Here is a 230686-nt window from a genome sequence, read left to right as displayed (position 1 = left end):
GGAGATACGCGTATTTCGCCAGGAAGATTTCGAAGAGGTCATCACCCTTTGGGAGCGTTGCGACTTGCTGCGTCCATGGAACGATCCGGAAATGGACATCGAACGCAAGATGAACCATGACGTCAGTTTGTTCCTGGTCGCGGAAGTGAATGGTGAAGTGGTGGGAACGGTGATGGGCGGTTATGACGGGCATCGTGGGTCTGCTTATTATCTTGGCGTGCATCCGGAGTTTCGCGGGCGCGGAATTGCTAACGCGTTGCTTAATCGACTGGAGAAAAAGCTCATTGCCCGCGGTTGCCCGAAAATTCAGATCAACGTGCCGGAAGACAATGACATGGTGCTCGGAATGTACGAACGCCTGGGATATGAACACGCTGATGTGCTGAGTCTGGGTAAGCGTTTGATTGAAGATGAAGAGTACTGAGTTTCATCCTGTCCATTATGATGCGCACGGACGCCTGCGTTTACCTTTTCTCTTCTGGCTTGTGCTACTGCTTCAGGCGCGAACCTGGGTGCTGTTTGTGATTGCCGGTGCGTCGCGTGAGCAGGGTACTGCGCTGCTGAATCTGTTTTATCCCGATCACGATAATTTCTGGCTGGGGTTAATTCCCGGCATTCCAGCAGTGCTGGCGTTTTTGCTGAGTGGTCGGCGGGTTACGTTTCCCCGTATCTGGCATGGGCTCTATTTTCTGTTGCTGTTGGCGCAAGTGGTTTTACTTTGCTGGCAACCGTGGCTGTGGCTGAACGGCGAATCGGTTAGCGGAATCAGTCTGGCGCTGGTAGTGGCGGATATTGTGGCGTTAATCTGGCTGCTGACCAATCGACGTTTATGCGCTTGTTTTGTGGTTGAGAAAGAATAACGGCACTTTTTTGCAAATTCGCACTCCAAGCAACGTTATTGAATAACCAAAGGAAGTGAGATGAAATCGCTGCGTTTAATGTTATGCGCTATGCCGTTGATGCTGACCGGCTGTTCCACGATGTCGTCAGTTAACTGGTCTGCCGCGAATCCGTGGAACTGGTTTGGTTCATCTACCAAAGTGAGCGAGCAGGGCGTGGGTGAATTAACGGCGTCCACACCATTACAAGAACAAGCTATTGCCGATGCGCTTGATGGTGATTATCGCCTGCGCAGCGGAATGAAAACCGCTAACGGTAATGTAGTGCGCTTTTTTGAAGTGATGAAAGGCGACAGCGTGGCGATGGTCATCAATGGTGATCAAGGCACAATCAGCCGCATTGACGTTTCAGATAGCGATATTCCTGCGGACACCGGTGTTAAAATCGGTACACCGTTTAGCGACCTTTACAGCAAAGCATTTGGCAATTGCCAAAAAGCCGATGGTGATGATCGTGCTGTCGAATGTAAAGCTGAAGGCAGTCAACATATTAGCTACCAGTTCAGCGGTGAATGGAGTGGTCCTGAAGGGTTAATGCCTTCGGACGATACCTTGAAAAACTGGAAAGTCAGTAAAATTATCTGGCGACGTTAATTTGCGTCTGAACAAACCGCTAATCACAAAAAACACGTAAAATAGCGCCCAACAATGCCACGGATTGCGTGGCATTATTATTTTCAGGAGGAACAATGTCTCAGGTTCAGAGTGGCATTTTGCCAGAACATTGCCGCGCGGCGATTTGGATCGAAGCCAACGTAAAAGGGGAAGTTGATGCCCTGCGTGCGGCCAGTAAAACATTTGCCGACAAACTGGCAACTTTTGAAGCGAAATTCCCGGACGCACATCTTGGTGCAGTCGTTGCCTTTGGTAACAACACCTGGCGTGCTCTGAGCGGCGGCGTTGGTGCCGAAGAGCTGAAAGATTTTCCGGGCTACGGCAAAGGTCTTGCGCCGACCACTCAGTTCGATGTGTTAATCCACATTCTTTCTCTGCGTCATGAAGTAAACTTTTCTGTCGCCCAGGCGGCGATGGAAGCCTTTGGTGACTGCATTGAAGTGAAAGAAGAGATCCACGGCTTCCGTTGGGTTGAAGAGCGTGACCTGAGCGGCTTTGTTGACGGCACAGAAAACCCGGCGGGTGAAGAGACGCGTCGCGAAGTGGCGGTTATCAAAGACGGCGTGGATGCAGGCGGCAGCTATGTGTTTGTGCAGCGTTGGGAGCACAACCTGAAGCAACTCAACCGTATGAGCGTTCACGATCAGGAAATGATGATCGGCCGTACCAAAGAAGCCAACGAAGAGATTGATGGCGACGAACGTCCGGAAACCTCTCACCTGACCCGTGTTGATCTGAAAGAAGATGGCAAAGGACTGAAGATTGTTCGCCAGAGCCTGCCGTACGGCACCGCCAGTGGCACTCACGGTCTGTACTTCTGCGCCTACTGTGCGCGTCTGCATAACATTGAGCAGCAATTGCTGAGCATGTTTGGCGATACCGATGGTAAGCGTGATGCGATGTTGCGTTTCACCAAACCGGTAACCGGCGGCTATTACTTCGCGCCGTCGCTGGACAAGCTGATGGCGCTGTAAGCGTTTCTGATTGAATGATTAAAGGCCAGCCAATAGCATTACTGACTGGCCTCAGATTGTTGATAAAGTGCGCGTTGTACACGCCGGATGCGGCGTGAACGCCTTATCCGGCCTACAAATCGTGCGAATTCAATACATTCCAGGGGCCGCGTAGGCCTGATAAGCGTAGCGCATCAGGCAGTTTTGCGTTTGTCAGCAGTCGCAGGTCAGCCAGTAACACAACTGAACGGCCTCAGATTGTTGACCAAGTGCGCGTTGTACACGCCGGATGCGGCGTGAACGCCTTATCCGGCCTACGAAATCGTGCGAATTCAATACATTGCAGGGGCCGCGTAGGCCTGATAAGCGTAGCGCATCAGGCAGTATTGCGTTTGTCAGCAGTCTCAGGCCAGCCAGTAACAAAACTGACTGGCCTTTTTATTACTTCTGCTTTAACGCCGCATACACCTGATCAACTACCCAACCATAAGTTGCAATCGGTAACTGACCGCTTTCGAACATATTGGGATTTTTTTGTGGATCGGCAACTGGCGAATGGGGCTTGTTGCTTAACATCACAATCGCCATGTGATTCACCGGATCGATAACGGTCACCGTCCCGGTCCAGCCAGTGTGACCGTAGGTTTGCGGGCTTGCCAGCGTGCCAAACGTCGGCGTCATGGTGGCATTACCATTGACTCGCCAGCCAAGGCCAAAAGTGGCGTCTTCCTTTGAGCTGGTGGTGAACATCTTCACCGTTTCCGCACTGAACAGCTTCACATCGCCATAGCCACCGCCGTTCAGCATCGTTTGCATTAACACCGCAATATCGCCGGTATTGGAAAACAAGCCTGCGTGTCCGGAAACGCCGCCCATCGAATAGAACGCTTTTTCATCGTGCACCTGACCCCAGAGAGTGGAGGTGCGGATATTCGGAAAGTGGATCACGCCATCGCGGGTATTGCCGTTCAGTTCCGTCGCGGCAATTTGCTGCGGTTTAAAGCCTTTCAGCAGCGGGTTAAATACCGTATGCGTCAGGCCGAGTGGCCGATAAATCGACTCTTCAACATAGCGGTCAAGCGGCTGGCCAGTAACTGACTCGACGATAAATCCAAGCAACATATAATCGACATCGCTGTAGATATGTTTGCTGCCGGGCTGATACTCCAGCGGCGTGCGCTTGATCATCTCCAGCGTCTGGCCTTTATCCTGCGAATATAACGCGCCCGCGACCGTTTTATTCGGGTATTGTGGGTCCGCCGGGAAACCGCCGCTGTGATGCAGCAGATCAGAAATCCGCAGCGTGTTTTTGCCTTTGATGGTGTCATTTGGACTGTCGGCAAACCCTGGAATATATTTCGCAATCAGATCGTCGGGATGCAGTTTGCCTTCGCTCATCAGCTTTTGCAGAGCGAAGTTTGTGGCGTACATCTTGGTGTTTGAGGCCAGGTCATACAGCGTCTCGGTGGTGGCTTTTACAGGCTGCGCCATCAACACGCTGCCATCGTACTTTTTCGCCATCCCCCAGGCTTTGCGATACACAATCTGATTATCTTTAATAATCAGTAGGTTTACGCCGGGATAACCGGCATCAACTTGCTGGTTAATCCAGCGATCCATCTGGTTAAGCCGTTCGATATTGAACCCTGCTTTCTCTGGCGAACTTTCTGTCAGAACAGGGTATTTTGCGGCGTTGACGCTACAGCTGACAGCCAGCAGAGAAAGATAGAGCATTGTCCGTTTCATAATCAGTCCAGATTGACGTTACGGCAGCCAAAGAACGTGGTGAAAATAAACCCACTAACCCATGCCACCAGAATCCCACCTGCATATACCGCCATTGCCGGAAGGATACCTTGAGCGGAAGTCATCAGCGGCAGCGCCACCAGGCCAGACGGTCCGAAGGCGCTGTTTAAGCCCATTGGCAGACCCCACCAGGCTATCAGCCCGATAAACAAACCGCCCGCCGCGCCGCCTAAACAGGCGGTAACAAACGGTTTCATGCGGGGCAGGGTGACGCCGTAAATCAGCGGTTCGCCAACACCCAGCAGACCGGGAATAATCGCCCCGCGTACCTGACTGCGTAATGCGCTGTGCGGTTGCGCCCGCCAGTAGAGTGCAAGCGCCGCGCCCACCTGGCCCGCGCCTGCCATCGAAAGGATGGGAAATAAGCTGTTGAATCCCTGACTATCCATTAACGCGAGGTAAACAGGAATAAAGCCCTGATGCACGCCAAACACCACGGCGATCAGGAACAGCCCGGCTAAAACCGCACAACCGAGCGGATTACTGTTCAGGTGCATAAACAACCACGACATGCCTTCAAACAGCCAGCCGCCCAGCGGCATAATGATCAGGTACGCAAGCGTAGCGGTGATCAACAGAGTGATTAACGAGGTCAGCAGCATGTCGAGATCGTCCGGCATAAAGCGGCGCACCATGCCTTCAATGCGGGCGCAGGCCCAGGCGGCAATCAACACGCCGATAATATTGCCGCGCGGATCGATGGGCAGACCGAAGAAATCGTGAAATCCGGCGTAGTAACCAGTGGTGGCAGCAGGGTTATAACCGAGCAAAAAGAGCGCGGCGATAATTGCGCCATTTACGCCTGTGCCGCCGAACGCCTGGGCCGCGTTATAGCCCACCAGAATTACCAGGAAGGTGAACAAGCCTTTGCTGAACACCTTCATAAAATTCAGCGCGTCGGGCAGCGTTCCCTGAGCATCTGCCGGAACGTGCATCACCGTGGCGATTAGCGTCGCTATCCCCAGCAACAGACCCGCAGCAATAAAACCGGGGATCAGCGGCGTAAAGATGGTGGCGAATTTGGCGAGAAATTGTTGCACGCCGGAAGTTTGTCTGGCTTTTAACTGGCGTTTATTCTGGGCGGCGATTTCTGCGGCATCCTGTATCGGTGCTTCGCCCAGCAACTCGCTCATGGCTTTTGCGGCACGATGCGCTTTGCCTGGCCCAAAAACCACCTGCACCTGATCGCTGGTCAAAATGACGCCCTTTACGCCTTCCAGGGTTTTGATATCGGGATCAACCAGTGAACTGTCATGTACACCCAGACGCAGACGCGTCATACAGTTACCACAGTTGGCGATGTTTCCCGGGCCACCGACCCGGGTAAGAATGGTGTTCAGAAGCTCACTGCTGATCTCTTTAGCCATGGGTTATTCCTTTTCCAGAGCTTTGCGAATAAAGCCGCCGTGTTGATCCAGGCGTTTTTTAGCTTCTGCGGCATCGAGATTTTTCAGCACCATCACAATAGCCGTTTTACAGTGGCGGTCGCAGGCAACCAATGCCGCTTCCGCTTGCTCAGCGCTACATCCGGTGGCGTTTTTGACGATATTGACCTGGCGCACATGCAGTTTTTCATTGGTAGCGACCACATCAACCATCAGGTTACCGAACACTTTGCCTGACTTAATCATCAGCCCGGTGGAGAGCATGTTGAGCACCAGTTTCTGCGCCGTGCCTGCTTTCATTCGCGAAGAACCGGTAACCACTTCAGCCCCAACAATCGGCGTAATAGCAAACTCTGCGGTAGTTGAAACGGCGCTCCCCGGATTACAGGAAATTCCCACTGTGCGGCAACCGAGCTGGCGGGCGTATTCCAGTCCGGCAATCACATACGGCGTACGACCGCTGGCGGCAATACCGACCACCACATCCTGTGCCGTTAAATTAATATTTTTCAGATCGTTAACGCCGCCTTCCCGGCTATCTTCCGCGCCTTCCACCGCGTGCTGAATGGCATATTCGCCGCCAGCAATCAAACCAACCACCAGGCCCGGTTTCACGCCGTAGGTTGGCGGACATTCACTGGCATCAAGAATACCCAGACGACCAGAGGTCCCCGCACCGATGTAAATCAGACGGCCGCCGCCGCTCACCTGGGTGTGAATAACATCGATCGCCGCTGCAATATCCGGCAATACGCGCTCAACGGCGAGTGGTACGGTTTTATCTTCATCGTTGATAATCCGGCACATTTCCAGCGTCGAAACGCGGTCAATTTCAGCCGAGGCGGCGTTCGAGCCTTCGGTAATCATCTTTTCAAGTTGCATATACAATCACCTTAAATATTTGCCTTCGAATAATTTCATCTGGAGTGAATCATATCTCCCTGCCTGATTATGTACAGCAGTGAATGTGTACAATGACAGCGTTGTGGTTATGGAAGATTTTACTTAAGATTTTCCTGAATTTAGAACCACTACTCAGCATTGATCTGTCATTCAGGTATGGTAAGGACAATAGAGCGTAATGCTCTGTATTCAAAAGGAGAAACTTGAAATGGGTAAACTCACGGGCAAGACAGCACTGATTACAGGCGCATTGCAGGGAATTGGCGAAGGAATTGCCAGAACTTTTGCACGTCATGGCGCGAACCTAATCTTGCTGGATATCTCCCCTGAGATCGAAAAGCTGGCGGACGAACTGTGTGGTCGTGGTCATCGCTGTACGGCGGTTGTCGCCGATGTGCGTGACCCGGCGTCGGTAGCCGCTGCTATCAAGCGCGCGAAGGAAAAAGAAGGGCGCATTGATATCCTGGTGAATAACGCAGGCGTTTGTCGCCTGGGCAGTTTCCTCGATATGAGCGATGACGATCGCGATTTCCATATTGATATCAATATTAAAGGCGTATGGAACGTCACAAAGGCGGTGCTGCCGGAGATGATTGCCCGCAAAGATGGCCGCATTGTGATGATGTCTTCAGTCACTGGCGATATGGTGGCCGATCCGGGCGAAACGGCGTATGCCTTAACGAAAGCGGCGATTGTTGGCCTGACTAAATCGCTGGCGGTGGAGTACGCGCAGTCTGGTATTCGCGTAAATGCGATTTGTCCGGGCTACGTGCGCACGCCAATGGCGGTAAGCATTGCCCGCCAGTCGAACCCGGAAGATCCGGAATCGGTGCTGACTGAAATGGCGAAAGCAATCCCGATGCGTCGCCTCGCCGATCCGCTGGAAGTCGGCGAACTCGCGGCCTTCCTCGCATCCGATGAATCCAGCTATTTAACCGGTACACAGAATGTGATCGATGGCGGCAGCACACTGCCGGAGACGGTTAGCGTCGGCATCTGATTCACCTCTGTTTCCTCCCTGCATGTGTGGGGAGGATTTCGTCTTATTCCCTTTTCAACTTCCAAATCACCAAACGGTATATAAAACCGTTACTCCTTTCATGCCCGTTATAAATATGATGGCTATTAGAAAGTCATTAAATATATAAGGGTGCGCAATGGCCGTTAACTTACTGAAAAAGAAATATCTCGCGCTGGTTGCTTCTCTGCTGCTGGCAGGCCATGTACAGGCAACAGAACTGCTGAACAGTTCTTATGACGTCTCCCGTGAGCTGTTTGCCGCCCTGAACCCGCCGTTTGAACAGCAATGGGCCAAAGATAACGGCGGCGACAAACTGACGATAAAACAATCTCATGCAGGGTCATCAAAACAGGCGCTGGCAATTTTGCAGGGCTTAAAAGCCGACGTTGTCACTTATAACCAGGTGACTGACGTACAAATCCTGCATGACAAAGGCAAGCTGATCCCGGCGGACTGGCAGTCGCGCCTGCCGAATAATAGCTCGCCGTTCTACTCCACCATGGGCTTCCTGGTGCGTAAGGGTAACCCGAAGAATATCCACGACTGGAACGATCTGGTGCGCTCCGACGTGAAGCTGATTTTCCCGAACCCGAAAACCTCCGGTAACGCGCGTTACACCTATTTAGCCGCGTGGGGTGCAGCGGATAAAGCCGACGGTGGCGATAAAGCCAAAACCGAACAGTTTATGACTCAGTTCCTGAAAAACGTTGAAGTGTTCGATACCGGTGGTCGTGGCGCAACCACCACTTTTGCCGAGCGTGGCCTGGGCGATGTGCTGATTAGCTTCGAATCGGAAGTGAACAACATCCGTAAACAGTATGAAGCGCAGGGCTTTGAAGTGGTGATTCCGAAAACCAATATTCTGGCGGAATTCCCGGTGGCGTGGGTCGATAAAAATGTGCAGGCCAACGGTACGGAAAAAGCAGCCAAAGCCTACCTGAACTGGCTCTACAGCCCGCAGGCGCAAACCATCATCACCGACTATTACTACCGCGTGAATAACCCGGAAGTCATGGACAAACTGAAAGATAAATTCCCGCAGACCGAATTGTTCCGCGTGGAAGACAAATTTGGCTCCTGGCCGGAAGTGATGAAAACCCACTTCACCAGCGGCGGCGAGTTAGACAAGCTGTTAGCGGCGGGGCGTAAGTAATGTTTGCAGTTTCTTCACGACGCGTGTTGCCGGGCTTTACCCTGAGCCTCGGCACCAGTCTGCTGTTTGTGTGCCTGATATTGCTACTGCCGCTCTCCGCGCTGGTGATGCAGCTTTCTGAGATGAGCTGGGCGCAGTACTGGGAGGTGATCACCAATCCGCAGGTGGTCGCGGCCTATAAAGTGACGCTGCTGTCGGCGTTTGTCGCGTCGATTTTTAACGGTGTTTTCGGCCTGCTGATGGCGTGGATCTTAACCCGTTATCGCTTCCCTGGCCGCACGCTGCTTGATGCGCTGATGGATTTACCCTTTGCGCTGCCAACGGCAGTCGCCGGTTTGACGCTGGCCTCGCTCTTTTCCGTGAACGGTTTTTACGGTGAATGGCTGGCGAAGTTTGATATCAAAGTCACCTACACCTGGCTTGGGATTGCGGTGGCGATGGCCTTTACCAGCATTCCGTTTGTGGTGCGTACCGTACAGCCGGTGCTGGAAGAGTTAGGCCCGGAATATGAAGAAGCGGCGGAAACGCTCGGTGCAACGCGCTGGCAGAGTTTCTGTAAAGTGGTGCTGCCGGAACTATCTCCGGCGCTGGTGGCGGGTGTGGCGCTGTCGTTTACCCGCAGCCTCGGTGAGTTTGGCGCGGTGATATTTATCGCCGGGAACATCGCCTGGAAAACAGAAGTGACGTCGCTGATGATTTTCGTTCGCTTACAGGAGTTTGATTACCCGGCGGCGAGCGCGATTGCTTCGGTGATCCTCGCGGCATCCCTCCTGCTGTTGTTCTCAATTAACACTCTTCAAAGTCGCTTTGGTCGGCGTGTGGTAGGTCATTAATGGCGGAAGTTACCCAATTGAAGCGTTATGACGCGCGCCCGATTAACTGGGGCAAATGGTTTCTGATTGGCATCGGGATGCTGGTTTCGGCGTTCATCCTGCTGGTGCCGATGATTTATATCTTCGTGCAGGCGTTCAGCAAAGGGCTGATGCCGGTTTTACAGAATCTGGCTGACCCGGACATGCTGCACGCCATCTGGCTAACGGTGATGATTGCGCTGATTGCCGTGCCGGTGAACCTGGTGTTCGGCATCCTACTGGCCTGGCTGGTGACACGTTTTGATTTTCCTGGGCGTCAGTTGCTGCTGACGCTGCTGGATATCCCGTTTGCCGTCTCTCCGGTGGTCGCAGGCCTGGTGTATCTGCTGTTCTACGGCTCTAACGGCCCGCTGGGCGGCTGGCTTGATGAACATAATCTGCAAATTATGTTCTCCTGGCCGGGAATGGTGCTGGTCACCATCTTCGTGACGTGTCCGTTTGTGGTGCGCGAGCTGGTACCGGTGATGCTGAGCCAGGGCAGCCAGGAAGACGAAGCGGCGATTTTGCTTGGCGCGTCCGGCTGGCAGATGTTCCGTCGCGTCACATTACCGAATATTCGCTGGGCGCTGCTTTACGGCGTGGTGCTGACCAACGCCCGCGCGATTGGCGAGTTTGGCGCGGTATCGGTGGTTTCCGGCTCGATTCGCGGCGAAACACTTTCGCTGCCGTTACAGATTGAATTGTTGGAGCAGGACTACAACACCGTCGGCTCCTTTACCGCTGCTGCGCTGTTGACGCTGATGGCGATTATCACCCTGTTTTTAAAGAGTATGTTGCAGTGGCGCCTGGAAAATCAGGAAAAACGCGCGCAGCAGGAGGAACATCATGAGCATTGAGATTGCCAATATTAAGAAGTCTTTTGGTCGCACCCAGGTGCTGAACGATATCTCACTGGATATTCCTTCTGGTCAGATGGTCGCGTTGCTGGGGCCGTCCGGTTCCGGGAAAACCACGCTGCTGCGCATTATTGCCGGGCTGGAGCATCAAACCAGTGGGCATATTCGCTTCCACGGCACCGACGTCAGCCGCCTGCACGCGCGCGATCGTAAAGTCGGTTTCGTGTTTCAGCATTACGCGCTGTTCCGCCATATGACGGTGTTCGACAATATCGCCTTTGGCCTGACGGTGCTGCCGCGTCGCGAGCGCCCGAATGCCGCAGCTATCAAAGCGAAAGTGACAAAATTGCTGGAGATGGTGCAGCTTGCCCATCTGGCGGATCGTTATCCGGCGCAGCTTTCCGGCGGCCAGAAACAGCGTGTGGCACTGGCGCGCGCGCTGGCTGTGGAACCGCAAATTCTGCTGCTCGATGAACCGTTTGGCGCGCTGGATGCGCAGGTGCGTAAAGAGCTGCGTCGCTGGCTGCGTCAACTGCATGAAGAACTGAAATTCACCAGCGTGTTCGTTACCCACGACCAGGAAGAAGCGATGGAAGTCGCCAACCGCGTGGTGGTGATGAGCCAGGGCAATATCGAACAGGCCGATGAACCGGATCAGGTCTGGCGCGAACCGGCGACCCGTTTTGTGCTCGAATTTATGGGCGAAGTAAACCGCCTGCAGGGAACCATTCGCGGCGGGCAGTTCCACGTTGGCGCACATCGCTGGCCGCTGGGGTATACACCTGCGTATCAGGGGCCGGTGGATCTCTTCCTGCGCCCGTGGGAAGTGGATATCAGCCGCCGCACCAGCCTTGAATCGCCACTGCCGGTCCAGGTGCTGGAAGCCAGCCCGAAAGGCCACTACACCCAATTAGTCGTGCAGCCGCTGGGGTGGTATGAAGATCCGCTCACCGTGGTAATGCGTGGCGATGATGCGCCAGTGCGCGGCGATCGTTTGTTCGTCGGGCTGCAACATGCGCGGCTGTATAACGGTGACGAGCGTATTGAAACCCGCGATGAGGAACTTGCTCTCGCACAAAGCGCCTGATAGGTTGAGTGAATGTTAAACGCCCGGAGGCGCTTCCCGCGATCCGGGCTTTTTAATGGCAAGGTTTGTAACCTGTAGGCCAGATAAGACGCGCAAGCGTCGCATCAGGCAACACCACGTATGGACAGAGATCGTGAGTACATTAGAACAAACAATTGGCAATACGCCTCTGGTGAAGTTGCAGCGAATGGGGCCGGATAACGGCAGTGAAGTGTGGTTAAAACTGGAAGGCAATAACCCGGCAGGCTCGGTGAAAGATCGTGCGGCGCTATCGATGATCGCCGAGGCGGAAAAGCGCGGGGAAATTAAACCGGGCGACGTGTTAATCGAAGCCACCAGTGGTAACACCGGCATTGCGCTGGCAATGATTGCCGCGCTTAAAGGCTATCGCATGAAATTGCTGATGCCCGACAACATGAGCCAGGAACGCCGTGCGGCGATGCGTGCTTATGGTGCGGAACTGATTCTTGTCACCAAAGAGCAGGGCATGGAAGGTGCGCGCGATCTGGCGCTTGAAATGGCGAATCGTGGTGAAGGCAAGCTGCTCGATCAGTTCAATAATCCTGATAATCCCTACGCCCATTACACCACCACCGGGCCGGAAATCTGGCAGCAAACCGGCGGGCGCATCACTCATTTTGTCTCCAGCATGGGGACGACCGGCACTATCACCGGCGTTTCACGCTTTATGCGCGAACAATCCAAACCGGTGACCATTGTTGGCCTGCAACCGGAAGAGGGCAGCAGCATTCCCGGCATCCGCCGCTGGCCTGCGGAATATCTGCCAGGCATCTTTAACGCATCGCTGGTGGATGAGGTACTGGATATTCATCAGCGCGATGCGGAAAATACCATGCGCGAACTGGCGGTGCGGGAAGGGATTTTCTGCGGGGTGAGTTCTGGCGGTGCGGTTGCTGGCGCGATACGTGTGGCAAAAGCTAACCCTGGCGCGGTGGTGGTGGCGATCATCTGCGATCGCGGAGATCGCTACCTTTCTACCGGGGTGTTTGGGGAAGAGCATTTTAGCCAGGGGGCGGGGATTTAAGATTATTGCGCAGGCACTGTTTTATCCGTCTGCGCAATCAGCGCATGTAAAAAAGGTTGCGCATTTTCATCGCTCTTACCGGGCATCTTCACGATGTAAGGCTTACCGGTAATCGATGACGACGAAGCCACCTTATCGATAAACTGCTCGGCGGTATCAATGCGATTGCGCGTGTTGCCGAGCTTCAACTTCAGATGCGAAACTGCTTCATCGCAGGTATGTTCATCACCGTTGCGCACAAATATCAAATCCCTTTTCTGTGCTAATCCCTCCAGCATGGCGTTGATACGGGCTTCTTCGTGGGCAGTTAACTTCGCGTAAGCGGGGAGTGTCATCAACAGCGTAATGACCAGACAAATGATTTTCTTCACTGAATTACCATATCCTTGTTTTGTGATAGCCGATTTGACTGCCAAAATCAGGTAAAGTTTCGGTTGGGATGCGATGAGGATCATCGGCAAGGAGAAAAATTAAATGAGTAGTTTGTTGTTGTTTAACGATAAGAGCAGAGCGTTGCAGGCGGATATTGTCGCTGTGCAGTCGCAGGTGGTGTATGGCAGCGTAGGCAACAGCATTGCCGTGCCTGCTATTAAACAGAACGGCCTGAATGTCTTTGCCGTGCCGACCGTGTTGCTAAGCAATACGCCACATTATGATACGTTCTACGGTGGTGCGATTCCGGACGAATGGTTTAGCGGCTATTTACGTGCACTACAGGAGCGCGATGCGCTGCGCCAGCTGCGCGCTGTCACCACCGGTTATATGGGAACCGCGTCGCAAATCAAAATACTTGCCGAGTGGCTGACTGTATTACGCGAAAACCATCCTGACTTATTGATTATGGTCGATCCGGTCATTGGCGATATTGATAGCGGTATTTACGTCAAACCTGACCTGCCCGATGCGTATCGGCAATATTTGTTGCCACTGGCGCAGGGAATTACGCCAAATATCTTTGAGCTGGAAATCCTGACCGGTAAAAACTGCCGCGATCTCGACAGCGCCATTGCCGCAGCAAAAAGTTTGCTTTCAGACACATTAAAATGGGTGGTTATTACCAGCGCCTCTGGTAACGAAGAAAATCAGGAGATGCAGGTGGTGGTGGTCAGTGCCGACAGCGTGAATGTCATTTCCCATTCTCGGGTAAAAACCGATCTGAAAGGTACAGGCGATCTGTTTTGCGCCCAGCTCATCAGTGGCTTGTTGAAAGGTAAGGAATTAACTGACGCGGTACATAGCGCAGGCTTACGCGTGCTGGAGGTGATGCGCTACACCCAGCAACATGAGAGCGATGAATTGATTTTGCCGCCGTTGGCGGAAGCATAAAAAATGGCGCCGATTGGCGCCATTTTTCACTGCGGCAAGAATTACTTCTTGATGCGAATAACCGGGGTTTCACCCACAGTCACGCTACCGGACAGTTTGATCAGTTCTTTGATTTCATCCATGTTGGAGATAACAACCGGAGTCAGGGTAGACTTGGCTTTCTCTTCCAGCAGCGGGAGATCGAATTCAATCACAGTATCGCCAACTTTCACGCGCTGACCTTCTTCAGCAATACGCTTGAAGCCTTCGCCTTTCAGTTCAACAGTGTCGATACCGAAGTGAACGAACAACTCAACGCCGCTATCAGATTCGATAGAGAACGCGTGGTTGGTTTCAAAGATTTTACCAATGGTGCCGTCAACCGGAGCGACCATTTTGTTACCAGTTGGTTTGATAGCAATACCATCACCAACGATTTTTTCCGCAAAAACGACATCCGGCACGTCTTCGATATTGACGATCTCGCCAGAGAGCGGAGCAATGATCTCAATAGTTCCAGTATCCTTCTTGTCGTCGGAAACCAGAGATTTCAGTTTATCGAACAAACCCATGATCTTCTCCTAAGCAGTAAATTGGGCCGCATCTCGTGGATTAGCAGATTGTTTTTTCTTCAATGAACTTGTTAACCAGCGTCATTAACTCGTCCGTTGTCGGTTGAGCAAGAGCCTGCTCTGCTAACACCTTCGCATCTTCGAAGTTCGTGTTACGGATAATCTTCTTAATGCGCGGGATAGAAATGGCGCTCATAGAGAATTCGTCCAGACCCATCCCCAGCAACAGAAGTGTAGCACGTTCATCGCCAGCAAGCTCACCACACATACCTGTCCATTTGCCTTCAGCATGAGAAGCATCAATAACTTGCTTGATCAAGTTCAGCACGGACGGTGACATTGGCTGGTAAAGGTGTGAAATCATATCATTACCACGGTCAACTGCCAGAGTGTACTGCGTTAAATCATTGGTGCCGATACTAAAGAAATCAACTTCTTTGGCTAAATGACGCGCAATTGTCGCGGCAGCCGGTGTTTCCACCATCACGCCAATTTCAATTGACTCGTCAAACGCTTTACCTTCGTCGCGCAGTTCCTGTTTGTAGATTTCGATCTCTTTGCGCAGTGCACGCACTTCTTCAACAGAGATGATCATCGGGAACATGATGCGCAATTTACCGAAAGCAGAGGCACGCAGGATAGCGCGAAGCTGATCGCGCAGGATCTCTTTACGATCCATCGCGATACGGATAGCACGCCAGCCGAGGAACGGGTTCTCTTCTTTCGGGAAGTTCATGTACGGCAGCTCTTTATCGCCGCCAATGTCCATGGTACGAACAATAACTGCCTGTGAGCCACACGCTTCAGCCACCGCTTTGTAAGCAGCAAACTGTTCTTCTTCGGTTGGCAGCGCGTCGCGGTCCATGAACAGGAATTCGGTACGATACAGACCAACGCCTTCAGCGCCGTTACGCTCTGCACCTTCAACGTCACGAACAGTACCGATGTTAGCGCACACTTCGACCTGGTGACCGTCCAGCGTAATTGCTGGCAGATCTTTCAGTTTAGCAAGCTCTGCTTTTTCAGAAGCAACTTGCTCCTGAACGGCGCGCAGTTTATCAATAACTTCATTGGTTGGATTGACGTAAACCTGATTGTTTACGGCATCCAGAATCAGATAGTCGTCGTTTTTCACCTGAGAGGTGACGCTACCGGTACCCACGATGGCTGGCAGTTCCAGAGAACGCGCCATAATAGAGGTGTGGGAAGTCCGGCCACCCGCGTCGGTGATGAAACCCAGCACCTTCTTCAGGTTTAGCTGTGCGGTTTCAGACGGCGTCAGGTCAGCGGCAACCAGGATTACTTCATCCTGAATGGCGCTCAGGTCAATGATCTTCAGCCCAAGGATGTTGCGCAGCAGGCGCTTACCGATATCACGTACGTCGGCCGCACGCTCTTTCAGGTATTCGTCATCCAGTTCTTCCAGGGCAGAAGCCTGACCTTCGATAACTTCATGAGCAGCTGCATCAGCGGTCATGTGCTTATCTTTAATCAGGGCTATGATTTCCTGCTCCAGCTCCTCATCTTCGAGCAACATAATATGCCCTTCGAAGATGGCTTCTTTTTCTTCACCGAACGTTTCACCAGCTTTCGTTTTGATCGTTTCCAGCTGGGCAGATGCCTTGGCACGACCGCTCAGAAAACGTTCAACTTCCTGATCAACCTGGTCGGCAGAAATTTTTTTCCGGTCAATGACGATTTCGTCTTCTTTCAAAAGCAGAGCTTTACCGAAAGCGATACCCGGGGATGCTAAAATGCCTGAAATCATAACCCTACCTTACTTGTGACTGATTTTTAAAAGAACCCGGGAAATTACTCGAGTTCCGCCATCAGTTTAACCAGATGTTCAACCGCTTTTTGCTCGTCTTCGCCTTCTGCAGAGATAGTCACAACGGTGCCTTGAGTCAGGCCCAGAGTCTGCAGTTTGAACAGGCTTTTGGCGCTGGCGCTTTTGCCGTTAGAAGTCACAGTAATTTCAGAAGTGAAGCCCTTAGCTTCTTTTACAAACTGGGCAGCAGGGCGGGTGTGCAGACCGTTCGGAGCGGTAATGGTAACTTCTTGCTGGAACATTGTATTTCCCCAACTTATAGGTTTAGTGTTGTGGAACTAAAGTCTAGCCTGGCGGTTCGACTTTAGCCTGTATTGTTAGCGCCAGTTTTAACAGACGCGACGCACGAAGTGCTCTATACAGTCCATTGCTGGCGGATGTTGGCCGCTGACGTTTCGTTCATCATTAAACATTATGCCGCTAAAGGAAGACTTGAACCAAATCATAAAATCGATTCAGCTAAGGCTTTTCCTGTAACGATTAATTTCGCGCATCAAAATAATTAGTCAGGTTAAATACCAGTTCCGACAAGTTGAATCAATGCCAGGAGGGGTGAAAGTTTGAAGCAGGCCACAAAAAAGCACCTGAAAAGGTGCTTTTTTACGCATTTTTAACAAGCTGGCATTACTGTTGCAGTTCTTTCTCGGTAAAGAGATCGGCAAACAGTGCAGTGCTTAAATAACGCTCACCCGATGATGGTAGAATAACCACAATATTCTTATTGGTAAAGCTTTCATCTTCTTGTAGTTTCAACGCCGCAGCAACAGCCGCGCCGGAAGAGATCCCGGCAAGAATGCCTTCTTCTTCCATCAGGCGACGCGCAGTAGAGATGGCTTCTTCATTGGTGATGCCAATAACTTTGTCGACCAGTTTGAGATCAAGGTTAGCCGGGATAAAGCCAGCACCGATGCCCTGGATTTTATGCGGCCCGGGTTTGATTTCTTCACCTGCCAGCGCCTGGGCGATAACGGGAGAGTCGGTTGGTTCAACGGCGACAGAGATGAGGTCAGTCTTGCCTTTGGTGCCTTTAATGTAGCGGCTGACGCCGGTCAGCGTACCGCCAGTGCCGACACCAGCAATAAACACATCGACTTGACCGTCAGTATCTTCCCAGATCTCCGGGCCGGTGGTTTTTTCGTGAATTTCCGGATTCGCCGGGTTGCTGAATTGTTGCAGCAGCAGATATTTTTCTGGGTTGCTGGCAACAATTTCCTCTGCTTTTTGAATTGCGCCTTTCATGCCTTTAGCACCTTCGGTCAGCACCAGGTTTGCACCTAACGCTTTGAGCAGCTTGCGGCGTTCAATACTCATGGTTTCCGGCATGGTCAGAGTGAGTTTATAACCGCGAGCGGCAGCCACATACGCCAGTGCAATCCCGGTATTGCCGCTGGTTGGCTCCACCAACTCAACGCCCGGCTTCAGTACGCCGCGCTTTTCGGCATCCCAAATCATATTGGCACCGATACGGCACTTAACGCTGAAGCTGGGGTTTCGGGATTCCACCTTCGCCAGAATACGTCCGTTACCGATGCGATTCAGGCGAACCAGCGGTGTGTGACCGATAGTCAGCGAGTTATCTTCAAAAATCTTACTCATGGCCTGTCCTTAACTGTATGAAATTGGGATACAACAGGTAGCATACCCGCTCAGAGAATATGCGGAAGTAAGGATTTAGCATATCTATATGCAGAAGGGAAATAATGGCTCGCAAGATGGAATAAGGGGCGGCATAAGCCACCCCTGTTCCACACATAATGTTTACAAAATAATCGGTAAATTGTTACCGCCATAATGCATGTTTAGCGCGGTAGCAATCGACCCACATCGCCGTCGCACCACAAACGGCCACCGGCATGATGAACAGGTTGAGTACCGGGATCATCGTGAACAAGCTGGTTAAAGCACCAAACTGCATATTAGTGATTTTGCGCGTGCGCAGGGCAGTGCGCATCTCTTTGAATGGCACTTTGTGGTTATCGAACGGATAGTCGCAGTATTGGATGGCTAACATCCAGGCGCTGAACAGGAACCACAGCACCGGTGCGACGGTTTGCCCAATGCCAGGGATGAAGTAAAGGATCAGCAATACAATCGCGCGCGGCAGATACCAGGCAAACTTTTGCCATTCACGTTTCATAATCCGCGGCACATCTTTCATGATGCCGAAAATGCCGGTATCCGGTGGCGTAGCGCCAGTCAGTCTTGCTTCCAGTTGTTCAGCCAACAAACCGTTAAATGGTGCGGCAATCCAGTTGGCGATGGTGGAGAAAAAATAGCCAAAAACCAGTAGCACGGAGATAACCGCTACAGGCCACAGCAAATAGCTCAACCATTGCAGCCAGTCAGGTACGTGACTCATTAACGACGGGATCCAAACATCCAGCTGGCTAAAGAGCCACCAGAACGCGCCTCCCATCAACAAGATATTGATCAACAGCGGTAAGATGACAAAACGGCGAATCCCAGGTTGCGAGACGAGCTTCCAGCCTTGCGCAAAATAGTAAAAACCGCTGCGTGAGGCAGATGTGAATGTTGAAACCATAATCAGGATATGCTCCTTTTGACCAATCCCAGGAAAGTTCTGCGTATTTTACCGGGTATTTGCGCAATGGACAGTTAGGATATGTTCGAAAAACCAGCAAAAAGCACGATTTCATCTATCTTTGTGCTGTGAAAGTTAATAGTGCACTTGCACTTGAGGTAATCGACAAATACTCTTAGTGAGTAAATGTTTGCCGTGGTGGCAAGGTGTTAGAACAACAGAGAATATAATGATGCAGGATTTGCGTCTGATATTAATCATTGTTGGCGCGATCGCCATAATCGCTTTACTGGTACATGGTTTCTGGACCAGCCGTAAAGAACGATCTTCTATGTTTCGCGATCGGCCACTAAAACGAATGAAGTCAAAACGTGACGACGATTCTTATGACGAGGATGTCGAAGATGATGAGGGCGTTGGTGAGGTTCGTGTTCACCGCGTAAATCATGCCCCGGCTAACGCCCAGGAGCATGAGGCTGCTCGTCCGTCGCCGCAACACCAGTACCAACCGCCTTATGCGTCTGCGCAACCGCGTCAACCGGTTCAGCAGCCGCCTGAAGCGCAGGTACCGCCGCAACATGCTCCGCATTCAGCGCAGCCTGTTCAGCAACCGCAGCCAGTGCAACAACCGCAGCCAGTACAGCAGCCGGCTTACCCGCCGCAGCCTGAACAGCCGGTTGCTTCGCAGGTGCCTCCAGCTCCGCAGCCTACTTTCCAGACCGCGGAACCTGTAGCGGCATCGCAGCCTGAACCTGTAGCTGAACCAGCGCCTGTGATGGATAAGCCGAAGCGCAAAGAAGCGGTGATCATCATGAACGTCGCTGCGCATCACGGTAGCGAGCTGAACGGCGAACTGCTTCTTAATAGCATTCAACAGGCGGGCTTTATCTTTGGCGATATGAATATTTATCATCGCCATCTTAGCCCGGATGGCAGCGGCCCGGCATTATTCAGCCTGGCGAATATGGTGAAACCGGGAACCTTTGATCCTGAAATGAAGGATTTCACAACGCCGGGTGTCACTATCTTCATGCAGGTGCCGTCTTACGGTGATGAACTGCAAAACTTCAAGCTGATGCTGCAATCCGCGCAGCATATTGCCGATGAAGTAGGTGGCGTAGTGCTTGACGATCAGCGCCGTATGATGACTCCGCAGAAACTGCGCGAGTACCAGGACATCATCCGCGAAGTCAAAGATGCCAACGCCTGATACACTTAGGGCAAATTAACTTCTTTTCGAACCCCCGCTTGTCGGGGGTTTTTAGCATTGATGGTGCGATATGGAATCAATCGAACAACAACTGACAGAACTGCGAACGACGCTTCGCCACCATGAATATCTTTATCATGTGATGGATGCGCCGGAAATTCCCGACGCTGAATACGACAGGCTGATGCGCGAGTTGCGTGAGCTGGAAGCCAAACATCCAGAGCTGATTACCCCTGATTCACCTACCCAACGTGTAGGTGCTGCGCCGCTGGCAGCCTTTAGCCAGATCCGTCATGAAGTGCCAATGCTGTCCCTGGATAACGTATTTGATGAAGAAAGTTTTCTCGCTTTCAACAAACGCGTACAGGATCGTCTGAAAAACAACGAAAAAGTGACCTGGTGCTGCGAGTTAAAGCTCGATGGGCTTGCCGTCAGCATTCTGTATGAGAATGGTGTACTGGTAAGCGCGGCGACCCGTGGCGATGGCACTACTGGGGAAGACATCACGTATAACGTGCGTACCATTCGCGCTATTCCGCTGAAACTGCATGGTGAGAATATTCCAGCACGTCTGGAAGTGCGTGGTGAAGTGTTCCTGCCGCAGGCGGGTTTTGAGAAGATTAACGAAGAGGCGCGACGCACGGGCGGAAAAGTGTTTGCTAACCCACGTAATGCGGCGGCAGGTTCTCTGCGCCAGCTTGATCCGCGTATCACTGCGAAGCGACCGCTTACTTTCTTCTGCTATGGCGTTGGCGTACTGGAAGGTGGCGAATTGCCGGACACTCATCTGGGCCGCTTAATGCAGTTTAAAGCGTGGGGATTACCAGTCAGCGATCGGGTAACGCTTTGCGAATCAGCAGAAGATGTGTTGGCGTTTTACCACAAAGTGGAAGAAGACCGCCCGACGCTGGGCTTTGATATTGACGGTGTAGTCATTAAGGTCAACTCGCTGGCGCAGCAGGAGCAACTTGGCTTTGTTTCCCGCGCCCCGCGCTGGGCTGTTGCGTTTAAATTCCCTGCGCAGGAACAAATGACTTTTGTGCGTGATGTAGAGTTTCAGGTTGGGCGTACAGGTGCGATTACGCCCGTTGCGCGTCTGGAACCTGTCCATGTTGCAGGCGTGCTGGTGAGCAACGCCACACTGCATAATGCCGACGAAATTGAACGTCTCGGTTTACGCATTGGCGATAAAGTGGTGATTCGCCGCGCAGGTGACGTGATCCCACAAGTGGTTAACGTCGTGCTTTCTGAACGCCCGGAAGATACCCGTGAGGTTGTATTCCCGACGCATTGCCCGGTATGTGGTTCTGACGTGGAACGTGTGGAAGGTGAAGCGGTTGCTCGCTGTACTGGTGGCCTGATTTGCGGTGCTCAACGTAAAGAATCGCTGAAACACTTTGTTTCCCGTCGTGCGATGGACGTTGATGGCATGGGTGACAAAATTATCGACCAGCTGGTTGAAAAAGAATACGTTCACACTCCGGCGGACCTGTTCAAACTCACCGCAGGCAAACTTACCGGACTGGAGCGAATGGGACCTAAATCGGCACAAAATGTGGTTAACGCGCTGGAAAAAGCGAAAGAAACCACCTTTGCCCGCTTCCTCTATGCCCTTGGCATCCGTGAAGTCGGTGAGGCTACCGCAGCCGGTCTGGCGGCATATTTTGGCACGCTGGAAGCGCTGGAATCAGCCTCGATTGAAGAGCTGCAAAAAGTGCCAGACGTCGGGATCGTGGTGGCATCTCATGTTCACAACTTCTTTGCCGAAGAAAGCAACCGCAATGTCATCAGCGAGCTGTTGGCGGAAGGCGTTCACTGGCCTGCGCCGGTGGTGATTAACGCGGAAGAGATCGACAGCCCGTTTGCCGGTAAAACCGTGGTGCTCACCGGTAGCTTAAGTCAGATGTCGCGTGATGACGCTAAAGCTCGCTTGATCGAACTGGGCGCGAAAGTGGCAGGCAGCGTGTCGAAGAAAACCGATCTGGTGATTGCCGGAGAAGCTGCAGGTTCTAAACTGGCGAAAGCGCAGGAACTGGGTATTGAAGTCATCGACGAAGCTGAAATGCTGCGTTTGCTGGGGAGCTGAGGTGGAAAAAGAGCAGCTGATTGAAATTGCCAATACGGTGATGCCGTTTGGCAAGTACAAAGGGCGTCGCTTAATCGACCTGCCGGAAGAGTATCTGCTGTGGTTTGCCCGCAAAGATGAGTTTCCGGCAGGCAAACTTGGTGAGTTAATGCAAATCACGTTGCTGATTAAAACCGAGGGGCTGACACAACTGGTCCAGCCCCTGAAACGTCCGCTTTAAACTTTTCCGGCGCTGCTTTCCTGCTGCGCCTGCAGTTGCTCGGTCTGGCGCTTATAACGACGCGCCAGTACCGCGCAAACCATCAGTTGGATCTGATGGAAAATCATCAACGGCAGTACCATCATACCGATCACCGATGTGGGGAACAGAATGTTCGCCATCGGAATACCATTCGCCAGACTCTTTTTCGAGCCACAGAAGACGATAGTGATTTCATCCGCCTTATTGAAACCCAGTCGACGCGCCATAAAGACGTTAATCACAATCACAATAGCCAGCAATACGCAGCTAACTACCACAATAAACAGCAGCGAACCCCAACCGACTTTGTGCCAGATGCCGTTAACGACGGCTTCGCTGAATGCCGTATAAACGACCAAAAGAATGGATGTCTGGTCGGTTTTTGCTATCCACTTTTTATTGCGTGCTACCCAGTTACCAATCCACGGGCGAGAAAGATGTCCCAGCACGAACGGCAGCAGTAGTTGCAACATAATCTTACCGACCTGTTCCAGACTGCCTTCTGCACCGTGGATATTCATTACCAGACCGACCAGCAACGGCGAAAGGAAAATCCCCAGCAGGCTGGATGCTGACGCAGAACAAACCGCCGCCGCGACATTACCGCCCGCCATTGAAGTAAAGGCGATTGCAGACTGCACGGTAGCCGGGAGAATGCACAAATAGAGAAAACCGGAATAGAGCATCGGATCGACATTTACCGGTTTCCACCAGGCAAACAGTACGCCCAGAATCGGAAACAGTACGAAGGTGCTGCACATTACCCACAAATGCAATCGCCAGTGACTACCGCCAGCAATTATCGCCTCACGCGACAGCTTAGCGCCGTGCATAAAGAACAACAGGGCAATAGCTGCCGTGGTCAGATTTTCAAAGAAGGGGACAAAACCGCCTCTGGCCGGAAAGAAAGAAGCCAGCAATACCACCGTGATCAGGGTTAAAGTGAAAGGATCGAGGATACGAAAAAGTTTCATAAAGACTCCAGATGACCGATGCTTTCATTGTGCGTTGTTCTGATTGATAAATAAAACTGAATTGCTTATCAATTTGTGCGTGGTAATGGGAAGTCAGAGGGGAGCTTCGCCTGGTTGGCAAATAGGGGCCGTTAACTGAGGGAACTATGTGACAGCCGAAAAAATCACAGAAGGTTATTACTACTGATGTACATAGCAGTTTTAGCATGATCAGCGCTGGTTTAGAACGGGTATTATATTGAATAAAGAATGTCACCCGGAGAGAGCGTTTCACTCACTTTATTATTAACGGTGCGGTAAAACTATGAGGGCAGACTCAGGTTTAATAACAGGAACTGCCTTTTAATTGTATATTTCACGCGAACAATAAATATCATGAATGTGATTGCTTCATATATTTTTGATGTGATTGTTTAGTGTTGCTGTTACTGGGTTAGTGGTTTATCTAAAAACTCATGATCATTACGCAATATTAGGGTGGCTTTCTTAATGTTTTCAGAATCGATATCAAATCGCAATTGATCATTACAATAAAAGATATTGGTAAATTTGATGTGTTTCAGGATATTTAAAGGGGAGGCTCAAATCGAAGGGGACGACGGTGAATCTAAAACTACAGTTAAAAGTTCTTTCATTTCTGCAATTCTTTTTGTGGGGAAGTTGGCTAAACACATTTGGTTCTTATATGTTTATTACGCTGCGCTTCAAAGGAGAAGATATTGGTGCAGTCTACAGTACATTGGGTATTGCAGCGGTGATAACGTCAACACTATTTGGCATTGTGGCAGATAAATGGATTAGCGCTAAATGGATTTATGCCGCTTGTCACTTTTTGGGCGCGGTAACATTATTTATCGCGGCATCTGTTACAACACCTTCGGCAATGTTTATTGTCATTTTACTTAACTCTCTCGTTTATATGCCAACGCTTGGCTTGAGTAATACGATTTCCTATTACCGTATACAAAATGCGGGTATGGATATTGTGACTGAGTTTCCACCAATACGCATCTGGGGAACGATCGGATTTATTGTTGCGATGTGGGCAGTAAGTCTGGCTGGTTTTGAATTAAGTCATATGCAATTGTATATCGGAGCGGCGGCTTCATTAGGATTAAGTCTGTTTACGTTGACATTACCCGTTGTACCGGTGGCTAAATCTAACCAGGCCCAAGGAATAATAGACGTTCTCGGGCTGCGTGCATTTGCACTGTTCAAAAATAGCAAAATGGCTATTTTCTTTATCTTTGCCATGCTGCTTGGGGCAGAATTACAGATTACCGGAATGTTTGGAAATACTTTTCTCCACAGCTTCGAGAGTGTTCCAGAGTTTGCCAATAGTTTTGTTGTCACCCATGCATCTATTTTGTTATCGATTTCTCAGATATCCGAAGTTTGTTTCATTCTTGCTATTCCATTTTTTCTGAAAAAATATGGTATTAAAAATGTCATGCTGATGAGCATGATTGCCTGGATGCTGCGCTTTGGTTTATTCGCTTATGGCGATCCTTCATTCGGCGGTACTATTCTGTTAATTCTTTCGATGATTGTTTATGGCTGTGCCTTTGACTTCTTCAATATATCTGGCTCGGTATTTGTTGAACAAGAAGTTGATCCCTCGATCCGTAATAGTGCTCAGGGCGTATTCCTGATGATGGCCAATGGTTTTGGTTGTATTCTGGGCGGTTTTATTAGTGGCAAAGTCGTCGATTATTTAACAACGGATGGTAACCCGCAATGGGCAACCATTTGGCTGGTATTTGCTGGGTATTCACTGGTTCTTGCTCTCGCATTTATGGTGTTGTTTAAATATAAACACAACGGTGCCACGACGACGTCCAGTCATTACGCCTGATACGGTATTTATCAAAATTAATAATGTTTTACAGGATTCGTAAAGGAGGATGTTATGGCAAATCAATTGTATAACCAATGTCGGGTCTATTGTGCACCCTGGCGATTAGATGCTTTAAATTTAAATGACATCATCGATCAATGGATTGACGATGGTCTGTTACCGCCCCTGATCCATACTTTTCTTCCTTATCGTGATGATGCCGGTACCTCCAGTGAAGAGGAGATTTTTGTTAACGATGTCGCGAATATGGACAACAGCGTTGGGGTTATCGGTTATTTCGATGGCGGAACCTATGATTCCGGTTGTGCGTGGGAAGTGGGCTATGCATGGGCTTCAGGAATGCCGGTACATCTGGTTACGACCGACTTTCTCTTATGGGCGGCAGGTAACTCTTCAGAGTTTTACCCTATAAGTAAGCTGATAAATTATGTAGCAAAAGTTGTATCAGTGTCAGATTCTGATGCCAGTATCAGCAACTATCGTGAACAAACATCAGACATCATCAATCGTGCATTGCAAATATTTCAGCAAAATTTAATTGCCGACTTCGGCACGACGATTACTCCAGCTATACCCGTTACTCCACTGCCCATTGAGTATGATTATTATCTTGATCCTAACTTTATGTATACAGAACCATCTCGGGGCTTACTGGAGAATATCAAAGACGCGATCGTTAGTGTGGGTAAAACATTTATCGTTGGTGACAACATGAATGATATTGCGACTGATATTGATAATTTAAGAAAATCCAGACAAGCCATTTTTTATTCTGATACCTTTGAGCCGAATGTTGACACCGGTATTATGAATGGCATTGCCTATGCATTAGGGCAGCAATCGATTATTTATTGTAGTAAGCAACAAAAGTATCAGTCTGCACTGACGACCGATTATCTAAATTTAATGATAACCTGGTCATCAACGGTGGCACATTCATTTGCCGAGCTTGAAGCATTGATTGACAACAAAGAAATGTAATAGTTTATTCTTTTTGATTATCAGGTGAGTGATTGCCTGATAATCAACTTTTTAAATTAACTACCAAAATAAATTATACCGTCGTTATATCTCTCTGCCGGGGGACGGTATGATCGATTTAAAAAATATATTGAATATCTCTGGTAAATGTATTGGTCAGTCACGACTTTTTCTCGTTATAAGAAGAAGTGACACATATTTAACGAATAATGTTTATTACAAGGACTTTCCATGACCCAATCTCATTTTTCACAAAACCCGTGGTATTGCGCAGATATCATTCGTCGCCACAAACCAAACTTTACCCCACGCGTTGCGTTTATTCTTGGTTCGGGGCTGGGTGCGTTGGCTGAACAGATTGAAGGCGCGGTCGCTATTTCTTATAGCGATTTGCCGGGATTTCCGGTGAGCACCGTACATGGTCACGCAGGAGAGTTGGTCCTCGGCATGCTCTCTGGTGTGCCTGTAGCTTGCATGAAAGGTCGTGGCCATTTTTATGAGGGCCGTGGAATGACAGTCATGACTGATGCGATTCGCACGTTCAAGTTGCTGGGCTGTGAGTTGTTGTTCTGCACTAATGCTGCAGGCTCGCTTCGCCCGGAAGTGAGGGCGGGCAGTTTGGTTGCGCTGAAAGATCACATCAACACGATGCCAGGCACACCGATGACAGGCCTTAATGATGATCGCTTCGGCGAGCGCTTTTTCTCATTAGCGAACGCTTATGATGCTGATTATCGGGCCGTTTTGCAGTCCGTCGCGCAGGAAGAAGGTTTTCCGCTCACAGAGGGCGTTTTTGTTTCTTATCCAGGGCCTAACTTCGAAACGGCGGCAGAAATTCGCATGATGCAGATGATTGGCGGTGACGTTGTGGGTATGTCTGTAGTGCCTGAAGTGATTACCGCACGTCATAGCGAAATGAAAGTCGTTGCTGTGTCTGCAATAACTAATATGGCGGAAGGTTTAAGCGATGTGAAATTGTCACATGCCCAAACGCTGGCTGCAGCGGAATTATCCCGGCAAAACTTTATCAATCTGATTTGCGGATTCTTACGCAAAATCGCCTGAAAGCAATAAAAAATGGCCTCGCGGATGGGGCCATCTCACTGCGATAAGGAAACCAAAAATGAATATCGCAACGCGTTTAAAGATTATGTCTTTTCTGCAATATTTTATCTGGGGGAGTTGGTTAGTTACCCTCGGCTCTTACATGATAAACACCTTACATTTTACCGGGGCTGATGTTGGTATGGCATACAGCTCTAAAGGCATTGCGGCTATTATTATGCCAGCCATTATGGGTATTATTGCAGATAAATGGTTACGAGCTGAACGTACCTATATGCTGTGCCACTTTATTTGCGCCGGGGTACTTTTTTATGCCGCCTCCGTGACTGAACCGAATATGATGTTCTGGATAATGTTGCTTAACGCAATGGCGTTCATGCCCACTATTGCATTATCCAATAGTGTTTCTTATTCGTGTCTGGCCCAGGCCGGATTAGATCCGGTAACCTGTTTTCCGCCAATCCGTGTTTATGGCACTGTGGGATTTATTGTCGCCATGTGGCTGGTGAGTTTATTGCATCTGGAGTTAAGTAGTTTGCAGCTGTATATTGCTTCTGGTGCTTCTTTAGTGTTAGCGGTCTATGCATTAACGCTACCGAAAATTCCAGTGGCGGAGCATAAAATCAGCACTACGCTTTCCAGTAAATTAGGTCTGGATGCGTTTGTGTTATTTAAAAATCCGCGTATGGCGATTTTCTTTTTATTTGCCATGTTATTAGGTGCGGTACTACAAATTACTAACGTTTTTGGTAACCCGTTCCTGCATGATTTTGCTCGTAACCCTGAATTTGCTGATAGCTTCGTGGTGAAATATCCTTCCATCTTGCTCTCTGTTTCGCAAATGGCGGAAGTCGGCTTCATTCTTACTATTCCCTTCTTCCTGAAGCGTTTTGGCATAAAAACCGTCATGTTGATGAGTATGGTCGCGTGGACATTACGCTTTGGCTTCTTTGCCTTTGGCGACCCATCGCCAAGTGGCTTTGTATTATTGTTGTTATCGATGATTGTGTATGGCTGTGCGTTCGACTTTTTTAATATCTCAGGTTCAGTGTTTGTCGAACAGGAAGTGGATTCCAGTATTCGCGCCAGTGCTCAGGGCTTATTTATGACGATGGTCAACGGCGTTGGGGCGTGGATCGGCTCTCTTCTGAGTGGTATGGCGGTTGACTATTTCACGGTTGATGGTGTGAAAGACTGGCAAACTATCTGGTTGGTATTTGCTGCGTATGCGCTGGCCCTGGCAGTGATCTTTGCCCTGTTTTTCCGTTATAAGCATGAACCTGAAAAAATGGCACAAAAATCATTAGCTCACTGATGTAAACGGGGTTGACCTTTATTGTTATGTGCTAGATTTGGAGCCTTACCAAACTTATGGAGCGCAATAATCATGGAAAGTACGCATCGTATTGATCTCAAGTTATTGCGCTATTTTCTTGCGGTTGCAGAAGAACTTCACTTTGGGCGGGCGGCTGCGCGGCTCAATATGTCGCAGCCGCCATTAAGTATTCATATTAAAGATCTGGAACAACAACTGGGCACGTTGCTGTTCGTTCGTCATTCGCGCAGTGTGGCGCTCACTCATGCGGGAAAAATTTTACTGGAAGAATCACGACGGTTACTGGCGAATGCCAGTCAGGCGATGGCACGGGTTGAGCAGATTGGTCGCGGTGAGGCAGGGCGGATTGAGCTGGGCGTGGTGGGAACTGCAATGTGGGGGCGAATGCGTCCGGCGATGCGGTGCTTTCTGAAAGAATGCCCCAATGTTCATGTCTCATTTCGTGAAAAATCACCAGGCATGCAAATGGCGTTGCTGGAGCGGCGGGAACTGGATGCGGGTATCTGGCGGATGGCGATTGAACCAACCACGGGGTTTACCAGCTTACGCTTACATGAATCCTCTTTTCTGGTTGCTATTCCGCAAGACCATCATCTGGCATCGCGAGATGCTATCCCGCTAACTGCATTACGCAATGAATACTTTGTAACGCTGCCTTCCGTCCATTCTGACTGGGCGTTTTTACAGCGCGTTTGTCAGCAGGCAGGTTTTTCACCGATGATCGTCCGGGAGGCCGTAGAGCCGCAAACTGTGCTGGCGATGATCAGTATGGGATTGGGCGTGACATTAATGGCAGATAGCTATGCCCAGATGAGTTGGCCCGGTGTGGTATTTCGTCCACTGGAAGAACGTATTCCGGCAGATCTGTATATTGTCTATGAACAGCAACACGCGACGCCTGCGCTGGAGAGGTTGGTTAATGCTTTGATCGCGTGAAGGAATATCGCAGATAGCAAAAAGGCGCCTTTAGGGCGCCTTTTTACATTGGTGGGTCGTGCAGGATGACTCGCTTCGCTCGCCCTTCGGGCCGTCGCCGCAAGCGGCTCCGTTGTTTCGCTGCGCTCAACTCGAACCTGCTGCAGGTTCGAATCTTTGAGTATTGCAGATAGCAAAAAAGCGCCTTTAGGGCGCTTTTTTACATTGGTGGGTCGTGCAGGATTCGAACCTGCGACCAATTGATTAAAAGTCAACTGCTCTACCAACTGAGCTAACGACCCGAAGTGGTGGGTGATGACGGGATCGAACCGCCGACCCCCTCCTTGTAAGGGAGGTGCTCTCCCAGCTGAGCTAATCACCCACTTCGGTACTTCACATTGTTACAAGAAATTTAGCTGGCGAGAAAGTGGTGGGTGATGACGGGATCGAACCGCCGACCCCCTCCTTGTAAGGGAGGTGCTCTCCCAGCTGAGCTAATCACCCACTTCTCAATTTCTTGCTACACGGCGGAGACTACATAAAGTAGTTGGTGGGTGATGACGGGATCGAACCGCCGACCCCCTCCTTGTAAGGGAGGTGCTCTCCCAGCTGAGCTAATCACCCCCGCTGTGTGGAGTCGCATTATAGGGAGAGTTGGAAATGAGTCAACGCATTTTCTAAAGAAATTGTTCGTTCGTCGTAAATTTAAGCAAGGTGATCGCAAAACAGACCGTGTTGCGCAATTTGTCAACGAAAACAATAATGCGTAAGGTAGCAACCCGAACTACATTGAGGAATCAGGCGGGAGTGATAGAATATCGCCCACTCAATTTTTCCAGGATTTGCCGGTTGTCGGCATCTTTCTAAACGTAAGGCCATTTCATGAAAATCAAAACTCGCTTCGCGCCAAGCCCAACAGGCTATCTGCACGTTGGCGGCGCGCGTACTGCTCTTTACTCCTGGCTTTTTGCACGTAACCACGGCGGTGAGTTCGTGCTGCGTATTGAAGACACCGATCTTGAGCGTTCCACGCCGGAAGCTATCGAAGCCATTATGGATGGCATGAACTGGCTGAGTCTGGAGTGGGATGAAGGCCCGTACTTCCAGACCAAACGTTTCGATCGCTATAACGCGGTTATTGATCAGATGCTGGAAGAGGGTACTGCCTATAAATGCTACTGCTCTAAAGAGCGCCTCGAAGCGCTGCGTGAAGAGCAGATGGCAAAAGGCGAGAAGCCGCGTTATGACGGCCGTTGCCGCCACAGCCATGAACATCACGCTGATGATGAACCGTGCGTTGTACGTTTTGCTAACCCACAGGAAGGTTCCGTTGTTTTTGACGATCAGATCCGTGGTCCGATCGAGTTCAGCAACCAGGAGCTGGATGATCTGATTATCCGCCGTACCGATGGTTCTCCGACCTATAACTTCTGTGTGGTTGTCGACGACTGGGATATGGAAATTACTCACGTCATCCGTGGTGAAGACCATATCAACAACACGCCGCGCCAGATCAACATTCTTAAGGCCCTGAAAGCGCCCGTACCGGTTTACGCGCACGTTTCTATGATCAACGGTGATGACGGTAAAAAATTGTCCAAACGTCACGGTGCAGTCAGCGTAATGCAGTACCGCGACGACGGCTATCTGCCAGAAGCACTGCTGAACTATCTGGTGCGTCTGGGCTGGTCCCACGGCGATCAGGAAATCTTCACTCGTGAAGAGATGATCAAATACTTCACCCTGAATGCCGTCAGCAAATCTGCCAGTGCGTTCAACACTGATAAACTGCTGTGGTTGAACCATCACTATATTAACGCGCTGCCGCCGGAGTATGTGGCTACTCACTTACAGTGGCACATCGAGCAGGAAAATATTGATACCCGTAACGGCCCGCAGCTTGCTGAGCTGGTGAAACTGCTGGGCGAACGCTGCAAAACGCTCAAAGAGATGGCGCAAAGCTGCCGCTATTTCTACGAAGATTTTGCTGAGTTTGATGCCGATGCTGCGAAAAAACATCTGCGTCCGGTAGCGCGTCAGCCGCTGGAAGTAGTGCGCGATAAACTGTCTGCTATCACTGACTGGACGGCGGAAAATGTTCACCACGCAATTCAGGCAACGGCGGATGAACTGGAAGTGGGAATGGGTAAAGTTGGGATGCCGCTGCGAGTAGCCGTAACCGGTGCAGGGCAGTCCCCGGCACTGGATGTTACCGTTCACGCGATCGGTAAGACACGTAGCATTGAGCGTATCAACAAAGCGCTGGCCTTTATTGCTGAACGCGAAAATCAGCAGTAATTAGCGTATAAAAAGATAAACGGCAGGAGATAATATCCTGCCGTTTTTTTATTTATGCTGATTCGTCAATATCGAGACGGGCGAGGAAATTGCGAATTCCTTCACGTGACAAAAATTGCGCGACTTTTTCCTGCTCAATGTCTGTCATATTATCTATCGCGTTGATGATTTGTCGATACGCCGGGGCGCGTGCTCCAGGAGCGTATTCAGCAATTCTCTCTTCAGCTTCCATCAACATTGGTGTGTTATGGAACGCAGGCGTGTTCTGAATAAACTCGCAAACCTGCGAATCGACCAGAATAAGTCTGGCACGACCTCCTTTCACGCCGGGAAATTTTTCCGTTCTCCAGCCTTTTTCTCTGATCCAACGGTTAACAGTTTGTTTAGCCACACCCAGGCATTCCGCCAGCTCTTCGGTGGTCATTTTATTACGTAATCTTTTCATATTATTTGCTGTCGCGAATCCCTAAGCGTTGTAATAATCCGATAATCCCTTCCCGCAGAAGCAAGGATGTAAACTGTTTTTGTTCAAGAGGCGTCATCTCTTTCGCCAGCGTCACCAGCAGCACTTCAAGCGGCGTATCGGCAGACAGTTCAGGAGCTTCTCTTTGATCGTCCGGACGTTCTGCATTACGAATATATTCACGAACTTGTTTATTGACGTGAATCAGTCGGGCCTTGCCACCCTGGACACCTGGTTTTGGTGATGTCGTCCAGCCTTGCTTGCGTACCCATTTATTAATGGTCTGGCGGCTATAACCGGTCAGCCTGGCAAGTTCATCTGGCGTCATCCTCTCCTTGAACATAACAATTCCCTGAATGATTGCGGGTCTATTAGTGGTTCATTTTATAACACCACTTTACAAGAAACCGTGACAGGAATAACTACTGAATGCGAGCGACTATCCAAAATAGTTCATTTGCCTGATTTTTCAGCGATTGAAACTACGCCTTGCAATTTGCCGTTGACACATTCGGGCGGAATTCATATGATGCCGCCCGTCAACTCGACAAGCTTTACGTGATGGGGCTATAGCTCAGCTGGGAGAGCGCCTGCTTTGCACGCAGGAGGTCTGCGGTTCGATCCCGCATAGCTCCACCAAATTTTGCACCCAGCAAATTTGGTACGTAAACAACTCGTGGGGCTATAGCTCAGCTGGGAGAGCGCTTGCATGGCATGCAAGAGGTCAGCGGTTCGATCCCGCTTAGCTCCACCAAATTTCAAACCCTCGCTGCGAAGCGGGGGTTTTTTGTCTCTGCTTTTTGCCGCTTTTGTAATACAGTCTACCTCCCAGGTTAGTGTTGCCTGTTGGAAACATCATTGGATGAAATATCGGCAACAGGTCGGTCCCTGTTTGCTTCGCGATGCGAATAAACATATTATTTGTGTGCCTTAAAACCCCGATCAGTGAGAGTAGTGTACTCATGTTTGTGGAGCATAACCTGATAAAAAATATCAAGATATTTGCACTAGCGTTTACGCTCACCGTGGTACTTATTCAGCTATCCCGTTTTATCTCGCCACTTGCTGTTATCCATTCCAGCTATATTTTCCTGGCGTGGATGCCACTGTGCGTAATGCTATCAATATTCTTTATCTTCGGCTGGCGCGGTGTCGTTCCCGTTTTATGCGGAATGTTTTGCACCAATCTGTGGAATTTTCATCTCTCATTTTTGCAAACCGCCGTCATGCTTGGCAGCCAGTCGTTTGCTGTGCTGTGTGCCTGCGCAATATTACGCTGGCAGTTGGGAACGCGTTGGCGCTACGGATTAACCACCCGAAACGTATGGAAACGTCTCTTCTGGCTTGGTTTGGTGACGCCGTTCGGCATCAAAGGCAGCATGTATCTCGTGGGCAGGTTCTTTGATTTCCCACTAAAGATATCAACCTTTTTCGGCGATGCCGACGCGATTTTCACGGTCGTTGATTTACTAAGCCTTTTCACCGCCGTGTTGATTTACAACATGCTCTTTTACTATCTCACTCGCATGATTGTAAGTCCTCACTTTGCGCAGATATTGTGGCGCAGAGATATCGCACCGTCACTGAGTAAAGAAAAACGCACATTTACCTTAAGTTGGCTGGCGGCTCTTAGCGTTCTGCTACTTTTGATGTGCACGCCTTATGAAAACGACTTTATCGCCGGTTATCTGGTACCTGTTTTCTTTATCATCTTTACCCTTGGTGTCGGTAAACTTCGTTATCCGTTTTTAAATCTTACCTGGGCTGTATCGACGCTTTTCCTCCTGAATTACAACCAGAATTTTTTACAAGGGGTGGAAACAGAATATTCGCTGGCATTTATTCTCGCGGTGCTGATTTCCTTTAGCGTTTGCCTGCTTTACATGGTACGCATTTATTATCGTAGCGAATGGCTTAACCGTCGCTGGCATTTGCAGGCACTGACCGATCCGTTAACGCTATTACCCAACTTTCGTGCACTGGAGCAATCGCAGGAGCAAGAGGCTGGTAAGAGTTTTTGCTGTCTGCGCATTGATAATCTTGAGTTTATGAGTCGCCATTACGGGTTAGTAATGCGCGTTCATTGTATCCGCTCAATTTACCGTACATTGCTGCCATTGATGCAGGAAAACGAAAAGTTGTATCAATTGCCGGGGAGCGAATTGCTGTTGGTACTGACCGGGCCGGAAACGGAAGGGCGGCTACAGCATATGGTTAACGTTCTCAACAGTCGGCAAATCCACTGGAACAACACCGGGCTGGATATGGGCTATGGTGCTGCCTGGGGACGTTTTGACGGTAATCAGGATACCCTGCAGCCAATGCTGGGGCAGTTAAGCTGGCTGGCAGAACAATCCTGCGTTCATCATCACGTGCTGGCGTTGGATAATCGAGAAGAGATTGCATCCGGGCAGACAACCAAACAGGTGTTGTTACTCAATACAATCCGTAAGGCGTTAGATAAGGGTGATTTGCTGCTCTATGCCCAGCCAATTCGCAACAAGGATGGAGAAGGTTACGATGAAATCCTTGCGCGTCTGAAATACGACGGTGGCATAATGACGCCTGATAAATTTTTGCCGCTTATTGCCCAATTTAACCTTAGCGCGCGATTCGATTTACAGGTGCTGGAATCCCTGCTGAAGTGGCTGGCAACCCACCCTTGCGACAAGAAAGGCCCGCGCTTTTCAGTCAATTTAATGCCGCTCACTCTGCTGCAAAAGAATATCGCCGGGCGAATTATTCGTCTGTTTAAACGTTACCGTGTCTCCCCGGAGGCTGTGATTATTGAGATCACCGAGGAGCAGGCGTTTTCTAACGCAGAAAGCAGTATGTACAATATCGAACAACTGCATAAGTTTGGCTTCCGTATTGCGATTGATGACTTTGGCACAGGCTATGCCAACTACGAACGGTTAAAACGTTTGCAGGCTGATATCATCAAGATTGATGGCGTCTTCGTTAAGGATATCGTCACTAATACACTGGATGCGATGATAGTGAGATCAATTACCGATCTGGCGAAAGCGAAGTCATTGAGTGTGGTCGCGGAGTTTGTCGAGACTCAACAGCAGCAGGCGCTATTGCATAAGCTCGGGGTGCAATATCTGCAAGGGTATTTAATTGGTCGCCCGCAACCATTAGTTGATTAACAGGCGTAAAAAAGCCGGGGAATTATCCCCGGCATTTGAGGTTGATGATAAACGGACAATTGCCTGATGCGCTGCGCTTATCGGGCCTGCATGGAAACACAATCTATTGAATTTGCGTTGTTTTGTCAGCTTGGTAGGGCATTTACGCCGCATCCGGCATAAACAAAGCGCACGTTGTCAACAAACTGAAGCCGGGGGAATTATCCCCGGCTTTTTTAATGGATTCGCTTACAGTACCAGTGCTGCGATTGACGCAGACAGCACACTCACCAGCGTAGAGCCGTAAACCAGTTTCAGACCGAAGCGAGAAACCACGTTACCTTGCTCTTCGTTCAGGCCTTTAACGGCACCCGCGATAATCCCGATAGAAGAGAAGTTAGCGAAGGATACCAGGAACACAGAGAGGATACCTTCAGCACGCGGAGAGAGCGTGGAAGCAATTTTCTGCAGATCCATCATTGCAACGAACTCGTTGGAAACCAGTTTGGTTGCCATGATGCTGCCAACTTGCAGTGCTTCACTGGAAGGAACACCCATCACCCATGCAATTGGATAGAAGATGTAGCCCAGAATGCCCTGGAAGGAGATGCTGTAGCCAAACCAGCCAGTCACGGTAGCAAACAGAGCGTTCAGTGCAGCGATCAGGGCGATAAAGCCGATCAGCATTGCGGCAACGATAATGGCCACTTTGAAGCCTGCCAGAATGTATTCACCCAGCATTTCGAAGAAGCTCTGGCCTTCGTGCAGGTCGGACATCTGAATGTTTTCTTCGCTGGCATCAACACGGTAAGGGTTGATCAGCGACAGCACGATAAAGGTGCTGAACATGTTCAGTACCAGCGCAGCAACGACGTATTTCGGTTCCAGCATGGTCATGTATGCACCAACGATGGACATAGAAACGGTGGACATCGCCGTGGCTGCCATGGTGTACATACGATTACGGGAGATTTTGCCGAGGATATCTTTATAGGCGATAAAGTTCTCGGACTGACCCAGAATCAGGGAGCTGACGGCGTTAAAGGATTCCAGTTTGCCCATGCCGTTGACTTTGGAGAGCAGGAAACCAATTGCACGGATAATCACCGGCAACACGCGAATGTGCTGGAGAATACCGATCAGCGCAGAGATAAAGACGATTGGGCATAGCACTTTCAGGAAGAAGAATGCCAGGCCTTGATCATTCATGCTACCAAAAACGAAGTTAGTCCCTTCGTTGGCAAATCCGAGCAGTTTTTCGAACATTTCGGAGAAGCCTTTCACGAAGCCCAGACCAACGTCGGAGTTCAGGAAGAACCACGCCAGTAACACTTCGATAACAAGCAGTTGAATAACATAACGGATACGAATTTTTTTGCGGTCGCTGCTTACCAGCAGTGCGAGAATCGCAACAACGGCAAGTGCCAGTACAAAATGAAGGACGCGGTCCATATTTGCTCCAAATATGAGGCAGGTTAAATTTCCGTGCACATTCTATGTAACATGGGTAAGGAAAACGAGATCTGACACACACTATAATGACGTCCTGTGACAAGCTTCAAAAATAGTGACCTGTCATACATATTTGCTATGTTGTGTATGGAAGCTGAAAGTTATGTAAATGTGCTAACATTAAACATAATTATAACATTCAAATCATCAATCTTTTCGTAGTCATAATCCTGGTCTATCAGAGAAATCACCACAATCCATTTAAATGAATTTGATAATCATTCTCGTTTGACATAGCATGAAATATAGCAAAGGCTATGTTTTAGAGGCACAAGATGACGAACTATCGCGTTGAGAGTAGCAGCGGTCGGGCAGCGCGCAAGATGAGGCTCGCATTAATGGGACCTGCGTTCATTGCGGCAATTGGTTATATCGATCCCGGTAACTTTGCGACCAATATTCAGGCGGGCGCCAGCTTCGGCTATCAACTGCTGTGGGTGGTCGTCTGGGCCAACTTAATGGCGATGCTGATTCAGATCCTCTCGGCCAAACTCGGGATTGCCACTGGTAAAAATCTGGCGGAGCAAATTCGCGACCACTACCCACGTCCGGTAGTCTGGTTCTATTGGGTCCAGGCGGAAATTATTGCGATGGCGACCGATCTGGCGGAATTTATTGGTGCGGCGATCGGTTTCAAACTCATTCTTGGTGTTTCTTTATTGCAAGGGGCGGTGCTGACAGGTATCGCCACCTTCTTGATTTTAATGCTGCAACGTCGCGGGCAAAAACCGCTGGAGAAAGTGATTGGTGGGCTTCTGTTGTTTGTTGCCGCGGCTTACATTGTTGAGTTGATTTTCTCCCAACCGAATCTGGTGCAGTTGAGCAAAGGTATGGCGATACCGAGTTTACCGACCTCGGAAGCGGTCTTCCTGGCGGCTGGCGTGTTAGGGGCGACGATTATGCCGCATGTGATTTATCTTCACTCTTCGCTTACCCAGCATCTACACGGTGGTTCACGCCAGCAACGTTACTCTGCGACCAAATGGGATGTGGCGATTGCCATGACCATCGCTGGCTTTGTCAATCTGGCGATGATGGCAACGGCTGCCGCCGCGTTTCACTTTTCTGGTCATACTGGTGTTGCCGACCTTGATGAGGCTTACCTGACGCTGCAACCGCTGTTAAGTAATGCAGCGGCAACGGTTTTTGGTTTAAGTCTGGTGGCGGCGGGGCTTTCGTCAACGGTAGTGGGTACGTTGGCAGGGCAGGTGGTGATGCAGGGGTTCATTCGCTTTCATATTCCGCTGTGGGTACGCCGTACGGTAACCATGCTGCCGTCATTTATTGTCATTCTGATGGGATTAGATCCGACACGGATTCTGGTTATGAGCCAGGTGCTGCTCAGTTTTGGTATTGCTCTGGCGCTGGTGCCGCTGCTGATTTTCACCAGTGACAGCAAGTTGATGGGCGATCTGGTGAATAGCAAATGGGTTAAACAAATCGGCTGGATGATTGTGGTGCTGGTGGTAACGCTGAATATCTGGTTGTTGGTGGGAACGGCATTGGGGCTGTAGTTGAATGAGTGTCGCATCAGGCACCACTGGCGGATGCGGCGTAAAACGCCTTATCCGCCCTACGCGTTAAATGGAGCGGGTTTGTAGGCCTGATAAGACGCGCAAGCGTCGCATCAGGCACCACTGGCGGATGCGGCGTAAAACGCCTTATCCGCCCTACGCGTTAAATGAAGTGGGTTTGTAGGCCTGCTAAGACGCGCAAGCGTCGCATCAGGCATTGCGCTCCATTAGCGAATGTGTTTAATGACGATGCCCATGTCCACGGCCTTTTCCGCGATGATCATCACGGTCACGCCAGCCTTCGCGATAGCCACGCTCATACGCTTTACGCTTATCCCAACCACGGTGATAGCCATTATCATGACGCCACCAGCGGTTTTTACGCCATTCATAATTACGGTGCCAGTAGTCACGATCGCGCCAGTGGCCGCCGTCCCAGTAGTTACCATAATTATCGCGATCGCCAATTTGTAATTTAATTGATGGCAGTAAGGTAATTTCACCTGCGTTTGCTGCAAGCGGGATAAATGCCATCAGGGCGGCCGCCAGAAACAGTGACCTGAACATTGTTATTCTCCTTCACGATCGAAGCCGTCAGCGGCCTGTTAACGCAATATTACGGGGAGGTAAAGCCCCGTTTCATCGCCATAACTCTTAAATCATAAGGGAGAGCATTTTTTGCTAAAGGTTATCGTGGGGTGGCTGTTGTTTTGGACGATTCACCATCATCATCGGTTTACCTGCCAGTAATAACCATGCCGGAAGCATGACGATACACAGTAGCGGTAACAATGTGGAATCAGGTACAACGACCGCCGCCATAAACAAACTTAGCCAGCCATCGCGCGTTACCACCAGTACGAGGCCGAGAATCGCGCAGGAGACGGTAATGGCCGCTGGAACGGCGGGAACGTGCGCATGCAGCATCAAACCTAACGCTACGCCGACAAATACCGCCGGGAAGATTCGCCCGCCGCGAAACCCGCTGGCGGCGGCAATGACCAGGGCGGCAAGTTTGATTACCGCCAGCAATAAGTAATCGCTGGTGCTGAAAGCCTGATTTGTCACCATCTGCTGCATCTCGTCCAGCCCTTTAAATAGCGAAACAGGCCCACCAATAACGCCCAGAATACCGAGAATAAAGCCGCCAACCCCCAGCATGAGGACCGGATTTTTAATCTGATGCATCATCGCGTGCACCCGTGGGAAACACCACACTGCAACCATACCTGCCGCAATGGCGATCGCCGTCACAATTGCACCACTGATAATGTCTGCTAACTGCATCTGTCCGTAATGAGCAATGGGCAGCGAAAAATGAGGATGGATAAACAATCCGGTGGTTAGTGCGCCAGCCGCCGCTGCCATTAACGGCGCAAAGAGACGATCCCAAAGTGGAACGTCGTGGCTGCCATTTAAGGTTTGCGAAAATATCAACGCCGCCGCAACAGGAGTGCCAAACAGTGCGCCGATGGTGCCTGCAGAGGCTAAAATAGTCCACTCCATCCGGTTCACTCGTGGTAACAGACGCGCGCCAATCGCCACCGCGAGGGCGATATTGACGGTCATAATGGGATGTTCCGGCCCAAGACTGACGCCGCCCGCAAGACCGAGAATTAATGCTACGATAAGTCCAGGTAGCGCAGAGGGGGAGACTGGCGCGCCAATCAGCGCTTCACAGGCAGGATCCGGCCCGGCATGACCCCGGCTGAAACGGATGACTAGCCCAACAGCGGCCCCTGTCAGCGTTAAAATTCCGATGATCCAGAGCGGTGAATCCTGGGCTATCCCCAGACTTCCCGGCAGTCGTTGCCAGAGCAGATTCTGTAATACCGAGGCGATTTTCATTACCACCATCAGAATAAGACTGGACGCAATCCCAATTGCCAGAGCGGGGAGCGATAATAACAACATGGTTCTGGCTCGCGGATGGAGCATGTTCTATTCCTTTATGCGGGTTCAGATATTTAGTTTGCCCAGCTTGCATAAAGACATCGCTGCAATTGGTGCTGAAACGATAAAGTAAATGTGTGACCCAGATCGATATTTACAGGGAGCCTGCCTCTACGGCGTTGTTGTTATGCCCCCATGAACTTACAGTGTGAGAAAGAATTATTTTGACTTTAGCGGAGCAGTTGAAGAATGACAAAGTATGCATTAGTCGGTGATGTGGGCGGTACTAACGCACGTCTTGCTCTGTGTGATATTGCCAGTGGTGAAATCTCGCAGGCTAAAACCTATTCAGGGCTTGATTATCCCAGCCTGGAAGCGGTCATTCGCGTTTATCTTGAAGAGCATAAAGTCGAGGTGAAAGATGGCTGCATCGCCATTGCTTGCCCAATTACTGGTGACTGGGTGGCAATGACCAACCACACCTGGGCGTTTTCGATTGCCGAAATGAAAAAGAATCTCGGTTTTAGCCACCTGGAGATTATTAACGATTTTACGGCGGTTTCGATGGCGATCCCGATGCTGAAAAAAGAGCATCTGATCCAGTTTGGCGGCGCAGAACCGGTTGAAGGTAAACCTGTCGCGGTGTACGGTGCCGGGACAGGGCTTGGGGTTGCACATCTGGTCCATGTCGATAAACGCTGGGTAAGCCTGCCTGGTGAAGGTGGTCACGTTGATTTTGCGCCAAACAGTGAAGAAGAAGCCATTATCCTTGAAATACTGCGCGCGGAAATTGGCCATGTCTCGGCTGAACGCGTGCTCTCTGGCCCTGGTCTGGTAAATCTGTATCGCGCGATTGTGAAAGCCGACAACCGCCTGCCGGAAAATCTCAAGCCAAAAGATATTACCGAACGCGCGCTGGCCGACAGCTGCACTGATTGCCGTCGTGCGTTGTCACTATTTTGCGTCATTATGGGGCGTTTTGGCGGCAATCTGGCGCTCAATCTCGGAACATTTGGCGGCGTCTATATTGCGGGCGGTATCGTTCCGCGTTTCCTTGAGTTCTTCAAAGCCTCTGGTTTTCGTGCCGCATTTGAAGATAAAGGGCGCTTTAAAGATTATGTTCATGATATTCCGGTCTATTTAATTGTGCACGATAACCCTGGGCTTCTCGGTTCCGGTGCACATTTACGCCAGACCTTAGGCCACATTCTGTAAATCCTTCCTGTCATATCGGGAGGTGACTCTCCCGATAATCTTTTAAATCAATCAGTTAATTCAATTTTTCTTTGTGTCTCCTCACAAGGCCGACCTGCGTCACACTTCCGCACTACGGGATTAATTCTCCAGTAAATGCATTATTTGTCTGGTAACGGCAATTTGTTTTGCACGTTCATAATTTCATTCGTCAACTATAAACGAACGAGGAAATAACGATGAGTAAGAAACTGATTGCCTTATGTGCCTGCCCAATGGGCCTGGCTCACACCTTTATGGCCGCCCAGGCGCTGGAAGAAGCGGCGGTGGAAGCCGGCTATGAAGTGAAAATTGAAACTCAGGGCGCGGATGGCATCCAGAACCGCCTGACGGCGCAGGATATCGCCGAAGCGACCATCATCATTCATTCCGTGGCAGTAACACCAGAAGATAACGAGCGTTTCGAATCACGCGACGTTTATGAAATCACTTTGCAGGACGCAATTAAAAACGCTGCGGGCATCATCAAAGAAATCGAAGAGATGATTGCCGCTGAACAACAGTAATATTCGACAGGGATAATTATTATGGCCATTAAAAAACGCAGTGCAACCGTTGTGCCTGGCGCATCCGGTGCGGCAGCGGCAGTTAAGAATCCGCAGGCCTCTAAAACCAGCTTCTGGGGTGAACTCCCGCAGCATGTGATGTCAGGGATTTCACGCATGGTGCCGACCTTAATTATGGGCGGTGTGATCCTCGCTTTCAGCCAGCTGATTGCTTATAGCTGGCTTAAAATTCCCGCAGACATCGGCATCATGGATGCTCTTAATAGCGGGAAATTCTCCGGTTTCGATCTCTCCTTACTGAAATTTGCCTGGCTGTCGCAGTCCTTCGGCGGCGTATTGTTTGGTTTTGCCATTCCGATGTTTGCCGCTTTTGTGGCGAACTCTATCGGTGGCAAACTGGCGTTCCCGGCTGGGTTTATCGGCGGCTTGATGTCTACCCAACCCACGCAACTGCTGAACTTTGATCCCAGCACTATGCAGTGGGCGACCTCTTCACCAGTCCCGTCTACCTTCATTGGTGCGCTGATTATTTCTATCGTCGCGGGTTACCTCGTGAAGTGGATGAACCAGAAAATCCAGTTACCGGATTTCCTGTTAGCGTTCAAAACCACATTTTTGCTACCGATTCTTTCCGCCATTTTTGTCATGCTGGCGATGTACTACGTGATCACGCCGTTTGGTGGCTGGATCAACGGCGGTATCCGTACCGTGCTGACCGCTGCTGGTGAGAAGGGCGCGCTGATGTACGCAATGGGCATTGCTGCGGCGACCGCAATCGACTTGGGTGGTCCAATCAACAAAGCAGCTGGTTTCGTCGCCTTCAGCTTTACCACCGACCATGTATTACCAGTCACCGCGCGTTCTATCGCTATCGTTATTCCGCCGATTGGTCTGGGTCTGGCGACCATTATCGACCGTCGTTTAACCGGCAAACGCCTGTTCAACGCCCAGCTTTATCCGCAGGGTAAAACCGCGATGTTCCTGGCGTTTATGGGGATCAGTGAAGGTGCGATTCCGTTTGCGCTGGAAAGCCCCATCACCGCCATTCCGTCCTATATGGTTGGCGCGATTGTCGGTTCCACCGCTGCTGTCTGGCTGGGTGCAGTGCAATGGTTCCCGGAATCCGCTATCTGGGCGTGGCCGCTGGTCACTAATCTGGGCGTCTATATGGCGGGGATCGCGCTGGGAGCAATCATTACTGCGCTGATGGTGGTGTTCCTGCGTCTGATGATGTTCCGCAAAGGCAAATTGTTAATCGATAGCCTGTAAGAAGGAAAAATCCAGATGACATTACTCGCTTCGCTGCGCAACTGGCTTAAGACGCAACAACTGGATGCGGTGCTTATCTCCTCACGGCAGAACAAACAGCCGCATCTGGGGATCTCCACCGGATCAGGTTATGTGGTGATTAGCCGTGAAAGTGCGCACATTCTGGTGGACTCGCGCTATTACGCGGATGTAGAAGCCCGCACGCAAGGTTACCAGCTGCATTTGCTCGACGCGATGCACACGCTTGCCACCATCGTCAGGCAAATCATTGCCGATGAGCAATTGCAAACGCTCGGTTTTGAAGGCCAGCAGGTGAGTTGGGAAACCGCGCACCGCTGGCAGTCTGAACTCAATGCGAAACTGGTAAGCGCCACGCCGGATGTGCTGCGGCAAATCAAAACGCCAGAGGAGGTGGAGAAAATCCGCCTCGCCTGTGGGATTGCCGATCGTGGCGCAGAGCATATTCGCCGCTTTATTCAGGCGGGGATGAGCGAATGCGAGATAGCCGCTGAACTGGAGTGGTTTATGCGCCAGCAGGGCGCAGAAAAAGCCTCTTTTGACACCATTGTCGCCAGCGGCTGGCGTGGGGCGCTGCCGCACGGTAAAGCCAGCGACAAGATTGTTGCAGCAGGCGAGTTTGTCACTCTCGATTTCGGTGCGCTGTATCAGGGTTACTGCTCTGATATGACGCGCACCTTGCTGGTGAATGGCGAAGGGGTGAGCGCCGAATCTCACCCGCTGTTTGACGTGTATCAGATTGTCCTGCAAGCACAGCTGGCGGCAATATCCGCGATTCGCCCCGGCGTGCGCTGCCAACAGGTTGACGATGCCGCGCGCCGGGTCATTACAGAAGCCGGTTATGGCGACTATTTCGGTCATAACACCGGTCATGCCATCGGCATTGAAGTACACGAAGATCCGCGTTTTTCACCGCGGGACACCACGACGCTACAGCCAGGCATGTTACTGACCGTGGAGCCGGGGATTTATTTGCCAGGGCAAGGGGGCGTGCGCATCGAAGATGTTGTGCTGGTCACCCCGCAAGGCGCAGAAGTGCTCTACGCCATGCCGAAAACAGTGTTGCTCACGGGAGAGGCATAATGGATTTATCGCTATTAAAAGCGTTGAGCGAGGCAGATGCGATCGCCTCGTCGGAACAGGAAGTGCGGCAGATCCTGCTGGATGAAGCGGATCGCCTGCAAAAAGAAGTGCGATTTGACGGCCTGGGATCGGTGCTGATCCGCCTCAATGAATCGACAGGTCCGAAAGTGATGATCTGCGCCCATATGGATGAAGTGGGATTTATGGTGCGCAGCGTCTCCCGCGAAGGGGCGATTGATGTGCTGCCAGTTGGCAATGTGCGCATGGCTGCCCGCCAGCTGCAGTCGGTGCGCATCACTACCCGTGAAGAGTGCAAAATTCCCGGTCTGCTTGATGGCGAGCGGCAGGGGAATGATGTCAGCGCCATGCGCGTGGACATTGGCGCGCGCTCGTATGACGAAGTGATGCAGGCAGGAATTCGTCCAGGCGATCGCGTCACGTTTGATACTACTTTTCAGGTTCTCCCCCACCAGCGGGTGATGGGGAAAGCCTTTGATGACCGCCTCGGTTGCTATCTGCTGGTGACGTTACTGCGCGAACTGCACGACGCCGAATTGCCTGCGGAAGTGTGGCTGGTGGCAAGTTCCAGCGAAGAGGTGGGATTACGCGGCGGGCAAACTGCCACCCGCGCGGTGTCGCCGGATGTCGCCATTGTGCTTGATACCGCCTGCTGGGCGAAAAACTTTGATTATGGCGCGGCTAACCATCGCCAGATTGGTAACGGGCCGATGCTGGTGTTAAGCGACAAGTCACTGATTGCGCCGCCAAAACTTACCGTCTGGATTGAAACCGTGGCGGCAGAAATTGGCGTGCCGTTACAGGCGGATATGTTCAGTAACGGCGGTACGGACGGCGGAGCGGTGCACTTAACCGGTACTGGCATACCAACAGTGGTGATGGGGCCAGCAACCCGCCATGGACATTGCGCCGCATCGATTGCCGACTGCCGCGACATTTTGCAGATGCAGCAGCTTTTATCTGCCCTTATTCAACGTCTTACGCGTGAGACGGTTGTTCAACTGACGGATTTCAGATGATCTCCTGATTAACCCGGAGCGGTTATGCTAACGATTCAATTTCTCTGTCCTTTGCCTAACGGTCTTCATGCCCGTCCGGCGTGGGAACTTAAAGAACAGTGCAGCCAGTGGCAAAGCGAAATCACCTTCATCAACCATCGCCAGAACGCGAAGGCGGATGCCAAAAGCTCGCTGGCGCTGATTGGCACCGGCACCTTATTTAATGACAGTTGCAGCCTGAACATTAGCGGCAGCGATGAAGAGCAGGCGCGGCGCGTGCTGGAAGAGTACATCCAGGTGCGCTTTATCGACAGCGACAGCGTCCAGCCGACGCAGGCAGAACTGACGGCGCACCCGCTGCCGCGTTCATTAAGCCGCCTGAATCCTGATTTACTGTACGGCAATGTGCTGGCAAGCGGCGTCGGCGTGGGTACGCTGACTCTGTTACAGAGCAACAGCCTCGACAGTTATCGGGCAACCCCGGCCAGTGCGCAAGACTCCACCTGGCTGGAACACAGCCTGGCAACGCTTGCCGAGCAACTGAACCAGCAGCTGCGCGAGCGCGACGGCGAAAGCAAAACCATCCTAAGCGCCCATTTGTCGCTGATTCAGGATGATGAATTCGCGGGCAATATCCGTCGCCTGATGACAGAACAGCATCAGGGGCTGGGAGCGGCGATCATCAGCAATATGGAGCAGGTTTGTGACAAGCTTTCTGCTTCTGCCAGCGATTATCTGCGCGAGCGGGTCAGCGACATTCGTGATATCAGCGAACAGTTGCTGCATATTACCTGGCCGGAACTGAAGCCGCGCAACAATCTGGTGCTTGAAAAACCGACCATTCTGGTGGCTGAAGATTTAACCCCAAGCCAGTTTTTGAGCCTCGATTTGAAAAATCTCGCAGGCATGATTCTGGAGAAAACCGGGCGCACCTCGCATACCCTGATTCTGGCCCGCGCCTCGGCGATCCCCGTTCTTAGCGGCCTGCCGCTGGATGCGATTGCCCGCTATGCCGGGCAACCGGCGGTGCTTGATGCCCAGTGCGGCGTACTGGCGATTAATCCTGATGACGCGGTGAGCGGTTATTATCAGGTTGCGCAGACGCTGGCGGATAAACGCCAAAAACAACAGGCGCAGGCCGCCGCGCAGCTGGCCTATTCCCGTGATAACAAGCGCATTGATATCGCAGCGAATATCGGCACCGCTCTGGAAGCACCAGGCGCATTTGCCAACGGCGCGGAAGGCGTCGGGCTGTTCCGTACCGAAATGCTCTATATGGATCGTGACAGCGCGCCGGACGAGCAGGAGCAATTTGAAGCCTACCAGCAGGTGCTACTGGCAGCGGGCGACAAGCCGATTATCTTCCGCACGATGGACATCGGCGGCGATAAAAGCATTCCTTACCTCAACATTCCCCAGGAAGAGAACCCGTTCCTCGGCTATCGTGCGGTACGTATTTACCCGGAATTTGCGGGCCTGTTCCGCACTCAACTGCGGGCCATTTTGCGCGCCGCCAGTTACGGCAACGCCCAGTTGATGATCCCGATGGTCCACAGTCTCGATCAGATCTTATGGGTGAAGGGCGAGATCCAAAAAGCGATCGTTGAGCTTAAGCGCGATGGCCTGCGTCATGCAGAGACGATTACGCTTGGGATCATGGTGGAAGTGCCGTCGGTGTGCTACATCATCGATCACTTCTGCGATGAGGTCGATTTCTTCAGTATCGGCTCCAACGATATGACCCAGTATCTGTATGCGGTCGATCGTAATAACCCGCGCGTATCGCCGCTGTATAACCCGATTACGCCATCGTTTCTACGCATGTTGCAGCAAATAGTTACCACTGCGCATCAGCGGGGCAAATGGGTAGGCATTTGCGGTGAACTGGGTGGTGAAAGCCGTTATCTGCCGCTACTGCTTGGGCTGGGCCTGGATGAGCTGAGTATGAGTAGCCCGCGTATTCCGGCAGTGAAAAGCCAGCTTCGTCAACTGGATAGCGAGGCATGTCGGGAACTGGCGCGTCAGGCGTGCGAGTGCCGCAGCGCGCAGGAAATTGAAGCGTTACTTACCGCGTTTACGCCGGAAGAAGACGTTCGCCCACTGCTGGCGCTGGAGAATATCTTCGTTGATCAGGCCTTTAGCAATAAAGAGCAGGCGATCCAGTTCCTGTGCGGTAACCTCGGCGTTAACGGGCGTACTGAGCATCCGTTCGAGCTGGAAGAAGATGTCTGGCAGCGGGAAGAGATTGTTACTACTGGCGTTGGTTTTGGCGTAGCGATCCCGCACACCAAATCACAGTGGATCCGTCATTCCAGTATCAGCATTGCCCGGTTGGTGAAACCGGTTGACTGGCAGTCAGAAATGGGCGAAGTCGAACTGGTGATCATGCTGACGCTGGGCGCTAACGAAGGGATGAATCATGTGAAAGTCTTCTCGCTGCTGGCGCGTAAACTGGTGAATAAAAACTTCCGCCAGTCGCTGTTTGCCGCGCAAGATGCACAAAGTATTCTGACGCTGCTGGAAACGGAATTAACCTTCTGAAGTTAGCCCTGAAAACGTGCGCTGTACTCTCCCGGCGTCAGACCAAACTGACGCCGGAAAACGCGACAAAAATAGTCGCTATCCGGAAACCCGCAACGCTGCGCCACTTCATGAATCGACAGATGATATTTTTGCAAAATCATCCTCGCTTTTGCCATTCGTACCCAGCGAACATACTCGATAAAACGCATCGTCCCATGCTGCGCAAACAGTTTTGACAGATGATTGGGCGTGATATTAAAAAACTGCGCCACACTCTCGCGGGTGAGTGGTTGGGCGTAGTTATCCTGAACCCAGTTACAAATGCTGTGGTAGAGAAAATCGCCGCGCGGTTGCGAATTGCCCGGTGGCATGTTGACCACGTTGCGGCAAAGATGCAGCAAACTTAACACCAGTGGTTGAATGATACTCTGCTCCAGCGGCGAACGGCTGAGATGGGTGAGGGCGGTGAGCATCGCTTCACCTTCGCCGCGTTGCAGGCTGGGAAGTTGGATCTGGCGAACCGGATGCAACAACGACGTTGTGCGGCTATCGTAAAACGATAACCCCAGCCAGGTCGGCGCAAACACCAGGCTTAACAGCATTACCGGTTTGTGGTTGACCGGTAAATTAGCCGCGCGCGCCGGAATAAACAGCATTTCTCCTTCCACCATACGCTGCTGCTTTGCTTCCAGCAGATTGCCATATTCGCCGCGCAGCACAATATCCAGTCGGGGAAAATCAATACACAAACTGCCTACCGGCAGTGAGGCGGGCAGGCAGGCAAACCAGACGCGCCCAAGCAGTTGCGGGTTAAGCACCAGGCCGCTGAACAGATCGGCGAAAAATTGTTGATCGGCGGGCAAGCCTGCTGCTTTCATGAAAGTTCCCGATTACAGATGCATTAACTGGCGGAATTCTTTAACTTTGCTGCGGCTGACTGGCACTTCAAAATCCAGATCTTTCAGCCGCAGAATATAGGTATTATTAAACCACGGTTCTATCTCGCGGATTTTGTTCAGGTTGACGCAAAACGAGCGATGGCAGCGGAAAAAGTGCGACGACGGCAGTTTGCTGCAAAACTCGGTGATGTTCATTGGCATCACATAAGATTCACGCCGCGTATAGACAAAGGTCATTTTCTCGTGCGCTTCGGCATAGTAGATATCATTAACCGGCGTCACGATGAGGCGTTCATCTTTCACCAGATTGATGGTGTCATTCTCACGCGTTAACGGCACAGTGGGCATGCTGCTGGTTTGCTGTTGCTGCCAGGCGGCTTCCAGCTTTTGCAGCATCCCGGTAATGCGTGACTCCTGATACGGTTTGAGAATGTAGTCAAACGCCTCTAGTTCAAACGCTTCCACCGCATGTTCTTTCCACGCGGTGATAAACACAATAAACGGCTTATGGGCGAACTGGCTGATGTTTTGTGCCAGCAGCACGCCATCCAGCGACGGAATATTGATATCCAGAAAAATGGCGTCGATGCGGTTATGCTGCAAAAACTTCAACACGTCCAGACCGTCGTCAAAGGTGCCGACAATCTCCATCTGGCTGTGCTCTTTAATAAGCCAGCTAAGTTCCTGTTGTGCCAGGAATTCGTCTTCAACAATGATGACTTTCACAATATCACTCCGGCTCAAAGCAATAACGTAGCCTGTGAGGCGACAGGGGTGCGTTGGTTAGGAATGTAAAACGCAATTTCCGTTCCGGGTTCCAGGCGGCGGATATGCAGCCCCTCGCCATATAACAACTTCACGCGATGATGCACATTCAGCAGGCCGATTTTATTGCCCGGCATTTCGTTCGCTTCGACCCGCTCAATCACCTTTGGATCGATGCCATGCCCGGTATCTCTTACCGCAATACGGACCCGATTACCGCACTCCGCAACGCTGATGGTGACAACCCCTTTTCCCTTGCAAGGCTGAATACCGTGGACAATGGCGTTCTCCACCAACGGCTGGATCAGCAGACTGGGAATACAGCAATTCACCTCTTCATCAATATCATAGATAACCGTCAGCTTGTCGCCAAAGCGGGCCTGCTCAATGGCGATATAGTCTTTAATTTGGTACAGCTCTTTTTTGATATCAATTTGCTCATCGTCTTTTAATTCAATGTTATAGCGCAGATAGCGCGACAAATTAAAGATTAGCTGGCGAGCAGTGTCTGGATTCAGACGAATCGACGATGAAATAGCGTTCAGAGCGTTAAACAGAAAATGGGGATTAATTTTGCTTTGCAGGGCGCGAAGCTCTGCCTTATTTGCCATTTCCCGTAGCTGCTCGGCGCGAGAAACCTCCAGTTGGGTAGAGATGATTTGCGACAAACCGACCGCCATTTCCTGTAATGATGACGTAATCTGGTGCGCGTGGCAGTAGTAAATTTTCAGTGTTCCGGTCACCACGCCTTTCTCCCACAATGGGATCACCAGCATGGAATGAATCTCTGGTGTGCGGTGGGCTTCATCATTGTTTTTAATAATGATTTTCCCGTAATTCATCGCCTGGCGGGTAGTCGGGCTAATGAAGTCATCGCCATTCTGATAGTTGTGTTCGCCCACGCCGACATACGCCAGCACATGATCGGTATTGGTGATTGCTACCGCGTCAGCGTGAATGTCATCGCGGATAATTTCGCAAACTTTACGTAATGATTCGCTATTCACATAGCGAAACAGCGGCAGGGTTTTATTGGCGATATCCAGCGCCAGCTTGGCCTGGCGCGCGGCACTGGCTTCTTTTTCTCCCTCAACGCTTTGTACCAGCAGCACAATAAAGCCGATACAGACACTGCCGAGGATCATCGGGATACCGATTTTGGAGACGATATCCAGCCCCAGCTCAGTGGTCGGCGCCCAGACAATCACCAGAATCATGGTCAACGTTTCACAGAGCATGCCGCCGAGAATACCGACGCGCCAACGCTGCGCTTTAGGGATTTTCAGGTTGATCCAACCAGAGATGCATCCCGCCAGAATACTGGTGATAAAGCAGGGGATAGCCGTCACGCCGCCGATATCAATTAAATAACGATGAATACCTGCGATTACCCCGGTAATAATGCCTACCCATGGGCCAAACAGAATCCCGCCTGACATCACCGCAATAATACGCACGTTAACCAGCGAACCTTCCACCGGTACGCCGGACCAGGTGCTGAACAAGGCGAACATCGAGAAAATGGCGGTAACAGCGAGTAGCTCTTTCGCTGAGTGAGCCGACTTGTGCAACAGCTCGCGAAACAGGCGAATACGAATGAGGAAAAACAGGCAGATAAGCATTAGCGCTGCCCGATCGAAGACCGCCAGCAGCATGTTGAATATTTCGTGCACGGGTGACTCTGAATAAGGTTTAAACCTCTATGATAGGTAACCTGAAGGCTGATGACCAGTGCGCTACTTTTGAGGAAAAACCACAAATTTAAAAGGGGATTGAAAGATAAATGGTGTACAGGCAATACATCTCTTGTCAGCATCAAGCTAATAGGTAAATTTATTGAAATTATATTGTTAATACAATGGGTGATAATTTCTTGTTGGCGAATCTGACTTTCCTGTTTTTAAGGTTTTGTTCCTCTTTTTTCGCATTGATAAAAATTTTCCAAAACGCTGGACAGACAGAAATTAATCAGGCTATTTTCAAAACAGCCACCATCGTGGCAGCGTCGCTCGGACGGTCCGGGCGCTAACGTTAATCTGAGGAAATTATGGCTGACACTCGCCCTGAACGTCGCTTTACGCGCATTGATCGTCTCCCGCCCTACGTTTTTAACATTACCGCTGAACTGAAGATGGCTGCGCGTCGTCGTGGCGAAGATATTATCGATTTCAGCATGGGTAACCCAGACGGTGCGACTCCGCCGCATATTGTCGAAAAATTATGTACTGTGGCGCAGCGACCGGACACACACGGTTACTCCACCTCACGCGGTATTCCTCGGTTACGTCGCGCGATTTCCCGCTGGTATCAGGAACGTTACGACGTTGAAATCGACCCGGAATCAGAAGCCATCGTCACCATCGGTTCGAAAGAGGGGCTGGCGCACCTGATGCTGGCGACGCTCGATCACGGTGACACGGTGCTGGTGCCGAATCCAAGCTACCCCATTCATATTTATGGCGCGGTGATTGCTGGTGCTCAGGTACGTTCAGTGCCGCTGGTGGAAGGTGTCGATTTTTTCAACGAACTGGAACGCGCTATTCGTGAAAGTTATCCGAAACCGAAGATGATGATCCTTGGCTTTCCGTCAAACCCAACCGCGCAATGCGTGGAACTGGAGTTTTTCGAAAAAGTAGTGGCGCTGGCGAAACGCTACGATGTACTGGTGGTCCATGACCTGGCCTATGCGGATATCGTCTACGATGGCTGGAAAGCGCCGTCAATCATGCAGGTGCCGGGCGCACGTGACGTAGCGGTCGAGTTCTTTACGCTGTCGAAAAGTTACAATATGGCGGGCTGGCGTATCGGCTTTATGGTCGGCAATAAAACACTGGTCAGCGCGTTGGCGCGCATCAAAAGCTATCACGATTACGGCACCTTTACGCCATTACAGGTTGCCGCCATCGCGGCGCTGGAAGGCGATCAGCAGTGTGTGCGTGATATTGCTGAACAGTATAAGCGTCGCCGCGATGTGCTGGTAAAAGGGCTGCATGAAGCGGGCTGGATGGTTGAAATGCCGAAAGCCTCGATGTATGTCTGGGCGAAAATCCCGGAACCGTATGCGGCAATGGGCTCGCTGGAATTTGCCAAGAAGCTGCTTAACGAAGCGAAAGTGTGTGTCTCACCCGGCATCGGCTTTGGCGACTACGGCGACACGCATGTACGCTTTGCACTGATTGAAAACCGTGATCGTATTCGTCAGGCCATCAGAGGGATTAAAGCGATGTTCCGTGCCGACGGTTTACTGCCCGCCAGCAGCAAACATATTCACGAAAACGCGGAATAAACACCATCGCCAGAAATGCAAACAGGAGCCTGATGGCTCCTGTTTTTCGTTTCGCAGTTTACTTTTAGATCATCAGGGCAAAAGTACCGGCCCAAACGATGACCATAAAAGAAATGCCCATAAAGAAATATTTCACTTTACATCTCTCCGCGTAATTACTGTTACGCCTGAATGACTTCATTACACCTGTTACAGTGAGCTGACACCCGCGAGCATCACCTCAGAATTCTGAGCATATTGGCTCGAGACGGCGCTAATGTACGCCTAAAACTAAATCGAAACAAGTGGCATTTTCTTATTTACTTTTAGTAACTTACGAGTGTCGCATATCGGCGACAGATTGATTTCTGGAAGTAATAATTCACGATTCAGCGAAGGGAAAAATCTTAAGGAAAAAGCCATAAAAACCATGATGTTATTATGGCTTATCTGAGGAGGGAAAAAGCCTGGGTTATTTGTTAAACGTATAACGAGGCTTCACCCACCGGACGCGTTTTGAAGCGGCGATGGATCCAGAGATACTGCTCTGGTGCGCGCATAATCTCTTTCTCAATAATTTTGTTCATATAGGCGGCGGCCTGAATTTCATCAGCCGGATAGCCTTCCATTTCTGGCGTAATAAACAGACGGTAACCGCTATAATCGGTTTTTCGTACCATCGTCACAGTTAGCATAGCTGCGCCAGAGAGGCGAGAGAGAACGTAGGTGCCATTGGTAGTAGCAACATTTTCTACCGCAAAGAACGGCGCGAAGGAGCTACCTTTACGACCATAATCCTGGTCAGGTGCAAACCATACGGCTTCACCTTTTTTCAGCGCACTGACAATGCCGCGCAGATTATTTCTACCGATCATCGCTTTATTGGAACGCATGCGACCACGGGTTTGTACCCATTCCATCAGTTGATTATTATGCGGACGGTAAGTTGCCATCATCGGTTGGCAAAGCCCCATTACGCGGCCACCCAATTCCAGCGACATAAAGTGCACACCGACAACCATCACGCCACGATTTTGCATTTGCGCGCGTTGCAGGTTATCCAGCCCTTCGACATCAAACCATTTACGCACGCGACGATCTGGCCAGAACCACGCCATTCCGGTTTCTACCAACGCCATTCCGAGCGAGCGAAAGTTGTCGGTAATCATCTTCTCGCGCTCTTCGGAGGAAAGCTGCGGGAAACAAAGCTCAAGGTTTTTGCGGGCGATGGATTCGCGACGTTTCAAGAACGGTCTGGCCATTGTGCCGATACGCGTGCCAAGGAAGCACAGAACAGGGTAAGGAAGTTGTACCCAAAGCCAGAGTACGCCAAGACCAAACCACGTCAGCCAGTAGCGAGGATGCAGGAACTCGCGGGAAAATTTGCATTGTGGAAACATAGTTACCTTCTGTAGATACGAATTGTTGTATCGCAGAAGATTCCATGTCTACAGCGGTACACTCAATTGATTGGGCCATCATGTACGACAATGGTTCCTGTAAAGAGTGTAAAGACTAGTCAGGACATAACCACGAGGAGCATGAATACGGTATTTCTATTTTATCACTAGCTGATTATTTTCAGCTAGTGATTATTTATTGCTCAAGTGAATATTTTTCAGTGATTTATAGTCATATCGATAATGTATTGTTTTTATTAATATTTTGCTGAAATTGCCAGTGGTTAAGAATTGTCTTACTATTGGAGTAATTGAAGTAACACGTTTTTTAGCACGGCAGGAGGTTGAGCTATGATTTATTTATGGATGTTTCTCGCCCTGTGTATCGTCTGCGTTAGCGGATATATCGGTCAGGTATTAAATGTAGTTTCTGCTGTCTCTTCATTCTTCGGCATGGTCATCCTTGCCGCACTCATTTATTACTCCACGATGTGGTTAACCAGTGGCAATGAGTTGGTCACGGGAATATTTATGTTTCTTGCACCAGCCTGCGGATTGATGATTCGCTTTATGGTGGGGTATGGAAGGCGGTAGTGGAGCGAAAATTTTAATGGCAGGTGTTCAGAGCACCAACTGAAGAGATTGTTCACCTGTGACCATCCATTTCGTGAATATATAATGCCACTTTAGAGCAATCGGCTGGAAATGATCGTTATTGTTGAGTTAGTGGCCGTTTTTACGTCATTTCCGATAAAAGGTCTTTGCATAGAATTGTGTACAAACACGAAAAAAGAGAGTGTTAGAAATTCTATGGCATTTCAGTAAATTGCATTCAGAAAGGAATGACGTATGTACCGGCCCTTCGATTTTGATAAAACCCTTAGGTGCTTCAGTCCGGAGCTAACGGATGAAGACGGCATTTTAGACCATTTAATCGAACAGTTAACCTCAGCTGCATTGACTGCGGAATTTGGCTCTCGTCTGGTTCAGTAGTTGGAAGCCAGATCTAAAAACGGTTCCAGTAAAAGATTATTATATTAAAGCCACAACGGGCAGTTTCGAATGGACTACGTCACGCGACTCTAATCACTCGGTTGACTCCCAATTAGTGAAAAGGCGCCAGATAACGTTCCCCGATAAGCTCGAACGGATAATCATTCTCTTGTTGTGCCTGGGGGACGCTGCGGGATCTCTGCAGTGAGATTGAAGATTTATATGCTTTAAGCGTGCCCGCTATGACCATCATCGCCATGACAAATAAGGTCATTTCTGAGTTAAACCAGTGTCAACAACGTCCACTGGAAAAGTTCTATCGTCTGTCTGGATGCCTGCCATTCAATATAAAATACAGGAAGATGACCGTTATCAGGACAAAGCAGTTAAGACGATACAAGAGCTGAATCTGGAAAGTAAAAAGAAGTTCTGAGTCTGTATCGGCTAAAAAAAGAATCGCTAGTTTCTGGTCATTTGTATTAAGTGACCAGTAAAATTAAAGCCCCTGCTTCGGGGCATAAATCATGCAATACTTTAGTGGCAGTGAATTTCGCTAATTAATTTTGTTGGAACAATCATAACCCAGTTTGCTGGTTTGATTTGTATGGCTGAATTTGCGTTATCAATTTTTTCAGCGTGACATATTGAATAATAAAAATGATCATTTAAAAAAATGTTTTTCTTCGCCATTTCGCTTTCTGATATTATGTCTGCATTCACAATATAAACACACAATAACACTCCGGAAATAAAATAAGATAAATAACTGATTGGCTTTGAGAAATTACATTGAGATAAACATGCTATGAACAATAAGATAGAGAGAAAGTTTGTTCCTACAAAATATCTATCGGGAAATGTAGTTTGATAGTTATTCAGGAGGTCGCTAAGACCGATTCTACCAAAAACAGTCGTAACAAGACAAATGAAAAGTGCGATCGCTAAAGTAAGTAAATGTCTTTTTATTGTTATATCTTTAGTTTTGAAAATAATTGTTGTACAAAAGATAATATATACAAATGATAGGATTATCGATATTGAATCATTTAATTTTTCGTACCACGGAAATATAAATGGATAAAGGAGTAGTCGAGCCGTTACCATTTCAATAATATTATTAGGGTTATAGCCATAGTCACCAAGTCCACCAGAACCATTGAGTCGAGGAAGTATAAATAAAGCTAATATGACCATGGATATAGCTAAAGGTAGCATATCCTTAATTAAAATATATTTATTTTTAACATTCAATAACTTGAAGGAATAATAAACCCCTACAATTATAAATACGACTGGGTTTGTTGCGGCAGTTAACCAGATCATTATGTCAATAATAATTTTAGCAATTTTTTTATTGACGTACTCTCTCTGTATAATAAGAGCACTCGCTATAGCTGGCATATAAAAACCAATTTGTAGCAAATGACCGATATTTTCAGATTGAGAATGACCTAAAGGCAATAAGAGAGCTATGGAATATGCTAAAATAGAAAATAATGGATTGGATATTTTAATGATTAAATGAAAAGCCATAACGGCCATTAGACTATAGAAAAAATACGATACTATAGCCAGGGATTGCGGAAGAAGTAATAATGGACTCCCGCTTATAATACTGCTGATTGATGTTGATACAAACAAAAAGAAAATATTAAAGAATACAAAATAATCTTCTCTGGCATTAATGAAGGTTTCTAGCCAACCATGATTCAATGCATTAGCAACCCAGACGCCATCTTCCGCATAAAGCCAGGGGTTGATGATTGGAGTCGTATAACGTATAGCCAAAATTATCATGCCAAATATTATTAAAATAATATAACTGCTGATGTTTATATTTTTCATTTTCATTTTCTCTGATTATAAAATCCAAAACACGCTTTAAATAAGACAATCAATACGGAAAAATTTCCTTTGATTCCATTTATTTTTGTAGGTATTTCACCTTTAGGATAACGACGAATGGTCGGAATTTCTAAGCAACGATAACCAAGTTGTGGGACTCGGTATGAAAGATATGCCAGTAGTTCATAAGATGAGAAAATATCTCGGAACGGTGCAACACGCTCGTCAAGCAGCATTTTACTACTATAACCCCTAAATCCTTGAGTGGTATCTGTCCATTTAAATCCTGAAAAGAAACTAAGCATAGGCGCATGGATAAAACGTATTGCAATATCTCGGGTGAGAGGAGTATTTTCTGCTAAACCACCATTAAGGAAACGAGACGCCTGGACGAAATGTACACCATTTTTTAGAGCTGTGATAAATTGTGGAATAGCCACAGGATCATCTTTGTCATTTCCATCAATAGTCACAATGCCTTCATAACCTCGCTCAAGAGCAAAAGCATAGGCACATCTTAGCTGTGCGCTTAGCTTACCCGGTGCTGTTTTCAGTATTAGACCACGAACGCCTTTTTCCTGTAGGATATTGGGATTCAGAGAACCATCGGTGCTACCACCATCAACAATAATTATATCTGCATAAGTTGATACATTTATGGCAGCCATTCTTGCTAATAGGTTATGTATACGATTGCCTTCGTTAATTACGGGGATAACGACGCAATAATTGTGTTTTCTACCAAGCCACATTTGGTTTTCGTAGGCAGGGACTTGCCATTTGACGCGAAGTGTTTGAGATATGAATTCAGTCATAATGTTTACTTAACTTTAAGGGTAATAAGGGCGACACCACTCATCACCAACAGAATTCCAGTAATGGTAGACCAGTAAACTGGCTCGCGGAAAATAATGACAGAGAATAATGCGACACAGGCAATTGCACCAGATGTCAGTATTGGGTGTGCTACATTCAAAGGTAAAAATGCCAGTGTAACAGCATATAACAAAAAGGCAATTCCATATAGAAATATCCCTAACCATAATGGCCAATTTGCAAGCGCGGCAAGAGGTTCAGCCAGACTTGGGAGCCTTCTGGGAGGGGTTATTGCTAATTTTATAAGAACACTGGCCGAGGCATTAGAAAATATGCCAAGAATTAAAATGAGCCACTTCATGCTATTCCCCCTTTCTACTGGCGATAATGAGAAATTGCGAAATTAAGAGCATCCTCAATAGAGGAAAGCGAATGTTTATTTTGGGGATCGAGCATTTCGATTGTTGCAATAGAGTTCGGTAATGCGTGATAGAGAGCATTAGCAATATGTGTATGGTTCGCACCACTACAGCCTAAAGGAGCCAGATCTGGTTCACTGAGATGAATATGACCTATAATGTCAGCGTCTTGCTGAAGGATATCATTAATATTTTCTTTGTTAATTATGATGGCCCCAGTATCCAGCTGCATTTTAATTGCTGGGTGATTTACTTGCCGAACAACAAAAGCAGTTTCAGCACTGTCAATCATAAAGTTTGCCCCGTAACAGACTGGGTTAGGTTCAAGGCAAAAATAAACGCCTTCTTGCCGCGCAATATCACCAAGATGATTAAAGAAATTTATTGCAGTTTCAAGAGTGATACTATCTGATAATCCCTTTCGGTCGCGGTTTTTAGGTGATCCAAACACTAATGCTGGAATTCCTAAACCAGCAGCAATACGACTGATAGCCTGTAAGTGAACCAACATTTTTTTTTGTACTTCGTTGGTTGAAAAAAGATTTAACCCTTGGGTTCCAAATAATAATGATTGCATACCAACTAATGAAATTCCATTGTCATGCCAGTAATTACGAACGGCAAATATTTCGCGTTCACTAGCATCTAACGGATTGGGGAAGTATTTCCCAGGGACAATATCTATTGCATCAATCTGTCTGGAATGTAGTAGGTGACAGATAGAATCATCATCGGTTATATTCCAGGCCAAACCTGAGAGTGAAAGTCTCATTTTAATTACTGCCTATTTCAGATTGTGCATAAGCGCGTATTGCCATCAATGATTCACGACGGTTATACTGATAGTCATGATCGTTAGTAAATAGGTGGCTATGGCAACTTTTCATATCGTAATATCCAGGTTTATCCTGAATGTGATTGCAAAACTCGAAGCCAAAACTATGTTGTGCTATATCAGCGACGCTTATTGGTGCCGCAGTCAAATGTACCAGTGATAATTTATGTTGTAGCGCAATGTTAATGTCATACCACAAGTTGATCATCGGGTAAAATTGAAAAACACTACGACTTTCAATTTGTAAAATATTATTTTTATGCAAAAAATCATAGATAATGTTTTTTTTGAGACCTGGCCCAACGAGGCCTGGTAATCGTATAATTAGATTGTCAGGGAATTGTTTGCTAACAAATTGTTCTAAATAATATCTGTGTGCACCGTAAGCATGTAATCCTTCTGTTTCGATTGATGTAGTCTCATCAACATTAACTGGAACTTTAAAAATATCCACAGTACTAATCAAAATGAATTTTTGACAAGATATGGTTTTTAATTTTTCAATTAGGTTATTGATTTTTTTTATGTCGTCGGCAGGGTCTTTATTTGCAAGCCATTTTTGTGCAGGGGCAGCGGCACAAACTACAGTATCAAATGTTTTTCCAAAAATTTCGTCGATGTTGGTTGAGCGATATAGTGCATCGAAACGACGTTGTCTTAATAAAGTTGTACCGACAAAACCGGAATATCCAATCAATGCGTCCATTCTTCCCCCATAGCCTGTGGTGTTAAACCATCACGACCAGTTTGTACATAATTAGACTCTGGTGACAGAGAAGTGTGCATAACATTAAACCTATCGGTATTAACCATGACCTCACTTGTTCGTTCATAAACCACTGCATACTCTGCCTGTGAGTTGCTTTCATCCAGCAGGCGTCCCAAATACTCGCCAAAAAAAGCCATCATGACGAACTGAATTATAAATAATGAAGTTACAACTAATATAGACGTTGTCCAGCCTTCAACAACAAGTCCACTGAACAGATGGATCAACACGCTATAACAAGCAAATAGAAAACCTGCAAGACTTCCGCCGAAACCGAGAATAGACATCCAACGTAGCGGCTTCGTGGAGTTAAATATTACCAAGTGCATCAATCGATGCAATGATTTTACTACCCCGGCGCCCTCTGATTGTTTTAGAGGTTTGTAGATGAGGGCTTCGGCTGGATAGCCGGTTTTGTGAATACGAAGATAGAATTGGTGGTGAAATCGCCCGATTCGAGTAACGGCATTTACAGCGCGACGGCTTAAACAACGTAACCCCGTTGAGTTAGAAGGAATCTCATAATCTATGGTGCGCAATGCAACATTCATGAGTCGACGAAGTATCCGATAACGTAGTGAACGAACGCTATTCGAGACACCAATTACGACATCGGCACCTTCACGACATTTGTTAACACTTTGAGGTACGACTTCTACCGGATCGGCCAGTGGATTCCATAAAACAACAAAATCACCGATAGCACTTTCTAATCCAGCCGCTAACGCAACATCATGAAATACGGGAGTGGATAGCTGGATTATTCGTACACAAGGAATATCCTTCAACACACGATCTTCTACCTGTGCACTAGTATTGTCTAACCCCGGTGCTATAACGACTAATTCGTAATCACTGTATAGCGTATCCAGAAGTGAGGCTAGTTTAGATAAAGGAGTATAGATATCATTCAAGTGGTCTGGAATGACAATAACGACTGATACAAAAGATTCACTTTTCATTTTTATCAACTCAACTCGATCACGCGTTCTATTTCATGTAGAGCATCATAAATATTGTCAATTTTCCCACCCATCACGCAGTGAAGCCCCTTCAATATATAATTCGGGCGAAATAAAATTGGGCGAGAATCATCGCTATCACTTCGTGGAAGGATTGTTTTTACTTCCCAGATAGAGCTTTGATATTGGCATTCACTCAAACAAGAGATATAACGCGTGGCATCTCTTATCATATGCCCCCAGGCCGAATGCCGTTCATTCAGTTCATACTTTCTATATGCATCCTCGTAAGGTTCATTTGGTCTGTCATTCCATTGGTAATGGGGTGTGTATCGAACATGGCTGAAGGAATGTAGTTGAGCTGGTGGGAATGGCATAACAGAAAAAAATGGACCACACATTAGTGTTAACCCCATTTTTTTTAGCTCATCTGGAACAGTTACAAGGCACATTTCCGTCATTTCATGACGAAGGGGAATTAATGTAAGCTCAGAACCATTCAAGAGATAATTAATTCTTGAATAAGTACAATTGAAAAGATGATCAACATAGCTAATATCTGGTTGTCCAGATATTGTTGTGATTACCTCTAACCCCTCACCAGATTTGCTAACTTTTTCAACAACCGCGTCCGTTACAATAGTAACTTTTGCCGCTGAAAGCCGTTGTAGCATTATATTACGCAGCTTATGGGAATCAAATGCATACTCACGGGTAGTAAACACCGCATCGATAAGTACAGGATTAATCAAACGTTTCACTGACGGAGGAGCATCTTCACATTCAGCACCTATACGTTGACAAAATCGGCTAAATTGTGCACCTGTTATTTTACTTAACGCACCTGCAACAAGGTAATATTTGGCAAAATCATCTTCAATGCAGTCGCGAAATTCAGTAACAAAACGGGGGAAAGAGATACGAGAGCGTAACGCTGTCAAGATGCTGCGTGGATAATGATAGCCATTGTGCACTCGAGCCTGATTAACATAGGATGCTCGGGACATGAGTTCTTGACTTTTCTCATAAACTGTAACTTTACAACCCTTCAATGCAAGTTGTTCTGCCAGATACAAACCAAAAAAACCGCCTCCTGCGATTGCAATATTTTTACTCCCCATAATCGAAACCTCCGAAAATACGTTAAAACTAGAAGTATTAATATTGGTAAGTATTAATGTTTATAAGTATTAACGTTGATAAGTATTAATGTTGATAAGCATTAATGTTGGTAAGTTTGGGCGTACAAAAATTTAACTGCGGTTATATTTTTAGATTATCCTTAATATTGGGATAATACTTAATTCGTTAGATGAATGGAAGTCTATTGTGAATTTTAGTGGTTTATTTAATTTGTTCATCTGAACAGAGGTGATATGCTCACCTCAGAACAATACAGGTGCACAAATGAAATGCCGAAAATCTAGTCCTGAATTCAAACGCGAATCCGCTCAACTGGTTGTTGTCCAGAACTAAATGGTGGCAGATGCCGCCAAAGCTATGGATGTCGGCCTTTCCACAATGACAAGATGGGGCAAACAACTGCGTGATAGCGTCAGGGAAAAACACCAAAAGCCTCCCCAATAACTCCGGAACAAATCGAAATACGTGAGCTAAAGAAAAAGATACAACGAATTGAAATGGAAAACGAAATATTAAAAAAGGCTACCGTGCTCTTGATGTCGGACTATCTTAACAGTTCTCGATAATCGGGAAACTCAGGGCGCGTTATCCTGTGGTCACTCTCTGCCACGTGTTCGGGGTTCATCGCAGTAGCTACAAATACTGGAAAAACCGTTCTGGAAAACCAGGCGGCAGACGGGCTGTATTACGCAGTCAGGTACTGAGCTACATAGCATCAGCTACGGTTCGGCAGGAGCAAGAAGCATCGCCACAATGGCAACCCAGAGAGGCTATCAGATGGGGCGCTGGCTTGCTGGCAGACTTATGAAAGAGTTGGGACTGGTCAGTTGCCAGCAGCCGACTCACCGGTACAGGCGAGTCGGTCATGAACATGTTGCTATCCCTAACTATCTTGAACGGCAGTTCGCCGTGACAGAGCCAAATTAAGTGTGATGTGGCGACGTAACGTATAGTGTGCCCGGAGTTCAGGGCGAGCATGGAGGCTCAAATAAACCACGAGTCTGTCTGGAATATTGAACCGATAACTCACGATGAGAAACCCAACAATCCCACCGGGGGTGATGGGGGAGAACCTGAGCGGCAGTGACCTGCGGCATGCCCGCAGGGTGATGTAACCCGCTGACAACGGGGATTGAAGCGAGATCACTAAGCCAGGATGATCCTCAAGGTTGAGTGCTGAAAGGCTGAAGAACATTAACTCGTTAATCCGCCTCTGTGGGTTGAAAACGTCACCACGGCCTACGTGATCTGACAGGCCGTGCAGAAGTAACGGGCAGTGATATGTAAGCACTGCCCGTCGAAGGTGTTTTGACATGTATGCGAAACACCTGGACAGCAGCGTCCATCACGTTCGCGTTGCTGACTTCTGCCAACTTGCGGCAAGCAAGGATAAAGAGTGCGATGGGCAGCCTCCTCAGTTTTTCTTTCGGCTTTGCTGCTTCAATCTGTTTAACGGTATGCATGGGTAAAAATCCGGTGGGTAAAATAACTTTATCCACTTTTTACCCGTCATGGAGTGCGGCTGTTACGATCTGACTCGGACCATGACGAACGGTGGATTCGGAAGGCTTGATATTCAAGGGATTTTGCGGACTGGTACGGATGGGCGAACTGATAACTGGTGTCCCCTGCAGGAATCGAACCTGCAATTAGCCCTTAGGAGGGGCTCGTTATATCCATTTAACTAAGAGGACAGCGCGGCATGAGTATACCCGCTAATGGACTGCGGGGTAAGTACACTGCCGCTCGATTGCTTAAACGCTCGCCACTCATGCCGGATTTTTATCATTTTTCTTAATGTTTTCCGCACGTTCTGCTTTCTGACGTGCTTCTTCTTTTCGCTTATTGCTCATGTCGTTGCGAATTTGCGCATGACTCATCAACGCGAAGATAAAGGTGCCGCCACAGATGTTTCCCGCCAGAGTGGGAAGCGCAAATGGCCAGACAAAATCGCTCCAGTGTAGTGTGCCGTTAAATACCAGATAGAGGATCTCTACGGAACCGACAACGATATGAGTGGTGTCTCCCAGGGCGATAAGCCAGGTCATCAAAATAATCACTACTATTTTTGCCGCACCCGCCGCCGGAAACATCCATACCATAGTAGCTATTAGCCAGCCGGAAATGATCGCATTGGCAAACATCTCGCTGGGCGAGTTCTTCATCACATCCATGCCGATTTTGACAAACGCATCGCGGGTTTCTTCATCAAAAATAGGCATATACTCAAAAGCCCACGCCGCAATACCCGTTCCCAGAATATTACCTAACAGAACAACGCCCCAAAGTCGCAGCAATAAACCAACATTGCCCATTGTCGGTTTTTGCATTACGGGCAGTACCGCAGTAACTGTATTCTCGGTGAATAATTGCTGGCGTGCCATAATAACGATAATAAAACCAAAGGTATAACCGAGATTCTCCAGCAAGAAACTCCCCGGCACGCCTTCCAGTTCGACACGAAAGATCCCTTTTGCCAGTAGCGACGCCCCCATCGACAGACCTGCTGCAATAGCTGACCACAGTAGCGCCATTGCGTCGCGCTCCAGCTCTTTTTCGCCGTCCTGACGAATATGTTCGTGGATAGCCATTGCCCGGGAAGGGAGCCGGTCTTCATCTATTTCAATTTTTTTTCCGCGCTCTTTTTCTTCACTCTCGACTTCAATTTCGTCACTGTGTTTATCAATTTTATCGTTATCCATGGTGAGTTCTCTTGATTAGCACGTATAGCTAAAGCGTAGCGGCTTTTTTGCTCGCAACTGGCGGGAGTTACTCTGAAAATGAATAAAAGGCAACGTTTGCCTTTTTCTGTTTCTATAGAATCAAGTAGCCTACAGGGCGGTGATTACCAGGCTATGATCAAATCAGCAAAACAGGGCGTATGGACATCATTTGACGTGCTGTTACAATCGCCCACACCTAAACAGGCGGATACGGTATCGTTCCGTCATGGATGGCAAACTGCATAAGCCATAAAAAAAACAGGGAGACATTTATGAAGCTTCGCCTGTCGGCGCTTGCTCTGGGAACTACGCTTCTGGTGGGGTGTGCGAGTTCCGGAACAGATCAGCAAGGGCGTTCTGACCCGTTAGAAGGGTTCAACCGCACCATGTACAATTTTAACTTCAATGTGTTAGACCCGTATGTGGTTCGACCGGTGGCTGTCGTGTGGCGTGATTATGTTCCGCAACCGGCACGTAATGGGTTAAGCAACTTTACTGGCAACCTTGAAGAACCTGCAGTGATGGTTAACTACTTCCTGCAGGGCGACCCTTATCAGGGGATGGTCCACTTTACCCGCTTTTTCCTGAACACTATTTTGGGGATGGGCGGTTTTATTGATGTTGCAGGGATGGCGAATCCGAAACTGCAACGAACGGAACCTCACCGTTTTGGTAGCACGCTCGGTCACTATGGCGTGGGGTATGGGCCTTATGTTCAGTTACCGTTCTACGGTAGCTTCACGCTGCGTGATGACGGCGGTGATATGGCTGATGGCCTCTATCCAGTACTTTCGTGGTTGACCTGGCCGATGTCGGTAGGTAAATGGACACTTGAAGGTATCGAAACGCGTGCGCAACTGTTGGATTCTGATGGCCTGCTTCGTCAGTCGTCCGATCCTTACGTCATGGTGCGCGAGGCGTACTTCCAGCGTCATGATTTCATCGCCAATGGCGGAGAGCTCAAACCGCAGGAAAACCCGAACGCGCAAGCGATTCAGGATGATTTAAAAGATATCGATTCTGAATAAGAAGCCAATAAAAAAGGTGAGTTGAAAAACTCACCTTTTTTGTTATTAAACTAACGTGTTATTAGAACGCGTAGTTAAAGTTAGTACCGAACAGCCAGGCTTTACCTTCAGATTCGAAGGAATAAGCTGCCGCTCCTTCACCTTCGGTGAATTTCACTTTCTGACCATGCATATAAGATGCGCCAACGTCAATGGATGCATCTTCATTAAATGCGTAGGTTAACCCAGCACTTAACCACAAACGATCCTGGTCAGGAATGGAAATAGAACGTTTATCTGCCGGAACCGGGCTGTCGTCATAAGCGATACCGGTACGGAAGGTCCAGTTTTTATCGTAATAGTAGGTTGTACCCAACGCGATACGATATGCGTCCCGGAATCCTTCATCTTTATAGAACAGAGTCTGACCACTATCGCCTTTCGCTTTCAGTTCCTGGAACTGGCTCCAACTGGTATAGGCCATGCTGTAGTGAATTGCCCACTGCGGCGCAACACGGTTATAACCAGAAATCTCCCACATCTCAGGTAAATTCAGCGTCAGGGACCCATTTTGGGTTGCACCCATCGTGCCATATGGTAAGCCCATGTTACCCAAAATATTGTTCAGATTTGGGTTAATGGAGCTTTTGTAATCCCCTTCGAAGTCGATTTTAACTTCTGAACGATATGTCAGGCCCCAACGGTTATCTTTATCCAGTTCATAAAGAATACCCGCGTTCCAGCCAAAGCCCCATTCGTCACCTTTCAGATGAGCAATTTGAGAGTCCGGAGTATTAATACCATTGGTTAATGAAGCGGGTACACCCTGGGCAATCAGCTGTTGAGACAACAAAGGCCCCAGCGAACCTGCGTAACGCTCAATTTTTGCCTTGGCGTAAACAGCATCAAAACCAAGACCAAAACTCCAGCTATTGTTAAGGCGATAAGCCCCGCTAAGGTTAAGGTTGATTGTCTGCAGATCGGTTTTACCGCCATAGATACCAGCCGCGTAGTTATCGGTAAATTCCGTAGCCAGGCCGTAGTTGGAAGTTATTGACGCTCCCCAACCAAACTGATCGTTAATAGGCGCGACAAAGTGCAGGTTAGGTACCCACGCTGTCGGCGCGATATTTTTAGCATTTGCACTCTGACCGGTTAAATTAGAATGTCCGGTAATATCTACATCCGGGTCAATATAAACCGCGCCCGCTGAAAAAGTTGGGCGGTCAAACATGGTAATCAACGCGGGGTTACGGCTGACGTTACCGGCATCATCGGCAATTGCGCCTTCCCCTGAATAAGCCCGGCCCAGGCCAGAGGAAGAAAATTCGTTTAGCTGAAAGCCTGCCGACCAGGCCTGGGTGGAGATAAGTGCCACTGCGACTGCGATAGCAGACTTTGTAAACAGGGTTTTCTGGCTCATGACCATAACCTCAATAATTTATTTTTATACAAACTATGTTACGTGCTGTAACAGGAGCGCGAAGTGTAGGGTCTGATGTACATCTTAGAAATCAGACCAGTGGCGAGAGTATAGGTCGGACCAGATGGAATGTTGCAAGTATGTTTCTATGTTTTTTCAAATATGATCTAAGAAACGCGATCCAGCTGGCAAAATTTGGAGGTAGCGCACTCATAGATTTGGGTGAATTTTGTTTTAGATCATTTTTAAGTGTGATTTCGGTCACTTATCCGATTTTGCAGAATTAACAACTGGAGTGGCACTTTTCAGAAGCGTAAAATATCCGCAACGTTTATCTGGCACCTTAGGTGCACATACAGAGGAAATCAACGATGAGTAAATGTAGTGCTGATGAAACCCCGGTTTGCTGCTGTATGGATGTTGGCACCATTATGGACAACTCCGACTGCACCGCGTCTTACAGCCGCGTGTTTGCAAACCGCGCAGAAGCAGAACAAACGCTGGCGGCGCTGACTGAAAAAGCCCGTAGCGTGGAATCCGAACCGTGCAAAATCACCCCGACTTTCACTGAAGAGTCTGACGGTGTGCGCCTGGATATCGATTTCACTTTTGCCTGCGAAGCTGAAATGCTGATCTTCCAGCTGGGTCTGCGTTAATTCCTCTCGGGTACGTACGCCCCTGCCAGCAACAGGCAGGGGCGTTTTCTTTTCTTTCTCCTGTCTTCACTGTGTCATAGCTCCCACTTTCCCTTTTCTCCGCTTGGCTAAATGTAAAAAAATGGTTAAGACTATGATCAGGTCAGACCACTTTATGTCTTTTTTTTACAGGGGAGTGTTATGGGGCAGGTTTTACCGCTGATTACCCGTCAGGGCGATCGTATCGCCATCGTTAGCGGGTTACGTACGCCTTTTGCCCGCCAGGCGACGGCTTTTCATGGCATTCCTGCTGTTGATTTGGGGAAGATGGTCGTAGGCGAATTGCTGGCACGCAGCGAAATTCCCGCAGAAGTGATTGAGCAACTGGTCTTCGGTCAGGTTGTGCAAATGCCGGAAGCGCCCAACATTGCGCGTGAAATTGTTCTCGGTACTGGAATGAATGTGCATACCGATGCTTACAGCGTCAGCCGCGCTTGCGCTACCAGTTTCCAGGCGGTTGCAAACGTTGCAGAAAGCCTGATGGCGGGAACTATTCGAGCGGGGATTGCCGGCGGGGCAGATTCTTCTTCCGTATTGCCAATTGGCGTTAGTAAAAAACTGGCGCGCGTGCTGGTTGATGCCAACAAAGCTCGAACCATGAGTCAGCGCCTGAAACTTTTTTCTCGCTTACGTTTGCGTGACTTAATGCCGGTGCCTCCGGCAGTGGCGGAATACTCCACTGGATTACGGATGGGCGACACCGCCGAACAAATGGCGAAAACGTACGGCATCACCCGTGAACAGCAAGATGCGTTGGCCCACCGTTCGCATCAACGTGCCGCCCAGGCGTGGTCAGAAGGTAAATTAAAAGAAGAAGTCATGACCGCTTATATCCCGCCTTATAAACAGCCTCTTGCGGAAGATAATAATATTCGCGGCAATTCCACGCTTGCCGATTACGCAAAGCTGCGCCCGGCGTTTGATCGCAAACACGGGACGGTAACGGCGGCAAACAGTACGCCGCTGACCGATGGCGCGGCAGCGGTGATCCTGATGACTGAATCCCGGGCGAAAGAATTAGGGCTGGTGCCGCTGGGGTATCTGCGCAGCTACGCATTTACTGCGATTGATGTCTGGCAGGACATGCTGCTCGGTCCGGCCTGGTCAACACCGCTGGCGCTGGAACGCGCGGGTTTGACAATGGCCGATCTGACGTTGATTGATATGCACGAAGCGTTTGCCGCCCAGACGCTGGCCAATATTCAGTTGCTTGGCAGCGAACGTTTTGCTCGCGACGTATTGGGGCGTGCACATGCCACTGGCGAAGTTGACGATAGCAAATTTAACGTGCTTGGCGGCTCGATTGCTTATGGCCATCCCTTCGCGGCTACCGGCGCGCGGATGATTACTCAGACCTTACATGAACTGCGGCGTCGCGGCGGTGGGTTTGGTTTGGTGACTGCCTGTGCCGCAGGCGGGCTTGGCGCGGCAATGGTTGTGGAGGCGGAATAATGGAAATGGCATCAGCGTTTACCCTCAGCGTCCGTCTGGACAACATTGCCATTATCACCATTGATGTTCCCGGCGAGAAAATGAATACCCTGAAGGCGGAATTTGCCTCGCAGGTGCGCGCCATTATTAAGCAACTCCGTAAAAACAAAGAGTTGCGCGGCGTGGTGTTTGTCTCCGCTAAACCAGACAACTTCATTGCTGGCGCAGACATCAACATGATCGGTAACTGCAAAACGGCGCAAGAAGCGGAAGCACTGGCGCGGCAGGGCCAACAGTTGATGGCGGAGATTCATGCTCTGCCTGTTCCGGTTATTGCCGCTATTCACGGCGCTTGCCTGGGGGGCGGGCTGGAGCTGGCGCTGGCATGTCATGGCCGTGTCTGTACTGACGATCCTAAAACTGTGCTCGGTTTGCCGGAGGTTCAGCTTGGATTATTGCCAGGTTCAGGCGGAACTCAGCGTTTGCCACGCCTGACAGGTGTCAGCACAGCATTAGAGATGATCCTCACCGGAAAACAACTTCGGGCGAAACAGGCATTAAAGTTGGGGCTGGTGGATGACGTCGTTCCGCACTCCATTTTGCTGGAAGCCGCTGTTGAGCTGGCAAAGCAGGATCGTCCATCTTCCCGCCCTCTACCTGTACGCGAGCGTATTCTGGCGGGGCCGTTAGGTCGTGCATTGTTGTTCAAAATGGTAGGCAAGAAAACAGAGCAAAAAACTCAGGGTAACTATCCAGCGACAAAACGCATTCTTGACGTTATTGAAACCGGTTTAGCGCAGGGGACCAGCAGTGGCTATGACGCCGAAGCTCGGGCGTTTGGTGAACTGGCGATGACGCCGCAATCGCAGGCGCTGCGCAATATCTTTTTTGCCAGTACTGAAGTGAAGAAAGATCCCGGCAGTGATGCTCCTCTTGCGCCATTAAACAGCGTGGGGATTTTAGGCGGCGGGTTGATGGGCGGTGGAATTGCCTACGTTACTGCCTGTAAAGCGGGTCTGCCGGTAAGAATTAAAGATATCAATGCCCAGGGCATAAATCATGCGCTGAAATACAGTTGGGAGCAGCTGGAGGGTAAAGTGCGCCGTCGTCATCTCAAAGCCAGCGAACGCGACAAGCAACTGGCATTAATCTCCGGAACGACGGACTATCGCGGCTTTGCCCATCGCGATCTGATTATTGAAGCGGTGTTTGAAAATATCGAATTAAAACAGCAGATGGTGGCGGAAGTGGAGCAAAACTGCGCTTCTCATACCATTTTTGCCTCGAACACGTCCTCTTTACCGATTAGCGATATCGCCGCTCACGCCACGCGACCAGAGCAAGTTATCGGCCTGCATTTCTTCAGTCCGGTGGAAAAAATGCCGCTGGTGGAGATTATTCCTCATGCGGGTACATCGGCGAAAACCATCGCCACTACGGTAAAACTGGCGAAAAAACAGGGCAAAACGCCAATTGTCGTGCGTGACAAAGCCGGGTTTTACGTCAATCGCATTTTAGCGCCTTACATTAATGAAGCTATCCGCATGCTGACCGAAGGTGAACGGGTAGAGCATATTGATGCCGCGCTGGTGAAATTTGGTTTTCCGGTGGGGCCAATCCAACTTTTGGATGAGGTAGGAATTGATACCGGGACTAAAATTATTCCTGTACTGGAAGCAACTTATGGAGAACGTTTTAGCGCGCCTGCAAATGTTGTTTCTTCAATTTTGAATGATGATCGCAAAGGTAGAAAAAATGGCCGAGGTTTCTATCTTTATGGCCAAAAAGGGCGTAAAAGCAAAAAACAGGTCGATCCCGCCATTTACCCGCTAATTGGTGTACAAGGGCAGGGGCGACTCTCCGCACCGCAGGTTGCTGAACGGTGTGTGATGTTGATGCTGAATGAAGCAGTACGTTGTCTGGACGAGCAGGTTATCCGAAGTGTGCGTGACGGGGATATTGGCGCGGTATTTGGAATAGGCTTCCCACCGTTTCTTGGTGGCCCGTTCCGATATATCGATGCTCTCGGCGCGGGGGAAGTCGTTGCAACAATGCAACGACTGGCCACGCAGTATGGTTCTCGTTTTACCCCTTGCGAGCGTTTATTAGAGATGAGCGAGCGCGGGGAAAGTTTTTGGAAAACAAGTGCAACTGACCCTCAATAAAAGGGTCAAAGCTATATGAATCCGCGCTGAATGGCGGAGGGGTGGTCAAAATGTAAACGCATGTTGACTATACTTGCGCCATTGAGGTAAAAAACAGCGTTTCATTCGGTGAATGGATAAGGCACAATGCCGGCCACCGCCTTGTTTCTCTGGTTTCAGATGAAACAAGGCGGGCGAATCTGGTTAACAAAAGCGGTGCAATATGCAAGTTTTTATCATGCGTCACGGCGACGCAGCCCTCGATGCCGCCAGTGATTCGGTTCGTCCTCTGACCACTAACGGTTGTGACGAATCTCGCCTGATGGCGAACTGGTTGAAAGGTCAAAAAGTGGAAGTCGAACGTGTTCTGGTGAGCCCGTTCCTGCGAGCCGAGCAAACACTGGAGGAAGTAGGTGATTGTATGAACCTGCCTTCCAACGTGGAAGTTCTGCCGGAGTTGACGCCCTGCGGCGATGTAGGGCTGGTCAGTGCATATTTACAGGCGCTGACCAACGAAGGTGTTGCTTCGGTACTGGTTATCTCCCACTTACCGTTAGTCGGGTATCTGGTTGCCGAGTTATGTCCGGGCGAAACGCCGCCTATGTTTACCACTTCGGCTATTGCCAGCGTAACGCTTGATGAAAGCGGAAAAGGCGAGTTCAACTGGCAGATGAGCCCGTGTAATTTGAAAATGGCAAAAGCAATCTGATGTGATCGTAAAGTGCCCGATGGCGCAAGCTATCGGGCCTGAATTGTTCATACCTTATTGAAATTCTCCCAATAACGATGCAAATGGCATCTTTTTAGCGTTTAATCGCCGATTTGCATAAAGTTACATCTAGAAATATTCATTACCTTTTCTTGTATTTTATTTCCAGAGTTAACCACTGTGAACGCAGAATAAGAGAGTAGAAAAGAGATATTTTTTGGTCTTGATTTTATATTAATTATAGTGTTTTAATATTGTATCGGCAAAAAATAAAAATACAATCGTGTTATTTGTTGTTGGTTGTTTTTTGCTCTTTAATCATTCACTCCATGATGTGTTTATACCATATTTTAGTCATTTATCACGTAATTCCAGGGAAATTCTCAAAATGTTATTTGTTTTGTTAATCATTTAAATATTTCTAAATATTGTTGTTAGTAAATTTAAATTGTGTCACGCGCTCTATAATATCAACATGCTCGCCACGCCAAAGAATATCATCTCACGTGACCTCAGAAATCCTATTCAATGGTGGGTTATAAGCCACTGCAAATTACACTGAAAGTTATTATATTCAGTATTAATATGTCAGTTGGCTGACATTTTAATTATTTATGATTTAAGGACAAATAATGAGTAAGTTTGTAAAAGCAGCCGTCGCCACAGCAATGCTTATGGGGGCGCTGACTTCAGCATCGGTCGTAGCCGCAGGGAACAACGGTACAGTGAGATTTTTCGGTATAATTGAAGACTCTCCGTGCTCAATTGTTCCTGATGACCATAAGCTGGAAGTGGATATGGGGAGCATCGGTACCGGTTCTTTAACGGGTGGCAAAACTACCACACCAAAGGATTTCCAGATTCGTTTACAGGATTGCAATTTCAATACTGAAACAACGATGACCACGACATTTACCGGTAATCCATATTCCGGTAATCCAAATAATTACTCCCTGTCTAACCTGGATAATGGCACCGAAGTTCCAAACGTAAGTCTGGTGATTGGCGACCAGCGTGGTAAAGGCTATGACCTGGGCAAAGGTATCGATCAGGCCATCGCAATGGACAGTTCAACGGGTAAAGGCAAACAGAAACAAACGCTGAAATTTAAAGCCTGGTTAGTAGGTGAAACTGCTGCGGTAACACCAACTCCGGCTCCGTTTGAAACGCTAACAACGTTCCAGATCACGTATCTCTAATGTGATTCCCCCATAACTGTAAAGTTATGGGGTTTTTAAATAAAAGATAATTAAAATATAATAATTACGGATGGATACGTAAATGCCCGAACATTCTTTTCTCCGTTTACGGGGGCTTTCGTGGTGGATTGCTCTGGCAATTTCCGGAAGTCCATTTTATGCCCTGGCAGATGATACCATTCAGTTTGATGCCCGATTTCTGGAGTTAAAAGGGAATACCAAAATTGATTTGGGGCGTTTTTCCCAAAAAGGTTATGTTGAACCGGGTAAATATAATTTACAGGTTCATGTAAATAACCAATCCTTACCTGATGAATACGATATCTACTGGTACGCAGTCGAAAACAATCCTGATAAATCGTATGCCTGCTTACCGCCTGAACTGGTTGCTCAGTTAGGCTTTAAAGAAGATATCACGAAAAACTTGCAATGGATTCGTGATGGTCAGTGTCTGAATACTGAACCGTTAAATGGCATGGAAATGACTGGTGATTTAAGCCAGTCAGTTCTCGTGATTTCTTTGCCACAGGCTTATCTTGAATATACCGACAGTGAATGGGATCCACCTTCACGTTGGGATGAAGGTATTCCCGGTCTTATTGCCGATTACAGTATCAACGCCCAGACCCGGCATGAAGAGGGTGGGGATGATACTAACGATATTAGTGGTAATGGTACGGTTGGCGTTAACGTTGGCCCGTGGCGCCTGCGTGCCGACTGGCAGAGCGACTATCAGCATACCCGCAGTAACGATGATGGTGATGCTAACGATAGCGGCACGCAAAAAAACTGGGAGTGGAGCCGTTATTACGCCTGGCGCGCCTTGCCGTCATTAAAAGCCAAACTTTCGCTGGGTGAAGATTACCTCAACTCCGATATTTTTGATGGCTTTAGCTACATTGGCGGTAGCATCAGCACCGACGATCAAATGTTGCCGCCAAACCTTCGCGGCTACGCTCCGGATATTTCCGGCGTCGCACATACCTCTGCGAAAGTGACCGTAACGCAAATGGGACGCGACCTTTATGAAACCCAGGTCCCCGCAGGCCCGTTCCGTATTCAGGATATTGGTGATTCGGTATCTGGCACGCTGCATGTCCGCATCGAAGAACAAAACGGTCAGGTGCAGGAATATGACGTCAGCACGGCTTCCATGCCGTTTCTGACCCGACCGGGTCAGGTGCGATATAAAGTGTCGATGGGGCGCCCGCAAAACTGGGATCATCACGTCGAAGGGAGTTTCTTCTCAGGAGGCGAAGCGTCATGGGGGATCGCCAATGGCTGGTCACTTTACGGCGGCGCGTTAGCGGATGAAAACTATCAATCAGCAGCAATTGGGCTTGGGCGCGATTTGGCGCTGTTCGGCGCGTTAGCGTTTGATGTTACCCACTCCCGTACTCGTTTTGACGACAACAGCGTATACGGCAACAAAACGCTGGATGGTAACTCTTATCGTGTCAGTTATGCCAAAGATTTTGATGAACTCAACAGCCGTGTGACCTTTGCCGGATATCGCTTCTCTGAAAAAAACTACATGACCATGAGCGAATACCAGGATGCTAACAACGCCGATCGGGCGCGCACGGGTAACGACAAAGAGATGTATACGGTCACTTACAACCAGAACTTCAGGGATGCGCGTGTTTCGGTCTATCTCAACTATTCCCACCACACCTACTGGGACCGCGAAGATCAAACCAACTACAACATGATGCTTTCTCATTATTTCAATATGGGAAGTATCAGAAACATGAGCGTTTCTCTGACCGGTTATCGCTATGAATACGATAACAATGCCGATAAAGGTATTTATCTTTCCTTAAGCCTGCCGTGGGGTGAGAGCAGCACCATTAGTTACAACGGCAACTATGGCAGTGGTGCCGACAGCAGCCAGGCGAGCTTGTACCATCGAATAGATGACGCCAGCCACTATACGGTGAGCACAGGGACCAGTGAAAACCACGCCAGTGTAGATGGTTATTACAGCCACGATGGCACTATGGCAAAAGTTGATCTGAGCGCCAACTATCATGAAGGGCAATACACTTCCGCGGGTATCTCTTTACAGGGCGGTGCAACGCTGACTGCCCACGGCGGCGCGCTGCATCGCACGCAGAACATGGGCGGCACGCGTTTGCTGATTGATGCCGATGGCGTTGCCAATGTGCCAGTAGAAGGCAACGGTGCTGCTGTTTATACCAACATGTTTGGTAAAGCCGTGGTGGCCGATGTTAACGACTACTACCGTAATCAGGCTTATATCGATTTGAATAACCTACCAGAAAATGCTGAGGCCACCCAGTCGGTGGTCCAGGCAACGCTAACGGAAGGTGCCATTGGTTATCGTAAATTTGCAGTGATCAGTGGGCAGAAAGCAATGGCGGTATTGCGATTGCAGGATGGTAGTCATCCGCCATTTGGTGCGGAAGTGAAAAATGTTAATAAACAGCAAGTTGGACTGGTTGATGATGAAGGGAATGTCTATCTGGCGGGCGTTAAACCGGGTGAACGCATGACGGTATCCTGGGAGGGAGAATCCCACTGCGATATCAGTCTGCCGGACCCGCTACCGGATGATCTCTTCAATGGTTTGCTGTTGCCATGCCAGCAAATTGGGGGAAGTGCTCCCGCAATATCACATGATATTCAGCCCGTCATTCAGGTGCAGACACAACAGGTGGCACCAATGGAGCCGCCAATGTCTGTTTCATCGAATTAATAACGTGATTAAGGAATGATCCATGTCTAAACATATCTCTTCAAAAAAGATCGTCACTGCATTGACGTTGATGGCGGCGGCTGCAAGTTTTTACGCACAGGCTTCAGTGACGCCCGATCGTACACGTTTGATTTTTAACGAAAGTGAGAAATCTATTAGTGTTACCTTGCGTAATAACGATCCTAAACTTCCTTACCTGGCGCAAAGCTGGATTGAAGATGAAAAGGGTAACAAGGTTAGCTCGCCATTAGCTGTTTTACCTCCTGTACAGCGTATTGATGCGATGATGAACGGTCAGGTGAAAATTCAGGGATTGCCAGATATCCACAAATTGCCTGCCGATCGCGAAACGATGTTCTACTTTAACGTTCGCGAGATCCCGCCTAAATCAAACAAAGCTAACACGCTGCAAATCGCTCTGCAGACACGAATCAAACTTTTCTGGCGTCCTAAGGCACTGGAAAAAAGCAGCACACAAACTCCCTGGCAGCATAAAGTGACCCTAACCCGCAGCGGCCAGGAATTTACCGTCAATAACCCAACGGCGTATTACGTCATCATCAGCAACGCCAGTACGCAGAAAAATGGCAATCCAGCGGCGGGTTTCTCGCCGTTAGTCATGCCGCCCAAAACCAACGCCCCGTTAAACGTGAAAATGGATAGCACACCAGTGCTGACCTATGTCAACGACTATGGCGCGCGTATGCCGCTCTTTTTTACCTGTAATGGCAACAGTTGTCAGGTTGATGAAGAACGAAGTAGCAAAGGCTGATTCCAGGAGAATCCGATGAGAAAGATGTTTCTGGTTAAATTGCTGCTGGTTTTTTGCGTGGTGAGCCATCCTGCGGTAGGTGGAGGTTCGAAATCAGTTGAGCTGACATTGCGAGTGTTGGTCGATGCTCCGCCACCTTGTTCGGTAACGGGCAGTGCTGTGGAGTTTGGCGATGTGATCATCAAAAAGATCAATGGCACCAACTATCGCATGAATGCTGAGTACAAACTGGACTGTAATGGAAGCCTGAGTGACGACCTGCAAATGCAGTTTAAGGGAGCGACTACCACGATTAATGGCGAAACAGTGTTGAGCACAGGGATTTCTGGATTTGGGATTCGAATTGAAAATGCGGCTGATAATTCGCTGTTTCCGATTGGCGAAAACAACTGGATGCCTTTCAACATCAACAGCCAACCGAAGCTGAAAGCGGTGCCAGTAAAAGAGAGCGGTGTATCACTCGCGGCATCGGAATTTAACGCCAGTATGACCATGGTGGTGGATTATCAATGAAACGACTCGTTTTTTTTGTGATTTGCAGTTGCTGTAGCGTGGTACAGGCAGCTACACCGGACATTACTTTTCACGGAACTCTGATATCACCGCCTGTTTGTACCATTAGCGGCGGGAAAACCATTGAAGTGGATTTTGGTGACATCCTTATTAATGACATTGACGGTGTTAACTTTCTTCAGACTGTGCCATATGAGATCACCTGTGATTCTGGTGTTCGAGATGCGGTTTGGGAAATGACACTGACCTGGAAGGGGACACCTACCAATTACAATACGTCGGCGGTCCAGACCAGCGTTACCGACCTGGGCATTGAAATGCAACAAAATGGCAGTCCGTTTGAGCTGGATAAACCTCTGAGTATTGATCCTGCCAGCCCCCCAATGCTCAAGGCGGTACCGGTGAAAGCCAGCGGCGCGGTGTTGGGAGACGGAGCATTTTCCGCGTATGCCACGCTACAGGTGGATTACCAATGAAAACACAAGAATATGTTCTCGCAACGCTGCTGGGGAGCTTAATGCTGATCTGTGTAGCGCCGGTGCAGGCGGCTGATAACCTGCATTTTTACGGTAATCTATTGAATAAAACTTGTACGCCAGTAGAGACACAAGGATTGCTGGCAGAAGTGCAGTTTCCTACGGTGAGTACACAAGATTTAATGGTCGCCGGGCAGTCGGCCCGCCAGCCTGTAGTTTTTCAACTGAAAGACTGTAAGGGGCCAACCTCATACAACGTAAAGGTAACCTTGACCGGCACAGAAGATAGCGAACAGCCGGGTATTCTGGCGCTGGATGCGTCATCGGGTGCGCAGGGAGTAGGTATAGGTATGGAAAAAAACGACGGCACACCTGTCGCCATCAACAGTACTACTGGTGCGACCTTTGTACTTAATAATGGCAGCAATAGCCTAAATTTTCGCGCCTGGTTACAGGCAAAAAGCGGTCGTGATGTGACTCCCGGTAATTTTACCGCTCAGCTAACCGCAACGTTTGAGTACCTTTAAAATGAAAAAATTACGCTATTTTTTTTGCTTACTTGTATTGATGTTACCTACCGCGATGGCATCAATAACGTTTCGTGATATGCACACCGACATGGGTTATGCCGGTAACTTTAATACCTCAACCTGGTATGAACTTAATGTTCAAACCTCATCAGGTGTATATCAGGGAGAATATCACCGGGATGGTTATATTCTTCTGGTCGGAGATATTCCGAATATATCCTGGAATGGGCCAGGGCCAGCCCCCAAAATTAATGTGAAAAGTGGGGAATCTATTGATCCATCGAATTGTCCAGGGCTGCCGGCATCGGGAGAATTTACTTGTAACAAGGTGATCATGGACATCATCGTTGAAGGAGATCCTGGTGGCTGTCCCTGGATAGTGACCAGTAATATCAAATCACAATCAAGAAGAAGTGGTGTTGTTTATATGGGACCATCGACTTTTAACTCCACATGTCCGCCGATTCCTTTAGACCCTTATGATGTTTCATGGAGCCCAAATTCGGTAGTACGTAGCAAGCTATTATCATTGAAATCCACTGGAGGGGTAATCGAAAATACACTCCCCACCTTTTTGATGAAGGATGGCAAGTTGTGTGATGGTAGCCAATTTGACGATCGTGGCGCATATTGTCGCTTTGTATCGCAAATGATCACTTTTACGTCATATGGTTGTACCGATAACAAAGTGACAACCATACCAAACCGACATGCGATAACTGACAAGCAACTGCACGATATTGTGGTTCGTGTCGATACCACTACACCACAACCTATAGATTCCACTTGCCGATTCCAGTATGTGCTGAATATGTTGTAGTGACCAAACCGGATACGGCGTTTATGTCGTATCCGGTTCAGCATTCAGGGCAACTCCGGCGGCAGCCACTCTTCCACTTCAATCAACACCAGCAACGCCGCATCACCACCGTACTCTTTCGGTGCCTGGTGAAACGCCATCACATGCGGATGTTGCGCCAGCCACAGTGGTGCTTGTTGCTTCAAAATATGCTTACCGTGTCCATGCATCACGCAGGCACAAAATACATGTTCACGGCGGCAGGCGGCAATCAACGCCCCTAGTTCCTGCTTGGCTTGTAGCTGCGTCAGACCGTGTAAATCCAAAAACAGCTCCGGCGAATAATCACCGCGTCGCAGTTTCTTCGCCTCAAAATGACTGACATCTGGGCGAACATATTTAACCGGGCCTTCGGTATTCAATAACGGCTGAAACTCATCTGAGAAATAATGGCTGGCATCAGCCTGTTCCTGAATCAACCGCTTAACCGGCACTTCGCTGATTTTCTTACGCTGCGGTCGGTGGACAATTGTGTCCTGCTTAATCTTGCGAGTCCCCGCCATCAACTGGCGAAACAGAGCCTGGTCCTCCTCGCTAAGTGTTGTTTTCTTTTTCATCTATGCATCTCTATTTTTTATTTTCCTACAGTTTACCCGACTCGCAGCCCAATCGATCGGACAAAACATAATTTTCCTGCGTCATCGCCGCGTGAATGCTGATTTATCGTCATCTTCATGGCAAACTAGCCGCCGAAATTATTGCGATCATGCCCTGGAGGAATACGTGGATAAAATTTTCGTTGATGAAGCAGTAAATGAGCTGCAAACCATTCAGGACATGTTGCGCTGGTCGGTGAGCCGCTTCAGCGCGGCAAATATCTGGTACGGTCACGGCACCGATAACCCGTGGGATGAAGCCGTGCAACTGGTGTTGCCTTCGCTCTACCTGCCGCTGGATATTCCGGAAGATATGCGCACCGCGCGTCTGACCTCCAGCGAAAAACACCGTATTGTTGAACGCGTGATCCGCCGCGTCAACGAGCGCATTCCGGTGGCTTACCTGACCAACAAAGCCTGGTTCTGCGGCCATGAATTTTACGTCGATGAACGCGTGCTGGTGCCGCGCTCGCCGATTGGTGAACTGATCAACAATAAATTTGCCGGACTCATCAGCAAGCAACCGCAGCATATTTTAGATATGTGTACCGGTAGCGGCTGCATCGCCATTGCCTGTGCTTATGCCTTCCCGGATGCAGAAGTCGACGCGGTAGATATCTCTCCCGACGCGCTGGCGGTTGCTGAACAGAACATCGAAGAACACGGTCTGATCCACAACGTCATTCCTATTCGGTCCGATTTGTTCCGCGACTTGCCGAAAGTGCAGTACGACCTGATTGTCACTAACCCGCCGTATGTCGATGCGGAAGATATGTCCGACCTGCCAAACGAATACCGCCACGAGCCGGAACTGGGCCTGGCATCTGGCACCGACGGCCTGAAACTGACGCGTCGCATTCTCGGAAACGCGGCAGATTACCTCGCTGATGATGGCGTGCTGATTTGTGAAGTCGGCAACAGCATGGTACATCTTATGGAACAATATCCGGATGTTCCGTTCACCTGGCTGGAGTTTGATAACGGCGGCGATGGTGTGTTTATGCTCACCAAAGCGCAGCTTATTGCGGCACGTGAACATTTCGCGATTTATAAAGATTAAGTAAACACGCAAACACAACAATAACGGAGCCGTGATGGCTGGAAACACAATTGGACAACTCTTTCGCGTAACCACCTTCGGCGAATCGCACGGGCTGGCGCTCGGTTGCATCGTCGATGGTGTTCCGCCAGGCATTCCGCTGACGGAAGCGGATCTGCAACACGATCTTGACCGCCGCCGCCCTGGGACATCGCGCTATACCACCCAGCGCCGCGAGCCGGATCAGGTCAAAATTCTCTCCGGTGTTTTTGAAGGTGTGACCACCGGCACCAGCATTGGCCTACTCATAGAAAATACCGACCAGCGTTCTCAGGATTACAGCGCAATTAAGGACGTTTTCCGTCCGGGTCATGCCGATTACACCTACGAACAAAAATACGGTCTGCGCGATTATCGCGGCGGCGGACGTTCTTCCGCCCGCGAAACCGCCATGCGTGTGGCGGCAGGGGCGATTGCCAAAAAATATCTCGCCGAGAAATTTGGTATTGAAATTCGCGGCTGCCTGACCCAGATGGGCGACATTCCGCTGGAAATCAAAGACTGGTCGCAGGTCGAGCAAAATCCGTTCTTCTGCCCGGACCCGGACAAAATCGAAGCCTTAGATGAACTGATGCGCGCGCTGAAAAAAGAGGGCGACTCCATCGGCGCGAAAGTCACCGTTGTAGCAAGTGGCGTCCCCGCCGGACTTGGCGAGCCGGTCTTTGACCGCCTGGATGCCGACATCGCCCACGCGTTGATGAGCATTAACGCGGTGAAGGGCGTGGAAATTGGCGATGGTTTTGACGTGGTGGCGCTGCGCGGCAGCCAGAACCGCGACGAAATCACCAAAGACGGTTTCCAGAGCAACCATGCAGGCGGCATTCTCGGCGGTATCAGCAGCGGGCAGCAAATCATTGCCCATATGGCGCTGAAACCGACCTCCAGCATTACCGTGCCGGGGCGCACCATTAACCGCTTTGGCGAAGAAGTTGAGATGATCACCAAAGGCCGTCACGATCCTTGCGTCGGGATCCGCGCAGTGCCGATCGCTGAAGCGATGCTGGCGATCGTTTTAATGGATCACCTGTTACGGCAACGGGCGCAAAATGCCGATGTGAAGACTGAAATTCCACGCTGGTAAAAAATGAACAAAACTGCGATTGCGCTGCTGGCCCTGCTTGCCAGTAGCGCCAGCCTGGCAGCGACGCCGTGGCAAAAAATAACCCAACCTGTGCCGGGTAGCGCACAATCGATAGGTAGTTTCTCCAATGGTTGTATCGTCGGCGCTGACACGCTGCCGATACAGTCCGAACATTATCAGGTCATGCGTACCGATCAGCGTCGCTACTTCGGTCACCCGGACCTGGTGATGTTTATCCAGCGTCTGAGTAGCCAGGTGAGCAATCTGGGCATGGGGACGGTGTTGATTGGCGATATGGGGATGCCTGCTGGTGGGCGTTTCAACGGCGGTCACGCCAGCCACCAGACCGGACTGGATGTTGATATCTTTCTGCAACTGCCAAAAACACGCTGGACCTCTGCGCAGCTCTTGCGCCCGCAAGCATTAGATTTGGTTTCCCGCGACGGTAAACACGTTGTCTCCACGCTGTGGAAGCCAGAAATTTTCAGCTTGATCAAACTCGCCGCCCAGGACAAAGACGTCACGCGCATTTTTGTTAATCCGGCGATTAAACAACAACTTTGCCTTGATGCCGGCAACGATCGCGACTGGTTGCGCAAAGTGCGACCCTGGTTCCAGCATCGTGCGCATATGCATGTACGATTACGTTGTCCTGCCGATAGTCTGGAGTGTGAAGATCAACCTTTACCGCCACCAGGCGATGGTTGCGGGGCAGAACTGCAAAGCTGGTTTGAACCTCCAAAACCGGGAACAACAAAGCCTGAGAAGAAGACACCGCCTCCGTTGCCGCCTTCCTGCCAGGCGCTACTGGATGAGCACGTGATCTAATGGAAACGTTTAATAGCCTGTTTATGGTTTCCCCGCTGCTGCTGGGCGTCCTCTTTTTTGTCGCCATGCTGGCGGGATTTATCGACTCGATTGCCGGTGGCGGTGGGTTACTCACCATTCCGGCATTGATGGCGGCGGGGATGTCTCCCGCTAACGCGCTGGCAACCAATAAGCTGCAAGCCTGCGGTGGCTCTATTTCCGCCACTATCTACTTTATTCGCCGCAAAGTGGTTAGTTTAAGCGATCAGAAACTCAATATCGCCATGACCTTTGTCGGCTCAATGAGTGGCGCACTGCTGGTGCAATATGTTCAGGCCGATATATTACGGCAGATATTGCCCATCCTCGTGATTTGCATCGGCCTCTATTTCTTGCTGATGCCAAAGCTGGGTGAAGAAGATCGCCAGCGCCGGATGTACGGTTTACCCTTCGCGTTAATTGCCGGTGGCTGTGTCGGTTTTTACGATGGATTCTTTGGGCCAGCTGCCGGATCGTTTTACGCGCTGGCCTTCGTTACGCTGTGCGGATTCAACCTCGCCAAAGCCACGGCTCACGCCAAATTACTTAATGCAACGTCAAACATCGGCGGTTTGCTGCTGTTTATTCTCGGCGGCAAAGTGATTTGGGCGACGGGATTTGTGATGCTGGTGGGGCAGTTCCTCGGCGCGCGCATGGGTTCACGACTGGTGTTGAGCAAAGGACAAAAGCTGATCCGCCCGATGATCGTTATCGTCTCGGCGGTGATGAGTGCCAAATTACTTTATGATAGCCACGGACAGGAGATCCTCCACTGGTTGGGGATGAACTAATGAACAGTACACACCACTATGAGCAGTTGATTGAAATTTTTAATAGCTGCTTTGCCGATGAATTTAATACCCGTCTGATTAAAGGCGACGACGAACCGATCTATCTTCCTGCTGATGCGGAAGTACCGTATAACCGAATCGTCTTCGCTCATGGCTTTTACGCCAGCGCCATCCACGAGATTTCGCACTGGTGTATTGCCGGGAAAGCGCGCCGTAAGCTGGTTGATTTCGGCTACTGGTATTGCCCGGACGGTCGCGATGCCCAAACGCAAAGCCAGTTTGAAGATGTTGAAGTGAAGCCGCAGGCGCTTGACTGGTTGTTCTGCGTGGCGGCGGGATATCCGTTTAACGTCAGTTGCGACAATCTGGAAGGGGATTTCGAACCGGATCGCGTGGTGTTTCAACGGCGAGTACATGCGCAGGTGATGGATTATCTGGCTAACGGTATTCCAGAACGTCCGGCACGCTTAATTAAAGCATTACAAAATTATTATCACACGCCGGAACTTACGGCGGAACAATTCCCGTGGCCGGAAGCGCTCAACTGAAGCCGGCGCCACGTTTTACAATGAGGAAAGAAGATGATCGCGGAGTTTGAATCACGCATTCTGGCATTAATCGACGGTATGGTTGACCATGCCAGTGATGATGAGTTGTTTGCCAGTGGGTATTTGCGTGGCCACCTGACATTAGCTATCGCAGAACTGGAAAGTGGTGATGACCACTCCGCTCAGGCGGTGCATACGACCGTTAGCCAGAGTCTGGAAAAAGCCATTGGTGCTGGTGAATTGTCGCCGCGTGACCAGGCGCTGGTAACCGATATGTGGGAACACCTGTTTCAGCAGGCGTCACAGCAGTAAGTTGTTGGCGTCTGGAGCACCATGCCTGATGCGACGCTTATCGCGTCTTATCAGGCCTACAGGTCACACGTAGGTCGGATAAGGCGTTTACGCCGCATCCGACAAACAATGCCAAAGCAGATTACCCCGCCTTAACCGCTTTACCTTTCAACAACTTCCGCACCCATAACCTATTCGGATTTAACGCCGCCAGCGTACTGGCATCCATCGGAATCGGTTCTTCACTCATCTGTGCCGCCAGAATCTCGGCACACAGCGGGGCAGAACACAAACCGCGCGAACCTAAAGCAGCAAACATAAAGAGATCGTCATAAATCGGCGCGCTTACCGCCTCATCTTTCTGTTCCGCCAGCGACGCATATTCCACGAGTGTAGCGTCATAATCAGGCACGTTGCCTACCATTGGCAGATGATCGCGAGTGGCACAACGCACACCGCAGCGCGCCTCTTTATCACTGACATCAACCGCTTTCGCCCACTGTTCCTGCGGGAAACAATCAATCAACCGCTGGCGATTCTGCTGCTGATCGTCCTCACTGTACGCCGTATCTTCGCTGCCGCGATGATAACTGGCACCAATACAATGATGTTGATTCGCCGGATTTTGTGGCGTGAGATAACCGTCATAGCACAGCACTTGCTTCAGCTTCGCCAGTTCCGGCGTTGTCGGAATATGGCTGACCTGCCCGGCAACCGAATATACTGGCAGAGATGATGTTTGGCTGAAACGGCTGATTTGATGCCCGTTCGCCAGTACCACCACTCGATGCGTCGCTTGCTGATCACCTGCAAAATTCAACAACCAACAGTCATCCTTACGGGATAAATCCTGTAACTGATGTTGATAACGAATCTGCAAACCCTGCTGTTGCGCCAGTTCCAGCACATTACGGGTCAGTTCCGCCGGACACAGCCAGCCACCTTGCGGATAAGTAATACCGCTGCAATTTGTCGCAACGCCTGTAATTTGTTCAACCGCATTAGCCTCAACGGCTACAGCCAGCTCTGCGGGTAAATCCATCGACAGCATCTGTGCGATTTTATGCTGGCTTTTCTCATCCCAGCCTAACTGTGTGACGCCGCACCAGTCATGATCAAATTTAACGGGTAATTGGTCGTAAAGCCGACGAGCAAAAGTAAACGCATTAGAGAAAAAGCGGTTTAGCGCCTCATCGTGTTTACTTAAGAGCGGATACAGCGCCCCCTGACGATTGCCGGAAGCACCCAGCGCGGGGGCCTCATCCGCACAATAAAGCGTTACCTGCCAGCCGCGACGTAATAGCGCCAGCGACAACAACGCGCTGGCAATACCGCCGCCGATAATCGCTGCTTCCCGTTTGCGGCTGCCCGTACGATTAAACCACGGCGTGGAGCAGGGGAGGGGTAATGTCTGTTCCATCACCCCACAAAGCATTTCCCGTTTGCGCCCAAAGCCCTTACGTTTTTGCATGGTGAATCCGGCTTCCTGCAAACCGCGGCGGACAAAACCAGCAGAAGTAAATGTCGCCAGCGTGCCGCCCGGACGCGCCAGTCGTGCCATGGCGTTAAACAGATTTTGCGTCCACATATCCGGGTTTTTCGCTGGCGCAAAGCCGTCCAGAAACCAGGCATCTACTTTTTGATTTAGCGAATCGTCCAGTTGGCTGGTCAGTTCGTTTATATCGCCAAACCATAAATCCAGCGTTACGCGGCCTTCATCGAGCAATAAACGATGGCAACCGGGCAGGGGCAAAGGCCACAGTGTCTGAAGCTGTTCCGCCCACGGCGCAAGTTCCGGCCAGTGTTGGTGCGCTAACGCTAAATCAGCACGAGTGAGGGGAAATTTCTCAAAACTAATGAAATGTAAGCGTTGTAATTGCGCCTGTGGATGCGCTTCGCGAAACTGATCAAATGCCTGCCATAGCGTCAGGAAGTTTAATCCGGTGCCGAAGCCGCTCTCTGCTACCACAAACAGAGGATGTGGATGCTCAGGAAAGCGTGCCTCTAATTGGTTACCCCCAAGAAAAACATAACGCGTCTCTTCCAGTCCGTTATCGTTGGAAAAATAGACATCGTCAAAATCTCGGGAAACAGGTGTACCCTCAGCATTAAATTCAAGGTTGGCAGGTTGTATGGAGTAGTGTTTCACGTAAGTTACTCGTCTTACAGGCGGTGGCTCGATCTTAGCGATGTGTGCCAGGCTGCGCAAATTTCTCTATTAATTGGCTGATCGGACTTGTTCGGCGTACAAGTGTACGCTATTGTGCATTCGAAACTTACTCTATGTGCGACTTACAGAGGTATTGAATGAAACGTGCAGTGATTACTGGCCTGGGCATTGTTTCCAGCATCGGTAATAACCAGCAGGAAGTCCTGGCATCTCTGCGTGAAGGACGCTCAGGGATCACTTTCTCTCAGGAGCTGAAGGATTCCGGCATGCGTAGCCACGTTTGGGGCAACGTAAAACTGGATACCACTGGCCTCATTGACCGCAAAGTTGTGCGCTTTATGAGCGACGCATCCATTTATGCATTCCTTTCTATGGAGCAGGCAATTGCAGATGCTGGCCTCTCCCCGGAAGCTTACCAGAATAACCCGCGCGTTGGCCTGATTGCAGGTTCCGGCGGCGGCTCTCCGCGTTTCCAGGTGTTCGGCGCTGACGCAATGCGCGGCCCGCGCGGCCTGAAAGCGGTTGGCCCGTATGTGGTCACTAAAGCGATGGCATCTGGCGTTTCTGCCTGCCTCGCCACGCCGTTCAAAATCCACGGCGTTAACTACTCCATCAGCTCTGCGTGTGCGACTTCCGCACACTGTATCGGTAACGCAGTAGAGCAGATCCAACTGGGCAAACAAGACATCGTGTTTGCTGGCGGCGGCGAAGAGCTGTGCTGGGAAATGGCCTGCGAATTCGACGCAATGGGCGCGTTGTCTACCAAATACAACGACACCCCGGAAAAAGCCTCCCGTACTTATGACGCTCACCGTGACGGTTTCGTTATCGCTGGCGGCGGCGGTATGGTGGTGGTCGAAGAACTGGAACACGCGTTGGCACGTGGTGCTCATATCTACGCTGAAATCGTTGGCTACGGCGCAACGTCTGATGGCGCAGACATGGTTGCTCCGTCTGGCGAAGGCGCAGTGCGCTGCATGAAGATGGCGATGCACGGTGTTGATACCCCAATCGACTACCTGAACTCCCACGGTACTTCGACTCCGGTTGGCGACGTGAAAGAACTGGCAGCTATCCGTGAAGTGTTCGGCGATAAGAGCCCGGCGATTTCTGCAACCAAAGCAATGACCGGTCACTCTCTGGGTGCTGCTGGCGTACAGGAAGCTATCTACTCTCTGCTGATGCTGGAACACGGCTTTATCGCCCCGAGCATCAACATTGAAGAGCTGGACGAGCAGGCTGCGGGTCTGAACATCGTGACCGAAACGACCGATCGCGAACTGACTACCGTTATGTCTAACAGCTTCGGCTTCGGCGGCACCAACGCCACGCTGGTAATGCGTAAGCTGAAAGATTAATTCGGAGTAGGTCGGAGTAGGTCGGAGTAGGTCGGATAAGACGCGCCAGCGTCGCATCCGACGTTACGCGCCAATGCTGCCTCCGGCACTAAAGAATAAGGGAACCCGATGGTTCCCTTTTTCACATCATTGACAATCGCCGCCTGTTCCAGGCAAACTTCCCGCTTTGTCGATTTCCTTCTGAAAAGACGTACGCGTTAAATCCTGCCAACGCACCGTAACCCTGAAAACCAGAGAGATGAGACGGGGAGACTCCTCGCCTTGCGCTGCATTCTGGAGTAATGCATGACTGCTGTAAGCCAAACAGAAACACGATCTTCTGCCAATTTTTCGCTCTTCCGCATCGCTTTTGCGGTTTTTCTAACTTACATGACCGTAGGGCTGCCGTTGCCGGTTATCCCGCTGTTTGTTCATCATGAACTGGGCTATGGCAACACCATGGTCGGGATTGCCGTCGGCATTCAGTTTCTGGCCACGGTGCTGACGCGTGGCTACGCCGGACGACTGGCCGATCAATATGGTGCAAAACGTTCGGCGCTTCAGGGCATGTTCGCCTGTGGTCTGGCTGGCGGCGCGCTGCTGCTGGCGGCGCTTTTGCCTGTCTCCGCACCGATTAAATTTGCCCTGCTGGTCGTCGGGCGTTTGATTCTTGGTTTTGGCGAAAGCCAGTTGCTGACGGGCGCTTTGACCTGGGGATTGGGCATTGTCGGGCCGAAACACTCAGGCAAAGTGATGTCGTGGAACGGGATGGCGATTTATGGCGCACTGGCGGTGGGCGCACCGCTTGGCTTGTTGATTCATAGCCATTACGGTTTTGCCGCACTGGCGCTTACGACAATGGCATTGCCTTTACTGGCGTGGGCTTGTAACGGCACAGTCCGCAAAGTACCGGCAATGGCGGGAGAACGTCCATCGCTGTGGAGCGTTGTCGGACTTATCTGGAAACCGGGTCTTGGTCTGGCGCTTCAGGGCGTTGGCTTTGCGGTTATCGGAACCTTTGTATCGCTCTACTTTGCCAGCAAAGGATGGGCGATGGCAGGTTTTACACTCACCGCATTTGGCGGCGCATTTGTCGTGATGCGCGTGATGTTCGGCTGGATGCCAGACCGTTTTGGCGGCGTGAAAGTGGCGATTGTCTCTTTGCTTGTCGAAACGGTAGGTTTGTTGCTGCTCTGGCAAGCGCCTGGCGCGTGGGTGGCATTAGCTGGTGCGGCGTTAACCGGGGCAGGGTGTTCACTTATCTTCCCGGCGCTTGGTGTGGAAGTGGTTAAGCGCGTTCCGTCTCAGGTTCGCGGTACTGCGCTCGGCGGTTATGCGGCGTTTCAGGATATCGCCCTCGGTGTTTCCGGGCCACTGGCAGGTGTCCTGGCGACCACATTTGGCTACTCGTCGGTATTCCTTGCCGGGGCGATATCGGCGGTGCTGGGGATTATCGTGACGATACTGTCATTTCGTCGTGGTTAACTCAATAACCAGACCAACATCACGATGATGGCGGTCAGCAATATCCACAGGCTGGGGCGCATGGCCATTTCTTGCATTGTGTTAATGAATGGCGTAAAGGGATTGAGCAACGGTTGAATATCTCGCGGTTCAATCCCATTCACCCGCCGTTGATAAAGCTGGTTGAGGATATCCTCGGCCTGTGCGGAAGTCAGGGCTGATTGCTGAGAAAGGCCATATTTTTGCTCAACATAGCTCGATAATACTGTCAACTCGCTGGCATCCAGTGGCTGTTTTAGCGCCATCTGAAGCGACTCCAGCGTCGGTGTATTTTGCTGACTTAACACCTGGCGTGCCTGCAACCAGGTAACCAGGTGGGTAAACATTTTGGCCGGGATCAACTCACCATTTTTTACCCCAGAAAGTTCCAGCATAGATTGCCAAATCTGTTTGCTGGGTTCTCCTGTTGCCGCCGCGAGTTTAGTCACCAGTTGCTTAAGCGTATTGTGTTCTGCCGGTAGCAAAGGGCGATCGGTCGCCTGGCGCTGTTGCGGCTGCGGGATAACCATCTTCCCTTCCTGTAACAGCGTCAGGACGGTTTTTAATTGCTCCGGTGAGAGTTGATTCAGCGGCGTCTGACCAAAGTTATGACGAATGTAATCTGTGACCGCCTGACGATTATTCCCCAGCCGTAAATACTCGCTCAATTGCGCCAAAAGCTGGCGGACAGAATGGCTTTCTTGCGCGGCCAGTAAACGTTGTGCAAGGTTTTGTTCTGCGGCGGGGAAATTGCGTGAAAGTAACGGTGAATCGCCCGGCAGACCGATGTCGTGCTTTATACCAGCCCACAATTCCGCGCTCTGCTGTTGCGTCAGCGAAGTCACTTTGGTTATCAAACTTTCCAGCACTGTACGTTGCAAGCTGGATAAAGGCTGATTGCCTGCGCCAGACGACAGTTTATCCCCCTGACCCGGTGGTTGCCCAGGAGGGGCGGAAATTGGTTGTATCATTACGTATCCTTATACCTGAAATCATCGCAAGTATGCCTGGCCGCGAGATTATGGCACACTTGTCCGGTTAACTCTCGTTCTCATACAGGTACCACAAACGTGAAAATCCTTGTTGATGAAAATATGCCTTATGCCCGCGAATTATTTAGTCGTCTGGGGGAGGTGAAAGCGGTTCCGGGGCGTCCAATTCCAGTTGCTGAACTGGATGATGCAGATGCTTTGATGGTGCGTTCGGTCACGAAAGTGAATGAATCTTTGCTGGCAGGAAAGCCGGTAAAATTTATTGGCACCGCGACCGCGGGGACGGACCATGTCGATGAAGCGTGGTTAAAGCAGTCGGGAATTGGTTTTTCTGCTGCACCTGGCTGCAATGCGATTGCGGTAGTGGAATATGTTTTCTCGTCACTGCTGATGCTCGCCGAACGCGATGGATTTTCACTGCACGAGCGTACCGTGGGGATCGTGGGCGTCGGCAACGTCGGGCGACGGTTACAGGCGCGGCTGGAAGCGTGGGGGATCAAAACATTACTTTGCGATCCACCACGCGCCGATCGTGGGGATGAGGGGGATTTCCGTCCTCTTGATGAACTGGTCGCGCAAGCAGACATTCTGACTTTCCATACGCCACTCTTCAAAGATGGTCCGTACAAAACGCGGCATCTGGCGGATGAAAAACTGATTCGCAGCCTGAAGCCGGGGGCAATTCTGATTAACGCCTGCCGTGGTGCCGTTGTCGATAATACGGCACTGCTGACCTGCCTGAATGAAGGTCAGAAGTTAAGCGTGGTGCTGGATGTCTGGGAAGGCGAGCCAGAACTCAACGTCGAGCTGCTGCAAAAAGTGGATATCGGCACGCCGCATATCGCGGGCTATACCCTCGAAGGTAAAGCGCGTGGCACAACGCAAGTGTTTGAAGCCTACAGCAAGTTTATTGGTCATGAACAGCACGTGGCGTTGGATACATTGCTGCCCGCGCCGGAGTTTGGCCGCATCACGCTGCATGGTCCGCTCGATCAGCCGACGCTAAAAAGGCTGGTGCATTTGGTGTATGATGTGCGCCGCGACGATGCGCCGTTGCGTAAAGTCGCCGGAATACCGGGTGAGTTCGATAAACTGCGCAAAAATTACCTTGAGCGCCGTGAATGGTCGTCTCTGTATGTGATTTGTAATGACGCCAGTGCGGCATCATTACTGTGTAAACTGGGTTTTAACGCCGTTCATCATCCGGCTCGTTAATCTCTTCTTCATGCTCTCTGCTGTAACATAGGCAGGGAGCTTTGCATTTTCTGGAGTAAACCACCATGTCTGAAGGCTGGAACATTGCCGTCCTGGGCGCAACTGGCGCTGTGGGCGAAGCCCTGATTGAAACGCTGGCTGAACGTCAGTTCCCGGTTGGGGAAATTTATGCACTGGCACGTAACGAAAGCGCAGGCGAACATCTGCGCTTTGGTGGTAAGACAATCACCGTGCAGGATGCTGCCGAATTTGACTGGACGCAGGCGCAACTGGCGTTTTTTGTCGCAGGCAAAGAAGCGACCGCGACCTGGGTTGAAGAAGCAACCAACTCAGGCTGCCTGGTTATCGACAGCAGCGGATTGTTTGCTCTCGAACCCGACGTACCGCTGGTGGTGCCGGAAGTAAACCCGTTTGTACTTGCTGATTACCGTAACCGTAATGTCATCGCCGTACCGGACAGCCTGACCAGCCAGCTGCTGGCTTCTCTGAAACCGTTAATCGATCAGGGCGGATTGTCGCGTATTAGCGTTACCAGCCTGATTTCAGCCTCCGCACAGGGCAAAAAAGCGGTCGATGCGTTAGCGGGGCAGAGTGCGAAATTGCTCAACGGCATTCCGATTGACGAAGAAGATTTCTTCGGACGTCAGCTGGCGTTCAACATGCTGCCGTTACTGCCGGACAGGGAAGGTAGCGTGCGCGAAGAACGTCGTATCGTCGATGAAGTGCGCAAAATCATGCAGGACGAAGGGCTGATGATTTCGGCAAGCGTCGTGCAGGCACCGGTATTTTACGGTCACGCTCAGATGGTTAACTTTGAAGCTCTGCGTCCGCTGGCGGCAGAAGAAGCGCGTGATGCGTTTGCTCAGGGCGAAGATATTGTGCTCTCTGAAGAGAACGAATTCCCGACTCAGGTAGGGGATGCTTCGGGTACGCCGCATCTTTCTGTGGGCTGCGTGCGCAATGATTACGGTATTCCAGAGCAAATCCAGTTCTGGTCGGTGGCCGATAACGTCCGTTTTGGCGGCGCACTGATGGCAGTGAAAATCGCCGAGAAACTGGTGCAGGAGTATCTGTACTAATGTCCGACCAGCAACAACCGCCAGTTTATAAAATTGCGCTGGGCATTGAGTACGACGGCAGTAGGTATTACGGCTGGCAACGGCAGAACGAAGTCCGCAGTGTGCAGGAGAAGCTGGAAAAGGCGCTCTCCCAGGTGGCGAACGAGCCCATCACCGTCTTCTGCGCCGGGCGTACTGACGCAGGCGTACACGGCACCGGGCAGGTAGTGCATTTCGAAACCACCGCGCAGCGCAAAGACGCCGCGTGGACATTAGGCGTAAATGCGAATTTACCTGGTGACATCGCCGTGCGTTGGGTTAAAGCTGTACCTGATGATTTTCATGCCCGATTTAGCGCCACGGCTCGCCGTTATCGCTACATCATCTACAATCATCGGCTGCGCCCGGCAGTGCTGAGTAAAGGTGTGACCCACTTCTACGAACCGCTGGATGCCGAACGGATGCATCGGGCTGCGCAATGCTTGTTGGGCGAGAATGATTTCACCTCATTTCGCGCGGTGCAGTGCCAGTCCCGAACGCCGTGGCGCAACGTTATGCATATTAACGTCACGCGACATGGTCCTTATGTGGTGGTAGATATCAAAGCGAATGCCTTTGTACATCATATGGTGAGGAATATTGTCGGTAGCCTGATGGAAGTAGGCGCCCACAACCAGCCAGAGAGTTGGATAGCAGAGCTGTTAGCGGCAAAGGACAGAACGCTGGCGGCAGCAACGGCGAAAGCGGAAGGGCTGTATCTGGTTGCGGTAGATTACCCTGACCGATTTGATCTTCCAAAACCGCCAATGGGCCCGCTGTTTCTGGCGGACTAATGAGAATAATGCTCTAAAAATTTCAGGCTGTAGCCAATGCAGTTACAGCCTGAGAAATGAAGAGTACAAGGCATAGGCAATTATGGACCTGATTTATTTCCTCATCGATTTTATTTTGCATATTGATGTGCATCTGGCGGAGCTGGTCGCAGAGTACGGCGTCTGGGTTTATGCCATTCTGTTTTTGATTCTGTTCTGTGAAACCGGGCTGGTGGTAACGCCTTTCCTGCCTGGTGATTCGTTGCTGTTTGTCGCTGGCGCGTTGGCATCTCTGGAGACTAATGATCTCAACGTCCATATGATGGTGGTACTGATGTTGATTGCTGCAATTGTGGGTGATGCGGTCAACTACACCATTGGGCGGTTATTTGGTGACAAACTGTTCAGTAATCCGGATTCGAAAATTTTCCGTCGTAGTTATCTTGATAAGACTCATCAGTTTTACGAGAGACATGGCGGCAAAACAATTATTCTCGCCCGTTTTGTACCGATCGTCAGAACGTTCGCGCCGTTCGTTGCGGGAATGGGCCACATGTCGTATCGTCATTTCGCCGCTTTTAACGTGATTGGTGCACTGTTGTGGGTACTGATTTTTACCTACGCAGGTTATTTCTTCGGCACGCTCCCTTTCATTCAGAGTAACCTTAAACTGATGATTGTTGGCATTATTTTTGTTTCAATATTGCCTGGGGTTTTCGAATTTATTCGTCACAAACGCGCAGCGGCACGCGCCGCAAAATAAAAAGTAACTCCGCGGTTCGACCACTTTTTTATCCAAAGTTTCGGGCTGTTATGTTTTAATGTGCAACATTCATGGTCTGTTGGGGGCAAAAATGGCATTATGCGTCCCCAAAGATAAAACTGGCATCGAACCAGGTTCAGACAGAAAGGTCCCTAATGAGCTGGATTGAACGAATTAAAAGCAACATTACTCCCACCCGCAAGGCGAGCATTCCTGAAGGTGTGTGGACTAAGTGTGATAGCTGCGGTCAGGTTTTATACCGCGCTGAACTGGAACGTAATCTTGAGGTCTGTCCGAAGTGTGACCATCACATGCGTATGTCGGCGCGTAACCGCCTGCATAGCTTGTTAGATGAAGGCAGCCTTGTGGAGCTGGGTAGCGAGCTTGAGCCGAAAGATGTGCTGAAGTTCCGTGACTCCAAAAAGTATAAAGACCGTCTGGCCTCTGCGCAGAAAGAAACCGGCGAAAAAGACGCGCTGGTGGTGATGAAAGGCACTCTGTACGGTATGCCGGTTGTCGCTGCGGCATTCGAATTCGCCTTTATGGGCGGTTCAATGGGTTCAGTGGTTGGCGCTCGTTTCGTGCGTGCCGTTGAGCAAGCGCTGGAAGATAACTGCCCGCTGATCTGCTTCTCCGCTTCTGGTGGCGCACGTATGCAGGAAGCGTTAATGTCGCTGATGCAGATGGCGAAAACCTCTGCGGCACTGGCGAAAATGCAGGAGCGCGGGTTACCGTACATTTCTGTACTGACCGACCCGACGATGGGCGGTGTTTCTGCAAGCTTCGCGATGCTGGGCGATCTCAATATTGCTGAACCGAAAGCGTTAATCGGCTTTGCCGGTCCGCGCGTTATCGAACAGACCGTTCGCGAAAAACTGCCGCCAGGATTCCAGCGCAGTGAATTCCTGATCGAGAAAGGCGCCATCGATATGATCGTCCGTCGACCGGAAATGCGCCTGAAACTGGCTAGCATTCTGGCGAAGCTGATGAATCTGCCAGCGCCTAATCCTGATGCGCCGCGTGAAGGCGAAGTGGTGCCACCGGTGCCGGATCAGGAACCAGAGGCCTGATAACTGATAAGGGCAGGGCCACTGGCTCTGCCCTTTTGCTATTTATTCTCCCCGTAACGAATCAGCGGATACCATGATTATCAAACGCACTCCTCAAGCCGCGTCGCCTCTGGCTTCGTGGCTTTCTTATCTGGAAAACCTGCACAGTAAAACTATCGATCTCGGCCTTGATCGCGTCAGCCAGGTTGCGGCGCGTCTTGGCGTCCTTAAACCTGCACCGTTTGTGTTTACCGTTGCGGGAACTAATGGCAAAGGCACGACCTGCCGTACGCTGGAGTCGATTCTGATGGCGGCAGGGTACAGGGTGGGGGTCTACAGTTCGCCGCATCTGGTGCGTTATACCGAGCGCGTTCGTATACAGGGCAAAGAACTGGCGGAGTCGGCCCATACGGCTTCTTTTGCCGAGATTGAGGCCGAGCGCGGCGATATTTCTTTGACTTATTTTGAATACGGTACGCTGTCGGCATTGTGGTTGTTCAAAGAGGCGCAACTCGATGTGGTGATTCTGGAAGTAGGTCTGGGCGGTCGTCTGGATGCGACTAACATTGTCGATGCTGATGTTGCCGTGGTAACCAGTATCGCGCTGGATCATACCGACTGGCTGGGGCCAGATCGTGAAAGCATTGGCCGTGAGAAAGCGGGGATCTTCCGCAGCGAAAAACCGGCAATCGTCGGTGAACCGGAAATGCCTTACACCATTGCCGATGTAGCACAGGAGAAAGGCGCACTGTTGCAACGTTGTGGCGTTGAGTGGAATTATTCCGTCACTGACCATGACTGGTCATTTACCGACGCTCACGGCACGTTGGCGGGGTTACCGTTGCCACTTGTCCCGCAACCGAATGCCGCAACAGCGCTGGCGGCACTGCGTGCCAGCGGCCTGGAAGTCAGTGAAAAGGCAATTCGTGACGGTATTGCCAGCGCAATTTTGCCTGGACGTTTCCAGATTGTGAGCGAGACGCCACGCGTTATTTTTGATGTCGCCCATAATCCTCATGCGGCGGAATATCTTACCGGACGCATGAAAGCATTACCGAAAAACGGGCGCGTGCTGGCGGTTATCGGTATGCTACATGATAAAGATATTGCCGGAACACTGGCCTGGTTGAAAAGCGTGGTTGATGACTGGTATTGTGCGCCACTGGAAGGGCCGCGCGGTGCCACGGCAGCACAACTGCTTGAGCATCTGGGGAACGGCAAACCATTCGATAGCGTTGCGCAGGCATGGGAAGCCGTAATGGCGGACGCTAAACCGGAAGATACCGTGCTGGTGTGTGGTTCGTTCCATACGGTCGCACATGTCATGGAAGTGATTGACGCGAGGAGAAGCGGTGGCGAGTAAGTTTCAGAATCGGTTAGTTGGCACTATTGTGCTGGTAGCTCTGGGAGTTATTGTGCTTCCAGGATTGCTTGATGGGCAGAAAAAACATTATCAGGATGAGTTCGCAGCAATCCCGCTGGTGCCGAAAGCGGGCGATCGTGACGAGCCAGATATGATGCCAGCCGCCACTCAGGCGTTGCCGACACAGCCGCCAGAAGGCGCGGCAGAAGAGGTGCGGGCAGGTGATGCCGCAGCGCCTTCGCTCGACCCGACAACCATTGCGGCCAATAATACCGTGTTTGAACCTGAGCCTGCACCGGTCGCTCCACCGAAACCGAAACCGGTGGATCCGCCTAAGCCGAAGGTTGAAGTGCCGCCCCCGCCGAAGCCAGAACCGAAACCGGTTGTTGAAGAAAAGGCAGCGCCGACGGGTAAAGCCTATGTTGTGCAACTGGGCGCGCTGAAAAATGCCGATAAAGTGAATGAGATTGTCGGTAAGCTGCGTGGCGCGGGATATCGGGTTTATACTTCGCCGTCGACGCCAGTGCAGGGTAAAATTACCCGTATTCTCGTGGGGCCAGATGCCTCAAAAGATAAGCTGAAAGGATCGCTTGGCGAACTGAAGCAGATCTCTGGTTTGAGCGGCGTGGTTATGGGCTACACGCCGAATTAATACGGTTTTACCTGATGCGACGCTGGCGCGTCTTATCAGGCCTACGCAGGGGGAGTACAGTAGGTCGGATAAGGCGTTCACGCCGCATCCGACAGCCGTTGCCTGATGCGACGCCAGCGCGTCTTATCAGACCTGTGCTGGAGCAGAACAGTAGGTCGGATAAGGCGTTCACGCCGCATCCGACAGCCGTTGCCTGATGCGACGCCAGTATGTCTTATCAGGCCTGTGCTGGAGCAGAACTGTAGGTCGGATAAGGCGTTCACGCTGCACCCGGCAGCCGTTGCCTGATGCGACGCTGGCGCGTCTTATCAGGCCTACGCAGGGATAGACCCGTAGGTCGGATAAGGCGTTCACGCCGCATCCGACAGCCGTTGCCTGATGCGACGCCAGCGCGTCTTATCAGGCCTACGCAGGGGTAGAACAGTAGGTCGGATAAGGCGTTCACGCCGCATCCGACAGCCGTTGCCTGATGCGACGCCAGTATGTCTTATCAGGCCTGTGCTGGAGCAGAACCGTAGGTCGGATAAGGCGTTCACGCCGCATCCGACAATGGTTGCCCGATGCCGCAAAGGCATAAAAAGTCGATGGCGTTGAATATTTTTTCAGCGCCATTTTTATTGATGCGCGGGAAGGAAATCCCTACGCAAACGTTTTCTTTTTCTGTTAGAATGCGCCCCGAACAGGATGACAGGGCGTAAAATCGTGGGACACATATGGTCTGGATTGATTACGCCATAATCGCGGTGATTGCTTTTTCCTCTCTGGTTAGCCTGATCCGCGGCTTTGTTCGTGAAGCGTTATCGCTGGTGACATGGGGTTGTGCTTTCTTTGTCGCCAGTCATTACTACACTTACCTGTCAGTCTGGTTTACGGGCTTTGAAGACGAACTGGTTCGAAATGGGATTGCCATCGCGGTACTGTTTATCGCTACCCTGATCGTTGGTGCTATCGTGAACTTCGTGATAGGCCAGCTGGTGGAGAAAACGGGGTTGTCAGGCACCGATCGGGTGCTGGGCGTCTGTTTCGGTGCGTTGCGCGGTGTGTTGATTGTTGCTGCCATTCTCTTCTTTCTCGACTCCTTTACTGGAGTGTCGAAAAGCGAAGACTGGAGCAAATCACAGCTGATCCCGCAGTTCAGTTTTATCATCAGATGGTTTTTTGATTATCTGCAAAGCTCGTCAAGTTTCTTGCCCAGGGCGTAAGTGCTCTGAGATGTGGCTTAACGAGGAAAAAGACGTATGTGCGGTATTGTCGGTATCGCCGGTGTTATGCCGGTTAACCAGTCGATTTATGATGCCTTAACGGTGCTTCAGCATCGCGGTCAGGATGCCGCCGGCATCATCACCATAGATGCCAATAACTGCTTCCGTTTGCGTAAAGCGAACGGGCTGGTGAGCGATGTATTTGAAGCTCGCCATATGCAGCGTTTGCAGGGCAATATGGGCATTGGTCATGTGCGTTACCCTACGGCTGGCAGCTCCAGTGCCTCTGAAGCGCAGCCGTTTTACGTTAACTCTCCGTATGGTATTACGCTTGCCCACAACGGCAATCTGACCAACGCTCACGAGTTGCGTAAAAAACTGTTTGAAGAAAAACGCCGCCACATCAACACCACTTCCGACTCGGAAATTCTGCTTAATATCTTCGCCAGCGAGCTGGATAACTTCCGCCACTACCCGCTGGAAGCCGATAACATTTTCTCCGCCATTGCCGCGACTAACCGCCAAATTCGCGGCGCGTATGCCTGCGTGGCGATGATTATCGGCCACGGTATGGTCGCCTTCCGCGATCCTAACGGGATTCGTCCGCTGGTGTTGGGGAAACGTGATATCGACGAGAAGCGCACAGAATATATGGTCGCTTCCGAAAGCGTTGCGCTCGATACGCTGGGCTTTGAGTTCCTACGTGACGTCGCCCCAGGCGAAGCGATTTACATCACTGAAGAAGGGCAGTTGTTTACCCGTCAGTGTGCTGACAATCCGGTCAGCAATCCGTGCCTGTTTGAGTATGTTTACTTTGCCCGTCCTGACTCGTTCATCGACAAAATTTCCGTTTACAGCGCGCGTGTGAATATGGGCACGAAACTGGGCGAGAAAATTGCCCGTGAATGGGAAGATCTTGATATCGACGTGGTGATCCCGATTCCGGAAACTTCCTGCGATATCGCGTTGGAAATTGCCCGAATTCTGGGCAAACCGTACCGCCAGGGCTTTGTTAAAAACCGCTATGTTGGTCGTACCTTCATCATGCCGGGTCAGCAACTGCGTCGTAAGTCCGTGCGCCGTAAACTGAACGCCAACCGCGCCGAATTCCGTGATAAAAACGTCTTGCTGGTCGACGACTCCATCGTCCGTGGCACCACTTCTGAGCAGATTATCGAGATGGCACGCGAAGCCGGAGCGAAGAAAGTGTACCTCGCTTCTGCGGCACCGGAAATTCGCTTCCCGAACGTTTACGGTATTGATATGCCGAGCGCTACGGAACTGATCGCTCACGGTCGCGAAGTAGATGAAATTCGCCAGATCATCGGTGCTGACGGGTTGATTTTCCAGGATCTGAACGATCTGATCGAAGCCGTTCGCGCTGAAAATCCGGATATCCAGCAGTTTGAATGCTCGGTGTTCAACGGCGTCTACGTCACCAAAGATGTTGATCAGGGCTACCTCGATTTTCTCGATACTTTACGTAATGACGACGCCAAAGCATTGCAACGTCAGAACGAAGTGGAAAACCTGGAAATGCATAACGAAGGATGATGCCTTCACTCAGGGTGCCAGTCTGGCACCCTGACTTGCAACTCTCGCCGAAATCCTGCAAAGTCTGCCAGCAAGTCTGACAGGGCAACTCTCTATGAAACGACTCATTGTAGGCATCAGTGGTGCCAGCGGCGCGATTTATGGCGTGCGCTTATTACAGGTTCTGCGCGATGTTGCAGACATCGAAACGCATCTGGTTATGAGCCAGGCGGCTCGCCAGACCTTATCCCTCGAAACGGATTTTTCCCTGCGCGAAGTGCAGGCGTTAGCCGATGTAACTCATGATGCGCGTGATATTGCTGCCAGCATCTCTTCTGGTTCTTTCCAGACGCTGGGCATGGTGATTTTACCCTGTTCAATCAAGACCCTTTCCGGCATTGTCCATAGCTATACCGATGGCCTGTTGACCCGCGCGGCAGATGTGGTGCTGAAAGAGCGTCGCCCGTTGGTGCTCTGCGTGCGTGAAACACCGTTGCACTTAGGCCACCTGCGTTTAATGACTCAGGCGGCTGAAATCGGTGCGGTGATTATGCCTCCCGTTCCGGCGTTTTATCATCGCCCGCAATCCCTTGATGATGTGATAAATCAGACGGTTAACCGTGTTCTTGACCAGTTTTCGATAACCCTTCCCGAAGATCTCTTTGCCCGCTGGCAGGGCGCTTAACTCCGCTGTTGCCCTGTTTCAGGGCAATTTTGCAACCGCGATCAAATCCTCGACATTTTGTTCCTTCCATTGAATCGAAACGCTGCGATTCAACCGCCATACCTGCTATCTTCAATTTCAGGACAATAATGCAACGTCTTATTAACATATTTTACGTTGAATGTTGCTGCTGTCGGCAAGATGGCATAAGACCTGCATGAACGAGCCTGCAAACACACAACACAATACACAATATAAAAAAGCCATTTCACTTGAGGGTTATGTATGAAGAAGTCGATTCTCGCTCTGTCTTTGTTAGTCGGTATCTCCGCAGCAGCTTCCAGCTACGCGGCGCTGCCGGAGACGGTACGTATCGGAACGGATACCACCTATGCACCGTTCTCATCGAAAGATGCCAAAGGTGACTTTGTTGGCTTTGATATCGATCTCGGTAACGAGATGTGCAAACGGATGCAGGTGAAATGTACCTGGGTTGCCAGTGACTTTGACGCGCTGATCCCCTCACTGAAAGCGAAAAAAATCGACGCTATTATTTCGTCGCTCTCCATTACCGATAAACGTCAGCAGGAGATTGCTTTCTCCGACAAGCTGTACGCCGCGGATTCCCGTCTGATTGCCGCTAAAGGTTCGCCGATTCAGCCAACGCTGGATTCACTGAAAGGTAAACATGTCGGAGTGCTGCAAGGCTCCACTCAGGAAGCCTACGCTAACGATACCTGGCGCAGTAAAGGTATTGATGTTGTGGCCTATGCCAACCAGGATTTAGTCTATTCCGATCTTGCTGCGGGGCGTCTGGATGCTGCGTTACAAGATGAAGTCGCCGCCAGTGAAGGATTCCTTAAGCAACCTGCCGGTAAAGAGTTCGCCTTTGCAGGCCCATCAGTGAAAGACAAAAAATACTTCGGTGACGGTACCGGTGTCGGGCTGCGTAAAGATGATGCCGAACTGACAGCCGCCTTTGACAAAGCGCTTGGCGAGCTGCGCCAGGATGGTACTTACGACAAGATGGCGAAAAAGTACTTCGATTTTAATGTCTATGGTGACTGATACGTCGCAGGGAAGCTGCACCTGATAGCGTCATTATCATGGTGCATTATAGGTTTGTTGCACTATCGTGGTGCATTGAAATGCATACTTAAGCAATTTTAATGAAAAATAATACGATTAACTGGCCAGGATATTTTGCCTTGTTGGTCAATTTTATGGCACGATAAGTGTAACAAACCTGTAAATATTCCCTATTAAAAGACTGTCAGTTGAGGACATTATGAAAAAACTGGTGCTATCGCTCTCTCTGGTTCTGGCCTTCTCCAGCGCGACTGCTGCTTTTGCTGCTATTCCGCAAAATATTCGCATCGGTACTGACCCAACTTATGCACCGTTTGAATCAAAAAATTCACAAGGTGAATTGGTTGGCTTTGATATCGACCTGGCGAAGGAACTGTGCAAACGCATCAATACGCAATGTACATTTGTCGAAAACCCGCTGGATGCGTTAATTCCGTCATTAAAAGCGAAGAAGATTGACGCCATCATGTCATCGCTTTCCATCACCGAAAAACGTCAGCAGGAAATAGCCTTCACCGACAAATTGTACGCCGCCGATTCTCGCCTGGTTGTGGCGAAAAATTCCGACATTCAGCCGACAGTAGAATCGCTGAAAGGCAAGCGGGTGGGCGTATTGCAGGGCACGACCCAGGAGACATTTGGTAACGAGCACTGGGCGCCAAAGGGCATTGAAATCGTCTCTTATCAGGGGCAGGACAATATTTATTCTGACCTGACCGCCGGGCGTATTGATGCCGCGTTCCAGGACGAAGTTGCCGCCAGCGAAGGTTTCCTCAAACAGCCCGTCGGTAAAGATTACAAATTCGGTGGCCCGTCTGTTAAAGATGAAAAACTGTTTGGCGTAGGCACCGGCATGGGCCTGCGTAAAGACGATAACGAACTGCGCGAGGCACTGAACAAAGCCTTTGCCGACATGCGCGCTGACGGTACTTACGAGAAATTAGCGAAAAAGTACTTCGATTTTGATGTTTATGGTGGTTAATCGCCATCGGTGAAAGAAAGCCCGCTCCCTTCGGGTAACCGGAGGGAGACAAGAGGCGGTAATTCACCACACACGACAGGACAGGCAGCATGTTGTATGGGTTTTCAGGTGTTATTTTACAGGGTGCGCTCGTCACGCTAGAGCTGGCCATCAGCTCTGTAGTGCTCGCTGTAATCATCGGTTTAATTGGCGCTGGCGGTAAGCTTTCGCAAAATCGACTCTCGGGGCTGATTTTCGAAGGATATACCACGCTGATTCGCGGTGTGCCGGATTTAGTGTTGATGCTGCTGATATTTTACGGTTTGCAGATTGCGTTAAATACGGTGACGGAGGCGATGGGCGTCGGACAGATTGATATCGACCCGATGGTTGCCGGTATTATCACCCTGGGTTTTATTTACGGTGCTTACTTCACCGAAACGTTCCGTGGCGCGTTTATGGCGGTGCCGAAAGGACAAATAGAGGCGGCTACGGCGTTCGGTTTTACTCGCGGGCAAGTATTTCGGCGGATTATGTTTCCGGCGATGATGCGTTACGCTCTGCCGGGCATTGGCAACAACTGGCAGGTGATCCTCAAATCTACCGCTCTGGTTTCGTTACTCGGCCTGGAAGATGTGGTGAAAGCCACCCAATTGGCAGGCAAAAGTACATGGGAACCGTTCTATTTCGCCATCGTCTGTGGCGTGATTTATCTGGTTTTCACCACCGTTTCCAATGGTGTGCTGCTGTTCCTTGAGCGCCGCTACTCCGTGGGTGTGAAGAGGGCTGACCTGTGATCGAAATCTTACATGAATACTGGAAACCGCTGTTGTGGACCGACGGTTATCGCTTTACCGGCGTGGCGATTACCCTTTGGTTGCTGATTTTGTCAGTAGTGATAGGCGGAATTCTGGCGCTGTTTCTGGCGATTGGTCGCGTCTCAAGTAATAAATACATCCAGTTTCCAATCTGGTTATTTACCTATATTTTTCGCGGTACGCCGCTGTATGTTCAGTTGCTGGTGTTCTATTCCGGCATGTACACGCTGGAGATTGTTAAGGGTACCGAGTTTCTTAACGCTTTCTTCCGCAGTGGCCTGAACTGTACCGTGCTGGCGCTGACGCTTAACACTTGTGCTTACACCACCGAGATTTTTGCCGGAGCGATTCGCTCGGTGCCGCACGGGGAAATTGAAGCTGCCAGAGCCTATGGTTTCTCGACCTTTAAAATGTATCGCTGCATTATTTTACCGTCGGCGCTGCGCATTGCTTTACCGGCCTACAGCAACGAAGTGATCCTGATGTTGCACTCGACTGCGCTGGCGTTTACTGCCACGGTGCCGGATCTGCTGAAAATTGCCCGTGATATCAACGCCGCGACGTATCAACCTTTTACCGCCTTTGGCATTGCTGCGGTACTCTATTTAATCATCTCTTATGTCCTGATCAGCCTCTTTCGCAGAGCGGAAAAACGCTGGTTGCAGCATGTGAAACCTTCTTCAACGCACTGAGAATACGATGTCCGAGAATAAATTAAACGTTATCGATTTGCACAAACGCTACGGCGAACATGAAGTGCTGAAAGGGGTGTCACTGCAAGCGAACGCCGGGGATGTGATCAGCATCATCGGATCGTCGGGATCGGGGAAAAGTACCTTTCTGCGCTGCATTAACTTCCTCGAAAAACCGAGTGAAGGCTCGATCGTGGTTAACGGCCAGACTATCAATCTGGTGCGGGATAAAGACGGCCAACTCAAAGTCGCCGATAAAAATCAGCTGCGCTTGCTGCGCACACGCCTGACGATGGTATTCCAGCACTTCAATCTCTGGAGCCACATGACGGTGCTGGAAAACGTCATGGAAGCGCCCATTCAGGTGCTGGGCCTGAGCAAGCAGGAAGCGCGCGAGCGAGCGGTGAAATATCTGGCGAAGGTCGGCATAGACGAACGTGCGCAGGGGAAATATCCGGTGCACCTTTCTGGCGGTCAGCAACAGCGTGTTTCCATCGCAAGGGCGCTGGCAATGGAACCAGAAGTTCTGCTGTTTGATGAACCTACATCGGCCCTTGACCCAGAGCTGGTGGGCGAAGTGCTGCGCATTATGCAGCAGCTGGCGGAAGAGGGGAAAACGATGGTGGTGGTAACCCACGAAATGGAATTTGCTCGCCATGTCTCCACACATGTTATTTTCCTCCATCAGGGGAAAATCGAAGAAGAGGGTGCGCCAGAACAATTATTTGGCAACCCGCAAAGTCCTCGTTTGCAACAGTTCCTTAAGGGATCGCTGAAATAATTTCCTCTCCGGTGGCTAATGCTGCCGGAGTATTTTCAAGGCTAATTTGCGAGTTGGCTTCCATTGACATGTATATATTGCAGTCCACTTAAAATAGTTCTGAATTCGCTGTCCAGATATAAAAACTGCCTGCTGCATTGCTTATAAAGGGTGGTTATTGTCTCGTCATCTTAAATTTGAGGGGTGACGGAACGCCATGACCATATCGACAACTTCCACACCGCATGATGTGGTATTTAAATCCTTTTTACGTCACCCGGACACCGCACGGGATTTTATTGATATTCACCTTCCTGCGCCGCTACGTAAACTTTGTGATTTATCGACGTTAAAACTGGAACCCAACAGTTTTATTGATGAAAACCTGCGGCAATATTACTCCGACATCTTGTGGTCAGTGAAAACTGATGAGGGGATGGGATATATTTATGTCGTCATTGAACACCAAAGTAAGGCGGAAGAATTAATGGCTTTTCGCATGATGCGCTATTCTATCGCGGCAATGCAAAACCATCTTGATGCAGGCTATAAAGAACTGCCTTTGGTGATCCCGATGCTGTTTTATTATGGTTGCAGAAGTCCTTATCCTTATTCTCTATGTTGGCTTGATGAATTTGCAGAACCTGCTATTGCCCGCCAAATTTATTCATCGGCTTTTCCGCTGGTGGATATTACCGTAGTGCCGGATGACGAGATTATGCAACACCGCAAAATGGCGTTGCTGGAGTTAATGCAGAAACATATTCGCCAGCGCGATCTGTTGGGATTAGTCGATCAAATAGTTTCTCTGCTTATTACAGGCAACACTAATGACAGGCAGCTAAAAGCCCTGTTTAATTACGTATTACAAACGGGGGATGCCCAGCGCTTCCGCTCATTTATTGGTGAGATAGCGGAACGTGCACCACAAGAAAAGGAGAAACTGATGACCATTGCTGACAGATTACGTGAAGAAGGCGCAATGCAGGGCAAACACGAAGAAGCCCTGCGAATTGCTCAGGAGATGCTGGAAAAAGGATTTGACCGCGAAGTCATCCTGATGTTGACCCGACTTTCGCCAGACGACCTTTTGGCGAAAAGCCACTAATTCTGAATTACCAGGGACTAACTGGCGGATGTTCGCGGTAAACCACATCAGCGAACGACATCTGCCAGCGCCTCGTCTAAATCGTACCAGCGAAACGCAAACCCCGCTTCTTCCAGCCTTTTAGGTAACGCGCGTTGTCCACCTAACACCAGAACTGAAGATTCGCCCATTAACAGCCGAATGGCGGTCGCGGGGACGCGCATAATTGCCGGGCGATGCAGTACATGGCCGAGCGCATGGGAAAATTGTTCATTGCGTACCGGGTAGGGGGCAACCATATTAAACGGTCCGCGTAGATCGTTATCCAGCAGCCAGAGAATCCCGTTGACCATATCATCGATATGAATCCAGGCCAGATACTGCCGACCAGAGCCAATAGGGCCACCTAAACCGAGGCGAAACGGCGGCAGCATTTTGCCGAGAATACCGCCATCTGGTGCCAGTACCACACCGGTACGCAGCAGGCACACTCGCGTTTTGTCGCTTTGCGCCCGACAGGCAATTTCTTCCCAACGAGCGCAGAGTTTATGGGTAAATTCGTTATGCGGAGCTTCTTCTTCGGTAACTACAACTTCACCTAAATCACCGTAATATCCCGTCGCCGAACCAGAAATAAGGACCGACGGCGGTGTGTCGCTGGCGTTAATTAAATCCACCAGTTTTTGCGTAATATTCCAGCGACTTTGGCACAGTAGGTCTTTTTGCTCGTGAGTCCAGCGTTTGTCGGCAATCGGTTCGCCAGCCAGGTTGATTACCGCGTCAACGCCGTTGAGGTTGCTTTGATTGGCAAGCCCTTGCCATAGTGTCACCTGAGGGCCGAGGATTGAACTGGCTTTCTGCGGGTTACGCGTCACCACTGTGACCTGATGGCCCAATTCCAGCAAACGCGGGATTAAATGGCGACCAATTAATCCCGTCCCTCCGGTGATCACTATATTCATGCAGCCTCCCGATATGGCGGTTAACGCTGCCAGCTCAAGGTCATTGATACCGAATCGGCGTAGCGCAACGCGTGCAGTTTATCGATCTCCACTTCAGCATAGGTTACCCAGTGATGTTCACGTGCGATATCGAGCACATCCTGAGTTAATTTTTCCAGCAAAGAGAAACGGTTATTCTCCACGTGTTGAATGATGTTTTTGGTGACGGTGCGATAGTTCAGCGCGTCATTAATATCTTCACTGGTACGCGCTTTATCGGCGGGGTAGTGGATCGTGACATTGATAACGATATCCTGACGGTTGTTAATCTCTTCGTCCTTAATTCCGATAAATGTACGTAAACGAAGGTTCTTTATACGAATAATAGCGGCAGGTTGTGACATTGCAGGTTCCCTGTTGTTTTACTTAGACAGGAATAATACACGAGAACCTTTCTCAGTTAACTATCTGAGATCTCATCATTCAATTGAGCCTTTAATAGTGATTGCCCGGTGGCAGGGCGCGAACGGATCCGCTCATGCCAGTTCTTCGCTGCCGGGTACATAGCAAGGTCAATCCGCTGACGAGCATATGCATTTACCCACGGCCAACAGGCAATATCCGCAATGCTGTAATCTTCGCCGCCAAGCCAGGGGGCGTTTTCCAGGCGCTTATTGAGTACGTGATACAGACGCTGGGTTTCAACCTGATAACGTTCAATAGCGTAAGGAATAGTCTGTGGCGCAGCATGATTAAAATGATGATTCTGTCCGAGCATTGGCCCCAGGCCGCCAACCTGCCAGAATAACCATTGTAAGGTGGTGGCGCGCTCACGCGGGTCGTGACTTAAAAATAGTCCCGTTTTCTCTGCCAGATACAACAAAATTGCACCTGACTCAAAGAGGTTTAACGGTTCGCCGCCATCAGTCGGTGAATGATCAACAATTGCCGGAATCTTATTGTTCGGCGATATGCGCAAAAACTCCGGGCGAAACTGACTGCCTTTCCCCAGGTCAACCTTGATTAAACGATATTCCAGACCAGCCTCTTCGAGAAACAGCGTAATTTTGTGGCCATTTGGGGTAGGGGCGTAATAGAGATCGATCATTGCAGCTCCGGTTGTCTAATAATCTGAACATCTCAAGTATAGAAACCCCGGAGACTCGCGTGAGTTTTCATCAAGTAACAGTGACAAAAAGGCTCTATAGTTTGAGAGCAAGCCCCTTTATCGCCGAGGATATAATGAGTAAACCCGCTATCACGCTTTGGTCAGATGCCCATTTTTTCTCACCCTACGTGTTATCCGCCTGGGTGGCGTTGCAGGAGAAAGGACTACCTTTTCATATAAAGACTATCGACCTTGACAGCGGTGAACATTTACAGCCGACGTGGCAAGGTTACGGGCAGACACGCCGCGTGCCTTTGTTACAGATTGATGATTTTGAGTTGAGTGAATCCTCTGCCATAGCGGAATATCTGGAAGACCGTTTTGCGCCGCCGACCTGGGAACGCATTTATCCATTAGATCTGCAAAACCGGGCGCGTGCACGGCAAATTCAGGCATGGCTGCGGAGCGACCTGATGCCTCTGCGTGAAGAGCGTTCGACGGATGTCGTTTTTGCTGGCGTAAAAAAAGCACCGCTAACGGCGGAGGGAAAAGCCAGCGCGCAGAAACTGTTCGCAATGGCAGAACATTTACTGACGCATAACCAGCCTAATTTGTTTGGCGAGTGGTGCATTGCCGACACTGATTTAGCGCTAATGATTAATCGTCTGGTGCTGCACGGCGATGAGGTGCCGGAGCGTCTGGTGGATTATGCGGCATTCCAGTGGCAGCGGGCTTCAGTTCAGCGTTTTATTGCACTTTCAGCAAAGCAATCTGGCTGATAGCAGCGACAGAATCCAGTATCATAGCTTACGTTTTTTCGACGAGGAGTGAGTGATGAAACTGATGTTTGCATCGGACATTCATGGGTCGTTACCGGCGACGGAACGTGTACTGGAGTTGTTTGCCCAAAGCGGCGCGCAGTGGCTGGTGATTCTTGGCGACGTGCTGAATCACGGCCCGCGCAATGCTTTACCGGAGGGCTATGCACCGGCAAAGGTGGCGGAACGGTTGAATGAAGTGGCGCATAAAGTCATCGCTGTACGTGGCAACTGCGACAGTGAAGTGGACCAAATGCTGCTGCATTTCCCAATGACCGCGCCATGGCAACAGGTGTTGCTGGAAAAACAGCGCCTGTTTCTGACACATGGGCATCTGTTTGGCCCGGATAATCTGCCGGCGTTAAACCAGAACGACGTGCTGGTGTATGGTCATACCCATCTGCCGGTGGCGGAGCAGCGGGGGGAGATTTTCCACTTCAACCCCGGTTCGGTTAGCATTCCGAAAGGCGGCAATCTGGCGAGCTACGGCATGCTCGAAGATGACGTACTAAGCGTAATCGCACTCAATGATCAAAGTATCATTGCGCAGGTCGCGATTAATCCGTAATTTACCCAACAACTCAAAATGCGCCGTAAGAGCGCCAGAAAAAGAAGGTTTCCTGATAATGGAACAGCGTCGTTTGGCAAGTACTGAATGGGTGGATATTGTCAATGAAGATAACGAAGTCATTGCACAAGCCAGCCGGGAACAAATGCGGGCACAGTGTCTGCGTCATCGTGCAACTTACATCGTCGTGCATGATGGTATGGGCAAAATTCTGGTCCAGCGTCGTACCGAGACAAAAGACTTTTTACCCGGCATGTTAGATGCTACTGCCGGTGGTGTGGTCCAGGCTGATGAACAACTGCTGGAATCCGCACGTCGCGAAGCGGAAGAAGAGTTGGGCATTGCCGGTGTCCCCTTTGCCGAGCACGGGCAGTTCTATTTCGAAGATAAAAATTGCCGTGTCTGGGGCGCGTTGTTCAGCTGTGTTTCTCACGGCCCTTTCGCCCTTCAGGAAGATGAAGTCAGCGAGGTCTGCTGGCTGACGCCAGAAGAAATCACCGCGCGTTGCGATGAGTTCACACCAGACTCGCTAAAAGCTTTGGCGTTGTGGATGAAGCGCAATGCCAACAATGAAGCCGTAGAGACTGAAACGGCAGAATGAAAAAAGAGCCGCAGTTGCGGCTCTCAGGTTGCAGACAAAGTGCGCTTTGTTTATGCCGGATGCGGCGTAAATGCCTTATCCGGCCTACAAAATAGTGCAAATTCAATATATTGCATGGGCCATGTAGGCATGATAAGCGTAGCGCATCAGGCAATTTTTCCGTTGTCATCAATCTAAGAGCCGCAATCGCGGCTCTTAACGTTTTTAATGGTAGCCCATCAACTGGGCGCCTATCACCACCACGCTGGACATAATAAACAGCAATCCAAGCAGTGTTGCCCCCACTTTGATCCAGTTACGGAAGTCCACCCGGCAAACACCGAGCGTGGCCATTAATGAAGCCGAGGTCGGGTAAATGATATGACTGAAGCCATCGCCAAACTGGAAGGCCAGCACGGTAACCTGACGGTTAACGCCGACCAGATCGCCAAGCGGTGCCAGTAACGGCATGGTTAACGCGGCCTGGCCAGAACCGGATGTCACGAAGAAATTAAATACCGCCTGGAAGAGCAGCATAAACCACGCCGCGACCGCGTTATCAAGGCCGCTAATGGCATTGGCAATGCTGTTGAGGATGGTATTCAGTACGCTGGCATCACCGGCTTCGCCGTTACCTACCAGCAGCAAAATCCCTTTGGCGAAACCAACCAGCAGGGCGGGGGCTATCATCATTCGCGCGCCTTCGGTAAATGATGAAGCCATGGTGTTTACCGTCATACCATTCAGACGGAAGACAACGCCGATGATGCCAATTACCAGACCCATAGCGAAGAACTGGCTGGCAATTTCAGGAATAAACCAGGCATTGACGATAACGCCCCAAATCACCCAGATCATGACGGCGGTTAAAACAATTAATACCAGCCAGTCACCAAAGGTAAATGGGCGCTGTTCGACATCCGCCTGTTTTTCGCGGAAGAAACGATCGGACTCATGAACGCGTGACAACAGAGGATTCTTTTTCACCCGTGAGGCGTACACCATGGTGAAGACCAGGCCAATCAGAGTAGAGATTACCCATACCACGATGCGCAAACCGGAGCCAGAAAGCACCGGAACACCAGCGATCCCCTGGGCGACGACCACGCAGAACGGGTTCATCCACGAGCTGGCAAAACCGATTTGCGTAGCGATATAGGTTACCAGGACGGTGGTGATACTGTCATAACCCAGCCGTACCATGAGTGGCGCGATGATGATGGCAAAGGCGACTGCCTCTTCCCCCATGCCAAATACCGCACCGCCGAGTGAAAAGAGAATAAATAACGCCGGAATGAAAAGAATTTCATTCCCTCGTGTGTGGCGGATAAGCGCCAGGATGCCGTTATCAATAGTTCCTGTACGCATCACGATGCCAAACGCGCCGCCAATCACCAGCATAAACATGATGATGCCAACGGCGGTCCCATATTTCGAGCCAGAAGTTAGCCCTTCAAACGGGAAGTTCATCAGGCCGGGACGTTCATCGCCCGTCGAGAACAGTTGCACGCGGTGATACTCTGGTTCGCCCGCTTCGTTGGTCAGAATGCGAAATGAGTGAGGGTCTACAACCTTGCGTGTTTTTGTCTGACCATCAACCTGATATTGCACTTCCTGACTGTCAAACATTCCCACCGGAACAACCCAGGTGGCGAGGCTGGTTAAAATAGCAACAAAAAAGATAATCACCAGAGTATCGGGCATTGCCCATCTTCTGGTTGGTTTGGATTCAGTGATTGCTGACATAGCGCAAATTTTCCCTTGCACAAGACAAAGTGGTAAGTATGCAAAGTGAGATGACGCAATTCATTGATGCAGCGCAGTTAAGCAAGATAATCAGAAAGGAGTAATGCAAATTAAGAGAATAAAAAACCGGAAATAGTGGCTATTTCCGGTTCTGATATCCGCAGCAGTAAGGCTGCGGATTATGACGATATTACTGCTGCTGTGCAGACTGAATCGCAGTCAGCGCGATGGTGTAGACGATATCGTCAACCAGTGCGCCACGGGACAGGTCGTTAACCGGCTTGCGCATACCCTGCAGCATCGGCCCGATGGAGATCAGGTCGGCAGAACGCTGTACCGCTTTGTAGGTGGTGTTACCGGTGTTCAGATCCGGGAAGATGAACACGGTAGCGCGACCTGCAACCGGAGAGTTCGGCGCTTTAGATTTCGCAACGTCAGCCATTACCGCAGCGTCGTACTGCAGCGGGCCGTCGATCATCAGGTCAGGACGTTTTTCCTGCGCCAGACGAGTTGCTTCGCGAACTTTCTCTACGTCGCTACCTGCACCAGAAGTACCGGTGGAGTAGGAGAGCATAGCCACGCGCGGTTCGATACCGAAGGCTGCGGCGGAATCTGCGGACTGAATCGCGATTTCTGCCAGCTGTTCTGCGGTCGGATCCGGGTTGATCGCACAGTCACCGTAAACGTAAACCTGTTCCGGTAGCAGCATGAAGAACACGGAAGATACCAGAGAGCTACCCGGTGCAGTTTTGATCAGCTGCAGCGGCGGACGGATGGTGTTTGCGGTGGTGTGAACAGCACCGGAAACCAGACCATCAACTTCATCCTGTTCCAGCATCAGGGTACCGAGAACCACGTTGTCTTCCAGCTGTTCGCGGGCAACAGTTTCGGTCATGCCTTTGTTCTTACGCAGTTCGACCAGACGAGCAACATATTTTTCGCGAACCACTTCTGGATCAACGATTTCAATGCCTGCGCCCAGTTCTACGCCCTGAGACGCTGCAACTCGGTTGATCTCTGCCGGGTTACCCAACAGTACGCAAGTTGCGATACCACGTTCAGCACAGATGGCGGCTGCTTTAACGGTACGCGGTTCGTCGCCTTCCGGCAGAACGATACGTTTACCCGCTTTGCGCGCCAGTTCGGTCAGCTGATAACGGAACGCAGGCGGAGACAGACGACGGCTGCGCTCGGAAGTGGCAGTCAGAGAGTCAATCCAGTCAGCGTTGATGTAGTTAGCAACGTATTCCTGAACTTTCTCGATACGCTCGTGATCGTCAACCGGAACTTCCAGGTTGAAGCTCTGCAGGCTCAGAGAAGTCTGCCAGGTGTTGGTATTTACCATGAATACCGGCAGGCCGGTAGCGAAAGCGCGTTCGCACAGTTTAGAAATGCGTGCGTCCATTTCGTAGCCGCCAGTCAGCAGCAGGGCGCCGATTTCTACGCCGTTCATGGCAGCAAGGCAAGCGGCAACCAGTACGTCAGGACGGTCTGCGGAAGTTACCAGCAGAGAACCTGCACGGAAGTGCTCCAGCATGTGTGGAATGCTGCGTGCGCAGAAAGTTACAGATTTCACGCGGCGAGTGTTGATGTCGCCTTCGTTGATGATGGTGGCGTTCAGGTGGCGTGCCATATCGATAGCACGAGTCGCGATCAGATCAAAGCTCCACGGCACAGCGCCGAGAACCGGCAGCGGGCTGGATTCTTGCAGCTTCGCCGGATCAACATTGTTGATTTTAGCTTTGGAAGAGTCGTCGAAAATCTCGGACAGATCCGGGCGAGTACGACCCTGTTCATCAACCGGTGCGTTCAGTTTGTTAACGATAACGCCAGTGATGTTGGTGTTTTTGGCACCACCGAAGCTGTTACGAGTCAGTTCGATACGCTCTTTCAGCTGTTCCGGGGTGTCGGTGCCCTGAGACATAACGAAGACGATTTCCGCGTTCAGCGTTTTGGCGATTTCGTAGTTCAGAGACTGGGCAAACTGGTGTTTACGTGTCGGTACCAGACCTTCAACCAGAACCACTTCAGCGTCTTTGGTGTTAGCGTGGTAGTTCGCGACGATCTCTTCCATCAGCACATCTTTTTTATTGCTGGAAAGCAGACCTTCAACGTAGCTCATTTTCAGCGGTTCGGCGGCTGTCGTGGTGGAAGAGCTCGCACGCACGATAGTCGTTGTCTGATCGGGCGCATCGCCACCGGTACGCGGCTGAGCAATAGGTTTGAAAACGCTCAGACGAACGCCTTTGCGTTCCATTGCACGGATCACGCCGAGGCTGACGCTGGTCAGACCGACGCTGGTTCCGGTAGGGATCAGCATAATAATACGGGACACGGTTTATCCTCTTTCGTTACCGCCGGTTGGCGGGTTACAAAACAGCACCGCCAGCTGGGCTGGCGGTGTGAAATCAGGCAGTCAGGCGGCTCGCGTCTTGCGCGATGACCAGTTCTTCGTTGGTTGGGATAACCACCGCAGGACGGGTACCTTCTTTGTTGATGAAACCAGATTTGCCGAAACGTGCAGCCAGGTTGCGTTCGCGATCAACTTCAAAGCCCAGCACGCCCAGTTTGCCCAGAGACAGTTCACGAACCATCGCAGCGTTTTCACCGATACCACCGGTGAATACAACAGCGTCCAGACGACCATCCATCAGCGCGGTGTATGCACCGATGTATTTCGCCAGGCGGTGGCAGTAAACGTCCATTGCGCGCTTCGCGTCTTCTTTCGTCGCGTAGTTATCTTCAACATAGCGGCAGTCGCTGGTCACTTCGGTCAGACCCAGCAGGCCAGACTCTTTGGTCAGCAGTTTGTTGATGGCATCAACGCTCATGCCGAGGGTGTCGTGCAGGTGGAAAATGATCGCCGGATCGATGTCACCAGAACGAGTACCCATTACCAGGCCTTCCAGCGGAGTCAGACCCATAGAGGTATCAACGCATTTGCCGTTACGGATAGCAGAAACGGAACCACCGTTGCCCAGGTGGCAGGTGATGATGTTCAGTTCTTCTACCGGTTTGTTCAGCATTTTTGCCGCTTCCTGGGTTACATAGAAGTGGCTGGTACCGTGCGCGCCGTAACGACGGATGCCGTGCTCTTTGTACAGGTTGTACGGCAGGGCGTAGAGGTAAGACTCTTCCGGCATAGTCTGGTGGAACGCCGTGTCAAATACAGCAACGTTTTTATCTTTCAACTGCGGGAAAGATTTCAGTGCTTCTTCGATACCGATCAGGTGAGCCGGGTTGTGCAGCGGTGCAAAAGAAGCTGCATCTTTGATACCCTGAATAACAGACTCGTCGATCACTACGGAGCTGGTATACTTCTCACCGCCGTGTACGATACGGTGACCGATAGCGGTCAGCTGCGCAGATAGTTCTGGTTTTTGTGCCAGAATAGTATTAACGATAAAGTTGAGCGCTTCGCTGTGAGCGGCGCCTGCACCTAAAGCCGCTTCTTGTTTATTGCCGTCCATTTTCCATTTGATACGTGCTTCAGGCAGGTGGAAACATTCGGCTAAACCAGAAAGGTACTCTTCACCATTCGCTGCATCGATGATTGCAAATTTCAGTGAAGAACTACCGCAGTTCAGAACCAGTACTAACTTACTCGACATGGAAGTACCTATAATTGATACGTGGCTAAAAAAACGTCAGGGAGCCATAGAGCGTAGCGCATGATGACACCGACATTTATGATTAACATCATGCACTGCAAATTTTTTTTGCATGATGGAAGAAATATCTTGAGTCTATGCCATTTTGCGTAATTTTCAGCCAATGGCATAATGTTTATGAATTTGACGACTCAATGAATATGTACTACTCGGCCATTTCAGGCTGCTAAAGGATACCTGATTGTGGGTACGGAAGACAAAATGTTTTGAACGTTGTCCCGCTGAGTTGTGAATTTGCACAAATTTTTGAATCTTTATATGTGAAGTTGAGGTGAAGCATGTCAACGCCGGATAATCGTTCTGTTAATTTTTTTAGCTTGTTTCGCCGGGGACAGCATTACTCAAAGACGTGGCCGCTGGAAAAACGCCTTGCCCCGGTCTTTGTTGAGAATCGCGTCATTAAGATGACGCGCTATGCGATCCGCTTTATGCCGCCGATCGCCGTGTTTACTCTCTGCTGGCAGATTGCGCTGGGCGGTCAGCTTGGTCCGGCAGTCGCCACTGCGTTGTTCGCCCTAAGCTTACCCATGCAGGGACTGTGGTGGCTGGGCAAGCGTTCTGTAACGCCACTACCACCTGCAATCCTCAACTGGTTTTATGAAGTTCGCGGTAAATTGCAGGAGTCTGGACAGGTGCTGGCACCTGTTGAAGGCAAGCCTGATTACCAGGCATTAGCTGACACGCTTAAGCGCGCCTTCAAACAACTGGATAAAACTTTCCTTGATGATTTGTAATTGACCCCTGATTACGCATATAAAAGAAGGCAGACATCGGCCTTCTTTTTTTTCACCGTAGTAGAGTGATACAGGAGTCAACAATGGAAATGACCAACGCGCAACGTCTTATTTTGTCTAACCAGTACAAAATGATGACTATGCTCGATCCGGCAAATGCTGAACGTTACCGTCGCCTGCAAACAATCATTGAGCGTGGTTATGGTTTACAAATGCGCGAACTGGATCGCGAGTTTGGCGATCTGAAAGAAGAAACCTGCCGCACTATCATCGACATTATGGAGATGTATCACGCGCTGCATGTTTCCTGGTCTAATTTACAGGACCAGCAATCCATCGATGAACGTCGTGTCACCTTCCTCGGCTTTGACGCCGCCACCGAAGCGCGTTATCTCGGATATGTCCGCTTTATGGTTAACGTTGAAGGGCGTTACACCCATTTTGATGCCGGAACTCACGGCTTTAATGCCCAGACGCCAATGTGGGAGAAATATCTGCGCATGTTGAATGTCTGGCATGCCTGCCCGCGTCAGTATCACCTGAGCGCTAACGAAATTAACCAAATCATCAACGCCTGAGGAGGCCCGCGTGCGGTGTAAAGGTTTTCTGTTTGATCTGGATGGAACGCTGGTGGATTCTCTGCCCGCGGTAGAGCGGGCGTGGAGCAACTGGGCCAGACGTCATGGGCTAGCACCGGAAGATGTGCTGGCGTTTATTCATGGTAAACAGGCGATTACGTCTCTGCGCCATTTCATGATGGGTAAATCGGAGACGGAAATTGCCGCCGAGTTTACCCGTCTGGAACAAATCGAGGCCACGGAAACCGAAGGTATTACCGCACTCCCAGGGGCGATAGCTTTACTCAATCATTTGAATAAAGCGGGGATTCCGTGGGCCATTGTCACTTCTGGTTCCATGCCTGTTGCGCGAGCACGTCACAAAGTCGCCGGACTTCCCGCGCCGGAAGTGTTTGTTACCGCAGAGCGGGTTAAACGTGGAAAACCAGAGCCGGATGCATATCTGTTAGGTGCACAACTGTTGGGCCTTGCGCCGCAGGAATGTGTGGTGGTGGAGGATGCTCCCGCTGGCGTGCTTTCAGGCCTGGCCGCGGGGTGTCATGTCATTGCGGTTAACTCACCGGCTGATACCCCGCGTCTGAATGAGGTAGATTTGGTCCTCCATAGTCTGGAACAAATTACTGTGATCAAACAGCCAAATGGTGACGTTATTATTGCGTGAAACGCCAGATCATGATTTAGCCCCGTCCCGACGGGGCTTTTTTGTGGCAGAATCAGGCCATCCCCCTCAATTAACAAGGATACGTTGTGAACGGTGAATTGATCTGGGTTCTTTCATTACTGGCGGTTGCCATCGTCTTGTTTGCGACTGGCAGAGTGCGTATGGATGCGGTCGCTTTGTTTGTCATTGTTGCGTTTGCATTAAGCGGTACGCTGACCGTCCCTGAAGTGTTTTCCGGTTTTTCCGATCCTAACGTGGTACTGATCGCCGCCTTGTTTATTATTGGTGATGGTTTAGTCCGCACGGGTGTCGCCACTGTAATGGGGACATGGCTGGTTAAAGTGGCAGGCAACAGTGAAATCAAAATGTTGGTTTTGTTGATGCTGACCGTTGCGGGCCTTGGCGCGTTTATGAGTTCAACGGGCGTCGTCGCTATCTTTATCCCTGTGGTGTTAAGCGTCGCTATGCGCATGCAAACGTCGCCGTCGCGCCTGATGATGCCGTTGAGTTTTGCCGGGCTGATCAGCGGCATGATGACGCTGGTGGCAACGCCACCTAACCTGGTGATTAACAGTGAATTGCTGCGTGAAGGCTATCATGGTTTTAGTTTCTTTAGCGTAACCCCCATCGGCCTGGTCGTACTGGTGCTGGGCATCTTGTATATGTTAGTGATGCGTTTCATGCTGAAAGGGGATACCCAGACCCCGCAGCGCGAAGGCTGGACGCGTCGTACCTTCCGCGATCTTATCCGTGAATACCGACTTACCGGGCGCGCGCGTCGCCTGGCCATTCGTCCCGGTTCGCCGATGATTGGCCAGCGACTGGACGATCTCAAATTACGTGAACGTTATGGCGCTAACGTCATCGGTGTTGAACGCTGGCGGCGTTTTCGTCGCGTTATTGTGAACGTGAACGGGGTTTCTGAATTCCGGGCGCGTGACGTTTTGCTTATTGATATGTCTGCGGCTGATGTCGATCTCCGACAATTTTGTAGTGAACAATTGCTGGAACCGATGGTGCTGCGCGGCGAGTATTTTTCCGATCAAGCCCTTGATGTTGGCATGGCGGAGATTTCATTAATTCCTGAGTCTGAGTTGATTGGTAAGTCGGTGCGCGAAATTGGCTTTCGTACGCGCTACGGACTGAATGTGGTGGGCCTGAAACGCAACGGCGTGGCGCTGGAAGGTTCGTTGGCGGATGAGCCTCTGCTGCTGGGCGATATCATTCTGGTCGTCGGTAACTGGAAGCTTATCGGTATGCTGGCAAAACAGGGCCGCGACTTCGTGGCGCTGAACTTACCGGAAGAGGTGAGTGAAGCATCGCCTGCGCACAGTCAGGCACCCCATGCCATTTTCTGTCTGGTGTTGATGGTGGCGTTAATGCTGACTGATGAAATCCCTAATCCCATCGCGGCCATCATTGCCTGCCTGCTGATGGGGAAATTCCGCTGTATCGATGCTGAAAGCGCCTATAAATCCATTCACTGGCCGAGCATTATTTTGATCGTTGGGATGATGCCGTTCGCGGTGGCGCTACAGAAAACAGGCGGTGTCGCGCTGGCGGTGAAAGGGTTAATGGACATCGGCGGCGGTTACGGGCCACATATGATGCTTGGCTGTTTGTTTGTCTTGTCGGCGGTGATTGGTTTGTTTATTTCGAATACGGCAACGGCTGTGTTGATGGCGCCGATTGCGCTGGCCGCGGCTAAAACAATGGGCGTCTCGCCGTATCCATTTGCCATGGTGGTGGCGATGGCAGCATCCGCCGCCTTTATGACGCCAGTTTCCTCACCGGTTAACACGTTGGTTTTAGGGCCGGGAAATTACAGCTTTAGTGATTTTGTGAAGCTGGGAGTACCGTTCACCGTTATTGTGATGGCGGTTTGCGTGGTGATGATTCCGATGCTGTTTCCGTTTTAACGAGAGCCTGATGCGACGCTGGCGCGTCTTATCAGGCTGCGTCGGCTGGTATCTGGCTGCTTACAGTGGCGAATCCTGGCTAATCTCATCGAGCGAAAGATGGAAGCTGGGAACAAAGACCTCAATGAAGTAGTCCATCTCCTGGCTGCGGCGCGTTTCAAGCGTCGCTTCCAGCCGCGTTTTTGCCAGCAAAAATTCATTATTTCCGGCTGCGAGCTCTTCCAGACATTTCAGATAGGCACAAAGTGCATCAGCCTGTTTCACCAGTGACTTTTCTTCATCGCTATACGCATTTTCATCGATTAATGGCGCGAAAATATCCCGCAACTCCTCCGGAACCATATCGACCAGCTTTTGTTGGGCAATTTTTTCAATGGCTTTGTATTCCTGAGCGATTTGCGAGTTGAAATATTTCACTGGGGTAGGGAGATCGCCAGTGAGCACTTCAGAGGCATCGTGGTACATCGCCAGCAGAGCGATGCGTTCAGCGTTGACATTTCCGCCAAACTTACGGTTTTTAATGGCTGCCAGCGCATGGGCGACCATCGCCACCTGCAAACTGTGCTCAGACACATTTTCTGTCCGTACATTGCGCATTAACGGCCAGCGGTTAATGAGTTTCAGACGGGAGAGATGGGCAAAAAAATGGCTCTGCTTCATAACGACCTTGCGTGTGATGACTTCATGAGATCATTGTGGGGGGATAACACTGCCGGATGCAATCTCCGGCAGTGAATTTAAGATTACAGCTGATGATAGCCAGAAAGGAAACGAGCGAATTTACTTAATGACAGTTCGATATCATCAACGCGCGGCAGCGTAACTATGCGGAAGTGATCCGGCCACGGCCAGTTAAAAGCCGTCCCTTGAACCAGCAGAACTTTTTCCTGTAACAGGAAGTCCAGCACCATCTTCTGGTCGTCGTGAATATTAAAACGTTTGGCGTCGATTTTTGGGAACATGTACAGCGCGCCGCGTGGCTTCACGCAGGAAACGCCCGGAATGTCGTTAATCAATTCCCATGCGCGATTACGCTGCTCGTAAAGACGCCCGCCTGGTAAGATAAATTCGCTGATACTCTGATAGCCGCCCAATGCGGTCTGAATCGCGTGTTGTGCGGGAACGTTGGCACAAAGTCGCATTGAGGCCAGCATCTCCAGACCTTCGATGTAGCCTTTGGCGTGTTTTTTCGGCCCGTTCAGCACCATCCAGCCCTGACGGAAGCCTGCCACACGATACGTTTTCGACAGACCGTTAAAGGTAATGGTCAGCAGGTCAGGCGCCATCGCCGCAATCGAGTGATGCTCGGCGTCGTCGTAGAGAATTTTGTCGTAAATTTCATCGGCGAAGATAATGAGATTATGCTGACGCGCAATCTCCACAATTTCCATTAAAAGCTCTTTGGAATAAACCGCGCCGGTAGGGTTGTTCGGGTTGATAATAACGATACCGCGCGTACGAGGCGTAATTTTAGCGCGAATATCATCAAGGTCCGGGAACCAGTCAGAGGACTCGTCACAAAGGTAGTGCACCGCTTTACCGCTGGAGAGCGAAACCGCCGCGGTCCATAGTGGGTAATCAGGTGCAGGAACCAACATTTCATCCCCGCTGTTCAGCAAGGCCTGCATTGCCTGAACAATAAGCTCCGATACACCATTGCCGATGTAAATGTCTTCCACGGTAACATCACGCATGCCTCGCGCCTGATAGTGCTGCATGATGGCCTTACGCGCAGAGTAGAGGCCTTTTGAATCACAATAGCCCTGAGCGGTCGGGAGGTTGCGTATCACGTCAACCAGGATCTCATCAGGAGCGTCAAAACCGAACGGGGCTGGATTGCCGATGTTCAGTTTCAATACCTTGTTACCTTCTTCTTCCAGGCGTTTTGCTTCTTTCAGCACCGGACCACGGATGTCATAACAGACATTCTCTAACTTGCTGGATTTTTCAATGGGTGACATGAATCTTGACCTTTTTTGCTGTTATCGCCACTCCCTGCCGTGGAAGTCAGCTTAGAACAATGTACTCCCCCGAGGCGGTGTTTTGAAGTTCTGCAGAACAAGATTTTGCGAGAGTAAAAGAAGGGAATGTGCTGTTAATAACTTAATAATCGTTAAATATTGAGATGCATATGCTTAATGATTTGTGTTTTGTAGTGATTTATTCTAAGTATTAATCTAATGCATAGTTTTTTGTCTGGTAGATAAATGTGCGAATTTCCTTTGATTTAAGAAATCGCGAACATAACATATTCATGATATTTTCATTATAAGTGAAACATTAACAGAGTAGTGATCGCCGAAGTGTCGTATAGGTGATGACGTGCGAAACTATTGTTAAGCGGAATTAATGAATGCAGGGTGTGCTAATTAATTATTATTTAATATTCAAAAAGGTTTTGTTGTGCTTATTAATAATAGAAGATTACTTTGCCTAACATAACATAACTTTGCATCAGATAATTCGCAATGGCCCTTATAAATAAATGGGTTTTAGGGTAAAATGCTCGCTTAAATGACGGAAGCCCCACTTTTGATGCAGACAAATCATCGCCGCTTATGCGTGTTCACGCTGGGTTGGCGCCGCTTTGCTAGTAGTGGAACAAGGAACAACATTTACATTTACACAAACACTCGCATGTCATAAATAGAAAAGAGTGAGTAACTTAATAGATATGCGATTCCTGAAGATATATTCTGTGAACTACTTCAGGCATTATAACGGAACAATGTGAGTCGTTCTTATTAGTGCAACTCATATGCATTTTAACTTTCATCCAGACTTCCGGATGAAACTGCCAGGGAGGCACATTACAAATGGAATTGCTTGTTTGTGTGTGCACAGCATTAACCAGCTCAGTATGAGCCGCCAGTAAGTGATAATATATGATAAGTGCAAATCGTCCGATAATTAACCTCGACCTCGATCTGCTGAGAACATTTGTTGCTGTTGCCGATCTGAACACTTTTGCTGCCGCAGCTGCCGCCGTGTGTCGTACTCAGTCCGCTGTTAGTCAGCAAATGCAACGTCTTGAACAACTCGTTGGGAAAGAACTGTTCGCTCGGCATGGTCGTAACAAACTGTTAACTGAACATGGCATTCAGCTTCTTGGCTATGCCAGGAAGATCCTGCGCTTTAATGATGAAGCTTGCTCATCATTGATGTTCAGTAATCTTCAGGGCGTGTTAACAATCGGCGCTTCAGATGAATCTGCTGATACGATCTTACCTTTCCTGCTTAATCGCGTGAGTTCGGTTTATCCGAAACTTGCGCTGGATGTCCGCGTTAAGCGTAATGCCTATATGGCAGATATGCTGAAGTCCCAGGAAGTGGATTTAATGGTTACCACAAATCGTCCTGGTACCTTTAAGGCGTTGAACCTGAGAACTTCTCCAACGCACTGGTATTGCGCTGCGGAATATGTATTGCAAAAAGGCGAGCCGATCCCTCTGGTGTTGCTGGATGATCCTAGTCCGTTCCGCGATATGGTTCTGGCAACACTCAATAAAGCAGATATTCCATGGCGTCTGGCTTATGTCGCCTCCACGTTGCCGGCGGTCCGTGCTGCCGTGAAAGCGGGATTGGGTGTAACGGCCAGGCCGGTTGAAATGATGAGTCCGGACCTGCGCGTCTTGAGTGCTGTGGACGGTTTACCACCACTGCCAGATACCGAATATTTGCTCTGCTATGATCCGTCCAGCGGTAATGAACTGGCCCAGGTGATATACCAGGCAATGGAGAGTTATCAGAATCCATGGCAGTTCAGCACGATAGGTACCCATGAAGGGGATGATTCTCTGTTAATTGAAGGCGATTACGAATAATTGTCTGGTACCAGATAACCACATTTGTAAAAACAAGCCGCTGATGTTTTTTTGAACGTCAGTGGTTTTTTTTTACAATAAATGATAACGACTTTTCTGGATATTGAATAAAAGTGTTCATTTTTCAACCGCTCGCCATTCTCTATACGCGCGAACAAAAAATCGCCGGATAAAAATCTCCTGCTACAATGATGTTAAAAAATACGTGAATTTGTTGCTGTGTTTTTGTTATGGATTAACAAAAGCGTGTCACAGATCAAGAAAATACTCTCTTTTAGGGGGAGGAATCGACACAAATTCCTGTCAAAATAGACCCGTATTTTTTCCATTGCTTCACAACGGACACGATTCAACAACATCTAATTTTCCTGGAGTCGTCAATGATCTGGGATGAAGAGCATTAAATGCAAGGGTTGTTGGTATTATGTAAATTAATGTGAAGAAGCTTTTGTTAAAGTTGACAAAAGGTTATGGAAAGGGGTAAAAGACCACATCAATTCACTGTATAAAGTTGTTACTACAGTAGTTGTAAGGTTTTTTTTATTCCTCCCCATGAATCGATGTGGCGTCCATCTGCCGTGAAGAGCAGTGAATCTGGCGCTACTTTTGATGAGTAAGCAATGAGTATGTCAACATCCACTGAAGTCATCGCTCATCACTGGGCATTCGCTATCTTTCTTATCGTTGCCATTGGCCTGTGTTGCCTGATGCTGGTAGGCGGTTGGTTTTTGGGCGGTCGCGCACGCGCGAGGTCAAAAAACGTGCCGTTTGAATCCGGTATCGACTCGGTCGGCTCCGCCCGCTTACGCCTGTCCGCCAAGTTTTATCTGGTGGCCATGTTCTTCGTTATCTTCGACGTTGAAGCGCTGTATCTGTTCGCATGGTCAACCTCTATCCGCGAAAGCGGCTGGGTAGGCTTTGTGGAAGCTGCAATTTTTATTTTTGTGTTACTGGCAGGTCTGGTTTATCTGGTGCGTATTGGCGCGCTGGACTGGACGCCCGCGCGTTCACGCCGCGAGCGTATGAACCCGGAAACGAACAGTATCGCTAATCGTCAACGCTAACCGCGAGGCATTAAGATGGATTATACGCTCACCCGCATAGATCCCAACGGTGAGAACGACCGTTACCCCCTGCAAAAGCAGGAGATCGTAACCGACCCTCTGGAGCAAGAAGTTAACAAAAACGTGTTTATGGGCAAGCTCAATGACATGGTTAACTGGGGTCGTAAAAACTCAATTTGGCCGTATAACTTCGGTCTTTCCTGCTGTTACGTTGAGATGGTGACTTCGTTTACCGCGGTGCATGACGTGGCGCGTTTTGGCGCAGAAGTATTGCGTGCTTCGCCGCGTCAGGCTGACCTGATGGTGGTTGCAGGAACCTGCTTTACCAAAATGGCACCGGTTATTCAGCGTCTGTATGACCAGATGCTGGAACCAAAATGGGTTATCTCAATGGGTGCCTGTGCCAACTCTGGCGGTATGTACGATATTTATTCCGTTGTGCAGGGCGTCGATAAATTCATCCCGGTTGATGTGTATATCCCGGGCTGCCCGCCGCGTCCTGAAGCGTACATGCAGGCACTGATGCTGTTGCAGGAATCTATCGGCAAAGAACGTCGTCCGCTCTCCTGGGTGGTTGGCGATCAGGGCGTTTATCGCGCCAATATGCAATCAGAGCGCGAACGCAAGCGCGGTGAACGCATTGCCGTAACCAACCTGCGTACACCTGACGAGATTTAATTTGCGCCTGTCGGCAAAGGGATTTTTCTTCGCTTATTCCTAAATCTATTTCGCGAAGCTTACTGCGCCGACAGTCACCACGGACCATTTGCAATGGTGAACAATATGACCGACTTAACCGCGCAAGAACCCGCCTGGCAGACCCGCGATCATCTTGATGATCCGGTGATTGGCGAACTGCGCAACCGTTTTGGGCCGGATGCCTTTACTGTTCAGGCGACTCGCACCGGGGTTCCCGTTGTGTGGATCAAGCGTGAACAATTACTGGAAGTGGGCGATTTCTTAAAGAAACTGCCGAAACCTTACGTCATGCTGTTTGACTTACACGGCATGGACGAACGTCTGCGCACACACCGCGAAGGGTTACCTGCCGCGGATTTTTCCGTTTTCTACCATCTGATTTCTATCGATCGTAACCGCGACATCATGCTGAAGGTGGCGCTGGCAGAAAACGACCTGCACGTACCGACCTTCACCAAACTGTTCCCGAACGCTAACTGGTATGAGCGTGAGACCTGGGATCTGTTTGGCATTACCTTCGACGGTCACCCGAACCTGCGCCGCATCATGATGCCGCAAACCTGGAAAGGTCACCCGCTGCGTAAAGATTACCCGGCGCGCGCTACCGAATTCTCGCCGTTTGAGCTGACCAAAGCCAAACAGGATCTGGAGATGGAAGCCCTGACCTTCAAACCGGAAGAGTGGGGGATGAAGCGCGGCACCGAAAACGAGGACTTCATGTTCCTCAACCTCGGCCCGAACCACCCGTCGGCGCACGGGGCTTTCCGTATCGTTTTACAACTCGACGGCGAAGAGATTGTCGACTGCGTACCCGACATCGGCTACCACCACCGTGGTGCGGAGAAAATGGGCGAACGCCAGTCCTGGCACAGCTACATTCCGTATACCGACCGTATCGAATACCTCGGCGGCTGCGTTAACGAAATGCCTTACGTGCTGGCGGTAGAGAAACTGGCCGGGATCACCGTGCCGGATCGCGTTAACGTCATTCGCGTAATGCTCTCCGAACTGTTCCGCATCAACAGTCACCTGCTGTATATCTCGACCTTTATTCAGGACGTCGGCGCAATGACGCCCGTGTTCTTCGCCTTTACCGATCGTCAGAAAATTTACGATCTGGTGGAAGCAATCACTGGTTTCCGTATGCACCCGGCGTGGTTCCGTATTGGCGGCGTAGCGCACGACCTGCCGCGTGGCTGGGATCGTCTGCTGCGTGAGTTCCTCGACTGGATGCCGAAACGTCTGGCGTCTTACGAGAAAGCGGCGCTGCAAAACACCATTCTGAAAGGGCGTTCCCAGGGCGTTGCCGCCTATGGCGCGAAAGAGGCGCTGGAGTGGGGCACCACCGGTGCTGGCCTGCGAGCCACCGGGATCGACTTCGACGTGCGTAAGGCGCGTCCTTATTCTGGCTATGAAAACTTCGACTTTGAAATCCCGGTTGGTGGTGGTGTTTCTGACTGCTACACCCGCGTAATGCTTAAAGTGGAAGAGCTGCGCCAGAGTCTGCGCATTCTTGAGCAGTGCCTCAACAACATGCCGGAAGGCCCGTTCAAAGCGGATCACCCGCTGACCACGCCGCCGCCGAAAGAGCGCACGCTGCAACATATCGAAACCCTGATCACCCACTTCCTGCAAGTGTCGTGGGGTCCGGTGATGCCTGCCAATGAATCTTTCCAGATGATTGAGGCGACCAAAGGGATCAACAGTTACTACCTGACCAGCGACGGTAGCACCATGAGTTATCGCACTCGTATCCGCACGCCGAGTTATGCGCATTTGCAGCAAATTCCGGCGGCGATCCGCGGCAGCCTGGTGTCTGACCTGATTGTTTATCTGGGCAGTATCGATTTTGTTATGTCAGATGTGGACCGCTAATTATGCACGAGAATCAACAACCACAAACCGAGGCTTTTGAGCTGAGTGCGGCAGAGCGTGAAGCGATTGAGCACGAGATGCACCACTACGAAGACCCGCGTGCGGCGTCCATTGAAGCGCTGAAAATCGTTCAGAAGCAGCGTGGCTGGGTGCCGGATGGCGCGATTCACGCGATCGCCGATGTGCTGGGTATTCCGGCGAGCGATGTCGAAGGCGTGGCAACGTTTTATAGCCAGATCTTCCGTCAGCCAGTAGGCCGCCATGTGATCCGTTATTGCGACAGCGTGGTCTGTCATATCAACGGTTACCAGGGCATTCAGGCGGCGCTCGAGAAAAAACTGAACATCAAACCAGGGCAAACGACATTTGATGGCCGCTTTACGCTGCTGCCAACTTGCTGCCTGGGGAACTGTGATAAAGGGCCAAACATGATGATCGATGAGGACACTCACGCGCATCTGACCCCGGAAGCGATCCCTGAACTGCTGGAGCGGTATAAATGAAAAACATTATCCGTACTCCCGAAACGCATCCGCTAACCTGGCGTCTGCGTGATGACAAACAGCCAGTATGGCTGGACGAATACCGCAGCAAAAACGGTTACGAAGGCGCGCGTAAGGCGCTGACCGGGCTGTCTCCGGACGAGATCGTTAATCAGGTTAAAGACTCTGGTCTGAAAGGGCGCGGCGGCGCGGGCTTCTCGACTGGCCTGAAATGGAGTCTGATGCCGAAAGACGAATCCATGAACATCCGTTACCTGCTGTGTAACGCCGATGAAATGGAGCCGGGCACCTATAAAGACCGCCTGCTGATGGAGCAACTGCCGCACCTGCTGGTGGAAGGTATGCTCATCTCCGCGTTTGCGCTGAAAGCTTACCGTGGCTACATCTTCCTGCGTGGCGAGTATATCGAAGCGGCAGTGAATCTGCGCCGTGCCATTGCCGAAGCCACCGAAGCAGGGCTGCTTGGCAAAAACATTATTGGAACAGGTTTCGATTTCGAACTGTTCGTCCATACCGGGGCAGGGCGCTACATCTGCGGCGAAGAAACAGCGTTAATCAACTCCCTGGAAGGACGTCGTGCTAACCCACGCTCGAAGCCTCCATTCCCGGCGACCTCCGGCGCATGGGGTAAACCGACCTGTGTCAACAACGTCGAAACCCTGTGTAACGTTCCGGCGATCCTCGCTAACGGCGTGGAGTGGTATCAGAACATCTCGAAAAGTAAAGATGCTGGCACCAAGCTGATGGGCTTCTCCGGTCGGGTGAAAAATCCGGGTCTGTGGGAACTGCCGTTTGGTACTACCGCGCGCGAGATCCTCGAAGATTACGCCGGTGGTATGCGTGACGGTCTGAAATTCAAAGCCTGGCAGCCAGGCGGCGCGGGGACTGACTTCCTGACTGAAGCGCACCTTGACCTGCCGATGGAATTCGAAAGTATCGGTAAAGCGGGAAGCCGTCTGGGTACGGCGCTGGCGATGGCGGTTGACCACGAGATCAACATGGTGTCGCTGGTGCGTAACCTGGAAGAGTTTTTCGCCCGTGAGTCCTGCGGCTGGTGTACGCCGTGCCGCGACGGTCTGCCGTGGAGCGTGAAAATTCTGCGTGCGCTGGAGCGTGGCGAAGGCCAGCCGGGTGATATCGAAACACTTGAGCAACTGTGTCGATTCTTAGGCCCGGGTAAAACTTTCTGTGCCCACGCACCTGGTGCAGTGGAGCCGTTACAGAGCGCCATCAAATATTTCCGCGAAGAATTTGAGGCGGGAATCAAACAGCCGTTCAGCAATACCCATTTGATTAATGGGATTCAGCCGAACCTGCTGAAAGAGCGCTGGTAACCGAATTTCGATTAACGCTCGGTCCCTGACCGAGAAAACTGGAAGCATGCTAATGGCTACAATTCATGTAGACGGCAAAGAATACGAGGTCAACGGAGCGGACAACTTGCTGGAAGCTTGTCTGTCTCTGGGCCTTGATATTCCTTACTTTTGCTGGCATCCGGCGCTGGGAAGCGTCGGTGCTTGCCGCCAGTGTGCGGTGAAGCAATACCAAAACGCGGAAGACACGCGTGGTCGCCTGGTGATGTCCTGTATGACACCGGCTTCCGATGGCACCTTTATTTCCATTGACGACGAAGAAGCGAAACAGTTCCGTGAAAGTGTGGTCGAGTGGTTGATGACTAACCATCCGCACGACTGTCCGGTATGTGAAGAAGGCGGTAACTGCCATCTTCAGGATATGACCGTGATGACCGGGCATACCTTCCGTCGCTACCGTTTCACCAAACGTACCCACCGTAATCAGGATTTGGGGCCGTTCATCTCTCACGAAATGAACCGCTGCATCGCCTGCTACCGCTGCGTGCGTTACTACAAAGATTACGCTGACGGTACAGATCTGGGCGTTTACGGTGCGCACGACAACGTCTACTTCGGTCGCCCGGAAGACGGCACGCTGGAAAGCGAATTTTCCGGTAACCTGGTCGAAATTTGCCCGACCGGCGTATTTACCGACAAAACGCACTCCGAGCGTTACAACCGTAAATGGGATATGCAGTTTGCGCCGAGCATCTGCCAGCAATGTTCCATCGGCTGTAACATCAGCCCCGGTGAACGTTACGGCGAACTGCGTCGTATCGAAAACCGTTACAACGGTACGGTAAACCACTATTTCCTCTGCGACCGTGGTCGTTTCGGTTACGGCTACGTCAACCTGAAAGATCGTCCGCGTCAGCCAGTACAGCGTCGTGGCGATGATTTCATTACCCTCAACGCCGAACAGGCAATGCAGGGCGCGGCAGATATTCTGCGTCAGTCGAAGAAAGTGATCGGTATTGGTTCTCCGCGTGCCAGCGTGGAAAGCAACTTTGCCCTGCGTGAGCTGGTGGGCGAAGAAAACTTCTACACCGGTATCGCTCACGGTGAGCAGGAGCGTCTGCAACTGGCGCTGAAAGTACTACGTGAAGGCGGCATTTATACGCCGGCACTGCGCGAAATCGAATCTTACGATGCGGTACTGGTGCTGGGCGAAGACGTTACCCAGACCGGCGCGCGCGTCGCGCTGGCAGTGCGCCAGGCGGTGAAAGGTAAAGCGCGCGAAATGGCGGCAGCACAGAAAGTGGCTGACTGGCAGATTGCGGCAATCCTCAACATCGGCCAACGTGCGAAGCATCCGCTGTTTGTTACCAACGTTGATGACACCCGTCTGGATGATATCGCGGCGTGGACTTACCGCGCACCGGTTGAAGATCAGGCGCGTTTAGGTTTTGCCATCGCCCATGCGCTGGATAACTCCGCGCCAGCGGTTGACGGTATCGAACCTGAGCTGCAAAGCAAAATCGACGTCATCGTGCAGGCACTGGCTGGTGCGAAGAAACCGTTGATTATCTCCGGGACGAACGCTGGTAGCGCTGAAGTGATTCAGGCTGCGGCTAACGTGGCGAAAGCCCTGAAAGGTCGCGGCGCTGACGTCGGTATCACCATGATTGCCCGTTCCGTCAACAGCATGGGGCTGGGCATTATGGGCGGTGGATCGCTTGAAGAAGCGTTAACCGAACTGGAAACCGGACGCGCCGACGCGGTGGTTGTGCTGGAAAACGATCTGCATCGTCACGCTTCCGCTACCCGCGTGAATGCTGCGCTGGCTAAAGCGCCGCTGGTGATGGTGGTTGACCATCAACGCACTGCGATCATGGAAAACGCCCATCTGGTACTTTCCGCCGCCAGCTTTGCTGAAAGCGACGGTACGGTAATTAATAATGAAGGCCGCGCCCAACGTTTCTTCCAGGTTTACGACCCGTCCTATTACGACAGCCAAACTGTCATGCTGGAAAGCTGGCGCTGGCTGCACTCGTTGCACAGCACCCTGCTGAGCCGTGAAGTGGACTGGACGCAGCTCGACCATGTGATTGATGCTGTTGTGGCGAAAATCCCTGAACTGGCAGGTATCAAAGATGCTGCGCCGGATGCGACATTCCGTATTCGTGGGCAGAAACTGGCCCGTGAGCCGCACCGTTACAGCGGTCGTACCGCCATGCGCGCCAATATCAGCGTTCACGAGCCACGTCAGCCGCAGGATATTGACACCATGTTCACCTTCTCGATGGAAGGTAACAACCAGCCGACCGCGCACCGTTCGCAAGTGCCGTTTGCCTGGGCACCGGGCTGGAACTCCCCGCAGGCGTGGAACAAATTCCAGGACGAAGTGGGCGGCAAACTGCGCTTTGGCGATCCGGGCGTGCGTCTGTTTGAAACCAGCGAAAATGGTCTGGATTACTTCACCAGTGTACCGGCACGCTTCCAGCCGCAGGACGGGAAATGGCGTATCGCGCCGTACTACCACCTGTTTGGCAGCGATGAATTGTCACAGCGTGCTCCGGTCTTCCAGAGCCGTATGCCGCAACCGTACATCAAACTCAACCCAGCGGATGCCGCGAAGTTGGGCGTGAATGCGGGGACACGCGTCTCCTTTAGTTACGATGGCAACACGGTCACGCTGCCGGTTGAAATCGCCGAAGGGCTGACGGCAGGGCAGGTGGGCTTGCCGATGGGTATGTCCGGCATTGCTCCGGTGCTGGCTGGCGCGCATCTTGAGGATCTCAAGGAGGCACAACAATGAGTTGGTTATCACCGGAACTGATTGAGATCCTGCTGACCATCCTCAAAGCGGTGGTGATCCTGCTGGTGGTTGTCACCTGTGGGGCATTCATGAGCTTTGGCGAACGTCGCCTGCTGGGTCTGTTCCAGAACCGTTACGGACCTAACCGTGTTGGCTGGGGCGGTTCGCTCCAGCTGGTTGCGGACATGATCAAAATGTTCTTTAAAGAAGACTGGATCCCGAAATTCTCGGATCGCGTCATCTTTACCCTGGCACCGATGATTGCCTTTACCTCGCTGCTGCTGGCCTTTGCAATTGTGCCAGTCAGTCCGGGTTGGGTGGTTGCCGACCTGAACATCGGGATTTTGTTCTTCCTGATGATGGCAGGTCTGGCGGTTTACGCGGTGCTGTTTGCGGGCTGGTCAAGTAACAACAAATACTCGCTGCTGGGTGCGATGCGTGCTTCTGCGCAGACCCTGAGCTACGAAGTGTTCCTCGGGCTTTCCCTGATGGGCGTGGTGGCGCAGGCCGGTTCATTCAACATGACCGACATCGTCAACAGCCAGGCGCATGTGTGGAACGTCATCCCGCAATTCTTTGGTTTTATTACCTTTGCCATCGCGGGCGTGGCGGTGTGTCACCGTCACCCGTTTGACCAGCCGGAAGCCGAGCAGGAACTGGCGGATGGTTACCACATTGAATATTCCGGTATGAAGTTCGGTCTGTTCTTCGTGGGTGAGTACATCGGGATTGTGACCATCTCTGCATTGATGGTGACGCTGTTCTTCGGTGGCTGGCAAGGCCCGTTGTTACCGCCATTCATCTGGTTCGCGCTGAAAACCGCGTTCTTTATGATGATGTTCATTTTGATTCGTGCGTCGTTACCGCGTCCGCGTTATGACCAGGTAATGTCCTTCGGCTGGAAAATCTGCCTGCCGCTGACGCTGATCAACTTGCTGGTAACGGCGGCTGTCATTCTCTGGCAGGCGCAATAAGGGGCAATAAGACCATGACCTTAAAAGAATTGTTAGTAGGTTTCGGCACCCAGGTTCGTAGTATCTGGATGATCGGCCTGCACGCGTTCGCCAAACGCGAAACGCGAATGTACCCGGAAGAGCCGGTCTATCTGCCGCCCCGTTATCGTGGTCGTATCGTTCTGACCCGCGACCCGGACGGCGAAGAGCGTTGCGTAGCCTGTAACCTCTGTGCGGTAGCCTGCCCGGTCGGCTGTATCTCGCTGCAAAAAGCAGAAACCAATGACGGTCGCTGGTATCCGGAATTTTTCCGCATCAACTTCTCACGCTGCATTTTCTGTGGTCTGTGCGAAGAAGCCTGTCCGACCACGGCGATTCAGTTAACCCCGGATTTCGAAATGGGGGAATACAAGCGCCAGGATCTGGTTTACGAGAAAGAGGATCTGCTGATCTCCGGTCCGGGCAAATACCCGGAATATAACTTCTACCGGATGGCAGGTATGGCAATCGACGGCAAAGATAAGGGCGAAGCAGAGAACGAAGCCAAGCCTATCGACGTCAAGAGCCTGTTACCGTAAGGAGAGGGGCAATGGAGTTCGCTTTTTATATCTGTGGCCTGATAGCCATACTTGCGACCTTGCGAGTGATCACCCATACCAATCCGGTACACGCACTGCTGTACCTGATTATTTCGCTGCTGGCGATTTCCGGGGTGTTCTTCTCACTGGGCGCTTACTTCGCCGGTGCGCTGGAAATTATCGTCTACGCGGGTGCCATTATGGTGCTGTTCGTGTTCGTGGTGATGATGCTCAACCTGGGCGGTTCGGAAATCGAACAGGAACGCCAGTGGCTGAAACCGCAGGTGTGGATTGGTCCGGCAATTTTGTCGGCCATCATGCTGGTGGTGATTGTTTACGCCATCCTCGGTGTTAACGATCAGGGTATCGACGGTACGCCAATCAGTGCTAAAGCAGTGGGTATTACGCTGTTCGGGCCTTACGTACTGGCGGTGGAACTGGCTTCTATGCTGCTGCTCGCGGGTCTGGTTGTGGCCTTCCACGTCGGTCGTGAAGAGCGTGCGGGTGAAGTGCTGAGCAATCGTAAAGACGACAGCGCGAAAAGAAAAACGGAGGAGCACGCATGATCCCCTTACAACATGGACTGATCCTCGCGGCAATCTTATTCGTTCTTGGCTTAACCGGTCTGGTTATCCGTCGCAATCTGCTGTTTATGCTGATTGGTCTGGAAATCATGATTAACGCCTCCGCGCTGGCCTTTGTGGTCGCCGGAAGCTACTGGGGCCAGACCGACGGTCAGGTGATGTACATTCTCGCCATCAGCCTCGCGGCGGCAGAAGCGAGTATCGGCCTTGCGCTGCTGCTGCAACTTCACCGTCGTCGCCAGAACCTGAACATCGATTCAGTAAGTGAGATGCGCGGATGAACATACTTGCCTTAACCATTATTTTGCCATTGATTGGCTTCGTCCTGCTGGCGTTCTCCCGTGGGCGCTGGTCTGAAAACGTCTCGGCGATCGTCGGCGTTGGCTCTGTGGGCCTGGCGGCGCTGGTAACTGCCTTTATTGGCGTCGACTTCTTTGCTAACGGCGAGCAGGCATACAGCCAGCCGCTGTGGACGTGGATGTCGGTAGGCGACTTTAACATCGGTTTTAACCTGGTGCTGGACGGCCTGTCGCTGACCATGCTCTCGGTGGTCACTGGTGTGGGTTTCCTTATTCACATGTACGCCTCCTGGTACATGCGTGGTGAAGAGGGCTACTCTCGCTTCTTCGCTTACACCAACCTGTTCATCGCCAGCATGGTGGTTCTGGTTCTCGCCGATAACCTGCTGCTGATGTACCTCGGCTGGGAAGGCGTGGGCCTGTGCTCCTATCTGCTGATCGGTTTCTATTACACCGATCCGAAGAATGGCGCAGCGGCAATGAAAGCGTTCGTCGTGACCCGTGTGGGTGACGTGTTCCTCGCTTTCGCGCTGTTCATTCTCTACAACGAGCTGGGTACGCTGAACTTCCGCGAAATGGTGGAACTGGCACCAGCGCACTTTGCTGACGGCAATAACATGCTGATGTGGGCGACGCTGATGCTGCTGGGCGGTGCGGTCGGTAAATCTGCGCAGTTGCCGTTGCAGACATGGCTTGCCGACGCGATGGCGGGCCCGACGCCTGTCTCCGCGCTGATCCACGCCGCAACGATGGTAACCGCGGGTGTCTACCTGATCGCCCGTACCCACGGCCTGTTCCTGATGACGCCGGAAGTTCTGCATCTGGTGGGTATTGTCGGGGCGGTTACGCTGCTGCTGGCCGGTTTTGCCGCGCTGGTACAGACCGACATCAAACGTGTTCTCGCTTACTCTACCATGAGCCAGATTGGCTACATGTTCCTTGCGCTTGGCGTGCAGGCATGGGATGCGGCGATTTTCCACTTGATGACCCACGCGTTCTTTAAAGCGCTGCTGTTCCTGGCATCCGGTTCCGTCATTCTGGCCTGCCATCACGAACAGAACATCTTCAAGATGGGTGGTCTGCGTAAATCTATTCCGCTGGTTTATCTCTGCTTCCTGGTGGGCGGCGCAGCACTGTCGGCACTGCCGCTGGTCACTGCGGGCTTCTTCAGTAAGGATGAGATCCTAGCGGGTGCGATGGCGAATGGTCATATCAATCTGATGGTGGCAGGTCTGGTCGGTGCGTTTATGACCTCGCTCTACACCTTCCGTATGATTTTCATCGTCTTCCACGGAAAAGAACAAATTCACGCTCACGCCGTGAAAGGGGTAACTCACAGCCTGCCGCTGATTGTGCTGCTGATCCTTTCCACCTTCGTTGGCGCACTGATTGTACCGCCGCTGCAGGGCGTGCTTCCGCAAACGACGGAGCTGGCGCACGGCAGCATGTTGACCCTGGAAATTACCTCTGGCGTGGTCGCGGTGGTCGGCATTCTGCTGGCAGCCTGGCTGTGGCTGGGTAAACGTACTCTGGTGACCTCCATCGCCAACAGTGCGCCGGGCCGCCTGCTGAGTACCTGGTGGTACAACGCCTGGGGCTTTGACTGGCTGTACGACAAAGTGTTCGTCAAGCCGTTCCTGGGTATTGCCTGGTTGCTGAAACGCGATCCGCTGAACTCAATGATGAACATTCCGGCTGTCCTTTCCCGCTTTGCAGGTAAAGGCCTGCTGTTAAGCGAGAACGGCTACCTGCGCTGGTATGTGGCATCCATGAGCATCGGTGCGGTCGTGGTGCTGGCACTGTTGATGGTACTGCGTTGAGTTGTTGGCTGAGTGAATATACCCGGCGTTGCGCCGGGTCTGTGAACTAAGAATAAATTTTAGGTAACTGTTCCTGAAGTACAGGCGTCATCGGCGAAGTCAGACCGGATACCGCCAGCGCACAGCAACCGGAGCGTACTTAAGTACGTGAGGATTGCGAGCACTGCCGGGATTCGGGCTGGCGAGTGAGATAGCCTGAGCAGGAGTAAATATAAGGGACATACTTAGCTATGTTATTACCCTGGTTAATACTAATCCCCTTTATTGGCGGCTTCCTGTGCTGGCAGACCGAACGCTTTGGCGTCAAGGTGCCGCGCTGGATCGCGCTGATCACCATGGGATTGACGCTGGCGCTGTCGCTGCAACTGTGGTTGCAGGGCGGTTATTCACTGACGCAATCCGCCGGAATTCCGCAGTGGCAGTCAGAATTCGACATGCCGTGGATCCCGCGTTTTGGTATCTCTATCCATCTCGCCATTGACGGTCTGTCGCTGCTGATGGTCGTGCTGACCGGTTTGCTTGGCGTGCTGGCCGTACTCTGTTCGTGGAACGAGATCGAAAAATATCAGGGCTTCTTCCACCTCAACCTGATGTGGATCCTGGGCGGCGTTATCGGCGTGTTCCTTGCCATCGACATGTTCCTGTTCTTCTTCTTCTGGGAAATGATGTTGGTGCCGATGTACTTCCTGATCGCACTGTGGGGGCATAAAGCTTCTGACGGTAAAACGCGTATCACGGCGGCAACCAAGTTCTTCATTTACACCCAGGCGAGTGGTCTGGTGATGTTGATCGCCATCCTGGCGCTGGTTTTTGTTCACTACAATGCGACCGGCGTCTGGACCTTCAACTATGAAGAGCTGTTGAATACGCCAATGTCCAGTGGTGTGGAATATCTGTTGATGCTGGGCTTCTTCATCGCCTTCGCGGTGAAAATGCCGGTGGTTCCGCTGCATGGCTGGCTGCCAGATGCGCACTCCCAGGCACCGACCGCTGGTTCCGTGGACCTCGCAGGGATCTTGCTGAAAACCGCCGCTTACGGTCTGCTGCGTTTCTCCCTGCCGCTGTTCCCGAACGCGTCGGCAGAGTTTGCGCCAATCGCTATGTGGCTGGGTGTTATCGGCATCTTCTACGGTGCGTGGATGGCCTTCGCCCAGACCGATATCAAACGTCTGATCGCCTACACCTCGGTTTCCCACATGGGCTTCGTGCTGATTGCTATCTACACCGGCAGCCAGTTGGCCTACCAGGGCGCGGTAATCCAGATGATTGCGCACGGCTTGTCGGCGGCGGGTCTGTTTATTCTTTGTGGTCAGCTTTATGAACGTATCCATACCCGCGACATGCGCATGATGGGCGGTCTGTGGAGCAAGATGAAATGGCTGCCAGCACTGTCGCTGTTCTTTGCGGTGGCAACGCTTGGGATGCCAGGCACCGGTAACTTCGTCGGCGAATTTATGATTCTGTTCGGCAGCTTCCAGGTTGTCCCGGTGATTACCGTTATCTCTACCTTTGGGCTGGTCTTTGCATCTGTTTATTCGCTGGCGATGTTGCATCGCGCTTACTTCGGTAAAGCGAAAAGCGAGATTGCCAGCCAGGAACTGCCAGGGATGTCGCTGCGTGAGCTGTTTATGATCCTGTTGCTGGTGGTGCTGCTGGTACTGCTGGGCTTCTATCCGCAGCCGATTCTGGATACCTCGCACTCCGCGATTGGCAATATCCAGCAGTGGTTTGTTAATTCCGTTACTACTACAAGGCCGTAAATCGCCATGACAATAACTCCACAAAACCTGATCGCACTGCTACCGTTGCTGATCGTCGGCTTGACGGTGGTGGTTGTGATGCTCTCCATTGCGTGGCGACGCAATCATTTCCTCAACGCTACGCTCTCGGTTATTGGGCTTAACGCGGCGCTGGTTTCGCTCTGGTTTGTCGGCCAGGCGGGCGCTATGGACGTTACGCCGCTGATGCGCGTTGATGGTTTCGCCATGCTTTACACCGGGCTGGTATTGTTGGCGAGCCTCGCCACCTGTACTTTCGCCTACCCGTGGCTTGAAGGCTATAACGACAACAAGGACGAGTTCTACCTGTTGGTGTTAATTGCCGCCCTGGGCGGGATCCTGCTGGCGAATGCTAACCATCTGGCGTCTCTGTTCCTCGGTATTGAACTGATCTCTTTGCCGCTGTTTGGCCTGGTCGGTTACGCTTTCCGCCAGAAACGTTCTCTGGAAGCCAGTATCAAATACACTATCCTTTCTGCCGCAGCGTCTTCTTTCCTGCTGTTCGGTATGGCGCTGGTGTATGCGCAGTCTGGCGACCTGTCGTTTGTCGCGCTGGGTAAAAACCTCGGCGACGGTATGCTCAACGAGCCGCTGTTGCTGGCAGGTTTCGGCCTGATGATTGTTGGCCTCGGCTTCAAACTCTCTCTGGTGCCGTTCCACCTGTGGACGCCAGACGTATACCAGGGCGCGCCTGCGCCGGTTTCCACTTTCCTGGCGACGGCGAGCAAAATCGCTATCTTCGGTGTGGTGATGCGTCTGTTCCTCTACGCACCGGTGGGTGACAGCGAAGCGATTCGCGTGGTGCTGGCGATTATCGCCTTTGCCTCCATCATCTTCGGTAACCTGATGGCGCTGAGCCAGACTAATATCAAGCGTCTGCTCGGTTACTCATCTATCTCTCACCTCGGCTATCTGCTGGTGGCGCTGATTGCACTGCAAACTGGCGAGATGTCGATGGAAGCGGTAGGGGTTTACCTGGCCGGTTATCTGTTCAGCAGCCTCGGCGCGTTCGGTGTGGTCAGCCTGATGTCCAGCCCGTATCGTGGCCCGGATGCTGATTCCCTGTTCTCTTACCGCGGTCTGTTCTGGCATCGTCCGATCCTCGCGGCGGTGATGACGGTGATGATGCTGTCTCTGGCCGGTATCCCGATGACGCTGGGCTTTATTGGTAAGTTCTACGTGCTGGCGGTCGGTGTCCAGGCACACTTGTGGTGGCTGGTGGGTGCCGTGGTTGTCGGTTCGGCAATCGGCCTTTACTACTACCTGCGCGTGGCGGTGAGCCTGTACCTGCACGCACCGGAACAACCGGGTCGCGATGCACCGTCAAACTGGCAGTACAGCGCAGGCGGTATCGTGGTGCTGATCTCTGCACTGTTGGTACTGGTGCTGGGTGTATGGCCACAACCGCTGATTAGTATTGTGCGGTTAGCAATGCCGCTGATGTAATCTGTTAGTTTGTAAGTCAGAAAGCCGCCGACATGTTCGGCGGTTTTTTTATGGTGCCTTTGACACCATCACCCAACAATAACCGTCAGCGCATGATTCCCTTGTCGCAGCATACGTCGATACGCGCTAATCAGCTTTTCCATATCAAGCATGATCGAAGCAAAGAGTTGCCCCTCTAACTCTTCTGAAAAGGTCACTCCCGGATAAATCTCCATTTCATTGAGTCGCTTAATGGAAAACCGTTTACGCAGCTCACTTCGATCCAGAGCTTCCAGGCGGTCGATTGTCGCGGCTAACTCCTGATTCCAGGTCAATCCCAGGAAACCATCTATGCCATCTTCGAGGCTGTGTTCACCAAGCACTGCGCGACTTAGCGGGTCATTCTTCGCGGGGTCAAATGCAGAGGTGCCTGTCAGCCCAAAGTGTAAAAAATCCCAGCGTTTATCAATATCCAGTCGGCGTAAACCTGAAAGCGTGTCATGAATATTATCCATTAAGGGTTTTTCAGTAGACTCAAGCAGTTGGTTAATCTTTTCTGAGTCAATTTCTGCAAAATAGCCAATCATTCCCATTTGTTTTTCCTCCGTTGAATTTAATTTTTCGCATCTTAAAACAGACGAGGGAAAATAAAATGTGCATGTTGCTTTTTCTGGATCTTCCTCGAGAAATTTTTATTATTTACTGTTTTGCAACAAGGTTATAACGCCATCCACCACCTGAGCCATTTTCTGATAATTCAGTCTGTCTGCGGTATCGCCAGGTAAGTGATATTGTTTATTACGATAAAAAGCGGTGTCGGTAATCATTACGGCGGGAATATCGTGTTGCCAATAATTAAGGTGGTCGGAGAAATCAATGCCGGGAATAAAACCTGGCGCATTAATAGAATAAACAGGCAACTCTGTTGCTGATAACAACGCAGATTTTACCTGACGCACAGCGCTGATATCCTGCACTCTGCCGACGACAGTAATAAAATCACCACGGTCGGGATAAAGCCAGGACATGACAGAGTAAGGGTAATCCTGACTCCCGGATGTGGAGTCGTAATAGCCAATCATCTCCAGCGCTATCATTAATCTCACTGGACGCTCAAGCGAAGCTGCATGTATCGCGCTCCCCATTTCATCGCTACGAAAGAAGGGCGGTTCTTCCGACGCATAGGCGACCAGTTGCACGCCTATTTTCGGCGCTTGCTGCTGTAACAAACGTGCCAGTTCGAGTAATCCTGCCACGCCGCTGGCGTTATCATCCGCGCCCGGCGTATAGGTTAATTGATCGTTTTCGTAACTGTTGGCAGAGTCATAGTGCGCACCAATAATAATCTGCGGTCCATCGGCAGGACCATAATCAGCAACAATGTTTTTGTAGGGGCCACCCGTAATGGGGACATCCTGCACGGTAACTCTGGCACCGCTACGGACAAAGACCTCTTTTATATACTCTGCGGATCTATTCAGATTATCAATATTGTCGGCACTACGTGGATGCACAGTTTGTGTAAAATAACGAACTGTTTTTTCTAATTGCTCGGGACTTGCGTGCTGGGGCGTTGGCGGTAATGCATTGACCCAGGGTTGATAAAAAACAATCAGAGGAAGTGAAAGCAGGAATAATATAAAAAAGGAAAAAGTTATTTTTTTCATATATAAATTGTTGATAGGTTTCGTTGTTGAATCATTATTTGTTATAGGTTTCGAGATCGTATTTTATTAAGATTAGCCGGATTATACAAAGAGTCTATTTTATGTCTGGTGGTTGAGTTTATTTAAAAGGATTTTATATGCGAAATAAAAATATAATCATGTTGCTTATTAGTAGTTTGATTTTGTCAGGATGTGGGCCGGAATCTGATGATAAGGAAAGTCAGCAACAACAATCTACTACACCCACAGACCAGCAAGTACTTGCCGCGCAACAAGCGGCAACAAAAGTGGCGGAGCAAAGAGCCGCCGCCGCTAAAGCAAAAACCTAGCCCAGCATGAAGCGCAACAATCCTCAGACAAACAGGCTTTGAAGGGGCGATTACAGGAAGCGCCAACATTTGAAAGAGCGGCTAAAGCAAAAGCTACACGTATCGCAAATCCAGGAACCGCTCGCTATCAGCAGTTCGATGATAATCCGGTTAAGCAGGTAGCGCAAAACCCGTTGGCGACGTTTAGCCTTGACGTCGACACCGGCAGCTAACGCTGAACGGGCAAAAAGCATCAATTGATAAGTTACGCTATGCCCCGGATAGCAAATCAGCGAAATCAGATAAAGCGAAAGAACTGGCCTGGTTAAAGATTCGTTGGAAATACCCGCAGGGAAAAGAAAGTCAGTTAGTTGAATTCCCGTTGGCACCCACAATAAACGCACCTTCAGAATATATGCGTTTTCGCGCAGCAGTCTCTGCGTATGGGCTAAAATTGCGCGGTTCTGAATACCTGAATAATACATCCTGGCAGCAGATCGAACAGTGGGCGCGGCAAGCGAAAGGACCGGATCAACAAGGCTACAGAGCGGAACTTATTCGCCTGATTGGGCTGGCGGAAGGTCTGGACAATTCACAAAACTAAAAATGATAAATCTGTTTGCCGGATATCGACATCAAGCGTATCCGGCAAACAGATGAAAAATAAGTGCGTTGGCATCATTAAATTAATCTGCCAACTAATCACCGCTTTCGACTTAAATGCTAAACACCGCGAAATCGCTCGCCAGTTCAGTTGCCGGGAAAATCGTCCGGCACTCGTGTAACAAGTGCTGACAGCCTTTATCATCATAGCGCGAACTAACATGGGTAATGATTAGCTTACCGACACCAGCCTCACGGGCCAGTGCCGCCGCCTGGCGTGTGGAGCTGTGGCCGCGACTGTTGGCTTTGGCCTCCATCGCCAAATCCAGAGTCGCTTCGTGAACCATTACGTCGACACCTTTAGCCAGCGCCAGCGCGGCATCGCAAGGACCCGTATCGCCGAAAATGGCGATCGCTTTTCCTGGTGTAGGCGCGGCTAAGTAATCAGCGCCGTTAATCTGCCGACCATCTTCCAATGTGACAGTTTTTCCGGCTTTCAAATCCTGAAACAATGGGCCAGGCGGTACGCCCGCGGCCTTTAATGCCTGAGCATTCAGCGCACCAGGCTTATCATGTTCTTCTACGCGATAGCCGTAACATTCCAGCGGATGTTCCATCGGATAAGCTGTCACTTTACGCAAGCCATCATCAAGAATTTCGCCTGCGCTAATTTCAATAATCTCCAGTGGATAATCGGTCCACGAGCCACTAATACGTAACGCTGTCTCAACAAATTCACGGATACCTTTCGGACCATAAATGGTTAAGGGTTGCACAATGCCTGACATGGAACGACTGCACAGCAAACCGGGCAGACCGAAAAGATGATCGCCGTGAAGATGGCTAATAAAAATCCTGTCCAGTTTGCCGGGATTAAACACCGTGTGCAGCATTTGGTGTTGAGTGCCTTCGCCACAGTCAAATAACCAAAGTCCGGCCTGGGTCGGATGTTGCAGATTGAGCAATATCGCCGTGACATTACGCGCCCGGGTTGGAACTCCCGCCGAAGTACCTAAGAAAATTAATTCCATAAGACCATCACATTTCTAAAAATAATCCGGCTAGTATAAGGCATACAACCAAAAGGAGCGCATCATGATCGACTGGCAGGATCTTCATCACTCTGAATTATCGGTTTCTCAGCTTTATGCCTTATTACAACAGCGTTGTGCGGTATTCGTGGTCGAACAAAACTGTCCTTATCAGGATGTCGATGGTGACGATCTGGTAGGGGAAAATCGTCATATTCTCGGCTGGCAAAACGGGAAACTGGTCGCGTATGCGAGGATTCTGAAAAGTGATGATGATCTCGAACCGGTGGTGATTGGTCGGGTGATTGTCAGCGAAGCGTTGAGGGGCGAAAAAGTGGGGCAGCAACTGATGAGTAAGGTGCTGGAATCATGTACGCGCCACTGGCCGGACAAGGCGATTTATCTGGGAGCGCAGGCGCACTTACAAAACTTTTACCGCAGTTTTGGCTTTATCCCTGTGACCGACATTTACGAGGAAGATGGTATTCCCCACATTGGGATGGCGCGCGAAGTCATTCAGGCGTAATTGATAACCGTTGTCTATAGTTAGTGGCAGGTTTTAAGCAAATGGAGAACGAGAATGTCTAATCAATTTGGTGATACACGCATCGATGACGACCTGACGTTGCTGAGTGAAACACTGGAAGAAGTGCTGCGCTCCTCTGGCGATCCCGCCGATCAGAAATATGTTGAGCTGAAGGCGCGAGCAGAGAAGGCGCTGGATGATGTGAAAAAAAGAGTCAGTCAGGCTTCAGACAGCTATTACTATCGGGCGAAGCAAGCGGTTTATCGTGCCGATGACTACGTTCATGAAAAACCGTGGCAGGGGATTGGCGTTGGCGCTGCGGTTGGTTTGGTATTAGGACTGTTGCTGGCACGCCGTTAAAACCTCCCTACACTGGGGTACTGCATTTTTTTTGCAGTACCCCGTATAATGTGAGGCTTTTAACAGGGAGAGGTCCGCGTGCAATCACTCACTACGGCGCTGGAAAATCTATTGCGCCATCTGTCGCAAGAGTTTCCAGCGACGCCCGGCATTCGGGTTTTTGATGTTCCTTTCCCATTAAATGACGCCTTTGATGCCTTAAGCTGGCTGGCCAGCCAGAAAATGTATCCGCAATTTTACTGGCAACAACGCAATGGTGATGAAGAGGCTGCCGTGCTGGGTACAATAGCCAGCTTTTCGTCGCTGGCGCAGGCGCAGCGTTTTCTCCGACAATACCCGGATCACACCGACTTACGTATCTGGGGGCTGAATGCGTTTGACCCTTCCCAGGGCAATTTACTCCTCCCGCGGTTGGAATGGCGACGCTGTGCAGGCAAAGCGACCCTTCGACTGACCCTTTTCAGCGAAAACTCCCTTCAGCATGACGCATATCAGGCAAAGGAATACATTGCTGCTCTGGCAAACATTAAACCGTTGCCAGCTCTGCATTTAACCATCATCCAAGAAAATCACTGGCCGGACAAACCAGCCTGGACGGGGTTAATTAAACTGGCGACTGACACCATTGCTGAAGGTGAACTGGATAAAGTGGTGTTGGCGCGGGCGACCGATCTGCATTTCTCCGATTCAGTTAACGCGGCGGCAATGATGGCTGCCAGTCGTCGGTTGAACCTGAACTGCTACCATTTCTACATGGCCTTTGATGGCGAAAGCGCGTTCCTGGGTTCATCTCCTGAGCGGCTTTGGCGGCGGCGTGACAAAGCGTTGCGTACTGAAGCACTGGCGGGAACGGTAGCGAATCATCCTGATGATAAACAGGCGCAGCAACTGGGTGAGTGGCTGATGGCGGATGATAAAAACCAACGCGAGAATATGCTGGTGGTGGAAGATATCTGCCAGCGATTACAGAGTGACACCCAGGCGCTGGATGTTTTACCGCCGCAGGTGCTTCGTCTGCGTAAAGTGCAGCATCTGCGTCGCTGTATCTGGACCTCGCTTAATACGGCAGATGATGTGGTTTGTCTGCATCAGTTGCAGCCAACGGCAGCGGTGGCAGGTTTACCGCGCGATTTGGCACGGCAGTTCATCGCCCGGCACGAACCGTTTACCCGTGAATGGTATGCGGGTTCTGCGGGCTATCTCTCATTACAACAAAGCGAATTCTGCGTTTCCCTGCGCTCGGCGAAAATCAGTGGCAATGTCGTGCGATTGTATGCCGGAGCGGGTATTGTCCGAGGCTCAGACCCCGAACTGGAGTGGCAGGAAATCGACAACAAAGCGGCAGGACTGCGCACTTTATTACAATTGGAATAGTAATGAGTCGCATCATTACCGATTCATATCAATAATCTCTTTTTGTAGCTCCTTATACTTAGCCGCAATATTGATACCGGACAAACTCATGTCAGTAAGCGCATTTAACCGACGCTGGGCGGCGGTCATTCTGGAAGCATTAACACGTCACGGCGTCAGACACGTCTGCATCGCCCCTGGCTCTCGTTCTACGCCATTAACTCTGGCGGCGGCGGAAAATTCCGCTTTCATTCATCACACTCATTTTGATGAGCGTGGGCTGGGGCATCTGGCGCTGGGGCTGGCAAAGGTCAGCAAACAGCCAGTGGCGGTGATAGTGACTTCCGGCACGGCGGTAGCGAATCTCTATCCGGCACTGATTGAAGCTGGGTTAACCGGAGAAAAACTGATCCTGTTAACCGCCGATCGTCCTCCGGAATTGATTGACTGCGGCGCAAATCAGGCAATTCGTCAGCCGGGCATGTTCGCCTCTCATCCTACGCATAGCATTTCACTACCGCGCCCGACGCAGGATATTCCCGCCCGTTGGCTGGTTTCTACTATCGACCATGCTTTAGGCACGCTGCATGCGGGTGGAGTCCATATCAACTGCCCGTTTGCCGAACCGCTTTATGGCGAGATGGACGATACCGGACTTAGCTGGCAACAACGTCTTGGCGACTGGTGGCAGGGCGACAAACCGTGGCTGCGTGAAGCGCCTCGTCTTGAGAGCGAAAAACAGCGCGACTGGTTCTTCTGGCGGCAAAAGCGCGGCGTGGTGGTTGCCGGGCGCATGAGTGCGGAAGAGGGCAAAAAAGTTGCACTGTGGGCGCAAACTCTTGGCTGGCCGCTGATTGGCGACGTGCTGTCGCAAACCGGGCAGCCGCTGCCGTGTGCCGATCTCTGGTTAGGCAATGCCAAAGCGGTGAGTGAGTTACAGCAGGCGCAGATTGTCGTGCAACTGGGGAGCAGCCTGACTGGTAAACGGTTACTGCAATGGCAGGCGAGCTGTGAGCCAGAAGAGTACTGGATTGTTGATAACATCGAAGGGCAGCTTGACCCGGCACACCACCGTGGACGTCGCCTGGTCGCCAATATTGCCGACTGGCTGGAGTTGCATCCGGCTGAAAAACGTCAGCCCTGGTGCGTGGAGATCCCGGGTCTGGCTGAACAGGCGATGCAGGCAGTTGTTGCCCGTCGCGATGTGTTTGGCGAAGCGCAACTGGCGCATCGCATCAGCGACTATTTGCCTGAACAGGGGCAACTGTTTGTCGGTAACAGCCTGGTCGTGCGTTTGATCGATGCTCTCTCGCAACTTCCGGCAGGTTATCCGGTATATAGCAACCGTGGGGCCAGCGGAATTGATGGGCTGCTCTCTACCGCCGCAGGCGTTCAGCGGGCGAGTGGTAAACCGACGCTGGCGATTGTGGGCGATCTCTCTGCTCTTTACGATCTCAACGCGCTGGCGCTATTGCGTCAGGTTTCCGCGCCGCTGGTATTAATTGTGGTGAACAACAACGGCGGACAAATTTTCTCGCTGCTGCCGACGCCGAAAAGCGAGCGCGAGCGTTTCTATCTGATGCCGCAAAACGTCCATTTTGAGCACGCTGCCGCGATGTTTGAGCTGAAATATCATCGTCCGCAAAGCTGGCAGGAACTTGAAACGGCGCTTGCCGACGCCTGGCGCACGCCGACCACCACGGTAATTGAAATGGTGGTTAACGACACCGACGGCGCGCAAACCCTCCAGCAACTGCTGGCGCAGGTAAGCCATTTATGATCCTGCACGCGCAGGCAAAACACGGCAAGCCAGGTTTACCCTGGCTGGTGTTTTTGCATGGTTTTTCCGGCGATTGTCAGGAGTGGCAGGAAGTGGGCGAGGCGTTTGCCGACTACTCGCGGTTGTATGTCGATCTCCCTGGTCACGGTGGTTCAGCTGCAATTAGCGTCGATGGATTTGATGATGTCACCGGCTTACTGCGTAAAACCCTGGTTAGTTACAACATCCTTAACTTCTGGCTGGTGGGGTACTCGCTCGGTGGACGGGTGGCGATGATGGCGGCTTGTCAGGGGATGGCGGGGCTTTGTGCGGTTGTTGTCGAAGGCGGGCATCCCGGGCTGCAAAATGCTGAACAACGCACGGAACGTCAGCTTTCCGATCGCCAATGGGCGCAGCGTTTGCGCACAGAACCGTTAACTGCGGTCTTTGCCGACTGGTATCAACAGCCTGTTTTTGCCTCGCTCAATGACGAACAACGCCAGGAACTGGTTGCGCTGCGCAGCAACAATAATGGCGCAACCCTTGCCGCCATGCTGGAAGCGACTTCTCTCGCCGTCCAGCCCGATTTACGTGCTAACCTTAGCGCCCGCACATTTGCGTTTTATTATTTATGTGGTGAACGTGACAGCAAATTCCGCGCCCTGGCGGCGGAACTGGCTGCCGAATGCCATGTCATTCCTCGCGCCGGACATAACGCGCATCGGGAAAATCCCGCTGGCGTAATCGCAAGTCTGGCGCAGATCTTGCGTTTCTGACTAAAGGACACAATATGATTTATCCTGATGAAGCAATGCTTTACGCACCGGTTGAATGGCACGACTGCTCCGAAGGTTTCGAGGACATTCGTTATGAAAAATCCACCGACGGTATCGCAAAAATCACCATTAATCGTCCGCAGGTGCGCAATGCCTTCCGTCCTCTGACGGTAAAAGAGATGATCCAGGCGCTGGCGGATGCCCGTTATGACGACAACATCGGCGTGATCATTCTGACTGGCGCGGGCGATAAAGCGTTCTGCTCCGGCGGTGACCAGAAAGTACGTGGCGACTACGGCGGCTATAAAGATGATTCCGGCGTACATCACCTCAACGTGCTGGACTTCCAGCGTCAGATCCGTACCTGTCCGAAACCGGTTGTCGCGATGGTGGCTGGCTACTCCATCGGCGGCGGTCATGTTCTGCACATGATGTGCGACCTGACTATCGCGGCAGATAATGCCATCTTCGGTCAGACTGGCCCGAAAGTCGGTTCCTTCGACGGCGGCTGGGGAGCTTCCTATATGGCTCGCATCGTCGGGCAGAAAAAAGCGCGTGAAATCTGGTTCCTGTGCCGTCAGTACGATGCAAAACAGGCGCTGGATATGGGCCTCGTGAACACCGTGGTGCCGCTGGCCGATCTGGAAAAAGAGACCGTCCGCTGGTGTCGCGAAATGCTGCAAAACAGCCCGATGGCGCTGCGTTGCCTGAAAGCTGCACTGAACGCCGACTGTGACGGTCAGGCAGGTCTGCAGGAACTGGCGGGTAACGCCACCATGCTGTTCTACATGACGGAAGAAGGTCAGGAAGGTCGCAACGCTTTCAACCAGAAACGTCAGCCTGATTTCAGCAAATTTAAACGGAATCCGTAATGCGTAGCGCGCAGGTATACCGCTGGCAGATCCCCATGGACGCGGGGGTGGTTCTGCGCGACAGGCGGTTAAAAACCCGCGACGGGCTGTATGTTTGCCTGCGTGAGGGCGAGCGTGAAGGGTGGGGGGAGATCTCCCCACTGCCGGGCTTCAGTCAGGAAACCTGGGAAGAGGCGCAAAGTGTGCTGCTTGCCTGGGTAAATGACTGGCTGGCAGGTGATTGCGAGCTACCACAGACGCCTTCCGTCGCCTTTGGCGTGAGCTGCGCGCTGGCTGAACTGGCAGATACGCTCCCGCAGGCAGCAAATTACCGTGCTGCACCGTTGTGTAATGGCGATCCGGACGATCTGATCCTCAAACTTGCCGATATGCCTGGCGAGAAAGTGGCGAAGGTCAAAGTGGGATTGTACGAAGCCGTGCGCGACGGCATGGTGGTCAATCTTTTGCTGGAGGCAATTCCGGATCTGCATTTGCGTCTTGACGCGAACCGCGCCTGGACGCCGCTGAAAGGCCAGCAGTTTGCCAAATACGTTAACCCGGATTATCGCCACCGCATCGCGTTTCTCGAAGAACCGTGCAAAACCCGCGATGATTCGCGTGCGTTTGCCCGCGAAACCGGCATTGCCATTGCCTGGGATGAAAGCCTGCGCGAGCCGGATTTTGCCTTTGTGGCGGAAGAGGGCGTGCGTGCGGTGGTGATCAAACCCACGCTCACGGGCAGCCTGGAGAAAGTCCGCGAGCAGGTGCAGGCGGCGCACGCGCTGGGGCTGACGGCAGTGATCAGTTCTTCCATCGAGTCGAGCTTAGGCTTAACGCAACTGGCGCGGATTGCTGCCTGGTTAACGCCAGACACCATTCCGGGGCTGGATACGCTGGATCTGATGCAGGCGCAGCAGGTTCGTCGCTGGCCGGGTAGCCCGCTGCCATTAGTGGAAGTTGATGCACTGGAGCGGCTGTTATGATCTTCTCTGACTGGCCGTGGCGTCACTGGCGGCAGGTGCGGGGAGAAGCCATTGCCTTACGTCTTAATGACGAGCCACTCAACTGGTGCGAGCTTTGTGCTCGCGTCGATGAATTAGCCTCCGGCTTTGCGGCGCAGGGGGTGGTTGCGGGCAGCGGCGTAATGTTGCGGGCGTGGAATACGCCGCAAACGCTGCTGGCCTGGCTGGCGTTACTGCAATGTGGAGCGCGGGTGTTGCCCGTGAATCCACAACTGCCGCAACCGTTGCTTGAAGAATTGCTGCCAAATCTCACTCTGCAATTTGCGCTGGTGCCGGAAGGGGAAAACACGTTTCCGGCGTTAACGTCGCTGCATATTCAGCTGGTTGAAGGCGCACATGCCGCTGCGTGGCAGCCGACGCGTCTGTGCTCAATGACGTTAACCTCTGGCTCCACTGGCTTGCCGAAAGCCGCAGTTCATACTTATCAGGCCCATCTTGCCAGTGCCGAAGGGGTGTTATCGCTGATTCAGTTTGGCGAGCATGATGACTGGCTGCTCTCTTTGCCGTTGTTTCACGTCTCTGGTCAGGGAATTATGTGGCGCTGGTTATACGCTGGTGCGCGGATGACGGTACGTGATAAACAGCCATTGGAGCAAATGCTGGCAGGCTGTACTCACGCTTCACTGGTGCCAACACAGCTCTGGCGTTTGCTGGTTAACCGCAGTTCCGTTTCCCTGAAAGCGGTGTTACTCGGCGGCGCGGCGATCCCGGTCGAGTTGACGGAACAGGCGCGCGAACAGGGGATTCGTTGCTTTTGTGGCTATGGTCTGACGGAGTTCGCTTCCACGGTTTGCGCGAAAGAAGCGGACGGCCTGGCTGACGTCGGTTCGCCTCTGCCGGGGCGGCAAGTAAAAATCGTTAACGATGAAGTGTGGCTGCGGGCTGCCAGTATGGCAGAAGGCTACTGGCGTAACGGGCAACTGGTGCCGCTGGTGAATGACGAAGGCTGGTACGCCACGCGCGATCGCGGTGAGATGCATAATGGCAAGCTGACCATTGTCGGACGTTTAGACAATCTGTTCTTCAGTGGTGGCGAAGGCATTCAGCCAGAAGAAGTCGAACGTGTGATTGCCGCGCATCCTGCGGTTTTGCAGGTGTTTATCGTCCCCGTTACTGACAAGGAGTTTGGTCATCGACCGGTAGCGGTGGTGGAGTATGACCACGAAACCGTTGATCTTAGCGAATGGGTGAAAGACAAGTTGGCCCGTTTTCAACAACCGGTGCGTTGGCTGACGCTTCCGCCTGAATTGAAAAACGGAGGCATTAAGATTTCACGTCAGGCGCTAAAAGAGTGGGTGCAACGCCTGCAATAATTAACCATCCGTTTCACTTCTCATTTTTACCATTCCATTACCATTGATAATGAGTTTATCTGTTAATCTGTAAATTAATGTGAAAATTCTTATCTGACAGGGAGGTACAATGGAGTGGTTAGTAAAAAAGACGTGTTGCGGCGCGGCGAAAAATCGTCATGTATTGGTCCTTAGTGATACCAGTGGTGCTCTCAAAATGATTGCCGAAGTGTGCAATGATGTCATTGTTCAGCCTGGCGATTTACTCTCACCGCTACAGGATGCTATGTACTGTATTAACCGGGATACACAACGCACAATTAAAGTTATTGATGCCCGAAGCTACAGTGGCGAAGAGTGGGAGAATGTACGCAAAATGGCCAGAAATCGTCAGTGATTTTTATTTCGAACTGGCAGGAAAATCAGCGTTAATCCACCCATAATACAGGCCACTCCAAGCAGTGCCTTCACAGAAAAAGTCCCTTCCCAGCCGGGAAGTACTATTGATGCAATCCATACCAGTACATAACTCACACTCAGCAAAGTATAGGCTTTGCTGAGTGTGAGTTGATGAAGTGTTTTGTACCAACAAAAAACGGAAAGCAGATAACCCAGTAGCCCGATCAACAGCATCCGGACATCCAGGCCAAAAGCCAAAAGCGCAGCGATAAAATCCCACAACTGCGTCATCGGTGGTAGATGACTTGCCGCAAAACCCAGGCTTAATTGCGCAGCAGAAGCAATAATGACGCTGAATAATCCCCACATCAGGCCCATTACACCGTGCTCCCGAGAATAACAATGCCACCAATAATGAAGGCCACCCCACACCAGTGACGAAAAGACACGGGTTCATGCCACAGTTTTACTGCTGCCAGCGTCACCCAGACAAAATTCAGACTCAACATTGGGTAAGCAATGCCTACCGGTACGTTCTGCAATACCAGCAGCCAGAGCAGCATTGCCAGCCCCAGACAAACCAATGCCAGCCCCAGCCACAGCGCGATATGTTTACGCCGTTTGTTTATCGCCACAAAGCTCGTCGCCTGTTTCTGGCAGATTTGCCCGGCAACACTAAGCAAGCTGGCAAACACTAATATCAGCCAGATCATTTAGGCCGATACTGAAAGAGCACCAGACGTCCCTGATGATCGGTGGCGTCTGCAGGTGGAATGGGGAGACTGTTAATGTCTTCATCGTGGTCAACCGAAAGTACGAGAGTAATAATCCCCTCCTGACGATGCTTATTAAGCCAGTTGGCGAAATCATCACCGCTGACAAACCTGCCTTTCGCATCCGGGTAGTTAAGGCCATATTTCAACTCACCCGTCTGACGATACATGATGATGTCATTGCGTTGCAGACTCCATGCCAGACCTGCGGCAACGCCGACGCTATCAGTAAGAATATAGCGGCTCGGCTGAAGTGATTCTTGCGTCATCTCGACAAAAAATTGCGGATGTTTGCCTTCCATAATTCTGTCAGGAATCGCAATTCCCACGAGCAATGCCAGCCCCAACGGGCAAAGTGCCGCAAAAGGCCAGTTTTTTTCAATGTTCGTTAATGTGTACCAGCCGAAAAATGCCCATAGCGAAAAAATCGACCATGCGCAAAAGACTTTATAGATTTCGAAAGTTTGCCAGACTGGCGTACTCATTGGTCCCCAGGGAGAGACAACAAACGTGGCAATAATGCCAGTAACGCCAAATGCGATGTTAATCCAGCCATTAATTCGCAACGCCAGAGGATTATTTTTTGCTGCCTGCAACGCGTAATACTCCATCAACATCGCTAAAGGTGCAAAGCAGGAGAGAATATAGGTGGGTAATTTACCTTTGGCGATGGAGAAAAACAGCAGTGGCATCACCGTCCAGCTCAACAAATAGACGATTGCGGAATGATTGCGGTTTTTCCAGCCAGTGCACAGTGCGCCGGGGAGTAAACCCAGCCACGGCAGGCTACCGGCAATGATGACAGGCAAGTAGTACCAGAACGGGGCTTTATGTTGGGCATCATCCATCGCAAAGCGTTGAATATGCTCAATCCAGAAAAAATAGTACCAGAAGTCAGGCTCCCGTTGCGCTATTGCTAACCCCCAGGGGAGAACCGTCAGTACACAACTGATGATTGCCAGCCAGCCGTAAATAAAGAAATCTCTCCAGCGTTTTTGCATCGCCACCCACGGCAGCACGCTGAATACCGGCACGGCGAGGGCGAGAAAACCTTTGGTCATTACCCCCATACCGCAGGTGATTCCCAGCAGTAAAAATCCCGCGCTTTTGCCTTTCCACGTTTGCGCATCCATTGCCAACCAGAAGCTACACATTCCCGCCATCAGCCAGAATGCAATAAACGGATCGAGCACGGCGTAAGTGCCGATGGCGTAGACAATAAGCAGCGAGAGATAAATCACAGCGGCGAGTAGTGCCAGACGTTTATCGCGCCATAAGCGCAGAGTAAACCAGGTCACCAGCGCGGCGGTTAACAGGGTCGCAAAGATAACGCCTGCCCGAACACCAAAGTTATTCGCGCCAAATAGCCATTGCCCAATGCTGTTAATCCAGTATCCGGCAATGGGTTTTTCGAAATAACGTAGCCCTAACAGATGGGGTACAATCCAGTCGCCGGAAGCCAGCATTTCCCGACTGATTTCCGCATAACGCGTTTCATCAGGTTGCCAGAGCAGGCGATAATTAATCGGCAAGAGATAATAGACGGTAATAAACGCAAAGAATGCTGCGTAATAGCGAATGGATTTCATGGACGAGTTCCCGCAACTTGTTGGCAACCCAGCCAGCCTTCACGTCCAGCGATTCTTCCACGCACCACATGTCCGAGCGGCAACGTCTCCGGCAGCAGCTCGCCTAATGGACAAAACGTAATGCCTTCACGGGCGGCACGCTTCAGGAGATCAACAAAATCAGGATGATAAGCACAACCTTCAACTTCAGCATGGATGGTATAAACCGGCGTCCCTTTATCTCGCAGGATGCGGTTGAGTAGCCAGCCGTTAAAATCTTGCGCTTTCACATCCCGGCCAATCACTTCATCCCAGGTAGGTAATGTCACTGGAATTTGTGCAGTGCCAGGTTTTCCTGATTCGAGCAAGGGACGAAACGGCATCGCCCCACGACAATCGCTGTTGTAGCGCAAATGGAACGCTTCTTTTGCTTCGATCACCTGTTGGTCGGCACGCCAGCCAGCGGCAGCGGAGCAGGTTATCGGTTGGCCGATAATCTCTTCCAGGGTACGAAGGCCGCGGGCAATATCGTCTACCATTGTTTGCCGATCCCAGTTGCCGCTATGGGCTTGCCAGGCGTGGTGATCCCAGGCGTGCAGGCCGACTTCGTGGTATTTAGCCGCTTCACGAATGATATCGGCATTGGCATGACCAATCTCTTTTCCTGGCCATGCCGTACCTGCCAGTAAAATATCCCAGCCATAAAGCGATGCCGCGTTTGAGCGCAGCATCTTCCACAAAAACTGTGGCTTCACCAGTCGCCAGAGATGGCGGCCCATATTGTCCGGGCCGACGCTGAAAAAAATGCTGGCCTGAATATTATACTTACTTAAGGTTTCCAGCAGACGTGGCACCCCTTCGCGGGTGCCACGAAAAGTATCGACATCAATACGTAAACCTACTTTGGTCATGATGACTTATCCGTAAGATCGACAGTGCGCAGGAAGAAATCCAGCGTTTCATCGATGGTTTCCTGCATATCAATTCTCGGTTCCCAGCCGAGGCAACGGCGGGCATTGCGGATGCTCGGTTTACGATGCTCTACGTCCTGATATCCTTTGCCGTAGTAGCTGCTACTTTCTACCACGCGAAAGCCCGCAAACGGTGGGAAGTGATGGCGCAGCGGATGTTTTTCGAAGCTCGCCAGCAGCATCTCGCCGAGCTCTTCAATACTCGCTTCGTTATCAGGATTGCCAATGTTGATAATTTCGCCGTCGCAGCGATTTCCCGCATTTTCGATAATGCGGTATAACGCTTCGATACCATCCCGAATATCAGTAAAGCAGCGTTTTTGTTTTCCGCCATCAATCAGCTTAATCGGTGAACCTTCTACCAGATTGAGAATGAGTTGCGTAATCGCGCGTGAGCTACCAATTCGCGCCGCATTAAGGTTATCCAGTCGTGGCCCCATCCAGTTAAACGGGCGGAAGAGGGTGAACTGCAACCCCTCTTTTTCGCCATAGGCCCAGATCACCCGATCAAGTAATTGTTTTGATACTGAATAAATCCAGCGTGGTTTATTCACCGGGCCGACGATTAAATTAGAATGGTCTTCATCGAAGTATTTATCGCTACACATCCCATAAACTTCTGAAGTCGACGGGAAGATGATTCGCTTACGGTACTTCACGCAGTAACGGATAATGCGCAGATTCTCTTCAAAATCGAGTTCAAATACGCGCAGCGGGTTGCGGGTATATTCAATCGGCGTGGCTATCGCCACCAAAGGCAAGACGACATCACATTTTTTGACGTGATACTCAATCCATTCGGAATGAATACTGATATCGCCTTCGACAAAGTGAAAATGCGGATGATTCAGAAAACGGCTTATCGCATCGCTGCCGATATCCAGCCCGTAAACTTCATAATGATCTTCGCGCAGCAGGCGTTCTGTCAGATGGTTGCCAATAAAGCCATTCACCCCGAGGATGAGTACCCGAGTACGGCGTCGGGCGGTGCAGGCAGGCTGGCTATTCAAGCGTGAACCTTGCACCAGGCCCAGCGTCTGCGCTAACTGCGAGCCCTGCATAGTAATGCCGTCTCCCGCCTGTCCGGTGACGATTTCCAGCGCGCCATCGCCACAGGCAATCAGCAGTGGCGCAACAGAAATCACGCTCCCCGGTTGTGCTGCGGGCGCATGAGAATGCACGCGTGACGACCAGACGGTAAATTTCTGATTACCAACATAGCTGAAGGCACCCGGCCACGGATCGGCAACGGCACGCACCATGTTGTGCAGCACGGATGCCGGTTTATGCCATTCGAGGAAACTGTCATTCGGCGTTCTGCGACCAAAACAGGTGGCTTCGTTTTCGCGCTGGGCGATTTCCAGAATATTACCGTGTTTAATGGTGGGTAATGTCTGCTCCAGTAGCTGGCGCGCGGCATGACATAACTTATGATGCAGCGTAATGGCGATATCGTCTGGCGCAATGGCAATGCGCAGTTGCGCCACAATGGCCCCGGCATCGGCACGTTTCACCATTCGGTGCAATGTAACGCCAGTTTCCGTTTCACCGTTCACCAGCACCCAGTTCAGCGGCGCGCGACCACGATATTTTGGTAACAGCGAACCATGCAGATTAAATGCACCTGCGGGAGCGAGCTGTAAAATCTCGTCGCAAATAAGATGGCGATAATAAAAAGAGAAAATCACATCTGGTGATAGTTGGGCAATGCGTTCCACCCACAGCGGATGATTAACGTTATCTGGCGCATAAACCGGAATACCTCTTTCCGCCGCCAGACGAGCTACCGAACCATAAAAGGCTTTTTCACCGGGATTATCAGTATGAGTAAAAATAGCGCTAATTTCGTAACCGGCAGCCAGCAGGGCTTCAATACCGAGGCATCCCATATCGTGGTAGGCAAAAACGACGGTTTTCATTATTCATTTTCCTTGCTGGATGGACGGATAACTTGCTGAACAAAATAGCGGGGGCGGGCGCGGACATCGGTGTAGATCCTGCCGATATATTCACCGAGTAATCCCATGCCGATAAACTGAGCGCCAATAAAAGTAAACAGCACGGCAAATAGCATAAAGACGCCTTCTGCCGCCCATTGTGGTCCGAAGGTCAGGCGTAAAATCACCAGCAGCACCGCAATGCTAAAACCTCCAATCGCAATAATGCTGCCGAGCAGACTCAGCATACGTAGCGGCGTTGTGGTAAGGCAGGTCACCAGGTCGTACATCAAATTAATCAGGCGCATAAAACTGTATTTGGATTCACCATACTCACGCTCGGCATGACGCACTGGAATTTCGATGGCACGGCGGGCGAAGATATTCGCCAGAATCGGGATAAAGGTGCTGCGTTCATGGCAGTGCAACATCGCATCGACAATATGACGGCGATAGGCGCGCAGCATACAACCGTAGTCACCCATCGCTTTGCCGGTGGTGCGCTGAATAAGCCGGTTAATCATCTTCGAAGCGGTTTTACGAAACCAGCTGTCCTGGCGGTTCTGGCGTACAGTCCCTACCACGTCATAACCTTCATCGGCTTTTGCCACCAGGCGGGGGATCTCCTCTGGCGGATTCTGCAGATCGGCATCGAGGGTAATAATTAAGTCGCCAGTAACGTGACTGAATCCCGCCATAATCGCTGAATGTTGCCCGTAATTGCGGTTAAGCAAAATAGACACAATATGGCTGTTCTCCGCTTGTGAGGCTTCGACCAGCATATGCGCGGAATTATCGCTACTGCCGTCATCAATCAGCAGGATCTCATACTCTTTCCCCAACGATTCACAGGCTGTGGTGGTGCGCCTGATTAATTCCGGTAAGCTTTCCTGCTCGTTATAAACGGGAATAACCACCGAGACTTTCTTAACAGGGTGGATTTCAAACATGGCTTATTGTCCTGCGAGTTGCTGAAGGGCAGCGATGACGCGGTCGGCATCGGCGGTGGTCATATCTGGAAAAAGCGGCAACGAACAGATGCGTTCGCTGTTCCATTCGGTATTCGGTAACGACAGCGTGGGAAAACGCTCGCGATAATATTTTTGCGTGTGAGCGGCGCGGAAATGTAACCCGGTCCCAATGCCTTTTTCTTTTAACGCTTCCATCAACGCATCGCGGCTGATACCACAACGTTGTTCATCAACACGAATAATAAACAGATGCCAGGCGTGAATGTGCGGCCATGCGGGAAGGCTTAAAGGCTGGAACGGGAGAGCTGCCAGTGCTTGCTGATATTGCAGGGCAATTTCCCGACGACGGGTGTTGAGTTGCTCTAATTTGGCTAACTGTGTCAGGGCAATCGCGGCGTTAATATCGGTCAGATTGTACTTGTAGCCCGGCGTTAATACTTCTGCCTGCGGCGCGCGGCCCCAGGTTTGTCTGTCATATGCATCGACGCCCAGACCATGAAATTTCAGCATACGTAGCTGGTGGGCGAGGTTTTCATCATCAGTAACAATCAGGCCGCCTTCTGCACAGGTAATATTTTTGATGGCGTGAAACGAAAAAATAGCAGTACCTTTCGCACCAATATGTCGGCCTTTGTAATACGTACCGACGGCATGGGCGGCATCTTCAATAACCGCGATACCGTAACGTTCGCCAATGGCACGAATGGCGTCAATATCTGCTGGCGCACCGGCATAATGCACTGGAATGATGGCTTTGGTACGCGGCGTAATGGCTGCTTCGATCGCTTCAGGCGTGACCATCAGCATATCGCTGTCGACATCTACCATTACCGGCGTAGCGCCCAACAAAGAAATCATATTGAGGGTTGATACCCAGGTCAGAGAAGGCGTGATCACTTCATCGCCAGCACCTATCTCCAGCGCCATCAGCGTGATATGCATTCCGGCTGTGGCTGAACTGACCGCGATGGCATGTTGATTTCCCGTCAACTGGCAAAAGGCTTGTTCAAGCGCCTGATTCTTCGGACCTGTGGTGATCCATCCAGATTCGAGAACATCTTTAACCGCAGCGAGTTCTTCCACACCCATTGCCGGACGTGAAAAGGGCAAAAAATCTGACATTATTATTCCTTCGGCCATTGAATACTTTTCCCATCTATTCACTAATATTTGTTATAGGGAGCGTTATATGTATTTTGCCATTTGGAGTGAAATTCTAAGGGTAGAATATTAATTTAACCTTAAGGAACTAATATAGTACTTACATATTATTTTTTTTCGTTTTTTTAGCTTATTCGGGCTTTTCATTTGACAAGATTTAAGGCATTTTGCGTGCATCGTAATGTTTTAATACTATCCCCAGCCCCTATTTGCCGGTGAAAATATTATTTGTTTTCACGGTCATTTAGCTGGCTACGCGTGTCTATAGGTGGAGCTTAGGTGTTAGCTTTTTGTCGGACTTCGATGAAGTCTAAAAAATATATCTTCATTTTACTGGTGCTTGCTGTAATTGCCGGGTTGGGTAGTCATGCTGCCTGGAGTAGCAATGGGTTGCCACGAATCGACAATAAAACGTTGGCCAGGCTGGCGCAGCAGCACCCGGTGGTGGTTCTGTTTCGCCATGGAGAACGCTGCGATCGTTCCTCCAATCAATGCTTGTCAGACAAAACAGGTATTACGGTAAATGGCTCTCAGGATGCGCGTGAACTGGGCAAAGCCTTCAGCGCAGATATCCCTGATTTCGATCTTTATTCCAGTAATACCGTTCGGACTATTCAGTCGGCAACCTGGTTTTCTGCGGGCAAAAAACTGACGGTAGATAAACGACTGTTACAATGTGGTAATGAGATTTATAGCGCAATTAAAGACTTACAAAGTAAAGCGCCTGATAAAAATATTGTTATCTTCACCCACAACCACTGTCTGACGTATATCGCGAAAGATAAACGTAACGTGACATTTAAACCAGATTATCTGGATGGACTGGTGATGCATGTGGAAAACGGTAAAGTTTTACTGGATGGGGAATTTGTCAATCACTGATCTTTGAATCTGACAGCCAGTAATGGCTGTCATCACTATCACAGAAGACCCTTCAAATGTAATGTTTTCTGGGTAGCAACATTCAAATCGTATTGCGCCAGATCTTCTGGTTTTACCCACGCGTATTCCTGAAACTCTTCGTTTATTTTCACTTCACGGTTGGCAGAAACGCAGTCAAAGATCAGGTAAATCATATAAATCTCTTCCTTACGACCATCTGCATACGTCTTAGTACGAATGTCATCGCTGAAAGTCCACGGAGTTATGTCAGTAAGAATCAGTTGCTCGCCTAACTCTTCTCTGATTTCACGGCGTAATGCTTCTTCAATACGTTCGCCAGGTTCCACGCCACCACCCGAAAGCGCCCATTGACCCGGGAAAACGCCGCGATCGTCAGCCATTTTGCATAGCAGATAAGCACCATCATTTTGAATCAAAGGGCAAACAATAGTCCGTTGTCGCACAGGGATATTCCTTATAATCGAAAATAAACCAAGAGAATACGGCAACTCATAAATATGCGAAAGTGACATTAGTCTCTTTTGCGATGATAACTGCGCTGATTATTATTTTGGTTTATAACGTAAATTATGTTTATTTTTTCGGCGTTAAATTATTTGAGAAGTATTTAGTTACAATAAGTTAGCAGATCACTTTTTTCGCGCATTGAATCCTCTGCGTCAGGCAGTACAATCCCGCAGCTTTGGGGAATGTTGATTATCTTCTTGCGGAAAAAGGTAAAAATGAAAAAATTTGCGCTACCAGTTCTGGCTGGAATGCTGTTGGTTTCTGCATCGGCAAATGCGATAAGCATTAGTGGTCAGGCGGGAAAAGAATATACCAATATTGGCGTCGGTTTCGGGACCGAGTCTACGGGACTGGCGTTAAGCGGTAACTGGACACATAACGACGACGACGGTGATGTCGCGGGCGTGGGGCTGGGCCTGAATCTTCCTCTGGGGCCGTTAATGGCAACTGTAGGTGGGAAAGGTGTTTATACCAACCCGAATTACGGCGATGAAGGTTACGCGGCAGCAGTCGGTGGTGGTTTGCAGTGGCAAATTGGCGACAGCTTCCGTCTGTTTGGCGAGTATTATTACTCTCCGGATTCGCTCTCCAGCGGTATTCAAAGTTATGAAGAAGCGAATGCTGGCGCGCGTTATACCATTATGCGTCCAGTCAGTATTGAGGCAGGCTACCGTTATCTGAACCTGTCGGGGAAAGACGGCAATCGCGATAATGCCGTGGCCGACGGCCCTTATGTCGGGGTTAACGCCAGCTTCTGATACCTTCCGGCGCGGCGTTCTGTCGCGCCATTCAGTTTCTTACTACGCCTTATCTCCCTTTGCGTTATAGTGATTCGATAACAAAAGCAGGAGATAACCATGTTAAAAGTGGAAATGCTATCCACCGGGGATGAGGTGTTACACGGGCAAATCGTTGACACGAATGCAGCCTGGCTGGCCGACTTTTTCTTTCATCAGGGCTTGCCGCTATCTCGCCGTAATACGGTGGGCGATAACCTTGAAGATTTAGTCACCATTCTTCGTGAGCGCAGTCAGCACGCCGATGTGCTGATCGTCAACGGCGGACTGGGGCCAACCAGCGATGATTTAAGCGCGCTCGCTGCTGCGACAGCAAAAGGTGAAGGTCTGGTGCTACATGAAGCCTGGCTTAAAGAGATGGAACATTATTTCCGCGAACGTGGTCGCGTGATGGCGCCGAGCAACCGTAAACAGGCAGAATTGCCAGCGAGTGCCGAGTTCATCAATAACCCCGTAGGCACCGCCTGTGGTTTTGCCGTGCAGCTTAATCGTTGCCTGATGTTCTTTACCCCCGGCGTACCGTCAGAATTTAAGGTGATGGTCGAGCACGAAATCCTGCCGCGCCTGCGCGAGCGTTTTTCTTTACCGCAGCCGCCGGTTTGTCTGCGTTTGACTACCTTTGGTCGTTCGGAAAGCGATCTGGCACAAAGCCTGGACACTCTACAACTGCCGCCGGGCGTAACAATGGGCTATCGCTCCTCGATGCCGATAATTGAACTGAAGCTGACCGGACCGGCAAGCGAGCAACAGGCGATGGAAAAACTGTGGCTGGACGTTAAACGTGTTGCCGGACAGAGCGTGATTTTCGAAGGCACCGAAGGACTACCCGCGCAGATCAGTTGCGAATTGCAGAGCCGCCAGTTCAGCCTGACGTTGAGCGAGCAATTCACCGGTGGTTTATTGGCTTTGCAACTTTCTCGCGCAGGTGCGCCATTGCTGGCGTGTGAAGTGGTTCCTTCACAGGAGGAAACCCTGGCGCAAACTGCGCACTGGATTACAGAACGGCGGGCCAACCATTTTGCCGGGCTGGCACTGGCCGTTTCGGGGTTCGAGAACGAGCATCTCAACTTTGCGCTAGCCACGCCGGACGGCACTTATGCTCTGCGCGTACATTTCAGCGCCACGCGTTACAGTCTGGCTATTCGTCAGGAAGTGTGTGCAATGATGGCGCTTAATATGCTGCGCCGTTGGCTGAACGGTCAGGACATCGCCAGCGAGCATGGCTGGATTGAGGTTGTTGAGTCCATGACCTTATCCGTCTGATTCAGTTACGCTGTGCCGGTTTACTGCACCGGCACATTCCCCTCCCGCAAATTTGTCCAACCTGTTGTACTCAATAAGAAAAAATCCGTGCGCTGATTCACAAATTTGTGCGTAATTTCTCCAGTCCGCTGGACGAGAAACGGGATTTGATGCGCTTCACAATTTTACTCACCCTGAGCGACGAGACTGATTCCAGTATCTAAGACTGGAGTCCAGTATGTTGGAATCAAGCAAAGTACCTGCCCTGACACGGGCTATTGATATTCTCAATCTGATTGCCCGCATTGGACCTTGTAGTGCTGCAACGATCATCGACACATTGGGGATCCCGAAAAGTACGGCCTATTTGCTGCTTGACGAACTTAAGCATTCGGCGGATCCGCGCTGCGGGTAAAGCGGCTGGTTTTCTGGCTGTGGCTCCTGATAAAGCGCAGCAATGCCTGGCGTGGGGAGCGAACTTTGTCGCTGTTGGCGTTGACACGATGCTCTATAGCGATGCCCTGGATCAACGACTGGCGATGTTTAAATCAGGCAAAAATGGGCCACGCATAAAAGGTAGTTATTGATATCAAAGGCCCATGGGGATTGCTTGTGGGCCTGTGTTAATTAGTGGTTATTCGCTGCCAGATCGTCTTCGCTTAGCTGGGTGGCTGCGAGCACCAGGTCACGATCAATGCCCTGTTCCAGCATGCGCAAAGCAATTTTAATGGCTTGTTCATGCATACCTTCCTGCAAACCTTCTAATTTCCCCTCCTGCCAGCCTTCAATCTTACCCTCCTGCCAGCCAATTTGGTGTCCTTCCTGCCGCAGCCGTTCAGCAATAGTCATCAATCTCTCCTTTTAATGACAGTTAGGTGGAATATCAGCATCAGTGAGTTGGGTTGTCGCCAGCACAATCTCACGTTCAAAGCCCTGCTCCAGCATGCGCAAGGCAATTTTAATGGCTTGTTCATGCATGCCTTCCTGCAAACCTTCTAATTTACCTTCCTGCAAACCTTCTAATTTACCTTCTTGCAAGCCTTCTAATTTACCTTCTTGCCAGCCTTCAATCTTACCCTCCTGCCAGCCAATCTGGTGTCCTTCCTGCCGCAGCCGTTCAGCAATAGTCATTAATCTCTCCTTTTGTAGTGGTGAACGTTCGGCAATTTCCTCAATAAAGCGGGTGAAACGGGAGGTATCGCCGCATTGCAGTAGATAATTAAACAGCGTTTGCACCTGGCTGTCATTAGTGAAGCCCCTAACCAAAAGCGTGGTGATCCTGTCGACCAGACCGATTAAATCGCGCTCGCGAATATGCTTTTGAATCAGTTCCAGCAGAGCTATACGCCGATGTTGCATGATCTCATCGTCAGGTACGATGGTGATATCCACCAACGGAAAAGCTTCGGTGTACAACTGCCGGGCAAGTTGCGGATCGTCAAACTCATCCAGCCAGTTGAGTGAGTACGGGTAGGGCGAGGTTTCGCCATGATAAAACAGCAACGGCACCACCAGCGGGACTCTGTCATAGCCTTTGTCCAGATGGCGCTGCATGACGGCAGTGGCGTAACGCATCAGTCGGAAGGCCATGTTTTTTTCCGCAGTACTCTGATGCTCAATCACGCAGTAGATATAACCTTCGCCGTCGGTGGTTTCTACCGACCACAAAACATCCGAGTAGTAAGCGCGTAAACTTTTTTCAATAAAACTGGTGGGTTCCAGGCGTAAGGTTTGCAGGTTGCAAAGCTTGCGCAGTGGTTCTGGTAAATGTATTTCGAGAAAATCCCGTGCGGTTTCGGGTGTGAACATAAAGGTTTTAAATACCGCATCATGCGGGGAGGAGGTTGTTGATTCGGTCATGGTTGTCCGTCACCTGATATTTATGATGACGCGACATTACGGTTATCCCAGGCCTTTGACATCTGCCAGTTTCAGCCTTTGCGAGACGTTTTCAGAGGAATTTTCACTGCGTTGCAACGCATACATTGGGCACGGAATCGTGTACGCAAAAATGCCCGGTAACCACATGCTTACCGGGCATCAGAAAGGAGTTTAAGCCAGCGCCTGGGCCAGCAGCGTAATCGGATGTTCGCAGCGAAGACTTGTGGACATCTCAATCTGCCATTTACAGGTTTCGCAGTCGGTGACCACCAGATCTGCGCCGCTCTCTTCTATCTGGCGGAACAGTGGTGCGCCGATGGCTTGTGAGGTGGGGTAGTTCTCTTTTTTGAAACCGTAAGTACCCGCAATACCGCAGCACTGGGAATCCAGCACTGTCAGCTCAAGCCCTGGGATCTTACGCAACAGTTCCAGGGTGTAGAGCGTCCAGCCCATTTTTTCCATATGGCACGGAGTGTGATAAACCACTTTCAGCGGCAGCGGTTTCAGCGGTAACGTTTTGCCTTCGTCCAGCTTGCGCCACAGCCAGCGGGTCGCCAGTTCGATATGATCGCGCAAGCCTTTGTTGTCGACATTCAGCACTTCCGGGTATTCGTCGCGCAGGGCAAATGTACAGGTTGAGGAGGTGGCAATCACCGGAATGCCTTTTACTCCCACAGCTTCGCGGATCGACTCTACATTCGTGATTGCCTGTTTACGCGCTTTATCAGTAAAGCCGTTGGCGATCAGCGGTACGCCGCAGCATTTTTCTTTGCTGAGCAGTTGCACGCCGGTGCCCATCGCGTTGAGCACTTTAATTAAATCTTTGCCTAATTGCGGATGGTTGTAGTTGACGAAGCAGCCGTGGAAAAAGGCGACCTGGTCTTTATACTGCGCTTGCTGGGCCGCTACGCTGCGATACCAGCGACGAAATGTACCGAAGGAGTATTTCGGTAGCGTGCGGCGATGATCGATTTTTAACGCCGCATCAAGCAGCTGCCGCACTGGTTTCAGCGAGGTAGCGGTGTTGACGATTGGTGCGAACGGCGTGGAAACGCTACCCATCAGGTCGGTATGACTCAACACAAAATTGCGCAGCGACGGGCGCGTGGTGTCATATTTCGCTCGCGCGCGCTGGATGATATCGCCAATCTTCACATCGGACGGGCAGGCGACTTCGCAACGTTTGCAGTTGATGCAATATTTCAGCGCCTCGTCATACAGTGCGCCATCTTTCAGACGCAGACGCTCGCCATCCGGCCCGGCTTGTTTTGGCCCTGGATAGCCCGGATTCACCCGGCTCACCGGGCAGGCGGTGGTGCAGACGGTACACTTAATGCAGTTTTCGAAGCTGGTGTCGTTCATTGTTGGCCTCCTGCGCGTTGGGCAATCTGTTGAGCGGCATGTAAAGCACTGACGGCACAAACACCGCCGCCGCATCCCTGGGCGATGGGATCAAATCCGCCCAGCACCGAACCGATGGCAAACAGGTTGTCTACTGTTTGACCAGCCTGTGACGGGCGTAGCGCCTCGTCAGTGGTCACGCCGAACTGTTGCCACGGTTGCGCAGCAAAAAAGTCACTTCTATACCACTCACCCCGCGTGGCGGTTTGCAGTACATCAAGGCCGAGAATCGGCTCACGAATGCCGTCGCGTTCTGCCACCAGCCCGCCGCTAAAGAAACTGCCACTCGCAAGCACCGCAAAGTGTGGACGCAGTGGGATATCGGCGTGATTGCGGGTCCAGATTTCACTCACCACGCCGTTTTTACAGGTGACTTTTTTCACTTCATCGCCCGGCATCCACACGCCGCCCTGGCGTACAAACTGGCGCTGTAACTGGTTTTGCAGACGAATACCCAGCACGGAAGGCGGCAGCGTTGGCAAAAGCATAAGTGAACAAGGTAGTTTTTCATTCAGCCAACGCCACAGTTTGTCATCGGCCAGGCCGAAGCAGGCGGGCATCAGGATCATTTCACAGGTATTGGCGACAGGGATTAGCGCATCAATTAACAGCGGCCAGTTTTCTTCGTTATCAAGGAAACGGGCGATATTCACCGCGCGAAACTCGGTGGCGTTATTGCGTAGCACATCCAGTTCCGGCAGTTCAATTTCAGCAGTTTCAACCGAAAGATCCAGTTCGCGCAACGAAGCCGCCGCAAGATGCGCCTGGAAATCCATCAGCCCGCTAATCCCCACTACACATATCTTCTTCGCGGGTAGCGGCCAGACGGGAACTTCTGGCGAACTTAACCAGGTCGAACGCAAAGTGCCGAGCGGGGTAACGCGCTGATGGGCCAGTTCCACGCTGCCCTGCAATTGCGCGCCACTTTCCGCAATTAATGCTTGCGCCTGACAAGCGAGATCCAGTACGCGTTGTGGGCCGAGAAGACTGTAAGGGTGGGCAGGTGCCTGATGGCACAAAGACTCCAGCCCTGCATGAATGTCTGCCACCGGCTGACCGTCTGGCAGGTGGCTCAGTAAGTCCAGAGATCCGGACGAGAAATGCAGCGCGCTTTGACCACGAGTGACAATGGCACAGCGCAGGCCGTGTTTTTGCAGTTGCAGGCCACAGAGTAATCCGGCGAGGCCGCCGCCCATAATGACAGTATCAAAGCGCATCTTTCTGCTCCTTCTCCAGACCACACAGTCCCTGATAAACCCAGCGGGTAAATTCGCTTTCGCGCAGTGCATCCCCCCAGGCAATGGGTTGCACGCCTTTCCAGCGTTCGTTAAGGAAGGTGGAAAGTTGTTCGATAGATTGCGCGGAGGTGGTGACGTTAAAGCGTTGCAACAATCCAGCTGCCCGGCAGGCGCAGAGCTCGCCCTGGCAAGTCCCCATCCCCACACGGGTGCGGCGACGTAAATCCAGCAGGCTGTTGACGTTTAAATTTTCTACTGCGTACTGCACTTCGCCAGCAGTAACGGCTTCACACTCACAAACAAGGCTGCGGTGCAAACGGCCTTCACTTAACCAGGCGGGAGTGCGATCGCCATGACGATAAACCGCAGAACCGCGCAGCGGGGCAGGCAGGGAGATGACTTTACGCAAGGTGACTTCAGCGGGTTCCTGTGAACCAGGCAGTGCCAGATCGGCGGTCGTACAGGGGCGCGTGTTGCCCAGTTTGCGACATACCGCGTCGGTAGCCCATTCCGCCATCAGACGATAGGTCATCAGTTTGCCGCCGGTGATGGTGATAAATCCATCCAGACCATCGCGTTCGGCATGGTCGAGCAGCACGATGCCACGGCTGACGTTACGGCCGCTCGGGTCGTCATCGCTGGCAACCAACGGGCGCACGCCAGAGTAGGCCCGCAAAATGCGCGTTTTCGCCATCACGGGGGCCAGTTTTTCCCCTTCACGCAGCAGAATATCCACTTCTTCTGCCGTCACTCGGTTGTCGTCTATCTCATCGTAATTAATGCGTAAAGAGGTGGTGCCAATCAGCGAAATGGTATCGCCAGGCACCAGAATATCGGCGTCGGAAGGTTTACGGCAGCGGTTGATCACATGCTGATTAATGCGGTGGTCCATGATCAGCAGCGATCCTTTCGCCGGGAACATGCGAATGCGCAGATCGGCATATTCGGCAATATGTTGCCCCCAGATCCCGGCGGCATTAACTACGACAGGCGCATGAAGTGCCTGAGTTTCGCCGGTGAGATGATTACGTACACGAACACCGCACACCGTCGCGCCTTCACGAATTAGTCCCGTGACTTCATGAGCAGTAAGGATAACGGCACCATGTTCTTTTGCATCGAGCATGTTCGCTGCGGTCAGCCGGAATGGGTCAACGGTGCCATCCGGAACTTTTACCGCGCCAATCAGTGCCGGGTTAACGGAAGGTTCGATAATGCGTGCTTGCTGCGGATCAATGGCTTCAGCACTGATTCCAGCCTCTTCGCAAGCACGAATAAAAGTTGCCTGGAAGGAGAGATCATCTTCCGGTAGGGTGATAAACAGGCCGTTGGTTGGTTCGACACAGTGACGCGCAATGCGTTTTAAAATCTGGTTTTCACTAATACATTCGCGGGCCGATTCCGCATCGGTAACCGCATAGCGTGCGCCGCTGTGCAGCAGACCGTGGTTACGCCCGGTGGCTCCCGTTGCGATGTCGTGGCGTTCAACCAAAATCACTTTCAGCCCGCGCAGGGCACAGTCGCGGGCAATCCCGGCTCCCGTTGCGCCGCCGCCAATGATAATCACGTCACTTGTTTGCGAATCGCGAGTTTTCATTGTTATCCCTCAAAAGTTCGTTTTGTCTCATTTAGCCACAGAAAAAACATAGATTGTTTGATTTCGCGCATAATCGCTCATAATTCGAAAGTGAAACGTGATTTCATGCGTCATTTTGAACATTTTGTAAATCTTATTTAATAATGTGTGCGGTAATTCACATTCATTGAATGAATGATTAATTAACATCGCGGCAACTCAAGAAACGGCAGGTTCTTCCATTGAATCAGGCTGTTAATCATAAATAAGACCACGGCCACGGAGGCTATAAATGTTGAGTATTTTTAAACCAGCGCCACACAAGGCGCGCTTACCTGCTGCGGAGATCGACCCGACTTACCGTCGATTGCGCTGGCAAATTTTCCTGGGGATATTCTTTGGTTATGCCGCTTACTATTTGGTTCGTAAGAACTTTGCTCTCGCGATGCCCTACCTGGTGGAGCAGGGGTTCTCACGTGGTGATTTAGGTTTTGCCCTTTCAGGGATCTCAATTGCCTACGGATTTTCGAAATTCATCATGGGGTCGGTGTCGGACCGCTCGAATCCGCGCGTTTTCCTGCCAGCAGGTCTGATTCTTGCTGCGGCAGTTATGCTTTTTATGGGCTTTGTTCCGTGGGCGACATCGAGCATTGCGGTGATGTTTGTGCTGCTGTTCCTCTGCGGTTGGTTCCAGGGGATGGGATGGCCGCCGTGCGGTCGTACTATGGTGCACTGGTGGTCGCAGAAAGAACGTGGCGGCATTGTGTCGGTGTGGAACTGTGCGCATAACGTCGGTGGTGGTATTCCGCCGCTGTTGTTCCTGCTGGGGATGGCCTGGTTCAATGACTGGCACGCGGCGCTTTATATGCCGGCTTTCTGTGCCATTCTGGTGGCTCTGTTCGCCTTTGCGATGATGCGCGATACCCCGCAATCCTGTGGCCTGCCGCCGATCGAAGAGTACAAAAATGATTACCCGGACGACTATAACGAAAAAGCGGAACAGGAACTGACCGCGAAACAGATCTTCATGCAGTACGTGCTGCCGAACAAACTGCTGTGGTACATCGCCATCGCCAACGTGTTCGTCTATCTGCTGCGCTACGGTATCCTCGACTGGTCACCGACTTACCTGAAAGAGGTGAAACACTTCGCGCTGGATAAATCCTCCTGGGCCTACTTCTTCTATGAGTATGCGGGCATTCCAGGCACTCTGCTGTGCGGCTGGATGTCGGACAAAGTCTTCCGCGGTAACCGTGGGGCAACCGGCGTCTTCTTTATGACACTGGTGACCATCGCCACCATCGTTTACTGGATGAACCCGGCAGGCAACCCAACTGTTGATATGATTTGTATGATTGTTATCGGCTTCCTGATTTACGGCCCAGTCATGCTGATTGGTCTGCACGCGCTGGAACTGGCGCCGAAGAAAGCGGCAGGTACGGCGGCGGGCTTTACCGGACTGTTTGGTTACCTTGGTGGTTCCGTAGCGGCAAGCGCGATTGTCGGCTACACCGTTGACTACTTTGGCTGGGATGGCGGCTTCATGGTGATGATTGGCGGCAGCATCCTGGCAGTTATCTTGTTAATTGTCGTAATGATTGGCGAAAAACGTCGCCATCAGGAATTACAGCAAAAACGCAACGGAGGCTAATGGCATGAAATTGACGCTGAAAAACCTTAGCATGGCTATCATGATGAGTGGAATGATCATGGGAAGCAGTGCAATGGCGGCGGATAACAGTGAGAAAATAGTGATTGCCCATCGCGGCGCCAGTGGTTATTTGCCGGAGCATACGCTGCCTGCAAAGGCGATGGCGTATGCGCAGGGGGCCGATTATCTTGAACAGGATTTGGTGATGACGAAGGACGACCATCTGGTCGTTCTGCATGACCACTATCTTGACCGGGTAACCGATGTTGCCGATCGTTTCCCGGACAGGGCGCGTAAAGATGGCCGTTACTACGCGATAGATTTCACGCTGGATGAAATTAAGTCTTTAAAATTCACTGAAGGCTTCGATATTGAAAACGGTAAAAAAGTGCAGACTTTTCCCGGGCGTTTCCCGATGGGTAAATCTGACTTCCGGGTGCACACTTTCGAAGAGGAAATTGAATTTGTTCAGGGGCTAAACCATTCGACCGGGAAAAATATTGGTATCTATCCAGAGATTAAAGCGCCGTGGTTCCATCATCAGGAAGGGAAGGATATTGCGGCAAAAACCCTGGAAGTGCTGAAGAAATATGGCTACACCGGTAAGGATGATAAGGTTTATCTGCAATGCTTTGATGCTGATGAACTGAAGCGTATTAAGAATGAGCTGGAACCTAAAATGGGTATGGACCTCAACCTGGTACAGCTGATTGCATACACCGACTGGAACGAAACTCAGCAGAAACAACCGGACGGAAGCTGGGTTAATTACAGCTATGACTGGATGTTCAAACCGGGTGCCATGAAACAGGTAGCGGAATATGCTGATGGTATTGGCCCGGATTACCATATGGTGATTGATGAGACATCGCAGCCGGGTAATATCAAGCTTACCGGAATGGTAAAAGATGCACAGCAGAATAAGTTGGTGGTGCATCCTTATACCGTGCGGGCCGACAAGCTACCGGAATATGCCACCGATGTGAATCAGTTGTATGACATTCTGTACAATAAAGCAGGTGTTAATGGGTTATTTACCGACTTCCCTGACAAGGCGGTAAAATTCCTCAACAAAGAGTAAATTCAGTGTCGGATGGCACTTATGTGCCATCCGATACCACTCTTCATCCACACCCCTACACATAGTGGGCATAGTTAATTCTTCAATAAAATCTGTTAGTTATCCTTGCTTGCTGTTATTTAGCGCGGGATGACTTGTTTCCGGCAAAAGAAACCCATTAATAAACACTTTTTATTAAGTTTTTCTTAAGGTGAACACCTATAGTCGTTGTCGTTAACAATAACAACAGGCGACAGGGTATGGTTGTTTCAGCAAAACTCGACGAATTTAATCATTGGTGGGCAACGGAAGGAGACTGGGTTGAAGAGCCGAATTTCCGCCGCAATGGCATGAGTGGGGTGCAATGCGTTGAACGAGACGGGCAAAAAATTTACGTGAAGCGCATGACTCAGCACCTGTTTCATTCCCTCCGCTATCCGTTTGGTCGCCCGACGATTGTGCGCGAGGTTGCGGTGATAAAAGATCTGGAACGCGCTGGCGTGATTGTGCCGAAAATCGTTTTTGGAGAAGCGGTGAAAATTGATGGCGAATGGCGTGCGTTGCTGGTGACAGAAGATATGGCGGGGTTTGTCAGCATTGCTGACTGGTATGCGCAACATGCAATTACGCCTTTTGCTGATGATGTTCGCGAAGAGATGCTAAAAGCGGTAGCGCTGGCGTTTAAGAAAATGCATAGCGTTAATCGGCAGCATGGTTGCTGTTATGTTCGCCATATCTATGTGAAAACGGAAGGTAAAGCAGAAGCTGGTTTTCTTGACCTGGAGAAAAGCCGCCGTCGTGTACGGCGCCATAAAGCGATCAATCATGACTTCCGCCAACTGGAAAAATATCTGGAGCCGATCCCCAAAGCCGACTGGGAACAGGTGAAAGCGTATTACTACGCCATGTAATCGTCGTAGGCCAGATAAGACGCATCCGCGTCGCATCTGGCACTAGTGCCAGATCACATCTCTATTTCGATATCGCCTTTTGCCCGGCAACAACAGGGCAAAATCTCCCCTGGCTGAATAAAGGCTAACGGTTCGGCAATCCAGTCAACCTGGCCTGCAACCAGGCGAGTGCGACAGGAGCCGCAGTAGCCTTCGCGACACTGGTACTCAACCGCCACATTATGGGATTCCAGCGCCGCCAGAAGGGAAGGGTGTTCATCCTGGCACAGCAGTTGTGTGCCAGTGATGCGCAAGGTAACGCGGGTCATCAGAGCTGGAAGTTACTCAAATCGTCGGTGTCCACTTCCGAGTCAATTTGACCGACCAGATAAGAACTCACCTCAACTTCCTGTGGGGCAACCTGCACGTTATCCGACACTAGCCAGGTGTTGATCCACGGGATCGGGTTGGAGCGCGTCTGGAATGGCAGATCCAAACCGACAGCTTGCATGCGGATGTTGGTGATGTACTCGACGTACTGGCAGAGAATGTCTTTATTCAGACCAATCATCGAACCGTCACGGAACAGATAATCCGCCCAGTCTTTCTCCTGCTGTGCCGCCTGAACAAACAGCTCATAGCACTCTTGCTTACACTCTTCGGCTATTTCCGCCATTTCCGGATCATCCGCGCCGCTGCGCAGTAGATTCAGCATATGTTGAGTGCCAGTCAGGTGCAGGGCTTCGTCACGGGCAATCAGGCGAATAATCTTGGCGTTACCTTCCATCAGTTCGCGTTCTGCAAAGGCAAAGGAACAAGCAAAGCTGACGTAGAAACGAATGGCTTCCAGCGCGTTAACGCTCATCAGGCAGAGATAAAGTTTTTTCTTCAGCTCGCGCAGGCTAACGGTCACGGTTTTACCGTTGACGGTGTGGGTGCCTTCGCCCAGCAAATGCCAGTAACTGGTCATCTCGATCAGTTCATCGTAATAGCGGGAAATGCCTTCCGCGCGTTTCTGGATCTGTTCGTTGGTGACGATATCGTCGAATACAACAGACGGATCGTTAACGATATTACGAATGATATGGGTATAAGAACGAGAGTGAATCGTTTCTGAAAATGCCCAGGTTTCGACCCAGGTCTCCAGTTCCGGGATCGAGATCAGCGGCAGCAGTGCCACGTTCGGACTACGACCCTGAATTGAATCGAGCAACGTCTGGTACTTCAGGTTGCTGATAAAAATGTGCTTTTCGTGTTCAGGCAGTGCCTGATAATCGATACGGTCGCGAGAGACGTCAACTTCTTCCGGACGCCAGAAGAAAGAGAGCTGCTTTTCGATCAGCTTTTCGAAGATTTCATATTTTTGCTGATCGTAGCGGGCCACGTTGACCGGCTGACCAAAGAACATCGGTTCTTTGAGCTGATCATTCTTCGTCTGTGAAAATGTGGTATATGCCATGAATGTGTCCTGTGGTTTTAATGCCGGATAAGGCATTTTACGCCGCATCCTGTGCCTGATGCGACGCTGGCGCGTCTTGTCAGGCCTACAAATTCGAACCGTCGGCCGGATAAGGGTTACGCCACATCCGGCATCTCAATATCAGATCTTACATGCGCCGCTTTCGCAGCCATCGTCCTGGATTGACGGCACCAGATCGTCCTGCGCATCTTCTGCGCCGTCACGGGTGTTCTGATAATACAGCGTTTTGACCCCGAATTTGTAGGCGGTGAGCAGGTCTTTCAGCAACTGCTGCATCGGCACTTTTCCTGACGGGAAGCGTGACGGATCGTAGTTAGTATTCGCAGAGATCGACTGATCGATAAATTTCTGCATGATACCAACCAGTTGCAGGTAGCCATCGTTACCCGGCATTTCCCACAGCAACTCGTAGGCGTCGTGCAGATGTTCATAGTCCGGCACCACCTGGCGCAAAATACCGTCTTTCGATGCTTTGATGCTAACGTAACCGCGCGGCGGTTCAATACCGTTAGTGGCGTTAGAGATCTGTGAAGACGTCTCGGACGGCATCAGGGCAGAAAGTGTGGAGTTGCGCAGACCGTGCGTTTTGATTGACTCACGCAGTGCTTCCCAGTCGTAATGCAGCGGCTCATTAGCGATGGCATCCAGATCTTTCTTATAGGTATCGATCGGCAGGATCCCTTTCGCGTAAGTGGTTTCGTTAAACCACGGACATGCGCCTTGCTCTTTCGCCAGCTCATTAGAGGCTTTCAGCAGATAATACTGAATGGCTTCGAAGGTTTTATGCGTCAGGTTGTTGGCGCTGCCGTCGGAGTAGCGTTTACCGTGCTTCGCCAGATAGTAAGCGAAGTTGATCACACCAATACCCAGTGTACGACGACCCATCGCCCCGCGTTTGGCTGCCGGGATCGGGTAATCCTGATAATCCAGCAGCGCGTCAAGTGCGCGTACCGCCAGAACGGCCAACTCTTCCAGTTCATCCAGGCTGTTAATTGCCCCCAGGTTGAAAGCAGAAAGCGTACACAGCGCGATTTCACCGTTTTCGTCGTTAACGTCATTCAGCGGTTTGGTCGGCAGAGCGATTTCCAGGCACAGGTTAGACTGGCGCACTGGCGCGATGGCCGGATCAAACGGGCTATGGGTATTGCAGTGGTCAACGTTCTGAATATAGATACGACCAGTAGACGCACGTTCCTGCATCATCAGTGAGAACAGCTCAACGGCTTTCACACGCTGCTTGCGGATGCTGTCGTCTTTCTCATATTTGGTGTACAGGCGTTCAAACTCTTCCTGATCGGCGAAGAACGCGTCGTACAGCCCCGGTACGTCGGACGGGCTGAACAGGGTGATATCTTCACCTTTCAGCAGGCGGGTATACATCAGTTTGTTGATTTGTACCCCGTAGTCCATATGACGCACGCGGTTGCCTTCTACACCACGGTTGTTTTTCAGCACCAGCAGACTTTCCACTTCCAGATGCCACATCGGGTAGAACAGCGTTGCCGCACCGCCGCGCACGCCGCCCTGGGAGCAGGATTTTACCGCCGTCTGGAAATGTTTGTAGAACGGGATGCAGCCGGTATGGAACGCTTCACCGCCACGAATCGGGCTACCCAGTGCACGAATACGCCCGGCGTTGATGCCGATCCCCGCACGCTGGGAAACGTATTTCACAATCGCGCTGGAGGTCGCGTTAATGGAATCCAGGCTGTCGCCGCACTCGATCAGCACGCAGGAGCTGAACTGGCGAGTCGGAGTACGCACGCCTGACATGATTGGTGTTGGCAGCGAAATTTTAAATGTGGAAACCGCGTCGTAAAAACGCTTCACATATTGCAGACGTGTTTCACGCGGGTAGCTCGAGAACAGGCACGCAGCAACCAGAATATAGAGGAACTGTGCGCTCTCGTAGATTTCGCCGGTCACGCGGTTCTGTACCAGATATTTGCCTTCCAGCTGCTTAACGGCAGCATAAGAGAAGGTCATATCACGGTCGTGAACGATAAACGTGTCCATCTGCTTGAACTCTTCTTCCGTGTAGTCTTCCAGCAGATGATTATCGTATTTGCCCATTTCGACCATTTTCACCACGTGGTCGTACAGCGCAGGCGGCTCAAACTGGCCGTAGGCTTTTTTACGCAGGTGGAAAATTGCCAGGCGCGCGGCGAGATACTGATAGTCCGGTGCATCACGGGAGATCAGGTCAGCGGCAGCCTTGATAATAGTTTCGTGGATGTCGGAGGTCTTGATTCCGTCATAAAACTGAATATGGGAGCGCAGCTCGACCTGTGAAATCGAAACGTTATGCAGTCCTTCTGCCGCCCAGTCCAGAACGCGATGGATTTTGTCGAGATTGATGCGCTCTGTGCTACCGTCGCGCTTTGTCACCAGCAGATTCTGATTCATGTATGTCGTACCTGTTTTTGGAATTCTTTCCGCAATAGTTTCACGGCAACTACCTGTAGTAAGGAAAGCTGCAACGAACACTATATATAGGGGGTATGTTTGGGATTCACTGCAAGATAGTGTGAAAACGGCCCTCTTGCAAGTGCATAACTTTGTGGATAACTCAGGAAGGAAAAAGTGACTTCCGCGTACCTTAGGTCAGACAAGGTGTTCGGGAAAGTCAATGGGAAGAGAAAAATTTGTTAAAAATAACCGTTCGGCGATTTCTTGAACGCTCAATTTAAGATAATTATTGATCCAGGTTATTTGTTGCGCTTTTGTCAGGTGTGGTGAAAATTGATGCCATCACAAATTCATATAACGTCGGCACTTAATGTTATGTTTATGATGTGAGCGAATGTAAATGGCTGCGGTTCACGGAACAGGTATTTTTTAATCAACAGATGTGAAATAAAAGTTTGTTATGTTGATTATTCCAGGTAAACAAGAAACGAATTAATCAGTTTAATGTGTTTTAATTATTGTTATTTCATAAATTGGTCAGTGTCAAAAGGAATAATTTATTTCTTTTAGAAGATATTATTTTAGTATATATGTTTTAAATATTTCTTATTTACAATTAATCATTATCTACAATCACAATATGTCTTTTAATGATGGCGTGTTATTTCTCACAGGCTGTCAGATTATGAATAAAAAACGGATTGTTTTTATCAGGAAAGGATATCTACTAATTATTCCAGCCGTCGTTGCTTGCGTGTTTACGCGTGCAAACGCAGCGTCGCAGGTTCTGGCTTCATGTCAGGGTGTTAATGTTACTGCCAGTTGTCGGGCCAGCTATCAAAGCCTTTCAGGTAGTACACAGACCTGGAATGTTGCTGACGGGCAATGGCTTGTTTTTTCCTCTATGGCAAATGATGCCAGTGGAGGCGCGGTATTTTTACAACAAGGTGCTGATTTCACATTATCAGCACAAGGCGGAACAGGGATGACTCTGTTTGAAAATAATGCCGTGAGCGGTGAATATAATAATGGCGGAGCTATCTTTGCAAAAGAAAACTCAACGCTGAACCTTACTCAGGTTATTTTTGATAATAACATCGCTGGAGGTTATGGAGGGGCGATCTACTCTGCGGGAACAAATGACGCTGGTGATATTGATCTTAGCATTACCAATGCTGTATTTACGGATAATGTTGCTAATGATGGTAAAGGTGGCGCAATTTATTCGATTAATAATAATGTCTACTTAAATAACACTGTTTTTGATAATAATCAGGCATATACATCAACAAGTTACAGTGATGGTGATGGTGGAGCCATCGATATTACTGATAATAATAGCGATAAAACACACCCATCAGGATTTACCGTTATTAACAATACTTCGTTCATAAATAACACTGCTGAAGGTTATGGTGGCGCAATTTATACCAGTAGCACGACTTCTCCTTATCTTATTGATATCGCTGTTGATGACAGCTACAGCCAGAACGGGGGCGTATTAGTAGATGTGAATAACAGCGCATCCGCTTATGGTGAAGACGCTTCGGCAGCAGCTGGAGGCTTTCTGTATACAGGGTCAAGTGAAATCCGTTTTGATGTTGCGGCTGATAAAACCTTGATCATTGGCAGTACAAAAAATGATGGGGCTATCGACTCCATTGCGGGGACTGGCGTTATTACCAAAGCCGGAGCGGGAGAACTGGTACTTAACGCTGATAACAATGATTTTACCGGCGAGATGAGAATTAAAAACGGTGAAGTCACGCTAGGGCGGAATAATTCGCTGATGAATGTGGGTGACAGCCAGTGCCAGAGCAATCCTCAAGATTGTTATGGACTGAGCGTTGGCAGTATCGGACACACAGATAATCAGGCAGAGCTTAACGTCGGTTCGACTCAGCAAACATTTGTACATTCGTTAATGGGTTTTCAGAATGGCACTTTAAATATTGACGCTGGCGGCAATGTTACCGTCAACCAGGGCGGTTTTGCCGGAACTATTCAGGGGGAAGGGCAACTCACTATTGCTGAAAACGGTAGCTATGTGCTGGCGGGGGCGCAGTCGATGGCACTGACCGGCGATATTGTGGTGGAAGATGGCGCAATCCTCTCGCTTTCGGGTAACGCCACGGACCTTGCGGATATGCAGGACGATCCGCAGTCCATCGTGTTAAACGGCGGCGTATTGGATCTCTCCGATTTCACTACCTGGCAGAGCGGTACGTCAGAGAACGATGGTCTGGAAATCAGTGGCAGCGGCGGTACGGTGATTGGTCAGCAGGATGTTGTCGATCTCTACGGTGGCGATGATCTGCATATTGGCGATGACGGGAATAATGGTGTTTATGTGGTGGTGGATGCAGGTGACGGGCAGGTCAGCCTGGCAAATGACAATCAATACCTCGGCACAACACAAATCGCTTCCGGTACGCTGGTGGTGAGCGACAACTCTCAGCTTGGTGATACCCACTATAACCGCCAGGTTACCTTTACTGATAATCAACAAGAAAGCGTGATGGAGATTACCTCCGACGTTGACACGCGTTCAGATGCGGCAGGCCACGGACGTGATATCGAAATGCGCGCCGATGGTGAAGTGATGGTGGATGCGGGTGTAGACACACAGTGGGGCGCACTGATGGCTGACAGCAGCGGGCAGCAGCAGGACGCGGGAACCACACTGACGAAAACCGGTGCAGGAACGTTGGAACTGACTGCCAGTGGCACGGCGCAGTCGGCGGTGCGAGTGGAAGAAGGCACGTTGAAAGGCGATGTTGTGGATATCTTTCCTTATGCATCATCGCTGTGGGTCGGTGATGGGGCGACGTTCGAGACTGGTGCGGATCAGGATATTCAGTCTATTGATGCTACTTCCAGCGGCACTATCGACATCAGCGATGGTACGGTTTTGCGCCTGACCGGGCAGGATACTTCCGCCGCACTGGATGCCTCGCTGTTTAACGGCGACGGTACGTTGGTGAATGCCACCGATGGCGTGATGTTGACAGGTGAGCTTAATACCAACCTGGAAACCGACAGCCTGACTTATCTTTCAGACGTGACGGTCAATGGTGATCTGACCAATACGTCCGGTGCGGTTAGCCTGCAAAATGGCGTCGCTGGCGATACGCTGACGGTAAACGGTGATTATACCGGCGGCGGTACGCTACTGCTCGATAGCGAATTAAACGGCGATGACTCAGCAAGCGACCAACTGGTGTTGAACGGTAATACTGCTGGCAACACGACCGTGGTGGTTAACCCCATTACCGGGATTGGTGAGCCGACATCTACAGGCATTAAAGTGATTGATTTCGCAGCCGATCCCACGCAATTTCAAAACAATGCGCAGTTTAGTCTGGCGGGCAGCGGCTACGTCAATATGGGCGCTTACGACTATACGTTGGTGGAAGATGATAATGACTGGTATCTGCGCTCGCAAAAAGTCACTCCGACGCCACCGCCCGATCCGGATCCGACTCCCGATCCCACGCCGGAGCCCGACCCAACACCCGCTTATCAGCCTGTGCTGAATGCCAAAGTTGGTGGATATTTTAATAACCTGCGGGCGGCAAATCAGGCGTTTATGATGGAGCGACACGATCACGCTGGTGGCGATGGTCAGACGCTGAATTTACGCGTTATCGGCGGACGTTATCATTACACGGCGGCAGGGCAACTGGCTCAGCATGAAGACACTTCTACGGTGCAGCTTAGCGGCGACCTGTTTAGCGGACGATGGGGCGATGATGGCGAGTGGATGCTTGGGATTGTAGGTGGCTACAGCGATAACCAGGGGGACAGCCGCTCGAATATGACTGGAACTCGCGCCGATAACCAGAACCACGGTTATGCCGTTGGGCTGACGTCCAGCTGGTTTCAGCACGGTAATCAGAGGCAGGGGGCCTGGCTGGATAGCTGGCTGCAATACGCGTGGTTTACGAATGATGTTAGCGAACAAAACGACGGCGCGGACCATTACCACTCATCAGGGATCGTTGCTTCGCTGGAAGCCGGCTATCAGTGGTTACCGGGGCGTGGTGTGGTGATTGAACCGCAGGCGCAGGTGATTTATCAGGGCGTGCAGCAGGAGGATTTTACCGCCGCTAACCATGCGCGGGTGTCACAATCGCAGGGCGATGATATTCAGACTCGGCTGGGATTACACAGCGAATGGCGTACCGCTGTTCATGTCACACCAACATTAGATCTGAATTATTATCACGATCCCCATTCGACGGAAATTGAAGAAGATGGTAGCCAAATCAGTGACGATGCGGTGAAGCAACGGGGTGAAATAAAAGTGGGAGTAACGGGCAATATCAGTCAGCGAGTTTCCCTGCGTGGCAGCGTGGCGTGGCAGAAAGGAAGCGATGATTTTGCCCAGACGGCAGGGTTTTTGTCGATGACGGTGAAATGGTAATCGCTGTCCGCCCGACATCGTTGCCGGATGCGGCGTCAACGCCTTATCCAGCCGACGGGGAGCATTTGTAGGCCTGATAAGACGCGACAAGCGTCGCATCAGGCATTGGCGCGGTTGCCGGATGCGGCGTAAACGCCTTATCCGGCCTACGGGGAGCATTTGTAGGCTTGATAAGACGCGGCAAGCGTCGCATCAGGCATTGGCGCGGTTGCCGGATGCGGCATCAACGCCTTATCCGGCCGACGGGGAGCATTTGTAGGCCTGATAAGACGCGGCAAGCGTCGCATCAGGCATTGGCACGATTGCCGGATGAATCCAAACAACAACCTTACTTATTCTGCGTGTGCAGCATATAGTTCACATCAACGCCGGGGCCGAGCTTAAAAGTATTAGTGATCGGGTTATAATGCAGCCCGATCATATGGCGCTCTTTTAGACTGGATTGATCCACCCAGCCCAGCAATTCTGCCGGTTTAATAAACTTCTTCACGTCGTGCGTGCCTTTAGGCACCATGCGCAAAATATATTCCGCGCCGACCACCGCCATTAGCCACGACTTGCCATTACGATTAAGCGTGGAGAAAAAGACATCGCCACCCGGTTTTACCAGTTGTGCGCAGGCTCTGACCACTGACTGCGGATCGGGGACGTGCTCCAGCATCTCCATGCAGGTCACCACATCATACTGCCCGGCATGTTTTGCCGCGTGTTCTTCCACGGTTTCCTGTACGTACTCTACCTGAATGCCGCTTTCCAGCGCGTGCAGCTTTGCCACCTGCAATGGCTCAAAGCCCATATCCAGACCAGTCACCGTCGCACCTTCTCGCGCCATACTCTCGGCCAGAATACCTCCGCCACAACCGACATCGAGCACCTTTTTGCCAAATAAACCGCCAGCACGCTCGGCAATATAGCCCAGACGCAGCGGGTTAATGCGGTGCAGTGGTTTGAACTCGCCTTCCAGATCCCACCAGCGGGAGGCGACGGCTTCAAATTTAGCGATCTCTTCGTGGTCTACGTTATGGTTTACCGGCGATTTTTCGGCATTCATTGGCACTTCTACTCCGTAATTGGCAAGACAATCGAGTATATCAGGCATTGGATGTGAATAAAGCGTATTGGTTTACCTCAATCTGCGCGGCTGTGTTATAATTTGCGACCTTTGAATCCGGGATACAGTAGAGGGATAGCGGTTAGATGAGCGACCTTGCGAGAGAAATTACACCGGTCAACATTGAGGAAGAGCTGAAGAGCTCCTATCTGGATTATGCGATGTCGGTCATTGTTGGCCGTGCGCTGCCAGATGTCCGAGATGGCCTGAAGCCGGTACACCGTCGCGTACTTTACGCCATGAACGTACTAGGCAATGACTGGAACAAAGCCTATAAAAAATCTGCCCGTGTCGTTGGTGACGTAATCGGTAAATACCATCCCCATGGTGACTCGGCGGTCTATGACACGATCGTCCGCATGGCGCAGCCATTCTCGCTGCGTTATATGCTGGTAGACGGTCAGGGTAACTTCGGTTCTATCGACGGCGACTCTGCGGCGGCAATGCGTTATACGGAAATCCGTCTGGCGAAAATTGCCCATGAACTGATGGCCGATCTCGAAAAAGAGACGGTCGATTTCGTTGATAACTATGACGGCACGGAAAAAATTCCTGACGTCATGCCGACCAAAATTCCTAACCTGCTGGTGAACGGTTCTTCCGGTATCGCCGTAGGTATGGCAACCAACATCCCGCCGCACAACCTGACGGAAGTCATCAATGGTTGTCTGGCGTATATCGATGATGAAGACATCAGCATTGAAGGGCTGATGGAACACATCCCGGGCCCGGACTTCCCGACGGCGGCAATCATTAACGGTCGCCGCGGTATTGAAGAAGCTTACCGTACCGGTCGCGGCAAGGTGTATATCCGCGCTCGCGCAGAAGTGGAAGTTGACGCCAAAACCGGGCGTGAAACCATTATCGTCCACGAAATTCCGTATCAGGTGAACAAAGCGCGCCTGATCGAGAAGATTGCGGAACTGGTAAAAGAAAAACGCGTGGAAGGCATCAGCGCGCTGCGTGACGAGTCTGACAAAGACGGCATGCGCATCGTGATTGAAGTGAAACGCGATGCGGTCGGTGAAGTGGTGCTCAACAACCTCTACTCCCAGACCCAGTTGCAGGTTTCTTTCGGTATCAACATGGTGGCATTGCACCATGGTCAGCCGAAGATCATGAACCTGAAAGACATCATCGCGGCGTTTGTTCGTCACCGCCGCGAAGTGGTGACCCGTCGTACCATTTTTGAACTGCGTAAAGCTCGCGACCGTGCGCATATCCTTGAAGCATTAGCTGTGGCGCTGGCGAACATCGACCCGATCATCGAACTGATCCGTCATGCGCCGACGCCTGCAGAAGCGAAAACCGCGCTGGTTGCTAATCCGTGGCAGCTGGGCAACGTTGCCGCGATGCTGGAACGTGCTGGCGACGATGCTGCGCGTCCGGAATGGCTGGAGCCAGAGTTCGGTGTGCGTGATGGTCTGTACTATCTGACCGAACAGCAAGCCCAGGCAATTCTGGATCTGCGTTTGCAGAAACTGACTGGCCTTGAACACGAAAAACTGCTCGATGAATACAAAGAGCTGCTGGATCAGATCGCGGAACTGCTGCGTATTCTGGGTAGCGCCGATCGTCTGATGGAAGTGATCCGCGAAGAGCTGGAGCTGGTTCGTGAACAGTTCGGTGACAAACGTCGTACTGAAATCACCGCCAACAGCGCAGACATCAACCTGGAAGATCTGATCACCCAGGAAGATGTCGTCGTCACGCTCTCTCACCAGGGCTACGTGAAGTATCAGCCGCTTTCTGAATACGAAGCGCAGCGTCGTGGCGGGAAAGGTAAATCTGCCGCACGTATTAAAGAAGAAGACTTTATCGACCGACTGCTGGTGGCGAACACTCACGATCATATCCTGTGCTTCTCCAGCCGCGGTCGCGTCTATTCGATGAAAGTTTACCAGTTGCCGGAAGCCTCTCGTGGCGCGCGCGGTCGTCCGATCGTCAACCTGCTGCCGCTGGAGCAGGACGAACGTATCACCGCGATCCTGCCGGTGACCGAGTTTGAAGAAGGCGTGAAAGTCTTCATGGCGACCGCTAACGGTACTGTGAAGAAAACCGTCCTCACCGAGTTCAACCGTCTGCGTACCGCCGGTAAAGTGGCGATCAAACTGGTTGAAGGCGATGAGCTGATCGGCGTAGACCTGACCAGTGGCGAAGATGAAGTAATGTTGTTCTCCGCCGAAGGTAAAGTGGTGCGCTTTAAAGAGTCTTCTGTCCGTGCGATGGGCTGCAACACCACCGGTGTTCGCGGTATTCGCTTAGGCGAAGGCGATAAAGTCGTCTCTCTGATCGTGCCGCGTGGCGATGGCGCCATCCTCACCGCAACGCAGAACGGTTATGGTAAACGTACCGCAGTGGCGGAATACCCAACCAAGTCGCGTGCGACGAAAGGGGTTATCTCCATCAAGGTTACCGAACGTAACGGTTTAGTGGTTGGCGCGGTGCAGGTAGATGATTGCGACCAGATCATGATGATCACCGATGCCGGTACGCTGGTACGTACTCGCGTTTCGGAAATCAGCATCGTTGGCCGTAACACCCAGGGCGTGATCCTCATCCGTACTGCGGAAGATGAAAGCGTAGTGGGTCTGCAGCGTGTTGCTGAACCGGTTGACGAAGAAGATCTGGATACCATCGACGGCAGTGCCGCGGAAGGGGACGATGAAATCGCTCCGGAAGTGGACGTTGACGACGAACCGGAAGAAGAATAATTTCATCGCTTCATGACTGAAGGGAGTAAACATCCCTTCTTCGAAATGAAAAGTCCAGGCTGCAAAGTCTGGGCTTTTGTCGTATTAGGGCGCGCTAAAGGGCGAGTTCGTTCGTCAAAAATGACGGTTATACACAAGGAATGTGGCAATGAGCGGTGAAAAAAAGGCGAAAGGCTGGCAGTTTTATGGCCTTGTAGGTGTCGGTGTTGTTGCGCTCCTTTCCGCGGGCGTCTGGGCATTGCAATACACTGGCAGTGGTCCAGAAAAAACGTTGTCGCCGCTGGTAGTGCATAATAATTTGCAAATCGATCTCAATGAGCCTGACCTCTTTCTCGATAGCGACTCTCTAAGCCAGCTTCCCAAAGATCTCCTTACTATTCCTTTTCTCCACGATGTCCTGAGTGAAGATTTCGTTTTCTATTATCAGAATCATGCCGATCGTCTGGGCATTGAAGGCAGTATTCGCCGCATTGTCTATGAACACGATCTCACGCTGAAAGATAAGCTCTTTTCGTCGCTCTTAGACCAGCCCGCGCAGGCGGCACTGTGGCACGATAAACAAGGCCATCTTTCACATTATATGGTGCTTATTCAGCGTAGTGGCTTGAGCAAGTTGCTGGAGCCATTGCTGTTTGCTGCTACCAGCGACAGCCAGTTAAGCAAGACGGAAATCAGTAGTATTAAGCTAAATAGTGAAACCATCCCTGTTTATCAGTTGCGCTATAACGGCAATAACGCCCTGATGTTCGCGACATATCAGGACAAGATGCTGGTGTTTTCCAGCACGGATATGTTGTTTAAAGATGACCAGCAGGATACCGAAGCCACGGCGATCGCAAGTGATTTGTTGAGCGGTAAAAAACGTTGGCAAGCCAGCTTCGGTCTGGAAGAGCGTGCTGCCGAAAAAACGCCAGTACGCCAGCGCATCGTGGTCAGTGCAAATTTGCTGGGTTTTGGCTACCAGCGATTAATGCCTTCTTTTGCTGGCGTACGCTTCGAAATGAGCAACGACGGCTGGCATAGCTTTCTGGCGTTAAATGATGAATCCGCTAGCGTGGATGCCAGTTTCGATTTTACGCCGGTATGGAGCAGTATGCCTGCCGGGGCCAGCTTCTGCGTGGCGGTGCCTTACTCGCACGGTATTGCTGAAGAGATGCTCTCACAAATCGCTCAGGAAAACGACAAGTTGAATGGGGCATTAGATGGTGCCGCCGGGCTGTGCTGGTATGAGGATTCAAAACTGCAAACCCCGCTGTTTGTTGGTCAGTTTGATGGCACTGACGAACAGGCGCCATTGCCAGGGAAACTGTTTACCCAAAATATTGGTGCTCGTGAAAGCAAAGCGCCAGAAGGCGTATTACCGGTAACTCAAACTCAGCAGGGCGAAGCGCAAATCTGGCGTCGCGAAGTGAGTTCCCGATACGGTCAGTATCCGAAAGCGCAGGCGGCGCAACCAGATCAATTAATGTCGGATTATTTTTTCCGCGTGTCGCTGGCGATGCAAAACAAAACGCTGCTTTTCTCCCTCGATGACACGCTGGTTAATAACGCGCTGCAAACACTGAATAAAACCCGCCCGGCAATGGTGGATGTGATACCCACTGATGGTGTCGTTCCGCTCTATATCAATCCACAAGGAATGGCGAAACTGCTGCGTAACGAAACGCTGACCAGTCTGCCGAAGAATCTCGAACCGGTTTTTTATAACGCCGCACAAACTTTATTAATGCCGAAACTGGACGCTTTATCGCAACAGCCTCGTTATGTCATGAAGCTGGACCAGATGAAACCGGGCGCCGCCTGGCAATGGTTGCCAATCAACTGGCAGCCATTATGAGGCGTGGACTGCTGGCACTGATTTGCTGGCTGTGTTGTTTTGTTGCTCATAGCGAAATGCTGAATGTCGAACAATCGGGACTATTTCGTGCCTGGTTTGTGCGCATTGCGCAGGAACAGCTACGCCAGGGGCCAAGTCCACGTTGGTATCAGCAGGATTGCGCAGGCCTGGTGCGCTTTGCAGCGAACGAGTCGCTGAAAGTTCACGATAGCAAATGGCTAAAAAGTAACGGTTTATCTAACCAGTATTTGCCGCCAGAGATGATGCTAACGCCTGAACAGCGGCAACTGGCACAAAACTGGAACCAGGGGAACGGGAAAACCGGACCCTATGTGACCGCGATTAATTTGATTCAGTACAACAGCCAGTTTATTGGCCAGGACATAAACCAGGCACTGCCTGGCGATATGATTTTTTTCGATCAGGGCGATGCCCAGCACTTAATGGTCTGGATGGGGCGTTACGTCATCTACCACACCGGAAGCGCCACGAAAACTGACAACGGAATGCGCGCAGTCAGTCTGCAACAACTTATGACATGGAAGGACACCCGATGGATACCCAACGATTCCAATCCCAATTTCATTGGCATTTATCGTTTAAATTTTCTGGCGCAATAGCGGCCTGCCTGTGCCTGTCTCTTGTGGGGGCGGGGCTTGTTAATGCTGACGATTCGCTTCCTTCCAGCAACTATGCGCCGCCAGCCGGGGGAACGTTCTTTTTGCTCGCTGACAGCAGTTTTAGCAGCAGCGAAGAGGCGAAAGTGCGGCTAGAAGCGCCGGGGCGCGATTATCAACGTTATCAGATGGAAGAGTACGGCGGCGTGGATGTTCGCCTGTATCGTATTCCTGATCCGATGGCATTTCTGCGTCAGCAGAAAAACCTGCACCGCATTGTAGTACAACCGCAGTATCTGGGTGACGGTCTGAACAATACGCTAACCTGGCTGTGGGATAACTGGTACGGCAAATCTCGCCGTGTCATGCAGCGTTCTTTCTCTTATCAGTCACGGCAGAATGTGACCCAGGCATTACCGGAATTGCAGCTCGGCAATGCCATCATCAAACCTTCCCGTTATGTACAAAACAGCCAGTTTTCACCGCTGAAGAAATATCCACTGGTGGAACAGTTCCGTTATCCACTATGGCAGGCAAAACCGGTTGAGCCACAGCAAGGGGTAAAACTGGAAGGCGCATCCAGTAACTTCATCTCGCCGCAGCCGGGCAACATCTATATTCCTCTAGGCAAACAAGAGCCGGGGCTGTATCTCGTCGAAGCGATGGTGGGTGGTTATCGGGCAACAACGGTGGTGTTTGTCTCCAATACCGTGGCGTTGAGTAAAGTGTCGGGTAACGAGCTTCTGGTGTGGACCGCTGGCAAAAAGCAGGGGGAAGCGAAGCCTGGATCAGAAATCCTGTGGACTGACGGTCTTGGCGTGATGACCCGAGGCGTCACCAATGACAGCGGCACCTTGCAGTTACAACATATATCGCCTGAACGTTCATACATTCTGGGTAAGGATGCTGAAGGCGGCGTTTTTGTCTCCGAGAACTTCTTCTACGAAAGCGAAATCTACAACACCCGCTTGTATATCTTTACCGATCGCCCTCTATACCGCGCAGGCGATCGTGTCGATGTTAAAGTGATGGGCCGCGAGTTCCACGATCCGTTGCATTCATCCCCTATCGTCAGCGCACCGGCGAAGCTTTCAGTGCTGGACGCCAACGGCAGTCTGTTGCAAACCGTCGATGTCACGCTTGATGCGCGCAATGGCGGGCAGGGGAGTTTCCGCTTGCCAGAAAATGCCGTTGCCGGAGGTTATGAGTTACGCCTGGCTTACCGCAAGCAGGTCTATAGCAGCAGTTTTCGCGTGGCAAACTACATCAAACCACATTTCGAAATTGGTTTAGCTCTCGACAGAAAAGATTTCAAAACTGGCGAAGCGGTCAGCGGCAAACTGCAACTGCTCTACCCGGATGGCGAGCCGGTAAAAAATGCCCGCGTGCAGTTAAGTTTGCGCGCTCAACAACTTTCGATGGTCGGTAACGATTTGCGTTATGTCGGGCGCTTCCCTGTGTCGCTTGAAGGCAGTGAAACAGTTTCAGACGCCAGCGGTCATGTGGCGTTAAATCTTCCCGCAGCAGATAAACCGAGCCGCTATTTACTGACCGTCTCTGCCAGCGACGGTGCGGCATATCGTGTTACCACAACCAAAGAGATCCTCATTGAACGCGGTCTGGCGCATTACTCTCTAAGCACCGCCGCACAATACAGTAATAGCGGCGAGTCGGTTGTTTTCCGTTATACCGCGCTGGAATCTTCAAAACAGGTTCCTGTTACGTATGAATGGTTACGTCTGGAAGACCGAACAAGCCACAGCGGAGATCTACCGTCTGGCGGTAAATCCTTCACCGTTAATTTCGAAAAACCTGGCAACTACAATCTGACATTACGCGATAAAGACGGCTTAATTCTCGCCGGGTTAAGCCATGCCGTCAGCGGTAAGGGCAGCACGGCGCATACTGGTACGGTAGATATCGTGGCGGATAAAACGCTGTACCAGCCAGGCGAAACCGCGAAGATGCTGATTACCTTCCCGGAGCCAATTGATGAAGCGTTATTGACGCTGGAACGCGATCGCGTGGAACAGCAGTCGCTGCTATCGCATCCGGCAAACTGGCTGACGCTACAACGCTTAAACGATACCCAGTATGAAGCCCGCGTTCCGGTGAGCAATTCCTTTGCGCCTAACATCACTTTTTCGGTGCTGTATACCCGTAACGGTCAGTACAGTTTTCAGAATGCCGGGATCAAAGTTGCCGTTCCTCAGCTGGATATCCGGGTGAAAACGGACAAAACCCATTACCAGCCAGGTGAACTGGTCAATGTCGAATTAACCTCGTCGCTGAAAGGTAAACCTGTTTCTGCGCAGCTAACGGTTGGTGTGGTCGATGAAATGATCTACGCGCTGCAACCGGAAATCGCGCCGAATATCGGCAAATTTTTCTATCCGCTGGGGCGTAACAATGTACGCACCAGTTCCAGCCTGTCATTTATCAGCTACGATCAGGCGCTCTCCAGTGAGCCGGTTGCGCCTGGCGCGACTAACCGCAGCGAGCGGCGAGTAAAAATGCTTGAACGTCCACGGCGTGAAGAGGTGGATACCGCGGCATGGATGCCGTCACTCACAACCGATAAACAAGGCAAAGCGTATTTCACGTTCCTGATGCCTGATTCGTTAACCCGCTGGCGCATCACCGCGCGTGGGATGAACGGCGACGGACTGGTCGGGCAGGGGCGTGCTTATCTGCGTTCGGAAAAAAATCTCTACATGAAGTGGAGTATGCCAACGGTGTATCGCATGGGCGACAAACCGGCGGCAGGACTGTTTATCTTCAGTCAGCAGGATAACGAACCGGTAGAGCTGGTGAGTAAATTTGCGGGCGACGAGATGCGCCAGACGCTGACACTGCATAAGGGGGCGAACTATATTTCGCTGGCGCAGAACATTCAGCAATCTGGCTTGTTAAGCGCAGAACTGCAACAAAATGGGCAAGTGCAGGACAGCATTAGCACAAAACTGTCTTTTGTTGATAACAGCTGGCCCGTTGAACAGCAGAAAAACGTCATGCTCGGCGGTGGCGATAACGCGCTGATGTTGCCCGAGCAGGCGAGTAATATCCGGCTGCAAAGTAGCGAAACACCGCAGGAGATTTTCCGCAACAATCTTGATGCGTTAATAGAGGAACCCTGGGGTGGCGTGATCAACACCGGTAGCCGTCTGATCCCGCTCAGTCTTGCCTGGCGTTCGCTTGCCGATCATCAAAGTGCCGCCGCTAACGACATTCGTCAGATGATTCAGGATAACCGTCTGCGGCTGATGCAACTGGCGGGGCCAGGAGCGCGCTTTACCTGGTGGGGTGAAGATGGCAATGGCGATGCATTCCTCACGGCATGGGCATGGTACGCCGACTGGCAGGCCAGCCAGGCGCTCGGCGTAACGCAACAACCGGAATACTGGCAACATATGCTCGACAGCTACGCGGAGCAGGCGGATAACATGCCGTTATTGCATCGGGCGCTGGTGCTGGCGTGGGCGCAGGAGATGAATCTGCCGTGCAAAACGTTGTTGAAAGGGTTGGATGAAGCTATCGCCCGGCGCGGAACTAAAACAGAAGATCTCTCTGAGGAAGACACCAGCGATATCAATGACAGTTTGATCCTCGATACACCGGAATCTCCGCTGGCAGATGCGGTGGCAAACGTCTTAACCATGACGTTGCTGAAAAAAGCGCAGTTGAAGTCCACTGTGATGCCCCAGGTTCAGCAATATGCGTGGGATAAAGCGGCAAACAGCAATCAGCCGCTGGCGCACACGGTTGTGCTGCTCAATAGCGGTGGCGACGCTACCCAGGCGGCCGCTATTTTAAGTGGTTTGACCGCTGAGCAATCCACTATTGAGCGCGCGCTGGCCATGAACTGGCTGGCGAAATATATGGCGACGATGCCTCCAGTTGTGTTGCCTGCGCCTGCGGGCGCATGGGCCAAACATAAGTTAACCGGAGGGGGCGAATACTGGCGTTGGGTGGGGCAGGGCGTGCCGGAAATTCTCTCTTTAGGTGACGAATTACCGCCGCAAAACGTGCAGGTCCGCTGGCGTGAACCGGCAAAAACGGCTCAACAAAGTAATATTCCGGTGACCGTTGAACGCCAGTTGTATCGACTTATCCCCGGTGATGAAGACATGAGTTTTACGTTGCAGCCGGTGACCAGCAATGAGATTAACAGCGATGCGCTGTATCTCGATGAAATCACCCTTACTAACGAGCAGAATGCATCTCTGCGCTACGGTCAGGTAGAAGTCCCACTGCCGCCGGGAGCCGATGTTGAACGGACAACGTGGGGAATATCGGTCAATAAACCCAACGCCGCGAAACAGCAGGGGCAATTGCTGGAAAAAGCGCGAAATGAAATGGGCGAACTGGCCTATATGGTGCCGGTGAAAGAACTGACGGGAACGGTCACTTTCCGCCATCTGCTGCGCTTCTCGCAAAAAGGGCAATTCGTTCTGCCGCCTGCTCGCTATGTGCGTTCCTATGCACCTGCGCAGCAAAGTGTTGCGGCAGGGAGCGAATGGACCGGAATGCAGGTGAAATAAGTGAACTGGCGCAGAGTCGTTTGGCTATTAACGCTGGTTACCCTGCCGACGTTTGCACAGGAGACGCCGTTACAACTGGCGCTGCGGGGCGCGCAGCATGACCAACTGTATCAGTTATCGTCGTCAGGCGTGACAAATGTCTCGACGTTACCTGACACGCTCACCACGCCGTTAGGGAGTTTGTGGAAACTGTATGTTTACGCCTGGCTGGAGGATACCCATCAACCGGAGCAGCCCTACCAGTGTCGCGGAAACTCCCCGGAAGAGGTTTATTGTTGCCAGGCGGGGGAGAGCATAACGCGCGATACCGCGCTGGTACGCTCCTGTGGACTCTATTTTGCACCGCAGCGGTTGCACATTAGTGCAGATGTATGGGGGCAATACTGGCAACCGCGTCAGGCTCCGGCGTGGTTAGCATCTCTTTCTACGCTGAAACCAGAAACGTCGGTAACCGTTACATCGCTGCTTGATTCATTAGCGACGTTACCCGCGCAAAACAAAGCTCAGGAAGTCTTACTGGATGTGGTGTTGGACGAGGCGAAAATCGGTGTTGCGTCTATGCTCGGTAGTCGTGTGCGGGTGAAAACCTGGAGCTGGTTTGCCGATGATAAACAGGAAATCCGCCAGGGTGGTTTTGCCGGATGGTTAACTGATGGCACGCCGCTGTGGGTTGCAGGTGGCGGCACCAGCAAAACGGTACTAACCCGTTATGCGACGGTACTTAATCAGGTTTTGCCTGTGCCGACGCAAGTTGCCAGCGGGCAATGTGTACTGGTGGATCTGTTTGCTCGCTATCCGTTGAAAAAAGTCACTGAGGAAAAGAGCTCGACGGCAGTAAAACCTGGTGTGCTCAATGGGCGTTATCGTGTGACGTTCGCCAATGGTAACCACATTACGTTTGTTAGCCGTGGTGAGACGACGTTACTTACGGAGAAGGGCAAACTGAAATTACAGTCGCATCTCGATAGTGAAGAGTATGTTGCCAGAGTTCTGGATCGCGAAGCGAAAAGCACGCCTCCTGAAGCAGCGAAAGCCATGACCGTGGCGATTCGCACGTTTTTACAGCAAAATGCCGATCGGGAAGGCGATTGCCTGACCATCCCGGACAGCAGCGCCACGCAGCGTGTTTCTGCTTCGCCAGCTACCACGGGGGCGCGAACGATGACCGCCTGGACGCAGGATCTCATCTATGCGGGCGATCCGGTTCATTATCACGGCAGCCGTGCTGCCGAAGGCACGTTATCCTGGCGTAAAGCCACGGTCCAGGCGGTGCAAGGTGAACGTTACGATCAGATACTCGCCTTTGCTTATCCCGATAACAGCCTTAGTCGCTGGGGAGCTCCACGCTCCACTTGCCAGATTTTGCCAAAAGCGAAAGCCTGGCTGGCGAAAAAAATGCCCCAGTGGCGACGCGTGTTACAAGGCGAGACGGGTTACAACGAACCAGATGTATTTGCGGTTTGCCGTTTAGCCTCGGGATTCCCCTTTACCGATCGGCAGCAGAAACGGCTGTTTATTCGTAACTTCTTTACGCTTCAGGATCGTCTTGATTTAACCCATGAGTATCTTCACCTGGCCTTTGATGGTTATCCCACCGGGCTTGATGAGAACTATATCGAAACGCTGACCCGACAATTATTAATGGACTAATGCTATGCGAAAGATTTTTCTTCCGTTGTTACTGGTGGCGCTTTCGCCTGTCGCTCACAGTGAAGGTGTGCAGGAAGTCGAGATTGATGCACCGCTCTCTGGCTGGCATCCGGCAGAGGGCGAAGATGCCAGTTTTTCACAGTCGATCAATTACCCCGCGTCATCTGTCAACATGGCTGATGATCAAAATATCTCTGCGCAAATCCGCGGCAAAATAAAAAATTATGCTGCGGCGGGTAAAGTCCAGCAGGGGCGACTGGTGGTCAACGGTGCCAGTATGCCGCAGAGAATTGAATCCGATGGTTCATTTGCACGCCCTTATATTTTCACGGAAGGCAGTAACAGCGTGCAGGTCATCAGCCCCGATGGGCAAAGCCGACAAAAAATGCAGTTTTACTCAACGCCGGGCGCTGGAGCAATTCGCGCGCGTTTACGGCTGGTTCTCTCGTGGGATACGGACAATACTGACCTCGATCTTCACGTTGTTACACCCGATGGCGAACACGCCTGGTACGGTAACACCGTGCTGAAAAACAGTGGCGCACTGGATATGGATGTCACGACGGGATACGGACCCGAGATTTTCGCCATGCCAGAGCCAGTTCACGGGCGCTATCAGGTGTATATCAACTACTTCGGCGGGCGCAGTGAAACGGAATTAACCACGGCCAAACTGACACTGATTACCGATGAAGGATCGGTCAATGAGAAACAGGAAACATTTATTGTACCGATGCGTAATGCAGGTGAACTAACGCTGGTGAAAAGTTTTGACTGGTGAGTAATGGGGTTACCTTCGCTGTCGATGTTCAAGAAAACGCCCGATAACTTTCGCTATCGGGCGTTTTTGTTCGTTAATTCAACCGTTCAATCACCATGGCAATTCCCTGGCCGCCACCAATGCACAGTGTTGCCAGCCCCAGCGTTTTATCGCGTGCCTGCATTGCATGTAATAGTGTGACCAGAATACGAGCACCACTGGCACCGATAGGATGCCCCAGCGCGATGGCCCCGCCGTTGACATTCACTTTCTCAGGATCAAAGCCCAGGGTTTTCCCAACGGCAAGGAACTGCGCGGAAAATGCTTCATTAGCTTCGATGAGATCAATGTCTGCCAGTTGTAGCCCCGCCAGTTGTAACGCTTTTTGCGTGGCAGGTACTGGCCCCATACCCATCAATGCGGGGGGCACGCCACCGCTGGCATAACTTTTAATGCGAGCCAGGGGGGTAAGGCCTGCTGCCAGCGCCGCAGATTCTTCCATAATCACCAGAGCGGCAGCACCGTCGTTAATACCAGACGCGTTCCCGGCGGTGACTGTTCCTGCTTTATCGAAGGCCGGGCGCAATGCGCCTAACGCTTCAGCCGTAGAATCCACTTTCGGGAATTCGTCTTGACTGAAGACGAGGGTTTTCTTCCGGGTGACAACATTAACCGGGACGATTTCGGCTGTAAAAGCACCGGACTCAATTGCGGCTGCAGCTTTACGCTGTGAATGTAGCGCCAGTTCATCCTGCATTTCACGGGTAATTCCGTACTCTTTAGCCACGTTTTCGGCGGTAATCCCCATATGATAACCATGGGTGGCGCACATCAGGCCATCGCGCAGGATTACGTCATAAACCTGCCCGTTTCCCAGACGATAACCAGAGCGTGCTTTTGCATCGAGTAAGTAGGGCGCTAAACTCATATTTTCCATACCCCCCGCCACAATGCTCTGTGCCTGACCTGCCTGAATCGCCTGTGCAGCAAGCGCCACGCTTTTCAGACCTGAACCGCACACTTTGTTGACCGTGAATCCGCACACCGTTTCAGCTAGTCCGCTTTTTAGCAGCGCCTGACGTGCCGGATTTTGCCCCAGCCCGGCTTGCAACACGTTACCCATAATCACTTCATCAACGTGTTGTGAATCGATTTTTGCGCGTTCTATAGCGGCCTGGATCACCGTTGCCCCCAGGTCGATGGCGCTGGTGGAGGCGAGTGAACCGTTAAAGCTACCGATGGCAGTACGTACCGCACTGACGATGACACAATTTTTCATTTTTCTTCCTTTTATAAAGTTGCCGTCAGAACAGCGTTAAACCAATAACGAAAATGACGCCGGAGAAGAGCAGGGCAGTGATGCAATAGCCCATGATGTCGCGGACACCGAGTCCGGCTATTGCCAGTGCAGGTAGCGCCCAGAACGGTTGTGCCATGTTCATCCACTGTTCACCGTAAGCTATCGCCATTACTGATTTACCCAGATCGGCCCCTAGCGCCTGCGCGGCAGGAAGGACGAATGGCCCCTGAATAACCCAGTGTCCACCGCCAGAAGGCACGGCGAAGTTAATTAGCGCAGAGCTAAAAAAGGTCATCAGCGGGAAGGTATCTTTGTTGGCGACATTGATGAAAAATTCGGTGATCAGGCCACCGAGGCCGGAGTGTTCCATCATTAACTGGATCCCGGCATAGAAGGGGAATTGCACCAGAATCCCGGCAGTACTGCGCGCAGCCGCACTTACCGCCCGCATATAGGCCATCGGCGTTTTATGCAACAACAGACCGGCAATCATAAACATCAGGTTGACGGTGTTGATGGTGATGTTGAATCCCTTCTCGGAGAAGTACAGCACCAGATAAGCAATGCCCAGAGCACCAATAATCAACGCCAGGATGCGACTTTCTTCCAGTTTCTCTGAAGGTGGGGCGTCTGCAGGGAGCTTCTTCTGGAAATCCGCTTCTTCCAACAACAGCTTCGGATCGATACTCACCACGTCGGAAGGCTTAGGCGTCATCATGCGGGTGATAAACGGCATCACCACAATCAGGGCCAGGGTGATAAAGATGTTGTAGCCAGTAAACAGGGTATCGCTGACCGGAATTAACCCTGCGACGTGCTCAACGGGATTCCCCGGTGTTGCTGCCAGTAGCGGCATTGAGCCGGAAAAACCACCGCCCCAGGTGAGAAAGCCGATATAGGCGCAAGCGATCAACAACGGATAGTCGGAGCCTGGTACCCGACGTGCAACTTCGCGAGCAAACATTGCGCCAACCACCAGACCGAATCCCCAGTTGATTACGCAGGCGACGGAACCAAAAAAGGTGACTAACATGACCCCTTGGGTAGGCGTTTTGGCTGCTGACGCCGCAGTACGTAACAAACTTTTCACCGGACCAGAACTGGCGAGTGCATGTCCGGTCACGATGATGAGCGCCATCTGCATCCCGAATGCCAGCAGATTCCAGAAGCCGTCACCCCATAGTTTCACCATGCTGAGAGGGGTTTGTGGCGTTAACCAGAGAGCTACGGCAAAGGTGATTAATGTCAGTAGCATGGCGAAGATCAGGGGATCGGGAAGCCAGCGACTGACAAAGCGCGTCATAAAACGCGAGATGCGACCGATCATAGCGCCCCCTGTGGGAGCAAAAGATCATCAGCGACGGCGAACTGCGCTTCAGTTTTGGCACGCACAGTTTCTAAATCACAACCTTCGGCAATTTCAGTGAGCCACATCTTGCCATCGATAAAGCGGAACACCGCCAGTTCTGTCACCAGCATATGAACTGCGTGAAGCGCGGTTAGCGGCATGGTGCATTGACGTAAAATTTTTGCTGAACCATCTTTGGCGCAATGTTCCATGGCAATGATCACTTTGCGCGACCCGGTCACCAGATCCATCGCACCACCCATACCAGGCACCATTTTTCCTGGCACGACCCAGTTGGCGAGATTGCCTTGTTCATCGACCTGTAAGCCACCGAGTACACAGGCATCAATATGACCACCACGAATCAGCGCAAATGACATCGCGCTGTCGAACATCGCCGCGCCGGGTAAAACGCCACACGGCTGTCCGCCTGCGTTCACCAGATCGGGATGTGCTGTCGTGACCGGGCCTAAACCGAGGAAGCCGTTTTCCGATTGCAGAGTGATATGAATACCCTCCGGTAAATAATTGGCGACCATTGTGGGTAAACCGATCCCTAAGTTAACGATGTCACCATCACAAAGTTCCTGCGCCACGCGGCGCGCAATACGTTGTTTCGCGTCCATTATTTGCTCTCCTGTGGAATGATGATGTGGTCGATAACAGCGCCGGGGGTGATAATGTGGTCAGGTTGCAATTCGCCGGTGTCGACCAGTTCGTCGGGTTCCACCAGCGTGATGTCTGCTGCGAGAGCAATCAGGGGGTTAAAGTTGCGGGCGCTGAGTTGGTAGGTGAGGTTTCCGAGTGCGTCGCAACGGTGGGCGCGGATCAACGCCAGGTCTGCCCGCAATGGACGTTCAAGCAACCAGGTTTTGCCATCGAGGGTGAGCGTTTGTTTGCCTTCTTCGACGACGGTGCCGACACCGGTTGGGGTGAGAAAACCACCAAGTCCGGCACCGCCACAGCGAATTTGCTCAATCAATGTACCTTACGGTACGAGAACGACCTCCATTTCGCCAGAAATCATGCGCCGTCCGGTTTCCGGGTTAGTGCCAATATGTGAAGCGATGACTTTGCTGACCCGACCGTTGACAATCAGCGGGCCAGTACCAGTATCAATAAATGCCGTGTCATTGGCGATTAAGGTCAGATCCCTGACACCGGATTCCAGTAATGCCTCAACGAGGCGGGGAGGCGTGCCAATTCCCATAAAACCGCCAACCATAATGGTCATGCCATCACGAAAGAAGCTGGCGGCGTCCTCTATGCTCATCAATTTTGTTTTCATTTTTTATCCCTCTTGAATACACCGTTGTGGGTACACAGAAGGCATAGCAAGGGGAGTGCCAGAATGAAATTATGCGAAATAATTTCTAATAGATTGAAAATATTGAAATAAAAAGGAGGGTGGTGGTGAGGGGATATTGCACTGCTATGCAGGATTTTGCGCACTGTGCAAATTTCTGCATAGCAGTTTTTGTCTTACGCACCGGCTGGATCAATGCCGTATTCTTGCAGTTTGTACATTAAGGCACGGCGACTGATACCGAGCATCAGCGCGGTGCGAGTACGGTTTCCTTCTTGTTGCTCCAGCACTTCAATAATAATCCGTTTCTCTTCGCGCTTAATTTCTTCTTTGAGATTGCGCTCGCCCGGTGGCGTGCTTTTCACATCGTGATTCATACAGACAGGCTGGCGAAATTGTGGTGGTAGATCTTCTGCAAAAATCACCGGCCCCGAGTTCATTACCACGGCGCGTTCAATGACGTTAGAAAGCTCACGGATATTGCCAGGCCACGACCAGGCGGTAAGCAATGACATTGCGCTGGGGTCGATTTCGATAATATCGCGTTGGTTTTCGCTACTGAATTTTTGCAAAAAATGATTGGCTAAGAGGGAAATGTCTTCTCGTCTCTCGCGAAGTGGCGGCAACATTAAATGAATCACGTTGAGTCGATAAAAGAGATCTTCACGGAAAGTTCCTTCTTTTACCATCGCGTCCAGGTTGCGATTGGTAGCGGCAATGATGCGAATATCGACTTTGATGGTTTGATGGCCGCCTATGCGTTCAAATTCCCTCTCCTGCAAAATGCGCAACAATTTAGCCTGCAATACCAACGGCATTTCACCAATTTCATCAAGGAATAATGTGCCGCTGTCGGCACGCTCAAACAGTCCCTGGCGCAGGGTCAGTGCACCGGTAAATGCGCCTTTTTCATGACCAAAAAGTTCGCTTTCCAGGAGGGATTCTGGTAGCGCGGCACAGTTAATTTTAATAAATGGCCCATTGGCGCGGCGGGAGTTGTAATGGATCGCCCGGGCAATCAGCTCCTTACCAGTACCGCTTTCGCCACTGACTAACACGCTGGCCTGCGAGAGGGCAATTTTTGCCGTGTCTTTGCAGATCACCTTCATGACGGGGCTACTGGTTAATATATGGCCCCACTGCCAACTGGCACTTAGCGCTTGATGCAGCTGGCGAATCTCTTTTTTCATTGACTGCAACTGCAATGCGCGCTGCACGACCAGGTTCAGCTCATCCAGATCAAACGGTTTGATGACGTAATCAAACGCACCACTGCGTAAGGCTTCTACTGCCGTTTCGACTTCGGCATATGCGGTCATCAGGACAATGGGCGTGCGTGGATTATGACCACGCATCGCTTTTAACGCACTGATACCATCCATTTCCGGCATACGGATATCCATCAGCACCACGTCCGGCTGCACACGGGTGAACAGTGGCAATGCTTCATTGCCGTTACAGGCGCAATGAGTGTCATACCCCTGCAAAGAAAAAGCGGTGGATAGCATGCGACGTACATTCTCTTCGTCGTCAACAATCAGGATTCGGTAAACAGCATTCATAAGGGCAAATTTTCCTGCGGATCAATCGGTAAGATAAGGGTGAATGTGGCACCACAGCCGGGCAGGCTGGCGACGCGTATATCGCCCTGATGCGCATTAATAATTCGTTGGCTTAGGGCGAGGCCAAGTCCCGTACCGGACGCTTTGGTGGTAAAGAAGGGATCAAAGATTTTTCTCTGTAGAGACAGATCGATGCCGCAGCCGTTGTCTTCAATCGTGATCGCCTGCTGGTTAGCCGTATACATCCATGTGCGAATGCGGATTTCCCCGCGCGCGGTGATAGCTTGCACGGCATTGATCAACATATTCAGGATTACCTGCTTGAGTAGTTCTCGATCTGCCACGATCGCAGTGAGTGAAGGATCAAGTTCTGTAATAAAGTCGATCCGTGCCTGTACGCCGGAGGTTTGGGCAAGAATCAGCGTCTCTTCGATCAGGGCATTGAGATACACTTGTTGCCACTGGCTTTTACGTGGGCGGGAAAAATCCAAAAGCTGCTGAATAACTTTATTAATGGAATCAATCTCATTCAGCACAATTGACAGATATTCCTGATGTTCTGGCTGAGGTGTCTGCTGGCGAATGATTTGCACGTAACCCCTGATGGCGGTGAGAGGATTGCGTACTTCATGCGCAACGCCTGCCATCAGTTCCCCAAGGGTGGCGAGTCTTTCTGTCTGCGCCAGTCGCCGTTGGCTTTCTTTACGTGCCGTCAGATCGGAGAAAATCACTAAAGCGCCAATCATGTCTCCATGTCCGTCATGGATTCGGCTGGTGGTGGCGCTGATTTCAATGGTTCGGTCGCGTCCGGGATAGCTGATTTCCAGCGCCATATGTTCGATACCATGCGCCAGCGTATCAAGAACCGGACTATAAAAATGGGTGTTGGCAAAGAGGGTGGCGTAAGGCTGGCCTACCAGTTCCTGACGTTTGTATCCGGTGATGGCTTCCGCTGCAGGATTCATGGTGATCACATCGCCTTGTCGGTCAATGGCAATCACTGCATCGGCGGCATTTTCAATAATCAGGTCATTGAGTGTTTTCGATTCACGAAGCGCGTCGGCAAGGTTATTCACACAACGGCTGATTTGCCCTAGTTCGCCAGGTAGCGGTGGCAATTGCGTCGGATTATTCTGCGCCAGCGTCGACAGACCCGCAGTGATGATATCTATGTTGGCGCTTAAACGGCGAGAAAAAAGCACAATCAACAGCAGGCTAATCAGCAGACCGGCAGAAAGGACAATGATTATCCGCACGTCCATTTTCCATGCCTGACGACGAATATCCTCTGTTAATTCATTCGCCCAGATATAACCAAGCACGATGCCCTGGCGTTCTATTGGGATCATGGAATTCATAATATCGCCGCGGACTTGCCTGCCGGAAAAGAGTTGTGGCGTGTTGGTTTGCATGACGATATTGCCGGGATGATCCGGGGTGATACTAATACCTACATTGCTTTGATAGAGTGCCGATGGGGCATAAGTGATAATTGCGTCCAGTTCTTTGTGGTAATAGCCAGCCCCGACACCGGGAAAAGCTTGGGTAATACGTTCGGTAATAGGAGCCAACTCATGATTCAGCGCCCGGATGCGTGCCTCACGAGGCAGATGTTGGTAAAGCGCAAAGCGTTCTTCCAGTGCGGCGTTCAGCAACTGCACAACCGCCGCTAATTTTTTCTCTTTTTCAGATAAGACCGCTGACCGACCCTCAGTTTCTACGATATAACCAATAGATAGCGTCGGAATGATGACCATCAGGATTGCCATCATAATGAGCTGGTTGCGCAGACGACGTGGGTACAACCACTTCAGAGAGTGCATGCTGGGTATCCGGGTTGTTTTTCAGGCAAACGACGATTATCAGGGGTTAAGGTAATGATTTCTCGGCGGTGTATCATATTCCAGAGAAGAGAGAACATTGCGGTGACACGCTTTTACCGCTACCTTAACCACACTCCATCGGTCACCTGAGGCGGAGCTTCGCCCCTTTGAAATACCTTGCTTCTTTTCGCACAACCCTGAAAGTCTCGCGCTACATGTTCAGAGCGCTGGCGTTATTGATCTGGCTATTGATTGCTTTTTCATCAGTGTTTTACATCGTCAACGCTTTACATCAACGAGAATCTGAGATTCGTCAGGAATTTAATCTGAGCTCCGATCAGGCCCAGCGGTTTATTCAGCGCACCTCTGATGTCATGAAAGAGCTGAAGTACATTGCTGAAAATCGCTTATCCGTGGAAAACGGCGTGCTTTCTCCGCGTGGGCGTGAAACGCAAGCGGATGTGCCGGTTTTCGAACCGTTGTTTGCTGATTCCGATTGTTCCGCAATGAGCAACACCTGGCGAGGCTCCCTGGAGTCACTGGCGTGGTTTATGCGCTACTGGCGCGATAACTTCTCTGCGGCTTACGATCTCAACCGTGTGTTTTTAATCGGCAGCGATAACCTCTGTATGGCTAACTTTGGCCTGCGTGATATGCCCGTCGAACGTGACACCGCTCTGAAAGCCCTGCATGAACGCATTAACAAATATCGTAACGCGCCACAGGATGACAGTGGCAGTAACCTTTTCTGGATCAGTGAAGGGCCGCGTCCTGGGGTGGGATATTTCTACGCGCTGACGCCGGTTTATCTGGCAAACCGTTTGCAAGCGCTTTTAGGCGTAGAACAGACAATTCGGATGGAGAACTTCTTCCTGCCGGGGACGTTGCCGATGGGCGTCACCATTCTTGATGAAAATGGCCATACCCTGATTTCGCTGACCGGACCGGAAAGTAAGATTCAAGCCGAACCGCGTTGGATGCAGGAGCGATCCTGGTTTGGCTATACGCCAGGTTTCCGTGAGCTGGTGCTGAAAAAAAATCTACCGCCGTCTTCGTTAAGTATTGTCTATTCCGTGCCTGTTGATCAGGTGCTGGAACGTATTCGCATGTTGATACTTAACGCGATTTTGCTGAACGTGATTGCGGGTGCTGCATTGTTTACCCTCGCACGAATGTATGAGCGACGTATTTTTATTCCGGCGGAAAGTGACGCCCAGCGACTGGAAGAGCATGAGCAGTTTAACCGCAAGATAGTCGCCTCTGCGCCTGTGGGGATCTGCATTTTGCGAACTGTCGATGGCGTTAATATTTTGAGTAACGAACTGGCGCATACCTATCTCAACATGCTTACGCATGAGGATCGTCAACGGCTGACGCAAATTATTTGTGGCCAGCAGGTCAATTTTGTCGATGTCCTTACCAGTAACAATACCAACCTGCAAATCAGCTTTGTTCATTCGCGCTATCGTAATGAAAACGTGGCAATTTGCGTACTGGTAGATGTATCTTCACGTGTGAAGATGGAAGAGTCGCTGCAAGAAATGGCGCAGGCAGCAGAACAGGCGAGCCAGTCAAAATCGATGTTCCTTGCAACCGTCAGCCACGAACTGCGAACGCCGCTGTATGGCATTATCGGCAACCTGGATCTATTACAAACCAAAGAGTTACCAAAAGGTGTTGACCGTCTGGTGACGGCAATGAATAACTCTTCCAGCCTGTTATTGAAAATTATTAGCGACATTCTCGATTTCTCGAAGATTGAATCGGAACAGTTGAAAATCGAACCACGCGAGTTTTCACCGCGCGAAGTCATGAACCACATCACCGCCAACTATTTGCCGCTGGTGGTACGCAAGCAACTTGGTTTGTACTGTTTTATTGAGCCAGATGTACCGATGGCGCTCAATGGCGACCCAATGCGCTTACAGCAGGTGATCTCCAACCTGTTGAGTAATGCTATTAAATTTACCGATACCGGCTGCATTGTTCTGCATGTTCGCGTTGATGGTGATTATCTTTCTATTCGCGTACGCGATACCGGGGTGGGCATTCCAGCTAAAGAAGTGGTGCGGTTATTTGATCCATTCTTCCAGGTAGGGACGGGCGTACAGCGTAACTTCCAGGGTACTGGTCTGGGGCTGGCGATTTGTGAAAAACTGATCAGCATGATGGACGGTGACATCTCGGTGGATTCTGAACCGGGAATGGGCAGCCAGTTTGCGGTGCGTATTCCACTGTATGGCGCGCAGTATCCGCAGAAAAAAGGTGTCGAAGGATTAACGGGTAAACGTTGCTGGCTGGCGGTACGCAATGCGTCGCTCTGTCAGTTCCTGGAAACCAGTTTGCAGCGTAGCGGCATAGTCGTTGCAACATACGAAGGGCAGGAACCGACTCCCGAAGATGTGTTGATCACCGATGATGTGGTGAGTAAAAAATGGCAGGGCAGGGCGGTTGTGACTTTCTGTCGTCGCCATATCGGTATCCCTCTGGAGAAAGCGCCTGGTGAATGGGTACACAGTGTGGCAGCCCCGCACGAGCTACCGGCATTGCTGGCGCGCATCTATCTGATAGAAATGGAGAGTGACGATCCTGCTAACTCTCTGCCGTCGACCGACAAAGTGGTCAGCAATAACGACGATATGATGATTCTGGTCGTGGACGATCATCCAATTAACCGTCGTCTGTTGGCCGATCAGCTTGGATCGTTGGGCTATCAGTGTAAGACGGCGAATGATGGTGTTGATGCACTTAATGTCCTTAGTAAGAATCACATTGATATAGTGCTAAGTGATGTCAACATGCCGAATATGGATGGTTACCGGTTAACGCAACGTATCCGCCAGTTGGGACTGACGTTGCCGGTAATAGGGGTAACGGCCAATGCGTTGGCTGAAGAGAAACAGCGGTGTCTGGAGTCCGGTATGGATAGCTGTCTGTCTAAGCCAGTGACGTTGGATGTCATAAAACAGACGCTGACGATGTATGCCGAGAGGGTCAGGAAAGCGCGGGAATCGTAGACCGGATAAGGCGTTTACGCTGCATCCGGTAATCAGTGCAAATGCCAGATGCGACGCTGGCGCGTCTTATCTGGCCTACCTTATTGTAATCCATTGAAATAATGGGAATCGTAGGCCGGATAAGGCGTTTACGCCGCATCCGGCAATCGGAGCAAATGCCAGATGCGACGCTGATGCGTCTTATCTGGCCTACAGGTGATTACTCTTTATCCGCCGGACTTAACGTCACAGAAGAGAGATAATTCAACAGAGCGATATCGTTCTCGACACCCAGCTTCATCATTGCGGATTTTTTCTGGCTACTGATGGTTTTAATACTCCGGTTCAGCTTTTTAGCAATCTCGGTAACCAGGAAGCCTTCGGCAAACAGGCGCAGAACTTCACTCTCTTTTGGTGAGAGGCGCTTGTCACCGTAACCGCCAGCACTGATTTTCTCTAACAGCCGAGAAACGCTTTCCGGAGTAAATTTCTTACCTTTTTGTAGCGCGGCGAGGGCTTTCGGCAGGTCGGTCGGCGCGCCTTGTTTCAGAACGATCCCTTCGATATCCAGGTCCAGTACCGCGCTAAGAATAGCCGGGTTGTTGTTCATGGTCAGAACAATAATCGACAGACTTGGGAAGTGGCGCTTGATGTACTTGATTAAGGTAATGCCATCGCCGTATTTATCGCCAGGCATGGAGAGATCGGTAATCAAAACATGCGCATCCAGCTTCGGCAGGTTATTGATCAGTGCTGTAGAGTCCTCAAATTCGCCGACAACATTCACCCACTCGATTTGCTCAAGTGATTTGCGAATACCGAACAAGACTATCGGATGGTCATCAGCAATAATTACGTTCATATTGTTCATGTAATAGGCTACCTTGCTACAGCAAGCTCTTGACATAGCTGTCAATGTCGCTGATGTATTTTTCTATTCCTGGGACATCCTTCTCGCGAATAAGATGTTCCAGCGTTTCACATAACTGCTTGCCGGGTACCAGATTAAGCATGGCAAACACGCCTTTCAGACGATGAGCCGTTTGGGCTAACGCAGCAAAGTCACTGGTTGCTGCCTCAGTATATAGCCTCTTAACATCATCCGGTACTGTGTCTACAAAGAGCGCATAATAGCCGCTGGCATGGAGTTGTGCATTTTCATCTCCGCCCAGAGGCGATTCTGTCACCTCTTCCTGCGCTAGTTGCACTTCGATCAATTGTAAGACCGCTTCCTGCATAGCGTTGCTCATATTGAAGTTGACGCACAATTGACCAGGTCCAATTTCCCGTACGCCAGACTCATCATCGCTTAAAAGCAAGCCAGAGGCAGTAAGATTAGACGGATTATCCGTTAAAAAGATATCATAATCTTGACTAATTAATCTTTCATCCGGTGTGATGCAGGTTGCCCCCCAATTTTCTAACTGGCGAGTGACAATATTCCGAATTTCTGCGGAAGTTATGTCCATCATCACGCTAACATCATCCAGTAAACGCTCTTCTTCCTCTTCTACTTCCGGTTCCGCAGTGGGCATTTTGATATGCACGGAATAACGTGTACCAAGCTCGTCGCGCGTTTTGATGTTTAAATGACCGCCTAGCTTACGCGCTAGTTGATCGCTCAACCAGAATGCTAACGGATCCGCCTTACCGTAGCGATCGCTTTGGGTCTGGTTGATGAACGGGAAGTGCAAATTATCCATTTCATGAATGCTTATGCCATCTCCGGTGTCCAGAATGCGGAAAGTCAGACGTTCTTCGGAAGATTCGTCCTGGTCAACCTCAAGGGTAATTTTCCCCATTTGCGTTGAGGTGACAGCATATTGCATCAGTAACAGCAAAATACGGCGTAGGGCATCGCGATCGCCGCAGCGCATATCGTGTGCTTTTAGATGATTGTTAATCAATAGCTGCAAACCTTTACGCTTGATGGCTGGCAACACGGAAGGCACGACTTCATCAATTAAATCCTGCACGGAGAAAAGCTCGCTCTCGCTTTTCCAGCTATCGTCGGCAAGCATATTTGCTAACTGGATTTCATCGACCAGGCGCACCAGCACATCAGCCTGATTCGCCAGTTGTTTGCTTTCCGGTGTGTTGAGTTTGGCTGCGCTTGCCGCCAGGGAGCGTGCTGGTTCTTTTAGTGCATCGCCAATATTTTTCATAAAGGCCATCCGGCCTTGCTGATTTTTCTCGTACAGACGCTGCGCCTGCTTGAGTTTCTTGTTCACCAGTACTTCGCGATCTTGATCGCGAATAATGAAGATTTGTGTACGCGGCGCGACCTGGCTGCGGAACATACGAATCTCATACAGTTCGTTATTGATCGTCGCCTGAATGATGCCCTGATGCTGCTCCGCCATAGTGGTGATGTTTTGCAGATTCAAATGCGGCAGCAGGTGGTCGGCAATTTTGTTGCTTATTACTGTGCGATTCGATTCCTGATCGTGAACCAGCAGGCCGAGCGGCAGCAGTGACACGATCTCTTCATTGATGGCCCGCAAAACGCGCAGTTCATTGTTCACTGCCGTGCTGGGTACGCTTTCGGTGGTGCGGCCAGAGAAATGGCGGAAGGTGGTATAGCCAAACAGCGCCAGCGCCAGCAAACCGATGTTCAGCAGCAGCGGCAGGAGAATGTTTTGCAACGTATCCAGCAGCAATGTGCCATAAGGAACCTGCCAGACCAGACGCATATCCGTGGAGTTTAGCGCCGAAGAGATTTCAATCTTCGAACTATTAAAGTGGATACTGACGCTATCCGTGGCTTCTTTCTCATTATTATTGGTTCCCGCAGCTGTCGCGTCTGGCTCCAGACGGAAACTATCCAGCGGCATCCCCGGCGGGATCAAATCATTAATAGGCAGATCAAAAGCGACTACCGTCGCCAGATGCCCCGGCTGGTTAAAGGTGGTGCGCAGGGTAAAATAATGGCCGTTCTGCCAGGCCAGGCGGCGCAGGTTAGAAAAACTTTCGCGTTCATCCAGGGCGTTGGCCTGTTGCAACATCTCTGCGCGACGAGAATCAACAATGTCACTGACGGTCGACTCTTTAAATCCCGAGGTGAGATCTTTGAGCGGTAGGGTGGAGATCAAAACCAGGCTGTTATCCTGACCGTTCAGATAGTACATCGACCATGGAACATTCTCTGCGCCCCATAATGTGTCCAGATAAGTGGACATTCTTTGGGTCATTTCAAGCGTTGAGTTGTCGTGGGAACCAAAGATCAGGGCTTCCGTTTTGCGGCGCGGTTTTTCCAGATAATAGACATCCTGTTTCAGGCGCGTCTCCTGCAACCCTTCGCTGGAGGTGGTAGAGGCCGTCGCGGCAATGTTGTCGTAGATTTGCCAGGTCACATAACGCCATGTATCGACACGCTTTTGTATGGCATGGGTAATATCAACGATCTGGTAGCTTTTATCTTTCAGCCAGGCGTTAACGGCGCTTTGTACCATTACACCCATCGTCACCAGTAACACGATGATCAGCAGTAAAAAGAAGCGGGTAATGCTCCCCGGTAGGAGTGAAAAGCGGGTCGTGGCCGTTGTCTCTTTCTGACGCATTCGTGTTTATGACCTGTTAAAACTTCGCAAAGTGATAGGGCAGTATAAAGGGTACAGTGTGAAATTCCAGACTCTTACCTGATTGATGTTAAGGCATTAGCCGACGATATTTCACATTTTGCGCTGCGGTAAATAAATGTACAAATGCGTTGTTAATGTACAAATAACCCACAGGCATGAAGAAAATTATCAGGAAAATAGTGCAGATAGATTTTGTCGGTAATTGTTGTCGTTTTTTACGAAATAGTTAACGATTGTTATAATTTTGCTACGGTAGCACAGGAAAATAAAAGATGTGTAAAGAAGGGTAAAAAAAACCGGATGCGATGCATCCGGCCGAAATAGGGGTAAACAGACATTCAGAAATGAATGACGGTAATAAATAAAGTTAATGATGATAGCGAGAGATATTTTAGTTGCGAGTGAAGAATTTGTTTTAACATTCAGTGCGGTCAAAGACTTAAGATTAAGTTATTGTTTTAAAGGTCGAAATAATCTTACTTGATGTTTAGTGCGTTATTTGCTCAACCATTAGAATTTGAAAAAGTTCCATCACATTTACATTTTGAAATACCTATGTGGATATTTGAAACATCTTAAAAGTTTTAGTATCATATTCGTGTTGGATTATTCTGCATTTTTGGGGAGAATGAACCTGCCGACTGATTAATGAGGGTTAATCAGTATGCAGTGGCATAAAAAAGCAAATAAAGGCATATAACAGAGGGTTAATAACATGAAAGTTAAAGTACTGTCCCTCCTGGTCCCAGCTCTGCTGGTAGCAGGCGCAGCAAATGCTGCTGAAGTTTACAACAAAGACGGCAACAAATTAGATCTGTACGGTAAAGTAGACGGCCTGCACTATTTCTCTGACGACAAGTCTGTAGATGGCGACCAGACCTACATGCGTCTTGGCTTCAAAGGTGAAACTCAGGTTACTGACCAGCTGACCGGTTACGGTCAGTGGGAATATCAGATCCAGGGCAACGCTCCGGAAAGCGAAAACAACTCCTGGACCCGTGTGGCATTCGCTGGTCTGAAATTCCAGGACGTTGGTTCTTTCGACTACGGTCGTAACTACGGCGTTGTTTACGACGTAACTTCCTGGACCGACGTACTGCCAGAATTCGGTGGCGACACCTACGGTTCTGACAACTTCATGCAGCAGCGTGGTAACGGCTTCGCGACCTACCGTAACACCGACTTCTTCGGTCTGGTTGACGGCCTGAACTTTGCAGTTCAGTACCAGGGCAAAAACGGTAGCGTAAGCGGCGAAGGCATGACCAACAACGGTCGTGGCGCTCTGCGTCAGAACGGCGACGGTGTCGGCGGTTCTATCACTTATGATTACGAAGGCTTCGGTATCGGTGCTGCAGTTTCCAGCTCCAAACGTACTGATGCTCAGAACTTCGGCCTGAACGGTTATGGTGAGCGTTATTTGGGTAACGGCGACCGTGCTGAAACCTACACTGGTGGTCTGAAATACGACGCTAACAACATCTACCTGGCTGCTCAGTACACTCAGACCTACAACGCAACTCGCGTAGGTTCCCTGGGTTGGGCGAACAAAGCACAGAACTTCGAAGCTGTTGCTCAGTACCAGTTCGACTTCGGTCTGCGTCCGTCTGTAGCATACCTGCAGTCTAAAGGTAAAAACCTGGGTGTCGTTGCTGGTCGTAACTACGACGACGAAGATATCCTGAAATATGTTGATGTTGGTGCTACCTACTACTTCAACAAAAACATGTCCACCTACGTTGACTACAAAATCAACCTGCTGGACGACAACCAGTTCACCCGCGCTGCTGGCATCAACACTGATGACATCGTAGCTCTGGGTCTGGTTTACCAGTTCTAATTTCGATTTATATCGACAAAGGGCCTTCGGGCCCTTTTTTCATTGTTTTCAGCGTACAAACGCGTTTTTTTGGTGTACTCTTGCGACCGTTCGCATGAGGATAATCACATATGGAAATAAACTTTACCCGCGTGGCATTGCTGGCTGCCACGCTCTTGTTTGTTGGTTGCGATCAAAAACCACAACCCGCCAACCCCAACGCTCCTGAAGTTACCGTTCTTGAAGGCAAAACCATGGGAACCTTCTGGCGTGCCAGCATCCCGGGCATTGACGCCAAACGCAGTGCCGAGCTCAAAGAGAAGATTCAGACCCAGCTGGACGCTGACGATCAGCTGCTTTCGACCTATAAAAAAGACTCCGCGCTGATGCGCTTTAACGACTCGCAAAGCCTGACACCGTGGCCGGTAAATGAAGCGATGGCGGATATCGTCACTACTTCGCTGCGTATTGGCGCAAAGACCGATGGCGCGATGGATATTACTGTCGGGCCACTGGTGAATCTGTGGGGCTTTGGCCCGGAACAACAGCCGGTACAAATTCCGAGCCAGGAACAAATTGATGCAATGAAAGCCAAAACCGGCTTACAGCATCTGACGGTCATCAATCAGTATCATCAGCAGTACCTGCAAAAAGATCTTCCGGATTTATATGTCGATCTCTCCACCGTCGGCGAAGGCTATGCAGCCGATCATCTGGCACGCTTGATGGAGCAGGAAGGGATTTCCCGCTATCTGGTGTCGGTGGGGGGGGCGCTGAACAGCCGCGGTATGAATGGCGAAGGCCAACCGTGGCGAGTGGCGATTCAAAAACCAACCGATAAAGAAAACGCAGTTCAGGCGGTGGTGGATATCAACGGCCACGGTATCAGCACCTCTGGCAGCTACCGTAACTATTACGAACTGGACGGCAAACGCCTTTCCCATGTTATCGATCCACAAACCGGGCGTCCCATTGAACATAATCTGGTGTCCGTGACGGTGATTGCTCCGACGGCGCTGGAAGCCGACGCCTGGGATACAGGTCTGATGGTGCTCGGGCCAGAGAAAGCCAAAGAAGTCGTTCGCCGGGAAGGGCTGGCGGTTTATATGATCACCAAAGAAGGTGATAGTTTTAAAACCTGGATGTCGCCGCAGTTTAAAAGCTTCCTGGTGAGCGAAAAAAATTAAAGCGCAAGATTGTTGGTTTTTGCGTGATGGTGACCGGGCAGACTAAAGGCTATCCTTAACCAGGGAGCTGATTATGAAAAACGCCACACGCTTAACTGACGATCAACGCTGGCAATCCGTCTTAGCCCGCGACCCACACGCCGACGGCGAATTCGTTTTCGCCGTGCGCACCACGGGTATCTTTTGCCGCCCGTCTTGCCGAGCCAGACATGCTTTACGGGAAAACGTTTCTTTCTATGCCAATTCCCGTGAGGCACTTGCCGCCGGATTTCGCCCCTGCAAACGCTGCCAACCTGATAAAGCCAACGCCCAGCAACATCGGTTGGATAAAATCACCCACGCGTGTCGACTACTGGAACAGGAAACGCCTGTAACGCTGGAAGCCTTGGCCGACCAGGTGGCGATGAGTCCATTCCATCTGCATCGTTTATTTAAAGCCACCACCGGAATGACGCCAAAAGCCTGGCAACAGGCCTGGCGCGCTCGTCGCTTGCGCGAATCGCTGGCGAAAGGGGAGAGCGTCACCCAGGCGATTCTGAACGCTGGATTCCCCGACGGCAGCAGTTACTACCGCAAAGCTGACGAAACGTTGGGTATGACGGCTAAACAGTTTCGTCACGGTGGCGAAAAACTGGCAGTGCGTTATGCGCTAGCTGATTGTGAACTGGGGCGTTGCCTGGTGGCGGAAAGCGAGCGGGGGATTTGCGCGATCCTGCTGGGCGACGATGACGGGACGTTGATTAGCGAACTCCGTCAGATGTTTCCTGCCGCTGACAACGCGCCGGCGGATCCGATATTTCAGCAACATATACGTGAGGTTATTGCCAGCCTCAATAACCGCGATACGCCGCTGACGTTACCGCTGGATATTCGCGGCACCGCTTTTCAGCAACAAGTCTGGCAGGCGCTACGCACTATACCTTGTGGTGAAACGGTGAGTTACCAGCAACTGGCGAACGCGATTGGCAAACCGAAAGCCGTTCGCGCCGTAGCCAGCGCCTGCGCCGCCAATAGATTAGCTATTATTATCCCTTGTCATCGGGTAGTACGTGGTGATGGCACACTTTCTGGTTACCGCTGGGGCGTGTCGCGCAAAGCGCACTTGCTGCGCCGCGAAGCTGAACATGAGGAGAGGTAATGTTGGATCTGTTTGCTGATGCTGAACCGTGGCACGAATCGCTGGCTTCCGGCGCGGTGATTTTGCGCCGTTTTGCTTTTAACGTAGCGGAACAACTGATGCACGATATCAGTGGCATTGCCAGCCAGTCGCCGTTTCGCCAGATGGTCACTCCTGGCGGATATACCATGTCGGTGGCGATGACCAACTGCGGGCATCTGGGCTGGACGACCAATCGGCAAGGTTATCTCTATTCGCCCATTGATCCGCAAACAAATCAACCGTGGCCTGCCATGCCGCAAAGTTTTTATGATTTATGTCGGCGCGCGGCCACGGCAGCGGGCTATCCAGATTTCCAGCCTGACGCTTGCCTTATCAACCGCTACGCCCCGGGCGCGAAACTGTCGCTACATCAGGATAAAGACGAACCGGATCTGCGCGCGCCAATTGTTTCTGTTTCTCTGGGCTTACCCGCGATTTTTCAATTTGGCGGCCTGAAACGAAATGATCCGCTCAAACGTTTGTTGCTGGAACATGGCGATGTGGTGGTGTGGGGCGGTGAATCACGGCTGTTTTATCACGGTATTCAACCACTAAAAGCTGGGTTTCATCCACTCACCGCCGACTGCCGTTACAACCTGACATTCCGTCAGGCAGGTAAAAAAGAATAAAAATAAGAATTATTATTGCTGTGCGCGCGGAGATGTTTAAACTGCGGGCTGTAATTCATTGTCCGGGTTTTCTGCATGGAACTTCTTGTACTTGTCTGGCGGCAGTATCGCTGGCCATTTATCAGTGTGATGGCGCTAAGCCTCGCCAGTGCGGCATTAGGCATTGGCTTAATTGCTTTTATCAATCAGCGCCTTATCGAAACGGCGGATACCAGTCTGCTGGTGTTGCCGGAGTTTCTGGGATTATTGCTGCTGTTGATGGCGGTAACTCTCGGATCGCAACTGGCACTTACTACGCTGGGCCATCACTTCGTTTACCGACTGCGTAGCGAATTTATCAAGCGGATACTGGATACCCACGTCGAGCGCATTGAACAACTTGGTAGCGCCTCGTTGCTGGCGGGGTTAACCAGCGATGTGCGCAATATCACCATTGCGTTTGTGCGTCTGCCGGAACTGGTGCAGGGGATCATTCTCACTATCGGTTCAGCGGCGTATCTCTGGATGTTGTCGGGCAAAATGTTGCTGGTAACGGCTATCTGGATGGCAGTCACCATCTGGGGCGGTTTTGTACTGGTGGCGCGGGTGTACAAACATATGGCGACCCTGCGTGAAACCGAAGACAAGCTGTACACGGATTTTCAAACCGTGCTGGAAGGGCGCAAAGAGCTGACGCTGAATCGCGAGCGCGCCGAGTATGTGTTTAACAACCTCTACATCCCTGATGCGCAAGAGTATCGCCATCATATTATCCGCGCAGACACCTTCCATCTTAGTGCCGTGAACTGGTCAAACATCATGATGCTGGGCGCAATCGGCCTGGTGTTCTGGATGGCAAACAGCCTCGGTTGGGCTGATACCAACGTTGCCGCGACCTATTCGTTGACGCTGTTATTCCTGCGTACGCCACTGCTTTCGGCGGTTGGCGCATTGCCGACGCTGCTGACGGCGCAGGTGGCGTTTAACAAGCTGAACAAATTCGCACTCGCACCTTTCAAAGCGGAGTTTCCGCGTCCGCAGGCGTTTCCCAACTGGCAAACGCTTGAGCTGCGTAATGTTACGTTTAGCTATCAGGATAACGCGTTTTCCGTTGGGCCGATTAACCTCACCATTAAACGTGGCGAACTGCTGTTTCTGATTGGTGGCAATGGTAGCGGCAAATCGACGCTGGCGATGTTGCTGACGGGGTTGTATCAGCCACAAAGCGGCGAAATCTTGCTGGATGGCAAACCTGTCAGCGGTGAAAAACCGGAAGATTATCGCAAACTGTTTTCGGCAGTGTTTACCGATGTCTGGTTATTTGATCAACTGCTGGGGCCGGAAGGTAAACCTGCTAACCCGCAACTGGTTGAGAAGTGGCTGGCGCAGCTGAAAATGGGTCATAAGCTTGAGTTAAGTAACGGGCGTATTGTTAACCTGAAGTTATCGAAAGGGCAGAAAAAACGCGTGGCGCTGTTGCTGGCTTTGGCAGAAGAACGCGATATTATTCTGCTGGATGAATGGGCGGCGGATCAGGATCCACATTTCCGCCGTGAGTTTTATCAGGTGCTGCTGCCGTTGATGCAGGAGATGGGTAAAACTATTTTCGCCATCAGTCATGATGACCATTACTTTATCCACGCCGACCGCCTGCTGGAAATGCGCAACGGGCAACTTAGCGAGCTGACGGGCGCAGAGCGTGACGCTGCTTCTCGTGATGCCGTTGCCCGGACGGCATAATGTTTTGACTCTTACCTGGCGGACTGCTGCCGTCAGGTAAAAAATCCCTTCGTTTCTAATAACCCTATAATTAATCAACGAAATTATAATGTTTATAAAATTAGAAGATAATTTATAAACATTATTTAAATGTTGTTACTTAAGTGTTACCGTTGATGCCGCGCAAATCTCACCTGCAATAAAGCGACTAAAAGTAAGGCATTAACAAGATGAAAAAAGTGACTGCCATGCTCTTCTCGATGGCCGTGGGGCTTAATGCCGTTTCGATGGCGGCAAAAGCGAAAGCGTCCGAGGAGCAGGAAACTGATGTACTGTTGATTGGCGGCGGCATTATGAGCGCCACGTTGGGGACCTATTTACGGGAGCTGGAGCCTGAATGGTCGATGACAATGGTGGAGCGCCTGGAAGGTGTTGCGCAGGAGAGTTCGAACGGCTGGAACAACGCCGGAACCGGGCATTCTGCACTGATGGAACTGAACTACACCCCGCAAAACGCCGATGGTAGCATCAGTATCGAAAAAGCAGTCGCCATTAACGAAGCATTTCAGATTTCCCGCCAGTTCTGGGCGCACCAGGTCGAGCGCGGCGTGCTGCGTACTCCGCGTTCATTTATCAATACCGTTCCGCACATGAGCTTTGTCTGGGGCGAAGATAACGTCAACTTCCTGCGCGCCCGTTACGCGGCTTTGCAACAAAGTTCGTTGTTCCGCGGTATGCGTTACTCCGAAGATCACGCGCAAATCAAAGAGTGGGCGCCACTCGTGATGGAAGGACGCGATCCGCAGCAGAAAGTGGCTGCGACACGTACAGAAATCGGCACCGATGTGAACTATGGTGAAATCACTCGCCAGTTAATTGCTTCCTTGCAGAAGAAATCTAACTTCTCGCTGCAACTCAGTAGCGAAGTCCGCGGCCTCAAACGTAATGACGACAACACCTGGACCGTCACCATTGCCGATCTGAAAAATGGCACAGTACAGAACATTCGCGCGAAATTTGTCTTTATCGGTGCGGGCGGTGCGGCGCTGAAGCTTTTGCAAGAATCCGGTATCCCGGAAGCGAAAGAGTACGCTGGTTTCCCGGTGGGCGGTCAGTTCCTCGTCTCGGAAAACCCTGACGTGGTTAATCACCATCTGGCGAAGGTTTACGGTAAAGCCTCCGTGGGTGCACCGCCGATGTCGGTTCCGCATATCGATACCCGTGTTCTGGACGGTAAACGCGTAGTGCTGTTTGGACCATTTGCTACTTTCTCAACCAAATTCCTCAAAAACGGTTCGCTGTGGGATCTGATGAGTTCCACCACAACGTCAAACGTGATGCCGATGATGCACGTCGGGCTGGATAATTTCGATCTGGTGAAATATCTGGTGAGTCAGGTGATGTTGAGTGAAGAGGATCGTTTTGCAGCGTTGAAAGAGTACTATCCGCAGGCGAAAAAAGAGGACTGGCGTTTGTGGCAAGCGGGGCAGCGTGTGCAGATTATCAAGCGTGATGCCGAGAAAGGTGGCGTACTGCGTCTGGGAACAGAAGTGGTCAGTGACCAGCAAGGGACCATTGCCGCGCTGCTGGGGGCATCGCCAGGGGCGTCAACCGCTGCGCCGATTATGTTGAATCTGCTGGAAAAAGTATTTGGCGATCGCGTTTCCAGCCCGCAATGGCAGGCTACGTTGAAAGCGATCGTTCCGTCCTATGGACGTAAGCTGAATGGTGATGTGGCGGCAACAGAACGTGAGTTGCAGTACACCAGCGAAGTGCTGGGGCTGAAATACGACAAGCCGCAGGCGGCAGACAGTACGCCGAAACCGCAGTTGAAACCGCAACCCGTTCAAAAAGAAGTGGCGGATATTGCGTTGTAATGATGTGCCACATCCGGCATGGTATGCCGGATGCGGCGTAGGCCTGATAAGACGCATCAGCGTCTCATCAGGCACCCGGCTTGGGCGTCAAATGTCGGATGCGGCGTGACCGCCTTATCCGACCTACGAGGTGCTGCACTTCACAACGGCGTAGCGGCGTAGGCCTGATAAGACGCGTCAGCGTCGCATCAGGCAACCGGCTCGGACGTTGGATGTCGGATGCGGTGTAACCGCCTTATCCGACTTACCGGTGTGCAGTACTTCACCGCGGCGTAGGCCTGATAAGACGCGCCAGCGTCGCATCAGGCACCGGCTCGGGCGTTAGATGTCGGATGCGGTGTAACCGCCTTATCCGACCGACGGGCGTTACGCTGTGTTTAGCGAACTACCGCGTTGTCAATCTTCTCTTCCGCCTTCCAGATACGGTACTTCACATCTACATTGTCTGGCGTATACACCACGATCGGCAGCTTGCTGTTGTAACGCAGCATTCCGGCATCGCCCAGATACGCGGTGACAAATTTCTTCTCTTTTTTGCCATCCGGGCAGGCCATCATCGTGGAAACCGGGGAGCTAACTTTATCAAAGACATAATAATCATAGCCCCAGCCTTCCAGCGTTTTGCTTTCCAGTTTTCCGCCGAGACGATGCAAATTGCAGTCAACTTCCAGCGTCTGACCGATTAACAGTTCTACTTTCAGGGTAGATTCATCTTCTTGCGGAGTTAACTGAATCACCTGACGCTTCATCCCTTTTTCAGCTTGCGGGTAAGGAGCGATTTTTTCCAGTGGCTGGACGCTGTCTGCCGCCCAGGCTGAGGTGGCGGCGAAAGCGGCAAACAATACTGCAGGTAGAATAGTCTTCATTTTTGCTTTCCTTCTTCATTTATAGGTTTTCACCGATGATGTCGCTGAAGGTTAACATATTCATCAGATTTATTAATTTGCTTTATGAATAATGCATAGAATATTCAGACAACTTTACCTTCTCTTTTGGAGTTATATGCTGATGGATGGCGAAGGCTGGATAAATATCTTTGGTGAATTTATCGCTATGTAAAATTGTTTATAACCGTTTGAAATGTGAATAAAAGCCCATTTTTGCCAGCCTTCCCGCCACTCTTTTGATCCTGCTACAGGTTTTACCCCGATCGGGGTATGCATCTTTGACACATCCTTTAATATCTTAGCGCCTATAAAAATGGCTTATTAATTACGCGGTTTCTTTGGTCGCTCTCAATTTTCAGAGCGCGTTAATGATGGAAGGTCAATGTGAAGATTGATGCATCCCGTCGGGGCATACTCACTGGTCGCTGGCGCAAAGCCAGTAACGGTATCCGTCCGCCCTGGACCGGTGATGAATCTCATTTTCTGACCCATTGCACCCGCTGCGATGCCTGTATTAATGCTTGTGAAAACAACATTCTGCAACGCGGTGCGGGTGGCTATCCGAGCGTTAATTTCAAAAATAACGAGTGCAGCTTCTGTTACGCCTGCGCGCAGGCTTGCCCCGAATCGCTATTTTCTCCGCGCCACACCAGGGCCTGGGATTTGCAGTTCACCATTGGGGACGCGTGCCTGGCGTATCAGTCAGTTGAATGCCGCCGCTGTCAGGATAGCTGTGAGCCAATGGCAATTATCTTTCGCCCGACGCTCTCCGGGATCTACCAGCCGCAACTTAATAGCCAACTTTGCAACGGATGTGGAGCATGTGCAGCCAGTTGTCCGGTATCAGCCATAACTGCGGAGTATCTCCATGCACACTAACTGGCAAGTTTGCAGCCTGGTCGTGCAGGCCAAAAGCGAACGAATTTCAGACATCAGCACCCAACTGAACGCCTTTCCCGGCTGTGAAGTTGCTGTCAGCGACGCGCCGAGCGGTCAGTTGATTGTGGTGGTGGAAGCAGAAGACAGCGAAACGCTGATCCAAACCATTGAGTCAGTACGCAACGTAGAGGGCGTGCTGGCGGTGTCGCTGGTTTATCACCAGCAGGAAGAGCAAGGTGAGGAAACACCATGAAACTCAGTCGTCGTAGCTTTATGAAAGCTAACGCCGTTGCGGCCGCTGCGGCGGCTGCCGGTCTCAGCGTGCCGGGCGTTGCCCGCGCCGTTGTTGGTCAGCAGGAAGCCATTAAATGGGATAAAGCGCCGTGCCGTTTCTGCGGTACCGGTTGCGGCGTTCTGGTCGGAACGCAGCAGGGGCGTGTGGTGGCCTGTCAGGGCGACCCGGATGCACCGGTTAACCGTGGTCTGAACTGCATTAAGGGCTATTTCCTGCCCAAAATCATGTACGGTAAAGACCGTTTGACGCAGCCGCTTCTGCGTATGAAAAACGGTAAATATGACAAAGAAGGCGAATTTACCCCAATCACCTGGGATCAGGCCTTCGATGTGATGGAAGAGAAATTCAAAACCGCCCTGAAAGAAAAAGGGCCGGAATCGATCGGTATGTTCGGTTCTGGTCAGTGGACTATCTGGGAAGGTTATGCTGCGTCCAAGCTGTTTAAAGCGGGCTTCCGCTCGAACAACATCGACCCGAACGCGCGTCACTGTATGGCGTCGGCGGTGGTTGGCTTTATGCGTACCTTTGGTATGGATGAGCCGATGGGCTGCTATGACGATATCGAACAGGCTGACGCGTTTGTGCTGTGGGGCGCGAACATGGCGGAGATGCACCCGATTCTTTGGTCGCGCATCACTAACCGTCGTCTCTCTAACCAGAACGTCACCGTGGCGGTGCTTTCTACCTACCAGCATCGTAGCTTCGAGCTGGCGGATAACGGCATCATCTTTACGCCGCAATCTGACCTGGTGATCCTGAACTACATCGCCAACTATATCATTCAAAACAATGCGATAAATCAGGACTTCTTCAGCAAGCACGTTAACCTGCGCAAAGGGGCGACGGACATCGGCTACGGTTTACGTCCGACCCATCCGCTGGAAAAAGCAGCGAAGAATCCGGGTTCTGACGCCTCCGAACCGATGAGCTTCGAAGATTACAAAGCCTTCGTTGCTGAGTATACGCTGGAAAAAACCGCTGAAATGACCGGCGTGCCGAAAGACCAGTTAGAACAACTGGCGCAGCTGTATGCCGATCCGAACAAGAAAGTCATCTCCTACTGGACGATGGGCTTCAACCAGCATACTCGTGGCGTGTGGGCCAACAACCTGGTCTACAACCTGCACCTGCTGACCGGCAAAATTTCCCAGCCGGGTTGCGGTCCGTTCTCCCTGACCGGGCAGCCTTCCGCGTGTGGTACTGCGCGTGAAGTGGGCACCTTTGCTCACCGTCTGCCTGCGGACATGGTGGTGACTAACGAGAAACATCGTGATATTTGCGAGAAGAAGTGGAATATCCCGAGCGGCACCATTCCGGCGAAAATCGGTCTGCACGCGGTGGCACAAGACCGTGCGCTGAAAGACGGCAAGCTGAATGTTTACTGGACCATGTGTACCAACAACATGCAGGCCGGGCCGAACATTAATGAAGAGCGTATGCCGGGCTGGCGCGATCCGCGCAACTTCATCATCGTCTCCGATCCGTATCCGACAGTCAGTGCGCTGGCAGCGGACTTGATCCTGCCGACCGCAATGTGGGTAGAGAAAGAGGGCGCTTACGGTAACGCCGAACGCCGTACTCAGTTCTGGCGTCAGCAGGTACAGGCGCCAGGCGAAGCGAAATCGGATCTCTGGCAGTTAGTCCAGTTCTCCCGCCGCTTCAAAACTGAAGAAGTATGGCCGGAAGAGCTGCTGGCGAAGAAACCGGAACTGCGTGGCAAAACGCTGTACGAAGTTCTGTATGCCACCCCCGAAGTGAGCAAATTCCCGGTATCCGAACTGGCGGAAGATCAGCTGAACGATGAATCCCGCGAGCTGGGCTTCTATCTGCAAAAAGGGCTGTTCGAAGAGTACGCATGGTTTGGTCGCGGTCACGGTCACGATCTCGCGCCGTTCGATGACTACCACAAAGCGCGCGGTCTGCGCTGGCCGGTGGTGAACGGTAAAGAAACGCAGTGGCGTTACAGCGAAGGTAACGACCCGTACGTGAAAGCGGGCGAAGGCTATAAGTTCTACGGTAAACCGGATGGCAAAGCGGTGATCTTCGCGCTGCCGTTCGAACCGGCGGCGGAAGCTCCGGATGAAGAGTACGACCTGTGGCTCTCTACCGGACGCGTTCTGGAGCACTGGCACACCGGCAGTATGACTCGCCGTGTACCGGAACTGCACCGCGCCTTCCCGGAAGCGGTCCTGTTTATTCACCCGCTGGATGCGAAAGCGCGCGATCTGCGTCGTGGCGACAAAGTGAAAGTGGTTTCTCGCCGTGGCGAAGTGATCTCGATTGTCGAAACGCGCGGTCGTAACCGTCCGCCGCAGGGCCTGGTGTACATGCCGTTCTTCGACGCCGCACAGCTGGTTAACAAACTGACGCTGGACGCGACCGATCCGCTCTCGAAAGAGACGGACTTCAAGAAGTGCGCGGTCAAACTGGAGAAGGTGTAAACCATTATGTCCCGGTCAGCGAAACCTCAAAATGGTCGCCGCCGCTTTCTGCGCGATGTTGTTCGCACAGCAGGCGGTCTGGCTGCCGTGGGTGTGGCGCTGGGGTTACAACAGCAAACCGCACGCGCATCTGGCGTGCGGTTGCGCCCGCCCGGAGCCATAAACGAGAACGCCTTTGCCAGTGCCTGTGTGCGTTGCGGTCAGTGTGTTCAGGCTTGCCCTTACGACACCTTAAAACTGGCGACGCTGGCCTCTGGTCTGTCGGCAGGTACGCCGTATTTTGTCGCGCGGGATATTCCTTGCGAAATGTGTGAGGACGTCCCGTGCGCCAAAGTATGCCCCAGCGGCGCGCTGGATCGTGAGATCGAATCGATCGACGACGCGCGGATGGGGCTGGCGGTGTTGGTGGACCAGGAAAACTGTCTCAACTTTCAGGGGCTGCGCTGTGATGTTTGTTATCGCGAATGCCCGAAAATTGATGAGGCAATCACCCTGGAGCTGGAGCGCAACACGCGTACCGGTAAGCACGCCCGTTTTCTGCCAACAGTTCACAGCGACGCCTGTACCGGCTGCGGTAAGTGCGAAAAGGTGTGTGTGCTGGAACAACCGGCAATCAAGGTGTTACCGCTGTCACTGGCGAAAGGGGAGTTAGGTTACCATTACCGCTTCGGCTGGCTGGAGGGGAACAATGGCAAATCGTAAACGTGACGCCGGGCGCGAGGCGCTGGCGAAGAAAGGCTGGTGGCGCAGTCACCGTTGGCTGGTGTTGCGTCGCCTTTGTCAGTTCTTCGTGCTGGGAATGTTTTTGAGCGGCCCGTGGTTTGGTGTGTGGATCTTGCATGGCAACTACAGCAGTAGCCTGTTATTCGACACCGTTCCGCTGACCGATCCGCTGATGACGCTGCAAAGCCTTGCCAGCGGTCATCTGCCTGCCACGGTGGCGCTGATCGGTGCGGTGATTATCACCGTACTCTACGCCCTGGCAGGAAAGCGATTATTTTGCAGCTGGGTCTGTCCGCTGAACCCAATTACCGATTTAGCAAACTGGTTACGCAGACGATTTGATCTCAATCAGTCTGCGACGATCCCTCGCCACATTCGCTACGTGCTGTTGGTGGTCATTCTGGTGGGATCAGCCTTAACTGGCACGCTCATCTGGGAATGGATCAACCCCGTTTCACTGATGGGGCGTAGCCTGGTAATGGGATTCGGTAGCGGCGCGCTGCTTATTCTCGCGCTGTTTTTATTTGATCTACTGGTCGTTGAACACGGCTGGTGCGGGCATATTTGTCCGGTCGGCGCGCTGTATGGCGTGTTGGGTAGCAAAGGTGTAATTACCGTTGCGGCCACCGATCGGCAGAAATGTAACCGCTGTATGGATTGTTTTCATGTTTGCCCGGAACCGCATGTGCTACGTGCCCCGGTGCTGGATGAACAAAGCCCGGTGCAGGTCACCAGCCGCGATTGCATGACGTGCGGTCGCTGCGTGGATGTCTGTTCTGAGGATGTATTTACAATAACTACACGATGGAGTTCGGGAGCGAAATCATGAAAAGCCATGACCTGAAGAAAGCGCTGTGTCAATGGACGGCGATGCTGGCCCTGGTGGTGAGCGGCGCGGTTTGGGCGGCAAATGGCGTCGATTTTAGCCAGTCGCCGGAAGTATCCGGGACGCAGGAAGGGGCCATTCGGATGCCAAAAGAGCAGGATCGGATGCCGCTGAACTATGTGAATCAGCCGCCAATGATCCCGCATAGCGTTGAAGGTTATCAGGTAACGACCAATACCAACCGCTGCTTACAGTGCCACGGTGTTGAAAGCTATCGCACCACTGGCGCACCGCGCATCAGTCCTACTCACTTTATGGACAGCGACGGCAAAGTGGGCGCAGAAGTGGCTCCGCGTCGTTATTTCTGTCTGCAATGTCACGTACCGCAGGCCGATACCGCGCCAATCGTGGGGAATACCTTTACCCCATCAAAAGGTTACGGGAAATAAGAGGTTATTATGGGAAATTCTGACCGTAAGCCTGGTCTGATTAAGCGCCTGTGGAAATGGTGGCGTACCCCCAGCCGTCTGGCGCTGGGGACGCTGCTGTTGATCGGCTTTGTTGGCGGCATCGTCTTCTGGGGCGGCTTTAACACCGGGATGGAAAAAGCTAACACTGAAGAGTTTTGCATTAGCTGCCACGAAATGCGCAACACGGTGTATCAGGAATACATGGATTCCGTGCATTACAACAACCGTAGCGGCGTTCGTGCGACCTGTCCGGATTGTCACGTTCCGCACGAGTTTGTGCCGAAAATGATACGCAAGCTCAAAGCAAGTAAAGAGCTGTATGGTAAAATTCTGGGCGTTATTGACACGCCGCAGAAATTCGAAGCTCATCGCCTGACTATGGCACAGAATGAGTGGCGGCGAATGAAGGACAACAATTCGCAGGAGTGCCGTAACTGTCACAACTTCGAGTTTATGGATTTAACCGCCCAGAAAGGTGTTGCCGCGAAGATGCACGATCAAGCGGTGAAAGATGGGCAAACCTGTATTGACTGCCATAAAGGGATCGCGCACAAGCTACCCGATATGCGCGAAGTTGAACCAGGTTTTTAACAGGATGTCATTGCGTGGGGATGCTTGAAGCCAGAGAATTGCTCTGCGAGCGGGATGAACGAACCTTGTTTAGTGGTTTGTCATTTACGCTGAACGCAGGAGAGTGGGTACAAATCACCGGCAGCAACGGTGCGGGGAAGACAACGCTTCTTCGTCTGCTGACTGGGTTGTCTCGTCCTGACGCCGGTGAGGTTCTCTGGCAAGGGCAGCCCTTGCATCAGGTACGCGACAGCTACCATCAAAACCTGTTATGGATAGGCCATCAGCCGGGGATTAAAACCCGGCTGACGGCGTTAGAAAATCTGCACTTCTATCACCGTGACGGTGATACCGCACAATGTCTGGACGCTCTGGCGCAGGCCGGGCTTGCCGGATTCGAAGATATTCCCGTAAACCAGCTCTCTGCCGGGCAACAACGCCGCGTCGCGCTGGCGCGATTATGGCTGACCCGCGCTACGTTGTGGATCCTCGACGAACCTTTTACCGCGATTGACGTCAACGGCGTCGATCGTCTGACCCAGCGCATGGCGCAGCATACGGAGCAGGGGGGAATTGTGATTCTGACCACCCACCAGCCGCTCAACGTTGCTGAAAGTAAAATCCGCCGCATTTCTCTGACGCATACAAGGGGCGCATGATGTTCTGGCGCATTTTCCGTCTTGAGCTGCGCGTGGCGTTTCGCCATAGCGCCGAAATCGCTAACCCGCTGTGGTTCTTCCTGATTGTTATTACCCTTTTTCCACTTAGTATCGGTCCGGAGCCGCAATTGCTGGCGAGGATTGCACCGGGCATTATCTGGGTGGCGGCGCTGCTTTCCTCTTTGCTGGCGCTGGAGCGACTGTTTCGTGACGATTTGCAGGACGGCAGTCTTGAACAACTGATGTTGTTGCCATTACCCTTGCCCGCCGTTGTGCTGGCGAAGGTGATGGCGCACTGGATGGTGACAGGTTTGCCCCTGCTCATTCTCTCACCACTGGTGGCATTGCTACTGGGAATGGACGTGTACGGTTGGCAAGTGATGGCGCTTACGCTGTTGTTGGGAACCCCCACGCTTGGCTTTCTTGGTGCGCCAGGCGTGGCGCTGACGGTCGGACTTAAGCGCGGTGGAGTGCTACTCAGTATTCTCGTGTTACCACTCACCATCCCCTTACTCATCTTTGCCACCGCTGCGATGGACGCGGCTTCGATGCATTTGCCCGTGGACGGGTATCTGGCAATTTTAGGCGCGTTGCTGGCTGGCACCGCGACATTAAGTCCTTTTGCGACGGCGGCAGCGTTACGAATCAGCATTCAATAACGCTGGATTACTGATTTTTGTTCGAGTCTGGTATCGAAACTATGTGGAAAACACTACATCAACTGGCGATCCCTCCACGGTTATATCAAATCTGTGGCTGGTTTATACCGTGGCTGGCAATCGCCAGTGTGGTCGTGCTCACCGTCGGCTGGATCTGGGGATTCGGCTTTGCTCCGGCTGATTATCAGCAAGGAAATAGCTATCGCATTATTTATCTACATGTGCCAGCGGCAATCTGGTCGATGGGTATTTATGCCTCGATGGCGGTAGCGGCGTTCATCGGTCTTGTCTGGCAGATGAAAATGGCTAACCTGGCGGTCGCGGCGATGGCGCCTATTGGCGCGGTATTTACTTTTATTGCCCTGGTTACTGGCTCTGCATGGGGAAAACCGATGTGGGGCACCTGGTGGGTGTGGGACGCGCGTCTGACTTCTGAACTGGTGCTGCTGTTTTTGTATGTTGGTGTGATTGCCCTGTGGCACGCCTTCGACGACCGCCGTCTGGCGGGCCGTGCGGCAGGTATTCTGGTGCTAATTGGCGTGGTGAACCTGCCGATAATTCATTATTCCGTGGAGTGGTGGAACACCCTACATCAGGGATCAACGCGGATGCAGCAAAGTATCGATCCGGCAATGCGTTCGCCGCTGCGCTGGTCGATTTTTGGCTTCCTGCTGCTTTCTGCCATGCTGACGCTAATGCGGATGCGCAATTTGATTTTGCTGATGGAAAAACGCCGTCCGTGGGTGAGTGAACTGATACTGAAAAGAGGCCGTAAATGACCCCTGCATTTGCTTCCTGGAATGAATTTTTCGCAATGGGCGGTTACGCCTTTTTTGTCTGGCTGGCGGTGGTGATGACCGTTATTCCGCTGGTGGCTTTGGTCGTGCACTCGGTGATGCGGCATCGCGCAATTTTGCGTGGTGTGGCGCAACAGCGGGCGCGTGAGGCGCGGTTACGTGCCATGCAACAGCAGGAGGCCGCATGAATATTCGCCGTAAAAATCGTTTGTGGATTGCCTGCGCCGTGTTGGCAGGTTTGGCGCTGACCATCGGTCTGGTGCTGTATGCGCTGCGCTCTAATATCGATCTTTTCTATACACCGGGAGAAATTCTCTACGGAAAGCGTGAAACGCAGCAGATGCCGGAAGTTGGTCAGCGTCTGCGCGTGGGCGGGATGGTGATGCCGGGTAGCGTGCAGCGCGATCCTGACTCACTGAAAGTGACGTTTACCATTTACGATGCTGAAGGTTCAGTGGATGTCTCTTACGAAGGCATTTTGCCGGACCTGTTCCGTGAAGGGCAGGGTGTTGTGGTTCAGGGCGAACTGGAAAAAGGCAATCATATCCACGCTAAAGAAGTACTGGCGAAACACGACGAAAACTACACGCCGCCAGAAGTTGAAAAGGCGATGGATGCTAACCATCGTCGCCCGGCAAGTGCTTATAAGGATCCCGCATCATGATGCCAGAAATTGGTAACGGACTGCTGTGCCTGGCGTTAGGGATTGCACTTTTGCTGTCTGTTTATCCGCTATGGGGTGTGGCGCGTGGAGATGCGCGGATGATGGCCTCCTCCCGGCTGTTTGCCTGGCTGCTGTTTATGTGCGTGGCTGGCGCGTTTCTGGTGCTGGTTAACGCCTTTGTGGTAAACGACTTCACCGTCACCTATGTCGCCAGTAACTCCAATACCCAGCTTCCGGTGTGGTATCGCGTGGCGGCCACGTGGGGGGCGCATGAAGGTTCGCTACTGCTGTGGGTGCTGCTAATGAGCGGCTGGACGTTTGCGGTGGCGATTTTTAGCCAGCGTATTCCGCTGGATATTGTGGCGCGCGTACTGGCGGTAATGGGGATGGTCAGCGTCGGCTTTTTGCTGTTCATTCTCTTTACCTCTAACCCGTTCTCACGCACATTGCCGAACTTCCCGATTGAAGGGCGCGACCTTAACCCGTTGTTGCAGGATCCGGGGCTGATCTTCCATCCGCCTCTGCTTTATATGGGGTACGTTGGTTTCTCGGTGGCATTTGCTTTTGCCATTGCTTCTTTGCTGAGTGGGCGTCTGGACAGCACTTATGCGCGTTTTACTCGTCCGTGGACGCTGGCAGCGTGGATCTTCCTGACGCTCGGCATCGTACTCGGTTCCGCGTGGGCCTATTACGAACTCGGCTGGGGCGGTTGGTGGTTCTGGGATCCGGTAGAAAATGCCTCGTTTATGCCGTGGCTGGTGGGGACTGCGCTGATGCACTCGCTGGCGGTCACTGAACAACGCGCCAGCTTCAAAGCGTGGACATTACTGCTGGCAATCAGTGCCTTCTCGCTGTGTCTGCTGGGGACTTTCCTGGTGCGTTCTGGCGTGCTGGTATCGGTACACGCGTTTGCGTCTGATCCGGCGCGCGGTATGTTTATCCTCGCCTTTATGGTGCTGGTGATTGGCGGTTCGCTGCTGCTGTTTGCCGCGCGTGGACACAAAGTTCGCTCACGCGTAAACAATGCGCTGTGGTCGCGGGAATCTTTGCTGTTAGCGAACAACGTTTTGCTGGTCGCCGCGATGCTGGTGGTATTGCTGGGGACGCTGCTACCGCTGGTGCACAAGCAACTGGGACTGGGCAGCATTTCGATTGGCGAACCGTTCTTTAACAGCATGTTTACCTGGCTGATGGTGCCATTTGCACTGGTGCTGGGCATTGGTCCGCTGGTGCGTTGGGGGCGCGACCGACCGCGTAAAATCCGCAATTTGTTGATTATCGCCTTCATCTCTACGCTGGTGTTGTCTCTGCTGTTGCCGTGGCTGTTCGAAAGCAAAGTTGTGGCGATGACGGTGCTCGGCCTGGCAATGGCCTGCTGGATTGCGGTGCTGGCAATTGCGGAAGCTGTGCTGCGTATTTCACGCGGCACGAAAACCACCTTCAGTTATTGGGGGATGGTGGCGGCTCACCTGGGGCTGGCGGTGACAATTGTTGGCATTGCCTTTAGCCAGAACTATAGCGTCGAGCGTGATGTGCGCATGAAGCCCGGCGATAGCGTCGATATTCATGAATATCGCTTCACCTTCCGTGATGTCAAAGAGGTGACTGGCCCGAACTGGCGTGGTGGTGTGGCGACTATCGGCGTAACGCGAGAGGGTAAACCGGAAACGGTGCTGTATGCGGAAAAACGTTATTACAACACTGCCGGGTCGATGATGACCGAAGCGGCGATTGACGGCGGCATCACGCGTGATCTGTACGCCGCGCTCGGTGAAGAGCTGGAAAACGGCGCGTGGGCTGTGCACCTTTACTACAAACCGTTTGTTCGCTGGATTTGGGCGGGCGGGCTGATGATGGCGTTGGGCGGGATGCTGTGCCTGTTTGATCCTCGCTATCGTAAGCGCGTGAACCCGCAAAAAACTGCGCCGGAGGCTGTATGAAGCGCAAAGTATTGTTACTTCCTTTGATTATCTTCCTGGCGATTGCCGCGGCGCTGCTGTGGCAGCTGGCGCGTAATGCCGAAGGGGATGATCCGACCAATCTGGAATCGGCGCTCATTGGCAAGCCTGTGCCGAAATTTCGCCTCGAATCACTGGACAATCCGGGGCAGTTTTATCAGGCGGATGTGCTGACTCAGGGCAAACCGGTGCTGCTTAACGTCTGGGCGACCTGGTGTCCGACCTGCCGTGCGGAACATCAATATCTGAATCAGCTTTCTGCGCAGGGCATTCGCGTGGTCGGCATGAACTATAAAGACGATCGCCAGAAGGCAATCAGCTGGCTGAAAGAGCTGGGCAATCCTTACGCGCTAAGCCTGTTTGATGGCGACGGCATGTTAGGGCTGGATCTCGGTGTCTATGGCGCGCCGGAAACGTTCCTTATTGACGGCAACGGCATCATTCGCTATCGCCATGCGGGCGATCTCAATCCTCGCGTCTGGGAAGAAGAGATCAAGCCGCTGTGGGAGAAATACAGTAAGGAGGCCGCACAATGAGGTTTTTATTGGGTGTGCTGATGCTGATGATCTCCGGTTCAGCGCTGGCGACCATCGATGTGTTGCAGTTTAAGGATGAAGCGCAGGAACAGCAGTTTCGCCAACTCACTGAAGAACTACGCTGCCCGAAATGCCAGAACAACAGCATTGCCGATTCTAACTCGATGATTGCGACCGACCTGCGCCAGAAAGTGTACGAACTGATGCAGGAAGGTAAAAGCAAGCAGGAGATTGTCGATTATATGGTGGCGCGTTACGGCAACTTCGTCACTTACGATCCGCCGTTAACGCCGCTGACCGTCTTGCTGTGGGTGCTGCCAGTGGTAGCTATTGGTATCGGCGGTTGGGTTATTTATGCCCGCTCGCGGCGGCGTGTACGGCTGGCAGTGGAGGAGTTTCCTGAACAAAGCGTGCCGGAAGGTAAGCGTGCCGGATTTGCTGTTTACCTGCCGGGTATTGTTGTGGCGTTGATTGTGGCAGGTGTCGGCTACTACCAGACTGGCAATTATCAGCAGGTAAAAATCTGGCAGCAGGCCACGGCGCAGGCTCCGGCATTGCTGGACAGGGCGCTGGATCCGAAAGCCGATCCGCTCAATGAAGAAGAGATGTCGCGCCTTGCACTTGGAATGCGTACTCAACTGCAAAAAAATCCGGGAGATATAGAAGGCTGGATTATGTTGGGCCGCGTTGGCATGGCGCTGGGTAACGCCAGTATCGCGACCGATGCATACGCCACTGCGTATCGCCTCGATCCGAAGAACAGTGATGCCGCACTGGGTTACGCTGAAGCGTTGACACGTTCATCTGATCCCAGCGACAACCGCCTCGGCGGCGAACTGCTGCGTCAGTTGGTGAGAACGGACCATAGCAATATCCGTGTGTTAAGCATGTATGCGTTTAATGCCTTTGAGCAGCAGCGATTTGGCGAAGCCGTTGCCGCGTGGGAGATGATGTTGAAACTCTTACCTGCCAACGATACTCGCCGTGCGGTGATTGAACGCAGTATCGCGCAGGCGATGCAGCATTTATCACCACACGAAAGTAAATAAGAAGAAGCCCGATGGTGATGCCATCGGGGCCAGATTGATAACAAAGTGCGCTTTGTTTATACCGGATGCGGCGTAAACGCCTCATCCGACCTACAAAATCGTGCGAATTCAATACATTGCTCGATCCGTGTAGGCCTGATAAGCGTAGCGCATCAGGCAGTGTTGCGTTTGTCATCAATATCAGCCCGATGGTGATGCCATCGGGGCCAGATTGATAACAAAGTGCGCTTTGTTTATGCCGGATGCGGCGTAAACGCTTTATCCGACCTACAAAATCGTGCGAATTCAATACATTGCTCGATCCGCGTAGGCCTGATAAGCGTAGCGCATCAGGCAGTTTTGCGTTTGTCATCAATATCAGCCCGATGGTAAAACCATCGGGCTATTTTTTTATTGCGCCCCGCGTTGTTGCAGGAACAGAATGGTGGCCGCCACGCGTGAGCGGACGTTGAGTTTACGCAGCAGATTGCGGATATGGACTTTTACCGTCTGCTCAGAAATATTCAGTACCGAAGCGATCTGCTTATTGGACAGTCCTTGTGCCAGTTCGTGCAGAACATCTAATTCACGCTCCGTTAGCACGCTGAAGGGGTCTTCTTCAGCGCCAAACATTTCACGCTCGCGTAAGTACTGACTGACGCGTTCACTAAAGACTTTGCTACCTTTTGCTCCGGCGCGAATCGCTTCCAGCAACACTTCCGGATCGCTATCTTTCAACAGATAACCGTCAGCGCCTGCGTCTATCAATGCAAAGATATCGCTGGAGGCATCTGAAACGGTCAGGATTATAATTTGCGCGGTAACGCCATCCCTGCGCAAGGCATTGAGGGTATCCAGGCCACTCATACCTTTCATATTGAGATCCAGCAAGATCACGTCGATATCCAGTCTATTCGCCAGATCGATAGCACTAGCGCCGTCGCCTGCTTCGGCGACCACTTCAAAGCCAGGGTCAAGCTCCAGTAACTGACGAACACCGCGTCGCATAAGTGGATGATCATCCACAATCAGCACCTGAAAAGGCGTTGCTTCAGGCATAGTAGTCTCCTGAGGTTTTATTAGAATCATTATGTTTGAGCGTAGCGTTGGTTACGCTACCAGGCGCGTGAATGTTACCCCATTTTATGTATGGGCATGTAGTGAAAACTGTAAGTGTGGGTAGAAGGGGAATGACGTAGATATAAAAAAACCAACCTTTGCGGTTGGTTTTCTTGGGATTTTTGGTCGGCACGAGAGGATTTGAACCTCCGACCCCCGACACCCCATGACGGTGCGCTACCAGGCTGCGCTACGTGCCGACTCGTGGCTGCTTATACTACCGTTTTCCACACCGATTGCAAGTAAGATATTTTGCTAACTGATTTATAATTAATCAGTTAGCGATAAAACGCTTCTCGTCTGTCAGCACCTGCAATAACAAACTCAACTGTGGTTTTTCGTCTCTCACTCTTTCACCACGTAAGTTGTAAGTGCGGTATTTACCGTTATTGTTCAGTACTAGCGTCATTTTCGGTGTGGTAATTGCCAGCGTATCGTTATCCGCGGCTGTTACCCAGTAATGACGGCGCTCAGGATTGAACAAGTCCTGACCTTGTGAGTATTCGCTGGCAGGCGTGCTGACGTGTAGCAGGCGTTGCATCAGCGTGGTCATAAGATCAGTATGATCGGTCAAGGCATTAATACGCTGTGCCGGTGTGCCTGGCCAGTGAATGACTAATGGCACCTGAAGATGGCCACGTGACCAGTCAAAGGTTTCTTCATCTTCGCTCAGCGGAATGCCGCGACCAGCAGTGATCATCACCACCGTGTTGTCCAGTTTCCCGGATTCACGTAACGCATTCAGGACGCGATTGATCTGGTCATCAACATTGCCTGCCGCGCG

Annotated in this window: 202 protein-coding genes, 8 tRNA genes, 1 other RNA gene and 7 pseudogenes (2 of these 218 only partly in view); 139 read left to right on the top strand and 79 right to left on the bottom strand. The window is 51.1% G+C overall.

Translation table 11 applies throughout. The features are described 5' to 3' along the window. The 4 genes from D9741_RS15795 to yfeX form a co-directional block, all read left to right on the top strand. A protein-coding gene (locus D9741_RS15795; RefSeq protein ID WP_000406000.1) for a GNAT family acetyltransferase crosses the window boundary here: on the top strand, positions 1-424 show its 3' portion. Its footprint begins 2 nt before the window's first position; the window shows 424 of its 426 coding nt (coding positions 3-426); the start codon is cut by the window's left edge — 1 of its three bases falls inside, at position 1; it ends in the stop codon at positions 422-424. Continuing rightward, positions 411-860: a DUF2919 domain-containing protein gene (locus tag D9741_RS15790; RefSeq protein ID WP_130216834.1), complete on the top strand. Its 450-nt coding sequence runs from the start codon at positions 411-413 to the stop codon at positions 858-860. The genes D9741_RS15795 and D9741_RS15790 overlap by 14 nt, the downstream gene beginning before the upstream one ends. Positions 861-920: 60 nt before the next feature. Continuing rightward, entirely contained in the window at positions 921-1493 is a 573-nt protein-coding gene (locus D9741_RS15785) for an RpoE-regulated lipoprotein (RefSeq protein WP_130216836.1), read from the top strand. Positions 1494-1588: 95 nt separating this feature from the next. Beyond that, positions 1589-2488, top strand: a complete 900-nt coding sequence (gene yfeX, locus D9741_RS15780; protein WP_130216838.1) for a porphyrinogen peroxidase — start codon at positions 1589-1591, stop codon at positions 2486-2488. Between the two features lie 420 nt (positions 2489-2908). Here yfeX and pbp4b read toward each other — a convergent pair whose 3' ends face one another. Genes pbp4b through murQ form a run of 3 tightly spaced genes read right to left on the bottom strand, consistent with a single transcriptional unit; the run spans position 2909 to position 6540 of the window. Then, the gene (gene pbp4b, locus D9741_RS15775) at positions 2909-4213 is read right to left on the bottom strand and encodes a penicillin binding protein PBP4B (protein WP_130216840.1); all 1305 of its coding nucleotides are present in this window, start codon (positions 4211-4213) and stop codon (positions 2909-2911) included. 2 nt (positions 4214-4215) lie between these two features. Continuing rightward, the gene (gene murP, locus D9741_RS15770; RefSeq protein WP_130216842.1) at positions 4216-5640 is read right to left on the bottom strand and encodes a PTS N-acetylmuramic acid transporter subunit IIBC; all 1425 of its coding nucleotides are present in this window, start codon (positions 5638-5640) and stop codon (positions 4216-4218) included. A gap of 3 nt (positions 5641-5643) precedes the next feature. Then, positions 5644-6540 carry an N-acetylmuramic acid 6-phosphate etherase gene (gene murQ / locus D9741_RS15765; RefSeq protein WP_130216844.1) on the bottom strand — a complete coding sequence of 299 codons (897 nt, stop codon included), beginning with the start codon at positions 6538-6540 and terminating at the stop codon, positions 5644-5646. 229 nt (positions 6541-6769) lie between these two features. Between murQ and ucpA the strand changes: the two genes are divergently transcribed. From ucpA to cysM, 6 genes are all read left to right on the top strand, one after another. After that, complete coding sequence (gene ucpA, locus D9741_RS15760) at positions 6770-7561, top strand: SDR family oxidoreductase UcpA (protein ID WP_130216846.1); 792 nt, start codon at positions 6770-6772, stop codon at positions 7559-7561. 157 nt (positions 7562-7718) lie between these two features. After that, a complete protein-coding gene (gene cysP, locus D9741_RS15755; protein ID WP_130216848.1) occupies positions 7719-8735 on the top strand; it encodes a thiosulfate/sulfate ABC transporter substrate-binding protein CysP in 1017 nt (338 codons plus the stop codon). Beyond that, positions 8735-9568: a sulfate/thiosulfate ABC transporter permease CysT gene (gene cysT / locus D9741_RS15750; protein WP_000458420.1), complete on the top strand. Its 834-nt coding sequence runs from the start codon at positions 8735-8737 to the stop codon at positions 9566-9568. The genes cysP and cysT overlap by 1 nt, the downstream gene beginning before the upstream one ends. Further along, positions 9568-10443 (top strand): sulfate/thiosulfate ABC transporter permease CysW, encoded by an 876-nt coding sequence (gene cysW / locus D9741_RS15745; RefSeq protein WP_064526347.1) that lies wholly within the window; start codon positions 9568-9570, stop codon positions 10441-10443. Before cysT ends, cysW begins: the two co-directional genes overlap by 1 nt. Next, entirely contained in the window at positions 10433-11530 is a 1098-nt protein-coding gene (cysA, locus tag D9741_RS15740) for a sulfate/thiosulfate ABC transporter ATP-binding protein CysA (RefSeq protein WP_130216850.1), read from the top strand. The genes cysW and cysA overlap by 11 nt, the downstream gene beginning before the upstream one ends. Before the next feature lie 133 nt (positions 11531-11663). Continuing rightward, entirely contained in the window at positions 11664-12575 is a 912-nt protein-coding gene (cysM, locus tag D9741_RS15735; RefSeq protein ID WP_130216852.1) for a cysteine synthase B, read from the top strand. A gap of 2 nt (positions 12576-12577) precedes the next feature. On the opposite strand, the gene D9741_RS15730 is transcribed toward cysM, so the two are convergent. Next, positions 12578-12946 carry a YfeK family protein gene (locus D9741_RS15730; RefSeq protein WP_130216854.1) on the bottom strand — a complete coding sequence of 123 codons (369 nt, stop codon included), beginning with the start codon at positions 12944-12946 and terminating at the stop codon, positions 12578-12580. Between the two features lie 103 nt (positions 12947-13049). Here D9741_RS15730 and pdxK point away from each other — a divergent pair, with 103 nt between their 5' ends. Beyond that, positions 13050-13901: a pyridoxine/pyridoxal/pyridoxamine kinase gene (gene pdxK / locus D9741_RS15725; RefSeq protein WP_130207376.1), complete on the top strand. Its 852-nt coding sequence runs from the start codon at positions 13050-13052 to the stop codon at positions 13899-13901. A gap of 41 nt (positions 13902-13942) precedes the next feature. Here the strand turns inward: pdxK and crr are convergent, their stop codons facing one another. The 5 genes from crr to cysZ all read right to left on the bottom strand — a co-directional run bounded on the left by crr (position 13943) and on the right by cysZ (position 18822). Continuing rightward, complete coding sequence (crr, locus tag D9741_RS15720) at positions 13943-14452, bottom strand: PTS glucose transporter subunit IIA (protein WP_000522247.1); 510 nt, start codon at positions 14450-14452, stop codon at positions 13943-13945. A 40-nt stretch (positions 14453-14492) separates the two neighbouring features. Beyond that, positions 14493-16220, bottom strand: a complete 1728-nt coding sequence (gene ptsI, locus D9741_RS15715; protein WP_000623129.1) for a phosphoenolpyruvate-protein phosphotransferase PtsI — start codon at positions 16218-16220, stop codon at positions 14493-14495. A gap of 44 nt (positions 16221-16264) precedes the next feature. Next, positions 16265-16522, bottom strand: a complete 258-nt coding sequence (ptsH, locus tag D9741_RS15710; RefSeq protein WP_000487600.1) for a phosphocarrier protein Hpr — start codon at positions 16520-16522, stop codon at positions 16265-16267. A 382-nt stretch (positions 16523-16904) separates the two neighbouring features. Continuing rightward, a complete protein-coding gene (gene cysK, locus D9741_RS15700) occupies positions 16905-17876 on the bottom strand; it encodes a cysteine synthase A (RefSeq protein WP_000034402.1) in 972 nt (323 codons plus the stop codon). Between the two features lie 184 nt (positions 17877-18060). Further along, complete coding sequence (cysZ, locus tag D9741_RS15695) at positions 18061-18822, bottom strand: sulfate transporter CysZ (RefSeq protein ID WP_130207372.1); 762 nt, start codon at positions 18820-18822, stop codon at positions 18061-18063. 229 nt (positions 18823-19051) lie between these two features. On the opposite strand from cysZ, the gene zipA reads away from it, so the two are divergent. The 3 genes from zipA (at position 19052) to D9741_RS15680 (ending at position 22338) form a co-directional block, all read left to right on the top strand. Beyond that, positions 19052-20032: a cell division protein ZipA gene (gene zipA, locus D9741_RS15690; RefSeq protein WP_130216858.1), complete on the top strand. Its 981-nt coding sequence runs from the start codon at positions 19052-19054 to the stop codon at positions 20030-20032. Between the two features lie 70 nt (positions 20033-20102). Next, positions 20103-22118, top strand: a complete 2016-nt coding sequence (ligA, locus tag D9741_RS15685) for an NAD-dependent DNA ligase LigA (protein ID WP_130216860.1) — start codon at positions 20103-20105, stop codon at positions 22116-22118. A gap of 1 nt (position 22119) precedes the next feature. After that, entirely contained in the window at positions 22120-22338 is a 219-nt protein-coding gene (locus tag D9741_RS15680) for a DUF3820 family protein (RefSeq protein WP_111948453.1), read from the top strand. Here D9741_RS15680 and D9741_RS15675 read toward each other — a convergent pair. Further along, entirely contained in the window at positions 22335-23333 is a 999-nt protein-coding gene (locus tag D9741_RS15675; protein WP_130207366.1) for a bile acid:sodium symporter family protein, read from the bottom strand. The genes D9741_RS15680 and D9741_RS15675 overlap by 4 nt on opposite strands. Before the next feature lie 601 nt (positions 23334-23934). On the opposite strand from D9741_RS15675, the gene D9741_RS15670 reads away from it, so the two are divergent. The 5 genes from D9741_RS15670 to D9741_RS15650 all read left to right on the top strand — a co-directional run bounded on the left by D9741_RS15670 (position 23935) and on the right by D9741_RS15650 (position 29509). Further along, complete coding sequence (locus D9741_RS15670) at positions 23935-25188, top strand: nucleoside permease (protein WP_130216862.1); 1254 nt, start codon at positions 23935-23937, stop codon at positions 25186-25188. A 54-nt stretch (positions 25189-25242) separates the two neighbouring features. Continuing rightward, entirely contained in the window at positions 25243-26172 is a 930-nt protein-coding gene (locus D9741_RS15665) for a nucleoside 2-deoxyribosyltransferase (protein WP_130216864.1), read from the top strand. 231 nt (positions 26173-26403) lie between these two features. Then, complete coding sequence (gene xapA, locus D9741_RS15660) at positions 26404-27237, top strand: xanthosine phosphorylase (RefSeq protein ID WP_130216866.1); 834 nt, start codon at positions 26404-26406, stop codon at positions 27235-27237. A 58-nt stretch (positions 27238-27295) separates the two neighbouring features. Further along, positions 27296-28552, top strand: coding sequence for a nucleoside permease (locus D9741_RS15655; RefSeq protein ID WP_130216868.1), 1257 nt, complete (start codon positions 27296-27298; stop codon positions 28550-28552). Positions 28553-28624: 72 nt separating this feature from the next. Continuing rightward, a complete protein-coding gene (locus D9741_RS15650; protein ID WP_130216870.1) occupies positions 28625-29509 on the top strand; it encodes a LysR family transcriptional regulator in 885 nt (294 codons plus the stop codon). 49 nt (positions 29510-29558) lie between these two features. On the opposite strand, the gene D9741_RS15645 is transcribed toward D9741_RS15650, so the two are convergent. From D9741_RS15645 to D9741_RS15625, 5 genes are all read right to left on the bottom strand, one after another. Continuing rightward, positions 29559-29684: non-coding RNA, RtT sRNA (locus D9741_RS15645), on the bottom strand. A gap of 30 nt (positions 29685-29714) precedes the next feature. Then, positions 29715-29790, bottom strand: a tRNA-Lys gene (locus tag D9741_RS15640). 4 nt (positions 29791-29794) lie between these two features. After that, a tRNA-Val gene (locus tag D9741_RS15635) sits at positions 29795-29870 on the bottom strand. Positions 29871-29916: 46 nt separating this feature from the next. Continuing rightward, positions 29917-29992, bottom strand: a tRNA-Val gene (locus D9741_RS15630). A 44-nt stretch (positions 29993-30036) separates the two neighbouring features. After that, positions 30037-30112, bottom strand: a tRNA-Val gene (locus tag D9741_RS15625). A gap of 258 nt (positions 30113-30370) precedes the next feature. Between D9741_RS15625 and gltX the strand changes: the two genes are divergently transcribed. After that, on the top strand, positions 30371-31786 hold the full coding sequence (gene gltX, locus D9741_RS15620) for a glutamate--tRNA ligase (RefSeq protein WP_130207364.1): 1416 nt from the start codon (positions 30371-30373) through the stop codon (positions 31784-31786). 52 nt (positions 31787-31838) lie between these two features. Here gltX and D9741_RS15615 read toward each other — a convergent pair whose 3' ends face one another. Together D9741_RS15615 and D9741_RS15610 are read right to left on the bottom strand one after the other, a co-directional pair. Then, a complete protein-coding gene (locus tag D9741_RS15615; protein WP_130216872.1) occupies positions 31839-32231 on the bottom strand; it encodes a YfeC-like transcriptional regulator in 393 nt (130 codons plus the stop codon). 1 nt (position 32232) lies between these two features. After that, positions 32233-32592, bottom strand: a complete 360-nt coding sequence (locus D9741_RS15610) for a YfeC-like transcriptional regulator (RefSeq protein ID WP_130207360.1) — start codon at positions 32590-32592, stop codon at positions 32233-32235. Between the two features lie 220 nt (positions 32593-32812). Here D9741_RS15610 and D9741_RS15605 point away from each other — a divergent pair. The 3 genes from D9741_RS15605 to D9741_RS15590 all read left to right on the top strand — a co-directional run bounded on the left by D9741_RS15605 (position 32813) and on the right by D9741_RS15590 (position 35401). Then, positions 32813-32888, top strand: a tRNA-Ala gene (locus tag D9741_RS15605). A 39-nt stretch (positions 32889-32927) separates the two neighbouring features. Continuing rightward, positions 32928-33003 (top strand) — tRNA-Ala (locus D9741_RS15600). Positions 33004-33211: 208 nt separating this feature from the next. After that, complete coding sequence (locus D9741_RS15590; RefSeq protein WP_130216876.1) at positions 33212-35401, top strand: sensor domain-containing phosphodiesterase; 2190 nt, start codon at positions 33212-33214, stop codon at positions 35399-35401. Between the two features lie 228 nt (positions 35402-35629). Here D9741_RS15590 and nupC read toward each other — a convergent pair whose 3' ends face one another. Continuing rightward, positions 35630-36832 (bottom strand): nucleoside permease NupC, encoded by a 1203-nt coding sequence (gene nupC / locus D9741_RS15585; protein ID WP_064526382.1) that lies wholly within the window; start codon positions 36830-36832, stop codon positions 35630-35632. Positions 36833-37167: 335 nt separating this feature from the next. On the opposite strand from nupC, the gene D9741_RS15580 reads away from it, so the two are divergent. Continuing rightward, positions 37168-38406, top strand: a complete 1239-nt coding sequence (locus D9741_RS15580; RefSeq protein WP_130216878.1) for an Nramp family divalent metal transporter — start codon at positions 37168-37170, stop codon at positions 38404-38406. Positions 38407-38646: 240 nt separating this feature from the next. On the opposite strand, the gene ypeC is transcribed toward D9741_RS15580, so the two are convergent. Continuing rightward, complete coding sequence (gene ypeC, locus D9741_RS15575; RefSeq protein ID WP_130216879.1) at positions 38647-38973, bottom strand: DUF2502 domain-containing protein YpeC; 327 nt, start codon at positions 38971-38973, stop codon at positions 38647-38649. A 114-nt stretch (positions 38974-39087) separates the two neighbouring features. Beyond that, complete coding sequence (locus D9741_RS15570) at positions 39088-40344, bottom strand: ion channel protein (RefSeq protein WP_130216881.1); 1257 nt, start codon at positions 40342-40344, stop codon at positions 39088-39090. 204 nt (positions 40345-40548) lie between these two features. On the opposite strand from D9741_RS15570, the gene glk reads away from it, so the two are divergent. The 6 genes from glk to ptsP all read left to right on the top strand — a co-directional run bounded on the left by glk (position 40549) and on the right by ptsP (position 47986). Next, on the top strand, positions 40549-41514 hold the full coding sequence (gene glk, locus D9741_RS15565) for a glucokinase (RefSeq protein ID WP_130216883.1): 966 nt from the start codon (positions 40549-40551) through the stop codon (positions 41512-41514). A gap of 218 nt (positions 41515-41732) precedes the next feature. Next, positions 41733-42059, top strand: coding sequence for a PTS fructose transporter subunit IIB (locus D9741_RS15560; protein WP_000038455.1), 327 nt, complete (start codon positions 41733-41735; stop codon positions 42057-42059). A gap of 21 nt (positions 42060-42080) precedes the next feature. After that, complete coding sequence (locus D9741_RS15555; protein ID WP_000985352.1) at positions 42081-43328, top strand: PTS fructose transporter subunit IIC; 1248 nt, start codon at positions 42081-42083, stop codon at positions 43326-43328. Positions 43329-43343: 15 nt separating this feature from the next. Next, the gene (gene ypdF, locus D9741_RS15550) at positions 43344-44429 is read left to right on the top strand and encodes an aminopeptidase (protein ID WP_130216885.1); all 1086 of its coding nucleotides are present in this window, start codon (positions 43344-43346) and stop codon (positions 44427-44429) included. Beyond that, positions 44429-45466, top strand: coding sequence for an aminopeptidase (gene ypdE / locus D9741_RS15545; RefSeq protein WP_130216886.1), 1038 nt, complete (start codon positions 44429-44431; stop codon positions 45464-45466). Before ypdF ends, ypdE begins: the two co-directional genes overlap by 1 nt. A gap of 24 nt (positions 45467-45490) precedes the next feature. After that, positions 45491-47986, top strand: a complete 2496-nt coding sequence (gene ptsP / locus D9741_RS15540; protein WP_130216887.1) for a phosphoenolpyruvate--protein phosphotransferase — start codon at positions 45491-45493, stop codon at positions 47984-47986. A 2-nt stretch (positions 47987-47988) separates the two neighbouring features. Here ptsP and D9741_RS15535 read toward each other — a convergent pair whose 3' ends face one another. Genes D9741_RS15535 through ypdA form a run of 3 tightly spaced genes read right to left on the bottom strand, consistent with a single transcriptional unit; the run spans position 47989 to position 51305 of the window. After that, complete coding sequence (locus tag D9741_RS15535) at positions 47989-48846, bottom strand: AraC family transcriptional regulator (protein ID WP_130216888.1); 858 nt, start codon at positions 48844-48846, stop codon at positions 47989-47991. A gap of 12 nt (positions 48847-48858) precedes the next feature. Then, positions 48859-49593, bottom strand: a complete 735-nt coding sequence (gene ypdB / locus D9741_RS15530) for a two-component system response regulator YpdB (RefSeq protein ID WP_130216889.1) — start codon at positions 49591-49593, stop codon at positions 48859-48861. Positions 49594-49607: 14 nt separating this feature from the next. Continuing rightward, positions 49608-51305, bottom strand: a complete 1698-nt coding sequence (ypdA, locus tag D9741_RS15525) for a two-component system sensor histidine kinase YpdA (RefSeq protein ID WP_130216890.1) — start codon at positions 51303-51305, stop codon at positions 49608-49610. 374 nt (positions 51306-51679) lie between these two features. Between ypdA and alaC the strand changes: the two genes are divergently transcribed. After that, complete coding sequence (alaC, locus tag D9741_RS15520) at positions 51680-52918, top strand: alanine transaminase (RefSeq protein ID WP_000785951.1); 1239 nt, start codon at positions 51680-51682, stop codon at positions 52916-52918. A gap of 64 nt (positions 52919-52982) precedes the next feature. Here alaC and ypdK read toward each other — a convergent pair whose 3' ends face one another. Both ypdK and lpxP read right to left on the bottom strand, forming a co-directional pair. Beyond that, entirely contained in the window at positions 52983-53054 is a 72-nt protein-coding gene (ypdK, locus tag D9741_RS15515) for a membrane protein YpdK (RefSeq protein ID WP_010723117.1), read from the bottom strand. Positions 53055-53376: 322 nt separating this feature from the next. Continuing rightward, positions 53377-54297, bottom strand: coding sequence for a kdo(2)-lipid IV(A) palmitoleoyltransferase (gene lpxP, locus D9741_RS15510; protein WP_064526419.1), 921 nt, complete (start codon positions 54295-54297; stop codon positions 53377-53379). 351 nt (positions 54298-54648) lie between these two features. On the opposite strand from lpxP, the gene D9741_RS15505 reads away from it, so the two are divergent. Beyond that, positions 54649-54891, top strand: coding sequence for a YfdY family protein (locus tag D9741_RS15505; RefSeq protein ID WP_130216891.1), 243 nt, complete (start codon positions 54649-54651; stop codon positions 54889-54891). Between the two features lie 933 nt (positions 54892-55824). Here the strand turns inward: D9741_RS15505 and D9741_RS15500 are convergent. Genes D9741_RS15500 through D9741_RS15470 form a run of 7 tightly spaced genes read right to left on the bottom strand, consistent with a single transcriptional unit; the run spans position 55825 to position 62057 of the window. Continuing rightward, positions 55825-57135 (bottom strand): hypothetical protein, encoded by a 1311-nt coding sequence (locus D9741_RS15500; RefSeq protein ID WP_130216892.1) that lies wholly within the window; start codon positions 57133-57135, stop codon positions 55825-55827. A 2-nt stretch (positions 57136-57137) separates the two neighbouring features. After that, on the bottom strand, positions 57138-57950 hold the full coding sequence (locus tag D9741_RS15495; RefSeq protein WP_130216893.1) for a glycosyltransferase family 2 protein: 813 nt from the start codon (positions 57948-57950) through the stop codon (positions 57138-57140). 5 nt (positions 57951-57955) lie between these two features. Continuing rightward, positions 57956-58312, bottom strand: a complete 357-nt coding sequence (locus D9741_RS15490) for a multidrug transporter (protein WP_130216894.1) — start codon at positions 58310-58312, stop codon at positions 57956-57958. A 14-nt stretch (positions 58313-58326) separates the two neighbouring features. After that, complete coding sequence (locus D9741_RS15485; protein ID WP_130216895.1) at positions 58327-59142, bottom strand: TIM barrel protein; 816 nt, start codon at positions 59140-59142, stop codon at positions 58327-58329. Between the two features lies 1 nt (position 59143). Next, positions 59144-59911, bottom strand: a complete 768-nt coding sequence (locus D9741_RS15480; protein ID WP_130216896.1) for an NAD-dependent epimerase/dehydratase family protein — start codon at positions 59909-59911, stop codon at positions 59144-59146. Next, positions 59899-60936 carry a glycosyl transferase family 2 gene (locus D9741_RS15475; protein WP_130216897.1) on the bottom strand — a complete coding sequence of 346 codons (1038 nt, stop codon included), beginning with the start codon at positions 60934-60936 and terminating at the stop codon, positions 59899-59901. Before D9741_RS15475 ends, D9741_RS15480 begins: the two co-directional genes overlap by 13 nt. A 5-nt stretch (positions 60937-60941) precedes the next feature. Beyond that, positions 60942-62057, bottom strand: coding sequence for an FAD-dependent oxidoreductase (locus D9741_RS15470; RefSeq protein WP_130216899.1), 1116 nt, complete (start codon positions 62055-62057; stop codon positions 60942-60944). A gap of 286 nt (positions 62058-62343) precedes the next feature. Here D9741_RS15470 and D9741_RS15465 point away from each other — a divergent pair. Beyond that, a pseudogene (locus tag D9741_RS15465) lies at positions 62344-63003 on the top strand (transposase); the annotation flags it as partial. A 695-nt stretch (positions 63004-63698) separates the two neighbouring features. On the opposite strand, the gene D9741_RS15450 reads toward D9741_RS15465, so the two are convergent. After that, positions 63699-63773 (bottom strand) — tRNA-Arg (locus D9741_RS15450). A gap of 75 nt (positions 63774-63848) precedes the next feature. Beyond that, positions 63849-64781 carry a formate/nitrite transporter family protein gene (locus D9741_RS15445; RefSeq protein WP_130216903.1) on the bottom strand — a complete coding sequence of 311 codons (933 nt, stop codon included), beginning with the start codon at positions 64779-64781 and terminating at the stop codon, positions 63849-63851. Between the two features lie 78 nt (positions 64782-64859). Between D9741_RS15445 and D9741_RS15440 the strand changes: the two genes are divergently transcribed. Together D9741_RS15440 and mlaA are read left to right on the top strand one after the other, a co-directional pair. Further along, positions 64860-65048, top strand: a complete 189-nt coding sequence (locus tag D9741_RS15440; protein ID WP_130207306.1) for a hypothetical protein — start codon at positions 64860-64862, stop codon at positions 65046-65048. Positions 65049-65074: 26 nt separating this feature from the next. Then, positions 65075-65830 (top strand): phospholipid-binding lipoprotein MlaA, encoded by a 756-nt coding sequence (mlaA, locus tag D9741_RS15435; RefSeq protein ID WP_130207304.1) that lies wholly within the window; start codon positions 65075-65077, stop codon positions 65828-65830. A 61-nt stretch (positions 65831-65891) separates the two neighbouring features. Here mlaA and fadL read toward each other — a convergent pair whose 3' ends face one another. Continuing rightward, complete coding sequence (gene fadL, locus D9741_RS15430; protein ID WP_130216905.1) at positions 65892-67232, bottom strand: long-chain fatty acid transporter FadL; 1341 nt, start codon at positions 67230-67232, stop codon at positions 65892-65894. 371 nt (positions 67233-67603) lie between these two features. Between fadL and D9741_RS15425 the strand changes: the two genes are divergently transcribed. The 11 genes from D9741_RS15425 (at position 67604) to D9741_RS15375 (ending at position 79240) form a co-directional block, all read left to right on the top strand. Then, complete coding sequence (locus D9741_RS15425) at positions 67604-67888, top strand: YfcZ/YiiS family protein (RefSeq protein ID WP_001296261.1); 285 nt, start codon at positions 67604-67606, stop codon at positions 67886-67888. 180 nt (positions 67889-68068) lie between these two features. Next, complete coding sequence (gene fadI, locus D9741_RS15420) at positions 68069-69379, top strand: acetyl-CoA C-acyltransferase FadI (RefSeq protein ID WP_130216907.1); 1311 nt, start codon at positions 68069-68071, stop codon at positions 69377-69379. Continuing rightward, complete coding sequence (fadJ, locus tag D9741_RS15415; protein WP_130216909.1) at positions 69379-71523, top strand: fatty acid oxidation complex subunit alpha FadJ; 2145 nt, start codon at positions 69379-69381, stop codon at positions 71521-71523. Before fadI ends, fadJ begins: the two co-directional genes overlap by 1 nt. A gap of 202 nt (positions 71524-71725) precedes the next feature. Beyond that, the gene (gene sixA, locus D9741_RS15410) at positions 71726-72211 is read left to right on the top strand and encodes a phosphohistidine phosphatase SixA (RefSeq protein ID WP_130216911.1); all 486 of its coding nucleotides are present in this window, start codon (positions 71726-71728) and stop codon (positions 72209-72211) included. Positions 72212-72843: 632 nt separating this feature from the next. Next, positions 72844-73410, top strand: a complete 567-nt coding sequence (locus tag D9741_RS15405; RefSeq protein ID WP_130207292.1) for a fimbrial protein — start codon at positions 72844-72846, stop codon at positions 73408-73410. Between the two features lie 82 nt (positions 73411-73492). After that, positions 73493-76129 (top strand): fimbrial biogenesis outer membrane usher protein, encoded by a 2637-nt coding sequence (locus tag D9741_RS15400; protein ID WP_130216913.1) that lies wholly within the window; start codon positions 73493-73495, stop codon positions 76127-76129. Positions 76130-76199: 70 nt separating this feature from the next. Further along, positions 76200-76901, top strand: a complete 702-nt coding sequence (locus D9741_RS15395) for a fimbria/pilus periplasmic chaperone (RefSeq protein WP_240725527.1) — start codon at positions 76200-76202, stop codon at positions 76899-76901. A gap of 15 nt (positions 76902-76916) precedes the next feature. After that, positions 76917-77414 carry a fimbrial protein gene (locus D9741_RS15390; RefSeq protein WP_130216917.1) on the top strand — a complete coding sequence of 166 codons (498 nt, stop codon included), beginning with the start codon at positions 76917-76919 and terminating at the stop codon, positions 77412-77414. Next, entirely contained in the window at positions 77411-77890 is a 480-nt protein-coding gene (locus D9741_RS15385; protein ID WP_130216919.1) for a fimbrial protein, read from the top strand. Before D9741_RS15390 ends, D9741_RS15385 begins: the two co-directional genes overlap by 4 nt. Positions 77891-77931: 41 nt before the next feature. Next, positions 77932-78417, top strand: a complete 486-nt coding sequence (locus D9741_RS15380) for a fimbrial protein (RefSeq protein WP_130217206.1) — start codon at positions 77932-77934, stop codon at positions 78415-78417. Between the two features lies 1 nt (position 78418). Continuing rightward, on the top strand, positions 78419-79240 hold the full coding sequence (locus D9741_RS15375) for a StfH/YfcO family fimbrial adhesin (protein ID WP_130216922.1): 822 nt from the start codon (positions 78419-78421) through the stop codon (positions 79238-79240). 44 nt (positions 79241-79284) lie between these two features. Here the strand turns inward: D9741_RS15375 and smrB are convergent, their stop codons facing one another. Then, positions 79285-79836: an endonuclease SmrB gene (gene smrB / locus D9741_RS15370; RefSeq protein ID WP_130216924.1), complete on the bottom strand. Its 552-nt coding sequence runs from the start codon at positions 79834-79836 to the stop codon at positions 79285-79287. A 166-nt stretch (positions 79837-80002) separates the two neighbouring features. Between smrB and prmB the strand changes: the two genes are divergently transcribed. From prmB to D9741_RS15340, 6 genes are read left to right on the top strand one after another with little or no spacing between them, the layout of a single operon-like run. Continuing rightward, entirely contained in the window at positions 80003-80935 is a 933-nt protein-coding gene (prmB, locus tag D9741_RS15365) for a 50S ribosomal protein L3 N(5)-glutamine methyltransferase (RefSeq protein WP_130216926.1), read from the top strand. A gap of 34 nt (positions 80936-80969) precedes the next feature. Beyond that, on the top strand, positions 80970-82055 hold the full coding sequence (gene aroC, locus D9741_RS15360; protein ID WP_130216928.1) for a chorismate synthase: 1086 nt from the start codon (positions 80970-80972) through the stop codon (positions 82053-82055). 3 nt (positions 82056-82058) lie between these two features. Beyond that, positions 82059-82883, top strand: a complete 825-nt coding sequence (gene mepA, locus D9741_RS15355) for a penicillin-insensitive murein endopeptidase (RefSeq protein WP_130216930.1) — start codon at positions 82059-82061, stop codon at positions 82881-82883. Then, positions 82883-83692 (top strand): sulfite exporter TauE/SafE family protein, encoded by an 810-nt coding sequence (locus D9741_RS15350; protein ID WP_064526496.1) that lies wholly within the window; start codon positions 82883-82885, stop codon positions 83690-83692. Before mepA ends, D9741_RS15350 begins: the two co-directional genes overlap by 1 nt. Further along, the gene (gene epmC, locus D9741_RS15345; RefSeq protein WP_130216932.1) at positions 83692-84240 is read left to right on the top strand and encodes an elongation factor P hydroxylase; all 549 of its coding nucleotides are present in this window, start codon (positions 83692-83694) and stop codon (positions 84238-84240) included. Before D9741_RS15350 ends, epmC begins: the two co-directional genes overlap by 1 nt. Before the next feature lie 33 nt (positions 84241-84273). Further along, positions 84274-84552 carry a YfcL family protein gene (locus tag D9741_RS15340; RefSeq protein ID WP_000559761.1) on the top strand — a complete coding sequence of 93 codons (279 nt, stop codon included), beginning with the start codon at positions 84274-84276 and terminating at the stop codon, positions 84550-84552. A 121-nt stretch (positions 84553-84673) separates the two neighbouring features. On the opposite strand, the gene mnmC is transcribed toward D9741_RS15340, so the two are convergent. Then, positions 84674-86680, bottom strand: a complete 2007-nt coding sequence (mnmC, locus tag D9741_RS15335; RefSeq protein ID WP_130216934.1) for a bifunctional tRNA (5-methylaminomethyl-2-thiouridine)(34)-methyltransferase MnmD/FAD-dependent 5-carboxymethylaminomethyl-2-thiouridine(34) oxidoreductase MnmC — start codon at positions 86678-86680, stop codon at positions 84674-84676. A 158-nt stretch (positions 86681-86838) separates the two neighbouring features. Between mnmC and fabB the strand changes: the two genes are divergently transcribed. Together fabB and D9741_RS15325 are read left to right on the top strand one after the other, a co-directional pair. Beyond that, positions 86839-88059: a beta-ketoacyl-ACP synthase I gene (fabB, locus tag D9741_RS15330; protein ID WP_000817178.1), complete on the top strand. Its 1221-nt coding sequence runs from the start codon at positions 86839-86841 to the stop codon at positions 88057-88059. 285 nt (positions 88060-88344) lie between these two features. Further along, on the top strand, positions 88345-89523 hold the full coding sequence (locus tag D9741_RS15325) for an MFS transporter (RefSeq protein ID WP_130207268.1): 1179 nt from the start codon (positions 88345-88347) through the stop codon (positions 89521-89523). On the opposite strand, the gene flk is transcribed toward D9741_RS15325, so the two are convergent. Next, positions 89520-90512, bottom strand: coding sequence for a flagella biosynthesis regulator Flk (gene flk, locus D9741_RS15320; protein WP_130216936.1), 993 nt, complete (start codon positions 90510-90512; stop codon positions 89520-89522). The two genes, D9741_RS15325 and flk, sit on opposite strands and share 4 nt — an antisense overlap. A 99-nt stretch (positions 90513-90611) precedes the next feature. Here flk and pdxB point away from each other — a divergent pair, with 99 nt between their 5' ends. The 16 genes from pdxB (at position 90612) to D9741_RS15240 (ending at position 106272) form a co-directional block, all read left to right on the top strand. Continuing rightward, positions 90612-91748, top strand: a complete 1137-nt coding sequence (gene pdxB / locus D9741_RS15315; protein WP_130216938.1) for a 4-phosphoerythronate dehydrogenase PdxB — start codon at positions 90612-90614, stop codon at positions 91746-91748. A gap of 65 nt (positions 91749-91813) precedes the next feature. Continuing rightward, positions 91814-92827 carry an aspartate-semialdehyde dehydrogenase gene (locus tag D9741_RS15310; protein ID WP_130216940.1) on the top strand — a complete coding sequence of 338 codons (1014 nt, stop codon included), beginning with the start codon at positions 91814-91816 and terminating at the stop codon, positions 92825-92827. After that, entirely contained in the window at positions 92827-93639 is an 813-nt protein-coding gene (gene truA, locus D9741_RS15305; RefSeq protein ID WP_001283597.1) for a tRNA pseudouridine(38-40) synthase TruA, read from the top strand. Before D9741_RS15310 ends, truA begins: the two co-directional genes overlap by 1 nt. A gap of 82 nt (positions 93640-93721) precedes the next feature. After that, positions 93722-94381 carry a DedA family protein gene (locus D9741_RS15300; RefSeq protein ID WP_000364330.1) on the top strand — a complete coding sequence of 220 codons (660 nt, stop codon included), beginning with the start codon at positions 93722-93724 and terminating at the stop codon, positions 94379-94381. A 155-nt stretch (positions 94382-94536) separates the two neighbouring features. After that, positions 94537-95451: an acetyl-CoA carboxylase, carboxyltransferase subunit beta gene (accD, locus tag D9741_RS15295; protein WP_064526523.1), complete on the top strand. Its 915-nt coding sequence runs from the start codon at positions 94537-94539 to the stop codon at positions 95449-95451. Between the two features lie 73 nt (positions 95452-95524). Next, positions 95525-96793: a bifunctional tetrahydrofolate synthase/dihydrofolate synthase gene (folC, locus tag D9741_RS15290; protein WP_130216942.1), complete on the top strand. Its 1269-nt coding sequence runs from the start codon at positions 95525-95527 to the stop codon at positions 96791-96793. After that, positions 96783-97445 carry a cell division protein DedD gene (gene dedD / locus D9741_RS15285; RefSeq protein WP_130207256.1) on the top strand — a complete coding sequence of 221 codons (663 nt, stop codon included), beginning with the start codon at positions 96783-96785 and terminating at the stop codon, positions 97443-97445. The genes folC and dedD overlap by 11 nt, the downstream gene beginning before the upstream one ends. Before the next feature lie 713 nt (positions 97446-98158). Further along, positions 98159-98647, top strand: coding sequence for a colicin V production protein (gene cvpA / locus D9741_RS15280; RefSeq protein ID WP_000262113.1), 489 nt, complete (start codon positions 98159-98161; stop codon positions 98645-98647). Between the two features lie 36 nt (positions 98648-98683). Then, positions 98684-100201: an amidophosphoribosyltransferase gene (gene purF, locus D9741_RS15275; RefSeq protein ID WP_130216944.1), complete on the top strand. Its 1518-nt coding sequence runs from the start codon at positions 98684-98686 to the stop codon at positions 100199-100201. Positions 100202-100295: 94 nt separating this feature from the next. Beyond that, the gene (gene ubiX / locus D9741_RS15270; protein ID WP_130216946.1) at positions 100296-100865 is read left to right on the top strand and encodes a flavin prenyltransferase UbiX; all 570 of its coding nucleotides are present in this window, start codon (positions 100296-100298) and stop codon (positions 100863-100865) included. Between the two features lie 264 nt (positions 100866-101129). After that, positions 101130-101912, top strand: a complete 783-nt coding sequence (gene argT / locus D9741_RS15265) for a lysine/arginine/ornithine ABC transporter substrate-binding protein ArgT (protein WP_064526540.1) — start codon at positions 101130-101132, stop codon at positions 101910-101912. Positions 101913-102132: 220 nt separating this feature from the next. Then, positions 102133-102915, top strand: a complete 783-nt coding sequence (gene hisJ / locus D9741_RS15260) for a histidine ABC transporter substrate-binding protein HisJ (protein ID WP_130216948.1) — start codon at positions 102133-102135, stop codon at positions 102913-102915. A gap of 89 nt (positions 102916-103004) precedes the next feature. Continuing rightward, on the top strand, positions 103005-103691 hold the full coding sequence (gene hisQ / locus D9741_RS15255; RefSeq protein ID WP_064526547.1) for a histidine ABC transporter permease HisQ: 687 nt from the start codon (positions 103005-103007) through the stop codon (positions 103689-103691). Then, positions 103688-104404 (top strand): ABC transporter permease, encoded by a 717-nt coding sequence (locus D9741_RS15250; RefSeq protein ID WP_000569948.1) that lies wholly within the window; start codon positions 103688-103690, stop codon positions 104402-104404. The genes hisQ and D9741_RS15250 overlap by 4 nt, the downstream gene beginning before the upstream one ends. 7 nt (positions 104405-104411) lie before the next feature. Then, positions 104412-105185: a histidine ABC transporter ATP-binding protein HisP gene (gene hisP, locus D9741_RS15245; protein ID WP_130216950.1), complete on the top strand. Its 774-nt coding sequence runs from the start codon at positions 104412-104414 to the stop codon at positions 105183-105185. A 196-nt stretch (positions 105186-105381) separates the two neighbouring features. Next, positions 105382-106272 (top strand): Rpn family recombination-promoting nuclease/putative transposase, encoded by an 891-nt coding sequence (locus tag D9741_RS15240; protein WP_130216952.1) that lies wholly within the window; start codon positions 105382-105384, stop codon positions 106270-106272. A 47-nt stretch (positions 106273-106319) separates the two neighbouring features. Here D9741_RS15240 and D9741_RS15235 read toward each other — a convergent pair whose 3' ends face one another. Genes D9741_RS15235 through yfcG form a run of 3 tightly spaced genes read right to left on the bottom strand, consistent with a single transcriptional unit; the run spans position 106320 to position 108300 of the window. Next, on the bottom strand, positions 106320-107213 hold the full coding sequence (locus D9741_RS15235; protein ID WP_130216954.1) for a TIGR01777 family oxidoreductase: 894 nt from the start codon (positions 107211-107213) through the stop codon (positions 106320-106322). Between the two features lie 20 nt (positions 107214-107233). Then, positions 107234-107596 carry a dihydroneopterin triphosphate 2'-epimerase gene (gene folX / locus D9741_RS15230; RefSeq protein WP_130207240.1) on the bottom strand — a complete coding sequence of 121 codons (363 nt, stop codon included), beginning with the start codon at positions 107594-107596 and terminating at the stop codon, positions 107234-107236. A gap of 56 nt (positions 107597-107652) precedes the next feature. Beyond that, complete coding sequence (gene yfcG / locus D9741_RS15225; RefSeq protein WP_130216956.1) at positions 107653-108300, bottom strand: GSH-dependent disulfide bond oxidoreductase; 648 nt, start codon at positions 108298-108300, stop codon at positions 107653-107655. Between the two features lie 134 nt (positions 108301-108434). On the opposite strand from yfcG, the gene yfcF reads away from it, so the two are divergent. The 4 genes and pseudogenes from yfcF to D9741_RS23800 all read left to right on the top strand — a co-directional run. Next, the gene (yfcF, locus tag D9741_RS15220) at positions 108435-109079 is read left to right on the top strand and encodes a glutathione transferase (protein WP_130216958.1); all 645 of its coding nucleotides are present in this window, start codon (positions 108435-108437) and stop codon (positions 109077-109079) included. Positions 109080-109134: 55 nt separating this feature from the next. Next, a complete protein-coding gene (gene yfcE / locus D9741_RS15215) occupies positions 109135-109686 on the top strand; it encodes a phosphodiesterase (protein ID WP_064526570.1) in 552 nt (183 codons plus the stop codon). Between the two features lie 58 nt (positions 109687-109744). Beyond that, entirely contained in the window at positions 109745-110287 is a 543-nt protein-coding gene (yfcD, locus tag D9741_RS15210; RefSeq protein WP_130207234.1) for an NUDIX hydrolase YfcD, read from the top strand. Positions 110288-110341: 54 nt separating this feature from the next. After that, positions 110342-110440: pseudogene (locus D9741_RS23800) on the top strand (hypothetical protein); the annotation flags it as partial. Between the two features lie 51 nt (positions 110441-110491). On the opposite strand, the gene yfcC reads toward D9741_RS23800, so the two are convergent. The 3 genes from yfcC to ackA all read right to left on the bottom strand — a co-directional run bounded on the left by yfcC (position 110492) and on the right by ackA (position 115623). Beyond that, positions 110492-112012: a putative basic amino acid antiporter YfcC gene (gene yfcC / locus D9741_RS15205; RefSeq protein ID WP_130207232.1), complete on the bottom strand. Its 1521-nt coding sequence runs from the start codon at positions 112010-112012 to the stop codon at positions 110492-110494. A 190-nt stretch (positions 112013-112202) separates the two neighbouring features. Continuing rightward, entirely contained in the window at positions 112203-114347 is a 2145-nt protein-coding gene (gene pta / locus D9741_RS15200) for a phosphate acetyltransferase (RefSeq protein ID WP_130207230.1), read from the bottom strand. A 73-nt stretch (positions 114348-114420) separates the two neighbouring features. Then, positions 114421-115623: an acetate kinase gene (ackA, locus tag D9741_RS15195; RefSeq protein WP_130207228.1), complete on the bottom strand. Its 1203-nt coding sequence runs from the start codon at positions 115621-115623 to the stop codon at positions 114421-114423. Between the two features lie 338 nt (positions 115624-115961). On the opposite strand from ackA, the gene yfbV reads away from it, so the two are divergent. The 4 genes from yfbV to D9741_RS15170 all read left to right on the top strand — a co-directional run bounded on the left by yfbV (position 115962) and on the right by D9741_RS15170 (position 119575). Further along, complete coding sequence (gene yfbV, locus D9741_RS15185) at positions 115962-116417, top strand: terminus macrodomain insulation protein YfbV (protein ID WP_000106627.1); 456 nt, start codon at positions 115962-115964, stop codon at positions 116415-116417. A gap of 83 nt (positions 116418-116500) precedes the next feature. Continuing rightward, positions 116501-116995 carry a YfbU family protein gene (locus D9741_RS15180; RefSeq protein ID WP_130216962.1) on the top strand — a complete coding sequence of 165 codons (495 nt, stop codon included), beginning with the start codon at positions 116501-116503 and terminating at the stop codon, positions 116993-116995. A 10-nt stretch (positions 116996-117005) separates the two neighbouring features. Beyond that, on the top strand, positions 117006-117656 hold the full coding sequence (hxpA, locus tag D9741_RS15175) for a hexitol phosphatase HxpA (RefSeq protein WP_130216964.1): 651 nt from the start codon (positions 117006-117008) through the stop codon (positions 117654-117656). An 86-nt stretch (positions 117657-117742) separates the two neighbouring features. Beyond that, on the top strand, positions 117743-119575 hold the full coding sequence (locus D9741_RS15170) for an SLC13 family permease (protein ID WP_130216966.1): 1833 nt from the start codon (positions 117743-117745) through the stop codon (positions 119573-119575). Positions 119576-119635: 60 nt separating this feature from the next. Here the strand turns inward: D9741_RS15170 and yfbR are convergent, their stop codons facing one another. Continuing rightward, positions 119636-120235 carry a 5'-deoxynucleotidase gene (gene yfbR, locus D9741_RS15165; protein ID WP_130216968.1) on the bottom strand — a complete coding sequence of 200 codons (600 nt, stop codon included), beginning with the start codon at positions 120233-120235 and terminating at the stop codon, positions 119636-119638. 83 nt (positions 120236-120318) lie between these two features. Further along, the gene (gene alaA, locus D9741_RS15160) at positions 120319-121536 is read right to left on the bottom strand and encodes an alanine transaminase AlaA (RefSeq protein WP_064526608.1); all 1218 of its coding nucleotides are present in this window, start codon (positions 121534-121536) and stop codon (positions 120319-120321) included. Positions 121537-122460: 924 nt separating this feature from the next. Here alaA and lrhA point away from each other — a divergent pair. From lrhA to nuoN, 14 genes are all read left to right on the top strand, one after another. Continuing rightward, positions 122461-123399: a transcriptional regulator LrhA gene (lrhA, locus tag D9741_RS15155; protein WP_130216970.1), complete on the top strand. Its 939-nt coding sequence runs from the start codon at positions 122461-122463 to the stop codon at positions 123397-123399. A gap of 620 nt (positions 123400-124019) precedes the next feature. Continuing rightward, a complete protein-coding gene (gene nuoA, locus D9741_RS15150) occupies positions 124020-124463 on the top strand; it encodes an NADH-quinone oxidoreductase subunit NuoA (protein WP_000062997.1) in 444 nt (147 codons plus the stop codon). 15 nt (positions 124464-124478) lie between these two features. After that, positions 124479-125141, top strand: a complete 663-nt coding sequence (gene nuoB / locus D9741_RS15145; RefSeq protein WP_000386733.1) for an NADH-quinone oxidoreductase subunit NuoB — start codon at positions 124479-124481, stop codon at positions 125139-125141. Positions 125142-125234: 93 nt separating this feature from the next. Beyond that, entirely contained in the window at positions 125235-127037 is a 1803-nt protein-coding gene (nuoC, locus tag D9741_RS15140; protein WP_000247878.1) for an NADH-quinone oxidoreductase subunit C/D, read from the top strand. Between the two features lie 2 nt (positions 127038-127039). After that, on the top strand, positions 127040-127540 hold the full coding sequence (gene nuoE / locus D9741_RS15135; RefSeq protein WP_000545042.1) for an NADH-quinone oxidoreductase subunit NuoE: 501 nt from the start codon (positions 127040-127042) through the stop codon (positions 127538-127540). Next, on the top strand, positions 127537-128874 hold the full coding sequence (nuoF, locus tag D9741_RS15130) for an NADH-quinone oxidoreductase subunit NuoF (RefSeq protein WP_130216972.1): 1338 nt from the start codon (positions 127537-127539) through the stop codon (positions 128872-128874). The genes nuoE and nuoF overlap by 4 nt, the downstream gene beginning before the upstream one ends. Positions 128875-128926: 52 nt before the next feature. Further along, positions 128927-131653, top strand: a complete 2727-nt coding sequence (gene nuoG, locus D9741_RS15125; protein ID WP_130216974.1) for an NADH-quinone oxidoreductase subunit NuoG — start codon at positions 128927-128929, stop codon at positions 131651-131653. Next, positions 131650-132627: an NADH-quinone oxidoreductase subunit NuoH gene (gene nuoH, locus D9741_RS15120; protein WP_000118685.1), complete on the top strand. Its 978-nt coding sequence runs from the start codon at positions 131650-131652 to the stop codon at positions 132625-132627. Before nuoG ends, nuoH begins: the two co-directional genes overlap by 4 nt. A 14-nt stretch (positions 132628-132641) precedes the next feature. Continuing rightward, positions 132642-133184, top strand: coding sequence for an NADH-quinone oxidoreductase subunit NuoI (nuoI, locus tag D9741_RS15115; RefSeq protein WP_130216976.1), 543 nt, complete (start codon positions 132642-132644; stop codon positions 133182-133184). A gap of 11 nt (positions 133185-133195) precedes the next feature. After that, on the top strand, positions 133196-133750 hold the full coding sequence (nuoJ, locus tag D9741_RS15110; RefSeq protein WP_000393511.1) for an NADH-quinone oxidoreductase subunit J: 555 nt from the start codon (positions 133196-133198) through the stop codon (positions 133748-133750). Beyond that, positions 133747-134049 carry an NADH-quinone oxidoreductase subunit NuoK gene (gene nuoK / locus D9741_RS15105; protein ID WP_000612644.1) on the top strand — a complete coding sequence of 101 codons (303 nt, stop codon included), beginning with the start codon at positions 133747-133749 and terminating at the stop codon, positions 134047-134049. The genes nuoJ and nuoK overlap by 4 nt, the downstream gene beginning before the upstream one ends. Then, the gene (nuoL, locus tag D9741_RS15100; RefSeq protein WP_130216978.1) at positions 134046-135887 is read left to right on the top strand and encodes an NADH-quinone oxidoreductase subunit L; all 1842 of its coding nucleotides are present in this window, start codon (positions 134046-134048) and stop codon (positions 135885-135887) included. Before nuoK ends, nuoL begins: the two co-directional genes overlap by 4 nt. Before the next feature lie 230 nt (positions 135888-136117). Further along, positions 136118-137647 carry an NADH-quinone oxidoreductase subunit M gene (gene nuoM, locus D9741_RS15095; RefSeq protein WP_130216980.1) on the top strand — a complete coding sequence of 510 codons (1530 nt, stop codon included), beginning with the start codon at positions 136118-136120 and terminating at the stop codon, positions 137645-137647. A gap of 6 nt (positions 137648-137653) precedes the next feature. Further along, complete coding sequence (gene nuoN, locus D9741_RS15090; RefSeq protein WP_000156701.1) at positions 137654-139111, top strand: NADH-quinone oxidoreductase subunit NuoN; 1458 nt, start codon at positions 137654-137656, stop codon at positions 139109-139111. 68 nt (positions 139112-139179) lie between these two features. Here nuoN and D9741_RS15085 read toward each other — a convergent pair whose 3' ends face one another. Together D9741_RS15085 and D9741_RS15080 are read right to left on the bottom strand one after the other, a co-directional pair. Continuing rightward, positions 139180-139683 (bottom strand): YfbM family protein, encoded by a 504-nt coding sequence (locus tag D9741_RS15085; RefSeq protein ID WP_130216982.1) that lies wholly within the window; start codon positions 139681-139683, stop codon positions 139180-139182. A gap of 102 nt (positions 139684-139785) precedes the next feature. Continuing rightward, positions 139786-140757 carry a M28 family metallopeptidase gene (locus tag D9741_RS15080; protein WP_130216984.1) on the bottom strand — a complete coding sequence of 324 codons (972 nt, stop codon included), beginning with the start codon at positions 140755-140757 and terminating at the stop codon, positions 139786-139788. Positions 140758-140894: 137 nt separating this feature from the next. Here D9741_RS15080 and D9741_RS15075 point away from each other — a divergent pair. Further along, a pseudogene (locus tag D9741_RS15075) lies at positions 140895-141669 on the top strand (von Willebrand factor type A domain-containing protein). 112 nt (positions 141670-141781) lie between these two features. Here the strand turns inward: D9741_RS15075 and rbn are convergent. Next, positions 141782-142699: a ribonuclease BN gene (rbn, locus tag D9741_RS15070; RefSeq protein WP_130207200.1), complete on the bottom strand. Its 918-nt coding sequence runs from the start codon at positions 142697-142699 to the stop codon at positions 141782-141784. Between the two features lie 64 nt (positions 142700-142763). On the opposite strand from rbn, the gene D9741_RS15065 reads away from it, so the two are divergent. The 9 genes from D9741_RS15065 to pmrD all read left to right on the top strand — a co-directional run bounded on the left by D9741_RS15065 (position 142764) and on the right by pmrD (position 151035). Beyond that, a complete protein-coding gene (locus D9741_RS15065; RefSeq protein WP_130216986.1) occupies positions 142764-143225 on the top strand; it encodes a GNAT family N-acetyltransferase in 462 nt (153 codons plus the stop codon). Positions 143226-143279: 54 nt separating this feature from the next. After that, the gene (gene elaB / locus D9741_RS15060; RefSeq protein WP_000070621.1) at positions 143280-143585 is read left to right on the top strand and encodes a stress response protein ElaB; all 306 of its coding nucleotides are present in this window, start codon (positions 143280-143282) and stop codon (positions 143583-143585) included. 78 nt (positions 143586-143663) lie between these two features. Beyond that, on the top strand, positions 143664-144959 hold the full coding sequence (menF, locus tag D9741_RS15055; RefSeq protein ID WP_130216988.1) for an isochorismate synthase MenF: 1296 nt from the start codon (positions 143664-143666) through the stop codon (positions 144957-144959). 88 nt (positions 144960-145047) lie between these two features. After that, on the top strand, positions 145048-146718 hold the full coding sequence (gene menD / locus D9741_RS15050) for a 2-succinyl-5-enolpyruvyl-6-hydroxy-3-cyclohexene-1-carboxylic-acid synthase (RefSeq protein WP_130216990.1): 1671 nt from the start codon (positions 145048-145050) through the stop codon (positions 146716-146718). Beyond that, a complete protein-coding gene (gene menH / locus D9741_RS15045) occupies positions 146715-147473 on the top strand; it encodes a 2-succinyl-6-hydroxy-2,4-cyclohexadiene-1-carboxylate synthase (protein ID WP_130216992.1) in 759 nt (252 codons plus the stop codon). Before menD ends, menH begins: the two co-directional genes overlap by 4 nt. Positions 147474-147487: 14 nt before the next feature. Then, a complete protein-coding gene (gene menB, locus D9741_RS15040) occupies positions 147488-148345 on the top strand; it encodes a 1,4-dihydroxy-2-naphthoyl-CoA synthase (RefSeq protein ID WP_000639996.1) in 858 nt (285 codons plus the stop codon). After that, complete coding sequence (gene menC / locus D9741_RS15035) at positions 148345-149307, top strand: o-succinylbenzoate synthase (RefSeq protein WP_130216994.1); 963 nt, start codon at positions 148345-148347, stop codon at positions 149305-149307. The genes menB and menC overlap by 1 nt, the downstream gene beginning before the upstream one ends. After that, complete coding sequence (menE, locus tag D9741_RS15030) at positions 149304-150659, top strand: o-succinylbenzoate--CoA ligase (RefSeq protein ID WP_130216996.1); 1356 nt, start codon at positions 149304-149306, stop codon at positions 150657-150659. Before menC ends, menE begins: the two co-directional genes overlap by 4 nt. A gap of 109 nt (positions 150660-150768) precedes the next feature. After that, entirely contained in the window at positions 150769-151035 is a 267-nt protein-coding gene (gene pmrD, locus D9741_RS15025; protein WP_130216998.1) for a signal transduction protein PmrD, read from the top strand. Here pmrD and arnF read toward each other — a convergent pair. The 7 genes from arnF to arnB are packed head-to-tail and all read right to left on the bottom strand — an operon-like array spanning position 151029 to position 158379. Then, positions 151029-151415, bottom strand: coding sequence for a 4-amino-4-deoxy-L-arabinose-phosphoundecaprenol flippase subunit ArnF (arnF, locus tag D9741_RS15020; protein ID WP_130217000.1), 387 nt, complete (start codon positions 151413-151415; stop codon positions 151029-151031). The two genes, pmrD and arnF, sit on opposite strands and share 7 nt — an antisense overlap. Beyond that, positions 151415-151750, bottom strand: a complete 336-nt coding sequence (gene arnE / locus D9741_RS15015) for a 4-amino-4-deoxy-L-arabinose-phosphoundecaprenol flippase subunit ArnE (protein WP_130217002.1) — start codon at positions 151748-151750, stop codon at positions 151415-151417. Before arnE ends, arnF begins: the two co-directional genes overlap by 1 nt. Then, a complete protein-coding gene (gene arnT, locus D9741_RS15010) occupies positions 151747-153399 on the bottom strand; it encodes a lipid IV(A) 4-amino-4-deoxy-L-arabinosyltransferase (protein WP_130217004.1) in 1653 nt (550 codons plus the stop codon). The genes arnE and arnT overlap by 4 nt, the downstream gene beginning before the upstream one ends. After that, the gene (arnD, locus tag D9741_RS15005) at positions 153396-154289 is read right to left on the bottom strand and encodes a 4-deoxy-4-formamido-L-arabinose-phosphoundecaprenol deformylase (RefSeq protein ID WP_130217006.1); all 894 of its coding nucleotides are present in this window, start codon (positions 154287-154289) and stop codon (positions 153396-153398) included. The genes arnT and arnD overlap by 4 nt, the downstream gene beginning before the upstream one ends. Continuing rightward, positions 154286-156268, bottom strand: coding sequence for a bifunctional UDP-4-amino-4-deoxy-L-arabinose formyltransferase/UDP-glucuronic acid oxidase ArnA (gene arnA, locus D9741_RS15000; RefSeq protein WP_130217008.1), 1983 nt, complete (start codon positions 156266-156268; stop codon positions 154286-154288). The genes arnD and arnA overlap by 4 nt, the downstream gene beginning before the upstream one ends. Next, the gene (arnC, locus tag D9741_RS14995; RefSeq protein WP_130217010.1) at positions 156268-157236 is read right to left on the bottom strand and encodes an undecaprenyl-phosphate 4-deoxy-4-formamido-L-arabinose transferase; all 969 of its coding nucleotides are present in this window, start codon (positions 157234-157236) and stop codon (positions 156268-156270) included. The genes arnA and arnC overlap by 1 nt, the downstream gene beginning before the upstream one ends. Positions 157237-157239: 3 nt before the next feature. Continuing rightward, a complete protein-coding gene (arnB, locus tag D9741_RS14990) occupies positions 157240-158379 on the bottom strand; it encodes a UDP-4-amino-4-deoxy-L-arabinose aminotransferase (protein WP_130217012.1) in 1140 nt (379 codons plus the stop codon). Between the two features lie 318 nt (positions 158380-158697). Here arnB and ais point away from each other — a divergent pair, with 318 nt between their 5' ends. After that, positions 158698-159300, top strand: coding sequence for a lipopolysaccharide core heptose(II)-phosphate phosphatase Ais (gene ais, locus D9741_RS14985; protein ID WP_130217014.1), 603 nt, complete (start codon positions 158698-158700; stop codon positions 159298-159300). 38 nt (positions 159301-159338) lie between these two features. Here ais and nudI read toward each other — a convergent pair whose 3' ends face one another. Further along, positions 159339-159764: a nucleoside triphosphatase NudI gene (gene nudI / locus D9741_RS14980; protein WP_130217016.1), complete on the bottom strand. Its 426-nt coding sequence runs from the start codon at positions 159762-159764 to the stop codon at positions 159339-159341. A gap of 279 nt (positions 159765-160043) precedes the next feature. Here nudI and D9741_RS14975 point away from each other — a divergent pair, with 279 nt between their 5' ends. The 4 genes and pseudogenes from D9741_RS14975 to D9741_RS14960 all read left to right on the top strand — a co-directional run. Next, a complete protein-coding gene (locus D9741_RS14975) occupies positions 160044-160586 on the top strand; it encodes a YfaZ family outer membrane protein (protein ID WP_130207171.1) in 543 nt (180 codons plus the stop codon). 99 nt (positions 160587-160685) lie between these two features. Further along, positions 160686-161888 carry a nicotinamide mononucleotide deamidase-related protein YfaY gene (locus tag D9741_RS14970; RefSeq protein ID WP_130217018.1) on the top strand — a complete coding sequence of 401 codons (1203 nt, stop codon included), beginning with the start codon at positions 160686-160688 and terminating at the stop codon, positions 161886-161888. Positions 161889-162105: 217 nt separating this feature from the next. Beyond that, positions 162106-162255: pseudogene (locus D9741_RS14965) on the top strand (helix-turn-helix domain-containing protein); the annotation flags it as partial. Further along, positions 162254-162454 (top strand): annotated as a pseudogene (locus tag D9741_RS14960) (aldolase/citrate lyase family protein); the annotation flags it as partial. The pseudogenes D9741_RS14965 and D9741_RS14960, both read left to right, overlap by 2 nt. 40 nt (positions 162455-162494) lie before the next feature. Here D9741_RS14960 and D9741_RS14955 read toward each other — a convergent pair. The 5 genes and pseudogenes from D9741_RS14955 to glpA form a co-directional block, all read right to left on the bottom strand. Then, a pseudogene (locus D9741_RS14955) lies at positions 162495-162728 on the bottom strand (hypothetical protein); the annotation flags it as partial. Further along, positions 162729-163727 carry an ISNCY family transposase gene (locus D9741_RS14950; protein WP_130217022.1) on the bottom strand — a complete coding sequence of 333 codons (999 nt, stop codon included), beginning with the start codon at positions 163725-163727 and terminating at the stop codon, positions 162729-162731. A 192-nt stretch (positions 163728-163919) separates the two neighbouring features. Continuing rightward, positions 163920-165110: an anaerobic glycerol-3-phosphate dehydrogenase subunit GlpC gene (gene glpC, locus D9741_RS14945; RefSeq protein ID WP_001000377.1), complete on the bottom strand. Its 1191-nt coding sequence runs from the start codon at positions 165108-165110 to the stop codon at positions 163920-163922. Continuing rightward, a complete protein-coding gene (gene glpB / locus D9741_RS14940) occupies positions 165107-166366 on the bottom strand; it encodes a glycerol-3-phosphate dehydrogenase subunit GlpB (protein WP_130217024.1) in 1260 nt (419 codons plus the stop codon). Before glpB ends, glpC begins: the two co-directional genes overlap by 4 nt. Then, entirely contained in the window at positions 166356-167984 is a 1629-nt protein-coding gene (gene glpA, locus D9741_RS14935; RefSeq protein WP_130217026.1) for an anaerobic glycerol-3-phosphate dehydrogenase subunit A, read from the bottom strand. The genes glpB and glpA overlap by 11 nt, the downstream gene beginning before the upstream one ends. Before the next feature lie 271 nt (positions 167985-168255). On the opposite strand from glpA, the gene glpT reads away from it, so the two are divergent. From glpT to inaA, 3 genes are all read left to right on the top strand, one after another. Then, complete coding sequence (glpT, locus tag D9741_RS14930) at positions 168256-169614, top strand: glycerol-3-phosphate transporter (protein WP_064526704.1); 1359 nt, start codon at positions 168256-168258, stop codon at positions 169612-169614. A gap of 4 nt (positions 169615-169618) precedes the next feature. Next, on the top strand, positions 169619-170695 hold the full coding sequence (gene glpQ, locus D9741_RS14925) for a glycerophosphodiester phosphodiesterase (RefSeq protein WP_130217028.1): 1077 nt from the start codon (positions 169619-169621) through the stop codon (positions 170693-170695). Positions 170696-170934: 239 nt separating this feature from the next. Continuing rightward, positions 170935-171585, top strand: coding sequence for a lipopolysaccharide kinase InaA (gene inaA, locus D9741_RS14920; protein WP_130217030.1), 651 nt, complete (start codon positions 170935-170937; stop codon positions 171583-171585). A 53-nt stretch (positions 171586-171638) separates the two neighbouring features. On the opposite strand, the gene yfaE is transcribed toward inaA, so the two are convergent. From yfaE to nrdA, 3 genes are all read right to left on the bottom strand, one after another. After that, positions 171639-171893 (bottom strand): ferredoxin-like diferric-tyrosyl radical cofactor maintenance protein YfaE, encoded by a 255-nt coding sequence (gene yfaE / locus D9741_RS14915; protein ID WP_130217032.1) that lies wholly within the window; start codon positions 171891-171893, stop codon positions 171639-171641. Further along, complete coding sequence (nrdB, locus tag D9741_RS14910) at positions 171893-173023, bottom strand: class Ia ribonucleoside-diphosphate reductase subunit beta (RefSeq protein ID WP_130207160.1); 1131 nt, start codon at positions 173021-173023, stop codon at positions 171893-171895. Before nrdB ends, yfaE begins: the two co-directional genes overlap by 1 nt. A gap of 141 nt (positions 173024-173164) precedes the next feature. Next, positions 173165-175450 carry a class 1a ribonucleoside-diphosphate reductase subunit alpha gene (nrdA, locus tag D9741_RS14905; protein WP_130217034.1) on the bottom strand — a complete coding sequence of 762 codons (2286 nt, stop codon included), beginning with the start codon at positions 175448-175450 and terminating at the stop codon, positions 173165-173167. Positions 175451-176138: 688 nt separating this feature from the next. Between nrdA and yfaL the strand changes: the two genes are divergently transcribed. Continuing rightward, positions 176139-179879, top strand: a complete 3741-nt coding sequence (gene yfaL, locus D9741_RS14900) for an AIDA-I family autotransporter adhesin YfaL/EhaC (RefSeq protein ID WP_130217036.1) — start codon at positions 176139-176141, stop codon at positions 179877-179879. 328 nt (positions 179880-180207) lie between these two features. On the opposite strand, the gene ubiG is transcribed toward yfaL, so the two are convergent. Then, positions 180208-180930 carry a bifunctional 2-polyprenyl-6-hydroxyphenol methylase/3-demethylubiquinol 3-O-methyltransferase UbiG gene (gene ubiG, locus D9741_RS14895; protein WP_130217038.1) on the bottom strand — a complete coding sequence of 241 codons (723 nt, stop codon included), beginning with the start codon at positions 180928-180930 and terminating at the stop codon, positions 180208-180210. A gap of 146 nt (positions 180931-181076) precedes the next feature. On the opposite strand from ubiG, the gene gyrA reads away from it, so the two are divergent. The 6 genes from gyrA to D9741_RS14865 all read left to right on the top strand — a co-directional run bounded on the left by gyrA (position 181077) and on the right by D9741_RS14865 (position 193130). Beyond that, positions 181077-183704 (top strand): DNA topoisomerase (ATP-hydrolyzing) subunit A, encoded by a 2628-nt coding sequence (gene gyrA, locus D9741_RS14890; RefSeq protein ID WP_130217040.1) that lies wholly within the window; start codon positions 181077-181079, stop codon positions 183702-183704. 148 nt (positions 183705-183852) lie between these two features. Next, entirely contained in the window at positions 183853-185541 is a 1689-nt protein-coding gene (locus tag D9741_RS14885) for a DUF2138 domain-containing protein (protein ID WP_130217042.1), read from the top strand. Next, the gene (locus tag D9741_RS14880) at positions 185538-186161 is read left to right on the top strand and encodes a DUF1175 domain-containing protein (protein ID WP_130217044.1); all 624 of its coding nucleotides are present in this window, start codon (positions 185538-185540) and stop codon (positions 186159-186161) included. Before D9741_RS14885 ends, D9741_RS14880 begins: the two co-directional genes overlap by 4 nt. A gap of 23 nt (positions 186162-186184) precedes the next feature. Next, positions 186185-190699, top strand: coding sequence for an alpha-2-macroglobulin (locus D9741_RS14875; protein ID WP_205712853.1), 4515 nt, complete (start codon positions 186185-186187; stop codon positions 190697-190699). Beyond that, entirely contained in the window at positions 190700-192349 is a 1650-nt protein-coding gene (locus tag D9741_RS14870; RefSeq protein ID WP_130217046.1) for a YfaQ family protein, read from the top strand. It abuts the gene before it with no gap. Positions 192350-192353: 4 nt separating this feature from the next. Next, positions 192354-193130 (top strand): YfaP family protein, encoded by a 777-nt coding sequence (locus D9741_RS14865; protein ID WP_130217048.1) that lies wholly within the window; start codon positions 192354-192356, stop codon positions 193128-193130. Positions 193131-193203: 73 nt separating this feature from the next. On the opposite strand, the gene atoB is transcribed toward D9741_RS14865, so the two are convergent. The 6 genes and pseudogenes from atoB to atoS form a co-directional block, all read right to left on the bottom strand. Next, positions 193204-194388, bottom strand: a complete 1185-nt coding sequence (gene atoB, locus D9741_RS14860) for an acetyl-CoA acetyltransferase (RefSeq protein ID WP_130217050.1) — start codon at positions 194386-194388, stop codon at positions 193204-193206. Positions 194389-194413: 25 nt separating this feature from the next. After that, positions 194414-195736 carry a TIGR00366 family protein gene (locus D9741_RS14855; RefSeq protein ID WP_130217052.1) on the bottom strand — a complete coding sequence of 441 codons (1323 nt, stop codon included), beginning with the start codon at positions 195734-195736 and terminating at the stop codon, positions 194414-194416. Then, positions 195733-196383: a 3-oxoacid CoA-transferase subunit B gene (locus D9741_RS14850; protein ID WP_130217054.1), complete on the bottom strand. Its 651-nt coding sequence runs from the start codon at positions 196381-196383 to the stop codon at positions 195733-195735. The genes D9741_RS14855 and D9741_RS14850 overlap by 4 nt, the downstream gene beginning before the upstream one ends. Beyond that, a pseudogene (atoD, locus tag D9741_RS14845) lies at positions 196383-197045 on the bottom strand (acetate CoA-transferase subunit alpha). Before atoD ends, D9741_RS14850 begins: the two are co-directional and overlap by 1 nt. A 194-nt stretch (positions 197046-197239) precedes the next feature. Further along, entirely contained in the window at positions 197240-198625 is a 1386-nt protein-coding gene (gene atoC / locus D9741_RS14840; RefSeq protein ID WP_130217056.1) for an acetoacetate metabolism transcriptional regulator AtoC, read from the bottom strand. Then, positions 198622-200448 (bottom strand): two-component system sensor histidine kinase AtoS, encoded by a 1827-nt coding sequence (gene atoS / locus D9741_RS14835; RefSeq protein ID WP_130217058.1) that lies wholly within the window; start codon positions 200446-200448, stop codon positions 198622-198624. Before atoS ends, atoC begins: the two co-directional genes overlap by 4 nt. A gap of 167 nt (positions 200449-200615) precedes the next feature. Between atoS and rcsC the strand changes: the two genes are divergently transcribed. Then, positions 200616-203465, top strand: coding sequence for a two-component system sensor histidine kinase RcsC (rcsC, locus tag D9741_RS14830; RefSeq protein ID WP_130217060.1), 2850 nt, complete (start codon positions 200616-200618; stop codon positions 203463-203465). 199 nt (positions 203466-203664) lie between these two features. Here the strand turns inward: rcsC and rcsB are convergent, their stop codons facing one another. Both rcsB and rcsD read right to left on the bottom strand, forming a co-directional pair. After that, a complete protein-coding gene (gene rcsB, locus D9741_RS14825) occupies positions 203665-204315 on the bottom strand; it encodes a response regulator transcription factor RcsB (protein WP_042290573.1) in 651 nt (216 codons plus the stop codon). Positions 204316-204331: 16 nt separating this feature from the next. After that, entirely contained in the window at positions 204332-207004 is a 2673-nt protein-coding gene (rcsD, locus tag D9741_RS14820) for a phosphotransferase RcsD (protein ID WP_130217062.1), read from the bottom strand. A gap of 736 nt (positions 207005-207740) precedes the next feature. Between rcsD and ompC the strand changes: the two genes are divergently transcribed. The 6 genes from ompC (at position 207741) to mqo (ending at position 215391) form a co-directional block, all read left to right on the top strand. After that, the gene (gene ompC / locus D9741_RS14815) at positions 207741-208862 is read left to right on the top strand and encodes a porin OmpC (RefSeq protein ID WP_130217064.1); all 1122 of its coding nucleotides are present in this window, start codon (positions 207741-207743) and stop codon (positions 208860-208862) included. Between the two features lie 110 nt (positions 208863-208972). Continuing rightward, positions 208973-210028, top strand: a complete 1056-nt coding sequence (gene apbE / locus D9741_RS14810) for an FAD:protein FMN transferase ApbE (RefSeq protein WP_130217066.1) — start codon at positions 208973-208975, stop codon at positions 210026-210028. Between the two features lie 73 nt (positions 210029-210101). Continuing rightward, complete coding sequence (gene ada / locus D9741_RS14805; RefSeq protein WP_130217068.1) at positions 210102-211166, top strand: bifunctional DNA-binding transcriptional regulator/O6-methylguanine-DNA methyltransferase Ada; 1065 nt, start codon at positions 210102-210104, stop codon at positions 211164-211166. After that, positions 211166-211816 carry a DNA oxidative demethylase AlkB gene (gene alkB / locus D9741_RS14800; protein WP_130207140.1) on the top strand — a complete coding sequence of 217 codons (651 nt, stop codon included), beginning with the start codon at positions 211166-211168 and terminating at the stop codon, positions 211814-211816. Before ada ends, alkB begins: the two co-directional genes overlap by 1 nt. Positions 211817-211891: 75 nt before the next feature. Next, entirely contained in the window at positions 211892-213535 is a 1644-nt protein-coding gene (gene yojI / locus D9741_RS14795; protein ID WP_130217070.1) for a microcin J25 efflux ABC transporter YojI, read from the top strand. A 209-nt stretch (positions 213536-213744) separates the two neighbouring features. Continuing rightward, positions 213745-215391, top strand: a complete 1647-nt coding sequence (mqo, locus tag D9741_RS14790) for a malate dehydrogenase (quinone) (protein WP_130217072.1) — start codon at positions 213745-213747, stop codon at positions 215389-215391. 377 nt (positions 215392-215768) lie between these two features. On the opposite strand, the gene eco is transcribed toward mqo, so the two are convergent. Further along, positions 215769-216257, bottom strand: coding sequence for a serine protease inhibitor ecotin (gene eco / locus D9741_RS14785; protein WP_105284969.1), 489 nt, complete (start codon positions 216255-216257; stop codon positions 215769-215771). 132 nt (positions 216258-216389) lie between these two features. Continuing rightward, positions 216390-216554, bottom strand: a complete 165-nt coding sequence (locus tag D9741_RS23795; protein ID WP_276319961.1) for a hypothetical protein — start codon at positions 216552-216554, stop codon at positions 216390-216392. A gap of 108 nt (positions 216555-216662) precedes the next feature. On the opposite strand from D9741_RS23795, the gene napF reads away from it, so the two are divergent. From napF to ccmH, 15 genes are read left to right on the top strand one after another with little or no spacing between them, the layout of a single operon-like run. Next, the gene (gene napF / locus D9741_RS14780) at positions 216663-217157 is read left to right on the top strand and encodes a ferredoxin-type protein NapF (protein ID WP_130217074.1); all 495 of its coding nucleotides are present in this window, start codon (positions 216663-216665) and stop codon (positions 217155-217157) included. After that, a complete protein-coding gene (napD, locus tag D9741_RS14775) occupies positions 217147-217410 on the top strand; it encodes a chaperone NapD (RefSeq protein ID WP_000557378.1) in 264 nt (87 codons plus the stop codon). The genes napF and napD overlap by 11 nt, the downstream gene beginning before the upstream one ends. After that, the gene (gene napA / locus D9741_RS14770) at positions 217407-219893 is read left to right on the top strand and encodes a periplasmic nitrate reductase subunit alpha (protein ID WP_000778067.1); all 2487 of its coding nucleotides are present in this window, start codon (positions 217407-217409) and stop codon (positions 219891-219893) included. Before napD ends, napA begins: the two co-directional genes overlap by 4 nt. A 6-nt stretch (positions 219894-219899) precedes the next feature. Continuing rightward, complete coding sequence (gene napG, locus D9741_RS14765) at positions 219900-220595, top strand: ferredoxin-type protein NapG (RefSeq protein ID WP_130217076.1); 696 nt, start codon at positions 219900-219902, stop codon at positions 220593-220595. Continuing rightward, on the top strand, positions 220582-221445 hold the full coding sequence (napH, locus tag D9741_RS14760) for a quinol dehydrogenase ferredoxin subunit NapH (RefSeq protein ID WP_130217078.1): 864 nt from the start codon (positions 220582-220584) through the stop codon (positions 221443-221445). The genes napG and napH overlap by 14 nt, the downstream gene beginning before the upstream one ends. Next, entirely contained in the window at positions 221442-221891 is a 450-nt protein-coding gene (napB, locus tag D9741_RS14755) for a nitrate reductase cytochrome c-type subunit (RefSeq protein ID WP_000835174.1), read from the top strand. Before napH ends, napB begins: the two co-directional genes overlap by 4 nt. A 9-nt stretch (positions 221892-221900) precedes the next feature. Continuing rightward, positions 221901-222503 carry a cytochrome c-type protein NapC gene (napC, locus tag D9741_RS14750; protein ID WP_130207128.1) on the top strand — a complete coding sequence of 201 codons (603 nt, stop codon included), beginning with the start codon at positions 221901-221903 and terminating at the stop codon, positions 222501-222503. A gap of 14 nt (positions 222504-222517) precedes the next feature. Next, positions 222518-223141 (top strand): cytochrome c biogenesis heme-transporting ATPase CcmA, encoded by a 624-nt coding sequence (gene ccmA, locus D9741_RS14745; RefSeq protein WP_214678548.1) that lies wholly within the window; start codon positions 222518-222520, stop codon positions 223139-223141. After that, positions 223138-223800: a heme exporter protein CcmB gene (ccmB, locus tag D9741_RS14740; protein ID WP_000971724.1), complete on the top strand. Its 663-nt coding sequence runs from the start codon at positions 223138-223140 to the stop codon at positions 223798-223800. Before ccmA ends, ccmB begins: the two co-directional genes overlap by 4 nt. A gap of 41 nt (positions 223801-223841) precedes the next feature. After that, entirely contained in the window at positions 223842-224579 is a 738-nt protein-coding gene (gene ccmC, locus D9741_RS14735) for a heme exporter protein CcmC (protein ID WP_089667007.1), read from the top strand. Then, entirely contained in the window at positions 224576-224785 is a 210-nt protein-coding gene (gene ccmD / locus D9741_RS14730; RefSeq protein WP_130217080.1) for a heme exporter protein CcmD, read from the top strand. Before ccmC ends, ccmD begins: the two co-directional genes overlap by 4 nt. Further along, positions 224782-225261: a cytochrome c maturation protein CcmE gene (gene ccmE / locus D9741_RS14725; RefSeq protein WP_130217082.1), complete on the top strand. Its 480-nt coding sequence runs from the start codon at positions 224782-224784 to the stop codon at positions 225259-225261. Before ccmD ends, ccmE begins: the two co-directional genes overlap by 4 nt. Beyond that, positions 225258-227201: a cytochrome c-type biogenesis heme lyase CcmF gene (gene ccmF / locus D9741_RS14720; RefSeq protein ID WP_130217084.1), complete on the top strand. Its 1944-nt coding sequence runs from the start codon at positions 225258-225260 to the stop codon at positions 227199-227201. Before ccmE ends, ccmF begins: the two co-directional genes overlap by 4 nt. Next, positions 227198-227755: a thiol:disulfide interchange protein DsbE gene (dsbE, locus tag D9741_RS14715; protein WP_033545454.1), complete on the top strand. Its 558-nt coding sequence runs from the start codon at positions 227198-227200 to the stop codon at positions 227753-227755. The genes ccmF and dsbE overlap by 4 nt, the downstream gene beginning before the upstream one ends. Continuing rightward, positions 227752-228804, top strand: coding sequence for a cytochrome c-type biogenesis thiol:disulfide oxidoreductase CcmH (ccmH, locus tag D9741_RS14710; protein ID WP_130217086.1), 1053 nt, complete (start codon positions 227752-227754; stop codon positions 228802-228804). The genes dsbE and ccmH overlap by 4 nt, the downstream gene beginning before the upstream one ends. 390 nt (positions 228805-229194) lie before the next feature. Here the strand turns inward: ccmH and narP are convergent, their stop codons facing one another. The 3 genes from narP to yejM form a co-directional block, all read right to left on the bottom strand. Then, a complete protein-coding gene (gene narP, locus D9741_RS14705; RefSeq protein ID WP_064526779.1) occupies positions 229195-229842 on the bottom strand; it encodes a nitrate/nitrite response regulator protein NarP in 648 nt (215 codons plus the stop codon). Between the two features lie 183 nt (positions 229843-230025). After that, positions 230026-230102: transfer RNA gene (locus tag D9741_RS14700), tRNA-Pro, on the bottom strand. Positions 230103-230176: 74 nt separating this feature from the next. Continuing rightward, a protein-coding gene (gene yejM / locus D9741_RS14695; protein ID WP_130217088.1) for an LPS biosynthesis-modulating metalloenzyme YejM crosses the window boundary here: on the bottom strand, positions 230177-230686 show its final stretch. The gene runs 1251 nt beyond the window's last position; the window shows 510 of its 1761 coding nt (coding positions 1252-1761); its start codon lies beyond the right edge, outside the window; the stop codon is at positions 230177-230179.

The sequence above is a fragment of the Escherichia sp. E14V7 genome, from assembly GCF_004212225.1.
Classification (GTDB): domain Bacteria; phylum Pseudomonadota; class Gammaproteobacteria; order Enterobacterales; family Enterobacteriaceae; genus Escherichia.
The sequence above is the reverse complement of the archived record's forward strand: the minus strand, read 5'-3'. Positions and strand labels throughout refer to the sequence as shown.

What these genes read in the sequence shown, in the direction of transcription:
- D9741_RS15570 (WP_130216881.1), bottom strand. Translation starts at nt 40,344, where the DNA reads ATGCTCCATCCGCGAGCCAGAACCATGTTGTTATTATCGCTCCCCGCT.
- D9741_RS15065 (WP_130216986.1), top strand. Translation starts at nt 142,764, where the DNA reads ATGATCGACTGGCAGGATCTTCATCACTCTGAATTATCGGTTTCTCAG.
- D9741_RS15470 (WP_130216899.1), bottom strand. Translation starts at nt 62,057, where the DNA reads ATGGGGAGTAAAAATATTGCAATCGCAGGAGGCGGTTTTTTTGGTTTG.
- nuoA (WP_000062997.1), top strand. Translation starts at nt 124,020, where the DNA reads ATGAGTATGTCAACATCCACTGAAGTCATCGCTCATCACTGGGCATTC.
- apbE (WP_130217066.1), top strand. Translation starts at nt 208,973, where the DNA reads ATGGAAATAAACTTTACCCGCGTGGCATTGCTGGCTGCCACGCTCTTG.
- D9741_RS15380 (WP_130217206.1), top strand. Translation starts at nt 77,932, where the DNA reads ATGCTGATCTGTGTAGCGCCGGTGCAGGCGGCTGATAACCTGCATTTT.
- alaA (WP_064526608.1), bottom strand. Translation starts at nt 121,536, where the DNA reads ATGTCACCCATTGAAAAATCCAGCAAGTTAGAGAATGTCTGTTATGAC.
- nuoI (WP_130216976.1), top strand. Translation starts at nt 132,642, where the DNA reads ATGACCTTAAAAGAATTGTTAGTAGGTTTCGGCACCCAGGTTCGTAGT.
- D9741_RS14885 (WP_130217042.1), top strand. Translation starts at nt 183,853, where the DNA reads ATGAGCGGTGAAAAAAAGGCGAAAGGCTGGCAGTTTTATGGCCTTGTA.
- fadL (WP_130216905.1), bottom strand. Translation starts at nt 67,232, where the DNA reads ATGAGCCAGAAAACCCTGTTTACAAAGTCTGCTATCGCAGTCGCAGTG.
- D9741_RS15555 (WP_000985352.1), top strand. Translation starts at nt 42,081, where the DNA reads ATGGCCATTAAAAAACGCAGTGCAACCGTTGTGCCTGGCGCATCCGGT.
- ccmB (WP_000971724.1), top strand. Translation starts at nt 223,138, where the DNA reads ATGATGTTCTGGCGCATTTTCCGTCTTGAGCTGCGCGTGGCGTTTCGC.
- nupC (WP_064526382.1), bottom strand. Translation starts at nt 36,832, where the DNA reads ATGGACCGCGTCCTTCATTTTGTACTGGCACTTGCCGTTGTTGCGATT.
- truA (WP_001283597.1), top strand. Translation starts at nt 92,827, where the DNA reads ATGTCCGACCAGCAACAACCGCCAGTTTATAAAATTGCGCTGGGCATT.
- glpT (WP_064526704.1), top strand. Translation starts at nt 168,256, where the DNA reads ATGTTGAGTATTTTTAAACCAGCGCCACACAAGGCGCGCTTACCTGCT.
- D9741_RS15080 (WP_130216984.1), bottom strand. Translation starts at nt 140,757, where the DNA reads ATGAAAAAAATAACTTTTTCCTTTTTTATATTATTCCTGCTTTCACTT.
- rbn (WP_130207200.1), bottom strand. Translation starts at nt 142,699, where the DNA reads ATGGAATTAATTTTCTTAGGTACTTCGGCGGGAGTTCCAACCCGGGCG.
- atoS (WP_130217058.1), bottom strand. Translation starts at nt 200,448, where the DNA reads ATGCACTCTCTGAAGTGGTTGTACCCACGTCGTCTGCGCAACCAGCTC.
- yfcG (WP_130216956.1), bottom strand. Translation starts at nt 108,300, where the DNA reads ATGATCGATCTCTATTACGCCCCTACCCCAAATGGCCACAAAATTACG.
- hisP (WP_130216950.1), top strand. Translation starts at nt 104,412, where the DNA reads ATGTCCGAGAATAAATTAAACGTTATCGATTTGCACAAACGCTACGGC.
- narP (WP_064526779.1), bottom strand. Translation starts at nt 229,842, where the DNA reads ATGCCTGAAGCAACGCCTTTTCAGGTGCTGATTGTGGATGATCATCCA.
- nuoH (WP_000118685.1), top strand. Translation starts at nt 131,650, where the DNA reads ATGAGTTGGTTATCACCGGAACTGATTGAGATCCTGCTGACCATCCTC.
- D9741_RS15790 (WP_130216834.1), top strand. Translation starts at nt 411, where the DNA reads ATGAAGAGTACTGAGTTTCATCCTGTCCATTATGATGCGCACGGACGC.
- ptsI (WP_000623129.1), bottom strand. Translation starts at nt 16,220, where the DNA reads ATGATTTCAGGCATTTTAGCATCCCCGGGTATCGCTTTCGGTAAAGCT.
- ucpA (WP_130216846.1), top strand. Translation starts at nt 6,770, where the DNA reads ATGGGTAAACTCACGGGCAAGACAGCACTGATTACAGGCGCATTGCAG.
- fabB (WP_000817178.1), top strand. Translation starts at nt 86,839, where the DNA reads ATGAAACGTGCAGTGATTACTGGCCTGGGCATTGTTTCCAGCATCGGT.
- D9741_RS15590 (WP_130216876.1), top strand. Translation starts at nt 33,212, where the DNA reads ATGTTTGTGGAGCATAACCTGATAAAAAATATCAAGATATTTGCACTA.
- nuoB (WP_000386733.1), top strand. Translation starts at nt 124,479, where the DNA reads ATGGATTATACGCTCACCCGCATAGATCCCAACGGTGAGAACGACCGT.
- D9741_RS14855 (WP_130217052.1), bottom strand. Translation starts at nt 195,736, where the DNA reads ATGATCGGTCGCATCTCGCGTTTTATGACGCGCTTTGTCAGTCGCTGG.
- zipA (WP_130216858.1), top strand. Translation starts at nt 19,052, where the DNA reads ATGATGCAGGATTTGCGTCTGATATTAATCATTGTTGGCGCGATCGCC.
- D9741_RS15560 (WP_000038455.1), top strand. Translation starts at nt 41,733, where the DNA reads ATGAGTAAGAAACTGATTGCCTTATGTGCCTGCCCAATGGGCCTGGCT.
- menC (WP_130216994.1), top strand. Translation starts at nt 148,345, where the DNA reads ATGCGTAGCGCGCAGGTATACCGCTGGCAGATCCCCATGGACGCGGGG.
- D9741_RS15400 (WP_130216913.1), top strand. Translation starts at nt 73,493, where the DNA reads ATGCCCGAACATTCTTTTCTCCGTTTACGGGGGCTTTCGTGGTGGATT.
- cysT (WP_000458420.1), top strand. Translation starts at nt 8,735, where the DNA reads ATGTTTGCAGTTTCTTCACGACGCGTGTTGCCGGGCTTTACCCTGAGC.
- nuoG (WP_130216974.1), top strand. Translation starts at nt 128,927, where the DNA reads ATGGCTACAATTCATGTAGACGGCAAAGAATACGAGGTCAACGGAGCG.
- nuoM (WP_130216980.1), top strand. Translation starts at nt 136,118, where the DNA reads ATGTTATTACCCTGGTTAATACTAATCCCCTTTATTGGCGGCTTCCTG.
- D9741_RS15235 (WP_130216954.1), bottom strand. Translation starts at nt 107,213, where the DNA reads ATGAATATAGTGATCACCGGAGGGACGGGATTAATTGGTCGCCATTTA.
- D9741_RS15535 (WP_130216888.1), bottom strand. Translation starts at nt 48,846, where the DNA reads ATGAAAGCAGCAGGCTTGCCCGCCGATCAACAATTTTTCGCCGATCTG.
- ccmD (WP_130217080.1), top strand. Translation starts at nt 224,576, where the DNA reads ATGACCCCTGCATTTGCTTCCTGGAATGAATTTTTCGCAATGGGCGGT.
- napC (WP_130207128.1), top strand. Translation starts at nt 221,901, where the DNA reads ATGGGAAATTCTGACCGTAAGCCTGGTCTGATTAAGCGCCTGTGGAAA.
- menD (WP_130216990.1), top strand. Translation starts at nt 145,048, where the DNA reads ATGTCAGTAAGCGCATTTAACCGACGCTGGGCGGCGGTCATTCTGGAA.
- purF (WP_130216944.1), top strand. Translation starts at nt 98,684, where the DNA reads ATGTGCGGTATTGTCGGTATCGCCGGTGTTATGCCGGTTAACCAGTCG.
- D9741_RS15300 (WP_000364330.1), top strand. Translation starts at nt 93,722, where the DNA reads ATGGACCTGATTTATTTCCTCATCGATTTTATTTTGCATATTGATGTG.
- D9741_RS14970 (WP_130217018.1), top strand. Translation starts at nt 160,686, where the DNA reads ATGTTAAAAGTGGAAATGCTATCCACCGGGGATGAGGTGTTACACGGG.
- D9741_RS15490 (WP_130216894.1), bottom strand. Translation starts at nt 58,312, where the DNA reads ATGAAGTGGCTCATTTTAATTCTTGGCATATTTTCTAATGCCTCGGCC.
- lpxP (WP_064526419.1), bottom strand. Translation starts at nt 54,297, where the DNA reads ATGTTTCCACAATGCAAATTTTCCCGCGAGTTCCTGCATCCTCGCTAC.
- D9741_RS15385 (WP_130216919.1), top strand. Translation starts at nt 77,411, where the DNA reads ATGAAACGACTCGTTTTTTTTGTGATTTGCAGTTGCTGTAGCGTGGTA.
- D9741_RS15495 (WP_130216893.1), bottom strand. Translation starts at nt 57,950, where the DNA reads ATGACTGAATTCATATCTCAAACACTTCGCGTCAAATGGCAAGTCCCT.
- flk (WP_130216936.1), bottom strand. Translation starts at nt 90,512, where the DNA reads ATGATACAACCAATTTCCGCCCCTCCTGGGCAACCACCGGGTCAGGGG.
- napH (WP_130217078.1), top strand. Translation starts at nt 220,582, where the DNA reads ATGGCAAATCGTAAACGTGACGCCGGGCGCGAGGCGCTGGCGAAGAAA.
- nuoE (WP_000545042.1), top strand. Translation starts at nt 127,040, where the DNA reads ATGCACGAGAATCAACAACCACAAACCGAGGCTTTTGAGCTGAGTGCG.
- atoC (WP_130217056.1), bottom strand. Translation starts at nt 198,625, where the DNA reads ATGAATGCTGTTTACCGAATCCTGATTGTTGACGACGAAGAGAATGTA.
- D9741_RS15475 (WP_130216897.1), bottom strand. Translation starts at nt 60,936, where the DNA reads ATGAAAAGTGAATCTTTTGTATCAGTCGTTATTGTCATTCCAGACCAC.
- arnC (WP_130217010.1), bottom strand. Translation starts at nt 157,236, where the DNA reads ATGTTTGAAATCCACCCTGTTAAGAAAGTCTCGGTGGTTATTCCCGTT.
- nuoK (WP_000612644.1), top strand. Translation starts at nt 133,747, where the DNA reads ATGATCCCCTTACAACATGGACTGATCCTCGCGGCAATCTTATTCGTT.
- ackA (WP_130207228.1), bottom strand. Translation starts at nt 115,623, where the DNA reads ATGTCGAGTAAGTTAGTACTGGTTCTGAACTGCGGTAGTTCTTCACTG.
- yfcC (WP_130207232.1), bottom strand. Translation starts at nt 112,012, where the DNA reads ATGTCAGCAATCACTGAATCCAAACCAACCAGAAGATGGGCAATGCCC.
- pdxK (WP_130207376.1), top strand. Translation starts at nt 13,050, where the DNA reads ATGAGTAGTTTGTTGTTGTTTAACGATAAGAGCAGAGCGTTGCAGGCG.
- ompC (WP_130217064.1), top strand. Translation starts at nt 207,741, where the DNA reads ATGAAAGTTAAAGTACTGTCCCTCCTGGTCCCAGCTCTGCTGGTAGCA.
- nuoL (WP_130216978.1), top strand. Translation starts at nt 134,046, where the DNA reads ATGAACATACTTGCCTTAACCATTATTTTGCCATTGATTGGCTTCGTC.
- D9741_RS14850 (WP_130217054.1), bottom strand. Translation starts at nt 196,383, where the DNA reads ATGGACGCGAAACAACGTATTGCGCGCCGCGTGGCGCAGGAACTTTGT.
- cvpA (WP_000262113.1), top strand. Translation starts at nt 98,159, where the DNA reads ATGGTCTGGATTGATTACGCCATAATCGCGGTGATTGCTTTTTCCTCT.
- alkB (WP_130207140.1), top strand. Translation starts at nt 211,166, where the DNA reads ATGTTGGATCTGTTTGCTGATGCTGAACCGTGGCACGAATCGCTGGCT.
- gyrA (WP_130217040.1), top strand. Translation starts at nt 181,077, where the DNA reads ATGAGCGACCTTGCGAGAGAAATTACACCGGTCAACATTGAGGAAGAG.
- epmC (WP_130216932.1), top strand. Translation starts at nt 83,692, where the DNA reads ATGAACAGTACACACCACTATGAGCAGTTGATTGAAATTTTTAATAGC.
- D9741_RS15785 (WP_130216836.1), top strand. Translation starts at nt 921, where the DNA reads ATGAAATCGCTGCGTTTAATGTTATGCGCTATGCCGTTGATGCTGACC.
- napA (WP_000778067.1), top strand. Translation starts at nt 217,407, where the DNA reads ATGAAACTCAGTCGTCGTAGCTTTATGAAAGCTAACGCCGTTGCGGCC.
- D9741_RS15405 (WP_130207292.1), top strand. Translation starts at nt 72,844, where the DNA reads ATGAGTAAGTTTGTAAAAGCAGCCGTCGCCACAGCAATGCTTATGGGG.
- ubiX (WP_130216946.1), top strand. Translation starts at nt 100,296, where the DNA reads ATGAAACGACTCATTGTAGGCATCAGTGGTGCCAGCGGCGCGATTTAT.
- arnE (WP_130217002.1), bottom strand. Translation starts at nt 151,750, where the DNA reads ATGATCTGGCTGATATTAGTGTTTGCCAGCTTGCTTAGTGTTGCCGGG.
- D9741_RS15655 (WP_130216868.1), top strand. Translation starts at nt 27,296, where the DNA reads ATGAATATCGCAACGCGTTTAAAGATTATGTCTTTTCTGCAATATTTT.
- ypdF (WP_130216885.1), top strand. Translation starts at nt 43,344, where the DNA reads ATGACATTACTCGCTTCGCTGCGCAACTGGCTTAAGACGCAACAACTG.
- rcsB (WP_042290573.1), bottom strand. Translation starts at nt 204,315, where the DNA reads ATGAACAATATGAACGTAATTATTGCTGATGACCATCCGATAGTCTTG.
- yfeX (WP_130216838.1), top strand. Translation starts at nt 1,589, where the DNA reads ATGTCTCAGGTTCAGAGTGGCATTTTGCCAGAACATTGCCGCGCGGCG.
- D9741_RS15425 (WP_001296261.1), top strand. Translation starts at nt 67,604, where the DNA reads ATGAGTAAATGTAGTGCTGATGAAACCCCGGTTTGCTGCTGTATGGAT.
- D9741_RS14950 (WP_130217022.1), bottom strand. Translation starts at nt 163,727, where the DNA reads ATGACCGAATCAACAACCTCCTCCCCGCATGATGCGGTATTTAAAACC.
- D9741_RS15505 (WP_130216891.1), top strand. Translation starts at nt 54,649, where the DNA reads ATGATTTATTTATGGATGTTTCTCGCCCTGTGTATCGTCTGCGTTAGC.
- menB (WP_000639996.1), top strand. Translation starts at nt 147,488, where the DNA reads ATGATTTATCCTGATGAAGCAATGCTTTACGCACCGGTTGAATGGCAC.
- napG (WP_130217076.1), top strand. Translation starts at nt 219,900, where the DNA reads ATGTCCCGGTCAGCGAAACCTCAAAATGGTCGCCGCCGCTTTCTGCGC.
- D9741_RS14865 (WP_130217048.1), top strand. Translation starts at nt 192,354, where the DNA reads ATGCGAAAGATTTTTCTTCCGTTGTTACTGGTGGCGCTTTCGCCTGTC.
- murQ (WP_130216844.1), bottom strand. Translation starts at nt 6,540, where the DNA reads ATGCAACTTGAAAAGATGATTACCGAAGGCTCGAACGCCGCCTCGGCT.
- ccmF (WP_130217084.1), top strand. Translation starts at nt 225,258, where the DNA reads ATGATGCCAGAAATTGGTAACGGACTGCTGTGCCTGGCGTTAGGGATT.
- elaB (WP_000070621.1), top strand. Translation starts at nt 143,280, where the DNA reads ATGTCTAATCAATTTGGTGATACACGCATCGATGACGACCTGACGTTG.
- pbp4b (WP_130216840.1), bottom strand. Translation starts at nt 4,213, where the DNA reads ATGAAACGGACAATGCTCTATCTTTCTCTGCTGGCTGTCAGCTGTAGC.
- cysZ (WP_130207372.1), bottom strand. Translation starts at nt 18,822, where the DNA reads ATGGTTTCAACATTCACATCTGCCTCACGCAGCGGTTTTTACTATTTT.
- cysA (WP_130216850.1), top strand. Translation starts at nt 10,433, where the DNA reads ATGAGCATTGAGATTGCCAATATTAAGAAGTCTTTTGGTCGCACCCAG.
- folX (WP_130207240.1), bottom strand. Translation starts at nt 107,596, where the DNA reads ATGTCACAACCTGCCGCTATTATTCGTATAAAGAACCTTCGTTTACGT.
- D9741_RS15615 (WP_130216872.1), bottom strand. Translation starts at nt 32,231, where the DNA reads ATGAAAAGATTACGTAATAAAATGACCACCGAAGAGCTGGCGGAATGC.
- D9741_RS14975 (WP_130207171.1), top strand. Translation starts at nt 160,044, where the DNA reads ATGAAAAAATTTGCGCTACCAGTTCTGGCTGGAATGCTGTTGGTTTCT.
- ypdE (WP_130216886.1), top strand. Translation starts at nt 44,429, where the DNA reads ATGGATTTATCGCTATTAAAAGCGTTGAGCGAGGCAGATGCGATCGCC.
- arnT (WP_130217004.1), bottom strand. Translation starts at nt 153,399, where the DNA reads ATGAAATCCATTCGCTATTACGCAGCATTCTTTGCGTTTATTACCGTC.
- smrB (WP_130216924.1), bottom strand. Translation starts at nt 79,836, where the DNA reads ATGAAAAAGAAAACAACACTTAGCGAGGAGGACCAGGCTCTGTTTCGC.
- D9741_RS14880 (WP_130217044.1), top strand. Translation starts at nt 185,538, where the DNA reads ATGAGGCGTGGACTGCTGGCACTGATTTGCTGGCTGTGTTGTTTTGTT.
- ubiG (WP_130217038.1), bottom strand. Translation starts at nt 180,930, where the DNA reads ATGAATGCCGAAAAATCGCCGGTAAACCATAACGTAGACCACGAAGAG.
- D9741_RS15445 (WP_130216903.1), bottom strand. Translation starts at nt 64,781, where the DNA reads ATGGATAACGATAAAATTGATAAACACAGTGACGAAATTGAAGTCGAG.
- nuoJ (WP_000393511.1), top strand. Translation starts at nt 133,196, where the DNA reads ATGGAGTTCGCTTTTTATATCTGTGGCCTGATAGCCATACTTGCGACC.
- yfaE (WP_130217032.1), bottom strand. Translation starts at nt 171,893, where the DNA reads ATGACCCGCGTTACCTTGCGCATCACTGGCACACAACTGCTGTGCCAG.
- hisQ (WP_064526547.1), top strand. Translation starts at nt 103,005, where the DNA reads ATGTTGTATGGGTTTTCAGGTGTTATTTTACAGGGTGCGCTCGTCACG.
- menE (WP_130216996.1), top strand. Translation starts at nt 149,304, where the DNA reads ATGATCTTCTCTGACTGGCCGTGGCGTCACTGGCGGCAGGTGCGGGGA.
- mlaA (WP_130207304.1), top strand. Translation starts at nt 65,075, where the DNA reads ATGAAGCTTCGCCTGTCGGCGCTTGCTCTGGGAACTACGCTTCTGGTG.
- nrdA (WP_130217034.1), bottom strand. Translation starts at nt 175,450, where the DNA reads ATGAATCAGAATCTGCTGGTGACAAAGCGCGACGGTAGCACAGAGCGC.
- yfcD (WP_130207234.1), top strand. Translation starts at nt 109,745, where the DNA reads ATGGAACAGCGTCGTTTGGCAAGTACTGAATGGGTGGATATTGTCAAT.
- D9741_RS15390 (WP_130216917.1), top strand. Translation starts at nt 76,917, where the DNA reads ATGAGAAAGATGTTTCTGGTTAAATTGCTGCTGGTTTTTTGCGTGGTG.
- D9741_RS15240 (WP_130216952.1), top strand. Translation starts at nt 105,382, where the DNA reads ATGACCATATCGACAACTTCCACACCGCATGATGTGGTATTTAAATCC.
- ptsH (WP_000487600.1), bottom strand. Translation starts at nt 16,522, where the DNA reads ATGTTCCAGCAAGAAGTTACCATTACCGCTCCGAACGGTCTGCACACC.
- cysW (WP_064526347.1), top strand. Translation starts at nt 9,568, where the DNA reads ATGGCGGAAGTTACCCAATTGAAGCGTTATGACGCGCGCCCGATTAAC.
- cysK (WP_000034402.1), bottom strand. Translation starts at nt 17,876, where the DNA reads ATGAGTAAGATTTTTGAAGATAACTCGCTGACTATCGGTCACACACCG.
- arnA (WP_130217008.1), bottom strand. Translation starts at nt 156,268, where the DNA reads ATGAAAACCGTCGTTTTTGCCTACCACGATATGGGATGCCTCGGTATT.
- D9741_RS15310 (WP_130216940.1), top strand. Translation starts at nt 91,814, where the DNA reads ATGTCTGAAGGCTGGAACATTGCCGTCCTGGGCGCAACTGGCGCTGTG.
- D9741_RS15375 (WP_130216922.1), top strand. Translation starts at nt 78,419, where the DNA reads ATGAAAAAATTACGCTATTTTTTTTGCTTACTTGTATTGATGTTACCT.
- alaC (WP_000785951.1), top strand. Translation starts at nt 51,680, where the DNA reads ATGGCTGACACTCGCCCTGAACGTCGCTTTACGCGCATTGATCGTCTC.
- ligA (WP_130216860.1), top strand. Translation starts at nt 20,103, where the DNA reads ATGGAATCAATCGAACAACAACTGACAGAACTGCGAACGACGCTTCGC.
- menH (WP_130216992.1), top strand. Translation starts at nt 146,715, where the DNA reads ATGATCCTGCACGCGCAGGCAAAACACGGCAAGCCAGGTTTACCCTGG.
- yojI (WP_130217070.1), top strand. Translation starts at nt 211,892, where the DNA reads ATGGAACTTCTTGTACTTGTCTGGCGGCAGTATCGCTGGCCATTTATC.
- yfbV (WP_000106627.1), top strand. Translation starts at nt 115,962, where the DNA reads ATGTCAACGCCGGATAATCGTTCTGTTAATTTTTTTAGCTTGTTTCGC.
- nuoC (WP_000247878.1), top strand. Translation starts at nt 125,235, where the DNA reads ATGGTGAACAATATGACCGACTTAACCGCGCAAGAACCCGCCTGGCAG.
- yfcF (WP_130216958.1), top strand. Translation starts at nt 108,435, where the DNA reads ATGAGTAAACCCGCTATCACGCTTTGGTCAGATGCCCATTTTTTCTCA.
- D9741_RS15580 (WP_130216878.1), top strand. Translation starts at nt 37,168, where the DNA reads ATGACGAACTATCGCGTTGAGAGTAGCAGCGGTCGGGCAGCGCGCAAG.
- ccmE (WP_130217082.1), top strand. Translation starts at nt 224,782, where the DNA reads ATGAATATTCGCCGTAAAAATCGTTTGTGGATTGCCTGCGCCGTGTTG.
- argT (WP_064526540.1), top strand. Translation starts at nt 101,130, where the DNA reads ATGAAGAAGTCGATTCTCGCTCTGTCTTTGTTAGTCGGTATCTCCGCA.
- fadJ (WP_130216909.1), top strand. Translation starts at nt 69,379, where the DNA reads ATGGAAATGGCATCAGCGTTTACCCTCAGCGTCCGTCTGGACAACATT.
- D9741_RS15675 (WP_130207366.1), bottom strand. Translation starts at nt 23,333, where the DNA reads ATGAAACTTTTTCGTATCCTCGATCCTTTCACTTTAACCCTGATCACG.
- nuoF (WP_130216972.1), top strand. Translation starts at nt 127,537, where the DNA reads ATGAAAAACATTATCCGTACTCCCGAAACGCATCCGCTAACCTGGCGT.
- accD (WP_064526523.1), top strand. Translation starts at nt 94,537, where the DNA reads ATGAGCTGGATTGAACGAATTAAAAGCAACATTACTCCCACCCGCAAG.
- nuoN (WP_000156701.1), top strand. Translation starts at nt 137,654, where the DNA reads ATGACAATAACTCCACAAAACCTGATCGCACTGCTACCGTTGCTGATC.
- D9741_RS15350 (WP_064526496.1), top strand. Translation starts at nt 82,883, where the DNA reads ATGGAAACGTTTAATAGCCTGTTTATGGTTTCCCCGCTGCTGCTGGGC.
- D9741_RS15180 (WP_130216962.1), top strand. Translation starts at nt 116,501, where the DNA reads ATGGAAATGACCAACGCGCAACGTCTTATTTTGTCTAACCAGTACAAA.
- nrdB (WP_130207160.1), bottom strand. Translation starts at nt 173,023, where the DNA reads ATGGCATATACCACATTTTCACAGACGAAGAATGATCAGCTCAAAGAA.
- D9741_RS15085 (WP_130216982.1), bottom strand. Translation starts at nt 139,683, where the DNA reads ATGGGAATGATTGGCTATTTTGCAGAAATTGACTCAGAAAAGATTAAC.
- yfaL (WP_130217036.1), top strand. Translation starts at nt 176,139, where the DNA reads ATGAATAAAAAACGGATTGTTTTTATCAGGAAAGGATATCTACTAATT.
- ypeC (WP_130216879.1), bottom strand. Translation starts at nt 38,973, where the DNA reads ATGTTCAGGTCACTGTTTCTGGCGGCCGCCCTGATGGCATTTATCCCG.
- aroC (WP_130216928.1), top strand. Translation starts at nt 80,970, where the DNA reads ATGGCTGGAAACACAATTGGACAACTCTTTCGCGTAACCACCTTCGGC.
- eco (WP_105284969.1), bottom strand. Translation starts at nt 216,257, where the DNA reads ATGAAGACTATTCTACCTGCAGTATTGTTTGCCGCTTTCGCCGCCACC.
- glpQ (WP_130217028.1), top strand. Translation starts at nt 169,619, where the DNA reads ATGAAATTGACGCTGAAAAACCTTAGCATGGCTATCATGATGAGTGGA.
- D9741_RS15325 (WP_130207268.1), top strand. Translation starts at nt 88,345, where the DNA reads ATGACTGCTGTAAGCCAAACAGAAACACGATCTTCTGCCAATTTTTCG.
- ccmH (WP_130217086.1), top strand. Translation starts at nt 227,752, where the DNA reads ATGAGGTTTTTATTGGGTGTGCTGATGCTGATGATCTCCGGTTCAGCG.
- D9741_RS15440 (WP_130207306.1), top strand. Translation starts at nt 64,860, where the DNA reads ATGAATAAAAGGCAACGTTTGCCTTTTTCTGTTTCTATAGAATCAAGT.
- D9741_RS15340 (WP_000559761.1), top strand. Translation starts at nt 84,274, where the DNA reads ATGATCGCGGAGTTTGAATCACGCATTCTGGCATTAATCGACGGTATG.
- mepA (WP_130216930.1), top strand. Translation starts at nt 82,059, where the DNA reads ATGAACAAAACTGCGATTGCGCTGCTGGCCCTGCTTGCCAGTAGCGCC.
- xapA (WP_130216866.1), top strand. Translation starts at nt 26,404, where the DNA reads ATGACCCAATCTCATTTTTCACAAAACCCGTGGTATTGCGCAGATATC.
- arnF (WP_130217000.1), bottom strand. Translation starts at nt 151,415, where the DNA reads ATGGGCCTGATGTGGGGATTATTCAGCGTCATTATTGCTTCTGCTGCG.
- dsbE (WP_033545454.1), top strand. Translation starts at nt 227,198, where the DNA reads ATGAAGCGCAAAGTATTGTTACTTCCTTTGATTATCTTCCTGGCGATT.
- yfbR (WP_130216968.1), bottom strand. Translation starts at nt 120,235, where the DNA reads ATGAAGCAGAGCCATTTTTTTGCCCATCTCTCCCGTCTGAAACTCATT.
- glpC (WP_001000377.1), bottom strand. Translation starts at nt 165,110, where the DNA reads ATGAACGACACCAGCTTCGAAAACTGCATTAAGTGTACCGTCTGCACC.
- pmrD (WP_130216998.1), top strand. Translation starts at nt 150,769, where the DNA reads ATGGAGTGGTTAGTAAAAAAGACGTGTTGCGGCGCGGCGAAAAATCGT.
- rcsD (WP_130217062.1), bottom strand. Translation starts at nt 207,004, where the DNA reads ATGCGTCAGAAAGAGACAACGGCCACGACCCGCTTTTCACTCCTACCG.
- D9741_RS23795 (WP_276319961.1), bottom strand. Translation starts at nt 216,554, where the DNA reads ATGCATACCCCGATCGGGGTAAAACCTGTAGCAGGATCAAAAGAGTGG.
- D9741_RS15650 (WP_130216870.1), top strand. Translation starts at nt 28,625, where the DNA reads ATGGAAAGTACGCATCGTATTGATCTCAAGTTATTGCGCTATTTTCTT.
- napD (WP_000557378.1), top strand. Translation starts at nt 217,147, where the DNA reads ATGCACACTAACTGGCAAGTTTGCAGCCTGGTCGTGCAGGCCAAAAGC.
- crr (WP_000522247.1), bottom strand. Translation starts at nt 14,452, where the DNA reads ATGGGTTTGTTCGATAAACTGAAATCTCTGGTTTCCGACGACAAGAAG.
- D9741_RS15610 (WP_130207360.1), bottom strand. Translation starts at nt 32,592, where the DNA reads ATGTTCAAGGAGAGGATGACGCCAGATGAACTTGCCAGGCTGACCGGT.
- napB (WP_000835174.1), top strand. Translation starts at nt 221,442, where the DNA reads ATGAAAAGCCATGACCTGAAGAAAGCGCTGTGTCAATGGACGGCGATG.
- glpB (WP_130217024.1), bottom strand. Translation starts at nt 166,366, where the DNA reads ATGCGCTTTGATACTGTCATTATGGGCGGCGGCCTCGCCGGATTACTC.
- folC (WP_130216942.1), top strand. Translation starts at nt 95,525, where the DNA reads ATGATTATCAAACGCACTCCTCAAGCCGCGTCGCCTCTGGCTTCGTGG.
- D9741_RS15665 (WP_130216864.1), top strand. Translation starts at nt 25,243, where the DNA reads ATGGCAAATCAATTGTATAACCAATGTCGGGTCTATTGTGCACCCTGG.
- murP (WP_130216842.1), bottom strand. Translation starts at nt 5,640, where the DNA reads ATGGCTAAAGAGATCAGCAGTGAGCTTCTGAACACCATTCTTACCCGG.
- yfcE (WP_064526570.1), top strand. Translation starts at nt 109,135, where the DNA reads ATGAAACTGATGTTTGCATCGGACATTCATGGGTCGTTACCGGCGACG.
- inaA (WP_130217030.1), top strand. Translation starts at nt 170,935, where the DNA reads ATGGTTGTTTCAGCAAAACTCGACGAATTTAATCATTGGTGGGCAACG.
- atoB (WP_130217050.1), bottom strand. Translation starts at nt 194,388, where the DNA reads ATGAAAAATTGTGTCATCGTCAGTGCGGTACGTACTGCCATCGGTAGC.
- fadI (WP_130216907.1), top strand. Translation starts at nt 68,069, where the DNA reads ATGGGGCAGGTTTTACCGCTGATTACCCGTCAGGGCGATCGTATCGCC.
- glk (WP_130216883.1), top strand. Translation starts at nt 40,549, where the DNA reads ATGACAAAGTATGCATTAGTCGGTGATGTGGGCGGTACTAACGCACGT.
- ada (WP_130217068.1), top strand. Translation starts at nt 210,102, where the DNA reads ATGAAAAACGCCACACGCTTAACTGACGATCAACGCTGGCAATCCGTC.
- mqo (WP_130217072.1), top strand. Translation starts at nt 213,745, where the DNA reads ATGAAAAAAGTGACTGCCATGCTCTTCTCGATGGCCGTGGGGCTTAAT.
- arnB (WP_130217012.1), bottom strand. Translation starts at nt 158,379, where the DNA reads ATGTCAGATTTTTTGCCCTTTTCACGTCCGGCAATGGGTGTGGAAGAA.
- lrhA (WP_130216970.1), top strand. Translation starts at nt 122,461, where the DNA reads ATGATAAGTGCAAATCGTCCGATAATTAACCTCGACCTCGATCTGCTG.
- D9741_RS15485 (WP_130216895.1), bottom strand. Translation starts at nt 59,142, where the DNA reads ATGAGACTTTCACTCTCAGGTTTGGCCTGGAATATAACCGATGATGAT.
- sixA (WP_130216911.1), top strand. Translation starts at nt 71,726, where the DNA reads ATGCAAGTTTTTATCATGCGTCACGGCGACGCAGCCCTCGATGCCGCC.
- hisJ (WP_130216948.1), top strand. Translation starts at nt 102,133, where the DNA reads ATGAAAAAACTGGTGCTATCGCTCTCTCTGGTTCTGGCCTTCTCCAGC.
- D9741_RS15480 (WP_130216896.1), bottom strand. Translation starts at nt 59,911, where the DNA reads ATGGACGCATTGATTGGATATTCCGGTTTTGTCGGTACAACTTTATTA.
- cysP (WP_130216848.1), top strand. Translation starts at nt 7,719, where the DNA reads ATGGCCGTTAACTTACTGAAAAAGAAATATCTCGCGCTGGTTGCTTCT.
- arnD (WP_130217006.1), bottom strand. Translation starts at nt 154,289, where the DNA reads ATGACCAAAGTAGGTTTACGTATTGATGTCGATACTTTTCGTGGCACC.
- gltX (WP_130207364.1), top strand. Translation starts at nt 30,371, where the DNA reads ATGAAAATCAAAACTCGCTTCGCGCCAAGCCCAACAGGCTATCTGCAC.
- glpA (WP_130217026.1), bottom strand. Translation starts at nt 167,984, where the DNA reads ATGAAAACTCGCGATTCGCAAACAAGTGACGTGATTATCATTGGCGGC.
- ccmC (WP_089667007.1), top strand. Translation starts at nt 223,842, where the DNA reads ATGTGGAAAACACTACATCAACTGGCGATCCCTCCACGGTTATATCAA.
- D9741_RS15395 (WP_240725527.1), top strand. Translation starts at nt 76,200, where the DNA reads ATGGCGGCGGCTGCAAGTTTTTACGCACAGGCTTCAGTGACGCCCGAT.
- ptsP (WP_130216887.1), top strand. Translation starts at nt 45,491, where the DNA reads ATGCTAACGATTCAATTTCTCTGTCCTTTGCCTAACGGTCTTCATGCC.
- D9741_RS15500 (WP_130216892.1), bottom strand. Translation starts at nt 57,135, where the DNA reads ATGAAAAATATAAACATCAGCAGTTATATTATTTTAATAATATTTGGC.